We start from the raw sequence: 230,686 nt of genomic DNA, 5'->3' as shown, positions 1-230,686 counted from the left end.
CGTACCCCTCCTCGATGTGCTCGGCCTGGCGCTTCTGCTTGTCCGTGTAGCTCGATTTGTCGCCTCTCGGCATGGTGCCCTCCTTGCGAGCCTCCTCCGCCGTGCGGGTCTGCCTCTCACGCTGGAAGCTCCGGCCCGACCTGCGGTGCGAGCCCTGAGGACCATGTGAACCATGAGAAGAGAAACAGGACCGCGCCTGTGGCTCGGGTCCATCGATGGGCGGAGTCTGACGTCGGTTGTTTCAGGAGGGAGCAAGCGCAATGCCGAGTTGCGAGGGCGGCGCCGTCCCCTGACGTGAGTCCGGATTTCCCGTCTCTTGCGGCTCTACCGCCGCGCGGGCCGCGGGATCACGGGGGCGCGAGCGTGGCAATCGGCCCCGGGTGATGAGGAACGCCCCGGTTGCTTCAGGCGAGGGGCGCGGCGGGGCGAGGGCTCAGAGCGACTCGAGGTAGGCGACGAGATCGTCGATCTGCGCCGCGGTCAGGCCGGAGACGTCGCCGTGCTTGTCGCCTCCGCACTGCGGATCGAAGCGATCGCGGAGCGTCGCCGCGCAGCCGTCGTGCATGAACGGCGCGCGCCCGGCGATGCCGATCAGCGACGGCACCTGCAGGACCTCGTCTTTGCCGACGTCCTCGTTCCGGTCGTTCGTGAGCATCGGGCCGCTGTGGCAGTCCGCGCAGGCCACCTTCTTGTCGTGGAAGAGCGCCGCGCCGCGCGCCACGGCGGCCTCGTCCTCGGGCGGCGACGCCGGGAAGGCGGGCAGGCTGTCGATGTAACGGGCCATCAGGTCGAGCCGCCGGGCGCCGGGCTGCGGCCCGCCCATGCGGGAGACGAACACCTCGCTCATCAGGCCGTCGAGGTCCATCAGGTCGCCGCTCCAGTGGAGGGGCGCCGTCTGCAGGATGCCGCCGCCCATCGCCTGCGTCCGCCGCTGGCCCACGGGGTCGAAGTTCCACGTCCGTCCATCCTCGTGCCCTTCGGGGTGGCACGACGCGCACGCGGCGGCGCTCACGCCGTTCGGCGGGCGATGGAACATCTCGTGTCCGGTGTCTCGCACGGTCGCGCCCGGGAGCGCGATGGTGCGCCGGTCGAACACCTCCACGTCCTCCGGCGCGCGGATCACCTCCAGGGCCGCCGGCTCGCGGAGCTGCACGACGATGTCGCCCCGGCCGTCGATCGCCACCGCGATCGGCTGCCCGCTCAACGGCTGCGGCGTGGCCGCGGGAGCGCAGTTGCCCTCTCCGTGCGCCATGTCGTCGACGGTCGTGCTCACGACCATGTCGTTGCCGGCTGCCACCACGGCCACGCGCTTGCCGTCGGGCGCGATCGCGATGTCGACCGGGAGCGAGACGCTCGGGAGCGCGGCCGCGGGCGCGGCCGGTCCGCCGTCGGCGCCCGCCGGGTCGATCGTGCTGATCGTGCCGTGCACGATGTTCCCATCGCAGTTGGTCGCCTGGTAATAGCCGCCCGGGCTGAGGGTGACCTGCGACGACATCGCGCGCTGGTGCAGCATCACCGCGCCGCCGCCCGGGCGCGGCGCCATGCGCCAGGCCACGGACGGCGTGTAGCTCGAGGCGGAGCCCCCGAACCCTGTCGTGTTGAAGTCGGGGAGCGTGCGGCGCGCGAGGACCGCGCCGTCGGCGCCGATGACCAGCGTCTCCGCGGACTTGAAGCGGCTGACAAGGAGCCGGTCGCCTTCGACCACGACGTCGCGCAGGTCGGCGGCGGGGCGGAGCTTCCGGACGGCGGGGCCACCGGCGGCCGGGAGCGTCACGAGCTCGCCGCCGGCGCAGGCGACGTGGATGGCGTCGCGCGCGGCGTCGTAGGCGACCCCGCGGGGCGCGCGGCAGACCTCCCGGCGCTCGAGGACCGACAGCGACTCGATATCGAGGGTCACCACGGCCCCGGCGCGCCGGAGCGCCACGTGCACCCGGCCGCTCGCGTCCTCGACGAGGCGCCCTGGCTCGTCGCCGTGCTCCAGCCGGATCTCCCCCGGCGCGCCGCCGTCGAGATCCACGATCCAGACGCGATCGCGGTCGGGGTCTGCCGCCACCGCCGTGTGTCCGTCGCTGGCGATGATCAGCGTTCCACCGCTGATGGCGGGCGGCGGCACCTCGGTCACCGTGATCCGCGGATCAGGGCCGCCGACGCCGAGATCGGCCTCCCAGGGTGGCTCCCCCGGTCCGCAGGCCGTGAGAAAGGACGAGAAAACGCTCGTGGCCAGGCTCCCCACGAGGAAAAGAGAACGACAAAGTCGCTGACGCATGAGTTCCTCCGTTCGCCGCGCGCGCGAGCTCAGCAAGAAGGATTCCAGGGAGACGTCGAGTTCTGGACGGTGGCCATGCCGGCGAGCGGCGCACGGCGCCCGGCGCCGCGCGCCGGAGCCCGACGCCGCAGGACGGAGCGGGAAGGCGTGTTCTCAGGCGTGGTGCGAAGAAAGCGGCGCGCCGCGCGCGCCGGGAGCGGGCGTCGGGCCCCCGCGTCGCGGCGGCGCCGGACAGCGCGGCGGAGGCCGGAGCGCGGGGGCGGCGTCCGTCAGCGGTAGGCTCCGCGGTACCCGATCTCGTGCTCGATCTTCACCAGCTTGTTGTAGATGCCGATCACGAGCAGCGATGGCACCCACTGGCCAACGAAGTTCGCGATCTGCTTCTTGCCGGCCAGCATGAAGCCGGCCGACAGCACCATGGAGCCGATCGCCAGCCCGAGATAAGCGCCGGACGGGACCTGCGCGGTCCTCTCCTCGATCTTCGTGGTGACCTTGCCCTCTTCCTTGTGCATCATCGGTTCGGTCGTCGTCATCGTGGATCTCCTTCGGCGGCGCCTGGCCGGCGCTGCGCTTGCCGTCGCGAGCCGGTGCGACGACCGGGCCAGAACCGAGGGCGTCCGGACGGGAACAAACCGCGCAGCGACGGCCAGGCGCTCAGATCCGCGCGGTCACCGCGCGCAGGAGCTGCCGCTGCGCCGCCGCGAACACCGCGAGCACCGGCAGGCTCAGGATCACGTTCCCGGCCATGACGAGGTGCCAGCGGACCCCTGTCCCCTGCTCCCGCAGGAGGGCAATCGCGAGCGGGAGCGTGCGCACCTCATCGTCGGTGGTCATGACGAGCGGCCAGAAGTAATCGTTGTAGTGAAACACGAAGCTGAACAGGAACAGCGCCGAGAGCGTCGGCCGCAGCATCGGGCCGAGGATCAAGTAGATGATCCTGAGCTCGCCCGCCCCATCCATCCTCGCCGCCTCGATGATCTCGTCGGGGACAGAGAGCAGCGCCTGGCGCACAAGGAACGTCCCGAGCGCGCTGACCCCGAAGGGCAGGATCAGCGCCGCGAACGTGTTCACGAGGCCGACCGAGCCGAGCATCGTGAACACAGGGACGAACGTCACCTGCGCCGGGATGAGCAGGCACGAGAGCACGAGGACGAACGCGGCGCTCCGCCCGGCGAACCTGAGCTTCGCGAGGGCATAGCCGGCCGGGAGCGCCAGGGCGATCTGCAGGAGCGCGATCGCGGTCGCCATGAACACGGTGTTGGCGAAATACCGCATCACCGGCACCGCCTGGAGCACCTCGCGGTAGGCGCCGAGCTGGAACGCCTGCGGCAGCGGGTACGCCGGGGCGCGGGTGATCTCGGGCAGCGTCTTCAGCGAGGTGATCGTCATCCACGCGTACGGCCCCAGCCACACGACGGCCACCAGGACGAGCACGGCGTCCGAGACGAGGCGCCGGGCGGCCGAGCGCCCCGCGCCGCCGCTCTGCCCCGCGGTCACGACGGCCGCCTCCCCTCGCGCGGGGCGCCCGCGCGGAGCGCCCGGAGCTGCAGGACGGTCAGAAGCAGCAAAAACACGAAGAAGATCACGATCATGGCGCTCGCCCGGCCGACCCGCAGGTTCACGAAGACGTGCTCGTAGATGGCGTAGACGAACAGGGTCGTCGCCTTCACGGGCCCCCCCTGCGTCATCACGCGGACCACGTCGAACGCCTGGAAGGACAGGATGAGGCTCGTCGTCGCCACGAACGCGGCGCTCGGGCGGAGCAGCGGCCAGGTCACGTGGCGGAACCGCCGCCACGGGCCGGCCCCGTCGAGCGCCGCCGCCTCGTGCAGCGCGCGGGGGATGTCCTGCAGGCCGGCCAGGAAGATGACCATCGCATACCCGGTGATCTTCCAGACGCTCACCGCCGCCAGCGCGAGCAGCGCCGACCGCGGGTCGCCGAGCCAGCTCATCGCCGGCAGGCCGAGCCCGCGGAGCGCCGCCGAGAGCACCCCGTCGGCGTCGAGGATCCACATCCACAGCAGCGCCACCGCGACCCACGACACGACGTACGCGCTGAACACCGCGCCCCGCACGAAGGCGTAGACAGGCCCTGGCCGATCGAGCGCCACCGCGAGCGCGAGCCCCAGCGAGCCCGAGAGCGTCACCACCACGGCGCTGTAGCCGAGCGTGCGGAGGAGCGTCCCGGTGAGCTCCCCGCTCCCGGCGAGGACCTCGTAGTTCCGCAGCCCGACGTACCGCGGCGGCGTGAGCAGGTCCCACGCGTAGAGGCTGTTCTTCGCGGCGAGCAGCAGCGGGACCAGGAAGAACACGGCCAGGAAGGCCGCGGTCGGCAAGAGGAGCAGGTAGGGCGAGAGGGGGTGCTTGGGCTTCATCGCTCGCGCGCCGCGCGGACGGCCTCGGAGAGGGTCTCGGCGGCGTCGCGCGGGGCGAGCACCGCCTCTTCGAGCCGGGGCTGCACCGCCTCGCGCTGGACGCGGAACAGGTCCGGGGACCACGGCCACGGCGCGGCGTGCGCGAGCTGGTCGACGGCGACGCGGTCGTTCGGGTGCGCGGCGTAGTAGCCGCCCTGCGAGAGCGCCTCGAGGCCGCGCCGCGAGACGGGCATGTAGCCCGTGCGCGTCGCCCACGCGTTCGCCTGCGCCGGCTGCATCATCCAGCGCAGGAACGCGAACGCCGCCTCCTGCGCCGCCGGCGCCGCGCCCCGCGGCATCACGAACATCGTGCCGCCCGTGGGCACCGAGGCGCGCACGTCGCGCGGCAGCGGGGCCGCGCCGACCTCGAAGCTCCCCGCGCCCGCCTGGCCCGCGTTGTCCTCCAGGTAGCGAAGGAACGCGGTCGAGGTCCAGATCATCGCCACCCGGCCCGCCAGGAAGTCGGTGTTCGTCACCTGCCACGCGTTGTAGTCGCGCCCCGGCGGCGGCTTCATCGTGCGGTCCTCGTGCACGAGCGCCTGCCAGAACCGGAGCGCGCGCACGCCCGCCTCGCCGCCGAGCGTCGGCGCGCCGTCCGGCTCGAGGAGGTCGCCGCCGGCCTGCCCCACGAGCGCCGCCCAGAACCACCAGTCGATCGGGCACTCGAAGCCCCACCGCCGCGTGCTGCCGCCGTCGCGCACGACGAGCCGCGCCGCCGCCCGGCGCAGCTCGTCCCACGTCGACGGCGGCGACAGCCCGAGCTCGCGGAACACGCCGCGGTTGTAGTAGGCGATCGGCGTCGATCGGTTGAACGGCAGGCACACGAGCGGGCGCTCGCCGCCGCCCACGAACGTCCCCGCCTGCCCGAGCGCCTCGACCACGTCGAGGTCGCCGCCGGGGACGCCGGCGACGAACCGATCGAGCGGCTCGAGCGCGCCCGCCTCGGCCAGGTAGGGCACCACCTCGCCGACCACGTGCGTGAGCGCCGGCGCCGCGCGCGCCGCGAGCGCCGTCCGCAGCTTGGCGAGCGCCTCGAAGTAGTCGCCCTGGTACACCGCCTCGATGCGGTAGCGGCCCTGCTCGCGGTGGAACTGGTCGATGAGCGACAGGAGCACCTCGCGGTTCTTGCCCCCGTACGCGAACCACAGCGAGGCCTCGACGCGCCCGTCCGGCGACCGCCGCGCGCACCCCGGCGGCCCCGCCGCGGCCGCGGCGATCGACGCGGCGAGCGCCCGGAGCGCGTCGCGCCGCGACAAGGACGGCGCCCGGCTCACGGCGCGGCCCCCCGGCTCATGACGCGATCCGCGCGCCGGAGCCGGCGTCGAACCAGAGCACCGCGCGCGGGTCGAGCCGCGCGCGCACCGCCTCCCCCGGCGCGGGCGTCGCGAAGCCGTGCGCCCGCGCCCGCAGCCGCGTCCCCGCGGCGTCGAGGTACAGGAACGTCTCGGCCCCGAGCGGCTCCGCGACAACGACCCGCGCCGCGATCTCCACCTCGCCGCGCGCCCCCGCGTCCCCCTCCGCCACGCCCTCCGCCGCCGCCCCCAGCGCCACGCGCAGGTGCTCCGGCCGCACGCCCGCGACGACCCGGTCGGGCAGCGCCGCCCCCGGCGGGGCGGGCAGCGCGAGCGCCGCGCCCTCGTACCGCGCGCCGGAGCGCTCGAGCTCGATCAGGTTGATCGCCGGCGTGCCCAGGAAGCCGGCGACGAACACGTTCGCCGGCGCCTCGTAGATGGCGCGCGGCGGGCCGACCTGCTGGAGCTCGCCGGCGCGGAGCACCGCGATGCGGTCGCCCATGGTCATCGCCTCGACCTGGTCGTGGGTCACGTAGACCGACGTCGTGCCGAGGCGGCGCACGAGCGCCGCGAGCTCGACCCGGAGCTCGGCGCGCAGCGCGGCGTCGAGGTTCGAGAGCGGCTCGTCGAACAGGAACGCCGCCGGGGCGCGCACGATCGCGCGGCCCATGGCCACGCGCTGGCGCTCGCCGCCCGAGAGCTCGCCGGGGCGCCGGTCGAGCAGGTGGCCGATGCTGAGCAGCGCCGCCGCCTCCTCGACGCGCCGCGCCCGCGCTGCCCTGTCGACCCCGCGCATCCTGAGCGGGAAGCCCATGATGTCGCGCGCGGTCATGTGCGGGTACAGCGCGTAGCCCTGGAAGACCATGGCCACGTCGCGGTCCTCCGGCGCGACCCGGCTGACGTCGCGCCCGCCGATCGACACCGTGCCGCCGTCGGGGCTGTCGAGGCCCGCGATCAGCCGGAGCGCCGTCGACTTGCCGCAGCCGGAGGGGCCGACGAGCACGAGCAGCTCGCCGTCCTCGACCTCGAGGGAAAGGCCGGCGAGCGCGGCGCGCTCGGCGTTCGGGAAGCGGCGGGTCAGGCCGCGGAGCGAGAGGGTGGCCATGGCGGCAGCGGCGCTAACAATCGAGCAGGAGGAGCCCCGGGATCGAGCCCGCGACCGCGAGCAGCTTCGGGCTCGGGGAGACCGCGACGGGCACCCGGGCGATCCTCAGCAGGGCGGCGTCGTACGCGCTGTCGCCGAAGGCCGCAAGCACCGCCAGCTCGGGGAAGATGCGCTCGAGCGCCCGCGTCTTCCCCTCGCCGTACGTCGCCAGCGCGCCGAGCTCGGGGGCGATCCGGCCCTCGCGGACGGCCGGGGTCATGGCGGCGATCCGCTCGGGCCCGATGCCGAGCCGCGCCACCGCGCGCTCGATCACGAACCGCGGCGACGCCGACACGACGAACACCGGCGCGCCGCGCGACCGCGCCCACTCGAGGATCGGCAGCAGCGCCGGCCGGATCCGCCCCGCGTGGCCCCTCTCCTCGAGCACGCGGTCGACGAGGGCAGCGAGCTCGTCCTCGCGCCACCCCGCGAAGGCCCACGCCATCATCGCGAACGCCCGGTCCTCCGGGTATTTCTCGGCGGCGAACGCCGCGTAGAGCGCGCTCGCGATCTCGTGCGCGCCGCCCTCCGCGGCGACGCCGAACGCCTCGGCCTCGCGGCGCAGCGCCGCCTCCGCCTCGGGCCGCGCGCAGCGCCCGGCGAGGAACGCCTCGAACAGGTCGATGCCCACGTCCCCGTCCCAGAGGGTGCCGTCCGCGTCGAACGCGAGCGCCGCGCTCGCGCCGACCGCGCCGCGCTCGGCCTCGAGGCGCCGCAGGATGTCGCTCGTGGTCACGCGCGGGATGGTGGGCGCTGCGCTGCCGTCGACGTGTGCTGCTGTCATGGTCCTCCCCGGGCCGGACGTCCGGTCCGGCCGAGGACCACGCCTACTGCGGCGCGCGCGTCGCGTCACGCCTGTCAACGTCCTGTCACGCCGCGTTCCTCGGGCGGCGGCCGGGCGCCGTGAGCCGTCGCGGCGGCGCGGCGCCGGCCCGCCGCCCCGCGGCTCGCCCTCTCGGAGGCCGTCAGCCCGCCTTCTCGAACAGCGATCGGTGCAGCACGGCGACCGCGGGCGCGACGTTCGCGTCGTCGATCACCATGCACAGGTTGATGCTGCCCATCGCGTAGCTCAGCATCTCGACGTTGACGCCGGCCTGGGACATCGCCTCGAGCACCTGCGCGGCGACGCCCTTCTGACGGGGCAAGCCCTGGCCGACGATCACGAGCGTCGTCCGGTTGGGCAGGACCTCGCAGGCGCCGAAGCGCTCCAGCTCGGGCAGCGCGCGGCCGAGCTTCCCGAGGTCGTCGGTGGTCATCGAGACCGACACCTCCGACGTGGTGATCACGTCGATGACGACCTCGTGCCGCGCCAGCACCGCGAGGACCTGCGCGAGGAAGCCGACCTCGCCGAACATCCGGGTCGAGCTGATCTTGAGCACCACCTGCCGCTCGCGGTACGCGATGCTGGTCACGGCCGGGGACGCGGCGTCGGTGTTGAAGTCGATCACCGTGCCGGGGTGATCCGGCCGGTTCGTGTTGAGCACCCGCACCGGGATGCCCTTCTCCATGGCGGGCAGCAGCGTGGAGGGGTGCAGCACGCGGGAGCCGAAGAACGCGAGCTCCGCCGCCTCGTCGAAGTGCATCGTCGGGATGTTCCGGGCCGTCTTCACGACGCTCGGATCGGCGGTCATCACGCCGTCGGTGTCGCTCCAGATCTGCGCCTCCTCGGCGCCGAGCCCCGCGGCGAGCAGCGTCGCCGTCAGGTCGCTCCCGTTGCGGCCGACGGTCGTGATCTCGCCGGCCTCGTTGCGGCCGACGAACCCGGTGACGATCGGGACGACGCCCTCGGGGACCCGCTCGGCGAACATCGCCTTGGCGCGGGCGTCGAAGCCGGGCAGCGGGCGCGCGCGGCCGAAGTTCGCGTCGGTGATGAAGCCGAGGTCCCAGACGTCGTAGGCGCGCGCCTTCACGCCGCTCCGGGCGAAGAAGTCCGCGATGCAGCGCACGGCCATGCGCTCGCCGAAGCTCGCGATGTAGTCGAGGCTCCGCGGGCTGAGCTCCTTGACGAGGCTGATGCCGCGCAGGAGATCCTCGATCTCCTGGTAGAACGGCGCGAGCAGGTCGGGCGCGCAGCCGAGCGACTCGGCGACAGCGCGCTGCTTGCCGAGCGGGATGGAGGGGTCGAACCGCCCGGTGGCGGCGAGCTTGGCGGCGTTGATCAGCGCGTCGGTCATGCCCTTGTGAGCGGAGCTCACGACGACGGGGCGGCGGGCCAGGCGGGCTCGGACGATGCTGAGGACCTTCTCGATCTGCGCGCGGCTCTCGACCGAGCTGCCGCCGAACTTCATGACGATCATTGCGCGTGCCTCCATGGGCCTGCCGGCCCGGTGGGCGCCGCATGATAGTCAGGGCCGGCCGCCAGGCGAGGAGGGAAGCGCGGTGTTCGCGGCGCGCTTCCCCGGGCACCGCCATGGCGCCGATCGCCGCACATTGAACGACGCTAGGCCTCGGTCGCCAGCAGGGCCCGGAAGCTCTCGCGCTTCGTGAGCAGGAGCCAGCGCAGGTTCTTCATGAGCTTGCCTTGCTCCGACAGCGCCGCGTGGCTCAGGAGGACGAGCTCGGCGACGCTGATGCCTTCCCGCACGTCCTCCAGCGAGACCTTGACCCTGCCGTCCGCCGCCGCGCGGCAGCGGGCGAAGCGGGAGATCACGACCGTGGCCAGCGAGAGGTCGAGCACGGCCGCGAGGAGGTGCCGGGGCGCCGAGAAGATGTGCCGGCGCTGGAGCACGAGGCGCAGGTAGTCCCTGACGATCGTCCCCTCGTCCGCGCCGAGGAACCGGTCGACCGTCCTCACCCGCTGCAGCTTGAACGGCTTCGGGATGAACAGCATGTCGACGGTGCCTCGCCCGAGCATCCAGGCGACCTTGTTGCCGGCGCTGCGCAGCGCCTGGAGCTGCGTCCACGAGGCCTTTCCGACCCGGTGGGCCTCCCGGACCCGCGACGGATAGCAGAGGTTGCCGAGGAGGTGGGCGAACAGGACCCGCGCGTAGAACGAGGGCCTCTTGCGGGGCTCGAGCGGCGCGATCTCCCCGGCGCCGGCCTGCCCGAGGGCGGCCTCGATCGACGCGTCCGTCGCGCGCTCGGCGCCCTGCGGGAGGGCGCGCTCGAAGGCGGCCGTCCAGTCATAGAGCCGCGCCAAGGTCGCGGCGGGCGAGGCGCCGGTCGCGAGCTCGTCTTCCCAGCGCTTCACCGCGCGCAGGTACTGGGGCTGGGCCAGGATGACGCCGCCCAGGGTGGCGAGCGCCTTCGACATCCGCTCGGTGTCGCCCCGCTGCTCGAGCTTCGCCTTGAGCTGGAGGTCCACCGGCTTGCCGTAGTTCTCGCGGATCGACGGGCAGAGCTGGGAGAGCTGCGCGACGACGACCTCCTTCTCGTCGCGGACGAACCCGAACGGGAACGCCTGGCACGATTTGGGGATGTACTCGTGGCCGAACCGCTTCTGCATGCTGCAGAGCAGGTCGTCGTCGAGGAAGACGCACTGGAGCCGGCGGTCCTGCTCCCGCATCGGCAGCACGCCGCGCGCGATGACGAGCGCCCCCTCCTCCCCGGCGCGCTCCCGGACCCACGGCTCCTCGAGGTACCGCCTGGCCTCGTCGCTGCTGAAGCGGATGTTCCAGGGCAGCCGGCAGCAGCGAGCTGGGCAGTCGCGGCACTCGAACTTCTGATCGGGGGGAGAGGAGAGCTTCGCCGCCGGAAGCTTCGTCGCCGGAGAGCGCTTCGTCTTCGTCGCCATGGGGCGGCGGACGATACAACGCGCCGGCGGGCTGCGCTTGGCCGCGCCGCCGCCACCTCCGCCACGCTCGCGCCGCCGCCCGCTGGGTTCGCTGTGTCAAACAGCCCCACCCCGTCCGGGAGAAGCGGGCCGCGGGGCTCAGCCGTGGCAGAAGGCGACAGGCGAGCGGGCGCGGGCAGAACGCGGACGGACGCGGACAAAAAGACAGCGCCGCCGGGGCCTCAGGGGGGCGAAGGCCACGCCGGCGGCGCTGACGTCCTATGAAGCACTCAGCGTGCCATCCGGCGCGCCCTGAGAACGACGCAGGAATGGCGACATTGCGTCGGGAACGTCCCTCTCAGGTTTCGATTCTGAAACGCCAGGGTCGCAGCATTGAACGATCGTAAAATCTCTTTGCTTACCACCACATTTCGTCATGGACGCAACCAGTACAGCCAAAACCGTCTTTTTCTCGTGTTGTGGCACGACCTGGCGTGCTCCGTGCTACGAGCGCTGTACCTCTACTAAGGAGAAACAAGATGCGACTTGGTCTTCCCCTGTCAGCAATGACAGCGATGTGTCTGGCGCTCGCTGCGTGCGGTGACGATGATCCGGCGCCGCAAGGGACGTCGACCGGCACCGGCGGCGAGGGCGGTGACGGCGGCCAGGGCGGCCAGGGCGCTGAGGGCGGCGAGGGCGGCCAGGGCGGCGACGGCGGCCAGGGCGGCGAGGCGGAGGCGAGGGCGGACGGCGAGCCCTGCACGACGAACGACGAGTGCCTCGGCGGGCTCTGCTTGACGGAGGAGCTGTTCGGCTGGGCGGCCGGCTACTGCTCCGGGCTCTGCGACCCCGACCTCCTGCCGTGCGAGGGTGGGTCCGAGTGCCTGAACCAGGGCAGCTACTCGCTCTGCCTCAAGACCTGTGCAGAGGCCGGCGACTGCGTGGGAGCGGGGCAGGCCTGCGTCGACGCGACGGGGGAAGGCGCGCTGATGTGCATCGGCGGCTGCGACGCCGACGATCAGTGTCAGGGCGCCTGCAACGACGATCTCGGGTACTGCGTCGCGTCCGGCGAGGTCTGCGACAACGGCGCGGACGACGACGCGGACGGCCTGCAGGACTGCGAGGAGCGCGACTGCGCCGCGCGGGGAGCGTGCGCCACGAGCATCGCCGCGGCCTGCACGGGCGCGACCGACGTGTCCGAGGGAGGGACGTTCTCCGGCACGACGGAGGGCGGCACCAACCTGTTCGGCGCGCTGTGCGAGACGTTCGGCGGCACGTACGCCGCCGGCGTCGGCAGGAACGAGCGGGTCTTCCAGTTTGTCGCGCCGGGCAAGGGCATCGTCCAGATCGCCGCGCGGGCGACCGAGGGCGACTTCGACTGGTACGTTCGGACCAGCTGCGACGACGCGGCGACGCTGCTCGGCTGTCTGCCCGCCTATGCCGCGGACGACGCGCCCGTGGAGCTCCCCGTCGAGGAGGGCGACACCTACTTCCTCTACATCGAGGGCACGGAAGACGCGGAAGCGGCGTATGCGCTCGACGTGTCCTTCGCGGCGCAGATCTGCGGCGACGGGAGGCGCGTCGGCACGGAGGAGTGCGACGACGGCAACACCGCGGATGACGACGTGTGCTCGAACGCGTGCGTGGTGAACACGGAGGCCGCGTGCGCGGCCGCGGTGCCGATCACCGCGGAGACCACGGAGGGGGACGCGTCCGAGGGCACGCAAGGCTTCACGGGGTCGTGCGGCGGCGCCGGCGGTGAGATCGTGTACCGGTACACCCCTGCTGCGAGCGGCGAGGTGACGATCACCGCCACGCCGGTCGGCGCGGCCGACGTCGTCCTCCACGCGCGGACCGACTGCGCGGACCGGGACAGCGAGCTCGCGTGCGCGGATGACCCGCTCGACGCCGAGGTCGCCGAGTCGATCACGCTGACGGTGACCGAGGCAACGCCGATCGACATCTTCGTCGACAGCTACGACAGCGGCTCCTCGGGGGCGTTCACGCTGACGATCACCCCGGCGGAGTGACCTGCTGCTTTCACTGCGGCGGCGGCGGAGGCGAGCCCCCCCCGGCGGGCGGCGCGTCGGGCACGCGCACGTCCATCGTGGCGACCTCGCCCGGCTTCACCTGCACGCCGGCGTTGGCGATGGTGGACTCGACGCTGATCACGTAGAGCCCGGGCGAGATCGCGGACACGCGGTACGAGCCGTCCTCCGCGGTGACCAGGGAGTACAGGCCGATCGAGTTGTCGTCGGCGAACGGCGTGGCCAGCGTGAGGCGAACTCCCGGGAGCGGCTGCCCGCCCGCCGTGACGCGGCCGCGGATCTCGCCCGTGCCCCCGGGCGGCAGGGAGACGTTCTGCTCGGTCTCCTTTCCCTCCTCGACCTCGAGATCGACGAGCCTCATCCGCTCTCCGTGCTGCGCCATCATGCGGATCGGGCCAGACGGGATCTGGTCGAAGCGATAGCGCCCCTCCGCGTCGCTGGTCGTGTTCACGAAGCCGATCCGCCGCTGCAGCAGCGTGAGCCGGACGCCGGCGAGCGGCGCCCCGTCGGATCCTCGCGCCACGCCGGCGATGCTGCCGCCGGGCGACATCACGAGCTTCACCGGCGGGAGGTTGTCGCAGCCCGCGACATCGACGTTGACCGTGCTGACGGCGTTCGCGCCGTCGTAGCCGCGCACGGCGATCGTGCCCTTCGGCACGTTGGGCAGGGAGAACGAGCCGTCGTCCTCGCTCTGCGCCTGGGCGGCGGCCTCCAGGGCGACATTGCTCATCTGGCCGGCGGCGAGCAGCGACTCCGCGTCGACGAACACCCCGGGCAGCGGCGCGCCCGACGGGTCCACGGCGCGCCCGGTCAGGGTGCACCCCTCGGGGACGGTCAGATCCACCTTCTCGACGTCCCCGGGCCGCACCCTGACGAACGGCGAGAACGCCGGCGCGTGATCCGCCGTCGTCGCCCTCACGATGACGGGCCACGACGGGAGCTGGGCGACGCGGTAGGAGCCGTCCGGGCTCTCGAACACGCGGGAGAACAGGGGCGGCGGCGCGGGGTCGTCCTCCGTCACCGGCGAGAGCACGTCGATGGAGAACCGCCGCACGGGCTCGCCGCGCTCGTCGAGCACGCGCCCCTCGATGGCGCCGCTCTTCGGGAGCACCAGGCTCACCGTCTGGCCGCTGTGCGCCGTCGTCGACGTGGTCCCGTATCCCTCGACGTTCGCGCTGAGCTGGTAGGTCCCGTCGGGGAGCGTGAGCTCGAACCGCCCGGCCTCGTCGCTCTTCGCGGTGCCCGCGGTCGTCAGCACGTTGCCGGCGACCTCGAAGGCGGACGCGACGACCGTCGCGCCCGCGAGGGTGCTGCCGTCGGTCGCGTACACGCGGCCGCTGATCGTGGGGCGCGCCTCGGGCGGCGCCTCGTGGGCGCCGCGGAGGAGCGCCCGGTTGCGGTAGCGGGCGCGCTTCTCCGCGCCGGCGGCGACCGGGGCCTTCGCGCCGGGGGCGACCTCCTCGCGCCCCGGGCGCAGGAGGAGAAAGAGGACGACGCCGGCGAGGGCCGCCGTGAGCAGCCCGAGGGCGACCCACAAGGGCCGGCGCGGGGGTCTCCGTGTCGAGGAATCGCGTTGCATGGTTGCTCCTGCAGATGAGTTGACCTGGCCAAAGCGCTTCGGCCGGACGCTCGACGGAGAAAGAAAGAGGGGTCGCCGGCCGTCGCCAGCGACCCCTCCTCCTCCTGCGCGGCGCGCTCCGAGAGATCCGCCCCCTGTCCTGCCCGGGGCCTGCGTTGTGGGCTTCTGGACAGGGAGTCTCTCGACGATGATCCGCGCGCCGAGCGCCGCCCTACCGCCGGTACGACACCGGACCTGTGTAGGTCACGGCCCGTGGCACTCCGGGGTCATCTTGATCTGCTTGGCGGAGCTCAAGGGGCTGTACTTCATCAAGGCCACGATGACGCCGTTGTAGGCATCCGCGGTCCCATGAAAGCTGGAGATCGGCTGGATCTGGCCGTGCGCGGTGATCCCGTAGTTGTTCTCGTGCGGATCGGTCTGGACGTACCCCTGGGTGAACTGGTAGCTGGCAGCGTAGCAATCCCCCCACTCGAACGTCGGACTGTACAGCATCCTGCTCTGAGCCACCCCGACCGGGCCGGTGCCCCCGGAGAACCAGTTGACGTGGTTCGAGCACACGGGATCCCACGGGCTGGTCATGACGTGCTCCTCGAGCTGAGCCATCGTGTACCCGACCTGGAGCTGCCGGAGCCCTGTGCTGGTGGTCACCTTGTAGATACAATCATTCCGCATGGCCATCGCGCTGCCGGAGACCGACGTCACGACAGCGAAAGCGAGCGCCCAACGAGCAATCTTCTTCATGAGAAATACCTCCGAGGAATCGAATCTGTGGTGAAGTTTTGTTGCAGATACCTATCCAGATCGTCACCCAAGGGATTCATGCCCCGGGGCTTGCGCCAGGAGAGCAGTGCCCCGACGGGCGCGGCGCGCGTTGTCGCCGGCCCGTCATGGTCACGCTCCCGGAGGAACCCGCCCCGAGGTCATGACGCGAACAACAGGAGACTATTCTCCCCGCGGGTTCACGCAAGCACTTTTGATTGGCAATTCTGCGGTCGGAAACACGACTGACATAGAACCAGGGAGAATAACGGCACTCCTCGACTATGCGCTCAAAACCTCTGCCTCGAACGCACCCCCTGGTGCTCCCACATCCAGCCGAAGTATCACGCACCAGCGCGCCAGAGGCGCTGTGCGGGGCGCCGCGAAGAGCGGTCCAGACCCGGAGTGGTCAGTGGGGCGCAGCGCGGGCGCACGCGGCGCGCGCGAGGCAGGAACCCAGGGATTTCGCGCGTGTCTTCGCGCCCTGTGGGCCGATGACGCCTGTGGGTCCTGACCCGCCATGAGACGCCGAAGAGCGCCGCATAGCCACCTCCTCGCCGAGGCGCGATGGGGCGCGGCAATCTCGCGATGATGGGAACTCCAGATATCGAGTCATCGCGCGGCGCCGGGTTCGTCCGGGCCTCTCCAGGCGACGCCCGGAGCGGGCGCGCGCCCTCTCGGCTGGACGTGGCGCGGCGGCCCCGGCGGCGCCGCGCGGGTCAGCGGAGCGTGACGGCCAGTCGGTAGTCGAAGACGGCCGCGGAGCCCGCCGCGCCGGACGAGGCGCGGACCCGCAGGAAGTACGTTCCCGCCGGGAGCGCGCGCGCGCCGGGGTGGCGCGGCGCGCTCCCGGTGCCGTCGAGGAGCGAGCAGTCCCCCCGGCCGCCATCGTCGTCGTCCGCGATGATCAGGCCCTCTCCGTCGAGCAGCGACAGCCGGCTGTCCATCTCGAGCGACTCGCACGTCTCCGCGCCGCCCTCGACGATCTCCGCGCGGATCGAGCGGCCCTCCGGGAGGTCCACGGCGTAGAAGTCGAAGTCGTCGATCGTGCGCGCGCCGGCGATGACCACGTCGGAGCCGACAGGCCCGTTCGCCTCGGCGAGGGTGCCATTCGGCTCCTCCTCGGCCCCCGCCGGGGCGAGGATCTTCGCCTGGAGGAGGTAGATCGGGATCGCCGCGCCGCCGTCGCGCGCCGCGACCTCGACGAGGTGATCGCCGGCCGGCAGCGCGAGGACGAGCGCCGAGCACCCGCCGATCCCGCCGGCGTACTCGGCGTCGGAGAGCCCCTCGTCCGTCGCGACCAGCGCGCCCGCGGCGTCGCGCACGCGGAGCGTCGTCGCGATGCCCCCCTCGCAGCCCGCGGCGGTGCCGTCGAGGACCTCGAGGCGCACGACCGCCGCGACCGGCAGGCTCACGCGGAACACGTCCCTGTCGCCGCCCGCGTCGATGCGCGCCGCGATGAGCGCGTCGCCCGCGATCACGACCTCGCCCGCCCCGGCCTCCGCGGCGGTGTCGTTCGGCTCGATCTCCGCGGTCGCCGCCTCGATCTGGCAGTCGGCGCTGCACCCGTCGCCGCCCGCGGCGCCGCCGTCGTCGCACCCCTCCGGCACGTCGACGAGGCCGTCGCCGCAGACCGGGATGCGCTCGCAGCCCGGCGTGCAGCCCGCGCCGCCGTCGCACTCCTCCGCGCCCTCCGTCACGCCGTCGCCGCACGAGGCGTCGAGCGAGGCGCGCAGCGTGTAGCGGGCGTCCAGCACCCCGGGGAAGCCGTGGACGAGGGCGTAATAGGTCCCCGGGGCCAGGCGGCGCGCCGAGGCGCCGCCGGGGCTCGTCGGGTCGATGAGCGAGCAGGCGCCGGCGCCGCCGTCGTCGTCGGAAGCGAGCGTGGTCGCCCCGTCCGGCGCCAGCAAGACGAGCGCGGTGTCGAGGCCGTCGGCGCACCGATCGGGGCCGCTCGCGTCGAAGGTCTCGAGACGGAGGTCCGAGACGGTCGTGAGTCGCAGGGCGAAGACGTCGACGTCGGTGTCCGGGTCGAGGACGCCGGACACGAGCGCTCCCGGCGCCACGGCGCCGTTCGCGTCGGCCTCGGCCGGGGTCGCGTTGGGCTCGATCTCGGCCGTCGCCCCCTCGAGCCGACAGGCAGCGTCACAGCCGTCCTCGTCTTCCGTGTTGCCGTCGTCGCAGACCTCTGGCTCGTCGATGAAGCCGTCGCCGCACGCCGGGATACGCTGGCACGTCGCCTCGCACGCGGGGCCGCCATCGCACTCCTCGTGACCCGCGACGACGCCGTCGCCGCACAGGGCGATTGTCCGCGCGCGCAGGGTATATCCGGCGGTGGAGCCGCCACCATAGGCCTCGACGCGCACAGGGTAGATCCCCGGCGCGGCGATGACGGCCTGGATGCGCGAGCAATCCTTCTCGCCGCCGTCGTCGTCCTCGCCCACCAGCGCGCCGTCGGGCGCGAGGAGCTGCACCACCGTATCGACGCCGCGGCAGGAGGTCGGGCCGCTCGCGTCGAAGGTCTCGATGACGAGGTCGGCGATTCCGGGGACGTCGATGGCGAAGTGGTCGACGTCGCCCGCCGGGGAGATCCACGCCGAGAACAGCGCGCCCGACGCGGTCGCCTGCCCCGCGGTGGCCTGCTCCGGCGCGTCGTTCGGCTCGACCTCCGGGACCGTCCCCTCGAGCTCGCACGCGGCGCTGCAGCCGTCTCCGCCCTCGGTGTTGCCGTCGTCGCACGCCTCGGGGCCGTCGATGGCGCCGTCGCCGCACACCGCGATCCGCGCGCAGTCCTCCGAGCACCCGTCGCCGCCGTCGCACGCCTCGGCCCCCTCGACAACGCCGTCGCCGCAGAGCGCGGTGAACACGACGAGGAGGTCGTACCCGGGGATGGTGGCGTCGCTCGTGAACTCCTCGACGGTCACGTAATACGTGCCTGGCCGGAGCTGCGTCGCCCAGGGGGCAACGGTGGAATCGATGAGCGAGCAGGCCTCGGGGCCGCTGTCGTCGTCGCTCGCCAGCACCGTCGCGCCGTCCGCGTCGAGGAGCTGGAGGAAGGTGTCGACGCCCTGGGAACACGCGCTCAGGCTGCCCGGGTCGAACGTGGCGAGCTGGATCTCCGCGAGGCGCGGCACCACGAAGGCGAAGACGTCGACGTCGCCGAGCGGCTCGATCGCCCCCGTGACGAGCTCGTTCGGCCGGAGGGCGCCGCGCTCATCGGCCTCGGCCGCGGCGTCGTTCGGCTCGACCTCGCGCACCGGAGCGTCCAGCTCGCACGCGGCGCTGCAGCCGTCGCCGCCGGTGGTGTTCCCGTCGTCGCAGAGCTCGGGGGGCTCCAGCGCGCCGTCGCCGCACACCGCGGTGTCCAGGGTGAGCGAGAGCGTGTAATCGAGCGCATGATCGAGCGTCGCGGGCTCCGCCTCCGGGGAGATCTGCACGCTGATGAAGTAGTCCCCCGCGCCGAGCTTGTTCAGCGTCAGGGAAGAACAGGTGTTGTCGCCGGCGATATCATCGTTGCTGTCGAGGGCCCCCATGCTGCCGTCGAAGATCGTCACATACGTATCGACGCCGAGCGAGCTGCACGCCGTGCCCAGCGGGCCATCGAGCGTCTCTGCCTTGAGCCGCCCGACCGCCCCGTCGGGGACGCTCACCGAGAACACGTCCACGTCGCCCGCGGGGTCGAGGAAGGCGCGGATTCGACCGTCGGGCGCGATGCAGAAGGCGTCGTTGGCCGACGCGAACTCGTCGTTCGGCTCGACCTCGCCCCCGGGCTCCACCGGACATGCGTGCGAGCAGCAATCGCCGTCCTCGTTGCCGCCGCTGCCGGCCTCTCCATCGCTGCCGGCCTCTTCGCTGCCGCCGGCCTCTCCATCGCTGCCGGATTCTCCACTGCTGCCGGCCTCTCCATTGCTGCCGGAGACAGCGGGCTCATCGATCCTGGTGCGGTCTGCGCTGGCGAGGAGCTCGCACCCGACCAGGGCTGGAGCCGCCAGTCCTAGGAACAAAGGGAGTGCGGTCCTGGAAGGGAAAAACATGGATACTGCGGCCTCTGCTCGGCGCCGTGACGGCAGAAGAGCCGAAGTCTCCCCGGCGCCGCGGCGGCAGCAGACTCAAAGCCCACCGTCGCGTCAAGGGACAGGGCGCGAGCGCCGCGCCTCAGTACGCCACGGCGACGGCCTTGCGAACGAAGTCGTCGCTGTCGAGCTGCGCGAGCATGAAATGCGCGGTGTCCTCGCGCGAGATCGTCGGACCACCGATGAAATAGCCATCCATCGGCAAGTGGTCGACGCTGGCGCGGTACTCCTTGCTGAGCCTCCCGTCCGTGAGCTTGGGCGGCCGCACGAGGGTCCAGGCCACATCGCTCTTACGGACGGCCTCTTCCATGCGCACCATGTCGGAATACCGGTTGCGGAGCAGCGGCTTCACCAGCAGGCGGAACCAGAGCGCGCGCTGCTGATCGTCGATGCCCGCCGAGGTGATGGCGATGAGGCGGCGGACGCCGTGCTCCTTCATCGCGCGGAGGACGTTGACGATGCCCTCGGAGTAGACGCGCGTCGGCCCCAGGCCGCGCGACCCGAGGGCCGAGAGGACCGCGTCGTGGCCGGCGACGGCGCGCGACACCTGCTCGGCATCCATGATGTCGCCGCGGAGCGCGCGCAGCCGCTCGTGGTGCGGAACAGGGATGGTGGCGGGATTGCGCGCGAACGCCGAGACCTCGTGGCCGGCCTCCAGGGCCTGACGCACCAGCGCGGCGCCCGTGCCCCCCGTCGCCCCCAAGATCAGCAGTCTGCTCATGCGCCCCGAGCCTACCCGGTCTGCGGCGGCGGGTTCAACACGCGCGTGTCACGCCGTGCTCATCCGCCGAGATCTGCTCTGGAGCCGGGCGAGAGGCGCTCCGCCCGTCAGGCGCCGAGCCGCAGCCACGCGACCACGCCGTGGTGATCCGAGCCGGAGAACGGCGCCCGCTCGCAGCGCGTGATCGTCCACCCCTCCCCGGGCTGGACGAAGACATAATCGATGCGGCGCAGCGGCAGGCCCGCCGGCCAGGTGCCGCCGGGCTTGCCGGGGTGCGTCTGCTTCCACGCGTCCAGCCAGCTGGCCTCTCCGGCGCTCGCCTGGAGGTAACAGACCGCCTCCTCGCTCGGGAGCGCGTTGAAGTCGCCCATCAGCACGGCGCCGAGGCTCCTCGACTTCTCCCGCTCGCGCGCGGCGAAGCTCACGAGCTCCCGCACGGTGCGCGCCCGCGCGCGCTTCGACAGCGAGAGGTGCGTGACGAGCACGTCGATCACCGCGCCCGCGTGCCGGATCGCGGCGCGCAGGACGACGCGCTGGCTGTCGCGCTCGAACGGGTCGTCGCGATCGAGCGTGAGCGCCTCGACGGAGTGGTCGAGCACCTCGATGTCCTCCCTGCAGAGCAGCGCGACCCCCTCGCACTCGCCGCTCGCGGCGACCCTGCCGGGCGCGAACCAGGCCCGGTATCCGCCGACGAGCCGCGAGAGCTCGCCTGCCTGCCCGAGGTCGCCGCTCGCGGCCGGCGCGTGCACCTCCTGGAGCCCGATGATGCAGGGCCGCAGATCGCCGAGGAGACGGGCCAGCATCGTCCGGCGCCGCTCCCAGAGGGCGACGCCACCCCAGATGTTCTGGGTCAAGATGACAAGTTCGCGATCGTGGCTCAAATGCCTCCTCCTAGGGCGTCAGTCCGGGGATGTCTTGACCAGCGCGTCGAGGAGGCTCAAGGCCCCGTGAGCGAGCCAGTCAATCGCCTTGTCCGGGAGCGACCGCGCCGCGAGCGTGCCTCGGGTCACCGGCCGCGAGTCCGCCCTGTCCCGCGAGAACAGGTCGGCCACCCGGGCCACGAACTCCGGATCGAACACGAAGAGATTCACCTCGTTGACGGCGCTCAGGCTGCTCGGGTTCGCGTTGAAGGTGCCAATCGTGCACCAGCCGTCGTCGACCAGCGCGAACTTCGAGTGCATGACGTCCCGCTGGTACTCGAATAGCCTGAAGCCACGATCGAGCCACGCGGCGTGCTCGGCGCGCGCTGCCCGCTGGATGATCGGCAGATCGGTCTGGCCGGGGAGGATGACCTGGACGTCGACCCCGCGCCTGGCCGCGTCGACGAGGTCCTGGAGCATCCCGGACGGCGGGAAGAAATAGGCGTTCTCGATCCAGACGCGCTCCCTCGAGCGTCGGATCGCCTCGCGGTAGCGGGCGTAGACGCGCGCGTTGTCGTCCGGCGTGTCCGCGACGAGCTCGAGGTCCGGGTACTTGGCCCCGGTCGCGTAGTCGCGCAGGCCGCCGCCCTCGCCGTCGGCCTCGCGCCAGCGCTGCTCGAAGAGGTACGCGAAATCGCCGACGCAGGGGCCCTCGATCCGCATACAGACGTCGTGCCACCCCTCGCCGCCGCGCCGCTCCGGGAGCCACTCGTCCCCCCACGCCGCGCCGCCGGTGTAGGCGAAATCGTCGATCACGATCACGCGCGAGTGATCCCGCGGCAGGAGCCCGCCGCGGCCGAGCGCGATCGCCATGGGGCGGTAGGCGCGCACCTCGACGCCGCGGCGCCGGAGCTCCTCGAAGAACGGGGTGTCGGTCTCGTTCGAGCCGAGCGGGTCGTAGAGCAGCCGCGTCCGCACCCCGCGCGCGGCGGCCCGCCCCATGACCTCCGCGAACGAGCGCCCGAGCAGGTCGTCGCGGTAGATGTACGTCTCGATGTCGACGCGCCGCTCCGCGCGGTCGACGTCGCGGAAGATCGAGCCCAGCACCGCCTCCATGCCGGGCAGCAGGGTGAGCGCGTGCTCGGCCGTCAGGATGGGGCCCACGGCCTTCGGCGCGTCGGCGCCGGCGCCCGAGGACGCGGCGGCGCGGGCGACGGGCGGCACGCCCGGCGCAGACACGCTGCGGCCATCGTCGATGGGGCTGTGCAACCGGCGCTCGCGGAAGATCATCGCCGCAGTGTGGAGGATGCGCGGGGGGAGGCGAGCGCTCTACCGGGCCCGCCTGTTGTCGTCACACCGCGCGCGCGGCGCGGCCAGGCGGCAGGGGCGCGCTCAGTTGAGAGAGAGCGGGCCCTCGCCGGCCTTGGCGTCGCCCTTCATCTCGTGCGAGTTGGGATCGTACTTCGAGGTGCACTTGGCCATCACGAGGCTCGCCTCGAAGTTGCCGTCCTGCGTGAGCGCGCCCTCGACGGTCACCTGGACGCCGCCGCTCGGGACGTCGCGGAAGGTGTCGGGGATGACGCACTGGGCGTAGCGCACCGGCAGCTCGGCCTGCGTGCCGTGGATCTGAAAGCGGTACTCGCAGGGTTGGTCGCGCTTGACGAGCGTGCCCGGGACGAGCTCGCCCTCGACGCGGACCTTGCGGCCGGCGAGCTTGTCCTTGGAGGCGAGGAGCTGATCGACGGGCGTCGCGTAGACGGCGGCTTCCTTGAAGCCGACGAGGAACAGGGCGACGAGCGCGCCCACCATGACGAGCAGCGTCGCCAGCAGGCCGACGCTGCGCGAGGGACGCGGCTTCGGCTGCGCGCTCGACGCGGCCGGCTTCACGACCGCCGGGGTCTCCTGCTGCTCTGCGAGAGACAGCGCCTGGGCCAACTCTTCATCCAGCTTCTTGCTCATCGTGGAACCCTTCAGGCCCAGGCTAGCCCGCGCTCCGCGGCCGGTCGAGCGCCACCTGCTCCGGCCCGCGCTCGATCGGCGGCAACCCGCGGCATCCCGCAAGAACTGGACAGCCTTACCGGACTTGTCCCTCGCGAGCGGACCGCTCGAACTGGCGCGCCTGGTCGCGGAGGATCGACACCTCCTCGGGATCCGGGGACGTGAAGCGGACGCGCAGCCCGTCCGCCGCCTCGACGACCCTGCCGCGCGCGCCGGTGCGGGCCATGTCGAACAGGCGGCAGCGCGTCCCGACGTCGCCGGGCGGCTGCTGTCCCGCCTGGCCGATCGCGCCGAGGTGCGCGTCGAGCTGGCGGGCGAGCGTGTCGAGCGAGGTCGCGCTGGCGCCGGGGCTCGGCGTCATCACGATCTGCACGCCGCCCGGGATGTCCTCCGCGCTGACGCTCGCCGCCGCCGCGATCTGCTCGCAGAGCGCGTGCTCGTCGGTGCCGCCGCGCGTCCCGCGCTCGCCCGTCCGCCCCTCGTCGGCGGGGCCCCTGCCGAACTCGCCGCCCGGCCCCGGCGGCGCGCGCCTCGGCGCGGCGCCCGGCGGCTGTTCGTCCGCGTCGTAGGGCGCCTCGTCCTGGGGCACCTCGGACTCGAACGTCGGCGTCCCGGTGACCGGCTGGGCCGGCCGCCGCTCCCCGCCGCACCCGGAGGCGAGCGCGAGGAGCGCGAGGGATGCCAGAGTTACGTGCATGCGGTGAATCGTGCGGCGAGTCGACGCGTTCATGGAGGCCTCCTGGAGTTTCTCCGCCCTGCCAAACAGCAGCCGCCGTGCCCGCGGGCGCGCGCCCCGCGACGATCGCGGCCCGTACAGAGCGACACCGCGGTGCACGCTCCGGCGTGCGCGCCAGGCTCGGCCGCCACCCCCTCCCGGCCGCGCTGCGAGGGAGGCCAGGCATACGAAGCATGCGACGCCCCCGATCGCTCGTCTCCCGTCCTTCCTCGCTGCGCTGCTCGTGCCGCTCGCTTGCGGCGCGGCCGCGTGCTCCGTGCTCGCCCGAGGCAGCGTGCCTGAGCCCTCACGGGCCGTCCGAAGCCGCCTCGATGGCCGGGAGAAACATGGCGTGAGGGAACGCCGCGCGGATGACCAGCGCCTCACGCTGCTGGGCTCTCGGGCTGCACGGATAGCTCCGCTCGTGCAGGGCCAGCACGTCGAGCGCCTCGGTCGCCTTCCCTTCGCTGAGCGCGATGCCGGCGCTGCTGAGCAGGGCGCTCTCCCCGGTCGTGTCGTGCTCGCCGGGCGGAGCCGCCTTGCGGGATGGGGCGCGTGATGGCGCCGCAGCCGCCACGGCCACGGCCGCCGGGGCCCCGGCGCTCACGACCGCGTCGGCCACGGCGAATCCGCCCGCGGCGCGCCCGCCGCGCCCGGTCCCGGCGCGCTCGGCTGGCGCGGGGGCGGCGCCTTCGACCTCGGCGCGGACGAACACCACCGGCGCCGCAACAGGAGGCGGGAGCGCGGCATGGAGCACGCCCGCCCCACCCGGCCCCCACGAGGAACAGCGCCGCGCCTGCCTTGATGAGCCTGGATCGCGCGATCGTGACGAGCGGCGACGTGCGCTTCTCGCCGGTGGCGCCGGCGGCCTCCACCGCGCTCCCGGCTCAGGGGCCCGGCCGCTGCGAGGAGGACCTCGCGATGGCCCATGGGGAGCGCGGCGACGTTGCGGAGCGCGGCGCGGGCGAGGAGCTCTCCCTCGATCCCGACATGCGCCCTGCCGGCGGGCGCGCGGGGCACGCCGCGCAGGATCGCGCGGCGGACGTAGGCGCTCTCGCGGTGATGGGACACCTGGCGCCAAACGACGCCGTACAGCCATGCGCGCAGCGCGTCTCCCGCCGGGGCGGGATCGGCGATGGGTCTTCATCGGGGCGGTGTCCGGGACTCCAGATGCCACTGCCGCATGGCACCGTCCCACTCGACAGACGTGGGTCCGCTGGTTGCGTCAGTCGCCGGGACCATGCGAATCGCTCCAGCGGTTGCCGCCTCATCTCCCTCCATGGATTCGCGCTATGTGTTGCATCTTGTGTCATGCACCCATCAGAGACTTTCCCTGACACGGAGATCGATACACCAACCAGCAACCCCGAAGCTGACAACATCACACTTGACGACGAAACGAAAAACGGCTCCATGACCGAACCAGAGTCGATCGGCTCGGTCAAGATCATCCGCTGCAAGAAACGCGAGTATGGCGCCGACTGCATGGGCCGGTGCGCCGAAGAAGCAGGAATCTCGTGCCAGGGAGGACGACGTCATCCATACAAAGACAACGTCAAACCTGGACTGCTGGGTCAATGCAGATCGGTCGGCGTTATCAGCAGCTGCTGGTACTACTACAAAAACGGAGATGTCTGCCGGTTCGTCGGCGGAGCTCCCGTTCTGTGCCGCTACGAGGGTGGAAATCCCTGATTGAGAGCGCGCGCGTAGAACGCGGCTTCCCGCGCCGCGCGCTTCCAGTCCGGTCCGAACAGACACTCCATGCACCGAAGAGCGAGCGGGTAGAGCTCGGGCGGCCGCTCACCGCTCGAGAGTGCAGCGGCACCTAGCCCGTGGAGTCGCCGCATCCGCTCGATGTCTTCCACGGTGATGGCTGTAGGCCCGTGCAGGCGACCGCGGACGTGCTCCATCATCGCCCACGCGGCGGCGGCCATGGTGTTTTCCCATGCCGAAGGATCCACCTGGAGTTCGGCGTCGCCGCGCTCGATCGCGTCGGCGAGGATGCGGATGTAGCCGACGGCGTAGAGTTCGGCCATCGACGCCCATTCGAGCAGATCCTCTACTTCTTCCGGGATGAGTTGGTCCGAGTCAGATTCTTCCGGGATGAGTTGGTCCGGATCAGACATGCCCGGAGTCTAGTTCAATCTCACGATGCGGAAAGGCGCGGCGGCGTCGCGTCGTCCGAAGACGGTCTGGGGCGCGATTGGAGAAGGTTGGCGAGCGCCAGACCGCCGCTGGCTCCCCTCGTCTGCTGGTGGGGGCGCACGGCCAGGCGGACTCCTGGCGCCGCATCTCGCTCGGGACCTCAGAGCCGGGCGCTCCGAGCTTGCCGCCGCCTGCGCCGACCGACCCGGGAGACGGGCGCACGGAGGCGATGGATCGGCAACGGGGTCTTCATCGGGGCGGTTTCCGCGACTGCCCCGCTTCTCGCTGCACAATCGACGGGTTCGCGTCGCCGTGGGGCGCCAGAGCGCTCATTCGGGCGGCAGGGGAGAGACGGGCGCACGACGGGGACAGGTCGGGCCCTGGTGAAGGGCGACGCGGGCAGTCGCCTGGAGAAAGATGAGAAAGTACCTCGCTTGTCGAAATGCGATCGCAACGGGGGTGGTCTGCCCTCGGGTGGTCCGAGCCCGCGCTGCTCTGGATCGGAGAGACGCGCCCGCGACCCCAGCGCGCCGCACGCGCTCGCAACGGTCTCATGGGAATTGCTCCCGCGGGCGCGTCCGACGCTTCGCGAAACCGCACGAAGGTTCAGAAGAAAGCGACCAGGCGGAACGCCACCGCCCCCGAGACGGGCGCCGCGGACCACGCTTCACCATGGATCGGTCGAACGTGGGGCCGAAGTGTGTTGAGCAAGAGATCGCCGGTGAGCTGCCCGGCGAGGCGGGCCGAGAGCGGCACCTCCAGCCCCGCACGCAACCCGAGCGCTGCGAGAAGAATGCACGAGGTTTACAGGCAAGGTTTCCCTCGGCCTGAGAGATGTCACCCGGCATCGGGACTGCACGGGTGCTGCGAGGCGACCGGCGAACCGCGTCGTCCTCGCGCGATGGATGGGATGGCCGGTCGCCTGCCGGCGGGCATGCGGGGAGCGGCGCTATCCGATCGGCTCAGGCTCGGCCTGGGTCTTCTTCCTGGCGCTGGCGGCGCGGGCCCGCTGTTCGGCGCGCCGCGCTTCTTCCGCCGCGTCCTCGTACGGTGAGAGCAGCCGGTCACGGAGGAGCGCGTGCGTCTCGTCCTTGTCGTCGTCGTACTCGGCATGGACCTGGACCAGGAGCGTGCCATAGGCCTCATGCCACGCCTCGACCGCCTTGACGGCCGGATCCGCGCCCTTCGCCTCGGTGACACCGAGCTTCTTGCCGTACAGCTCCGTCCAGCGCTGCAGTCGGCCTGCCTCGGCCGAGAGGCCGAGTCGCTCGACCGCCGCCCTCACGTCCTTGCCGTCGAGCGCCTTGATCATCGCGCTCATGCGCACCCACTGCTGGGAGTAGACGAGACGGATGAAATCGGTGCCCGACGACAGCACCTCCGAGCGCACCAGCAGCGCATCGCGACGACGCGCCGCCTCGTCATCCGTCAGCGGCAGGATGTCGTCGTGATCGAACGCGCGCTCGACGGCGGCGAGCAGGCTGCTGAACGCTCCGATGCACCTGTCGGTGCCGCGATCGATCTCCACCATCGTGGCGTCGAGGCTCCCGAGCGCCTCGAGGGCCTCGGTGGACGCAATGACGGCGTGGACCGCTGCGTCGACCTTGGCAGAGAGCTTGACCTTCTTCGACTTCAAGGCCTCCCGGTGAGCGGCGAGCTTCGTACCTGCAACAATGCACCCGCTCGGCGTGAGCCGGCGGGCGAGAAATGCGGCTTTTCCCATCAGACCCGGCTATCGGGCGCACGATGACCCGGCAAGGCGGCAGCACGCATTCGACGCACCGCGGCATTCCGGCCGGCGTCCCCCCACGCGGCGCCGCACGCCGGCGGGCGTCCCCCCACGCGGCGCCGCACGCCGGCGGGCGTCCCCCCACGCGCTGCCGCATGCCGGCGGGCGTCCCCCCACGCGGCGCCGCACGCCGGCCGGCGTCCCCCCACGCCCCGCCGCACGCCGGCGGGCGTGCCCCCACCGCCCACCAGGAGGCCGGCCGGGGATCCGGCGAGGGATTTCAACGCAAAGGCGCAAAGGCGCAAAGACGCAAGGAGACAATTTCTTTGAATTTTCGTGTGATTGCGCGCTTCGCGCGCAAGGCGGATCCCGGGCCGCGAGAATCACCAAAATTCTTTGTATTTTTGCGTCTTTGCGCCTTTGCGCCTTTGCGTTGAAATCTCTCTCTTCGCCCGCGAAGCAGATCGCTGACAGGATTTCGGCCCCGCGGTACTAGGCTCGGCCGCCGCCCCCGCCCGGCCGCGCCGCAAGGGGGCGGCGCGTGCGAAGAATGCGACGTCCCCGATCCCCCCTCCCCGTGATCTCCGCGCTGCTCGTGCCGCTCGCCTGCGGCGCGGGCGCGTGCTCCGGCCGCCCGATGACGGCATCCCCCGCGCCCGCCAGCACGGCGGCGCGCGCCGCAGGCCGCGGGCCTGCCGCGGCCCCGACGGCTGCACCCCCGGTCGACGCGCTCGCGGCGACGTCCGGCGGCGCGGCGCAGCCCGGGCGCACGCCGCTCGGCGCGCCGCAGGTGGAGCCGCTCCCGTTCGACATCGAGCCGTCGCTCGACGGCCGCTCGGTGATGTTCGTCGCCGGGACGTCGTCGGATCGAATCGGCTGGGTGCGGCGCCTCGACGCCGCGACGGGCGAGCTCGGGCCGCCGCTCCAGCTCGTCGACGAGCACCTGGCCGGCGCGCTGTCGTCGGCCGGCGGGGGCACCACGCTGCTCACCTCGCAGGGCGACGAGCTCTGCGCGACGGCGTTCCTGCCCGGCGAGACCTCGGCCGCGTCGCGCGCGTGCGCGAAGGCCCGCGCGCACGCGATGGCGGCCGTGGGCGAGCGCGTCGCGCTGCTCGAGCTCGAGGCCGTCGGCGGCACCGCGAAGCGCGACAAGGCCGCCGCAGCGAAGCCCGCCCGCAAGACGCCCGCGGCGAGGCGGGACGGGAAGGCCGCGGGGGCGCGCGACAAGGCGGCCGAGAAGAAGCGCGGCAAGGCGCTCGAGAAGACGCGCGACAAGCGCGGCGCCGACCGCAAGCGCGACGGCCGGCCCCGGAAGAACGCTCGCCCGGCGCCGCGGCCGAAGCGGCCGGATCCGCTGCCCGAGGTCGAGGTGCGGGTCCGGTGGATCTCGCCGGGCGAAGGGATCGCGGCGACGTCGGCGCCCACCGGGCTGCGCTTCCGGCCGCCGCTCGACGGCATGGGGCTGATCGACGCCGGCGGGAGGCCGGGCGCGATCGACCTGCTCTACTACGCGGCGAGCTCGAAGAAGACGAGCACGTCGTGGCTCGGGAGCGCGCAGATCGCCGTCGCCTCCCTCGGCGAGGACGGCAAGCTCGATCCGGGCCGGCGCGCCGTCGTGGTCGAGGGGGACCTCGACTACGGCGCGCTGCGCGGCCACCTGGATCCGCGCCTCGTGACGGCGAGCGCGGGCTCGGTGGTCGTCGACGTGACCGGCCGCAACGGGGCGTGCCAGGCGACGCGCGTGGCGCCGTCGCTCCAGCGGCTCGGCGCCGGCGGCGGTCCCAGGGCGGTCTGCGCCGTGGATCCAGCGCGCCTCGCGGACGCGACCCCGCTCGCGCCGGCCGAGATCGCCGCGCTCGAGCGCATCGCCGCGAGCGGCGCCCGGCGCGCGCCGGGGCAGCCGGCGTACGATCCCGGCCTCGCCGCGTGGGCGGGGGATCGCGCGTACTTCCAGACGAGCGCCGGCGCGCTGTTCTCGGCCTCGCGCGCCGACGGGCAGCCGCGCCGCGAGCCGGACCCGTTCCCGGCGCGGCGCGCGCGCATCGCGTGGGGCGCGCTCGCGACCGACGGCGAGGGGCTCGCGTTCGCCGCGGGGCAGCTCCACCGGATCGACGCGCGCGGGCAAATCGCCGCGGCGCCGGCCGGCGCGCCGGAGGGCCTCGCCGCCGCGACGCCGGGAGCCACCGGCGCCGCGACGCCGGGAGCCCCCGGCGCCGCGACGTCACGAGGCGCGCCGGGAACGCCGATCGACGCGCCGGAGCGCGCCGCGGACAGGCGGCGCGCCGCGCGCATCGGGGCGTCCTGGTGGCTCGCGAGGACCGACGTGGTGCGGCTCCTGCCAGAGCCCCTCGCGGTGCCCGCGCTGCGGGGGCGCGCCCACGAAGGCGGCACGGCGCTCGTCGGCGGCCGCGAGCGGGGGCTCTTCCTCGAGGTGCTCGGCGACCGGCTCCAGATCACCGGGATCGACGCCTCGGGCGCGCTCATCGCGCCGGGCGCGCCGCGCCCGCTCGTCGCGCCGGGCGCGCTCGCGCAGATCGCGCCCGGCGCCGGCGCGGCGGGCCGCGCGCCGCCCGCCGTCGCGATCGCGTCGCCGGTGCGCGCGGGGTTCGACGCGTGCGAGCGCCGGGGCGGCGGGGCCATCGTGGCCGGCGTGAGCGCCGCGGATCCAACCCGCGTCGTGGCGCTGTCGATCGACGCGCTCGGCCGGCCCGGCGCGGCGCGCGCGACCTCGCTGCCGCTCGCCGAGGGCGACCTCGCGGTGCGGCTCGTCGCCCTGCCCGAGGGGGGCGCGCTGCTCAGCGACGCGGCCCGGCGCCACGTGGTGTGGCTCGACGACGACGGCGCGGAGCTCGCGTCGCAGCCGTGGCCGGCGGACGACACCGGCGCGCTCTGCGTCGACGGGCAGCCCGCGCGGCGCGCGGTCCCGGCCCCCTCGCCCGGGGCGTTCGTGACCGTCCCGGAGCTGGCGGCCCCCGGCGCCTGCGTGGTGGGCGACGCCGTCTGGGCCGCCGACGGCAGCCTGCGGTGGTTCGGGAGCGCGGTGAGCGGCCTCGACGCGCAGGCCGAGGCGGGCGTCGCGCGCCCCGCGCTGACGGCGGTCGCGGGCGGCGCGGGCGCGGCGGTGCGCCCGGCCGCGGCGGAGCCCGGCGAGGCGCCCGCCCCCGCGCCGCCCGGCGCGCCCGCGTGCCCCGCGGACATGGTCGCCGTCGACGGCGGCCGCTTCTGCGTCGATCGCTTCGAGGCGATGCTCGTCGACGGCGCCACCGGACAGGCGCTCTCGCCCGACTACCCGTCGACCCCGAACCTGCTCGAGCTCACGCTCGCCGAGTGGTCGACCGGCCGGCGGAGGCTCGGCGACGTCCACGCGCGCGCCTTCCCGCTGCCGCTGCTCCCCGGCTGGCAGCGCGGCCGCGCGACCGCCGCCGTGGCCCGCTCCCGGCCCGGGGCGCGGCCGAGCGGCTACGTGACCGGCCTCGTGGCCGAGAGCGCCTGCGCCGCCGCCGGCAAGCGGCTGTGCTCGGTCGAGGAGTTCGTCACGGCGTGCCGCGGCGAGGACGACACGCTGTACCCGTACGGCGACACGTTCGAGGAGGGCGCGTGCAATGTCTTCCGGGCGGGGCACCCCGCGTCCGCGCTCCACGGCAACGCGTCGATCGGCCACCTGGACCCGCGGCTGAACCGCGTGCGCGTCGGCCGGGAGCCGCTGCTCCGGGAGACGGGCGAGAGCCCCCGGTGCAGGAGCCGCTGGGGCAGCGACGCTGTCTACGACCTCGTGGGCAACCTCGACGAGTGGGTGAACGAGCCGGGCGGCGCGTTCGCCGGCGGCTTCTACTCGCGCTCGACCCGCGCGGGCTGCGAGGCGCTCGTCACGTCCCACCCGCGGAGCTACCTCGACTACTCGACCGGCGTCCGCTGCTGTCAGGACGGGTCCTCGGCGGCGACGACAGGCATGGAGTCGCCGCCGGGCGCTCCCGCGGCGCCCGCCGGCTCAGCCCCGCGGCCGCCCGGGGACCTGCCGGAGCATCCCGGCCAGGGCGAACACGGCGGAGACCACCAGGAGCACGTGGATCCAGGTGCTCCCGGGCAGAACACCGAACACGGAGAGCAGCCACATCAGCAGCGACACTAGGGCCACGCTCCAGAGCACCACATCGGTCCAGTGTTTCATTCGGCCCCTCTCGACAGGGTTCGTCCAGGGATGAAGCGAATCGCGTGCCACGCCGTCGCGGGCGCGCGCTTTCACGTGCTACGTTGGGCCGTGATGAGCGCGTCATCCTCCGCCATGGAAAGCGATCTAGAAAACCCGACGGAAGAGCACCGGATGCTGCGGCAGATGGTGCGCGATTTCGCCCGCGAGGTCGTCGAGCCGCAGGCCGACGACCACGACCGCACCGCCAGCCTCAACGTCCCCTTGATGCAGCGGCTGGGCGAGCTCGGCCTGCTCGGCGTGACCGTACCCGCGGAATACGGAGGCGCGGGCATGGACGCGCTCGCCGCCGTGATCGTCCACCACGAGCTCGCGAAGAGCGACCCCGGGTTCACGCTCGCGTACCTCGCCCACGCGATGCTGTTCGTGAACAACTTCTTCCACGCCGGCAACGACGAGCAACGCGCGCGCTACCTGCCCAAGGTGCTCTCCGGCGAGTGGATCGGCGCGATGGGCATGACCGAGCCCTCGAGCGGGACAGACGTGCTCGGCATGAAGACGTTCGCCCGTCGCGACGGGGACCGGTACGTCCTGAAAGGGCGTAAGGCGCTCATCACCAATGCCCCGGAGGCCAAGATCTTCCTCGTCTACGCGACGATCGAGGGCAGGATCACCACCTTCGTGGTGGAGCGGGGGTTCCCCGGCTTCTCGACCGACGAGAAGACCCCGAAGATGGGAATGCGGGCGAGCACGATGAGCGAGCTCATCTTCGACGATTGCGTCGTGCCCGCCCGGAACGTCCTTGGCCCGGAGGGCGGCGGGATCCGCAACATGATGAGGAACCTCGAGCTGGAGCGCCTCACCCTGGCCGCCATGAGCCTCGGGATCGCGGATCGCTGTCTGGACATCATGATCCAGTACGCCGGCGAGCGAAGGAGCTTCGGCAAGCCGATCGCGGAGCACGGGCAGATCCAGCGCTACATCGCGGAGAGCTACGCGAAGACCGAGGCGGCGCGCGCGCTCATCTACTCGGTGGCGCGCAACGTCAGCCCCGATCGGCGGAACCGGCTCGGGACGGACGCGGCGAAGCTCTTCGCGGCGCCGGTCGGCAAGGAGGTGGCGGACAACGCCATGCAGGTGCTCGGCGGCTGGGGATACTGCACCGAATACAAGGTGGAGCGGTTCTTCCGGGACGCCAAGCTGCTCGAGATCGGCGGCGGCACGCTCGAGTCCCATCAGAAGAACATCACCCGGGAGCTGATCGGCCGCATGAGCTGACGCTGTCACGCCTCGGTCGCGAAAAGGCAGCGCTGGATTTGCGGTCCGGCCATCGAGACGCCACGCGTCTCCGTCAGCATCGCCATCCATGGATTGGGGAGATCTGGCGACGGTCGCGCCGACGGCGCTGTCATCCATCATCTATGCGACGCTTCAGGCCTCCTTCCAGTGGAGGCTCACGCGGCATCGCTTCAAGGCGCGCCGCGGCGCGCCGAGGCCGCTCGGCGCGACCCCGCTCGTCAGCATCCTCAAGCCGGTGGCCGGCGTGGACGATGAGCTCGCCAGCAATATCGAGTCCTTCGCCCACCTCGACTATCCATGTTACGAGCTCGTCTTCGGCGTCGCCTCGCGCGAGGACCCGGCGGTGCCGGTGATCCAGGCCTTCATCGCGGCGCACCCCGAGGTGCGGGCAAGGCTCTGCCTGACGGACCCGAGCGAGGCGTTGAACCCGAAGGTGGCGCAGCTCCTCGAGCTCGAGCGCAGGGCGGAGGGCAGCGTCCTCGTCATCTCGGACGCCAACGTGCGTGTCCGCCCGGACTATCTCCAGTCGCTGCTGTCGATCTTGATGCGGCCCGGCGTGGGGCTCGTCTCGAGCGTGGTCGTGGGCACGGGGGAGCGCACGCTCGGCGCGGTGGTCGAGAACGCGCAGCTCGGGTCGTTCATCGCGCCCGGGGTCGTCGCGGCGGCCGAGCTCGCGGGGCGGGCGATCAGCGTGGGCAAATCGATGGCGATGCGGCGGGTCGATCTCGAGCGGGTGGGAGGGTTCGAGGGCGTGGCCAGCGTGCTGGCGGAGGACGACGTGCTCGGGCAGCGCTTCAGCGCGTGCGGGTTCGTGGTCGAGCTCTGCCTGGATCCGATCGAGAACCGCAACACGAGCTGCTCGCTCATGCGCACGCTGGATCGGCACACCCGCTGGGCGAAGATGCGGCGCGCGCTCGCTCCGCGCTGCTTCGTGATGGAGCCGCTCAACTCGCCGCTGCTGATCGCCTGGCTGACCGTGCTGCTCAGCCCGACGCGCCTCGCGCTGGAGATCTGGTTGTTCGCCTGGGCGCTGCAGAGCCTGGGGACGTTCCTGGCGCTGAGATCGCTGCGGCCGACGCGCTCCAACCTGGCGCTGGTGGCCGCGGAGCCGCTGCGCACGCTGTGCTGGTTCTTCTGCTGGCTGAACGCTCACGCGAACCGGCGGGTCGCCTGGCGGGGGAACGCGTTCACCATCGGGGCGGGGTCGGAGCTGGCGGCGGCGGAAGAGCCGGCTTCCTTGCGGTCGCCGGCCAGGTAACGGGCTCAGAGGTGGACCGAGGCGATGCCGAGGGCGGCGCCGGCCACGATGAGCCAGAGCGAGCTCACGCGGTAACGGACCAGGAGGAGCGCCGCGAGGAGGGCAAGGGCGGCGGTGAGCCAGTCGACCACCGCGGCCCGGGCGAGGCGGTAGGAGACGACCGCCATCAGCGCGAGCGACGCGGCGTTCACGCCGTCGAGGAAGGCCGAGGCCACGGCAGATCGACGGAGGCGGGGGATCAGCGGGCCGCTCAGCGCGACGAAGAAGAACGCCGGAACGAAGATGCCCGCCGTGGCGACGAGAGCGCCCGGAATCCCGCCGAGGAGATAGCCGATGAACGTCGCCGTGGTGAAGACGGGACCGGGCGTCACCTGGCCGACCGCGACAGCGTCGAGGAGCTGCGCCTCCGTCATCCACCGGTACCGCTCCACGAGATCGGCGCGGAGAAACGCGAGGAGCACGTAGCCGCTCCCGAAGAGGACCGAGCCGACCTTGAGGAAGAACAGGAACAGCGGCAGGAGCCCGAACGGCGCGCTCGCCACGGCGGCCGTCGCGGCGGCGCCGCCGGCGAGCGGGACGGCCGCGCCGCCGGCGAGCGGGACGGCGGCCGCCGCGCCGGCAGAGGGGCCGGCGGAGCGCCCGGCGGCGAGCCGGTGCGCCACGGCGAGCGCGCCGGCGCCGGCCAGGACCGCGAGCTCGTGGACCCCGAGCAGGATGGCGCCAGCGCAGAGCGCCGCGAGGACGAGCGAGGGCGTCGAGCGCAAGCCGGCGCGGCCGAGACCGAAGAGCGCCTGGACCACCACGGCGATGATCACCGGCTTCACCCCGTAGAGGAGCGCTGACATCTCCGGCACCGCGCCGAACCGGACATAGCCCCACGCAAAGCCGAGCGTGATCAGCGCCGCCGGGAAGATGAAGCAGCTGCCGGCCACGAGCAGCCCCGCCCATCCGGCCTGGCGGTGTCCGATGTGGATCGCGAGCTCGGTCGAGCTGGGCCCCGGGATCAGGTTCGTCGCGCCATAGAGATCGAGGAAGTCCTCGCGCGTCATCCAGCCGCGCCGGCGGACCACCTCGTCCTCCATCATCGCGACATGGGCGGCAGGGCCCCCGAAGGCCGTGGTCCCCAGCCGGAGAAAGAGCCACGCGAGCTCCCGGAGCGCCGCGCCGCGCGCCTGCCCGGGCGCCCGGGCTCCGTCGCTGGCCAGGCCTTCACCCATGGGCCGTCTTTTTACCTGAAAACGGGCGCCGCCGCGCCTCCAGCGAGCCGCCGAGGGCGAGCCCTCCCGGCGGCCCCGGGCGCGGCCAGCGGCCGCCGGCGGCGCGTCAGTTGACGGGCGGCGGCGGGATCTCCGGCGGGACGAGGAAGAACACCTTGCGGGTGCTGAGCGTGGTCACGCCGTCGCCGGTGACGACGATGTTCGCCGTGAACATCTGCGGCTCCTCCGTGGGAGGCACCGAGACGTTGATCTTCGGGAGCACGTCGAAGCAGACCGTCGGCCCCGGGAAGACGTTGGTGAAGGTGTCCGCGACGGCGTCGAGGTTCTTGTCGATGACCCTGAGCCCGGAGGTGCAGGGCTCCGGGGCCAGGTTGTTGGCGATGATCCTGTCGACGAAGGCGCTCACGGCGTCGATCGTGTCGCTCTCGTCGTCCTCCGCCGCCGCCGAGATGTCGAGCGTGACGTAGGTCGTGAGCACCTTGATCGCCTGCACGACAGCCAGGTTCAGGCCGGTGCCGCTGCTGGAGACCACGAACACGAGGGGGCACTTGCCGTTCGTCGCCGTCACGCCCTTGCCGTTCTCGCCGGTGCAGCACTGGCCGACCGCGCACTGCGGCGGGCGCATGCCCTCCGGCCCCCACGCCGTCGGGGGAACCACCGAGCCGGTCGCGAGCGCGCCGGCCGTGAGGTCGGCCTTGGCCTGGCCCCCGTCGGAGGTGTTCGTCACCATGCCGATGACGCGGCCGCCCAGGCTGGTGATCGAGCTGAGCGCCTGCGTGTAGTTCGGCGACGAGAGCCTGGAGTAGTTGTTGCCCGGTATCGTGCCGTTGTGGCTCGGCACGTCGGTGATCATCACCACGATGGGCAGCGAGCCGGTGCGGAAGCCGACGCCGCCGAGGGTCCCCACCGTCTCGCCCGCCGGGACCGCGCCCGGCGGCGCGGTCATCGGGTTGAACGCAGGCACCTCGGCGTCCCCCTCGGTCGTGCCCGTCCCGTGCGCGATCTGATAAAGGGCCTCCCAGCCGCTCTCCGGCAGATCATTGCCGCCGCTCGCCCTGAGGGAGTCCACCGCGTCCTGCACCGATGCCCGCCCTGCCGGCGTGAGCACGCTCATCACCCGGTGCTCCAGGAAGAACGGCTGATCGGAGGTATCCCCGTACGGGGAGATCGGGAAGTCCTTGTAATGGGTCACGCCGATGCCGATGCTCGGGATCTCCTCGGCGAGCTGATCGATCATCTCCTGGAGCGCGTGCTGCAGGTTCGAGATCGAGCCGCTCATCGAGCCGGTGGTGTCCATCGCGAACACCACGTCCGCCTGCGAGATGTTGGTCGAGAAGTCGAGCGTGTCCTGCGCCGGCGTCGGATCGTCCCGATACGGCACCACGAACACGAAATCCCCGTTGGCGTGGGGGTTGTCCAGATCGTCGTTCGGGTTCGTGCCGGCCGCGAGCTCGATGAGGTCGCTCACCCCGTCCTCATCCGTGTCCTCGCTCGCGGTGCTGGACTCCCCCGGATCGAGCACGCCGTCGCAATTGATGTCCTCGAGCTGGTCGAGCAGGCCGTCGTTGTCGCTGTCCAGATCGAAGAAATCGCCCCCGCCGTCGAGGTCGCTGTCGACCGGCGGCATGTCGGGATCGCCGTCGCCCCGCTCGACCTCGTCGGGCCGGCAATCGTCGTCCGAGTCGAGATCGCGGAACGCCGGGATCCCGTCGTTGTCGGCGTCGAGCTCCCGCTCGAAGCGATCCAGGATGCCGTCGTTGTCCGAGTCGGTGTCGCGGAAGTCAGGCCGCCTGTCGCCGTCGGTGTTGATCGGATCCGACAGGTCCGGGCCGATCTCCAGCTTGTCAGAGAGGCCATCGCCGTCGTCGTCGAGGTCCGCGTAATCGGGCAGACCGTCGTCGTCGAGATCGTCGTCGCCCTCCTCCCCGTCGGGGATCCCGTTCCCGTCGGAGTCCTCGTCCCGGAAGTCGGGCACCCCGTCGTCGTCGCTGTCCGGCAGCGTCATTTGCCCTGGCCGGACAGCGCCCTCGACCTTGTCGGGTATCCCATCGTTGTCCGAGTCGGTGTCCTCGAAGTCCAGCTCCCCATCACCATCCGTGTCGATCGCGTCGATGCGCCCTTCGTCCTCGTCGCTGATGCCGTCCTCGTCCGTGTCCTCGACCTTCGGCGACGGCTCGCCGGTCGTCGTGGCCGGCGTCGGCAGCTTGTCGTTCGACGCGGCGTTGCAGCCGAGCGGCACCGCGAGCAAGAGGCTGTAGAGGAGAGGGCGAAGACTGCGACGCATAGGAACTCCTGCGCGAATGTGGGTGCAAAATCCTAGACCCTTCGCTCAATCCGGATCAACCCACATTCCATGGCGAGCGTGCCCTCTCTGCCTTCGACAGCCCGGTGGATCGCCGCGGAGAGATCAGCGCGGACCGGCGGAACGCGCGCCTCTCCGGCAGCGGCCGAGATGTCGCCTGATGCGCTGGCAACGGAACGCAGGGCGCCTCCGCCGCAAGCGCTCGACCGCGACCTTACCGCCGCCTGTGCTTCAGAGAAGTTTCACGCGAGGCACCATGACGGTCACCGCTTCCCCCGCCGGCGCCGGCGCCTCTTCCCGGTAAGGGCAATGGCGGCACTTCGAGTTGCAACAGTATCCGCGCTTCAGGTGATACGACGCCTTGAAAACCACCCGGCCTCCCTCGAGGTAATAGTCCTCGCCCTCGATCGCCTTGGGAGGTTTCGGCCCGCGCATCTACCCTCGATCAAGCTACTCTGAAATGCCCACGGGCGCCATCGGGCCCTCCCTCCGTCCCCGCCCTCATCGTCAACCACGTCCTCGCGCGCGCGAGGGCGAGGACGCCGGCGCCGCGACGTCCGCGCGCCTCCCGTGCTACGCCTGCGCCGCCCGCCGTACCTCGCCTTCAACGGCTGGTCCGCCTGCGATGCCCGATCGATCCTGCTCGAAGCTCCTCCGCGCCCTGCTCCCGCTCCTCGCCGCGACCGGCTGCGACGGCTGCCCGAGCTCCAAGCCGTACACGCCCTACACGCTCGGCTCGGCGACGCCCGCCGGCTCGCCGCCCCCGCTGAGCGGCGTGGCCCCCGGCGCGGCCGACGCCGGCCCCGAGGCCGACGCCGGCGACCAGGACGCCGCCGCCTCGCCCCGCTTCGCGGTCGTGCCCAGCGTCCCTGCGCCCGCGGGCGGCAAGCAGTGGCCGCTCGAGGGCGGCGCCGTGGTCGCCGCGCCGACCGGCCGCACCTTCGAGGCCGGGCTCCTCCTCGACGCCGACGGGGACGGCGCGCGCGACCTCGTCGCCTGGGCGCGGTCGCCCGACGGCCTGCGCGGCGAGCTCCTGTTCGCGCCCGCCGCGCGGCCGCAGGCGCTGCGCACGCTCGCCGCGCTCCCGGGCGATCTCGCCGCGCAGGGGTGCGCCCCGCGCGTCGGCCTGAGCCAGATCGGCCCGTCCGCGCTCACCTTCGATTTCGCCCCGCAGTGCGGCGATCCGCAGCGCGCCGCCAGCGCGGGCGCCACGCGCTGGATCGCGGTGCTCCGCCTCCCCGGCGCGGGCGCGCCGCCGGAGCTCGCCCTGGAGCTCCGCCTCCGGACCCCGCCGCCCGAGGAGGCGCTCTCCGCCTCCCTCGAGGTCGTCGACCGCGACGCGGACGGCCGCGACGACCTCGTCGTGTCGGTCGGCCTCGCGGGCGCGCTCCGCCCCTTCTCCGCCCCCGCCGCCAAGGGCGCCGCCGCCGAGCTCCGCGTCCCGCTGGTCTTCCTCGATCGCCCCGCCGGCCTGTCGCGCGACGCGGCGCAGCCCGGCGAGGCGCTGCGCGGCCTCGCCGCCTCCCTGCTCCGCGACGCGCGCGGCAAGTCCACCGCGCCGTCGGTGGCCGCCGCCGCACAGCGGCTGCGCCGGCTCCACGCCGTCCTCTGCGCCGACGCCGCGGGCGGCGGCGGCGCGAGCGCCGGCCGCGACGCCGCGCGCGCGGGCGAGGCGCTCGTCTGGACGGGCGTCGGCCCCGTGCGCTGCGGGGAGCCGGGCCTCGCGGAGGCGATCGACCACGCCGAGGCCGTCGCCGCGTCCACGCGGGGCGCGCCGCTCGCGGCGATCGCGGCGCTCGACCGCGGGGGCGCCGAGCCCCGCGCCAAGGAGGACGCCAGGCTCCTCGCGAAGCTCGCGCCGCCGGCGACGGCCGCCGCCGTGTACCGCACCGCCGCCGCGCCGCAGCCGGCCGGCCGCGGCGCCTTCGGCCCGCTCGCGTTCGAGGCGAGCGGCGCGCTGCTCGTCCGGACCGCGCAGGGCGTCGTGCGCGTCGACCCCGCGGCGTCCACCGAGTCGGCGACCGACGTCCCGCCCTGGCCCGCGGCGGTCCACGCCGGCCCGGCGGAGCTCGTCGCCGTCGAGCGGCGCTGCGACGCGCCCACGCTGCTCGCGCTGTTCCGCAGCTCCCCCGACGCCGTCGGCGAGATGGAGGTCCCGCTCCCGCTGCTCCGCGCCCAGGGCCCTCGCGCCCGCGCGGCCTCGCCCGAGCGCTGCGCCGGGACCGAGAAGCTGCCCTTCGCCCCGCTCGCCGCGTCCGAGCGCGGCTTCGACATCGCCCTCGGCGCCGCGCTGGTCTCGATCGACCTGCGCGCCGCCGCGCCGACGTCGGCCGCGCTGTCGTTCCCGCTCACCACGCCCGCCCCGCAGGGCGCGCCGCGGTCGCCCGACGGCGCCACGCTCGCGGTCCCAGCCGCCGGCGGGCTCCTCGTCGCGACGGCGGGCGGCGCCGCGCGCCTCTGGTCGGGCGGCGACCTCGCGCAGGCGACGGCGTGCGCGCCGGCCAACGGGGGAGCCCGCGTCGCGTGCGTCGTCGGCGCGGCTGCGGTGATCTTCGAGGCGAAGTGACCCCCGGCGGCACGTCGGCCCGGGGGTCAGCCGAGGATCAGCCCTTGTTGACGCGCTCCAGGTACTTGCCCTCGGCCGTGTCGATCTTGATCCACTCGCCCTCCTTCACGAAGAGCGGGACGTTGACCGTCGCGCCGGTCGACACCGTGGCGGGCTTGGTGGCGCCGCTCGCCGTGTCGCCCTTCACGCCCGGCTCGCTGCTCACGATCTGGAGCACCACGTGAGGGGGCATGCTGACGCCGATCGGCTGCCCGTTGAACAGGGTCACGTCGATCGACATCCCGTCGCTCAGCCACTGGGAGTCCTCGCCGATCTTCTCGCCGGGGACGGTGAGCTGCTCGCCGGTGGCCGGGTCCATGAACACGAAGTCCGTGCCCTCGGGATAGATGTACTGGAGGCTGCGCTCTTCCACGTCCGCCGGCTCCAGCTTCTCACCCGATTTGTACGTCCGCTCCAGCACGGCGCCGGTCGCCATGTTCCGGATCTTGACGCGGGTGAACGCCTGCCCCTTTCCCGGCTTGACGAACTGGAAGTCGATGACCGAGTAGGGCTGGCCGTCGACCATCATCTTGAGGCCTTTTCGGATGTCGCTTGTGTCCATGGGCAGAGCTTCCTGGTAGCGTAAGGGCGGCCTGTCGGCGAGGCCGGGGACCGCGGGCGCGGCCCCCTGGCGCGGCTCGGGCGTCCGCGTTCGCGGCGTTCCGGGCGCGGTCGGGGACCGCGTGCGCGGCCCCCTTAGCACGAGCGCGGCCCCCTGCACAGGGCGCGGTTTCAGGACCTGAAAATGCACGACTTCGACGACGAGCTCCGGGAGATCAAGCGTGAGATCGTGGAGTCCCGTGGGCTCATCATCAAGACGAACAACCTCACGAACGCCCTCGCCGCCGATCTGAAGAGCATCTCCAAGCGCCAGATGGCGTACGAGCGGCGCGCCTTCTGGAACAGCGCGAGCGCGAACCTGCTCTTCGTGATCGTGGTGATCGGCGTGGTCAAGCTCGCCTGGGACGCGCGCGTCGACGCCGTCCAGGCCGAGACCAAGGGCGCGCGCGACCGCATCGCGAAGCACGAGGCCGATCTCAAGGAAATGCAGCAGCGGAGCGACGCGCGGGCCAAGGCCGAGAGCGACGCCGCGGCGTTTTACGAGCTCATCCGTGCCGAGCGGCGGCAGGAGGTGATCGAGGGCTTCGAGGCGCTGCGGAAGGCGCCGCTCACCCGGGCCGAGCTCGCGTTCTTCACGGACGCGGTCGACAAGGCGCGGTCGGAGCTCTCGATCAAGTCGTACCAGACGGGCCTCGATCACATGCGGACGGGCCGCTGGCACGAGGCCGCGGTCGCCTTCGAGGACGCGATCCGCCAGAAGGAGACGGCGTCGCACACCCCCTCGGCCCGGCTCAACCTGGCGCGCGCCTACCGCAGGCTGAACCGGCAGCGCGACGCGATCCCGCTGCTCATGACGCTCTCCGAGGCGTCGCCCGACCGCGAGGTCATGGACGACGCGACCTTCCTCCTCGCCGAGTGCCTCCTCGACATCCAGGCCTGGAACGACGCGAAGACGACGCTGCGCTCGTTCATTCGCCGCTTCCCGGACAGCGCGTTCATCAACGACGCGCGCCTCGCGCTGGCCGACGTATCGCTCCGGCACTGACGCGCGCCGCGCAGCGCGCATCGGGCGTTGGCCGGCGCCGGCCGGCGCTGCCCGGGCGCGCGCCGCGCCGCGCGACGCGGGCGCCGGCCTCAGGACCGGGAGCGCACGTCGATCCGCCGCGGCTCGTCCTGCTTCTCGAACCAGCTCGACCGGAGCTGGCGGCGGAAGCCTGACGCGAACAGGCAATCGCGAAACGCGTTCTGCTCGAAGGTCACCGCGCTGTGCGCGATGGGGGCGTGGATGAAGATCGCGCGGCCGCTCAGGAGCTGCTTGCGCGTGAGCTCGCCCGGGCGGCGCTCGTGCAGGCACGAGACCCCCTGCGCCTCGAGCGCGCGCGCGAGCTCCAGGTTCAGCCGCCGCACGTCGCCCGCGACGAAGTGGCTGATCAGCTTGTGCCTCTCGCGCCCCGACCGGTCCTTCCGCTCGAGCACCCAGTCGCGGTACGCGTCGACCTCGCCGTACAGCGCGTCGAAGAGGTACACCTCGTTCACCTCGCAGCCGCCGTGGCGGAGGCACGCGGCCGCGACGCGGTATCCGCCCGAGTGCGCCGACAGGCAGAGCATGCCGAGCCTCGCCTGCCGCGGGACGGCAGCGTCGCCGAGCGCCCGCCGCGCCGCGGGGCTCGAGAGCACCGCCGCGAGCTCGCCGCAGAGGCGCCGGAGGCCGCCCTGCTGCCCCAGCTTGCCCGGGGGCGACTCGGCCGCGTTCACCGCGCCCTGCGGCACGACGAGCACCGCGTTCTGCTTGCTCTCGTGGAGCTGCTCGCGGAGCTTGTGCGCCGCGATGGCCCGCTCCGCGGTGGTGACGTGGCCGTGGAAGTGCATCACGAGGTCGAGCTCACCGCTCTCCGGCGCGCGGTAGTGGGCCGGCACGAAGACCATCACCGTCTCGTCCCGGTACGGCGCGCCGTCGCAGGGGAACGGCGCCTGCGACAGCTCGAGCTTCAGCGTCACGCCGATCGCGGAGGTCTCTACCCCCTTCACCCTCGACGCCGCGGCGAGCGCCGGCGCCGGGTCCCAGAGCCCCGGCGCCGCCGCGGCGCCGCCCGCCACCCCGAGCGCCCGGAGGAACGCCCGGCGGCCGAGCGCGGGCGCTGCGAAGCGGGACAACCTGCCGTCCTCGTCCGATGCCACCCCGGCGCGCGTACACCACGCGCCGGATCAGGGCCAAGAAACGGCCAGGGCGGGGGCTACTGGCCGCCGACCGCCGCGGTGCTCACCTGCGCGAGCAGGTCCTGGATGCGCCGGACGAGCTTCGCCGGCTCCTGCACCACGCCCTCGACGAGGAGGGCCTGGTCGAGGAGCAGCTCGGACCACTGCTTCACCCGCTCCGAATCGGGCTCGCGCCCGGCCAGGATGTTGAGGTTCTTCACGACCGGGTGCCCCGGGTTGAGCTCCAGGATCCGCTTCGACTCCTCGGTGTTCTGGTCGATGAGCTTCATGATCCGCTCGAGGTTCGCCCCTGGGTCGCCCTCGGCGGCGACGAGGCAGCTCGCGCTGTCGGTCAGGCGCCGCGAGACGCGCACGTCCTTCACGCGGTCGCCCAGCGCCGCCTTGACCGCCGCCACGGCCGCGTCCACCGACGCCTCGGGCTCGTCCTTCTTCTCCGGCTCGCCGCCGAGGTCGACGTCGCCGTGCGTCACGCTCTTGAGCCGGCGCTTGTCGAACTCGTTCAGCGCCTTCACGAACCACTCGTCGACCGGATCGACGAGGAACAGCACGTCGTAGCCGCGCTTCCGGAACGCCTCGAGGTGCGGGCTCTGCTCGACCGCGCGGCGGCCGAGCCCCGTCACGTAATAGATCTCCTTCTGCCCGTCCGGCATCTTCTCCACGTAGTCGCGCAGCGAGATCACCTTGCCGGCCTCGGTATTCATCGACTCGAACCGGCAGAGCTCGGCGATCGCGTCCTTGTTCTTCCAGTCGCTGGTGGCGCCTTCCTTGATGACCCGGCCGAACTCCTTCCAGAAGGTCGCGTAGCGCTCGGGGTCCGACTCGGAGAGGTCCTTCAGCGCCTTGAGCACCTGCTTGACGATCTGCTGCTCGATCTGCGAGAGCGTGCGGTTCTCCTGGAGCATCTCACGCGAGACGTTCAGCGACAGATCCTCGGAGTCGACGACGCCGCGCAGGAAGCGCAGGTACATCGGCGTGAGCTTGTCGCAGTCCTCGACGATGAGGACCCGCTTCGCGTAGAGGCGGATCGCCCTGCGGTCCTTGTGGAACATGTCCGCCGGCGCCTTCTCGGGCACGTAGAGCAGCGCGTGGAACTGCACCGGCGCGTCGATCGACAGGTGCACGGTGAGCAGCGGCTTTTCCCCCTCGTAGCCGCCGGTCACGTGCCGGAAGAACTCGGCGTGCTGCTCCTCGGTGATCTGCGACTTGGGCAGCGTCCAGAGCGCGGCCGAGCGGTTCGCGACCTCGTCGTTCACCTTGATGGGGAAGTGGACGAAGTCGGAGTACTTGCGGATGATCTCCTTGACGCGCCAGGCCTTCGTGTACTCGCGCGCGTCCTCCTTGAGGTGGAGGACGATCTTCGTGCCGGGGTGCTCGCGATCGCCGGGGGCCACGGTGAAGGAGCCCGCGCCGGCCGACCGCCACAGGACGGGCTCGGCGCCCGGCAGCATCGAGCGGGTCTGCACGTCGACGCGCGAGGCGACCATGAACGCGGCGTAGAAGCCGACGCCGAACTGGCCGATGAGCTGCAGCTTGCCGCCTTCCTTCTTCTGCTTCGCGGCCTCGGCGTTGGCCTTCAGGAACTCCAGCGACCCCGAGCGCGCGATGGTGCCGAGGTTCTCCACCACCTCGTCGCGGGTCATGCCGATGCCGTTGTCCTCGATGGTGAGGGTCCGGGCGGCGTCGTCGAGCGTGATGAGGATCGCGGGCTCGCCCGCCTGCTCGGCGACGCCCTCGCGCGTGAGGGCCAGGAAGCGCGCCTTGTCCAGGGCGTCCGACGCGTTCGAGATGAGCTCGCGCAGGAAGACCTCCTGGTTGGCGTAAAGCGAGTTGATGACCAGCGCGAGGACCTGCTGCACCTCGGCCTGGAAGGGGAGCTCGACGGCCCCGGCCGCCCTGGCCTCATCGGACGTGGGCGGCGCGGGAGGCGGGGAGCCCGGCTCCGCGCCCGAGGGCTGGGCAGAGGGCGTGGGTCCGCTGGTTTCGGGGTTCTGGCTTTCCGTGTTCATCTCGGCGACCAAATGGATCCGATTTTCGAAACGGCAATCCCCTGACGCGCCGTCGAGCGACACCCCTACCGCGCCCCCGGGCCCCGCCCATCTCCGCGCTCGCCTGCCGCGGCGCTCCCAGGCCAGGGGTCGGGGCTCACCGGGTCACCCGGGTCGCGATCTGCGCCGAGGTCGGACGCTGCGCGCCTGGCCTCTCACGTCGAGGTCGCTGTCCCCGATCCCCGCATGTACGCTCGGCTTTTCTGGAGGGTTTGGGTTTCTTCGGGGGGGCAGGGGCGCTAGATTCACGGAGGTTGCACCCACGCCGTCGGGGAAATCTGTTGTGGTAGCACTTCTCCGTGCAGTACTCCGTCTTGTCCCGACAATCGGGATCTTGGCGCTCGCGGGGTGCGGCGACCGGGGCAAGGCGACGGCCGGTGCGGACGCGAAGCGCCCTCCCGCCTTGCTCCAGTTCGAGGGTTATCTCTACGTCCCCACGGAGACGAGCGATTTCAAGATCCTCGAGCGCGTGCGGGCGCAGACGCGCTCCCTGTTCACGGGGCTGCGGCGCTCCCGGGTGATGGTGAGCCGGCGCGAGGTCCAGGGCGCGACCACGGACCTCTTCGTCAAGGAAGCCGTCACCGTCGTCGACACGGCCACGGGGCAGCGCGACGTCGCGCTCCGCGTGCGGTACCGCTACGTGGCCCGGCCGGAGATCGCGAACGGCATCGACGGTCGCACGGAGCTCGCGCTCGCGCTGCTGCACCGGGAGGACGACGCGGTCGCGGAGCGGGTGCTCCAGGAGTGCACGGCGAAGCCCGAGCTGACCAGGGGGGGTCACAGCGCCGTCGGCCTCGATTTCGATCCGTCCCTCCCGAGATGCAAGGCCGCGATCGACGCGGAGCAGGCGGCGATCGACGCCGCGCGCGCGAAGGTCCCCGAGCTCGCCGGCGCGCCGCCGGGGTCCGCCACGGACACCGTGACGGTCGAGGAGGTCCGGCGCGTGTACCTCCCGACCCGGGTGACGGTCGAGCTCCGCGACCGGAAGCCGGGCGAGGTCGCGCCGCGCTACATCCCGGTGGATCGCCCGGAGGAGATCGCGCGGGGCCCGGTGGTGGACCCTTCCGGCGCCGAGCTTCCCGAGGAGCTCGAGCCGGCGGCGGTGATCATCGACCCGGATGTCGCGACGCGCACGCCGGAGGAGAGGGCGATCGCCGAGGGCACGCTGCTGCCGAAGATGCCCGGGTCGGGCGGCACGACCGCCGAGATCGGCGGGAAGCGGCTACCCCAGGTCGTGAGCCCCGCGGTCGCGGAGGCGCAGCAGCGCAAGGCGGCGGAGGCCCAGAACGATCGGTTCGAGATCCCGTTCGAGACGCTGGCCGACCCCAAGTTCCTGGTGGTGTGGCTGAGCCTCCTGATGGCTTACCCCATCCTCCGGGGCGACCCGCGGAAGCGGGGCTGACGTCGCCGCGCTCTCGATCCGGGGGGCGGCGACGTCGAGCTCGGCGCGGAGCATCGAGCGGATGCGCTCCGAGAGCGACGCGCCCGCGGGGAGCGCGCACTAAGGTTCTCGCCATGATGCTGCGTCTCATGGGGATATTCAGTCTCGCATTCGTGGAGACGGCCGTCGAGCGCGCCCGCCGGGGGCCCGCTCGCCCGAGCTGGGGCTTCGGCTTCGAGTGGGTTGTCCGGGCGCTCCGCCGCGACTTCATCGACATGCTCGGCTGGCCGTATCCGAGGATGCGCGCCGACATGGACGCGCGCTTCTATCCCGGGAAGGCCGTCCGTCGCGTCAAGCGAACGGGCGACACGTTGCGGGGCATCCCTGCGGTGTGGTTCGAGCCGCCGGGCGCGATGGCTCGAGGGGTCGTCCTCTATTTTCATGGAGGCTCGTACCTGTTCGGCTCCACGAAGACCCACGCGGACATGATGGCGCGGCTCGCGCTGGCGAGCGGCGCGCGCGTGGTGGGGATCGACTACCGGCTCGGGCCGGAGCATCGCTATCCCGCCCAGCTCGACGACGCGCTCGCCGCCTTCGACGCGCTGGTCGAGCGGGGCCACGCGCCCGGGGAGATCGCGCTCGCGGGCGACTCCGCCGGGGGCAACCTCGCGCTCGTGGCCCAGCTCGCGCTGCGCGACCGGGGCGAGCAGGCGCGCTGCGCCGCGCTCGTCTCTCCCTGGCTCGACCTCACCTCGAGCAGCGCCTCGACGCGCGCGAACGAGCCGACCGATTACGGGACCACGGAGGGCCTGTTGCGCCAGGCGCGCGACTTCGCGGGCGCGATCCCGCTCGACGACCCCCGGCTGTCTCCGCTGCACGCGCGGCTCGACGGCGTGGCGTCGCTGTTCATCCAGGTCGGCGACGCCGAGCGCCTCCATGACGAGGGCCTGGAGCTCGCGCGGCGGGCCCGCGAGGCGCGTGTCGACGTGACGCTCGACGTGCTGCGCGACATGCCGCACAACGGACCGGTCCTCGCCGAGTACCACCCTGAAGCCGCCCGGGGGGCCGAGACGCTGGGATCGTACCTGCGAGCGTGCCTGTCGGGGGCCGCGCAGGCGCCACGTCCACGGGAGTCGTCGCCGCGTGATGGGGAGTCTGCGCACCGGGCCTGAGCGCCGCGCCGCGCCGGTTGCGGTGCGCGCGCGCCGCGCGTACTGGATCGCGCCCACGGGTTCGCCTCGTGGGGACCTCGAGGAGGACGGAGACGATGACCCCTTCCCAGGAACTTGTCGATCTGGCCCAGCGGCTGGCGGACGCGAGCGGCGCCGTGATCCGGCGCTATTTCCGCAAGGGCATCGAGGCCGACGACAAGGAGGACGCGAGCCCGGTGACGGTCGCGGACCGCGAGGCGGAGGCGGCCTTGCGGGACATCCTCGCCGCGCGCGCCCCGGGTCACGGGATCGTGGGAGAGGAGCTCGGCCGCGAGAACGAGGGGGCGGAGCTCGTGTGGGTGCTCGATCCCATCGACGGGACGAAGGCGTTCATCACGGGCAAGCCGCTCTTCGGCACGCTCATCGCCCTGCTGCACCGGGGGCGGCCCGTGCTCGGCGTCATCGATCAGCCCGTGCTCGGGGAGCGCTGGCTCGGCGTGGTGGGCCGGGAGACGCTGTGGAACGGCGAGCCGGCGCGCGTCCGCGCCTGCGCGGGGCTCTCGGAGGTGCGCCTCTCCACGACGGGGCCGCAGTACTTCTCGCCGGCGGCGGCGCGCGCCTTCGGGGCGGTCGCGGCCCGGGCGAAGCTCGTGAGCTACGGGGGCGACTGTTACCAGTACGGCCTCGTGGCGAGCGGCTGCGTCGATGTCGTCGTCGAGCACGGCCTCAAGCTCCATGACTTCGCGGCGCTCGTCCCCGTGATCACCGGCGCCGGAGGGCTCATGACCGACTGGGAGGGGCGCCCCCTCGACGCCGCGAGCGCCGGGGACGTGGTGGCCGCCGGCGACCCGCGCGCCCACGCCGAGGTGCTCGCCGCGCTCCGCGCCGGCCGTCCGGAGCGAGGCGATGGCTGAGGCGGGCTGAGGGCTGCGCGCCAGAGCCTTGCCGGCCGGACCGTCGCGCGCCCGGCCCATGGCTCATGCGCGGAGCCCTCGGTGCTGGAGCGCGAGGGCGTTCTTCAGCACCGGATCCAGCGCGGCGGTGAGCGTCACGAAGCCGCTGAGCCAGGAGAGCAGCGCCGCGAAGTACAGGGCGAAGATGTTGTGCGCCGCCGCGAGCGGGTCGATGTCGCCCCCGACCTCGCCGCGCGCCTGGGCGTCGCGCACGAGGGCCGCGATGCGGTGCAGGAACGCGAACGTGAGGGCGTTCATCCGCTCTCCGTTCGGGCCTGACGCGCCCGGAAAGGCCTTCACGAACGCCTGCGACACGAGCGGCTGCTCGCCGTACATCGCGAACAGCCGCTGGAAGACGTGGAGGAGCTGCGGGAGCAGGGGCTCCTTCCGCGGCAGCGCCGCGAACGCCGCGTCGACCGTGGCAGCGATCCGGTCGTGCATCACCAGCATGAGCAGGTCGGCCTTGTCGCGCGCGTGCACGAACACCGTCCCCGTCGCGACCTCCGCGCGCTCCGCGACCGCCTTGGTCGTCGCGTCGTCGTAACCGAGCTCGGTGAAGAGCGCCCACGCGGCGTCCCGGATCCGCCGGCGGGTGTCGAGCTTCTGCTGCGCGCGCCCGCCGTGCCCGGGCGCCGGCGTCGACGGCGCGGCCGGCGTCGCAGCTCCCTTCCGGCGCTTCGCCGAGCCTTTACTGACCTTGCTCATCGTCCGGGTAATCTGTTTCCTCGCACGCGTTCAAGTCAATCCCCACTGAGGCTTGACAGGACGAGTGCGCATGATGACCATGGTCAGTGACTGAAGTCATTGAATGAGGTGGTGCCATGGCTCTGGTCCAATACGACGAAGGCCTCACGATGCGGCAGGCGCGGGCGATCTACTTCGACGTGAACCGCTTCGGCGCGGACGGCGGGTACGGCGACGCGTGGGTCGACTTCAAGCTCGGCCCGCTCCCCGTCCCGTTTCCGAACACGCAGGCGCGCCTGCGCGCGGTCCGCTACCACGACCTGCACCACGTGCTCACGGGCTACGACACGAACACGATCGGCGAGTTCGAGATCTCGGCCTGGGAGATCGGCGCCGGCTGCAAGGACTTCGTCGCCGCGTGGCAGCTCAACCTGGGCGGCCTCTTCGCCGGGTTGCTCTCGGCGCCCCGCCGCACGGTCCGCGCGTTCTTCCGCGGCCGCCGCAGCGAGACCCTGTATGGCCGCCCGTTCGAGGCGCTGCTCGACCGCACGGTGGGCGAGCTGCGCCGGGAGATGCGCGTGGACACGCCCTCGTCAGGCCCGGCGGCGAGCGACGTGCTCTGGCTCGCGCTCGCTAGCCTCGCGGGCCTCGCAGTGGGCGTCCTCGGATTCGCGTTCGTGCTCGTCGTGGCGCCGATCGGGATCGTGAACCTGGCGCTGCGCCGCCGGCGACAAGCAGCCGGCTGAGCCCGCGCGCGGCGTGTCCTCCCCCACCCCTCGGTCGCCGCGTCCGTCCTCCCCGCTCTGCGCGCGCCCCGCGCCTTCCCCCGCCCCAGCTTGACCTGGCGCCCGCCCCGCACGAGGATCCGCCCCGTGCCCCAGCGAAAGCGCTACCTCTTCGTCTGCGTCAACCGCCGCCCCGACGGCGTTCCGAAGGGCTCCTGCGCCCAGCGCGGCGCCGAGGGCATCCACGCGCAGCTCAAGGCCGCCCTCGCCGAGCGCGGCCTCGCGAAGGTCGAGGCGCGCGCCTGCACCTCGAGCTGCCTCGACGTCTGCTGGGCCGGCCCCGTCATCGCGGTGGAGCCGGACGGCTACTTCTACGGCCGCGTGACGGCCGCGGACGTCCCCGAGATCGTCGACGCCCTCGCCGCCGGCCGCCGCGTCGAGCGGCTCGTGCTCCCGCCCGAGGACTTCACGGAGGCGACGGCCGGCCCGCCGCTGCCGGCGCCGCCCCGCGGCGCCACGCCGGGGGCGTGATGCGCGGCTTCGAGTTCTGCGAGACCATGGCCGGGAGCTTCCACCTGGTCGACGCCCCCGCCGACGAGCGGCCCATGTCGTTCACGATCCGCGCCCGCTCGCGCGGCCTGCTCCACTTCCTGCGCAAGCCCGAGGTCGAGATCGAGGGCGAGATCGACGCCGAGGGGTTCGCCGACCACCGCTACCTGTCCGGGCGGCTCGGGCTCGACCTCGCGCGCACCGGCACCCTGCCCTACTCCTTCGAGTTCACCGCCAACGACGGCCGCCGCTGCGCGTTCGCCGGCCGCAAGACCGTCCGCCCCGGCGACCTCCTCGAGTCGATGACCGTCCTGCCCGGCGTCCTCGTCGGCGAGGGCGGCGCCGTGATCGGCGAGGCGCTCCTCCGCTTCGACCTGCGGAGCGACCTGCTCCGGTTCCTGAAGAGCTTCCGCGCCACGAGGTAGCCGCCATGCGAAGACTCGATCCCGCCGCGAGCGCGGTCATCGTCATCGACGTCCAGGAGAAGCTCGCCGCCGCGATGCCGGCGCCCCAGATGGACGCGCTGACCCGCGCGGCGACGGTGCTCATCGAGGCGGCGCGGCGCCTCGGCGCGCCCGTGCTCGCGACCGAGCAGTACCCAGCGGGGCTCGGGCGGACCATCGCGCCCATCGCCGAGAAGCTCGCCCAGGCGGGCGCGCCGGTCCTCCCCAAGATGGAGTTCTCCGCCTGCGACGCCGTCGAGTTCGATCGCGCGCTCACCCAGCGCGCCCCCCGCACCGCCGTCGTCGTCGGCCTGGAGGCGCACGTCTGCGTCTTCCAGACCGTGCGCGACCTCGCCGGCCGCGGCGTCGAGGTCCACGTGCCCCTCGACGGCGTCGCCTCGCGCCGCGACGACCACCGGCTCGCCGGCCTCGACCTCTGCCGCGCGGCCGGCGCCACGATCACGACCGCGGAGACCCTCGTCTTCGACTGGCTCCGGGTCGCCGGGACGGACGATTTCAAGCACCTCTCGAAGCTCATCCGCTGACCCGGTGACGCCGCCCCGCGCCCCGTCGAGCCCCGGATCGCTCGCTTTCCCGGGCAGCGCATCCTGACAACGTCGGCGTGCCACTTTGTCAGACCGGCCGATCGGACTTTGTCAGACCCGTGCTCGGCTGGACACGGCACTCGCGCCTATGACATAGTGGCGCATGGCTGACGATCTGGCACAAGTCGGAGCACCGCCGAGCGCGCCTCCGCCCGCTGGCGCCGCGCCGCCGCCCGGCGCCCCGACGGTCCTCGTGGTCGACGACGAGCCGTCGAACGTCGCCTCCATCGAGAAGATCTTCCAGCGCGACGGCATGCGCGTCATCACGGCGGACAGCGCCAAGGCGGCGCTGGAGATCGTGCGCAGCCGCCGCGTCGAGGTCGTCCTCACCGACCTGATGATGCCGGGGGTCAGCGGCCTCGAGCTGCTCCGCGCGCTGAAGCAGATCGCGCCCGACACCGAGGTCGTGATGATGACCGCGTACGGGACCGTCGAGACCGCGGTCCAGGCCATGCGCGAGGGCGCCTACGACTTCGTCGAGAAGCCGCTCAAGCGGATGACGATCATCAAGAGCGTGCGCAAGGCGGCCGAGCGCCAGTCGCTCGTCGCCGAGAACCGCTCGCTGCGGCAGGAGATCAAGCTGCTCACGAAGCGCGAGATCGTCGGCTCGAGCCCGACGCTCCGCCGCGTGCTCGACATCGCGACGCAGGCGGCGCCCTCGAGCGCCACGGTGCTCGTGCTCGGCGAGAGCGGCACCGGCAAGGAGCTGCTCTCGCGCTTCATCCACGAGCGCAGCGCCCGGTCGCGCGGGCCGTTCGTCGCGGTCAACTGCGCCGCCATCCCGGAGACCATCCTCGAGGCCGAGCTCTTCGGCCACGAGCGCGGGGCGTTCACCGGCGCCCTCGCCAAGCGCGAGGGCCGCTTCGCCAAGGCCGCCGGCGGCACGCTGTTCCTCGACGAGATCGGCGAGCTCTCGCCGGCCGTGCAGGTGAAGCTCCTCCGCGTGCTCCAGGAGGGCGAGTACGAGCCCGTCGGCGGCGACACCGTGCGCGCCGACGTGCGCCTCGTCGCGGCCACCAACAAGGACCTCCGCGCCGAGGTCGCCGCCGGCCGCTTCCGCGAGGACCTGTTCTACCGGCTCAACGTGATCGCGATCACGGCGCCCCCGCTCAGGACCCGGCGCGAGGACATCCCGCTCCTCGTCGACCACTTCCTCGGCGTCTATTGCACGAAGAACAACCGCCCCCGCCTGGAGGCGCCGCGCGACGTGCTCGCGCGCCTCACCGACTACACGTGGCCGGGCAACGTCCGCGAGCTAGAGAACGTGATCGAGCGCGCCGTGGTGCTCTGCCGCGGCGACCAGCTCTCGGTCGACGACCTGCCCGACTTCATCCGCGAGGCCGCCCCGGCCGAGCCGAGCTCGCTCACCTTCTCGGTCGGCACCCCCCTCGACGAGGTCGAGCGCAGGCTCATCCGCGAGACGCTCCGCCACGCCCGGGGCGACAAGTCGGTGGCCGCGCAGCTCCTCGGCATCTCCACGCGCACCATCTATCGAAAGCTCGGCGAGCTGGAGTGACGCGGCGCGCCCCCCCGCGGACAGGGCCCGCCCCGGCTTGCCGGCACCCCCGTGAAAATCCATTTGTCACTTTGGCAAGGCGAGGCCGTCCGACGCGCTCCGGGTGCGTCACCTTGGCGGGGCAGCTTCCGTGATTCCGTGAAAATGGCGGCGAGCTGCCGAAGATTGACCACTGGCATGGAACTCGCCTAGAGGAGCATGGGCGCATGGGCATCGACGCGATCCTGAAGCGGTATTTTCCCTGGGTGCTGGGCGTGTTGATCGCGCTCGCCGCCTATTTCCAGGCGTCGGGCATGGGTCAGCTCGTGGCCTCCAGCGTCGCGGTCGACGCGCCGCCGCCGCCGCCGCCGAGCCCCCCGGCGCGCCCGGGGGCGTTCGGGTCGACCGCGAGCACCGACCACGCGACGAACGCCGGGCCGATCCTCTCGCGGAACCCGTTCGACTCGGTGACGGGGCCCCTCGACGGCAAGCCGGTCGAGCTCCCGAACGTCCAGCAGGAAATGGCCAACAAGGACCCGTACGCGGATCCGTCGTGCGACGGCACCCGGGTCCTGCTCATCACGCAGGCCGAGGATCCGGAGTGGTCGTTCGCGGCCATGGCCGGCTCGGACGGCAAGGCGATCTTGCGCCGGCAAGGGGATGAGATCGCCGGGCAGACCGTTTACTACGTGGGGTGGGATCGGGTCTGGCTGACCTCCGGCAGCGCGCGCTGCCAGGCCATCGTGGGCGGCACCAACGCCGGCGCGCGGGCCAGCGCCTCGCCGGCGCCCACGACGGCGCCGCCGCCCACGGCGTCGACGTCGAAGGCGGCCGCCCGCGGCGGCAAGAAGGTCCCGCCGGAGATCGCCTCGAAGATCCAGCGGGTGAGCGAGACGGAGTTCAACGTGGAGCGCAGCGCGGTCGACGCCATCCTGGAGAACCAGGGCGAGCTGATGCGCTCTGCGCGCATCGTCCCCGAGAAGGAGGGCGACAAGGTGGTCGGCATCCGTATGTTCGGAATTCGACCGGACTCGCTGCTCGGGACGCTCGGCCTGGAGAACGGAGATCGGCTGTCCAGCATCAACGGGTTTGAGATGAGCGATCCGCAGAAGGCCCTCGAGGCCTATGCGCGGCTCCGGACGGCGGACAGGCTCACGGTGACGATCAACCGCAAGGGAAAGCCGATGAACATCGACTTCAACATCAAGTGAGCGCTCCGGACTGAACCTCGGGGACCGAAGCAGGCGACACCGGACGAGACCAGACGAAACCAGGGTAGCGGCATGGCGCGATGGATAGGGAGATTGAACGAGGGGAGCCTGCTCCGACGGACGCTGTTGTATGTCGGCACGTTCGTCCTCGGCTCTCTCACGTTCGTCGGGATCATGAGCCTTCTCCTCGTGTCGGTCGCCAGGACCGTCCTGCCGCCCCGCAACGCCGATGGATCCGCGGCGGAAGCGACGGAGGAGGCCGACAGCGAGGCCACCACCGCGACGAGCAAGACCGCCCTGGGCAAGACATCCCGCTCGAAGCGGCCGCGGCCCCCCTCGCCGGCCGAGCGCGAGAGCGCGCCGAGCGCGCCGAGCGCCGACTGAGCGGCGCCGCCTCCCCCCTTATCAACCCACGCAGAGAATATCGAGCCGACTGATGGTGATGACGACCCTCGAGCGACCCCGCTGCCTCCGGAGGAGGCTCCTCGCCGCGCCGGTGGCGGCGCTCGTGCTCGCCGCGGCGGCCCCGCCCGCCGCAGCGCAGCCCGCGAACCGCAACGCCCCCGTGCTGCGCACCCCTGGCCAGAGCACGCCGGCGCCGGGTCGCCCCGGGATCCCCTCCGGCGCGGCCGCCGCGGGCGCCGCGGGCGCGCCGGGCGCGGGCGCTGCAGGCACGGGCGCGCCGGGCGCCGCGGGTGCGCCGGGCGCGCCCGGCGCCGCGGGCGCGGCGGGCGACGCCGGAGACGATCCGCTCGCCGGGGTGAAGCAAGGCGTCCAGGAGATCGAGTTCAAGCCGAAGCCCGGCGGCTACAAGGTCAGCTTCAACCTCGACGAGGCCGATCTCCCCGAGCTGGTGAAGGCGATCAGCAACATCACCGGACGCCGCTTCATCTACGGCGGCAAGCTCCGGCAGATCAAGGCCACGGTGTACGCGCCGGAGAAGGTGACCGTCGCCGAGGCGTACAGCGCATTCCTGTCGATCCTCGCCTCGAACGACCTCACCGTCATCCCCCACGGGCGCTTCCTCAAGATCGTCGAGACGCCCGGCGCCGTGTCGGAGACGACCCCCGTGTTCGGCGCCGCCGCGCCCGTGCCCGCCGAGGATCGGTTCGTCACCCGCCTCTACCGGCTGTCCCATATCGACGCCAACGACGCGGGCGGCGTCCTGACCAAGTTCAAGTCGAAGGACGGCGACGTCACCGTCTACCCGCCCGGCAACCTGCTCATCATCACGGACACCGGATCGAACATCCAGCGCATGCTCCGCATCGTCGAGGAGATCGACGTCGGCGGCGCCGGCGATCAGCTCTGGGTGCAGCCGGTGCACTACGGCTCCGCGGCCGAGGTCGCGACGAAGCTGAACGAGATCGTGGACCCGAGGGCGGCGGGCGGCGCCGGCGGCAGGCCCGGCCGGGGCGGCGCCGGCGGCGGCGGCACCGGCGCCCGCATCATCGCGGACGACAGGACCAACTCGCTCATCATCACCGCCTCCGAGCCGGACTACCTGCGCGTCCTCGGCATCCTGAAGCGCCTCGACGTGCCGCAGTCGGGCGAGGGCCAGGTCCACGTGCTCTCGCTCCAGCACGCCGGCTGCAAGGAGCTGTCGGCGACCCTGAACCAGGTGCTCGGCGGCGGCAGCGGCGGTGGCGGCGCGGCCGTGGGCGGCCGGGGGGCCGCGCGCAACGCCCCCGCGGTGCCCGGCTCGACCGACGACATCTTCGAGGGCCAGGTGAAGGTCACCTGCGACGAGGCGAGCAACAAGCTCCTCATCACCTCGTCCCCCCACGATTACGCCCAGCTCCGCGCCGTGATCGACCAGCTCGACGAGCCGCGGCGGCAGGTGTTCATCGAGGCCGTGATCATGGACGTGAACGTCAACCGCTCGCTCGATTTCGGCATCGGCTACCACGCGGGCGCGCCGTTCGACACCGAGCAGGGCCAGGGCCTCGTGTACGGCGGCAACAACGTCGTCCCCTCGGTCGGCGGCTTGCCGTCGCAGCTCGGCGCGCTCGCGCTCGGCGTCCGGGGCGCCGAGATCCCGGGCTCGAACAACATCTTCGGGACGGGCCTGTCGATCCCCGCGTTCGGCGTCGTCCTCCACGCGCTGGCCCAGGACGGCGACTCCAACGTCCTCGCGACGCCGCACATCCTCGCGACCGACAACGTGCCGGCCGAGATCTCGATCGGCCAGAACATCCCGCTCCAGACCAACGTGGGCGGCGGCGGGCTCAACCAGCTCGCGAGCCTGGCGGGCGGCGCGGGGGCCGCAGCCGGGCTCGGCGGGCTCGGCGGGCTCGGCGGGCTGCTCGGCGGCCTCGGCGGCGCCGCCGCGCGTCAGGACGTCGGCACGAAGATCAAGGTCATCCCCCACGTCAACGACTCGGACCAGGTGCGGCTGGAGCTCACCGAGGAGATCTCCGACGCCGGCGCCCCCCTCGAGGGCGCGCTCGGCGCGATCCCCATCAACAAGCGCACCGCGAGCACCACCCTCGTCGTCCGGGACCAGCAGACCGTGGTGATCGGCGGCCTCGTGCGCGACGGCACGACGACCTCGGAGACGAAGATCCCGGTGCTCGGCGACATCCCGGTGCTCGGGTTCCTCTTCCGGCAGCGGGTCAGGACCAAGACGAAGACGAACCTGCTCCTCGTGCTGACGCCCTACGTCATCCGCGACCAGGAGGACCTCCGGGCCATCTTCGAGCGCAAGATGCAGGAGCGGCAGGAGTTCATCGACCGCTACTTCGTCTTCAGCGACAGCGCCGCGTGGGAGCCGCCGCGCGACTTCGGCCGGTCGAACGGGCTCGTCGAGGACATCCGGCAGTCGATCCTGACCGAGGAGGAGCGCGCGCGGCTCGAGGAGGAGGCCCGGCCGAAGGTGCCGCGGGAGCACACGCCGGTCGAGCCGGTGGGGCTGCCGGTCTTCGGCGGCAAGAGCGCCGGCGCCGGCGGGCCGATGCCCCCTGGTATGGAGATGGACGGCGACGCGCCCCCGCCCCCGCCGAACGGGGCCGCGCAGCCCCCGCGAACGCCGCGGCGGCCGATCGGCGGGCGGCAGATGGAGCGCGTCGAATGAGCATGCAGCAGTATCTTGGCGAGATCCTGGTCCGTCGGGGCGTCGTCCCCGCGGAGCGGCTCGTGCCGCTCTACGACACCGTCCGCGAGCGCGGTCAGCCGCTCGCGGACCTCATCGTCTCCTCCAACATCGCCGACGAGGCGAGCATCGCGAAGGCGCTCGCGGAGGAGTGCGAGGTCGGCTTCCTCCAGCGCATCGACATCGACGCGGTGCCGCTCGAGCTCGCGAGCCGGGTGCCGATCACCTACGCCAAGCAGCACAAGATCCTGCCGCTCGCCGAGCACGACGGGGTCGTCTACTGCGCGACCGCCGACCCCCTCGACACGACCGCGATCGACGACGTGCGGGCGCTGTTCGGCAAGCCGGTCGAGATCGCCGTCGCCACGAGCGACACCGTGCTGAACGCGATCAACCGCATCTGGGAGAAGAAGGAGGACGGCGGGGCGAAGCTCGAGGGCGAGGCGGCGCTCGAGGAGGACAACCTCGTCGACATCATCGACTCGGACGACGACGCGCCGATCATCGCCTGGGTCAACGGCCTCTTCGCGCAGGCCGTCCGCGAGCGCGCGAGCGACATCCACATCGAGCCCGAGGAGCGCGACGTCGTCGTCCGCTACCGGATCGACGGCGAGCTCTACGTCGCGAAGCGCGCCTCGAAGCAGTTCATGGCGCCGATCATCGCGCGCGTGAAGATCATGGCGTCGCTCAACATCGCCGAGAAGCGGCTCCCGCAGGACGGCCGCATCACGCTGAAGATCGCGGGCAAGAGCGTCGACATCCGCGTCTCCACGGTGCCGACGAGCCGCGGCTTCGAGCGGATCGTGATGCGTATCCTGCACAAGGCCTCGGTCCTGCTCGGGCTCGACGACCTCGGCTTCGCGCCGCGCGAGTACGCCCTGATGGACGGGCTCATCCAGCGGCCGGACGGCATCATCCTCGTCACCGGCCCGACCGGCAGCGGCAAGACGACCACGCTCTACGCCTGCCTCAACCGGATCAACGAGCCGAGCCGGAACATCCTCACGGCCGAGGACCCGGTCGAGTACGAGATCGGCGGCATTCACCAGATCCACGTCCATCCCGGGATCGGGCTCACGTTCGCCTCGGCGCTGCGCGCCTTCCTCCGGCAGGACCCGGACGTGATCATGGTCGGCGAGATCCGCGACAAGGAGACGGCCGAGATCGCCATCCACGCGTCGCTGACCGGCCACCTCGTGCTCTCGACCATCCACACGAACGACGCGGCCGGCGCCGTGACGCGCCTCGTCGAGATGGAGATCGAGCCGTTCCTCGTGCGGAGCAGCGTGATCGGCATCCTCGCCCAGCGCCTCGTGCGCCTGCTCTGCCCGACCTGCAAGGTCGCCTACCGCCCCTCCGACCACGAGCTCCAGCAGCTCGGCCTCGACCAGGACCGGCTCGCCTGGAAGGCCCGGCGGAAGCTGTCGAACCGGTACGGCGTGCACGGACAGAAATACGACTACATCGGGCAGGACATCGACCGGGCCGTGTTCTACAAACCCGGGGGCTGCGACGCCTGCAACCAGAAGGGCTTCATCGGCCGGCGGGGCATCTACGAGCTGATGATCATCGACGACGCGGTGGGCCCGCTCATCCTGAAGAGCGCGGACGCGCAGACCATCAAGCGGGTCGCCATTTCCCAGGGGATGGATACGCTCCGTGACGACGGGGCACGCAAGGTGCTCCAGGGCACCACCACCGTCGAGGAGGTGCTCGCGGCGACCCAGGAAGACGTCATCGTCGACGAGTAGGGAAGGCCGTGGCGGTATTCGAATACAAAGGCATCCTCGTCGGCACCGGCAAGCCGGTCAAAGGGGTCCGCGACGCGGAGAACGCGAAGGCCCTGCGCGCCGCCCTGCGCAAGGACGGCATCATGCTCACCGGCGCGACCGAGGAGCAGGCCGCCAAGGCGAAGGCGAAGCGCGACATCAAGATCCTCGCCTTCGCGGGCCGCCCCTCGACGTCCGAGGTCGCCGTGATGACCCGCCAGCTCGCGACGCTCATCGGCGCCGGCATCCCGCTCTTCGAGTCGCTCAACGCGCTCATCGAGCAGGTCGAGAAGGAGTCGCTGAAGAAGGTCCTCACGCAGGTGCGCGAGCAGGTGCGCGAGGGCACGAGCTTCGCGAAGGCCCTGGAGGCGCACCCCTCCGTCTTCCCGCCCCTCTACGTGAGCATGGTGCGCGCCGGCGAGGCCTCCGGCACGCTCGAGGGCGTGCTGACCCGCCTGACCACCTTCATGGAGAACCAGGCGAAGCTCGTGGGCAAGGTGACCGCGGCGCTCGCCTACCCGGCGCTGATGGCGCTCATCGGCATCGGGCTCATCTCGGTGCTCATGATCGCGGTCGTGCCGAACGTGACGGGCATCTTCGCCTCGATGGACCAGGCGCTGCCCTGGTACACCGCGGCGCTCATCGGCACGTCGGCGTTCGCCGCGAGCTACTGGTGGCTCGTGCTCATCGCGCTCGCCGGCGCGATTTACGGGTTCCGCCGCTGGGTGCGGACGCCGAAGGGGCGCCTCCGGTGGGACACGTTCGTGCTGCGGGCGCCGATCTTCGGCAAGCTCATCCAGATGCTCTCCATCGCGCGCTTCGCCCGGACGCTCGCGACGCTGCTCTCGTCGGGCGTCGCGCTCCTCAGCGCGATGGACATCGTGCGGAGCGTGCTCGGCAACGCCGCCCTGGAGAAGGTCGTCGTCGACGCCATCGGGTCGATCCGCGAGGGCCAGAGCATCGCCGAGCCGCTGAAGCGCAGCGGCCGGTTCCCGCCGATCGTCACCCACATGATCGCCATCGGCGAGAAGAGCGGGCAGCTCGAGTCGATGCTGGAGAACGTCGCCAACGCCTACGACTCCGCCGTGGAGACCCGCGTCCAGGTGCTCACCAGCCTGCTCGAGCCGCTCATGATCGTCATCATGGGCGGCGCGGTCGCGTTCATCGCGATCTCTATCCTCATGCCGCTCATCCAGATGTCGAGCTTCGTCGGGTAGGTGGCTCATGGGGCGGCGCAGGCAGCGAGAGAGCACGATCTTCTTCCCGTGGGAGCGCGGCGGCGGGCTCTTCCGGCGGAGCGGCGTGGCGCGCGCGAAGCCCTTCGCCGCCGGCATCGCGATGGCGGTCCTGCTGCTGCTGCTCGGCGCGCGCGAGCGGCGGCTCGTGGGAATTCGGTCGACCCGCGCCACGTTGTCCGTCGTCCACGGGGCGATCACGCTCTACCGCGCCGATCACGAGCGGCGGTGCCCGGGCTCCCTGGAAGAGCTGAAGCGCGAGGGATACCTCGCGATCGACCCGGTCGACGCGTGGGGCAGGCCGCTCCGGCTCACCTGCCCTGGCAGGAAGGATCCGGAGGGATACGATCTGATGAGCGACGGGCCGGACGGCGAAATCGGCGGACTTGACAGGGTGGAGTGAGAGATGGAGACGAACAGAGCAAGCAGCGCAAGAAGGATTCGACGGCTGGGCCGGAGGCTCTCGCGGGGCGTGACCCTGGTCGAGGTGCTGATCGTGGTGACGATCATGGCGATCATCGCCGGCGGCGCCACGCTCGTGGTGTGGCCGAAGCTCAAGCAGTCGCGCGTCAAGAGCGCCTATACCGGGGCGACGATCATCAAGAGCGCCGCGGAGCAGTACCAGCAGCTCGGCGCGGGCAGCGACGGGTGCCCGACCATCCAGACGCTGGTGAGCGCGAAGCAGATCGACGGCAACAAGACGGACGACCCCTGGGGCCAGCCGTACAAGATCAAGTGCGACGAGGCCACCAACGAGGTTCATGTCGTCTCGTCCGGCAACGACCGGAAAGAGAACACCCAGGACGACATCCGGGACGACATGAAGCAGTCGGAGCTCAACAAGATCGCGGAGATGTAACGCCGCGCTGGACGTAGGAGCGCCCATGACACGCCGTCGCACGAGGGGACTCACGCTGGTCGAGGTGCTGATCACCGTCACGGTGATCGCGCTCATCAGCGGCTCCGTCATGCTCGGCATGGGCGCGGTCACGAGCGCGCGGCTGAAGCGGAGCGCCGCGCTGCTCGCGGGCGCCGTCCGGGTCGCCTACGCGCACGCGAACGCGAAGTCGAAGCCGGTGCGGCTGGTCTTCGACTTCGAGGGGCGGATGATCGTGCTCGAGGAGTCCACGGGCGAGCTCCTCGTCGAGAAGAACGACCGGACCGGCGGCGCCGCCGCGGCCACCGAGGCCGAGCGGGCGGCGGTGGCGGAGGCCGAGGCGATCCTGAAGGGGCCGCGCGCGCCGCGGCCCTCGTTCGCGCCGGCGAAGGCGTACGGCTTCAACCCCGAGAAGGACAGCCCCGGCAAGGAGCTCTCGAGCGGCGTCCGCTTCCTCCAGATCGAGACGGGGCACCAGGACGAGCCCGTGACGGAGGGGCGGGCCTATCTCTATTTCTGGCCCGGCGGTCAGACCGAGCGCGCCGCGATCCAGCTCAGCCTGGGCGGCGCGGAGACCGAGGACTCGGTGATGACGGTGCTCGTCTCGCCGCTGACCGGCAAGACGGAGCTCAAGAAGGGCAAGGCGAGCATGCCGAGGCCGCGCGACGACGCCGAGGAGTCGGAGCGCGAGGACACGGGGTTCTGATGCGCGCCCGCGGCTTCACCCTGCTCGAGGTCATGGTGGCGGTCGCCATCCTCGGCCTCGGGCTCACGGCGATCCTATCGGCGCAGGCCGGCGCCTTCTCGGCCGCGGCGCACGCGAGGAGCATCAGCTTCGCGAACGGGCTCGCGCGCTGCAAGATGACCGAGATCGAGGAGCGGCTCGCCAGGGACGGCCTGCCGGCGCTCGACGAGATCGACAGCGGGCCGTGCTGCGAGGGCGACGAGTCGCCCAACGTGAAGTGCGACTGGCGCATCGAGAAGCCCGAGATGCCCGAGCCCAACTACGGCGACCTGGACCTCGACACCGGCCTGGAGGGGCTCGGGTTCAAGCCGGGCGAGTCGAGCGGCACCGCCCCGCCGAGCGGCGAGCTCGGCGATCTCGCGCAATCGTTCGCAGGCGGCGGCGCGGGGGGCGGCAGCTCGGCGGGCGGGGTCGCCGGGATCCTGCAGCCGTTCATCGACATGCTCGCGCCGACGCTGCAGCCCATCTTCGAGGCGAGCGCGCGGCGGGTGACGGTCCGGCTGATCTGGAAGCAAGGGGCGCGGGAGCACGCGCTCGAGCTCGTGCAGTGGGTCACGATCCCCCAGATGGGCCAGCCCGAGCAGGGCGCCGAGGGCAGCGGACAGGGGGGAGGAACATGACGGCGCGACGCGCGAGCACCCTCGCGGGGCGCCGGCGCCGCCGGCGCGCAGGCGGCATCACGCTCCTCGAGGTCCTCGTCTCGGTGGGGATCCTCGCCCTCATCGGCACGCTCATCTACGGCGCGTTCGACGGCATGAGCCGGGCGCGCTCGGGCATCTCCCGGATGAGCGACCGCTACCACCAGGGTCGCGGCGCGATCGCGCGCATCTCGCGCGAGCTCCAGACGGCCTTTCTGTCCCGGCACCAGCCGACCGACAAGAACATCGCGGTGCGGCTCACCGCCTTCACGGGCGAGGACGCGTCGCCCGCCGATCGCATCGATTTCACGGCGTTCGCGCACCGGAGGCTCCTCAGGAACACACACGAGTCGGACCAGTGCGAGATCGGCTATTTCGGATCGCGCGACCCCGAGCGCGACAAGCTCGATCTGGTGCGGCGCGAGGCGAAGACCATCGATATCGAGCCCACGAGGGGCGGGATCGTCAACGTGCTCGCCGAGGACATCGAGAGCTTCAACATCCAGTACCTCGATCCCGTCACCGGGGAGTGGACCGACTCGTGGGACTCGACGCAGCCGGCGGCGCAGCTCGACCGGCTCCCCTCGCAGGTGTGGGTGACGCTGGTCCTGAACGGCGGGCCGGGCGGGGAGCCCATCAAGTTCGAGACGAAGGTGCCTATCCCGATGCAGGTGCCCATCGCCTTCGGGAACACGACGCCATGAGCCGCCCCGGGCGCCATCACGCCGGGAGGCGCGCCTCCCACGCCGCGGCGGGCGGGCGCGCGCGCCGCCGTCTACGTGCGCGGGGCGACCGGCGGGGCGTGGCGCTGGTCATGGTGCTCGGCGCGATCACGGTGCTCACCGTGTTCCTGACCGAGCTCCAGGAGGAGACCTCCACCGAGCTCTCGGCGGCGCTCGCCGATCGCGACGCGCTCCGGGCCGAGTACTACGCGAAGAGCGCCGTGAACCTGTCGCGGATGCTGATCGCCGCCGAGCCGAGCGTGAGCACGGCGCTCGGGCCGATGCTCGGGATGATCGGCATGAAGAACGCCCAGGTGCCGGTCTGGAAGTTCACCGACATGTTCCTCGGCCCCTTCAACGCGCAGCTCGTCGAGCCCGGCGTGGAGCCGCCGCCGGCGCCCGCGGGCGAGGGCAGCGCGGCGGGCAAGAACCTGGGGCTCACCGGCGGCGGCCGCTTCGAGCTCAAGATCGTCGACGAGGACTCGAAGATCAACATCAACCGCGCTGCGGACGATGTAGCCATCTCGGACCAGCTCACCGTCGGAGGCCAGCTCGCCGGCCTCATGGCCCCCGAGCAGTACAATCCGCTCTTCGAGGAGCGCGACGGAGACGGCCAGTTCTCCGACCGCATGACCATCTGCAGCGCGCTCATCGACTGGGCCGATCCAGGCGACCAGACATTCAACTGCGACTTCAAGGGAGCACCGGGCTCCACCGGGGCCGAGGACAGCTTCTACCAGACGGTCGGCCTCCCGTATCTGCGCAAGAACGCCCCGTACGACTCGGTCGAAGAGCTACGGCTCGTCCGGGGCATGAGCGACGACTTCTGGGCGACGTTCGTCGATCCGGATCCGAGCAACCCCGACAAGAGGGTCCTTACCGTCTGGGGGAGCCGTAAGCAAAAGACGAACGTGATCTCGGCGAGCGCGCAGACGCTCTGGGCGCTGACGTGCAGCGACAACGTGGTGGATCGTGCGGCCACGCCGCTCTGCACCGATCCGAACCAGATGGCGTCGTTCCTGACCGTGACGTCGCTCGTGCAGAGCCTGACCGGGGGGCTCCTCTTTCCCACCGTGAAAGAATTCGAGATCGCGATGACCCAGAAAGAGGACAAATCGTCGATGCTCGGAACGATGATCGGGCAGCAGCTCAAGGCGATGGGCGTCGAGCCCGTCAAATTCAAGGCGAAGCCCTCGAGTTTTCTCGGCAACAGGAGCAGCTTCTTGAGCATCTACGCCGATGGCATCGTCCCGGGGAACAAGCGCGAGACGCGCGTGCGCATTCACGCCGTGGTCGATCTCACGGGGGCAGGGAAGCTCGAGGAGGTCAAGTCGAACCCGAACGAGCTCAACAGTCCCAGCTCCGACGGGACCGGCCCCGCCGCGACGCCGGATGCGTACGAACAAAAGGTCCGATCGAACCCCGCCGGGACGATCGTCTACTATCGCATCGACTAGGACACCCCTCCGGGAAGAAGCGCGGATATGCACAGGCTGCTCGGGATAGATGCTGGGAAATCCGTGGTGCGGGCGGCGCTCATCCGCACCGCCTACAGGAGGGTCTTCGTCGAGGCGCTCGGCGAGGTGGCCGTGACGGACGCGGTCTCCGAGGCCGAGGCGATCCGCGCCGCCGTGGGGCTCCACCGCCCCGACGGCGCGGCGATCGCGCTCTCCGGCGAGCGATCGTTCTACCGCCGCCTGGATCTGCCCGCGGCCGCGCAGAAGGAGGTCGAGAACATCCTCGGCTTCGAGCTCGAGGCCACGGTGCCGTTCGAGATGGAGGACGCGGTCTTCGACTACCGCATGCTGAAGCGGCCGCCCGGCGTCGAGACGCTGCCCGTCTTCGCCGCGGTCGCGCGCGCGGACGACGTGCGCGAGCGCATCGCCGTCGTGAAGGAGGCGCTCGGCTTCGAGCCGGAGCGCGTCGCGCTCGGCGCGGTGGCGCTCGCCAACCTCGAGGCCGTCATGCCGGAGCTCGCCGCGCCGACCAGCGCGGGCGCGAGCGCGCCCATCGCGATCCTCGACCTCGATCACCTCACCTCCGAGATCGTGATCCTCTCCGGCGGAGAGCCCGTCTTCGCCCGCACGCTGTCGCGGGGGACGGCCGGCCTCCCCGGGACGGCGCCGGCGCTCGCGCGCGAGCTCCGCCAGACCCTCGCGGCGTGGCGCAACCTCGGCGGCGAGCCGCTCGCGGGGATGTACCTCGTCGGCGGCGGCGCGACCGCGCAGGGCGCCGAGCTGTTCCTGTCGACCCAGCTCGGCCTCACCATCCTGCCGCTGCCGACGCCTCGCCTCGAAGGGCTCACGCCCGAGCAGGCCGCGGCGCTGCCCCGCTTCGCCAAGGCGCTCGGCCTCGCGCTCGGGCTCACGCCGAAGACCAAGGGGTTCAACCTCAGGAAGGGCGCGCTCGAGGCCGAGCGCAGCTACCCGTTCCTGCGCGAGAAGATCCCGATCCTCGCCGGCCTGGGCACCGTCATCGCGCTGAGCTTCGGGTTCTCCGTCGTGGCGGAGATGCGCACCCTCGACGCGGAGCGGGAGCTCCTGCTCGCCTCGCTCGCGACCGCGTCCCGCGACGTGCTCGGCGAGGAGACGAGCGACCCCGTGAAGGCCCGCGAGCTGCTCGACCAGGGGCCCGGCGCGGCCGACGAGGACCCCATGCCCCGCGTCGACGCCTTCGACGTCATGGTGCAGCTCTCGAAGGCGGTGCCGAAGGAGATCGTTCACGACGTCCTCGAGCTCGACGTGAACCGCGGCCACACGACCATCCAGGGCGTGGTCCCGTCGGTGTCCGACGCGCAGATCATCGCGGATCACATGAAGGAACACCGCTGCTTCCGCGACGTGAAGATCGCGCGGACGAGCCAGTTCACCGAGGGCAGGCACAAGTACGTCCTCGAGCTGGATCTCAAGTGCGAGGACAAGAAGAAGAAGAAGCCCGGCGCCGCTGACGCGGCGGACAGCGCCGCCGCGGGCGCGGCGGACAAACCGGAGGGATCGCGATGACGCTCCGCGAGCGACTCGACAAGCTGGAGCCGCGCGAGCGCCGGCTCCTCACCATCCTCCTCGGCTTCCTGGCCGTGTGCGTGCTCCTGCTCGTGCCGATCGGGCTCGCGAGCGTCGCCTCCAGCAAGCGCACCGAGAACCAGGAGATGCGCGATCTGCTCCAGTCGATCTACGAGGCCTCCGGGAAGGTCAACGAGCGAAAGGCGCAGCGGGACGCGCTGCTCGCGCGCTACGCGCGGCCCGCGCCGCCCCTCGCCGGCTTCATCGAGGACGCGGCGAAGCAGCAGGGGCTCGCCGCGGCCGAGTCGCAGGATCGCCCCGACGTCCCGCACGGGAAGAAGTACACCGAGCGCGTCACGGTGGTGAAGATGCACCGGATCGGGATGCTCGGGCTCGCCAAGATGCTCGAGCGCGTCGAGAGCTCGGGCCACCCGGTCGCGGTGACGCGGCTGAACATCAAGCCGCGCGCCGGAGAGCCGGACTCCTACGAGGTGGAGCTCGGCATCTCCGCGTTCGACCGGAAGGGCGATCCCCAGCCGGCGAGCCCCGCGCCGACCGCGGCCCCCACGGGCGACGTCGAGGAGGAAGAGCTGTGAAAGCGCGTCTCCTCAAGATCGCGAAATGGGCCGTCTATCCGCTCTTTTACCTCTTCTGTCTGGGGCTCTTCGGCTACCTCACGTTCCCCTATGACCGGCTCAAGGACCGGCTGATCGCCGAGTTCGACCGCGCGCAGCAGAAGCGGGGCTCCGGCCCGGCGCAGCGCCTCGAGATCGACGAGCTCGACGCCTACTGGTTCACGGGGGTCGAGATGCGGGGCGTGCGCCTCATCATGCCCCCGAACGAGGTCGGATCGAGCAGCAGGGCGAGCGCCGCCGCCTTCACCTCGGGCGACGCCGCGAAGGACGGCGCGCCGAAGCCGAGCGTCATCGAGATCGACGAGGCGCACGCCCGGTTGAAGATCCTCCCCCTCCTGATCGGGCGGATGCGGGTCTCGTTCTGGGCGAGCGTGTTCGGCGGCGAGGTCGAGGGCGTGGTCCCGATGGGCAAATCGGGCGGCGAAATGCACGTCGAGGTCTCGGACGTCGAGCTCGCCAAGGTGGGTCCGCTCGGGGACATCCTCGGCCTGCCCATCGCCGGCACGCTGACCGCGACCCTCGAGCTCGACGCGCCGGAGGGCAAGTTCAACAAGGCGAACGGCACGCTCGAGGTCTCGGCCAAGGAGGTCTCGGTCGGCGACGGCAAGACGAAGATCCAGGGGCTCATCGCGCTCCCGGAGGCCAAGCTGGGGGAGCTCGTCCTGTCGGCGGAGGCGAAGGAAGGTGTCCTCAAGATCACGAAGCTGACCGCGAACGGCTCGGACCTCGAGCTCGACGGCGACGGCAAGGTCAACATGCGCGAGCCGTGGAACAACTCCACGGCGGATCTCTACGTCCGCTTCAAGTTCACCGATGCGTACCGGTCGAAGAACGATCTCACCAAATCGCTGCTCGGCGCGCCGGGCTCGAACATGGCCGGGCTGATCGAGATGCAGCAGCCCAAGATGAAGCGGTCGAAGCGCGCCGACGGCTTCTACGGCTGGCACATCCACGGCGCGCTGAAGCGGCCGCGGTTCGATCCGCACGCCGCGGACTCGCCCGCGGCGCGCGGCCGCAGCAAGCCGGGCGACACGCCGGGGTCGAGCCCGATCACGACCGCGCGGAAGCCCGCCGGTCTGAACCAGCCGCCCGGCGCCTCGGAGCCCGCCGCCAGGGACAGCGACGACCACGGGAGCCCTCCCCCGCCGCCGCCGCCTCAGGCCCCGCCGTCGACCGAGGACGAGTCGCCCGAGCCGCGGCCGCGGCCGATGCCGTCTCCGCCCGCCGAGGGCGAGGGCGCGCCTCCGGTCGAGTAGCGCCTCACCTCACGCTCCGAGGACTCGTCCATGCGGGACCCCAGCCGGCAGCAGAACCGGCGCATTCTGCTGATCGACGACAACGCGGCAATCCACGACGATTTCCGCAGGATACTCCGGTGCGACGCGGAGACATCGGCCTTCGATCGCCTCGAATCGGCGCTGCTCCGCGAGCCGCCCGGCCGGGCGCCGGTGCGGTTCGAGCTCACGTCCGCGACCCAGGGTGCGGAGGGGCTGGAGAAGGTCCGGGAGGCGCTGCAGCGCGGCGCCCCGTACGCCCTCGTCTTCGTGGACGCGCGCATGCCGCCGGGGTGGGACGGCCTCGAGACGCTCTCCCGCATCTGGAAGGAAGACTGCGCCATCCAGGCCGTCATCTGCTCGGCGTACTCGGACTACTCGTGGGAGGAGATCTCCGCGCGGTTCGGCCAAACGGACAACCTGCTCATCCTCGCGAAGCCGTTCGACCCGAGCGAGGTGCGGCAGATGGCCTTCGCGCTCACCGAGAAGTGGAACCAGCGCCGCGCCCTCGCCGAGGCCAACTACAAGGTGTCGGCGCAGTACACGGTGACCAGGATCCTCGTCGAGGCGACCACGCTGTCCGAGGGCGTCCTCGCCCTCCTCGGCGCGCTCGGGGAGACGCTCGGCTTCCGGTTCGGCGCCCTGTGGCTCGGCGACGACGAGAGCGACGGGCTGCGCTGCGAGCACACGTGGAGCGCCGCGCCCGACGACGCGGCCGCGCTCGAGGCGGCGACGCGGGGCGCCCGGTTCGCCCGCGACGCGGGGCTGCCCGGCCGCGCGCACGCGCAGGGTGAGCCGAGCTGGTTCGTCGACCTCGACGCCGTCGAGGACGACCCGCGCGCGCAGGCGGCGCGGGGCGCCGGCCTCCGCTTCGCGGTCGAGCTCCCCATCGCGGTGCGCGCCGACGGGCACGTCGCGGCCGTGCTGGAGCTCATGGACGCCGAGCCGCGCGAGCCCGACCCGGGGCTGCTCGACGTGCTGCTCGCCGTCGCCGCCAAGGCCGGTCACTTCATCGGCAGCAAGCGCGTCGAGGCCGCCCTGCGCCGGAGCGAGGCGAACAACCGCGCGCTCCTCGACGCCATCCCCGACACGATCCTCCGGATCAGCAGCGACGGCATCTGCCTCGACTTCAAGGCGTCCAGGGAGTCGCGGCCGACGCTCCGCGCCGAGGACTTCCTGCACCGGCATGTCTCCGACGTGTTCCCTGCCCGCGTGGCTGAGCAGATCAGCGAGCGCGTGGCGCGGGCGCTCACCGACGAGGCGACGCACGTCTTCGAGTACCAGGAGCAGCAGAACGACGGCGCGCGCGAGTACGAGGTCCGGATCGCCGGCAGGGACCAGGCCGAGGCGGTCGTGATCGTGCGCGACATCACCGAGCGCAAGCGCGCCGAGGCGGAGGCCGAGGCGCGGCGCGCCCGCGAGGAGGCCCTCCGGGCGCAGAACGAGATCCTCGCGGCGCTGTCGACCCCGCTCATCCCCATCAGCGACGACATCGTCGTGATGCCGCTCGTCGGCGCGCTCGACGCGCAGCGGGTGCGCCGGGTGCAGGAGACGCTGGTGCGCGGCGTCGCGTCCCGCCGCGCGCACGCCGCGATCCTCGACATCACCGGGGTGCCGCAGATCGACGGCCAGTGCGCCGACGAGCTCCTGCGCGCCGCCGTCGCGGTGCGCCTGCTCGGCTCGGAGGTGATCATCACGGGCCTGCGCCCCGACGTCGCCAGGACGCTCGTCGAGCTCGGCGTCGACATGAGCGGGATCGTCACGCACAACACCCTGCAAAACGGCATCGCCTCCGCGATGACCTCCGCGGCCGCCCGCGGCAAGCGCAGGCGGCGCCGCGCGAGGCGCAGGTAGCGGCGGTCGGCGCGGGGCGCTCGCGCGCTCGAGCGCTCGAGCGCTCAGCGACCCTTGACGGCTTGCGCGGCTTGCGCGGCGTGCGCGGCGTGCCGATCGAGGGCGGCGAGGACGCGGTCGTAGTCGGGCGGCAGCTCGACCGGGGGGTTGGCGTGCCGGCTCGTGACGTCCGCGAGCGCGCGCTCGTGGTATTTCACCTTGAATTCCGTGAACTTGAGGCCGTTCGCCGTCGAGACCACGACCACCCGCTGGCGCTTCTCCACGAGGCCCTTCTTCACGAGCTTCTCCAGCGCGGCGAGGGCGACCGCCGTGTGCGGGCAGGTGTACATCCCGGTGCGGTCGGCGCGCGCCGCCGCGTCGCAGAGCTCGTCCTCGGTCACCTCCTCCGCGACCCCGTTCATCGCCTGGAGCGCCATCATCGCCCGCGGCGCGCTCACCGGGTTGCCGATCTGGATCGCGCTCGCCAGCGTCTCTCCCGCCTTCATCGGCACGACCTCGCTCCGCCCCTCGGACCACGCCCGGTAGAGCGGGTTGGCCTGCGCCGCCTGCGCCACGCACAGGCGCGGGAAGCGCGTCGTCAGCCCGAGGTCCTTCAGCATCTTGAAGCCCGCGTAGAGGGCGTAGGCGTTGCCGAGGTTGCCGCTCGGCAGGACGACCCAGTCGGGCAGCGTCCAGTCGAACTGCTGCACGATCTCGATGGCCACGGTCTTCTGGCCCTCGAGGCGCAGCGCGTTCATCGAGTTCGCCAGGTAGACCACGCCGTCGGCCGAGAGGCGCTGCACGATGGCCATGCAGCCGTCGAAGTCGGTGTCGAGCGACAGGACCAGCGCCCCCGACGCGATCGGCTGGACGAGCTGCGCCATCGACACCTTGCCCCGCGGCAGCAGCACGACGACGGGCAGCCCGGCCGCGGCGCCGTACGCCGCGAGCGACGCCGAGGTGTCCCCCGTCGACGCGCACGCGATCGCCCGCACCTCGAGGCCCTCGCGGATCGCCTTGTTCACCACCGAGACGAGCACCGTCATCCCGAGGTCCTTGAACGACCCCGTATGGCTGTTGCCGCAGAGCTTGACCCAGACCTCATCCAGCCCGAGCGAGCGGCCGTAGCGGTCCGCCCAGAACAGGTTGGTGCCGCCCTCGTCCATCGACACGATCGCCTCGTCCGGCACCTCGGGCGCGACCCACTCCCGCTTGCCCCACACCCCGGAGCCGTAGGGCCACACCGTGCGCTTGTAGCGCTCGTCGAAGAGCTTCATCCACGTGGCGGGGCTCCGGTCCCGGAGCGCGTCGATGTCGTGGGCGACGTCGAGCAGGCCGCCGCAGGTGGGGCATCGATAGAGGGGCTGCGTCAGCGGGTAGCTCCCGGGACAGCCGGTCAGACATCGGAATGCAGCAGTGTAGGCCATGGCAATACGGATCTCCTGGGTGGCGGGAAGCGCCCGCGGGAGGTGGTGTTGATCAGTCGAAGCGTGGGGCTTCCATGCCGAGCCGCCTATAGAAGTAGATCGCCGCGTTCCTGGCAAACGATCCCTGCGGAACATAGACGTCATCCGGCTCCGGGAGCGGCTCTTCCGCCGAGAGCGGCCCGTCGCGGTCGCCGGCCAGCCGCTCGAGGTCCTCGAGGAACGCCTCCATCGAGGGATAGCGGTTCTCGGGGTGCTTCCGGATCGCCTTCAGGATCACGGCCTCGAGCGGCGGGTCGATGCCGCGGCGCTTCTCCGAGGGGCGGGGCGGCGGGGTCACGAGCTGCCGGGCGAGGAGCTCCGCCTGCTCCGAGCGCGGGAACGGGAGCTCGCCGGTGAAGGTCCGGAACATGACCACGCCGAGCCCGTAGACGTCGGTGCGGGCGTCGGGCCGGTCGCTCACGACCTGCTCGGGCGCCATGTACTCGAGGGTGCCCACCGCGGTGCCGGTCGCGGTGATGTGGTCCGCGGCCTGCATCTTCGCCAGGCCGAAGTCGAGCACCTTGACCGCGTACGGGTCGCCCTGCGCGCCCACGAGGTAGATGTTGTCCGGCTTCACGTCGCGGTGGATGATCCCGGCGCGATGCGCGGCGGCGAGCCCGGACGCGGCCTGCGACAGCACCGGGATGGCGAGGTCGGCGTCCATGCGGCGCTCGCGCCGGAGCCAGTCGCCGAGCGACTCGCCGAAGAGGTACTCCATGACGAGGTAGGGGGCGCCGTCGACGTCGCGCGTGCCGGCGTCCAGCACCCGGACGATGTTCGGGTGCCCGATGATGGCGGCGCTCTGCGCCTCGCGCACGAACCGCTCGCGCGTCCGCTCCGCCCGGGCGGCGAACGCCTCGAGGACCTTGATCGCGACGGGCTGCCCGGTCTCGAGCTCCACGGCGAGGTAGACGCGCGCCATCGCCCCCTTGCCGAGGTAGCCGCGCACCTCGTAGCGCTCCCCGAGGACGGTGCCCCGCAGCCGGGTCGGCTTGAACCGGAACAGCTCGATGCGCCGCGCCTCGGCGAGCTCCGCGCCGTCGTAGGGGCAGAACCGATGGCCCGCGTCGTACTCCCGGTGGCAGCGCGCGCAGAACATGGCCACGCATCGAATAGCGCCCCGCGCTCCAGCCACGCAAGCCCGCTCGCTCGGCGCGGGCTGCCGCGGCGCGCCGCCGCGCGCCCCGCGCTCACCCCACCCGGCGCGGCGAGCGCCCCGTCAGCTTCGTGTACGCGTGATAGCCGAGCCAGCGGATCGGCTCGGGCGGGACGCCCCCGAGGGGGGCCATGTAGAAGGGCAGCTCCCGCCACCGGGCGTGGTCGCCCGCGTAGAGGTCGCAGAGCACGCGGCCGGCGAGGTTGGCCAGGGTCACGCCGTGGCCGCTGTACCCGAGGGCGTAGTAGACGTTCCGGTGCTCGCCGCGCACCCCCATGCTGCAGAGGCGGCTCATCGTGATGCCGAGCGTCCCCGTCCAGCGGTGCGCGATCCGCAGCCGCTCGGCGGCGGGGAAATAGCCGATCATCCGGCGCCGGATCGCCTCGAACGCCGGCCCCGCCGAGCCGGGTGAGCCCGGGTAGGAGGTCCGGTTCCCGTAGAGATAGGCGTACGCCGCGTTGCTGCCCCCGCCGAACACGATCTCGCCGGCGGGGGTCATGCTGGCGTAGGCGATCCGGTCGTGATCGTCGCTGAAGCCGGCGACCTGCCCCCAGCCGAGCGCGGCGCGCGCCTCGGCGTCGAGCGGCTCGGTCGCGATCACGTGGGAGTGCAGCGGGAAGACGCCGGTCTTGAAGTAGCCGAGCCGCGGCGTGTAGCCGTTCGTCGCGAGCACGATGGCCGCGGCCCGGACGACCCCGCCCGGCGTGGTCAGCTCGATCGTGCGCCCCTCGCGGATCCGGAGCACCGGCGTGTCCTCGTGGAGGGCGACCCCCCTGGCCAGGAGCAGCGGCCGCAGGCTGCGCAGCAGGTCGACCCCGTTGAGCTGCCCCTCGGTCGCGTCCAGCACGGCCCCGGCCGCCCCGCGGATGCCGAGCCGCTGCGCCAGCGCCGCGCTGTCCAGGTACTGTAGCGGAATGCCCCAGCCGGCGAGCTGCTCCACCCGCGCATGGGCCAGCTCGGCCCGGCGCGCGTCGGTGAGCACCTCCATGCAGCCGTCGCGGCGGTAGCGCACCGGGAGGCCGTGCTCCTGGATGAGGGCGACGATCCCGTCGATCCCCTCCCGCGTCGTCTCGTGGACGCGGCGCGTGAGCTCTGGATCACGGTAACTCACCCCGTTGATCCAGTTCAGCATCATCCCCCCGTTGCGGCCGCTCGCACCATTCGCGAGGTGACGCGCCTCGAGGATCATGACGCGGAGGCTCGGAAATCTACGGATTAGATGGTATGCCGTGGAGACTCCGGTGAACCCTCCCCCGATGATGGCCACATCCGCCACGGCGTCCTCGCGCAGCGGCGGGACGGGCTCATAGGCCGGGGCCGCGTCGCTCCACACCGAGCGAGCGGAATCGATGTCCGTACGCGTGTCGACGAGCGCTTCGCGAGCCACGATGATTACCTATCAGATGAACGCTCCGTCTGACATCACGGACCCCGGGAGCCATCCTTGAAGAAGCGCGTCCGGCTCTGCATGAAGGATCTCTTCCACCAGGACGTGGTGGAGATGATCGAGCGCGAAACCCGCAAATACCAGATCTGGTCCATCGAGGACCCTTCCGACCCGGACTTCGACGCGGCGTATCAGATCCTCTGGGACAGCTTCGGTCCTCATGGCGAGATGGAGCGCAAGGAGGCCATCGAGGCCTTCCTGCGCGACGACCCGTACACGCCCGAGCCGTCGGGCACATACATGCGCTACTTCCTGCTCGTCGCGCGGGACTCGGACGGGAGGGTGCGCGGCGTCCGCGACGGCACGGTGCTCGTCAATCCGGCGTACGCCCCGGATCTCTGCGTCATCTACCTCGCCCATATCTTCATGATCCCGGAGGCGCGCGGTACGGTGCTGTCGTACTGGCTGCGCATCTCGCCGGTCGAGCTCGCCATGCAGTACCTGGCCGACCTCCACGCGATGGGGAAGATCACGCTCCCCGCGCCGGCGGCGCCGGGCAAGTACTTCGGGATGAACATGGATCTCGCGGCCGAGGTCGAGTTCTTCACGCCGGAAGAGCGCCTGTCGTGGCAGCGCATCCTGTTCTACGGCCGCGGCGGCTTCGACGCGATCAACCCGCGCCATTTCCCCTACCGCCAGCCGGACTTCCGCGACCCGGAGGAGATCCGCGCGACGGGCAACCAGCCCTCGCCGTTCATGGTCCTCGTCCGGCGCATGGGCCGCGAGCGGCAGGCGCAGCTCCCGATCGACGAGGCGAGGGCGCTCATGCGGCTGCTCTACGACGATTTCGCGGATCACTGCGCGCCGCACCTGCTGGAGAACAGCCTCCAGCTCGTCCTCGACCGGCTGGAGGAGCGGGCGAAGCGGAAGAGCTTCGTCGAGCTCCTGCCCCTGCCGAGCGGGCCCAGGGACCTGCACCGGCTGAAGCCGCTCTTCCGGTACAACGTGTACACGAAGTACTACCCGGACAGCCCCGACATCCGCGGCTACCTGAACAGCGGCATCCGCGAGCGGCTCGCGAACCCGCGCTACCTCGACGAGGAGCTCGCCCGCATCGCGCGGGAGCTGGAGACCCGGCCGCCGTTCGTCTACGGGAGCCGGGACAAGAGCGCGACCTGGGAGGGCACGCCGGTCACGCCCGGGTCGGAGCCGCCGCCGCCCGAGGGGACGGACGCGGGCGAGATCACCCGCGAGCTACCGGTGACGCCGTCGGCCGCGACACCGTCGACGACTGCGACGCCGTCGACGACCGCGACGCCGTCGACGACCGCGACCACCGCGACGCCGCCGTCGGCCGCGACCACCGCGACGCCGCCGTCGGCCGCGACCACCGCGACGCCGCCGTCGGCCGCGACGCCGCCGTCGACCGCAACGCCGCGGTGATCACGACGCCCCGGGCGGCGCGGCGGTGGCTCACGGCATTCACGGCGCCGGGGCGCCGCCGGAGCCGCTCGTCGCGGACCGTACGCGCAGGGCGCCCGCGCGGATCTCGCCCACCGCCACGCAGGCGGCCTCGTGCGCGTCGAGCGCGCCGCGCAGCACGAGCGCCCTCCCCCGATCGGCGGCGACCTCATCGAGCGTCCCCTCGAGAACGCCCTCCGCCAGGCGAACGAGCGGGGCGACCTCGGCCAGGCCTCGCGCGAGCCCCCGGGCCGCCGCGACAAGCCCGGACGCCGCAGGGGTGGAGCTCGCGACGGCCGCGGCCTCGTCGCACAGCTCGTCCGCGACGGAGCCCACGTCGCGCCAGCACCCGACCGCCGCGCGCAGGCCGGCGAGCGTCACCAGCGTCGAGGGCGTCGCGTGCATCGCCTCGACCGGCGGCGCGTGCGCCCGGACAGCCGCCGCGCTCTGCACCGCGGCGATTACCGGCGCGAGGGCCAGGAGCGCGCGCTCCAGCACGCGCGTGGCCTGCTCGATGCGGACGAGGCGCTCCTGCACGTCGGCGCTGCCGAGCGGCGCGTCGCGCTCGACGAGCGCGGAGAGGCGGTCGGCGACCTCGATGGCGAGCTGCTCGAGGCCGGCGACCACGGGCGGCTCGAAGCGGCGGGGCACGACGTCGAGCACGCAGAGCGAGCCGATCGCGTGCCCGCCCACCCGCACCGGCACCCCCGCGTACGCGCGGATGCCGTAGCTCTCGACGAGCTCCTTCGAGACGCGCTCGTCGCGCAGCGCGTCCTCGACGAGCAGCGGCGCCTCGTCGCGCACGACGAGCTGGCAGAACGAGTTGCTGCGCGAGGTCGCGCAGCTCACCGCGAGCTCCAGGGGCAGGCCGTGGTGCGCGCGCAGGAGCTGGATGTGGCGCACGACCAGGCTCACGAAGGCGATCGGCGCCCGCGCGAGCCTGGCGGCCCGCGCCACGCAGGCGTCGAGGAGGGCGTCCGCCTCGGTGCGCAGCATGGCGCCGCGCAGCTCGGCCAGGCGGGCGGGGTCGTTCAGGTCGGCCATGGCGGGGAGGTTACCAGCAAAGGCGGGCACGAAGACGCCGCGCCGGCGGAGCGCGCGGCGCTGCGTCCGCCGCGACCACCCGTGTGCGACGCGCATTCCCCTGTGCCGCGCGGATGTGCCGGGATCACGCGGCGCCCGCCGTCCCGGCGCGCGCCCTCGCTGCTGCACAGCGCCGGCGCCTCCGCGGCTCGCCGAGCGCGGCGGCCGAGGTCACCCCCGGCGCGCCGCCGCCTCCCGCGCCCGCACCGCCGCGACGAGCGTGCCGAGGTGCACCTCGACCACCCGGCTCACGTCGGGCGTGTAGCCGCCCGCGAGCACCCACGCGATCGGGATGCGCCGCTCGAGCGCGGCCCGGAACACGATCTCGTCGCGCGCGCGCAGGTCGTCATGCGTCAGGTCGAGCGGCGAGTACGGGTCCTCGCGGTACGGGTCCGCGCCGGCCTGGTAGAGGATCAGGTCGGGCGCCGCGCGGTCGATCGCGGGGCCGAGGTGCCGCTCCAGGAGCTCGAGGTACGCGGCGCCGCCGCTGCCGTTCGGCACCGGGACGGACCAGCTATTGGCCGTGTCCGGCGCGCGCTCGCCCTCCACGTCGCGGTACGCCCGGTTCTGCTTGTACCAGTTGCCGTAGATCGAGAGCTGAAACGCCCACGGCCGCGACGCGAGCAGCGACGCGGTGCCGTTGCCGTAGTGGAGGTCCATGTCGACCACCAGCCCGCGGCGGATGCGCCCCTCGGCGCGCGCGCGCTCCAGGGCGACGACCAGGCCGTTGAAGGTGCAGAAGCCCTCGCCGTGATCGGCGTGCGCGTGGTGGAAGCCGCTCGCGAGGTTGCCCGCGATGCCGTCCTCGAGCGCCGCGACGGTGGCGGCGATGCAGCCGCCGTTCGTGAAGCGGACCGCCTCGGCGAGCGCCGGCGACCACGGGAACTTCTGGGACTCGGCCAGCGCCCGGGGCTCGCCGGTCGCGATCGCCTCGAGGTACCCGGGCGTGTGGACGCGCAGGAGATCCTCGTCGCTGACCGGCCCGGGCTCTTCGACCCGCGCGGGGAGGCCGCTCCGCTCGATCGCCTCGCGCACCAGGGCGAACTTGCGCATCGGCATGACGTGCTCGCCGATGTCCGCGAAGTAGCGCGGCGAGTGGAACACCCGGATCGGGGGCGGGGCGGCCGCGCCGGCGGTCACTTGCAGACCGACTCGAGGATGTCGAGCGCCTCGGCCGCGTGGCGCGGCGCGAAGACGAGCGCCGGCCGGAAGCGGAGCGTGCGCTCGCCCGAGCCGCCCACCTCGAGGCCGCGGTTCCGGAGCGCGGTGAGCGCCGCGTCGCGCCGGGCGGCGTGGGGGAAGTCGACCGCGGCGAAGGTGCCGATGCCGCGGGCGCCCGAGAGCACCCCGGGGTAGCGGCGGCAGAGGTCCTCGAGGCCGGCGACGAGGCGCTCTCCGGTCGCCCGCGTGTTCTCGAGGAGCCGGTCGCGCTCGATGACCTCGAGGATCACCTCGAGCTGCGCGCCGCGGAGCGGGTCGCCGAGCCAGGTGCTGAAGACGCGCAGCGCCTCGATCGGCGCAAACTCCTCGCGGCAGGTGAAGCCGCCGAGCTGCATCTTCTTCGAGAACGTCACCATGTCCGGCGGCTCGGGCAGGTCCCACGCCTCGTGCGCCCAGAGCACGCCCGTCCCGCCGCCGCAGGTCTGCACCTCGTCGACGATGAACGCGACGCCGCGCTCCGCGGTGAGGCGGCGGAGCGCCTGGAAGAACGCCGGGCTCGCGTGGCGGTCGCCGCCCTCGCCCTGGATCGGCTCGACGATGAGCGCGGCAACCTCGTCCGGGTGCGCGTCGATCGCCGCCTTGACCGCCTCGAGCGAGCGCGCCTCGGCGGCGCGGTTCTGCTCGGCGTGCTCCGCCTCGGGGAACTGGTTCGCGGGGAACGGCACGACCGGCCAGTCGAACGCCGGGATGTCGAGCTTGTGGATCGGCTTGCTGCGCGTCGCCGAGAGGGCGCCCATGCTGCGACCGTGGAAGCCGCCCTCGAAGGAGATCACCTTGAAGGCGTTCACGCCGGGCTGCCGGTTGAGCATGCAGGCGGCGAGGTCGCCGTCGCTCGGCTGCGCGCCGCCGCGCCGGCGCCGGGCGAGCCGGATGAACGCGGACTTCAGCGCGTTCTCCACCGCCTCGGCGCCCGTCGTGAAGGTGAAGACGCGCGTGTGCCCCTTCGGCGCGACGCGCATCAGCGTCTTCTCGACGATGTCGACCCACTCGGGCGCGGGCGCGACGCCGAGCGCGGAGCGGTAGCCGGCGCACCAGTCGAAGCGGCCATCGCGCCAGGCGGCGAGCAGATCCGGGTGGTTATAGCCGATGGGCACGGCGGCGATGTGCCCGTAGACGTCGAGCAGGACGTTGCCGTCCACGTCGACCATGTAGTTGCCCAGGCTCTTCCGCGCGTCCTGGTAGAAGTGGATCGGCCGCGCGTCCTGGTGGCGCTGATGGCGGGCGCGGAGCGCCTCGGACGCGGGCCCCGGGATCTCGGTGCGCATGGCGGCGCGCTCGGGCTCACCGGGGATGGACGGGGAGATGCTGGGCTGGGCGTTCATGGTCTGACTCCATTGCAACGGGGGCCGCGGAGCGTCACGCGGATCCGCCGCGCGCGTCGGAAGGCCGGACGCGCACGACGATCGACTTCGACGCGGGGGTGTGGCTCTTCTCGGCCATGCTGCCGAGCGGCACGAGCACGTTCGCCTCGGGGAAATACGCCGCCACGTTGCCGCGGGGGATCTCGTAGAGCACGACGCGGAACGCGCGCGCGACGCGCTCCCCGTCGGAGAAGCGGCTCGTCACGTCGACGAGGTCCCCCTGCGCGAGCCCGCGCTCGGCCGCGTCCTCGGCGTTCATGAACACGACGCGGCGCCCGCCGCGCACGCCGCGGTAGCGGTCGTCGAGCCCGTAGATGGTCGTGTTGTACTGGTCGTGGCTGCGGATGGTCATCATCAGGAGCTCGCCGGGCTCGAGCTCGTGCCGCGGCAGCGGGTGCGCGATGAAGTTCGCCTTCCCCGTCGCCGTGCGGAACTCGCGCCGGGCCGCGGCGTTCGGCAGGGCGAAGCCGCGCGGGTCCTTCACCCGGACGTTGAAGTCGTCGAACCCGTCGATCGTGCGCTCGATGAGGTCGCGGATCCGGTCGTAATCCGCGGTGAGCTCCTCCCACGGCACGCGCGACCGCGCGCCCAGCGTCGCGCGGGCGAGCCCCGCCACGATGGCCACCTCGCTCCGCAGCATCTCCGAGGCCGGCGGGAGGTTGCCGCGCGAGCTCGACACGACGCCCATCGAGTTCTCGACCGTCACGAACTGCGGCCCTCTCGCCTGCACGTCGCGCTCGGTGCGCCCGAGGCAAGGCAGGATGAGCGCGCGCCTGCCCGTCACGAGGTGCGCCCGGTTCAGCTTGGTCGACACGTGCGCGGTGAGATCGCACCGGGCGAGGGCGCGGGCAGTGAACGCGGTGTCCGGCGTCGCGGAGAGGAAATTACCGCCCAGCGCGAAGAAGACGCGGGCGCGCCCGTCGGCCATCGCGGCGATCGCGGCGACCGTGTCGAGGCCGTCGCGGCGCGGCGGCGAGAAGCCGAAGTTCTTCTCGATGCGGTCGAGGAGCTCGGCGGGCGGGCGCTCCCAGATGCCCATCGTCCTGTCGCCCTGCACGTTGCTGTGCCCGCGCACCGGGCACGCCCCCGCGCCGGGCCGGCCGATGTTGCCGCGCAGCAGCAGGAAATTCATGACCTGCTGCACGTTGGCCACGCCGTTCTGGTGCTGCGTGAGGCCCATGGCCCAGCACGCGATCGTGCGCTCGGACCGCATCGCGATCTCGGCCGCCGCGCGGATCCGGTCGCGCGGGACCCCGCTCTGCTCCACGATGTCGTCCCACGGCGTCGCGCGCACCGCCGCCGCGAGCGCCTCGAAGCCGTCCGTGTGGCCCGCGATGAACGCGCGATCGAGCACGGCCCCCGGCCGCCGCTCCTCCTCCTCGAGCATCTCCTTGATGAGCCCCGTGAAGAGCGCGACGTCGCCGTTGATGCGCACCTGGAGGAACAGCGTCGAGATCGGCGCCCCCGGGCCGACGAGATCGAGCGGGTGCTGCGGGTGCTGGAAGCGCTCGCTGCCGACCTCGGGGAGCGGGTTCACCGTCACGATCTCGCAGCCGCGCTGCCGCGCCTCGCGCAGCGCCGAGAGCATGCGCGGGTGGTTCGTCCCCGGGTTCTGACCGACGACGAAGATCGCGTCCGCCAGCTCGAAATCCTGAAGAGATACGGTACCTTTGCCGACCCCGATCGCCTCGCGCAGGCCGACGCCGCTCGACTCGTGGCACATGTTCGAGCAGTCGGGCAGGTTGTTCGTCCCGAGCTCGCGCACGAAGAGCTGGTAGAGGAACGCCGCCTCGTTGCTCGTGCGCCCGGACGTGTAGAACACCGCCTCGTCCGGCGAGCCCAGCGCGCGCAGCGACGAGGCGACGAGGTCGAGCGCCTCGTCCCACGACGCCGGGCGGTAGTGGGTCGCCCCCTCCTCGAGCAGCATCGGGTGGACGAGCCGCCCCTGCTTGCCGAGCCAGTGGTCCGACTGCTTCGAGAGCTCCTCGACGCTGTGCTTGCGGAAGAACTCCGGCGTGACGCGCCGGAGCGTCGCCTCCTCGGCGACCGCCTTCGCGCCGTTTTCACAAAACTCGGCGAGCGAGCGCTTCTCCTCGGGCTCGGGCCACGCGCAGCCGGGGCAGTCGAAGCCCTCGCCCTGGTTCACGCGCAGCAGCGTGCGCACCGCGCGCGAGACGCCCATCTCGCCGACGGCGTGCCGCAGCGTCGCGCCGACCGCCGCGAGCCCGCCGGCGGCCGCGCTGCGATCGCCGATCCGGGGCGCCTCGGGCTCGGGCGGCGGCTCGGCCTGGACGTCGCGCAGCACGTCGCGCGCGCTCACGACGCCGCCTCCGCGGGGACCGCGACGCGCTCCCGGCCCGCGTACACGTTGAACCGGCCGTCGCGCGCGAAGCCGACGAGCGTCATCCCGTGCGCCGACGCGAGCTCGGCGGCCAGGCTCGAGGGCGCGCCCACCGCGACCATCACCGGGATCGACGCCCGGAGCGCCTTCTGCACGAGCTCGAACCCCGCGCGCCCGCTGACCATGAGCACCGCGCCCGGGTCGGGCAGCTTCCCGGCGAGCAGCGCGGCGCCGACCAGCTTGTCGACGGCGTTGTGGCGGCCGACGTCCTCGCGGAGGTCGGCGAGCGCGCCGCTCGCGTCGAAGAGGGCCGCGGCGTGGAGCCCGCCGGTCCGCCCGAACACCGGCTGCGCCCCGCGGAGCCGCGCGGCGAGGCCGTGCACGACGCGCGGCGCGAGCCGCGGGGCACCCCGCGCGAGCGGCGCGGGCGGCGCGAACGACGCCACGTCGATCGACGCCTTGCCGCAGACGCCGCAGCTCGCGCTGGCGACCGCGAGCGCGCGCTCGGTGCGCCCGAGATCGACGGTCACCTCGTCGCGGAGCGCGACGCGCACGAGCCCGCCCGAGGGGCCCTCGCCCTCCTCGACCGCGACGACGTCGGCCGCGCCGGCGATGATGCCCTCGGCGAACAGCAGCCCGATCGCGAGCTCGCGATCGTGGCCGGGCGTGCGCATCGTGATCCCGAGCCGGCGCTCGGCGCGGTCGTGCTGCGCGCCGCGGGCGCGCGCGACGACGACGATCTCGAGCGGCTCCTCCACGGCGAGCAGATCCTCCGCGTCCGAGGCGCTGTCGTCCGTGATCCTGCGGATCGAAACGGGGGTCGTGGTGGACGTCATGGGTGCGTGTCCCGCTCTCCCCATCCTAGTTCTCCAGGTCCGAGGCCGCCCCAGGATACGGAGAGAGATTTCAACGCAAAGGCGCAAAGGCGCAAAGGCGCAAGAAGGAGAATGATATGTATTTTGAGCAGTTATGACCCTGATGGCGCGGGCTGGCTCGAAGCGGGGGAGCTCGGCTGGCCGCCGCTGGGGATCACGCGCCGTCCTGCGCCGCCTCCGGGGCGCCCGGGGCGGCGCTCGCTCACCCCGCGGACCACGCCGCGACGAGCCGCCCGAGCTCCCGCTCCGGCGCGTCGAGCGGCGCCTTGCCGCGCCACGCCGGCGGGAACAGCGGCATCACCGCGCTCCGGAGCAGCGGCGCGAAGCCGGCGATCTCGGCGGGCCCGCGCGGGACGCCGAGGAGCGGCACGCGCTCGCCGTCGAACGCCGCGAGGCCCGCGAGCGCGCGCTCGCGGATGGGGGCGAGGTCGCCCGGGGGGACCTCGCGCGCGTGGACCGCCTGGTAATGGCGCAGGAACGACGCCGCGCCGGCGCGCGAGATGTCGGCGCGGTCCTCCTCGCCGACCTGGCGCACCACGGCGACGAGCGGCACCGGCACGGGCGTCACCCCGAGCGCCGCGGTGTCGCGGAAATCGGGCTGCGCGTACGGCAGCACCGCCGGCGGGATGGCCCAGAACCCCGCGCGGCCGTAGGCGAAGAGCCGCACCGCGGTGTCGCGGTCGTCCGGATCGACCGGCTCCATCTCGGCGGCGAGGAGGATCTCGGCCTGCCCCGCCGCGATCCCCGCCGCCTCGAGCGCGCGGCGCGCGAGCGCGACGGGCGCCGCGCGCAGCAGGGCGGCGAGGCCGGTGCGGCGGAAGTCCGGCAGGACGAGGGCGTGCGAGAGCAGCACGACGCAGCGCCGCGCCGCGCGGTCCAGCGTGACGAAGCAGTCGCGCGCGCCGGCGAGGCGCCCGTCGTCGACGCCCCGCGCGAGGATCATGTGGTACGTCGCCGCGATCGGCGCCGCCCCGTCCGCGTGCTTCCCGGCGAGCCACGCCCAGAGCACCTCCCGGCGCTCGATCTCGCCTTTCGGCCCGAAGAACGCGTCGAGCGCCCGGTAGCCCTCGTCGAACGCCGCGTCGCCCTGCGCCTCGTCCAGCGAGAACTGCGCGAGCGCCCGCGCGACCTTCTCCGGCCCCTCCCCCGGGCAGACGTCGCGCGGGTCGACGATCATCCGGCCATCTCGCGCAGCACCGCGTCGAAGACGGAGACCGCCTCGTCGACCTCCGCGACCGTCGTGATGAGGTGCGGGCGGAGGCGCACCGAGCGCGTCCCCGTGTAGCTCGCGAACACCCCGCGGCGCAGCGCGCGCCCGAGGAAGTCGTCGCGCGCCGCCGTCGTCGGCAGGTCGAAGGCGAGCAGGAAGCCGCGGCCGCGCGGCTCGCTCGCGAGCGCGGGGTAGCGCTCGCAGAGCTCCTCGAGCCGGGCCAGGAAGTGGCGGCCCGTCGCGCGCACGTTGGCGAGCAGATCCTCGGACTCGATCGTGCGGAGCGTCGCCAGCGCGACAGCGGCTCGCGCGCGGTCGCCGTTGCGCGTCTGGTACATGCGCCCGAACTGCGCGACGTCGTACGCCGACGTCGCGAAGAACCCGCCCATCTGCATCTTCTTGCCGAAGCACATGAGGTCGGGCGGGCGCGGCAGCTCGAGCTGCTCGTGCGCCCAGAGCGTGCCGCTGATCCCGAGGCCCGTCTGCACCTCGTCGAGGATGAACGCCGCGCCCGCCTTGCCGGCGAGCTCCTGCGCGCGGCGGAAGAAGACGGGGCTCGCGTGCCGGTCGCCGCCCTCGGACTGCACCGGCTCGACGATCAGGGCGGCCACCCTGCCCTGGTGCGCGTCGAGGATCCGCTCGAGGGCGGCGAGCGCCTCCGCCTCGGCGCGGTCGTTCTCGGCGGCGTAGCGCGCGAGCGGGAAGCGGCTCGCCGGGAACGGCGCCGTGGGCCAGGGGAAGGCGGGCAGGTCGGCCTTGTGGATCACCTTGGAGTGCGTCGCGGACATCGGCCCGAGGCCGCGGCCGTGAAACGCGCCGGCGAACGACACGACCACCGCGTCGGTCCCCGCGTTGTCGAGGATGCTCTTCTGCTGATCCTCCGGGAGCTCCAGCGGGTTCTTCGGCAGCCCCGCCGCCTCGCGCCGGCGCTCGCCGTGCCGGATGAACGCGACCTTGAGCGCCGACTCGACGCCCTCGCCGCCCGCGTCCACGCAGAAGACGCGCGCCATGCCGCGCGGGGCGTACCGCTGCTCGAGCGCCTCCACGAACTCGAACCAGCCCGGCGTCGTCACGAACGGCGTCGACGTCGGGTTCGCGACGGCGCGGATGAACGCCTCGCCGTGCGCCGCCTCGACCAGCGCGGGGTGGTTGTAGCCGAGCGCCCCGAGCGCGAAGTTCGCGAACAGGTCGAGGAACACGTTGCCGTCCACGTCGACCAGCGAGCACCCCCGGCTGGCCGCGTCGTCCATCACGACCGCGCGGTAGCGCGACTGCATGTCGAAGCCGCCGCGCGCCATCCACGCGCGCGCCTTCGGCCCGGGCAGCTCGGTGACGACTCTTCGCGGAGGGACGGACGGGAGCGTGGGACGATCGGAGAAGTCCATGGGTGGATGAGTATCCCGCACGGCAGGGCCGGTGTCATCGCCGCTTGCCGAGCCCGGGCGCGCGGGTTTACGACAAGGCATGTCCGAGACGCGCGAGACCGTGAAGAAGCTCTGGATTGACAACGCCGAGAGGGAGGCGCTCTCCGGCGAGACGTTCGAGACCGCGAACCCCGCGACGGGCGGGGCGCTCGCGCGGCTCGCCCGCGGCCGCCGCGAGGACGTGGACGCCGCGGTGGCGTCCGCGCGCGCGGCGTTCCCGGGCTGGGCCGCGATGGATCCGAACGAGCGCGCGCGCATCCTGTGGAAGGCGGGGGAGCTCATCCTCGCGCGGTGCGACGAGCTCGCGCGCCTGGAGGCCGTCGACACAGGCAAGCCGATCACGGCGGCGCGGACGATCGACGTGCCGCGCACGGCGGACACGTTCTTCTACTTCTCCGGGTGGGCGACGAAGCTCGGCGGCGAGACGATCCCGGTGCGGGGCCCGTTCCTGAACTACACCGTGCGCGAGCCGCTCGGCGTCATCGGCGCGATCATCCCCTGGAACTTCCCGCTGCTGCTCGCGGCGCGGAAGGTCGCGCCGGCGCTCGCGGTGGGCAACACGGTCGTGGTGAAGCCGCCGGAGGAGGCGAGCCTCACGACGCTGGAGCTCGCGCGCATCCTGGCGGAGGCGGGGGTGCCGCCGGGGGTCGTCAACGTGGTGACGGGGCACGGCGAGGAGGCGGGCGCGGCGCTCGTGGAGCACCCGGGGGTCGCGAAGATCTCGTTCACGGGCGGCACGGACACCGGCCGGGCGATCATGCGCGCGGCGGCGGGCACGCTGAAGAAGCTGTCGCTGGAGCTCGGCGGCAAGAGCCCCAACATCGTCTTCGCGGACGCGGACGTGGAGAGCGCGGCGAAGGCGGCGGTGACGGCCATCTTCTACAACCAGGGCGAGCTGTGCACGGCGGGGAGCCGGCTCCTCGTGGAGCGGGCGGTGCACGACCGCGTGCTGGAGACGGTGACGCGCGGCGCGCGCAAGCTCTTGCCGGGCGATCCGCTCGACCCGTCGACGCAGATGGGCCCCCTGGTGTCGGAGGCGCACTTCACGAAGGTGCTCGGCTACATCGACCGCGGCGCGGCCGAGGGGGCGCGCCGCGAGGCGGGCGGTCGGCGCGAGGGCCCGGGGTACTTCGTCGAGCCGACGGTGTTCTCGTCGGTCTCGGAGTCGATGAGCATCGCCCGCGAGGAGATCTTCGGCCCCGTGCTGGCGGTCATCCCCTTCGACGGCGTCGAGGAGGCAGCGCGCCTCGCGAACGCGACCGAGTACGGCCTCGCGGCCGGCATCTGGACGCGCGACATCGGCAAGGCGCACGCGCTGGCCTCGCGCCTCGCGGCGGGCACGGTCTGGATCAACACGTACAACCGGTTCGACGCGGCGAGCCCTTATGGCGGATACAAGCAATCCGGCTACGGGCGGGAGAACGGCCGCGCGGTGCTGGACGAGCTCACGCAGCTCAAGTCGGTCTGGGTCGCGCTCGGCTGAGCCGCGCGCCGCGCAGCGGGGGAATCGCCGAGATGCGGAGAGACACGCGCTCTCCGCATCCCGGCATCCGCTCCCGCGGTCGACTACTTCGTCGTCCCGGCGCCCTTCGTGCCAGCGCCGGCCCCGGCGGCCGGGGTCGCTGCAGGCGGCTGAACGCCGCCCTGGCCGCCCGGGCTCCCCGCCGTCACGCCGGTCTGCCCGGCCTGGTTCCCCGACTGCGCGCCGGCGGCGCGCTGCCCGCCGGTCGTGCCCTGGTTCCCGGCGCCCGTCGCGCCGGTCGTCGCGCCGCCCTGCGCTCCCGCGCCGGTCGCGCCCTGCGTCCCCGTCGCGCTCGTCGTGCCCGTGCCGCCGGCCGCGCCGGTCGCCGGGCCGAGCTTCTGCGCGAGCGCCTCGGCGTCCTTGAGGTGCTTCTCGATGGTCGGGCGGAGGTCCTTCTCGATCATCGCCTTCAGATCGGCGTTCTTCGCGTCCTGCAGGATGCGCTTGTCGAGCAGGTCGAGCGTCTTCTGGTGGTCCTGGATCATGGTGGCCACGAACTGCTGATCGAAGTCGGCGCCCTGCAGGGCCTTGAGCTGGTCGACCGCCTGCTGCGTCTCGGTGGTGAGCTGCTTGCTCTTGTCCGACTCCGCCGCCGTGATGCCGAGCTTCTTGACCAGCTGGGCCTGCTTCGCCTTCGCCTGGGTGTGATGCTGGGTGATGACCCTGGCGTAGGCCTTCACGTCCTTGTGCTTGGCCTTCGTCTGCGCGAGCGTGGCCTCGTCAATCTCCTTCTTGTTCGCGGCGTCGAGCACGGCGACGATCTGCTCGTCGGTGAGCGGGGCCTCGGGCGGCGCGCTCGGCGTCGTGGTGGTGGTTGCCTCCGGCTGCGCGTCCGCGCTGGGCTGCGTCGCCGGCGGCGTCGCGGTGTCGACCGGCGGCGGCGGCGTGACAGCGGGCTGGGTCGGCGGCGGCGTTGCTCCGCTCGCCGAGCTCGGATCGCTCGCCGGGGGCTGGTTCGAGCAGCCAACGCCGAGGGCGAGACCGAGCGAGACGACGAGAACGTTGCGCGATGCGACCATAGATCGAGACCTCCTCACGTAGGTTTGGGTGCCCGGCCGTGTGCAAGATCGGTGCACAAGCCGGGAGCATGGTTTTCCCGCACTTCGTGCTGTTGGTAGGATTCCATACTGTCGCAAATCGCTACAGCGGGTGCGAAGTTGCCTCAGCCGACGCCTTCTGGATGCGGATCTCGCGCGCCGCCGTCGCCTTGGCTGCGACGGGGTAGCACCACTGCACACAGGGGTGACCGGGGCTCTGGCCCGGCATGCCCCTGGTGCCGTCGCCGGACCGCCGCGGACGGTGGCCGCCGAGCACGCGTCGCCCCCGTACAGCCCATCAGGCCCCGCCGCCCGGTTCAACCCGGGCCATTCCTCGCCATCGCATTCCTCACCATCGTGGCCGGCCCATCCGTAGGACGCGAGAATCTCGGTTCGGATGAACTCCACGGCTGTGCCCGAGCGAACGACGAGACCGATCGCGTCGCCCGACACGAGCCTCACATCGGCAATCGTCGATACGCCGTCCGCGGCGCCCGTGTCTCCGTCGCGCGCGGGGACGACGGTCAGAATCGGATCCTAGATATGGCTCTGAAGCGTGCTGAAGCCATTCTGGCGCTCCCAGCTCGCCTGGCCTTCCCTTCCCCTCTTCCTCATCCAGTGCTGCGTTGTCGATGGCGGAACACATAATCCGTCCCCGCCAGCGGCGACCGTGCGCGCGCGTCGAGGTGCCTCATCGACAGCGCTTCTTCCGGTTGACACAGCACGGTTACGGAGCGCCCCTGCTGTGATGCCGGAAGGCGATCCGTCGCCCATCCGCTGCTCGCGCGCTTCGCGCAACGTCCCACGCCACCTGCGGCGAAGCCCCGCGCGCTTCCCGCTACGTCCTGCACCACCCGCGGCGAAGCCCCGCGCGCTTCCCGCTACGTCCTGCACCACCCGCGGCGAAGCCCCGCGCGCTTCCCGCTACGTCCTGCACCACCTGCATCGAAGCCCCGCGCGCTTCCCGCTACGTCCTGCACCACCTGCATCGAAGCCCCGCGCGCTTCCCGCTACGTCGCAGCATCCGCCGCCGTCGGTCGGCCGAGGCACCGGCCGGAGCACCGTCTGCTCCTGCCACCTCGGTGCTCTGCTCGATGTCCCGCTCCCCGATCACAACGCTCGTTCCCCATGCCCCCTGCGATCACCTCGCTGACGACATGCAACCGCACGATCACGTTCCTGAATCGTGCCCATTTCGTGCTCGCCTGCGACACGCGCGCCGGCGCGACTTAGTCCTTGCGTTCATGCCCAAACCCAAAAGCCCGAAGAAATCAGGGACACCCGCCGTTGAGCCCACCCAGCTTCATATCGCCGAGGCGGCCTTTCACCGCGTGAAGCCCGACCTCGACGCGATGCCGCTCGCCGGGCTGGAGACGCCGCGGCTCGATCTCCAGGCGGCGGCCGTGCAGGCCATCGGCGTGGCCAAGACGCTCTCCGCGCCAGAGCTGCGCCAGCGCATCGCGGCCATCGCCGCGGCGGGGGCGCTCGACGCCGCGCTGCTCGAGGGGCTCGAGAGCGTCGCGTGGGCGACATGGTTCGCCCGGCACAAGTTCCTCCTCACCTCGGCCACGCATTCCGGCGCGGCGCTCCCGCCCTCCCTCGTCGAGCGCGCCTACGAGACGCGCGCGCGCATGCTGAAGACGCTCGAGTACCACCTCGACAGCGACGCGGAGGCGACAGCGCAGCTCGCGCACCTGCGCGCGGGCAGCGGCCACCTCGACCTCGCCAACGACCTGTCCGCCGCCGCCGACATGTACCGGAAGCACCGCGAGGCGATACAGGACGACAAGCGGAACTTTCGCGGCGAGGACGAGAAGGAAGCGAGCGCCCTGGCGGAGCAGATCCTCCGCCTGCTCGGCGCCACGACGACACCCGAGCAGACGCTCTGGAAAGGCTACCAGGCGCGCGCCGCCAAGCTGCTCTTCCGCCATTACGACGAGGCCGTCCGCGTCGGCCGGTTCCTCTTCTATTACGATGATCCCGAGGGCCGCTTCCCCAACCTGTACACGGCGACGCGCTCCGCGCCGGCGTCTCCCCGGCCCGAGAAGGGCGACACGAAGCCGGATGCCGGCGCCGTGAAGCCCGAAGCCGCTCCCGTCGTGCCGCCCGTCATCGGCATCGCCTGATCCGGACGCGCGCGCTCCCCCGCGGCGCTCCTCCATCCCCTCCATCGCGCCGCTCGTGCCCTCCGGTCCGTTGCGCTACGGCATCGGCATGCGCCTCTACACGTTCCTCCACTCGCCCAACGCGCTCAAGGTCCGCCTCGCCCTCGCCGAGCTCGGGCTCGCCTACGAGCCGGTCGAGGTCGACCTGTTTCGAGGCGAGCAGCGCGCCGAGGCGTTCGCCCGGCTGAACCCGCACCGGAAGGTGCCCGTCCTCGAGGACGGCCCGCTCGTGCTCCGGGAGTCGAATGCCATCATCGCCTACCTCGGCCGCACCCACGGCACGACGCGCTGGCCTGACGTGCCGACGTCCGAGGCCAGGGCGCTCCAGTGGCTGTTCTTCGAGAGCGCACACATGACCCCGCACTGCGGCATCATCTGGTGGACCAACGTCGTCGCGCCGAAGACGGGCTTCCCCGCCCCCGCCGAGGCTGTCCTCCAGCGGGCCATCGACGAGGTCACGCGCTCGCTCGATCTGCTCGAGGCAGAGCTCGATGAGAGGCAGTACCTGCTCAAGAGCTCCATGTCGCTCACGGACTGCGCCATGGGCGCCGCCCTCGCGATGCTCCGCGGCTCGCGCCTCGACGACGCCGAGCGCTGGCCGAACGTGATCGCCTACCGCGAACGGCTGCGCAGCCGCGAAAGCTGGGCCGAGGCGCGCGGCGACGCGCTGAGCGAGCTCGGCTGACCCACGCGGCAGGCCAGGGCGCCCGCGGGGCAGGGCGCCCGCGGGACAGCGCGCCTGCGGGACAGCGCGCCTGCGGGTGGCACGCTGCGGCTATCTCCTCGCCCTGCGGGCGAGCCCGCGCGGGTCGCGGCCTATCGGCTCGCCCAGCTCGAACGCCGGATCGGCGGTCCTCGCCGGCGGCTCCTGCGGGTCGCCCGCCTCGAGAGGGCCGTGCGCTCGCTCGGCTTCGGCGATGGAGGGGTAATGCTCCACGTCGCCGTCCACCCGGAAGCCGCCCGCGCGCGCCGGGCGCACCACGCGGCCGAGGACGAGCCCCTCGTCCCAGGTGCCCCCGTGCTCGACAGCGATCGCCGCGCCCACGGCCACCTCGGAGAGCCTCGCTAGCGCGCCATCCGGCCGGTCCGGCGTGGGCCGCCAGCGCAGGATCATGTCCTCGTGCAGCACCACCACGGCGCGCTCGCCGGGCAGCTCGGAGACCCCGCGGGCGAAGCGGACGCGGCGCCCCGCAGCCCCGGCCGCCCCGGCGACGCCCTCGCCGCCGGCAGCGCCCTCGGCCAGCTCGATCGCCGGGCCCTCCGCCAGCTCGATCGCGGCCCCCTCCCCCGCCAGCTCCCCGATCGCGGCGCTCTCCTCCGCCCCTCCGATCGCCGCGCCGTCCTCCGCCAGCTCGATCGCGACGCCCTCCTCCGCCACCTCGATCGCGGTGAGCTGCTCCGGACGCAGATCCTCGAGCGGCGCCATGCGAAGTCCTCCTCGGCAGATCTCGGCCGCGGGCGCAGCGCCGTCAAGCCCGCGGCCTCGTGCCCCGCGCTTGACGCCCGGCCGGCTGCGCTGATGCCATCCGCGAATGGCATCGTTCGACCCGTTCCCCGTCCTCACGACGCCGCGCCTCCGGCTCCGCGCGATGGGGCCCGCCGACGTCGAGCGCCTCTTCCGTATCCGGTCGGATCCGGAGATGACGCGCTACACCGGCCGGGCGCCCGACAGCTCGATCGCCGACTCGGAGCAGAACCTCGCCGTCGTCACCGCCGGCATCCGCGAGAACACCTCAATCTACTGGGGCATCACCCTCAAGGAGGGCGGAGAGCTCATCGGGAACGGCGGCTTCTGGCGCTGGAACAAGCCCCATCGCTGGGCAGAGATCGGCTACGGGCTCCTGCCCGCGTTCTGGGGCCAGGGCATCATGACCGAGGCACTGCGCGCCATGCTCCCCTTCGGCTTCGCGTCGATGGATCTCCACCGCGTCGAGGCCCAGCTCGACCCCGACAACCGCGCCAGCGCACGCGTGCTCGAGCGGCTCGGCTTCACGCGCGAAGGGCAGCACCGGCAAAACTGGTACTACGACGGGCGGTTCACCGACACCGCGGTCTACGGGCTCCTGCGCGGCGAGCTCCAGGCCGCGACGTGACCCGCGCGCTCGCGCCTACTTCAGCGCCGGCGCCCCGCCGCTGCGCGACGGCGCCGGCGCTCCGGGCCCGGGCTCGCGTGTCCCCTCCAGGTTGAGCTGGATGCGCGCGGGGGACTCCGACGTGATCTCGACCTTCTGCGAGACGCCGTCGCTCGAGCGCGCCTCCACCGAGAGCGACACCCCCGGCTTCGGGCGAGCGATGACCTGGCTGCCCACGCCGAGCACCACGTCGTTCAGCCGCACCACCGCGGCGCTCGGCTGGACCTGCACCGCGATCGGATCCACGAGCGGCCGGTGCTCCCGCGGCCGGCTCAGCGCGACGAACATGAGCGACGCGACCGCCACCCCCGTCGACACCGACGCCACGAGCCACGGCAGCGCGACCGGGCGCAGCGCGTCGCTGCCGGCGCGCATCAGCCCGCCGATCCCCCGCCGCGGATCCGTGCGCGCGCCCCGCGACCGGCCCTCGGAGACCGGCCCCGCGCTCAGCGTCGCGCCGGGCCTCGGCCGCCACCCCGGGCGCTGCTGCGGCGCGGTCGCGCCCGCGATCTTCTGCCGCTCCTCCTCCATCGCGTCGCCGCAGCGCGCGATCAGGAGCTCGGCCACCTGGGCGCTCGTCATCACGCCCGACCGGCGCATGAGGAAGTCCTCCAGCGCGCTCGCCATCTCGCCCGCCGTCTGGAAGCGCTGCCGCGGATCGCGCGCGAGCGCCTTCAGGATGATCTCCTCCAGCTCGCGCGGGCAATGCGGCGCGATGAGCGTGGGGCGCGGCGGCTCCGGCACCCCGGTCTGCGGCAGCACCAGGTCGTGCAGCACCTGGAACGGGAGCGCGCCCGTGACCGCCTCGAAGAGCACCACGCCGAGCGAGAAGATGTCGGAGCGGCGATCGACAGGGTACCCCTGCGCCTGCTCGGGCGACATGTACTCGCCCTTGCCCTTGATCTCGCCGGTCTGCGTCGTGTCGCCCAGCCGCTCGAACGCCTTCACGATCCCGAAATCGGCCACCTTCACCGTGCCGTCTCGGTCGATGAGGATGTTCTGCGGGCAGACGTCCCGGTGCACGATGCCGAGCGGCACCCCGCGCTCGTCGTGGAGCTCGTGCGCGGCGTGCAGCCCGTGCGCCGCGTCGGCCACGATGCGCGCGGCGATCGCCGGGGAGATCGGCATCGGGCGCAGCCCCGGCCGGAGCAGCCGCTGCATCGTCTGCCCGTCGATCCACTCCATCACGAGGAAGAGCACGCCGTCGGTGTCGCCGAGGTCGAGGATCTCGACGACGTTGCGGTGGTGGATCTTCGAGGCGAGGTTCGCCTCGTCGAGGAACATGCGCTGAAACTGCGGGTCGTTCGCGAGCGCCGGGATCAGCGTCTTCAGCGCGACGACCTTGTGGAAGCCGCGGGAGCCCTCCATGCGCGCGGCCCACACCTGGGCCATCCCGCCCTCGCCGATGAGGCGCAAAAGCTCATATCGCCCGAGACGCTGCCCCGGAGCGGGGTCCTCGGAGATCCGCATGGCTCACCAGATGCTGGTGCTCGGGGAGCCGCGCCCGCGGTCTCCAGGAGCAGCCCGGGCCGCGGATCGCGGCCCCCTCTCTCCAGGCGCTCACCATAGCCAAGCGCGACCGCGCCGCAAAGGCTCGTGTGGACCCAGGGACGCACGCGCGCCGCCGACCGCCGGCGCCCCCAACGCACGGCGCCGCGACGCCGTGACGCGCAACGCCGTACCACGACCCGTGACGCGCAACGCCGGACCACGACCGTGACGCGCAACGCCGGACCACGACCGTGACGCGCAACGCCGGACCACGACCCCGCGACCCGTGACCCCGGGTCACGGCCCGGCACCCCGGACTGCGCCCCCGGCGCCCCGCGCCTCGGCGCCCCGGCGGCCTTGCCTTGATCCGCGTCGCCCCCCCGCCCTGCCCCTGCTATGGCCGGAGCACGATGACGAACGCGACCAGCGCCCCTCCGCCCGCCCGCGGGGGCCGAGCCCCGGCCTCCCGAGCCCTGTTCGACCGCGCCGCCGCCGTCCTGCCCGGCGGCGTGAACAGCCCGGTGCGGGCCTTCCGCGCCGTCGGCGGCGACCCCCTCTTCATCGCCCGCGCGCAGGGAGCGCGGCTGTTCGACGCCGACGGCGCCGAGTACATCGATTACGTCGGCTCCTGGGGGCCGGCCATCCTCGGCCACGCGAACCCCGCCGTGGTCGAGGCCGTCCGCGACGCCGCCCTCCGCGGCCTCTCGTTCGGCGCGCCGACCGAGCTCGAGGTGCGCTTCGCCGAGACGATCCGCGCGCTCTACCCGAGCATCGACATGCTGCGCTGCGTCTCGAGCGGCACCGAGGCGACCATGAGCGCCATCCGCGTGGCGCGCGGCTTCACCCGCCGCGACGCGATCATCAAGTTCGAGGGCTGCTACCACGGCCACGCCGATCACCTGCTGGTCAAGGCCGGCAGCGGGCTCGCCACCTTCGGCGCGCCCGACTCCGCCGGCGTCCCCGAGAGCGTCGCCCGCGCCACGCTGTCGCTGCCCTACAACGACCCCGCCGCCCTCGAGGCCGCCTTCGCCGCACGCGGGGGCGACATCGCCGCGGTCATCCTCGAGCCTGTCGTCGGCAACATGGGCTGCGTCCCGCCGGAGCCCGGCTTCCTCGCCCTCGTCATCGACCTCTGCCGCAAGCACGGCGCGCTCTCGATCTTCGACGAGGTGATGACCGGCTGCCGGCTCGCCCGCGGCGGCGCGCAGGAGCGCTTCGGCCTCCGGCCCGACCTGACCACGCTCGGCAAGGTCGTCGGCGGCGGCATGCCCCTCGCGGCCTACGGCGGCCGCGCCGACGTGATGCGCGTCGTCTCGCCGCTCGGCCCCGTGTACCAGGCCGGCACGCTCAGCGGCAACCCGCTCGCCGTCTCGGCGGGGCTCGCGACCCTCGAGCGCCTCACGCCCGACCTCTACGAGCGGCTCGAGAAGCTCGGCGCGGCGCTCGAGGACGGCCTCCGGGCCGCCGCGAAGGGCGCCGGCGTGGACGCGTGCGTCCAGCGGGTCGGCTCCATGATCACGCTCTTCTTCACGAAGGGCCCGGTCCGCTCCTGGGCCGACGCCTCCACCTCGGACACGAAGCGCTTCAGCGCCTTCCACGCGGGGATGCTCGCGCGCGGCGTCTACTGGCCCCCGTCGCAGTACGAGGCGGCGTTCCTGAGCGGCGCGCACACGGAAGAGGACATCGAGCGGACGGTCGCCGCCTGCCGCGAGGCGCTCGCGGCCTGAGGGCCGCGGCGGGCCGCGCGCCGGGGGCCGCGGAGCGAGGCCAGAACGGCGAAGGGCCGACCGCCGCGGCGATCGGCCCTTCGTGTGCGCCGGGGGGCCCGTCGGCGCGGCCCCCGAGGACGCGTCAGTCCGCGCCGCGGACCCAGCCGTTCCGGTAGTAGTTGCCGCGGGCGGTCGGCCAGAGCAGGCAGTTATCCGACGACTGCGGCACCGTGTACACATACGTGCACGGCTCCGGGTACTGCCCGTCGATCCACCCGATCTCGCGGAGCGACACGACGATCTCGATCGTCCCGTCGCCGTTCACGTCGGCGAGCGTCGGCACGGGCATCGCGCCGAGCCGCGGCAGCGGGATCTTGTGGAGGATCTTGCCGCCCGCGTTGAGGACGAAGAGGTGGCTCCGGTTCTCCTCGGTCGAGTAGGTGTTGAACACGACCTCGGGGATGCCATCGCCCGACAGGTCCCCGACCACGACGCCGCCCGTGAGCACCTGCGTGCTGTCCGTGTACTGGACGTCCCAGAACTCCGTCTTGTCGGCGTAGACCGCGTGGATCCGCCCGTCGAGGCCCGCGAAGATCATCTCGGGGCCGGGGCGCGTCGCGTCGAGGTCGGCGACGGTCACCTGCTGCGTCGCGGCCACGATGTTGCCGCCGAGATCCTCGCCGCCGGACAGGTAGTCCGGCGCGTAGAACGGGCTCTCCCAGCCGTCGATGCGGCTCGCGTCGTTGCGGACCACCCAGAGGCCGACGCCCTGGGACTGGTTCGACATGTCGACGTCCTCGGCCGCGGCGAGCATGATGACCTCCGGCTTGCCGTCGCCGTCGACGTCCGCGATCGCAGGGGCCGAGTTCTTGAAATAGGCCTGCAGGTCGCTGCTGTCGCCGAAGCCCTGCTGCGCGAGCTCGAGATCGTGCATGTACCGCACGCCCGGCGTCTTCGGGCGGTTCCGGAACATGGGATTCGCGTCGAAGGCCTCTCCCGTGCCGTGATAGAAGCCGGCATAGGAGTTATCCATCGGCGAGACGATGTCCTGAGAGCCGTCTCCGTCGAGATCGCCGATGGCCAGGTTCTGGTCGTAGGCGCCCACGATCCAGCACTCGGCGTCGTCGCTGCGGCGCGCGTCGCACCCGATCGTGCCGCTCTCGATCGGCGGGAAGCCCGCGACCCGCGCCCCGCTCGCGTGGAACGCCATCAGGATGTCGGGGGACCGGTCGGTGCTCGCGGCCACGACGTCGAGCTGGCCGTCGCCGTCGACGTCGCCCGCGGCGAGGGCGCGGATCTCGTCGTTCCAGGTGACGGGCCAGCCGCTGACCACCTGGCCGTTCGCGTCGAGCATGTAGATCGTGGTGCGCGCGGCGATGACGATCTCGAGCTGCTCGTCGCCGCGGAAATCTCCGACGATCGGGCTCGCCCAGATGCGGCCGTGCTGCCGCGACTCGTCGAACCGCCACCGCTGCTCGCCGTCGGGGCCCCAGGCGACGACGTTGCCGTTGTGCGTGACGAGGATCTCGTTCACGCCGTCGCCGTCCAGATCGGCGACCGCCGGCGAGCCGAGCCAGGCGCTCTCGTCGTCGTCCGAGAGCTGGAGCAGGAGCTGAGGCTCCGCGACGTCGGTGGAGCCGCCGCTCGCCGCGGGAGCGCACGAGGCGGCGGCGGGCAGCGGCTTGGAGCCCCCGGGGACAGGGCGCGGGCCGCCGCCGGAGGCGCTGCTTCCACCGCCGCGCGGGGGAGAGCCGTCAAGGCCGCCGAGCTGCCCCTCGCAGGCAGCAAGGGCGAGCACACTGACGAAGAGAGCAGTTCTGCCGGGAATTACTGAACCTCGGTTGCAGACAAAGAACTTCAGCATGGCGGGAGCTTAACAGCCGCTCCGCGCACCTCGAGCGACGGAAGTAGAAAATCACGCCGTCGAGCACACACTGGACGGTACGTCACGCTCCTCCTTCAGGGGGCGAGGTGGGCGCGTGTCCCTGACACGCCGCGACGGACGCGCGGGGCGCACGCCGGGGGCGCATGGCGGGGGTATGGGTGCGGGTAGGTGCTGTGCTAGGCTCCGCCGCCATGAACGTATCGCGACGGCTCTGGATCGCCGCCGCCGCCGGAGCCCTTCTGCTAGGCCCGATGGCGCTCGGCTGCAGCTCGAACCCCGCTCCCAAGACGGCCAAGGTGCAGGCCGGGGACATGCCCGAAGGCGCCGACTGGACGGGGGTCTATTACAGCGAGCTCTACGGTTACCTGCACCTCGTGCAGGACAACGACGCCATCTCGGGCAAGTGGATCCGGCCCGTCAAGGATCGTTGGGGCGAGCTGCACGGCTCGGTGACGGGCGACCTCATCAAGTTCTCCTGGACCGAGCATGTCATCGGCGCGATCGGGCCGAACTCGACCAAGGAAGGCCGGGGATACTTCAAGTACAAGCGGCCCGAGGGCGAGAACGTCGACGACAAGGTGGTAGGCGAGATCGGCCGCAACAAGGACGAGGTCGGCGAGCCCTGGGAGGCGGTCAAGCAGCGCAACATGATGCCGGACCTCCAGTCGATCGGCGGCACCGGCAGCTCCGACATCGGCGGCGGCGACTGGGACAGCGAGAACCAGGAGTCCGGCACGCCCGAGGCGCCTGCCTCACCCTCCGACGAAGGCGCCGCCGAGCCGCCCAGCCTCTGACCGACGGAGCGCCGGCCGGCCTCCACGGCCCTGACCGACGAAGCACCCGCGGGTCCACCGTGGCCCCTGACGACGAAGCACCTGCCGGGCTCCCCGGCCTCTGACATAACAGCACCCGATGACGCAACCGCAGCCGCGAGGCATTCAGTTCCGCGAACCCCCCATCTTCGAGCGCGGCACGCCGGGCAGGACCGGCGCGTCGCTCCCCCCGCTCGACGTGCCCGACGTCGACCCCGGCGCCCACTACGGCGCGCTCGCGCGCAAGGAGGCGGCCGGCCTGCCCGAGGTGAGCGAGCCGGAGGCCTTCCGGCACTTCGTCCGGCTCTCGCAGTGGAACTTCTGCATCGACGGGCAGATGTACCCGCTCGGGTCGTGCACGATGAAGTACAACCCGAAGATCAACGAGTGGGCCGCGCGCATCCCGGGCTTCGCCAAGATGCACCCGATGACGCCCGATGAGCTCAGCCAGGGCTCGCTCGAGGTGATGTGGCGCCTCCAGGAGGCGCTCTGCGAGGTCAGCGGGATGGACGGCTGCTCGCTGCAGCCGTCGGCGGGCGCGCAGGGCGAGCTCGCGGGGCTGATGATGATGCGCGCGTTCCACGAGTCGAAGGGGCGCTCGCCGAGGAAGGTCTTCATCCCGGAGAGCGCCCACGGGACGAACCCGGCGAGCTGCGCGCTCAACGGGCTCGTGGCCGTCCGGATCGAGAAGAACGCCGACGGGATCACCCACCCCGAGCAGGTCCTCGCCGCGATCGAGCGCGAGGGGTCGGACGGCGACGTCTGCGGCCTGATGATCACGAACCCGAACACCCTCGGGGCGTACGAGACGCACCTGCCGGCGATCATCAAGCTCATCCACGACAAGGGCGGGCTCGTCTACGGCGACGGCGCGAACACGAACGCCATCATGGGGCACGCGCGGCCGGGCGACGTGGGCATGGACGTCATCCACATCAACCTGCACAAGACGTTCACGACCCCGCACGGCGGCGGGGGCCCCGGCTCCGGGCCGGTCTGCTTCAAGAAGCACCTGGAACCGTTCCAGCCGTCGCCCGTGCTCGTGCGGCGCGGCGACGCGCTCGCGTGGGACCGCGACCGGCCCCAGAGCATCGGGCGGCTGCGGGCCTTCACCGGCAACTTCGGGATGTTCATCCGGGCGTACGCGTACATCCGGGAGATGGGCGGCGAGGGGCTCACGACGGCGAGCAGCCTCGCGGTGCTGAACGCGCGCTACCTCTGGGCCAAGCTGAAGGACCACTACCTCGCGCCGGTGCCGCAGCCGTGCATGCACGAGGTCGTGCTCTCCGACAGCCAGATCGAGAAGGAGACCGGGGTCAAGACGCTCGACATCGCCAAGCGGCTGCTCGACTACGGCTTCCACGCGCCCACGGTCTACTTCCCCCTGGTCGTGCCGGGCGCCCTGATGATCGAGCCGACCGAGACGGAGACCCGCGAGACCCTCGACGAGTTCGCGGCCGCGATGCTGAGCATCCTCAAGGAGGCGCAGGAGACGCCGGAGGTCGTGAAGCAGGCGCCGCACGGCACGGTGGTCGGGCGCCTCGACGAGGCCCGGGCGGCGCGGCAGCCGCGCCTGCGATGGTCGAAGACCTGAGCTGCGCGGGGGGAGGGCCGCCCGCGGGCGGCCTCCTCCGGCGCGCGGCGCCAGCGGACGCGCGCCAAATTCGCGAATCCACGCCGGACGCGTCTACAATGAGCGACGAGGGACCGCGGTGAGGTGCCTCACGGGACGAGCGACGCGTGGCCGATACCGTTGAGAACGAAGGCGACATCGAGACGATCTGCCAGACCACCCCGGTCTCGGTCGGAGACACCGTGCGCCTCGTGTTCCGCGCATACGACGAGGCGACGCCGCCGTTCAACATCAAGATCCGCTCCCCCTCGGGCAAGATCATCATCGAGCGCGTGCTGCGCGACCTGCCCACCGGCAAGCCGCAGAGCGCCTCGCCCGTCGAGTTCAGCGCGTCGGCCCCCGGCGAGTACAAGATCGAGATCAAGCAGCTCTACGGCAAGCAGAAGGGCACCGCCGTCCTGCGCGTGAAGTCCTGACGCTCGGCCGGCCGGCACCCGACTCCCCTTCCCCCTACCGTCGCCGGAGCTCACCCGCACAGGAGACGGGTCCAGCTCGGCGTTTTCGGCGCGGAAGCGTACTCCTGTACGCTGAGCACCGAAAACGCCGAGATGGGCCCGTATCCGAAGCGGGTGAGCTCCTCCCTAGAAGCCCGGCAGGAGCATGTTCGTCATGCGGTCGGGGCTGACGATGCCCTGGTCGTGCATCCAGGCGTTCGCCGCGTCGACGGCGGCGCGGCCCTCGTCGCCCTGGAGCAGCTCGCCGTGGCGGCGGCGCGCGGCGGCGGCGTGGAGTGCCATGCCGGCGGACTCGAAGCCGCGCACGGCGTCGATGAGCGACTGGAGGGCCGCCTCGGCCTCGCGGCGCGCGGCGGAGACGGCGGCGCGCACGGACGCGGCGAGCGGGTCGGCCCAGGGCATGTGCTCGGCGTCGAGCTTGCGGGCAGCGCGGAGCGCCTCGTCGTGGAGCGGCTCGGCGTCGGACGGCGCGGCGACCGCGGCGGCGACCGCGGCGCAGGCCCGGAGGTGCGTGATGATGATGCGCACCGCCTGGATGCGCAGCGCGAGCGAGCTCTCGATGCCCGAGCGCTGCTCGGCGAAGAGGCGGTGCGTCGCCTCGCCCTCGCCCCGGTACAGGCCGATGTGCGCGCGGGCGACGAGGTCGAAGTAGCTCTGGAGCTGGAAGCCCGCCTTGGACCAGCTCCGGATCGCGTCCTGCGCCTGGCGCTGCGCAGCGTCGGGATCGTCGCCGACCAGCCAGTAGGCGTTGCTCTGCGAGGAGCGCAGGCTCGTGGCCAGGTAACGGTCGCCGCGCTCGTCGGCCGCCTGCAGGTACATGGGGACGCGGCGCATGAACTCGCGCGTCTCGCCGCCATACCAGAGCGCCCAGACCGAGAACGTGTGCGCCCAGCTCCGCTCCCACGTGACGCCGGTGCAGCGCTCGCGGAAAATCACGTCCGCGCGGTCGAGATCGGCCACGCCCTGCTTCCAGCGGCCGAAGAGCGTGGCCGTGACGCCGCCGACGAAGCCGACGAGGCCGAGCGCGTGCGGCCGGCCGATGCGCGCGGCGATCGCGCTCGCCGTCGAGAGCAGGTCGGCGACGCGGGCGGCGGACGGGCCGCCGTCGATCGCGAGGTAGGTCGCCTCGAAGGCGAGGGCGCGGGTCACGCGGTACGGCTCGCCTGCCTTGAGGGAGAGCAGCAGGTTGCGCGCCTGGAAGTCGGCGCCGCGCGTGGGGTCGACGATCGCGAGGCCCATCGCCGCCGACCAGCAGACGTCGATGCGCATGAGATCCTCGGGCGAGACCTCGTCGGCGGGGCGCTCGACGAAGTTCAGCCCGCGCAGGCGCACCTGCGCCCGCCGCAGCATCAGCGACGCGACCGCGAGCTCGGGCGTCTTCGGCACCTGCATGCCGACCGCGCCGAGCACCGAGCGCAGGCCCGCCATGCCGGCGTCGACGTAGCCGGCGCGGAGCAGGTTCTCCGCGGCGCGCCGCCCGAGATCGATCGCCTCCGCCTCCGGGGCGCCGTCGCTCGCGGCCATGTAGGCCTCGGCGGCCTTGGCGCCGCGCCCGGCGCTGCTCAGCGCGTCGCCGAGCTTGGCGAGCACGACCCGCCGCTCCGCCCCGCCGGGGAGGTGGAGATCGATCGCCATGCGGTAGAGGCGCGCCGCGTGGTCGAACGCGAACGCGGCCTCGGCCTGCTCGCCGGCGCGCACCGCGTAGCCCGCGGCGCGCTCGGCGTCGCCGGCGGCGCGCCAGTGCTCGGCCAGCGCCTCGAGCTCCGCCCGCCCGGAGGCCTCCAGCGCTAGGGCGAGCCGGCCGTGCCAGCTCCGCGACGTCTGCTCGTCGAGCCGGGTCGTCACCGTCTCGCGGATGCGGTTGTGGAACGGCTCCACGAACTCGTCCTGGCCCGAGCCGCCGGTCCGCACGAGGTTCGCCGCGCGCAGGGCCGAGAGCACCCGCGTGAGCTCAGAGAAGTCCGCGGCCATGGCGTGCGCGGCGACCGACGTCAGCACCGGCGAGCCGGCGCACACGACGAGCTCGAGGAGCTGGCGCGCCCGCGGGTCCAGCCGGCTGATGCGCGCCCAGAGGACGTCGTCGAGGCGCACCGGCCCGCCGTCGGTGTCCTGCGCCATGCGGTGGCGCAGCAGGGCGTCGATGAAGAGCGGGTGGCCGCCGGCCTCCTGCGCGATGGCCTCGATGCTGAGCGGGCGGCCGGCCGGCGCGCCCCGGAGCAGCAGCGCGCAGAGCTCCTGCGCCTCGGCGAGCGACAGGCGGTGAAGGATGATGTGCCCGAGCGTCTCGGCCGGCACCCCGATCTGCCGCGACAGCGGCGGCCCCGTCTCCGAGGCGGTCCGCACCGCCGCCACGAGCATCATCGCCCGCGGGCGCGCGGGGTCGACCGGCGCGCCCGCGGCCGCACCGTCGAGCCCCGGGAACGATCCCGGCCTGCTCGCCGCGACGAGGTCGGCCTCGGTCCACGGGCGCATCACCTCCGAGAGGAGCGCGACGCTGTCGGCGTCGGCCCACTGGAGATCGTCGATCGCGAGCACGAGCGGCCGCTCGGCCGCGAGCCGGCCGAGCAGCTCGCGCAGCGCGGCGAAGACGAGCGCGCGGATCTCGGGCGGGTCGATCGCCTTGCGCCGCGCGCGCGCCTCGGTGATCGCGGGGACCGTCCGGAGCACCGGGAACACCGTGCCGAGCAGGCCCGCGTTGGGCGGCAAGAGCGCCTTGATCTCCTCGGGAGGGCGGCGCGCGAGGTGCCGGCTCAGCGCGTCGATGAGCTCGTCCACCGCCTTGTAGGGGACCGCCTCGCGCTCGTAGCAGCGCCCCGCGAGGACGAGCGCCTCCTTGTCGATGCGCTCCAGGAACCGGCGGAGGAGCGCGCTCTTGCCGACGCCCGACTCGCCCTCGATGAACCGCGTGACCGCGCGCCCCATCCTGGCCTCCGCGAACGCGCCCTCGAGCGCGGCGAGCTCGCTGCGCCGGCCGACGAAGCCGATGCGCTGCGAGAGGACCGGCGGCTCCTCGATGAGCTCCTGCACGCGGAGCCGCCGCAGCACGTCGCGCGCTGTGGGTCGGGCGGCGGGGTCGATGCGGAGCATGTCGACGCAGAGCTCGTCGATGTCCGGCGGCATGTCCTCGACGAGCCGGCTCGGCGGCGGGGGCTCGGCCCGACGCATCATGTCGAGCGTCGCCTTGGGCGCCATCTGGAACGGATAGACCCCGGTCAGCGCGAGGTAGAGCATGACCCCCACGCTGTAGATATCCGCCTCGGGCCCGGCCGCCTTCGCCTCGGCCTGCTCGGGCGCCATGTAGTGGAGGGTCCCCACGACGGCGCGCTCGCGGCCTGTGCCGCTCGCGTCGGCGACGAACCCGAAGTCGAGGACGACCACCCGCCCTTCCGCGGTGACGAGCACGTTCGAAGGCTTGATGTCGCGGTGAACCTTGTAGGCCGCGTGCACGGCCGCGAGCCCCTGGGCGAGCTGCGCCAGCGCCGAGCGGAGGCGGGCCTCGTGGAAGGGGCGCTTGATGCGCGGCTGCTCCTCGGAGGGGGGGGCCTGGGCGGACCAGAGCGGGCTCGACGGCAGGGTGGAGCGCCGCCCGCCGCCGGCGGGCTCGCCCTGCGGCCCGGCGTCGCCCTCCTCGTGGAGCCGCACGTGCACGACGAAATCGACACCGCGGATGAGCTCCATGGTGAAGAAGAGCTGCCCCTCTTCCTCGTGGAGCTCGCCGAGGCTGACCAGGTTGGGGTGCTGGATGTCCTGAAGCGCACGGAACTCGTTCTTGAAGCGGAGGCGCGCGTCGGCGCTCAGATTCCGGAGGATCTTGAGCGCGACGCGCCCCTTCCGCTCGCGATCGAAGGCCTCGTAGACAACCCCCATCCCGCCGACGCCGACGACGCGAACGACCTGGAAGCGACGCGTGCCTCCGAACTCGGGTCTCGCGTTCCTCAGGCCCATGCGTGGACCAAGAAATCACCGGCGCCGAGCGGTGGCAAGCAGTGCGTGGAAGCGCGTGGAAGCGCGTGGAAGCGCGTGGAAGCGCGCGGAGGCACGTAGAAGCGCCCAGGAAGCGCGAAGGAGCGCACGCAGGCCCGCAGGGCGCGTTGGAGACCGCTGGGCCCGGCGCGGGGCGCGTGGAGCGCGCGAGGCCGCGGAGAGCGCGTTGCGAGCGGCAGACCATGGGGTGCGCGGGCGCGCTCGGGGCCTCGACGGGGGCGCGCGCGAGGCCGCGAGCAGGATCGGCAGAAAGGTGGCACCCCCAGGGGAATGCGGTAGCGTACCGGGCCTGCGAGCGAAAAGAGCCCGGCCGGTGCGTGCCGCTCAGCCGGTCAGCCCGGCGCGCACCCAGTTGACAACGGGAGGGCATCATGGTCTGCGTAGTACGCTCCGAGGCTTCGGAAGCGGTTCCGAGAGCGCCACGCGCGAAGGGTTTGCTGGGGTGATCCAGAGGTTGAGAGACTTCTTCTCGTCGTCGGCGCGAGGCAGCACGGCGCCCCCGACCGAGAGCGCGGCCGAGCACACCCCGGGATGCAGCCTCGTTGTAGAGAGTGTCAGCAAGAGCTTCGGTAAGACACAGATACTGAACGACGTGTCGTTCAAGGCGGAGGCCGGCGAGTTCGTGACGCTCCTCGGGCCTTCCGGCTGCGGAAAGACGACGCTGCTCCGCATCATCGCGGGGCTCGATCGTTCCGACCGGGGGCGCATCCTCCTCGCCGGCAGGGCGGTTGATCACCTGCCGGCGAACCGCAGGCCGGTGAACACGGTGTTCCAGAACTATGCGCTGTTCCCGCATCTCACCGTGTTCGAGAACGTGGCCTTCGGGCTGAGGTCGCGCAAATTCCCGGACCCCGAGGTGCGCGAGCGCGTGCGTTCGAGCCTCTCGATGCTCAAGCTCGATGATCTCGCGGAGAGGTACCCGCACCAGATCTCGGGCGGTCAGAAGCAGAGAGTCGCGCTCGCGCGGGCGGTCGTCAACGAGCCTGAGGTGCTGCTGCTCGACGAGCCGATGTCCGCCCTCGACGCGAAGCTGCGCGCCGAGGTGCAGCTCGATCTGCGCCGCCTCCAGCGCGCGCTCGGGAAGACGTTCGTGCTCGTCACCCACGATCAGGACGAGGCGATGACCGTCTCGGACCGGATCGTGCTCATGAACAAGGGCCGCATCGAGCAGCAGGGCGCGACGGCCGAGGTGTACGAGCGGCCGCAGAGCCGCTTCGCCGCCGAGTTCTTCGGCGCGGCCAACATCATCTCGGCCCAGCGGGTCGGCGCCACGCTCGTCTTCACGACGGTGGGCGCGCTGCGGGTCCAGACCACACCTCAGTGGGAGTTCGGCACGCTCGCGATCCACCCCGAGTGGATCGAGCTCTGCGAGACCGAACCGCCGGAGAACGGGGTGCGCGGCGTCGTGCGGGAGAGCTTCTATCGCGGCGACCACGTCGAGCTCATCATCGAGCCCGGGCCGCTCCGCGTGCAGCTCAGCCCCCGCTCGCGGCTCACGCCCGGCTCGTCGGTCTGGCTCGCCCTGCCCGCGGAGCGGCTCGAGGTGCTCAGTGACTGAGCCCACGGTCTGGTTTGGCCAGCTGACGACGCGGCGCCGGCTCCTCGCGCGGGGGTCCCTGTTCATCGCGGCCGGCGTCTCCTGGCTCTCGCTGTTCCTCCTCTTGCCGAGCCTCGCGCTCCTCGTCGTGTCGTTCGTGAAGCGCGACGCGGACGGCGCCCTGATCTGGGAGCTGACGCTCGAGTCGTTCGCGCGCATCTTCGGCTCCGCGTCCGGCGAGAACGCGCGTATCCTCATCAGGAGCGTCGTCCTCGCGCTGATCGCGACGTCCGCCTCGGTGATGCTCGCGTACCCGATGAGCTTCTTCATCGCCCGCGGCTCGCAGCGCCGGCGGTTCTTCTGGCTCGCGACCATCTTCGTCCCGCTCTGCACGAACCTCGTGATCCGCACGTTCAGCTGGAAGCTCCTCCTGTCGGCGCAGCTCCTGCCCGCCAAGGTGGCCGCCTGGCTCGGCTGGATCGACCCCGGCCGCGACATCTATCCGAGCTGGACCGCGGTCACGCTGGGCCTCGTCGCGGCCTCGCTGCCGTTCGCGGTGATCCCCCTCTACACGAGCATCGACCGCCTCGACTGGTCGCTCGTGGAGGCGGCGCAGGACCTCTACGCCTCGCGGCTCCGCGTGTTCTTCGCGGCGATCTTGCCCCAGACCCTCCCCGGGCTCAGCGTCGCCGTGATCCTGACGTTCGTCCCCGCGATGAGCGTCTTCGTGGTGAGCGACATGCTCGGCGGCGCGAAGCACTGGCTCATAGGCAACCTGATCCAGCACCAGTTCGGCCCGGGCCGGAACATCCCTTATGGGGCGGCGCTCAGCCTGCTGCTCATCATCCTGACGCTGGGCGGGGTCTCCCTCTACCGCCGGAATGGGCGCTCCGTGGAGATCCTGTGAGCGGCGGCCGCGGTCCCTGGCGCGCGCTGACGACCCTGGCCGCCTTCTTCGGCTTCGGGCTCCTCTACCTGCCGCTCCTCGCGGTGGCCATCTACTCGTTCAACGCCGCGGAGCGGGGCCTGGTCTGGACGGGCTTCTCGGTGCGCTGGTACCTCGAGCTCTTCGCCGATCCCGAGACCAGCCGGCGCGCCAGGGAGATCCGCGAGGTGGCGGTGAACACGCTGCTGCTCGGCGGCGCCTCCACGCTCATCTCGACGATCCTCGGGACGCTGCTCGCGCTCGGGATGCGGTTTCCGTGGCCGGGCTCCGTGAGTCGCATGCTCGAGTCGATCGTCGACATCCCGGCGGTCGCGCCGGACATCACGTTCGCCGCGGTGCTGGTGATGGCGTTCAACCTGCTCCGCCGGGTGGTGGACTGGTTCGACCTCGGCATGACGACGATGATCATCGGCCACGTGACGTTCGAGATCGCGTTCGTCACGCTCATCGTCCGCAGCCGCCTCATCTCCATCGGACCGACGCTGAGCGAGGCCGCGATGGACCTCTACGCGTCGCCCTGGACCCATTTCCGGCGGGTCACGCTCCCCCTTTTGTGGCCGGCCATCGTGGGGGGCGCGATGCTGGCATTCACGATGTCGCTCAATGACTTCGTGATCAGCTTCTTCACGTCCGGCCCGCGCTCGGTCACGCTCCCGCTCTTCGTCTACCACTCTCAGGTGCGAGGCATGCGGACCGACCTGTTCGCCATCTCAACGATCCTCGTGTTCGGCGTCATCGTGTTCATCATCATCCTCGAGCGGCTGACCCGCTGGAGACACGATTGAGCCGTCGCCGGCGCGTCGCGAGCGGGCGCGGGGCGCGGCGCGCGCCCGGCGAGGAGCGCGCCGCGGCGACCGCGAGAGAGCCAGGCGCCGGCGCGTTCGCGCGGCGCCGCGTCACGGCCGCTCGAGGGCGCGGCGGCGACGTCATCCAGCCCTCAGCGACCGCGGCGGGAGCGGGCCTCCAGCGCCGCGCGGGCGGGCAAGCCCGAGCTCGCGCGCCTGGCTCCCTGCGCGCGTAGACGCGAACGGTTCCGGGGAGATCCACGCGCGCGCGGCCCCGGCGCCGCTCACTCTGTATGCCCTCCGCGCAGGGCGCCTACACAGCGAGGTCCACGTGGACCTCGGGGCATCGGGGGCTTGTGCGAACAGGTTGGATCGGCTCACGGCTTACGGTAAGCTGACCTGGCAATGCGGCTGTTCGTCCCAAGCTCGCCGTGTCTCGGCGTGACTGCTGGACCCGGCGGCGGCGCATTCCGCTCCACTTCGACCGTTGGGAATCGAGATCGAAAGATGAGCTTTCGTCGCTCCGCACTCCTACTCATACTCGTTTCACTCCTCACATTCTCCGGTCGGCCTGCCTGGGCGGACGATCTGGCCGATGAGGCCGATCTACACTTCAGGATCGCCACCGACCGGTACTCACAGCGCGATTACCGGGGCGCCCTGGAGCACTTCCTGGTGTCGAACCGGCTCGTGCCGAACCGCAACGTCATCTTCAACATCGCACGAACGTACGAGGCGCTCGGGGAGTACCCAGACGCGTTCCGCTACTACGTTCAGGCGCTCGAGCAGGAGCCGAACGCGGCGCGCAGGCCCGCCATCGAGGAGGCGCTCGCGCGCATCCGGCCCAACGTCGCCGTCATCAACGTGCAGACGGACCCGCCCGGAGCGACGGTGTACATCAACCGCCGCGATCTCGGCGGCCGCGGCAACACGCCCCGCCTCCTCGGCTTCCAGCCCGGCAAGCACAAGATCATCGTCGACCTCGAGGGCTACGAGCCGGCGGAGGTCGAGAACGTCGAGGCGAAGACCGGCGAGCAGACGAACGTCGCGATCAAGCTCAAGCGCATCGTCGGCACGGTGCGTGTCGTCGGTGAGACGGCGGGCACGCAGGTCAGGGTCAACGACGCGAGCGGGCCGGTGGCGTGCACCGCGCCGTGCGATCTCACGCTGCCTCCCGGCCGTCACCGCCTCTACCTGTCGCAGGAGGGTTATCAGCCGTCGGAGCAGGACGTGAACGTCGCGGCCGGCACGACGGTGCCCGCGCGCTACCGGCTGAACCCGCTGACCGGCAGCCTCGTGGTCAACGCGGACGAGCGCGACGCGCTCGTCGAGGTCGACGGCAAGCCGATGGGCTTCACGCCGGCGGTGCTCAACGTGCAGAGCGGCCAGCGCCGGGTGCGCGTCTCGCTGCGCGGCTTCCGCCCGGTGGAGCAGGCCGTCAACGTCGTGGCCAGCCAGCAGACCCGGATCGACCTCTCGCTGCGCCAGCTCGAGGAGGTCGAGGCCGCGTCTCGTTCGACGGAGGCCGTCGAGGACGCCCCCGGCTCGGTCACCATCATCCCCGGGCAGGAGCTCCGCGCGATGGGGTATCCCACAGTCGCGGAGGCCTTGAGGGGCGTGCGCGGCCTCTTCACGACGTACGACGGCGTGTACACCTTCGCCGGCGTCCGCGGGATCAACCTGCCTGGCGACTTCGGCAACCGGATGCTCACGCTGCTCAACGGGCATTCGATGAACGATAGCTGGGTCAACCTCTCATACTTCGATTACCTGGCCCGGACGGACCTGGAGGACGTGGAGCGGATCGAGATCGTGCGCGGCCCCGGCTCGGTGCTCTACGGTACGGGCGCGTTCTCCGGCGTCGTCAACGTCGTGACCAAGGGCCGCCCGACGTCGACCAGCGTGGGCCTCGGCGTGGGCACGGCGGACAACTCGCTCATCCGTGGGCGCGCGTCGTTCCAGCTCCCGCTCGGGCGCGACGCGGGCGTGTGGATGTCGGTCGGCGCGGCGCGCAGCCTGGGGCGCGACTACTACTTCGGCGATTACAGGGATCATCCCACCTCCAGCGATCCCCGGCCCGAGCCGACCGAGACGAACCCGAATCCACCGGACGACCCGCTTCGTTACAGGTTCGACGGGCACTCCCGGGACAACGACAAGTTCACCGTGGGGACGCTCCAGGGGCGCCTCTGGCTGAAGTCGTTCTCGGCGCAGTGGTACCTGAACTCGCGCTCGAAGACGGTCCCCAACGGCGTCGCGACGACGCAGCTCGGCGTCGACAGGACGTTCTACCAGGACACTCGCGGGTTCCTCGAGCTCTCGCTGTCGCCGCGGTTCGGGGACAAGCTCGCGACGCTGACCCGCGCGAGCATCAACATGTACCAGTTCGAGGACAGGCTCTGGTATTACCCTCCTTCCATCGATGCTACCTTCAATCAGATCTATGACAAGGAGACGTTCGACGACATCTGGTTGCTCGCCGAGCAGCGGGTCGAGTTCAGCCCGATCCCGCAGCTCAAGATCACGGCGGGCGCCGAGGCCCAGATCCACTTCACGGCCGAGCAGACCGGCATAGACACGGCCTGCGCCTCCCAGGATCTTTGCTTCCCCTTCCAGTACCTGCCTCTCCCGGGTAATTCGAACAACGACGGTATCGACGAGCACCCCTACAACATCCTGGCGGCATATGCGCTCGTCGACATCACGCCGTCGGAGCGGCTCCGTATCTCGGCGGGCTCGCGCTTCGACTACTACTCGACGCTGGACGACCCGACGCCCGTCCCGAGCCCCAGGATCGCGCTCATCGTCAAGCCGTACGAGGGGGGCAACCTGAAGGTCACCGGCGGCCGCGCGTTCCGCGCGCCCTCGATTCAGGAGCTGTTCTATGGGTACGCCGTCCCTGCGGACAACGAACAGGGATACAACGTAACCTACAGGCCCGCGCCAGACCTCGAACCCGAGAACGTCTGGTCGGGAGAGGTCGAGTTCACGCACCGCCTCTCCTCCACGGTCTCGGCGCTCGGCGCCGGGTACGTGAACCACCTGAGCAACCTGATCTTCCAGCAGGGCTCCCAGACGGTCGGGGATCCGACGCGGTACGAGAACACCGACGTTCCCATCCTGGTGGTCGGCGGTGAGGCGGAGCTGCGCCGCGAGTGGCGTCAGGGATGGATGGCGTCGGTCTCGTACTCCTACGCGAAGGCGCAGTACCTGGAGGATGCCGGAGAGAATCAGCTTCGCCGGGTCCCGAACTCGCCGGAGCACATGGGGTCGGTCCGCGGCGCGGTGCCGCTCTTCGGGAAGGCGCTCGGCCTGGCGTCGCGCCTCACGGTCGAGGCGCCTCGCTACGACCGCAACGTCCGGGCGACCAGCGACCTCCCGCAGACCAAGACCGAGCCGGCGGTGATCTGGGACATCGTCCTCTCCGGGCAGGTGGATGTCGGCGGGCTCCGGTACAACGTCGGCGTCTACAACGTCGGCGACTGGCGCTGGACGGCCCCCACGGCCGCGCAGTACACCATCGCCAAGTTCCCGCAGAACGGCCGTACGTTCCTCGCCTCGCTCAACATGAGCCTCTGAGCAACGCGGGCGCTGGTCTCGCCAGCCGGCCCGACGCACGACAGCGCCCCTCCCGTCCAGCGGAGGGGCGTTGTCGTTTTGTCTCCCCCATCGTTACCAGACCGTGGTCCCCCGGCCCTGAGCGGCGCGCCTGGGAGGTTGGTTCGCGCTCGTCACGACGCCGGCTACCGGCAGGCCTCGTGCAGCGGCCTGCCGACCAGACGCCGCCAGCGCGACGGGCTGTTGTCTGAGCCCAAATGACGAAGAGGCTCCGGCGTGCTCTGCACGCCGGAGCCTCTTCGTCCAAGGCGAGTTCAGCCCATCCCCTGCCCCGCGCGACGACCTCGCCCTCCGGCGGCCGTACCCCGAGCGTGAGCCGGAAGGTCCCCGCTACTTGTTGTAGGGCCGCTGCGCCGGCTTGGGGCTGAACATCGTACACAGGATGGTGTCGTAGAACTTCCCCTGGAAGAAGTAGTTCTCCCGGAGGTACCCTTCCCGCTGGAAGCCGACCCGCTCGGCGACCCTGAGCGAGGGCCCGTGCTCGGGGTCGATGCCGGCCTCGATCGTGTGCAGGTCGAGCTGCTCGAACCCGAACCGCACGATCGCGCGCAGCGCCTCGGTCATGTACCCCTTGCCGCTCGCGGTGCGCGCCTGCTCGTAGGTGATCTCGGCGCGGTAGTGATACGGCATGAAGCGGAAGAACCCCGCGGCGCCGATCAGATGATGCTCCGCCCCGCGCACGCAGATGCCCCAGCGGAGCTGCGAGCCCTCCTGGTGCGCGCGCTTGAGCATGCCGATCATCTTTCGCGTGTCGGCGACCGTCCTGTGGACGGGGGCACCCCAGAGCCGCAGCCACTCATCGTCCGAGCAGACGGAGAACAAGGCTTCAGCGTCGGGCTCCGTGATCTCACGCAAGATCAGACGCTCAGTCTCGATGCGGGGATGCACGGCAAACGGCAGATCGAGAGGGCTACTCATCAGGGGATTCTCCCAGGTATGACGCCCAGCCTATCATCGTTCCGCGAGGCGGTGCCGCAAACTGGCGTCCGTGCGTCCGAATTGTGTCCGTTACGCACGACGTCGAGCCGACGCGTCAGCCACGCGCGGGGCCCTCCGCATCACACCAGGTGCGGCAGAGCCCGCGCGCCGCTCGTCGCGGCCGGTCAGACAGGCAACTTCACAGAGGTTGTGTGTCAGTATACGTGGGCGCACGTACCGCCTTGAACCCCCTGTCGCGCGTCGCGCTCCCATGGGTCGTCGGCGTCGGCATCACTGGGACTTCACTTCGGTCCACACCTCGTCAAACACCTTGGCTGCCTCGCCGAGGTCGCGGTGGTGCTCCAGGCGATCCGACACCTCTTTCGTCGGATAGATGAGCGTGTTCGTGCGATCTGCGTCCGGCAGCTTCCCCTGCGCCGCGGCGTTCGGCGACGCATACTTCGTGTACATCGAGAGCTGCGCGCCGCCCTCCGGCGTGAGCACGTGATTGATGAACTTGTGGGCCAGCTCGGGGTGAGGCGCCTTCGCCGCGATCGTCATCACGTCGACCCAGATGACCGAGCCTTCCTTGGGGATCACGAAGGCGAGGCGCTCCTTGTCCTGCTCGATCGCCTTCTGCGCGTCGCCGTTCCAGACGACCGCCATGTCCACGGAGCCCGCCCTGACGTCCTCCATGGCGCCCACGCCGCCCTTGAAGCCGAGGCACTTCGGGTGCTTCTTCACGTCCTTGAGGACGCGTCCCGCCTCGCGGATCTCGTTCGCGTTCGTGGTGTTGCTCGAGTGCCCCTTGTACTTGAGCACCGACCCGAGCATGTCCCGCTGCTCGTCGAGCAGCACGAACGTCCCCGCCAGCTTCTGCGGATCGAGCAGCGACGACCACGAGGGGTCGAGGTTGGGGAGCTTCTTCTTGTTGTAGACGATGCCGACGGTGCCCCACTGATACGGCACGCCGTGCTTGTTGCCGTCGTCGAACCCGGGCCCGGCGAAGCGCGGCTCCAGGTTCTTGAGGTTCGGGATCTGGGCGTGCTCCAGCGGCTTGATGAGCCCGCGACGCACCATCCTGGGCAGGATCTGGCTGGCCATGATCACGACGTCGTACTGGCTGTCGGCGCCCGCGTACGCCAGCTTGCTCTCCATCTCCTCGGTCGAGTCGTACCGGGTCAGCCGCACCTGGGCCTTGGTCTGAGCCTCGAAGTCCTTGATGATCTTCTCATCGATGTAGTCTGGGAAGATCAGCAAGTTCAACTCGCCTACTTCGGCGGGCGCCGCTGGTTTGGCGCCGGAGCCCGACTCCTGACCCGTCGGCGCGGGATCCTTCTTGGAGCAAGCGATAAGCGAAAGGGCCCCCAGCAGCATCGAAACAAGCACCAGGGGTCTACGTCTGTATTGCATCGGTCAGTCCTTTCTCCGTCTTGTTCAAGGCATCTTGCGGGAACGCGGCGTGCTCGGACGTTCGTCGCTCTAGTTGAACAATGATTTGACAGGACCTGTCGAGTGGACGATTCTGCGCGCAAGCAACGTAACCACGAAGTGATGGAACGCGGCCGCCAGCTCCGGGGCCTCGGCGGTGAGCCGCTGCAGCGCCTCCTCCGAGAGCCGGTAGAGCGTGGCCTGGCGGCTCGCCGTCACGGTCGCCGAACGTTTCTCGCCCATGTACAGCCCGGACTCCCCGACGACGGAGCCCGGTCCCATGGTGCGGAGCCGTTTTATCTTCTTCCCGTCAATTTCTAGCCACGCTGTCAGCTCACCGCTCTCGATAAGGTATAGATCCTTGGAGACGTCCCCTTGCCGGAACAGGTCGAACCCCGCCGGGGCCTCGACCCGCTCCAGGTAGCCAAGGAAGCGGAGCATCTCCGGCCTGCCGTTGAAGACGTCCTGGAGGTCGTAGAAGAGCATGGGCGGCGGCAGCATGCTCGGCGGCGCCTCCTGGATGATCTCGTTCTCACACGCCTCGAGGCCGCGGTCCAGATCCGGGTAGATGCGGCACACGTCGTCGTTCTCGATCACGACCTCGCCGCGCTCGAGGTGGTTCCTGATGTCCGCCGGCACCTCGGTGAGGATGAGCTTCACCCCGTGCGCCTTCGCGAGCCGGCGGAGCCGGAGGAAGCTGGCGATGGCCGAGGAGTCGAGCCCGTTGACGTGCCGGAAGTCGAGGAGCAGATACCGGATGTCCGCGTCCGTGCTCTGGATGCGCTGCTGCGCGCTCGTGAGCAGGTTGTACGCCGTCCCGAAGAAGACGTAGCCCTGGAGCTGGAGGATGTAGAGCTGCTTGGCGCGCTCCATCAGCGTCATCTCCTCGCCGTCGCTGCGGGCCACGTTGCTGCGGAGGTGCAGGCCGGAGATGGCGTTGCGGATGACCTCGATGCGGCTGTAGCTGAGCGCGAACAGGATGAGCGACACGCCGAGCCCCACCGCGACCCCGGTGAGGAAGTCCGAGACCGCCACGACGAGGAGGATGACCACCACGACGAGGTACTCGGTCCGTCGCAGCCGGAAGTAGCCCTCATACAGCGTGTTGATCAGGAAGTGAAAGCCGAGATAAGCGATGAGCCCCCCGAGCACGGGGCGCGGGTAATAGCTGATCGCGTCGGCGCCGATGACCAGCACGATCGCGCTGACCGACGCCGCGAAGATGCCCGCGAGGCGGGTGTTCGCGCCGGTCTTGAAGTTCATCGACGACTCGGGCATCGACATGTACCCGACGACGCACCCGAACAGGCTACCGACGATGTTCGCGACCCCCGTCGCGCGCAGCTCCCGATCGAGATCGATCTCCTGCTCGGTGGCGAGCTCCACGCCCGACGCGCTCAGGAGCACGGTGATGGCCGCCATGACCGTGACGGCCACCATGTTGCCACCGCCCTCCTTGACCAGGACCGACCAGTTCACCTGCTGGAGGTCGGAGGCCTGGATGGGCGGCCAGAGCGCGTCTCGCGGGAACGGCCCGAGGAGCCACCCGTCCGAGAACGCCTGCGTCACGCTGGAGTTGGAGATGTAGAGGATGAGATAGAAGACGCCGGTCGACCCGAGGAGCAGGATCGGCAGGAGCAGGAGGTTCGAGTAACGCCGGAGCAGCGCCACGAGGAGGAGGCCGAACAGGAGGCCGGTGAGACACTGGTCCAGCGAGCTCGTGAACAGGCCCGGCAGCGTCTTCAGCGTGGCGGGCTTGCCCGACATGACGGACAGCGACCCCAGGACGAGCAGCCAGCCGGCGCCGGCGAGGAAGCCGCCGGCCACGGGATAGGGGATGAAGCGGACGAGGACGCCGAGGCGGAGCAGGCCGAGCAGCAGGAAGAAGCCGCCGGCGACGACCGAGGTGAGCGCGATCGCGACGATCACCGTCGGGAACGCGTCCGCGTTCGGATCGATCCTGTGGACGCCCGCCGCGATCGCCGCGGCCATCGAGGCGAAAATGACGGCGGCGTCCTCCTGAGGCGCGGCGATGACGGGCCGGAACGAGCTGAGGAGGGCGACGATCACCCCGATGATGACGGAGCTGATCAGGAAGATGCCGATGCCCTTCGACAGGCGGTCCGCGAAGTCGTGCGTGAACACGAGCGCGGCCAGGGAGATGTCGAAGGTGACGACCAGCGTCCCCGACACGGCAGCGGCCAGGAGCGCCTGGACCAGCTTGAGCCGCCTGCCCTTCCCGAGCTGCTCTACCTGCACCGGCTCCGCAACGTCCCCTGCTTCCTGCTGTGTCATGCTCTTGAGAGACCTCTCGGACGATGTGGCGAAATCCCGCGCGCTGCCCTGGGCCCGGGGCGCGCTAGCGCCGCCCCCCGGACGCGCCGAGCATAGCGAGTTCGCCGCCGGGCAGGTATGCGGCAGCGACGATCGCGACGACGATGATGCTCAGGGGGCCGGCGGGGGGCGCCTCGGCCCCCCGCGCAGGGTCAGGAGGCGCCCAGCTCACGCTCGATCGCGGCGGCCTGCTCCTGCAGAGCCTCCGCCTCGCCGAGGTGGCCGCTCAACCGGTGCAGCTTCGCGAAATCGGCGAGGAGCCTCGCCTCCTCGCGCCGGTTACCGATCTGCCGCTCGATCGCGATCGCGCGGGTGTACAGCGTCCGAGCGGTATCATACCGACCCTGGACGGCGTAGGCCATTCCGAGGCTCGCGAGCGTGAGCCCCTCGGTCGGCAGGTTGCCCGACTCGCGGGCGGCGCGGAGCCCCTCTTCCCAGTACGTGCGCGCGTCGTCGGGCTGCTGCATCGCCCAGTGCCTGCGGCCGAGGCCCAGGAACCCGAGCGCCTCGGACGCGCGATCGCCGAGCTTCTGCGCGTCGGTCAGCACGCGGATGTGCTCCTGCCGCGCCTCCTGGAACCGGCTCCTCGCCTCGAGGACGTCGCGCGCGAACTCGTAGCGCACGATGACGCTCTCGGGCGTCGGCTCCGGCGACAGCTTGAAGTAGACGCGGTAGAGCCGCGTCGCCTCCTCGTGCGCGTAGCGCGCCGCCGCCTTCCGCGCGCCCGCGAGGAAGTAGCGGCGCGCGTGATCGACCTTGCCCGCGCGCCGCCAGTGCCGGCCGAGCGCCACGAGCTGGTCCTCGAGATCGTCGCCGTAGAGGCTCTCGATCGCCTCGGCGGCGAGCCGGTGGAGCTCCTGCAGCCGCGCGCGGGACTGCATCTCGTAGGCCGCGTTCCGGAGCAGCGCGTTGCTGAACTGGAAGCGCCGCTCCGTCATCTGCGACCAGATGCACTGCGCCTCGCCGATGCGCACGTGCTCCTCGAGCACCGACGCGTCGGGGAGCATCAGCGCGAGCACGCGCAGGTCGAACTCGCGCCCGAGGACTGCCGCGGCGACGATCGTCTGCTTCACCTTCGCGTCGAGCCGGTCGAGCCGCGAGATGAGCAGGCTGTTCACGTTCTTGGGCGGCATGAACGTGTTCGAGATCGAGATGGAGCTCGAGCTCGAACCGTAGCGCCCGTCCTCGAGCCAGTAGGCGAGGATCTCCTGCGCGAAGAACGGGTTGCCGCCGGCGGTCTCGCAGAGGAGCGTCGCGAGCATGTCCGGCATCGGGCCGCCGAAGAACGGGACCGCGAGCGCGAGGAGCTGCTCGCGCGGCAGCGGCTTCAGCTCGATCACCTTCTCGGAGATCCCGGGGTCGAGCGGGATGCGCACCGGGGTGCCGTCGTCCTTGCGCCGCGTCGTGCAGATGATCGCGATGGGCAGCCCCCTGCACGCGCGCGCGATGACGCGCACCGCCTCGAGCGAGTCCTCGTCGGCCCAGTGCGCGTCCTCGAGGTGGAGGATCACCGGCTGGAGCGACGCCTCGGCCAGGAACACGAAGCTGAGCGCCGAGAGCGTGCTCGTGTACCGGAGCTTCGGGTGCAGGCGCTCGTACGGCGAGTCCTCCCACCGGATGCCGATCAGCGCCGCGAACACCGAGCGCGCGCGCTCGAGCTCGCGCTTCAGCGCGCCCTGGCTCTCGGGCAGGCGCTCGAGGAGGTACTCGAACGCGTCGTCGAAGTTCGTGAGCTTCTCTTCCTTGCCGAGCGCGGAGGACTCCCAGAAGTACTCCTTCAGCGCGAACTCGAACGCGTTCAGCGAGCTCTGGAGCGTCTGGTCGCAGCGCGCGTCGATCCACAGGAACGGCCGGTCGCTCTGGTGCTCCTCGCACCGGTGGCGGAAGCGCTGCACGAGGTAGCTCTTGCCGAGCCCCGGCTCGCCGTCGATGTAGATGATCCCGGCGGGCCTGCCCTCGAAGATCGGCCCGACGTAGCGGGCGAGCTGCTCGATCTCCGCCTCGCGGCCGATGAGGCCGAGGTCGTAGAACTCCTTCTGGACCGAGATGCGGCGGCGCTCGAGCGAGTAGACGAGGATGGGCAGGTCGAAGCCCTTGAACCGGAAGATGTTCTCCGTCGTCCACTGGTAGCTCGTCTCGCCGGCGCGGAAGACCTGCTCGTCGGCCCAGATCGCCGACCAGGGGGCCTTCGCGACGAGGCGCGCGGCGAGGTTCGTCGCGCGGCCGATGCACGCGAACTCGTGCCGCTCGGTGCCGCCGTTGAAGCCGGCGTAGCGGACGTCGCGCGTGATCCCCGCGCGGAGGCGCATCTGCCGGAGGCCGCGCTTCTTCAGCTCCAGCGCGAAGTCGAGCGCGCGATCGTTGTCGTTCTCGTGCGTGATCGGCGCGCCGAAGTGGATGAGCGCGGCGATGCCGAGATCGCCCGCGTCGATGCCCGTGAAGGTGCCGCCGTACAGCTCCGAGAGCTCGTGCAGGAGCCGCGTGAGCTCCGCGAAGCTCGGGATCTGCTCGAACGAGAGGAACACGCTCGTGACGTTGCGGAACTCGCCCTCCGGGGGCATGTCGGCGACGCCCCTCGCCACGAAGGCGGTGCCCTCGCCGCGCGGCGGGTTCCTCGGGACCTGCGGCATCCTGGGCGCCGGCACGTCGCCGAGCTTGTAGACGCCCTCGCCGTGGTACTTCGCGCTCGCGGGCGGGATGCGATCGCAGAGCGCGCGGTCGAGCAGGATGTCCCCCTTCTGCGCTTGCCGCTCGATCGCGACGCACGCGGCGAGCGCCTGCCCGTGGAAGTGGTAGTACGCGCGCTCGGGGGAGATGCGGACGATGCCCCACTCGACCGAGCCCCACGCGAGCCCCATCCGGAACGAGAACGGGAAGCTGCCGAAGGGCGTGTCGCGCTCGGGGTGCTCCGCGAACAGGTCGCGCATCGACAGCGCCGCGCCGAGCACGTACTCCGCGACCTTGCGGTCCGGCGTGTCCTGGAACAGCGCCGTGAACGCGTCGCCCGCGAAGTTCGTGATGAAGCCTCCGGCGTGGTGGACCGCGGCGATGAGCGGGTCGAAGTAGTACCGGAGCGTGCCCGCGAGCGTCTCCGCGCCCGCGCGGCCGTGCTGCATCAGCTTCTCCGTGAGCTCGGTGAAGCCGGGGATGTCGATCATCAGCACCGCCCCCGTGAAGCTGCCCTCGGTGTTGCCGAGAGCGTCTTGCTGGATGATGAAGTCGGGGACGAGCGGGTTCATTTCCTTGCTCCTCAGCAACGGATCCCGCTTGGAATCGGCCTGGGAAGCGCGTCTGCGGGACGCAGAGCCTGGAGTCTACTGCCGGCGGGAACAGATGAATACGGGGATCTTCGATCGGCGGTCCCGTCGGTCCCATGGGCGCGCGCGGCGCTGCGCTGGCGCTGCGCGAGTTCCGCAGAGCGCGGCACACCGGCGCCTCGCGAGGGGTGCCCCTCGGCGGAGAGCCTGGAATTCGGCGCAGTCCCGTCAGCGCGGACATCCGCCCAGAGCGGCCGCGCAGAGAGGACAGACGGGGACACGACGAGGAGACGTGTGGGGCGCTGGAGGGTCATCGTTCGATCTGGATATCCAGCGGCCGAGGCGGGGGAGGTGACGGCGGCGGCGCGTCGGGGGCCGGCGAGGGCCTCGGGGCCGGCCGCCCGTAAGACCTGGGCGCGGGGGTCGCCGGGGGCGGCGTCGGTGCGGCCGGCGTGCTCGTCGGCGCGGCCGCGCGCTTCGTGAGCGTGGCGACCAGACGGACCGACTGATCCGAGGGGCCCTGGACGATCGAATACGGCTCGTACCCCTCTTGCCGCACGGTGAGCCGGCGGGGACTGGCGCGCACCGAGCTGTTCGTGATCGAGAGCTGGAGCGGCGTGTTGCCGAGGGGCTGGCCGTCCTCCAGCACCTCGGCGCCGGAGGGCATCGACTCGACCATCAGCACGAACGAGCTGACGTCCGGGGGCGGCGGGGCGACCTGGGGCGGCTTCTCTTGCGGCGCGGCGACCGGCGCCGGCTCGCTCGGGCGCATCTGCGACATCGCGACCCCGATGCCCGCGACGGCGAGGACCCCCACCGCGACGAGCACGATGCCCTTGCGGCCCTGCGGCGCCGCGTCGGCCGGGCGCGAGGCGGCGCCGAGCGACGCGTCGTCCACCGGCGAGGCCGCGCCCGCCGCGGACGACGACGGGGGCGCCGGGATCGCCGTCATCACGCGCACGGGCGGCATCGGCGTGGGCATCCTGCCGGTCCCGCCGGAGTCCATGGTCACGAGGCCCGTCGAGCCGAACGCCGGCGACAGGCCCATCGCCTGGGCGCACTCGCCGAGGCCGCGGATGAACGCCTCCATGTTGGCGGGGCGGCCGTCCGGCTCCTTCGACAGGCAGCGCATCACGAACGCCTCGAGCACCTCGGGGACGTCGGCCTCGGGGTTGCGCTCGCGCATCCGCGGGACGGGCTGCTGGAGGTGGGCGATCAGGATCTGGACCGAGTTCTGCGCCTCGAACGGGACCTTCCCGCAGAGCATCTGATAGACGATCACGCCCAGCGAGTAGACGTCCGTCCGGAGATCGACCTTGCCGTGGGAGATCTGCTCCGGCGACATGAAGCGCGGAGAGCCGAGGAACGAGCCCTGCTGCGTGAGCTCCTCCGAGTCGTCGGCGAGCACCTTCACGAGGCCGAAGTCGAGGATCTTGACGAGCTCGCCGGTGTCCTCGCCGGGGACGAGCATGACGTTCGACGGCTTCAGATCGCGGTGCACCACGCCGTGCTTGTGCGCCTCGCGGAGCCCGCGCGCGATCTGCCGGGCGACGCCCATCGCGTCGGGCGCCGTCAGGCGGCCGGCCTTGCGCAGCCGCCGGAAGAGCGTCTCGCCCTCGAGGAACTCCATCGCCATGAAGTATCGCTCGGGCTCCATGTTCTCGACTCGGCCGTAATCGAAGACCGTGACGATGTTCGGGTGCTGGAGCCTGGCGAGGATGCTCGCCTCGAGGAAGAAGCGCTTATGGAAGTTGGGATCGATCTGATTCGATGAGTTGGTGGGCGTGAGGACCTTGATCGCGACCTGGCGCTCGAGCGCGATCTGCTCTCCGCGGTAGATGACCCCCATGCCGCCCGTCGCGAGGAGGGAGTGGATCTTGAACTTCTGATTCAAGACCTTTCCCAGCAGCGGATCGGACTCACCGCTGGCCGACGAGGCACCGTCCGAAAGCTTCTCCGCCGTGCTCATGGCCTCTGTCTCTTTCCCCTTCCCATCCCGCTGGCCCCCACTGCTGGCAGTCGGGGAAAGCCTACCCCGATCCCGTCGCGCGCTGCCTTCGTTCGCCTTGCGTTCGACTTACGCCTGTCTTACGTCCCGGCTTACGTCCTATCTCACGCTTTGCCTCACGTTTCGCTTACATCCGATGCAGATCCCGGGACCCGGCTCGCCGCGGCGCCGCCCGCGCTCGTCGGGTTGGTCTCCGGACTCGCTGCGGCACGTTGAGCTCAGCCTACCGTAAGCCGCGAGCCGATCCAACCCGGCTGCTGAAGTTGACATCCGTTGGCTACCCGACCGCACGCTGTGGGCACGCGCCCCCGGCCGGGACGCTTGCTCCCTGAACGAGCTTGCTGCATGGGCGGATGTACCCGTACTCTGACCGGGTCCCCGATGCCGCCGCAGCACTTTATCCGATGCCAGGCGTGCGGGTTGCCGCACCCGTCGGACACCGAAAGGTGCCCGGTGCACGGCACGGCGCTCACGCCGAGCGTCGCCCCGCCCTCCTCGACGCGGGTGCCGCCGACGAGCAGGGGCGAGTCGGTGTGGCCGGTGGACGGCCCGCTCGCGCCCGAGTTCGATCCCGACCAGCCCCGGCCGACGAAGGAAGCTCCGCTCGTCGGCCGGCTCCTGCACGATCGCTACCGCATCCTCGGCGTCATCGCGAAGGGCGGGATGGGGATGGTCTATGACGCCATCCACATCGGCCTGCGGCGCCGCGTCGCGATCAAGACGCTCCGCGGCCAGTACGCGCAGAGCAAGACGGCGATCGCCCGCTTCCACAACGAGGCCGCCGTCGCGGGCCGCTTCGGTCACCCGAACATCGTCGAGGTCTACGATCTCGGCGTGCTCGAGGACGGCACGCCCTACCTCGTGATGGAGCGGCTCGAGGGCGAGACGATCACCGAGCGGCTCGCGCGAGAGCGCCCGATGCCCATCCCCGTCGTCTTGGACGTGGCCGTCCAGGTGCTCAGCGCGCTCGTCGTCACGCACACCGAGGGCATCCTCCACCGCGATCTCAAGCCGGACAACATCTGCCTCGTCGGCGGCGGCCGCGGCCCGCTCACGGTGAAGGTGCTCGACTTCGGCGTCGCCGAGGCGTTCAACACGGGGTCGGGGCCGTCGATCCTCGTCTCCACGGGCGCCGCGGGGAGCCACGCGGTGGCCGGCACCCCGGCCTTCATGGCGCCGGAGCAGGCCCAGGGCGTCCGCGATCTCGACGCGCGCGCGGACCTCTACTCGGTGGGCATGCTGCTCTACGTGATGCTCACCGGGCAGCTCCCGTTCAAGGCGCCGACGCCGGCGGCCCTGCTCGCGGAGATCCAGCGCGTCAAGCCGATCCGGCCGCGCATGCTGCGCCCGGATGTCCCCCACTCGCTCGACGTCGCGACGATGCGCGCGCTCGCGCTCGACCGCGAGGAGCGCTTCCCGAGCGCGGCCTCGATGCTCGACGCGCTCGAGCAGGTGCAGATCGAGGCGGCGATCGGCGGCGCCCCGCCGGCCGAGCCGACCGAGCCGGCCGATCCAGACTCCGAGAAGGTCGAGTACTTCTACCGGAAGAGCGTCCTCCCGCCGCCCATGGAAGAGTGAGCGGCGCGCTCGGGAGGCGCGGGAGGTGGGGACCATGCGAGCCGTCGTCATTCGCGAGCCGGGCGGGCCGGACGTCCTGGAAGTGCGCGACGTGGAGCCGCCCGAGGTGCCCGAGGGGCACGTGCGCGTGGCCGTCCGCTTCGCCGGGGTGAACCGCGCCGATCTGCTCCAGCGGCTCGGCGTGTACCCGGCGCCGCCCGGCGCGCCGCCGGACGTACCGGGGCTCGAGTACGCGGGCGTGATCGAGGCCGTCGGCAAGGGCGCGCGCCGCTTCGCGCCGGGCGATCGCGTCTTCGGCCTCGTGCCGGGCGGCGCCTACGCCGAGCGGATCGTCGCCCACGAGCGCGAGGTCGCGCCGGTGCCGGACGGGCTCACCGACGAGGAGGCGGCGGCCGTCCCCGAGGCGTTCGTGACCGCCTACGACGCGCTCGTGACGCGCGCCCGGCTCGCGCCCGGCGAGCGCGTGCTCGTCCACGCGGTCGGCAGCGGCGTGGGGACGGCCGGCCTCCAGATCGCGCGTGCGCTCGGGTGCTTCGTCGCCGGCACGTCGCGCACGCAGGACAAGCTGGACCGCTGCCGCGAGCTCGGGCTGCACGCCGGGATCGCGGCGTCGGGCGGGAAGTTCGCGGACGAGGTGCTGAAGGCGACGGGCGGCGCGGGCGTCGACGCGGTGCTCGAGCTCGTCGGCGGCGCATACGTCAACGAGGACCTCAAGGCGTGCGCGATGCGGGCCCGCATCGCGCTGGTCGGGCTGACGGCCGGCGCGTCCGCGGAGCTCGACCTGCGCGAGCTCCTGCGCAAGCGCGTCGAGCTGATCGGCACCGTGCTCCGCTCGCGCCCCCTCGAGGAGAAGATCGCCGCGGCGCAGGTGCTCGAGCGCAACATCTCCCCGTGGCTCGCGAGCCGCGCCGTGCGGCCGATCGTCGACCGGGTCTTCTCGCTCGACGATGCAGCAGCAGCGCACGTTTACATGGCGAGCAACGCGTCGTTCGGGAAGGTGCTGCTCCGGCTCGACGCGTGATCGAACGTGATCGACGTCAGATTGCGCGGGCGCGTCGTCACGCGCCGCGGCCGAGGAGCCGCGCGAGCGCGCCGGCCTCGGCGTCGTGCGCCTCGGCCTCGTCGGCAGGCGTCCACGACATGTCGACCTCGAGCCGATACGATCCCTCGAACGCGTGCGGCGGCGAGCCGCCCCACTCGTCGGGCGAGAGCATCGAGAGGTAGCGGACGCCGTCGGCGCGCCGGTAGAGGTGATAGACGTGGCCGGGCCGCTTCTTGAAGCTGCACGCCGCCCGGTGGAGATCGCTGTCGCGCTGCGCGGCCTCGAGCACCTGGCGGGCCTGCTCCTGCAGCGCCCGGATCTGCCGGGCGATCTGCGCGAGCTTGCCGCCGGTGACCGCGCCGAGCAGCGCGTCGGCCTGCTGGATCTCCCGCGCCACGTCGACCAGCTCGTGCGGGGCGGAGAGCCGGCTCAGAGGGTAGGGCGAGGTGCTGGCGGGGCCCTCGTGGCGGCCGCCGCCGTGCCTGGTGAAACCGTCGTCGCTCATGCGGAGACCCGGAGCTTAGTGCAGCGCGCGCCCGCGCTGTAGCGACCGCGGCGCGAGATCGCCGTTCCGTGACGTCGCCGGCGCCCGCCGCGGCGGGCTCGTCCGGGCGCGCGGCCCCCACCTCCGGGGCGCCGTCCCGGCGGTCGTCACGGGTCCGGGCACCCGTCCTCGTCCGCGACGCCGTCCTCGTCTTCCGGCTGCGTGGGGCAGCGGTCCTCGTCGTCGAACACGCCGTCCTCGTCGTTGTCGCCTTCGGGGCACCCGTCGTCGTCCTGGAAGCCGTCGCGGTCCTCCGCGAGCTCGCGGCACTGGTCGGCGTCGTCGTCCACGCCGTCGTCGTCGGCGTCGTGGACGCGCGGGGTCCACGCGACCGAGAGCACGCCGCGCAGCGGCGAGGTGCCGATGCCGCCGACGAGCGCGGTCTGCACGCCGGCGAGGAGCGAGAAGTCGCCGAGCGCGTAGCGCGCCGCCAGGCCGAGCTCGAGGGCGGCCATCTCCTGGCGCTCGAACGGCCCCACGGGCGAGAGGGGCAGGTGTCCGTGCGCCTCCAGGAAGAACGTGGCGCGCCCCTCCGGATCGATGCCCAGGATCTGCGGCCGGAACGAGAGGCCGAGGCCGAAGGGGAGCTCGTGGCCGAACACCGTGGGGCACGGATCGGCGCCCGAGGCGTCGATCGGGGTCGCCTGGCACGCGAAGCGGGCCCGCTCGGCGCGGAGCTTGAGCCCGGCGGCGAGGTGCGCGCCGAACGCGATGAGGCGGTACTCGGCGAGGAGCCTGAGCTCGTTCGTGACGCTCCCCTCGCCCACGTACGACGCCTCGTCGCCCGTGGGGAGCGTGAAGCGGTCGTGCAGCGCGAGCGCGAGCCCGCCGAGATCGCCGCCGGTGGGCTGCACGAGCGTCAGCTTGCCGACGAGGCCGAGATCGCCGAGCGCCTGCGCGGGGACCCACGTCGGGCCGAGCACGCGCGTGGCGTCGGACGTCGGCGCGTCGCCGGTCTGGTGGAGGACCACCGGCAGCGTGAGCCCCACGAGCAGGCGCCGCGCGATGCCCACGCCGGCCGCGAAATCAGCGCTGACCTGGTGGCGGATGACGTCGAAGCGGACCTCGTCCGACGCCGGGTCGCGGAGCACGATGGGGCGGAAGGCGTACGAGGCCCAGAGGCTCGCGCTCCACTCTCCGGTGTCCGGGGTCGCGGCGGGCTCCAGGTAGACGCCGGCCCCGGGATCGATCGAGGCGCGGAACCCGCGGAGGTCCGCCGAGGGCTGGGCGGCGGCGAGCGAGGCGACGGAGGCGGCGAGCAGCGAGGTCAGGGCGAAGGCGCTCGGTCGCATGGCCCGGGAAGACTAATCCAGCGCTGGGGAAATGGGGCGCCCCGTCGTCCGCCCCGCACGGGGCGCTGGACGCTGGCGGCAGGCGGGACGACCGGCGGACGCGACGACCGACCGGCGGGGCGCGCGGGACGCCCGAAACATCGCGTTCCGCTGCGGGTTGTGCGATAGCGGGGGCATGGACTCCATCCGGATCCGGGGCGGCAAGCCGCTCTCCGGCAAGATCCGCATCAGCGGCGCGAAGAACGCGGCGCTGCCGATCCTCTGCGCGACGCTGCTCTCCGACGGCGAGAGCCTGCTCCGCAACGTGCCCGCGCTGCGCGACATCGAGACGACCTCGGCGCTGCTCCGGTTCCTCGGCCGCAACGTCGAGGTGGCAGCCCCGCTCGTGAAGGTCGGCGCCGGTGACAACGTGCGCCCCGAGGCCCCCTACGAGCTCGTCAAGCAGATGCGGGCGAGCGTGATGGTCCTCGGCCCGCTGCTCGCGCGCTTCGGCCGCGCCAAGGTGTCGCTCCCCGGCGGCTGCCAGATCGGGACGCGCCCCGTCGATCAGCACCTGAAGGGGCTCGAGGCGCTCGGCGCGACGATCCGGCTGTCGCGCGGCTACATCGTCGCCGAGTGCAAGCGGCTCCGCGGCGCGGAGGTCGTGTTCGACCTGCCGACCGTGACCGGCACCGAGAACCTGATGATGGCCGCCGCGCTCGCGAAGGGGCGGACGACGCTCGTCAACTGCGCGCGCGAGCCCGAGGTCGAGGAGCTCGGCCGGGTGCTCAACAAGATGGGCGCGCGCGTGAGCGGGGCCGGCACGGACGTCATCCACATCGAGGGCGCGGACGAGCTGGAGCCGTTCGATCACGCGATCATCTCCGACCGGATCGAGGCCGGCACGTACATGGTCGCGGCGGCCGCGGCCGGCGGCGACGTGCTGATCGAGAACGCGCCGCTCGAGGACCTCGAGGCGGTCGCGGCCAAGCTGCGCCAGGCGGGCGTCGAGGTGGGCCGCGAGGGCGACTGCGTGCGCGTGCGCCGCGACCCCGGGCGGCCGCTGCGCGCCGTCGACGTCACGACCGCGCCGCATCCGGGCTTCCCGACCGACATGCAGGCGCAGTTCATGGTCCTGATGTGCCTCGCGCAGGGCACGTCGCGCATCGTCGAGACGATCTTCGAGAACCGCTTCATGCACGTCCCCGAGCTCGGGCGCATGGGGGCGCACATCGACGTGGACGGCCACACGGCGCACGTCCACGGCGGCGCGCCGCTGTCGGGCGCGACCGTGATGGCGACGGATCTGCGCGCGAGCGCCTCGCTCGTCATCGCCGGGCTCGTCACGGTCGAGGGCGAGACCGAGGTGCTGCGCGTCTACCACCTGGATCGAGGCTACGAGTTCATGGAGCGCAAGCTCGCGCAGCTCGGCGCCGACGCGGTCCGCGTCGAGGGGCGGGCCGGATGAAGAAGCCGCTCACGATCGCCGTGCCCAAGGGGCGGATCCTGAAGGATCTGATCCCGCTCGTGCAGCGCGCCGGGCTCGACAGCACGCCGCTCCAGGAGAACGATCGCCGACTGGTCCGGCCGACCGCGGACGGCGCCTTCCGGTACGTGTTCCTGAAGCCGGACGACGTGCCGACCTACGTCGAGTACGGCGCCGCCGATCTCGGGGTCTCGGGCAGGGACACGCTCCTCGAGCGCCGCCACGATCTCTACACGCCGCTCGATCTCGGGATCGGCCGATGCCGCCTCGTCGTGGCGGGGCCGGAGGACACGCCGATCCCCGATCTGCCCCGCGTGGCCACCAAGTACCCGCGGATCGCCGGCGACCACTTCGCGAGCAAGGGCGTGGTGGCGGAGATCATCCCCGTGCACGGCTCGGTGGAGCTCGCGCCGCTCGTGGGGCTCTCTCACCTGATCGTCGATATCGTCGAGACGGGCGCCACGCTGCGCGAGAATCGCCTCGAGGTGCTCGAGACGGTCACCGAGGTGAGCACGCTCCTCATCGCGAACCGCGCGTCGTACAAGCTGCGGAGCGACGACGTGCGCCCGCTGGTCGAGCGCCTGCGGGCCGCGACGGCCGGCGCGCAGCGGTGACGGCGCGGTCCGGCGGCGGTCATCGCCGCTCGCCGGACCGATGACCGGCTCGCGGATCGACGACTGCCACCATCGGAGACACGAAGAGAGGAGGCCCCGCTGCTACCGCTGTTCGCCGCGCTTCCGGCCGATATCGACACGTGGGTGGGAGGGGGGACCAGCGTTGTCGTGGGCGTGCACCGCGACCCGCCGGGGACCCACCGCTTCGACGCCCTGGCGCAGGCCGAGGTCGGCCTCCGGGCCGCGAGCGACTCGCTCTATTTCCGGCTCGACCTCGACGTCCAGGCCACCTCGGCGCCGCTCGGCCTGCCGGGGTTCGGCCTGCCGGGGTTCGTCTATCCCGAGTGGTCCCTGCCCGCGCCGGAGATCAAGATCGGTCCTCCGGAATGGGCGATGCTCCAGATTGGCCGGGAGGATTACCACCTCCGGCTCGGCGTCATCTCGCATGCGATTGGCATCGAGGACTGGGACAACTGGATCAACTACTTCCCGACCTTCTCGACGATGATCAGCACCGTGCCGGGCCGGATGCTCGGCGTCGAGCCCGGGCTCGTCCTCGGCGAGGGGTACGAGGTCAACGTCTTCGGCGGCTTCGATCTCGACGTCGACGCGCCGACGTTCGGCGCCGGCCTGACCACGATGCAGGCGCTCTGGTCGACCTGGTCGGGCGTCGCGTTATATCCGACGATCGATTTCTACTCGGCGGTCGTCGCCCTGGAGGTCTACCCGGCCGAGGCGCTGTCGGTCTCGATCGACGGCAGCGTGGGGCTGGTCGGCATGGCGGACGACGTCGGGGCGGTAAAGCTGAAGCCGTGGGTAGGCGGCGAGATCATCGCCAATATCCTTCCGAAGGTGGCAATCCATCCGCTCTTCCGAGTCCAGGCTCTCCACGAGCCCGGAGGTGCCCTCTCCGCCTTCCTGTTCGCGCCGCAGCCGAGCGTCTCGGCGAGCGCCGGGCTCACCTACGCGCCGTTCGACGAGCTCAAGATCAGCCTCGAAGGCAAGGCATCGCGGGTCGAGGACGACATCCTGCCCGGCCTGTTCGCCCTCGTGGCGCTCCGCCGGCCCGAGCCGCCGCCGTATGCCGCCAAGTGAAGAGACGGCGCGGCGCCGCACTTTTCCATGAAACACAGGAAACAATCAGGGTAGGGCCGGCTCGGCGGCCGGCGAAGCGCGCGCCCGAGCGTTACCGATCGTTACCGATCGTCACCTGAGCGGCCGCGCGATCGCGCTCGCGGCGCCCGTCGCCCTTCTTTCGCGTCTCGCGCGGGCCCCCCTTGTGATAGGGTGGCGGCCCCTCTCATGAAAATCCACGAGTATCAAGGCAAGCAGGTCTTCGCCCGCTACGGCGTGCCGGTACCGAAAGGGGAGCCCGCTTTCCAGGCGAGCGAGGTGGCGCCGATCGCCGATCGGCTGATCTCGCAGACCGGGAACCCTGTCGTCGTCGTGAAGGCGCAGATCCACGCGGGCGGCCGCGGCAAGGGCGGCGGCGTCAAGGTCGCGAAGGGCGGCAGCGCGGAGGCGACGGCGCTCGCCGAGAAGATCCTCGGCATGCAGCTCGTCACCAAGCAGACGGGCCCCGAGGGGCAGAAGGTCCGGCGGCTCTACATCGAGCAGGGCCTCGACATCGCGCGCGAGCTCTACTTCGCGATGCTCGTCGATCGCGAGCGCCGCCGCGTCGCGGTGATCGCGTCGACCGAGGGCGGCATGGACATCGAGGAGGTCGCCCACAGCACGCCGGAGAAGATCTACAAGCTCTTCATCGATCCGGTGCTCGGCCTCGCCCCGTACCAGGGGCGGCAGCTCGCGATCGCGCTCGGGCTCACCGCGAAGGAGACGCAGCGCCAGTTCCTCAAGCTGGTGGCCTCGCTCTACACGTGCTTCACCGCGGAGGACTGCTCGCTGCTCGAGATCAACCCGCTCGTCGTGACCGGCGCCGGAGACGTCTTTGCGCTCGACGCGAAGGTGAGCTTCGACGACAACGCCGAGTTCCGGCACCCCGAGTGGAACGCGATGCGCGACGTCGACGAGGAGGATGCGGTCGAGCTCCAGGCGAAGCGGGCCGGGCTCTCCTACGTCTCGCTCGACGGTGACATCGGCTGCCTCGTGAACGGCGCCGGGCTCGCGATGGCGACGATGGATATCATCCTGCACTACGGCGGCAAGCCGGCGAACTTCCTCGACGTCGGCGGCGGCGCCTCGCAGGAGCAGGTCAAGACCGCGTTCCAGATCATCCTGCGAAGCGAGCGGGTGCGCGGCATCTTCGTCAACATCTTCGGCGGCATCATGCGCTGCGACGTGGTGGCGGCCGGGGTCATCGCCGCGGCGAAGGAGCTCGGGCTCAAGGTGCCTCTCGTGGTGCGCCTCGAGGGGACCAACGTCGAGGCCGGCCGCAAGCTGCTCGACGAGAGCGGCCTGACCATCCAGTCGGCGAGCTCCATGGCCGACGGCGCGCAGAAGATCGTCGCCGCCACGCGCGGCGGCAAGGCCCAACCTGGCGCCTAGGGCGCCCGCGAGCACCGAGCCCCGAACCCAGTTGAGCAGCGAGCGACGGCGATTGCCGGGCTCCTGTCCACGTTGAAGGTAGAGTAATCAAGCGATGAGCATCCTCGTCAACAAGGACACGCGGGTCGTCTTCCAGGGCATCACGGGCGCCTACGGCTCGCAGCACGCCCGCGCCTGCATCGAGTACGGGACGAAGGTCGTCGCCGGCGTGACGCCCGGCCGCGGCGGCCAGCGCTTCGAAGACAAGGTGCCGATCTTCGACACGGTCGAGCAGGCCGTGCGCAACGAGGGCGCCGAGGTCTCGTGCATCTTCGTGCCGCCGGTCGGCGCCGCCGACGCGATCACCGAGGCGGTCGACGCGGGTTGCCGGCTCGTCATCTGCATCACCGACGGCGTGCCGGTGCTCGACATGGTGCGGGTGCGTCGCTTCCTCGAGGGGAAGCCGGCGCGCCTCATCGGGCCGAACTGTCCCGGCGTGATCACGCCCGGCGAGTGCAAGATCGGGATCATGCCGGGCCACATCCACAAGAAGGGGCACATCGGCGTCCTGTCCCGCTCGGGCACGCTGACCTACGAGGCGGTCGGCCAGCTCAGCGCGCTCGGGATCGGCCAGTCGAGCTGCGTGGGCATCGGCGGCGATCCGGTCGGCGGGATGGACTTCATCGACGTGCTCGAGATGTTCAACCAGGATCCCGACACCCACGGGGTCGTGCTGATCGGCGAGATCGGCGGGACGGCCGAGCAGCGCGCGGCGGCCTGGATCAAGCAGAACATGAAGAAGCCGGTGGCGGCCTTCATCGCGGGCCGCGCGGCGCCTCCGGGCAAGCGCATGGGCCACGCCGGCGCGATCATCGCGGGCGGCGAGGGCACGGCGGCCGAGAAGATCGCGGCGCTCGAGGCGGCGGGGGCCAAGGTGGCCGCCACGCCGGCCGAGATGGGCGTCGCGATGCAGGCGGCGCTCCAGGCGGCGCGCTGAGCTGCCCGGCCCCCGGCGAGGGGGCTCAGGGCTCGTGGCGCGGGGTGGGGGCCCCGCCGAACTCGGCGTAGACATGGCTCATCCGGCAAGCCGGATGAGCCATGTCTACGCCTCAGACATCGGCCCATCCCCCACCCCGCGCCACGAGCCCTGAGCCCCCTCGCCGGGGGCCTACGATATCTATGTATTTGACGTTGTTCCGGTCGCGGCCGCTCACTCGAGCGGTATCGTCCGCCGCTCGGCCGAGCTCCGCATGGCGGCCTCGATGATGCGGATCACGTCGCGCGACTCCTCGGCGCGCACGGGCGGCGGGGCGCCGTCGAGGATCGCCGCCGCGATGCCCTCGTAATAGGCCTCGTAGGAGCCGGGCAGGCTCTCGATCGTGCGGCGCTCGCCGTCCGCCGTCACCAGCGTGCCGAACCAGCGCGGGTCCTCGCGCCCCCACTCCGGCATGCCGGGGCGCTTGCCCGCCTTGAGGGCCTCCTCCTGGCCGTCGAGGCCGTACTTGAGAAAGCTGCCGCCGTCGCCGTGGACCGCGAAGCGCGGGCCCGGCTCGCGCACCAGCGTGGAGGAGCGCACGATGACCCGGCGCCTGCCGTGGTCGAGCGTGAGGTGGAAATGGTCGACCGTGCGCGCCTCGGGCCGCTGCGCCAGGACGTCGGCGGTGACGGCGCGCGGCGGGCCGAAGAGCACGAGGGCCTGGTCGATCAGGTGGGCGCCGAGGTCGTACAGGATCCCCGAGCCGGGCGACTCCTGCTCTCGCCAGCCCGGCTTGATCGCAGGGCGAAAGCGGTCGAAGTGCGCCTCGTACGAGGCCACCTCGCCGAGCAGGCCCTGCTCGATGCAGTGGCGCACGGTGAGGAAGTCGGCGTCCCAGCGGCGGTTCTGGAACACCGACAGGAGCCGGCCCTTGCGCGCGGCCAGCGCGATGAGCTCGTCCGCCTCGCCGCTCGTGTTCGTGAACGGCTTGTCGACGACCACGTGCTTGCCCGCCTCGAGCGCCGCCCGCGCGAGCGGAAAGTGGGTCTCGTTGGGCGAGGCGATGACCACGAGATCGATCCCGGGCTCGGCGATCAGCACCTCGGGCGTCGGATGCACGGCGACGCCCGAGTGGTCGGTCATGACCTGGCCCTCCCGTCGGGTCGCGATGGCCGCGAGGCGCAGCCGTGGGACGGACCGGATCAGCGGGGCGTGGAAGACGGCGCCGGCGAGGCCGTAGCCGATGAGGCCGACATAGACGCGCTGGGACATGGCAGGGCGGGCTCGCGGCGGACGCTAGCCCGAAGGGGCGCCGGGGGGAAGCCCGGCGGGGCGGCGAGGCCGCGCAGGGCCTCCGCGAGGCGCGCTCGGCGGCACGCGAACCGCCAGGCGCGTCCGCATCGCTCGCCATCGCGCCTGGCAGCCCCCCAGACGCGCCGCCATTGCTGTTCTTCGCCGGGTGCGCTCTGCCCAACAACAGGGCGACACACACGGCCTCACCACGGACCGCTGCGCCAGCGATGATCACGGGAGACGTGGTCTCCATGCGTCCAATGTCGTCGCACATAACCCTCCTCTTCGCGGGGCGAGACGGTTCGTGAAGACGCGGCGTGGCGCTTGCGATAGCCTCCTCGGTTCGGAGGCTTGTGATGCACGCCAGGAGCGTCCTTTCCGTACTCGCACTGACCACCTTGATCGCCGGAAGCCCCTTCGCGGCGGGATGCAAGACCACCGCCGAGGCCAGCGTGACCGAGGAGTCGGTCGAGGCGGCCCCGGTGGCGCTCGAAGAGCCGCTGATCGAGGAGCATGACGGCGGCTCGGTCGGGTGGGAGTTCGCGGCCGACGGCGCCGTGAGGGCCGCAGTCAAGACGCCTGACGGCAAGCCCGTCGACAAGGACGTGAGCGGGACGCTCACCTGGAAAGGGCCGAACGGCGACGCGCAGGTCCCGCTCGCGCTCGACCCGAAGACAGGGCTCCTCATCGCGGCCGGGCCCCGGCTCGAGGCCGATCTCACCGAGGTGAAATACAACGTCGTCGTCTCCGGGAAGCCGTGGAACGGCACGCTCCACGTGCCCGCAGGGGGCACGAAGGTCATCGTCGAGGGCGCGCGGAAGGCCGAGAAGCGGCCCATCCCGCCGGGCAAGACAGGCCCCAACGGCGGCGTCATCCAGGTGGTCGGCGACGACACCATCGAGGTGGTCGCGGACAAGACCTCCGGCCAGGTCAGGGTGTATGTCCTCGACGCGAACTTCAAGCCGATCCCCGTCGGCGACCGCAAGATCAAGCTCGGGTTCGTGGGGTCGGGCTCCGAGCTCATCCTGTTGAAACCGGCCCCCGGCGGCCTCTACTGCACCGGCACGATCGCGGCGAAGGTGAACCCCGTGAAGCTCACGGTCGTCGTGGCGCACCCGACCCACGCCGACGTGGTGCTCGTCGGGTATCGCCCCGGCGTGCACGTCGTCGTCGGCCCGAGCGCGCCGTCCCTGAACGTGGTCGTGGCGACGACGTGGAACGTGGGCGTGAAGGTCCAGACGAATCCAGGCGTGGTGGTGGTCCACGATGACGACGACGACGACGATGACGACGGGCGAAGGGTCCACATCCACGTGCACGGCAAGCACAAGGGCAAGCACAAGCACAAGCACGACCGCGGGCACTGGCACTGATCTCGCCCGCCGCTGGGCGGCCTACCTGTCCGCCGAGGTCGACGCCGCCTCGCTCGCCGTCTTTCGCGTCGGCTATGGCGCCCTGATCGCATGGGAGGTCGTCCGCTACGCCCTCCACGATCGGATCGCCCGCTATTACATCGAGCCGAGCTTCTTCTTCAGCTTCGTCCCCTTCATCCGCCCCTGGGGCGGGACGGGGATGTACTGGCACTTCGCCGCCCTCTTCGTCCTCGCGCTCCTCTGCGCCGCCGGGCTCTTCTACCGGGTGAGCGCCGCGCTGCTCTGCGCCGCCCTCACGTACGTCTTCCTCCTCGACAAGGCGCAGTACCTCAACCACCTCTATCTCCTCTGCCTCCTCGGCCTGCTGCTCGCCGTCGCCCCCGCGCACCGCGCGCTCTCGCTGGACCTCCTCCGCAGGCGGCGCGCCGCGCCGTCCAGCGCGCCGGCCGAGACCGCGCCGCGCTATTACCTCTTTGCCCTGAAGGCCCAGATCGCGATCGTCTACTTCTACGGCGGCCTCGCGAAGCTGAACGGCGACTGGCTCCGCGGGCAGCCGCTCACGATGTGGCTCGCCGATCGCGCCGACGCGCCCCTCGTCGGGCCGCTCCTCGCCACGCCGGCAGCGGGGCTCGCGCTCTCCTATGCAGGGCTCCTCATCGACCTCTCGATGGGCTTCCTGCTCTTCTCTCGACGTACCTTCCCGTTCGGCGCGGCGATCGCCGTGGCGTTCAACCTCAGCAACGCCTTCCTGTTCAAGATCGGGATCTTCCCCTACGCGATGATCGCCTCGCTCGCGCTGTTCGGAGACCCCTCGTGGCCGAGGCGACGGCTGCCCTTCCTGTTCAGGGCAGCGGACCGCGGGGCCGGCGACGTCCCTGCCCCGCCGCCCGCGGCGCCGCGGCGGCGGGCCCTGCCGCTCGCGCTGCTGCACGGATACCTCCTTGTCCACCTCGTGGTGCCGCTCCGCCACTGGGCTTATCCGGGCGACGTGGCCTGGAACGAGGCCGGACACCGATTCTCGTGGCGCATGAAGCTCCGCGACAAGAACGTGAGCGAGCTCGACATTCACATGCTGGACCCGAGGACCGGCGTGCGCGAGTCGCTCGACCTCGGGGAGTGGCTCACCGATCGTCAGATCGGGGAGATGTGCACGCGGCCCGACATGATCGTCGACTTCGCGCGCCACGTGGCCGACCGCTGGCAGGAGGACTTCGGGGTGCGGCCGATCGTCACGGCCAAGGTCATGGCGTCGCTGAACGGAGGGCCCTTCCGCGACCTCGTCGACCCGACGCTGGATCTGGCCTCGCAGCCGAGGGGGCTCCTCGCGGTGGTGCGGCCGCCCTGACGCCGCATGTCAGAACCCCTGTCGCATCGAGGGGGATCACGGACGGGAGGACGAACACCGCACGAACAGGGGCAGCAGCGCGCTGACGGTCGCGGCGCTCAGCGCCAGCACGGCGCCGATACCGAGGCCGAGGCGCGGCGCGGCGTCGATCGGCGTGAGCGTGAAGAGCAAGGTCATGACGACAGCGCCCGCCGTCTGGCCGGTCAGCCGCGCGGTGCCCTGCATGCCGCCCGCGGCGGCGCTCCGCGCGCGCGGCGCCGCGAGGAACATGTTGCGGTTGTTCGGCACCTGGAACAGGCCGAAGCCCGCGCCGCACAGCGCCACGAACGGCGCCAGCGAAAGCGCGCTGCCGTGCGCCGGCAACAGCGCGAGCGCAGCGAGCCCCAGCGCGAGGCACGCCGCGCCCGTCGCGCACAGCCAGGCCGTCGAGATGCGGTCGGCGAGGCGGCCCGCGACGGGCGCCGTGATGGCCACGCTCAGCGGCCAGGGCGTGATCATCAGCCCGGTGGTCAGGGCGTCCTGGCCAAAGCCGTGCCGTAAATAGAAGGGCAGCGCGACCAGCGCGGAGGCCTGCCCCGCGAAGCACGCGACCGACGCGATCACGGAGACGCGAAACGAACCGCTACGCAGCAGGTCGAGCGGCACCAGGGGCGCCTCCTTCGGCAGCTCGCGGCGGAGCAACAGCGTCGCGCTCAGGACGGACGCGGCGAGCACGCCGGCCCCGAGCGCTGGCGCCGCGGGCAGCAGCTCCGCGCCTGCGATCAGCGCGCCGAAGGCCCCCGCGTTCAGCGCCATGCTGGTCGCGTCCAGCGCTCGCGCCGTGCCGGGGACGCCGGGGAGACCGCGCGTGGCGAGCAGCACCGCCACGCCGAGCGGGAGATTGACGGCGAACAGCCAGGGCCAGCGCGCGCTCGAGAGCAGCGCGGCGCCGACCGCGGGCGCCGCGGCCGAGGACAGCGCCACGGCGAGCGCGTTCCAGCCGATGGCGGCTGCCAGCTGCGCCTGCGGCACCACGAAGCGCAGCAGCGCCACGCCGAGCGCCATCACGGCGGCGCCCCCGAGCCCCTGCAAGAAGCGCGCAGCGACCAGCCAGTGGAGCGACGGCGCCAGCGCACACAGCGCCGACGCGCCCGTGAACAGCCCGACGCCCGCCGTGAACACGGCGCGATGGCCCAGGCTCTCGCCCAGCGCGGCGCACGGCAACAGGGCCATCACCAGCCCGAGCTGGTAGGCGCTGACGACGCGCACCGACACGGCGGGCGTCACCTGGAACGCGTGCGCCAGCGCAGGCAGCGCCACGTTGGCGATGCCCGCGGAGAGCACCACCAGCACCATGGCTGCGAGCACGCACGCGATCGCCTCCGCGCGCGCCGGGCTGTGCGCACCGGAAGCCGCCTGAGCGGACGCCTCGCCCGGCAGGCGCGCGTCCGCGACCGAGGTGCGCAGCGCCATCATGGTCCCACCGTCCAGACGCCGTCGCGCTCGACATAGCGGGTCACGCGCCGCTCGACCCGATCTTCCCGTGCGAGATCACGCTCGGTAAAGCGGAACAGCAGCGCCGGGCCGGCAACACAGCGCGTGTCGTGAATGTCTCCCGGCAAGAACAGCTGCGCCTGCCCGGCGCGCAACAGCGTCTCGTCACGCTTGACCAGCTGGACGCCGGCTCCGGTCTCGACGCGAGCGTAGGTCGACATCGCGATCTCGCCGCGCTGCAGCGCGTAGATCACCCAGCCGCGACCGTGATCGTGCGGCGGGCGGTAGAGCCCGGCCTGCTCGGTGTGCGCCAGCAGCACGAAGCCGTGCTCCGCATCCCGGTAGAGCTCCGTGGACGCGGGCGCCTCCTCGTGCAGCGCCGCGAGCCAGGGCTCGACGGCGTGCGCGTTCGCCAGCTGTTCGAGGTGAAGGCGGCAGCTGGCGACCAGGTCGCTGCTGAGCGGTCCCCAGCTGGCGCGGGTGCGATGGATGAACAGTCCCAGGGCGTTGTCGGTCATGCGTGGCCTCCGGCTCGGCGCGAATCGACGTGATCCGCGCTTCGACGTCCAAGCTAGGGCGCCGGTACGAATTGCGGAACGCGCAACGGTCGCAACAACTCTTTGCGTTTGACGCCATGGATCGCCCCGACCTCGGTTAGGCTGGTGGCATGGCGCTGCCCGATCTGAACTTGCTCGTGACGCTCGACGTGCTGCTCACGGAAGGCAGCGTCACCGGGGCGGCCCGACGCCTGCGCCTGAGCCCCTCGGCGATGAGCCGGGCGCTCGCGCGCTTGCGGGAGACCCTGGGCGACCCTCTGCTGGTGCGCGCTGGACGCGGCCTGGTGCCGACCCCGCGCGCGCTCGAGCTGCGCGAGCGCGTGAGCCACCTGGTGCAGGGCGCCGAGGCCGTCCTGCGCCCGGCCGAGGAGCTCGACCTGAAACGCCTGGTGCGCACCTTCACGCTGCGCACCAGCGAGGGCTTCGTCGAGAGCTTCGGTCCAGCCCTGCTCGAGCGCACCGGCGCCCAGGCGCCGGGCGTCCGGCTGCGCTTCGTGTCGAAGCCCGACAAGGACAGCGCGCCGCTGCGCACGGGCGCCGTCGACCTGGAGACGGGCGTCGTCGACGGAGACACGAGCCCCGAGTTGCGCACCCAGGCGCTGTTCCGCGACCGCTTCATCGGCGTCGCGCGCAGCGGCCACCCCCTCGGCCGCGCGAAGATCACGCCCGCGAGCTACGCCGCCGGGCGCCACGTCGTGTTCTCACGGCGCGGCCTGGCCAGGGGGCGCATCGACGAGAACCTGGCCGCGCTCGGCCTGGCGCGGGAAGTGGTCACCATCGTCGGCGGGTTCGCCACGGCGATCGCCCTGGCGCGCGCGACCGACCTGATCGCCACCGTTCCGGAGCACCACACCCGGAGCCTGCGCGACGGCCTGTTCAGCTTCGCGCTGCCCTTCGCGGCGCCGGAGATCACCGTCTCGTTGCTGTGGCACCCGAGGCTGGACGCAGACCCCGCTCACCGCTGGTTGCGCGACAGCTTGCGGGAGGTCGTGGCAGGCGGGGAAGTGACGGCGGCGAGGAACGGGCGTTCCGGGCAGCGCCGCGCGCCACGGAAGAGGCGAAGGGGCTAGATCGGCCTCACCCGCCTCAGCCGAGCCGCGCTCCCTTGAACCGCCTCCGCTACTTCGACGCCTGCCTGTCCTCGCAGCGGCCCAGCACGAAGATCCCGCAGACGCGCTCGTTCACGAGGCACTGCTGCCCTTCGGGGCACTGCGACGGGTCGAGCACGGCCGGGTCGCACGGCCTCGCGCAGAACGGAGGCGGGCCGCGCGGGGCGTCGTAGACGCCGTTCCCATCGCGATCGAGGTAGATGGGGTTCGTCACCGCGTACGGCGCCACCGGGTACCAGTCGGGGACCGGCGGCGACGCCGTGAAGAACCGCGAGAGCGCCTCGACCTGCGTGAACGCCAGGCTCGCGACCCGGGGCAGCTGGAGCTCGCCGAACGACACCGGCAGCGCGACCGGCGTGAGGAGGTTCTCGTCGCGCAGGCCCATCGCCACCACCACGACCCAGCCGTCCGACGGCGGCGCCGGCAGCGCGAGCCGCTCGTCGACGTCCACGATCGCCGACGGCCCCGCCGAGGGCTCGAGCACCCGGACCAGGCGGCCGCTCACGTAGACCTCGACGCGATCCACGCCGAACCAGCTCGCCGTCTCGATCCGCAGGTCGAGCCGCGCCGTGTCGCCCTCGACGCGCGCCACGCCGCCGAACGTCGCGCCGCCCACGCTCGCCCGCACGAACGGGCCATACGTCGCGAACGCGCTGCCCGCGCGCAGCGACGCCGTCGCCTCGGCGAGATCGAGCGCCGCCGGCTGGTCGGTCCGCGCGCGGAAGTACGTGCGCGGGAAGCCCGGCTCCAGCGAGGCGCCGTGGCCATCGCTGCTCCCTACCTGCGTCGGAGAGAAGCCGTGGTCGAGGTAGCGGAACAGGTCATCGACCTGGCCCGCGTGGAAGGTGCACGGCCGATCCGCGTCCTCGGGCGGGACCGCGCCGCCCTCGCCCCCCAGGCAGAGCGCCTCCCCGTCGGCCGCGCTCCTGTCGAAGCCCCAGACGGCGTCCTGCTCCTCGGGCGTCCTCGTCAGGATCCGCTTGGTCACGCTCCAGGCGAGCGCCGAGCGGGCGCGCTGCTGGCACACAGCGTACCGCTCGCCGGGCTTGCACGCCGGCAGCGCGAGGTCGGCGCACGCCGCGCGGAGCGCCGCCTCGTCCTCCGCGGCGTCGATGCGCGACAGGCACCGGTTGAAATCGACGACCTCCTGCACGGTGGGGGTCCGGAGCAGATCGAACCGCTTCGCGTTGAAGACCTCCATCGCGTCGAAATCGCAGCTCCCCGCCTGGAACAGCGGGTTGCTCGCCTCGAGCGTCGGGATCGACCGGCGCAGCGTGAACGGGTCGACGCCGAGCTGGTCGATGTACCCGATGAACCCGTCGCGCGGGTGAGCGACGATCACGAGCGCGTCCTCGCCCTCCGCCGCCGTACCGCGGACCCCGTCGATCACGTCCCCGCCCGCGCGGCACACCCAGTCGAAGACGCCGTGATCCGGCACGTCGAGCTCGTCGTAGCGGAGCGGGAAGCCGATGAAGTGCCCGAGCTCCAGCGTCGAGACCTCCGCGCCGACCGCCGTCTTCAGGCGCGTCTCGAGCCCCAGCTGCCGCACCGCGGGCTCAAGATCCGTGTGCACGTCGTGGTCGGTCGCCACCGCGACGTCGAGCCCCTCGACGACCGCCGACGTCACCCGCTCTTCGAGCGCCATGCCGCTGTCGAAGCTCGGGCGCTGGTGCAGGTGCATGTCGATCGACATCCAGCCCGTCGAGTCGATCTCGCGCGGCACGACCGCCTCGATGCGGCGCGCCTCCCCGGCGCGCACCTCGAGGTCGGGCACCTCGAAGCGGCCGAACTCGGGCCCGCGCGTGACGAGGACGCGGTAGCGGCCCGGCTCGATCTCGACCGCGCCCTCGCCCGTCGCCGAGCGCTCGATCTGCCGGACGCCGCTGCCGAGGCGGCCGTGACCGAGGTAGACCCGCCGCAGGCCGTCGCCCTCGCGCGGCTGCCCCGCGGCGTCGAGCGCGACGAACGTCAGCTTGGCTGGCGCGAGGCGCCCCGCCTCGTCGACGACCCGGTACGCGATGCGCGCGGGGCTCGGCAGCTCCGCCGCGACGGTCGCCGTGGCCCCGGCGCCGAGCGCCACGCGGATCGGCGCGGACACCGCCGCGCCGTCCGGGCTCTCCGCGACGAGCAGGTAGCCGCCGGGCGCGAGCCGCGCGCGGAAGTCGCCGTCCTCGACCGGATCGAGCCCGCGATCGGCGTCGATGGAGCTGAGCAGCCCGACGTCGCCCGAGCGCGCGAGGTTCGCCTCGACAAGCGCGTCGACGCTCGCGAAGGCGACGGCCGGGTCGGGGTCGCGGAAGACGTGGACGCGCGCGTTCGGCACGGGCGCGCCAGTCGATCGCCACCGCACCGCGCCCTCGAGCGCGCCTGTCGGCGTGCCGCGGGCGTCGTGCACCACCTCGGCGACGCTCGCGATGTCGCCCTCCCCCACCGCGAAGTACCGCTCGTAGGTGAACGACCGCTTGCTGTCGCACGCCTCGTCGTCGGATTCGTCGGCGAGGCAGCTCCGGCCGGCGCTCAGGAACGCCGTGGCCGCGCTCGTGAAGACGGGGACGTTCACCGTGGTGGGCGGGCCGCCCGGGCCCGCCTTCGTGAAGTAGCCGTAGCTGACGTCGCCGCCCGCCGCAGCCACGAAGTCGAAGCTGAGCGGCCGCTGGAACGTGTCCCTGCCGGCGAAGAGCGCGTCGAACACCGCCCGCTCCTCGTCGAAGCCGATGCCGGGGCCGAAGATGTCGTTCTGGTTGCCGAAGAAGACGAAATCGCCGGCGACGATCCCGCCCTTGCGCTCGGGGTCGCCGTTGCGGGCGTCGCCGAGGATGCCCCGGAAGATATCCGAGGGGCCCGTGTAGTTGTCGAGCGAGAGCGGCTCGCCGCACGCGCACACGGGGCAGCCGTCGTCGCCCGCCGCGAGGCCGTCCTCGCACTCGAGCGCGCACGAGGCGACGCTAGGGCAGCCGATCGCCCTGTCGGGCAGGAGGAGCGTCGTGCGGATCGTGACGAACCGCTCGCCGGGGCGGAGGATGTAGTCGGTGCGGAAGCGCAGCTGCGGCTTGAGGCCGTCGAACAGCAGGCCGAGCAGGTCCTCCTGCGTCTTCAGCACGCCGAGCGCGTGGAAGAGGAACCCGCCGTCGCCCTCGACGCGGACGATCGCCTCCTGGCCGTCGGAGCCGTCCCTGGCCACGGAGACCTCGGTGGCGCCCGGGTCGGGCACGAGCAGGTTGGCGACCGGGAACGACTCGGCGAAGCGGTCGCGGCCCGACGCGCTCGCGAAGCGCGGATCGGGGCGGCGCAGGTCGGCGTCGACCAGCGAGCCGCCGTAGACCCCCGGCCCGGGCGAGTGGCGGGGGCCGAGGATCGCGACCCGGATCTCGTCGTTTTCCAGAAGAAAATCGCCTACATCGGCCATCGCGACAGGGCCGCCGACGAGCTCGAACCGGTTCTCGATCGGCTTGGCGCGCAGGAGGCTCGGCGACTCGCAACCCGCGAGGCCAGCGAGGCCGGCCGAGCCGGCGACGGCGAGCAGCGCGAGCAGGGCGGGAGCGGAGCGGCGGGTTCGCATGGCGGCCGCTACAGGTTGAGCTGGAGCTGCAGCGCCACGGCGTCGTTCTCGAGCGCGACGCCGTGGGCCTCCTGCCGGTGGGTGAAGTCCGCCTGCGCCTTGAGCACGTTGTCGATGAAGTGGTAGCTCGCGCCGGCGGTGAGGGCCCAGCCGTCGGTCTCGTCCGAGAGGTCGAGGTTGGGATCGAGCCACTCGAACCGCGCGCTCACGCCGAGCTTGATGCGCCGCACGAAGTAGCCGGCCTCGCCGACGAGGCCGAGCGAGGTGACCGGGGCGAGCTGGCCCGTCGGCTGCGTGGGCGCGCGCTCGGGACGGCTCTGGTTCCAGAGGAGCTCGACGAGCGCGTGCGCGCCCGCGGCGTGCAGCAGGACGTCGGCGCCGACGCCGTGGATGTCGCGCGTGCCGCCGTCGCTGAAGAAGTAGCTCGCGCCCGCGCCGAGGCGGGGCCGCGAGACGGCGAGGTCCTGGAGGGAGCGCGGCATGGGGCCGAGCGGCTCGGTGGCGAGGCGCGCGACGTAGGCGACGTTGTCGAAGCGGTTGCCGAGGCTCGCGGCGTTCTCGACATAGCCGGCGAAGAACTGATCCGAGCGCTGGAAGCCGTTGAACATGCCGGCGAAGTAGCTGAACGCCCGGTCGCGGAAGTGCCCCTCGACGTGCAGGCCGACCTGGCGGAAGGGCGCCATGGCGCGCACGGCGAGCGGCCGCTCGATGAGCGCGCCCTCGCCGGCGCCCGTCATCGCGGAGCGGCTGAACGGCACGTCGTGCGCGCCGAAGTAGAGCTGCGCGAACGGGAAGTGGGCGTAGCCGATCCACGCCTCGGAGAGCCGCGCCGAGGCGTCGGCGCCCGCGGCGAGCTCGCCCGAGACCGCGAACGGCACGAAGCCGGCGAGCGTGCCCGCGAAGCCGACGCGCGCGCGCCGCATGCGGAACCCCTGCCCCTCGGCGACGTCGCCCGCCTGCAGGAAGGCGTCCTCGCCCGCGTACGGCACGGCCTGCGCCTGCACGAGCACGAGGGGCGCGAGCAGGAGCCGGCCGATGCTGAGCTGGAACGGCGGCCCGGACGAGCCGTCGGCCCCCGGCGCGGCGTCGGAGCCGGCAGGCGCCGGCGCGGCCGCGGCGGCGGGCGGCGCGGCGCCGCCGGGCGGGAGCGCGGGGGCCGCCGGGGGCAGCGCGGGGGCGGCCGGCGGCAGCGCGGCGCCGGAGGGCGGGAGGGCGGCGCCGGGGGGCGTGGGCGGGGCGGCGACGGGCGACGACGTCGCGGCCGGCGGCGCGGGGGCGGCGGGCGGTGCGGCGGCGCCGGCGGGCGCGCCCGGGGCGGCGGCAGCACGGTTCGTCGCCGGGTCCTCCGGGACAGTCGGCGCGGCGGGCGGGAGCTGCGGGAGCGGGTCGGCGGCGGGAGGCTGGACCGGCAGCGGCTGGACGGGCTGCGCGCCGGCCGGCGCACACCAGAGCGCCGCCGCCAGGAGCGCAGCCGCGGCCGCGCCGCCCCCTGCCGCGCCCCCCGCGCGGCAGAGCGCCCTGGCACACCGGGCATCCGCGCCGCGACGACTCAACGAGCAAGGTGTCATCGGCATCCGTGTCGGCCGGCGGCGATGGTGGAAGTCGCTGCGAGAGCAGCAGCGGCGCCGCTGGCAGGCGCAGCCCGTGTATCCAGGGTTCGACGGGGAGTCAACGCGCCGCCTCGCGCCGGGCGTGTCGCCCTTTCCGGCATCTTGCGATCCACGTACGCTTGTCGTCGCCGATCCCCGCGGCGATCGACGTCGATCGCCGCCCGTTCCCGATGGCGGGGCTCGCCCCGCGGCCGCGCTGGAAGGCCGGCGTCGGCGGTCGTACTGGCCGACCTTCTACAACAACTCGAAGAAAGGCATCGAGGAGCTGGAGCGCCGCACGCATACGAGCGCTGACAACGGCTCAAGCGACGCAGCGCTATTCAACCCACCTTGAGATGACCGACGCAGCCCAGCACAGGATTTCAGCGTTGGACCTGACCACCATGTCTGCGCGCCGCTACCCCGTCCACTCTCAAGATAGCAGTTACATGATTCTTTCTTCTTGGGACGAAAGACATGAGCCCAGGAGCGAGGTGGGACGCGCTGATCCGCGGCGAGCTGGTGCAGGTCGAGCTCGACGAGCTGAGCCTCGTGCGATCCACTTCCCTCCTGGGCCCGCGCCGAGCTACGGCGCGCTGCTCGCGCCGCGGCTCAGCACATCGAGGTAGCTGTGCAGCCCGCGGATGTGGTTCCCGCCGTCGACAAGGATCGACTCCCCGGTGATCCAGCGGGCGTCCTCGCTGCAGAGGAAGGAGACCACGGGCGCCACGTCGTCGGTCTCGCCGATGCGCCCGAGCGGCGTGCGCTGGGTGAACTCCTCGGCAGACGGCCCCCTCGTGAGCCCGACGGCATCGGCGAGCGGCGTGCGGATGAGCCCCGGCGCGACCACGTTGACCCGGATGCCGTGGCGCCCGAGCTCGGAGGCCGTGACCTTGGAGAGCTGAGCGAGGCCCGCCTTGGCGGCGCAGTAGTGCGCCAGCCCGTCGGTCGCCGCCTGCTGGTTCAGCGAGGAGATGTTGACGAAGGCGCCCGGCCTGCCCGCCGCGATGAGCTCGCGCGCGACCGCCTTCATGAAGAGAAAGGGGCCCTTCAGGTCGACGGCGAGGACATGATCGAAGTCCTCCTCCGGCAGGTCCACGACGGGTGAGAGCGTCGCGGTGCCGGCGTTGTTGACGAGGATGCCGGGCAGCCCGAACGCGGCCTTCGCCGCCTCCACGCCGCGCGCCACGTCCTCGGCGCGGGACACGTCACCCGCGAACGCGCGCGCCCGCGCCCGCCCCTCGGCGGCTCGGTTCAAGGTCTCCGCCGCCGCCTCGACCTTCGCCGCCGTCCGGCCGAAGAGCAGCACGTTCGCGCCGTCGCGAAGCAAGCGCGCCGCGATCCCGAGACCAATTCCCTGTCCGCCCCCGGTCACGATTGCACAGCTCGAAATAAGCTTCATCATGCCTCCCTGCACACAGCGTACAGGATCAGCGCGCGGGGAGGCTGCGCTGTCGTCCGCGCAGCAGCGCGCCCGCGTTCGGCCGGCGGAGCCTTGTTCGCCGGACACGGCAGGCCCCAGGAGGGCCTGTCCGCCGCGCGGCGCCCCCCTCTCCGGGGCCGGGCAGCCCTACCCCTTCTTCGCCCCGGCCCCCCCCGCCCCCTCCGCCGAGGGCCCGATCATCCTCTCCGGCCGCACGATCGCGTCGAACGCCTCGCCGTCGAGGAGCCCCAGCGCGAGCGCCGCCTCGCGGAGCGTGGTGCCCTCGGCGTGCGCCTTCTTCGCGATCTTCGCCGCGTTGTCGTAGCCCACGTGCGGGTTCAGCGCGGTCACCAGCATCAGGCTGTCGCGGAGGTTCCGGGCGATCCGCTCGCGGTTCGGCTCGATGCCCCGCGCGCAGTGCTCGTCGAACGACGCGCAGCCGTCGGCGAGCAGCCGGATCGACTGGAGCACGTTGTGGATGACGAGCGGCTTGTACACGTTGAGCTCGAAGTTGCCGCTCGCCCCGCCGACGCCCACCGCGACGTCGTTGCCGAGCACCTGCGCGCACAGCATCGTCATCGCCTCGGCCTGCGTGGGGTTCACCTTGCCCGGCATGATCGAGCTGCCCGGCTCGTTCTCGGGGATCGTGATCTCGCCGATCCCGCAGCGCGGCCCGCTCGCGAGCCAGCGGACGTCGTTGGCGATCTTGAACAGGCTGCAGGCGAGCGTCTTCAGCGCGCCGTGCGCCGCGACGAGCGCGTCGTGCGACGCGAGCGCCTGGAACTTGTTCGGCGCGGTGACGAAGGGCGCCCCCGTGAGCTCGGCGATCTTCGCCGCGACCTTCGCCGGAAAATCCGGGTGGGCGTTGAGCCCCGTGCCGACCGCCGTGCCCCCGAGCGCGAGCTCGCGGAGCGGCGGGAGCGCCCGCTCGATCGCGGCGATGCCGGCGTCGAGCTGCGCCACGTAGCCGGAGAACTCCTGCCCGAGCGTGAGCGGCGTCGCGTCCTGCAGGTGCGTGCGGCCGATCTTGACGATGTCCGCGAACGCCGCGCTCTTCTGCGCCAGCGTGTCGCGGAGCCGCCGGACCTCCGGGAGCAGGCGGCGCTCGATCTGGAGCGCGGCGACGACGTGCATCGCGGTCGGGAAGACGTCGTTCGAGCTCTGCGACCGGTTCACGTCGTCGTTCGGGTGGACCGGCGATTTCGAGCCCATCACGCCGCCGCTCATCTCGATCGCGCGGTTCCCGATGACCTCGTTCACGTTCATGTTGGTCTGGGTGCCGCTCCCGGTCTGCCAGACGACCAGGGGGAAGTGGTCGTCGAGCTTGCCCTCGATGACCTCGTCGGCCGCCGCGACGATGAGAGCGCATTTCTCCGCCGGCACGAGCCCGAGATCGCGGTTGACCAGCGCGGCCGCCTTCTTGACGGTGGCGAGCGCGGCGATCATCTCCCGCGGGAAGCGCTCGCCGCCGATCCGGAAATTCTCGAGCGAGCGCTGCGTCTGCGCCCCCCAGTAGCGATCGCTCGGGACCTCGATCGGCCCGAAGCTGTCCTTTTCGATGCGAGTCCCCATCGGCGCGTCTTAGCGGCGGCGAACCCGCCCCTCAAGCGGGGCCAGACCTGGATCTCCGGGCCCTGCGCACCCGTGCGTAAGAGCGTTCGCGCTCCGGCTTGAACATCGGACATGCTCTTGTTTTCTCGCCCCTTTTTTGCGAAGTTCCCTGCCTCACACGGGCGAGAATCACGGAGTTCAGCATGGCCGGAATGGACACGGTACCGCGGGAGCTGCTGCAGGCTGCCTACAGGCGCAATCCGATTCACCTGCTCAAGATACCGCTTCATTTCGGCATCTGGGCCGCGGCGACGTGGGTGCTGTACGCGACGCAGCACCACCCGCTCGCGATCCCGATCGGGATCGCCTGTTCGTACCTGATCGCCAACCTCGTCCGTGGGCTGGGCGCCGTCGCGCACGACGCCGTGCACGGGAGCTGCTCGCGCTCGAAGCTCGTCTCGTACCTCATCGCCCTGGTCTGCTGGGCGCCGACGGGGATGAGCGTGACGCTGTACACGAACTACCACCTTCATCATCACAAGATCGCGAACACGTATCCTGACGTCGACAACTTCGTCGTCACGGACTACACGCGGAACCCCGTGCTGGCGAAGCTCCTCTTGCTCGCCGTCTACACGTTCGCCTATCCGCTGTACTTCCTCGGCTGCATGGCGCGGTACGTGAAGCGCCTCTCGCCGATCCAGCGCGTCAAGATGAACCTGGAGCTCCTCGGCTTCTATGGGCTCATGGCGTTCTTCTTCTGGATCATGCCGCTTCAGGTGTTCTTCTTCTTCTACGTCCTGCCGTTCATCTTCGGCGCCATCCTCGCCAGCGTGACCTCGATGATCGAGCACTACGAGATGCTCCCGGGGGAGGACGCCTACAGCTCGCGCACCTACGGGACGAAGGCGCACTTCACCAACTTCCTCTGGAACAACGTCACGTACCACAACGAGCACCACAAGTTCCCGGGCATCCCGTTCTACAACCTGCGCAGCTTTCATGTGGCGGCGTATCCCTATTACGATGAGCGGGTGAAGTCGGCCTGCCACCCGTCGATCGTCGGCATCGCGCTGGAGCTGTACGGCCGTATCCTCAGGCTCGATATCGAGAAGCTCGACGAGCGCTACCGCGGGCTCAACAAGGAAGCCGAGCGGCAGAAGATGATGGCGCTGAACGGCATCCAGCCCGGCGTCACCGCCTGAGTCAGCCCGAGCGAGGCCGGGACCCCGGGCGACGCCCACGTCATCGACGCAGAGACGACCTACCGCGCGGTTCCCGGCCGAACGGGGCGCCTGGCGCAGCCGCGTGAGGCGAGCGCGAATTGCTCGGTTGATCGGCAGATGCTACGCGCATCGAATGAACATCGCCATCATCGGACCGGGCGGGATCGGGAGCACGTTCGCGTTTCAGCTCGCGCGAGCGGGGCACGAGGTGACGGTGGTCGCCCGTGGAAAGCGGCTCGAGCGGCTCCAGCGGGACCAGGCCATCGTGAAGGCCACCGGGGAGCGCGCTGCGGTGCGCGTGAGCGCCGCGCTCGACGCGACAGAGGCGTGGGACCTCGTGCTCGTGACGGTGCTCGCCTCCCAGGTGGACGCGGTGCTGCCCGCGCTGACCGCCAGCGCGGCGAAGAGCGTGATGTTCATGTTCAACACCTTCGAGCCGCTGCGCCGACTCCGAGATGCGGTGGGCTCGGCGCGCTTCGCCTTTGGCTTCCCCGCGATCCTCGCGACCCTCGATGACGGAAAGCTGACGTCGAAGATCGTCACCCGAGGGATGGTCACCACGGTGACGGACGAGGCCTGGGCGAAGGTCTTCACGGACGCTGGCATTCCCGCCGTCGTGCACGCCGACATGGAGAGCTGGCTCCGCACGCACGCGGCGTTCGCCGCGCCAGCGATGGTCGCCATCGTCACGGCGCACACGCGCCAGGCGGGCCTCTCGTGGATCGAAGCGATGAACCTGGCGCGCGCCATGGAGGAAGGGCTTCGCCTGGTTCGTCAGCTCGGAAACACCATCACGCCGGAGCCGGTCGCGACGCTGAGCCGCTTGCCCACGCCGGTGATGGCAACGTTCCTGTGGACGCTCAGCAGGGTCGAAGCCATGCGCAAGCTGGGCGCCGCGGGTCCCGGCGAGCCGCGCACGCTGATCGACGCGATGGCCGCCGCCGCCCCGGGCCAGACGCCGGCGCTGCTCGCCATCAGGCCCTGAAGGGCCACCGTCTACTGCCCCGACGAGACCGGATCCGGTCTTCAGCCCAAGCTCAGCTGCCCTGGCGAGACCGGATCCGGTCTTCAGCCCAAGCTCAGCTGCCCTGGCGAGACCGGATCCGGTCTTCAGGCCAAGCTCAGCTGCCCCGGCGAGACCGGATCCGGTCCCCAGGCCAAGCTCAGCTGCCCCGGCGAGACCGGATCCGGTCTTCAGGCCAAGCTCAGCTGCCCCGGCGAGACCGGATCCGGTCCCCAGGCCAAGCTCAGCTGCCCCGGCGAGACCGGCCCCGGTCCCCAGGCCAAGCTCAGCTGCCCCGGCGAGACCGGATCCGGTCGCGGAAGGCAGCTCAGCTACCCCCAGTCACCGGATCCAGTCGCCACGAAGCCATCAGCTACCCCGCCGGCGAACGTCGATCTCCGTGGCGGGGGAGGACCAAGGCGCGAACATCACACAGAAAAGGGGGGCGCCGAGGGGCCTCGGAGGCCGCCCGGCGCAGGACCCGGCGCTCGCTACTGCCCGCCCGGCAGGCAGACGGAGCCCATGCAGGAGAAGCCCGCCTTGCAGTCGTTGGCCCCGACGCAGGGGAAGGCACACTTGCCCGCGGACGTGTTGCAGCGGTGCGTGCCGCAAGGGACGTCGTCCGTGCACGGGAGCGCGAGCGGGCCCGGTGTCGCCGTGGCCGTGGTCGCCGCGCCGACCTGGCCCGGCTGCTGATACTGCCCAGGCTGCTGGTACCCGGGCTGCTGGTACTGCCCAGGCTGCTGGTACCCGGGCTGCTGATACCCAGGCTGCTGGTACCCGGGCTGCTGATATCCAGGCTGCTGGTACTGCCCAGGTTGCTGGTAGCCGGGCTGCTGGTTGTAGGCGTTGTACTGCTGGTTCGACGGGTCTTCGGCCTCGCTGCCACGGCACGCGGAGGCCAGGAGTCCGAGCCCCCCGAGGGCAAGGACGACCGCCGCGGCGGCGCGCGCGCTGGTAAACCACATGGATCGCTTCATCAACGTCTCCCGCAGGTGCGGGGATCTTCCCCGCGTGAGGAGCGGGCCGGTGCCGACCCGCCGCTGAGATCTGAGCCCTCGCCCCCGGAGGAGCAAACCGCAGGCCCTTCGCCGGCGAACGCCGCGTCGCGGCGCCCGCTGCACGCGAGGGTACTCCCGGTCGACGGCGACGCGCGCCCCAAAAGAAACCGACGAGCTCGCGATGCTCGTGGAACGTGGAAGCGGAGGGCTCGCCTGCCGCCTGCGTCGCGACGTCACTGCCCGCCGGGCACGCAGATCGCTGTCCGCGTACCGGCGCCCATGCAGGAGAAGCCCGCGGCGCAATCGGTGTTCGCGGCGCAGGGGAAGGCGCACTTGCCCACGGCCGTGTTGCACCGGTGCGTGCCGCAGACCAGGTCGTTCGTGCACGGCAGCGCGAGCGGGCTCGGTTGCACCGTGGTCGTCGGGGCGGGCTGGCCCGGCTGCTGGTACTGCCCCGGCTGCTGATACCCCGGCTGCTGGTACCCGGGCGAGTACTGCCCCGGCTGCTGGTACCCGGGCGAGTACTGCCCCGGCTGCTGGTAGCCGGGCGAGTACTGCCCCGGCTGCTGGTAGCCGGGCGAGTACTGCCCCGGCTGCTGGTACCCGGGCTGGTTGTAGTACTGCTGATCCGACGCATCCTCGGCGCGACCTCGGCTGCACGCGGAAGACAGCAGCCCGAGGCCCCCGAGGGCAAGGCCGACCGCCGCGGCGGCGCGCACGCTGGTGCACGAGTTGACTCGCTTCATCCAGGTCTCCCGCAGGTGCGGGGCCCTCCCCCGCGTGAGCAGCGGGCCGGCGTCGACCCGCCGCTGAGATCTGAGCCCCGGCCCCCGGAGGAGCAACCGCGGCCCCTTCGCCGGTGAGCGCCGCGCCGCAGCGCGCTCACCGCGGCGCCGCGTCCTTGCAGCAACGGAACCCCTGCTCGTACCCGTAGTCCTCTTCCTTGTGGAACCCGACGGTCGGGCGGCAGCGGCCGCGCATCGGGCCCCACCAGCCGCCCTTCAGCCCGCTCCGGTCCGGAGACTTGCGGCCCGGCCGGACGACCCACTCGTTGATGTTCCCGTTCAGATCGTGGACGCCGAACGGCGACACGCACGCCGGCATCGACCCCGCAGGCACGCGCTGGTCGAGCCGCTCGAGCTCCGCCTTACACTTCGGGTGCTTCATGCACCGCTCGTAGCGGTAGAGCGTCAGCTCGCGCTGGCGGAAGGGCCGGTCGATGTTGCACTTCGTCGGGTCGCGCTCGTAGCCGTACGTGTACGGGAGCATCTCCTCGCCCTCGCAGGCGAAGTTGAACTCGTCCTCGGTGCAGAGGCGCTTGCCCACGCCCTCGCACAGCTTGACGGCCTCGCGCCACGAGACGAGCAGCGCGGGGAGCTCGCCCTTCCTGTTCGGCCACTCGTACCGGTCGACGCAGTACCGCATCGGCGTGCGCTTCTTCGAGAGGCACACCGTGGGCTGCCTGTACTCGAGGCAGCGCTCGCTGACGCTGGTCGTGCCCTCCACGTCGCCGTAGGGGGTCGAGCGCCTCGCCTGGTCCTTCTCGAACTCCTTGTGGTGCTTCAGGCAGACCTGATCGACCAGGGGGCAGTAGTCGCCGTCGACGAGGACCATGTCGTCAGGGCACCCCTCGGAGCTGCCAGGCAGCCCGCCGTCGGACGAGCCGGCGTCGGACGAGCCGGCGTCGGACGAGCCGGCGTCGGACGAGCCGGCGTCGGACGAGCCGGCGTCGGAGCTCGCGACGTCGGACGAGCCGCCGTCGAGCGAGCCGGCGTCGGACGAGCCGCGCGACGGCTCCGACGTCGCACCGCCCGGCGTCGCGAGCTCCGACGGCGTCGCGAGATCCGACGGCGCCGCGACGTCCGCCTGCGCCGCGGCCGCGTCGTCAGGTGGCGCAGGCTCCGCGTCCGCCGTCGCGCGGGCGTCCGCGGGTCCGGAGGGGGCCGCGGCGTCGGTCGCGGCGTGCTCGCGGCGATCGCAGGCGAGGGCCGCGGCCGCGAGGCCGCCGCACAGGAACACGAGGCCAGCCGCGCAGGGCCGGCGAAGGGCCCTGCGCCGTCGCGCCGGCGCGGCCGGCGGCGCGGCGCGACGAGGGCGCCACCTCATCGGCCGGGGGCGGGGATGACCTTGAGCGGCACCCGGGTACCGCCGCGATCGACCTCGATCACGACCTCGCGGCCGGGCTCGAGATCGCCGAGCGCGAACATGAAGTCATGGATGTTGGTGATCGCGTGCGCGCCGATGCGCACGATCACGTCCCCCGCCTGCATCCCGGCGCGCGAGGCGGGCGCGTCGGGCCGCACGCCCGTGAGCTTCACGCCGGGCCCCTGGTACGCGTAGTCCGGCATCGTGCCGAGCGACGCCCGGAAGCCGCCGCGCATGCTGCGGTGCGGGTCGGCCGGGGCGTCGGTGAAGGGCAGCCGCGCGTCGCGCTGCGCCAGGGCGAGCGCCATCCGCGCGGCGAGCACGGAGCAGCGCGAGACGCCGGTCGCGTCGATCTTGTCCGCGGTGTCGCTCGGCCGGTGGTAGTCCTCGTGGACGCCCGTGAACAGGAAGGCGACCGGCACGCGCGAGGCCGTGAACGAGGTGTGGTCGCTCGCGCCGAAGCCCTCGGCGCCGTACTGGAGCGCGAGGCCGAGCCCCTGGGCGGCGGCGTCCACGATCGGCCTCCAGTCGGGCGACGTGCCCAGGCCGTCGACGAGGAGCTTGTCCTCGCGCATCCGGCCGACCATGTCCGCGTTGATCATGGCCACGATCGGCTTCATCCCCGCGAGCGGCGCCGGCGGGTGGTCGACGAAGTGGCGCGAGCCGAGGGTGCCGAGCTCCTCGGCGCCGAACGCGATGAACAGCAGGCTCCGGTCCGGCCGCGTGGGGAGCGCGGCGAACCGACGCGCCACCTCGAGCAGCATCGCGGTCCCCGACGCGTTGTCGTCGGCGCCCGGGTGCACCGCGTGCACGCCGGGCGCGCGCGAGTACGAGTTGCCCCCGTGGCCGAGGTGATCGTAGTGGGCCCCGACGACGACGTACTCGCCGGCGCGTGGTGAGCCCGCCCGCGCCGGGAGCAGCCCGATCACGTTGGACGCCGGCGCCGTCCGCGGGGTGACCTTGGTCGTGATCTCGACGGTGGTGCCGTCGAGCGGCTTCGGCGCGGGCGCCTTCGCTGCGGCCTGCTTCGCGGCCGCGGGCTTCGCCGCCGCCTGCTTCGCGGCGTCGGGCTTCACCGGCGGCGCGAACCCGGCGGTCGGGAAGAGCGCCCGGGCCGCCGAGCGCGTGATCACGACGGCCGGGATGCCCATGCTCGACGCGTCGTCGGGCACGCGCGGGAGCTCATCGCCCGCCGCGACCAGGATGACGCCGACGGCCTTGTGCTCGCGGGCGGTGCGGAGCTTGTAGCGGACGCTGCCGAAATCGCGGAGCGCGTCCGGCCGCGGAGAGGGCGCGTGATGCGGATCGTCGTGCGCGGCAGCGGCAGGCGCACCAGCGTGCGCCGCTCCAGCAGGCGGACCAGCGTGCGCCGCACCAGGCGCACCAGCGTGCGCCGCACCAGGCGCACCAGCGTGCGCCGCACCAGGCGCACCAGCGTGCGCGCCATGCGCCGCGCCGGCGGCTCCGCCGTGCGCCGCGCCGGCGTGCGCCGTCGCCTCCGGGCCGCTGCCCAGCGTGGGCGCGCCGTCGAGCACGACGGCGACTTTCCCCTCGATGTCACGGCCGCCGTAGTCGTCCCAGGAGAGCGCCGGAGCGGTCACGCCGTGGCCCACGAGCACCGCGGGCCCCGAGATCGTGCCGCTCGCGCTGCCGTCGGCCGTGACCAGCTTGCCGGCCTCGACGCTCTGCTTCCGGCCCGCGCGCTGCACGACGAGCGCCGCCGGCGCCACGTCGGCGCCCACCCGCGCGTCGAACGCCTGCATGTAGGCCCTGGCGCCCCCGTCGCGGCCGCCGCCGAGGGGCTGCAGCCCGAGCTCGGCGAACTGGCGCGCGATGAACTCGGCCGCGCGGTCGGCCCCGGGCTCGCCGGTGGCGCGCCCCGCGAGCTCGGGCGACGCGAGGTAGGTGACGTCCCCCTTGATCCGCGCCTCCGCGGCGGGGTCGAGGTCGATCGAGACCGGCGCGGCGGGCGCCGCGGCAGCAGCCGGCTTCGAGGCCGGCGGCGCGGACGCCTCGCGCGGCGGCGCGGCCGGCGGAGCGCACGCGGCGAGCGCGGCGAGCACGCCCGCGACGAGGCCGCGGCGGAGGCCCGCCGCGCGCGCCGGGCGGGCCGCGGCGGCGCTCGCGCTCGCGTTCACCATGGCGCGGCCTTCTGCGCCGCGCGGACCAGCTCGAGCGCGCGGCGGCCGATGTACTCCTCCACGTCGGCGGGCGCGATGTGGCGGTCCTTCGCGAAGTCGAACTCGCGCGGCTTGCCGTCGCCGAAGGTCACCCGGACGATCGCCGAGTCGCGCAGCAGCTCCAGCGCGAGGCTGAACTCGCCGAGCGCGAGCCGATGCTTGTCCTGCTCCTGGGAGAGCACGATGGGCTGCCCCTTCTCCTGCAGCCTCTCGTGCGCGAACTTCAGCGACTCGGCCCCCAGCGACACGGCCGACTCCGCGGCCGCGAGCGCCTCGGCGACCCGCTTCTTGTGTCGCGCGAGCTCCTCCGACTCGCGCTCCGCCTTCGATTTCACGGCCTCGATGAGCTCATCACGCCAGGTAGCCACAGTGCACCTCGGCGCGAACACTCTTCCGAAACGTGCGTTTTGTCCAGCCCGACGCGCGCCCGACGCAGGCCCGGCCGCGCCGCTGAACAAAAACAGAAAGCCCGGGATCTCCGGGGAGGACGGCCTCCCGCGAGAGCTCCCGGGCCTCTGCCGCCGCCGCGGCGGCCGGGGCGGCCCGCGCCGACGCGGCGCGCGGCGCGCTACTGCACGTCGGCGCTCCCGCCCTTGGCCGGGGCGAGCGCGCTCAGGTCCTCGGCCACGGTGGCCTTCGGGTTCATGAGCTCGTGGAACGCGCGCTTCGCGAGCGCGCCGGTCTCGCCCGGCTCGTGCCGCAGCGCCATGAGCGCGCCCTTCTCCTTCATGAACTTGAGCGTGTCGATCGCGCCCTTCTTCTGCTCGCCGTCGCCGCTCTTGGCCGCCTGGTAGAGCCGGTAGCGCAGCACGACGCGCGTCTCCGAGTGCGGGCCGTTGTCGTACTTCAGGTTGTCGAACTGGGCCTGGAGCCGCTGCCGCGCCCACTCCTGCGGCGCGTCGGCGACCTTCACGCGCGTGATCGCCTCGGCGTTCGCCACGTACCGGTACAGGTTGCCGCGCTTGAAGTCCTCGTCCGACCAGTAGCCGAAGGCGCGGTAGTAGTGGTCCTTCAGGTCGTCGAGCGCGCCCTTGTCGAAGTCGGCGTACATCGCGACCGTCCGCGCCGCGGTGTCGCTCGTGCCGCCGAGGATGAGCGCGAGCGCCGCGGCGTTGCGGACCTCGACGTCCTTGAGCTTCTCGAAGAGCTGCCCCTGCACCCCCTCGTCGAAGCCGCCGATGCCGATGGCGCGCGCGATGGCCATGCGCACCCCGGGGTCGATGTCGGCCGTGAGCAGCGGGACGAGCTCGCCGGCCGCGCTCGGCACCGGCCGGAGCGCGAGCGACGACGCGTAACAGGCGCCGATGAGCTGCTTGCGCGGCTCCTTCTTGCTCGCGAAGTCCTTCGCCTTCTTCGCCACCTCGAGCATCGTCTTGTCGTCAGCGCACCACGCGAGCGCCTCGCACGCGGCCTGGCGGGCCTCCTCGTGCCACGTCTCGTCCTCGATGAGCTTCGTCAGCGGCTCCACCGCGCGCGCGTCGCCCCACTCGGCGAGCCCCTGCGACGCGCCGTAGGCGACCGCGCGCAGCGCCATGCCCATCATCGCGAGCCCGGCGCCCTGGAGCCCGTCCTGCGTGATGTCCATCTTCGGGTCCTTCTTCCGCTTGAACTGCTCGAGCAGCCGCGGGTAGGAGGGCTCGTCCTTCATCCGCCCGATGTAGCGGAGCGCGCTCTGCGCGGTCTCGAACGCGGCCGGGAACGGCGGCTGCTGCCCCTCCTTGGGGAGCGGGTCCGTCGGGAAGGCCCAGTCGCGCATGTCCTTCAGGATCTTCTCGGAGCGGATCGTGGCGAGGAAGCGCAGGCCGTTCGCGTGCGGCTGCGGGCGATCCTTGAGCCACAGGATGACCGGGGCCTCGGCCGCGGCCTTGAGCTCGGCGCTCTTGTCGGTGTGGACCGTGGCGAGGTCGGCGAGCATGCGGGCGCCGACGACGCGCGGCAGGTCGGTGCGCGACAGGTGCCCGCCCTCGTCCGCCTCCCAGAACTTCTCGAGCTTGTAGAGCTTGAGCGGGTCGGCCAGCATCCGCTCGCCGATGTACTTCGCGCCGCGGATATCGCCGACCTCGGCGAGCCGCGTCCCCGCCTCGCCCTGCCAGTGCAGCGGCGGCTTCTTGGCCTCGATCCACTTCACGAGCGGGTCGGCCGACCGCGGATCGGCGAGCTCGCGCAGCATCTCCATGATCTGCTTCGTCTGGAACCAGGTCGTCTCCTCGGGGTCCTGCTTCACGCTGTCGAGGGCGAGGACGAGCCCCTCGCCGCCGATGCCGTCGCGCAGCGCCTCGAGGAAGCGCTGGCGGCTGTCCTTGTCGGCGTTCGACAGCGCCTCGAGGAGCGGCGCGCGCGCCGTCTCGTCGCCGATGCGGCCGAGGCCGTTCGCGGCCTCGCGCGCGACCTCGACGTCCTTGTCCTTCACGAGGGTGATCAGCGCGCTCGTCCACTTCGGCTCGGCGTTGCGCGACAGCACCGTCGCGACGAGCTGCCGCACCGACGCGCTCTCGTCGGTCGCGAGCTTCGCGAGCTCGTCGAGCGACACGAGGCCGGCGAGCTTCTCGGGGTCGAACGCGATGCCGCCGCCGAGCCGCTCGACCTTCGAGAGGAACCCCTTGCGGTACTGGTCCATCGCGTCCTTGAACGCGGCCGGCTCCTTGAGCTCGACGAGGGCCCAGACGATCTGGGGGCGGTCGCTCTCGTCCGCGACCTTGAGCGCCTCGAGCAGCGCGGGCTTGGCGCCGTCGGCCTTGGGCGAGCCGTAGTAGGAGAGCACCTGCGCGGCGACGCCCTTCACGCGGTGGTCGGGGAGCTTGAGCGCGTTCGTCGCGTGCGTGACGCCCTCGGGGTCGCCGGCCCACGCGAGCTGCATGAGCGCCTCTTGCTGGAGCGACGGCTCGGCGTTCGAGGCGGCCCACTTGCGCCAGAGCGGGAGCTGGTCCTTCTTCGGGAGGACGAAGATGTTCTTCTTCTCCTTGGAGATGGCGTCGACCGTCAGCTTCTGGCCCTCCTGCTTCACGCCGAACCAGATGGCGCCCGCGGCGCCGAGCGCGAGGAGGAGGCCGACCACGATCGACACGGGGCTGAAGCGGCCGCGCTTGAAGTTGCCGTCGTCCGCGAAGCCGCCGCCCCCGGGCGCCGGCGGGGCGCCGGGCACGTCATCGCTGTCATCGGGGGGCCACTTGGCCGCCCACTTGGCCGGAAGGGGCCCCGGCGGTGGGCGCCGTCCGCGCGGCCCCGTGGGATTTTCTCGTGAAAGATTCGGACGATCCAGCATGGTTCCTCCAGCGCGCGGGCGACGACGTTCCCGAACGGCGGTGGCACCGCGCGGCGAGCCGCGCTGCGCCCCCGATCCCCACCGGCGGCGGCGGCGTCGCGCGGAGAGCCGCGCTGCGCCCCCGACCCCGGGCCAGGCGGCGAAGCGCCCGGCCGGTCGAGGCGCCGGACCGTACCAGAGCCGCTCGGACGTAGGCCCAAAGATTTGCTATGAAGACCAGGCCGCCGTATGGCCGAACCCGAGTTCAATTCCGGTAAGATTCTCTACCCCGCGCTCGCGGCGCTGATCGCCCTGAGCGCGCTCATCGGGCTGGCGGTCCTGCCCCGCCTGTCGCCCGGGGTGGGGGGCATGGTCGGCGCGGTGGCCCCCGACGTGACGCTCCCCGTCGCGGCCAACGGCGAGCCCGGCGCGCGCATGCAGCTCGCCGAGCTGAAGGGCCAGCCGGTGATCCTGGACTTCTGGGCCACGTGGTGTGGTCCCTGCGCGGTCCAGGCGCCGATCCTCGACCGGATCGCGCGCCGGTACGAGAAGAAGGGCCTCGTGGTGCTCGGCGTCAACGTGGACGATCCGCCGCACGTGGCGAGTCAGTACGCGCTCAAGAAGGGCCTCTCGTATCCCATCCTCATCGACGACGCGAAGGACGCGTCGATGCGCTACGGGGTGGACAAGCTGCCGAGCCTCGTGGTGATCGACCGGCAGGGGAAGGTCGCGGCCTACCTGACCGGCGTCGTCGACGAGGCGAGCCTCTCCGAGATCATCGCGGCCACCCTCTGACCTCGCTCCCGGTGTCGAAGCCCTCCCGTCCCCTGCGCGCCGCGCTCGCGGCGCTCGCCGCTGCCGCGCTGTCCTGCTCCCGGGGCGACGCCGATCGCGGCCGCGACGCCGGCGCCGCGCCGCCGGCGGCCAGCCCTCCGGCGCCCTCGGCGGGGCCCGCGGCCTCGGCCCCGGCGGCTCCAGCGGCGACCGGCGATGCCGGCGCGGCTCCGGCGACCGGCGACGCTGCCGGCGCGCCGATGGCGGCCGGTGATCCGATGGCGACGCACCACGAGGCGCGCGAGGATCTGGTGCGGCTCTTCTCGCTGAAGGAGCTCACCGAGCGCGAGCGCAGGTTCAGGAACCCCGAGCTCTTCCTGGAGAAGAACTTCGGCGGCGGCACGCCGGCCCGCATCAACCAGGGCAACAAGGAGCTCGCGCGGCACACGCGCTCGAAGGAGCAGTGTCTCGAGGGCCTGAGGGGCGTCGTCCTCCAGACGGAGGAGCAGCGTGCCCGCTGCGGCGGTCGCGAGAACATGGTGCCCGTCTTCAAGACCGTCCGCGGGAAGCCGAAGCCGGCCGAGTTCTGCATCGACATCTTCGAGTTCCCCAACAGGCCGTGCGAGCTGCCGATGGTGTGGGCGAGCCCGACGCAGGCGGCGTCCGTGTGCAGCCTGCAGGGCAAGCGCCTGTGCACCGAGGACGAGTGGAGCCTCGCGTGCCGCGGCGACCCGGAGGGCGGCGAGCCGAGGACGTACGCCTACGGCGACGAGCTCGATCTCACCGTCTGCCACACGCAGACGCGACACCGCGAGATCGACGGCAAGCCGTGCGACGGCGACACCGCGCGCTCTGCCTACCAGACCTGCGCGACCGACACCGAGCCTGCGGGGTCCTACCCCGCGTGCCGCTCCCGGTTCGGGGTCTTCGATCAGCACGGCAACGTGGCCGAGATCATGACCCGCCGCGACCGCGACGACGGCAAGCAGTACAGCCAGCTCAAGGGGAGCGCCTGGTTCTACGTCGAGGTCGCCCGCGAGCACGACGCCCCCCGGCCGAAGAACGGCCGGGAGACCTACCCCGATCACTGCACGTTCAGCCCGCGGTGGCACGTGGAGCCGATGGAGAACGCGTGGCACGCGAACTACCACCTCGGCTTCAGGTGCTGCGCGACGATCCGCTGAGCCGCGCGCCGGCGCGACCGACGCCGCGCCGACACGACAGCAAGGCCGAGGGTCGGCGCGCGTGGGCGCGGATGCGCGGACAACACACCTCCGCGGCGACCGAAACGAGAGAGTTTCTCGGGGCTTCTGAAAACGGCTCAACAAAATGAGCCCTGGAGCACCACAAGAATCGATATTTTTTCGCGCCTTCACACCGGTTTTCTCTCGCATCCACGAGAGTGCGTTTGCTATCCATATCTGCATGTTCAAGAAAGCCAGTCTCCTCGGATTGCTGGGTGTGGTCTCCGTCACTTCACTGTTCCTCGGGTGCAAGGACGAGCCGATCGGCGGCAGCTCACAGGCCCTCGTGGCGGAGTGCGTCGACCCGGGCGCCGCGATCCCCGAGGGTGAGTGGGTGTGCGGCGAGGAGCGAACCGTCGAGTGCACGACGCCCTCGGGCGCGTACGTCGAGACCATCTATGCGCAGCTCTCGACGGGCACCTGCGCCGAGGCGACAGTGTCTGTCTCCGCTGAGGGGCCGTTCGCGCTCGGCGCGCATGAGATCGTGGTGACCGCAGAGGTGGCGGGCGGGGAAGCGGCGCTCGCGTCGCTCTGCACCTCGGAGCTCGTCGTCGTCGATACTGTCGCGCCGGTGCTCACGGACAGGCAGCCCGAGCTCTGGCCGCCGAACCACAAGTTCCACACCATCACGGTGGATGACTGCGTGGACGTGGAGGACGCCTGTGACGACGACGTGCAGGTGAGCTTCACCTATGCGGCGAGCGACGAGCCGCGCAACGACACGGGCGACGGCAACACCGAGGTGGACATCGCGAACGTCGGCTGCGGTTCGGTGGACCTCCTCGCGGAGCGGAAGGGCAACGGCGACGCGCGGGTCTACACGCTCGGCGTCCGGGCGGTCGACGCGGCAGGCAACGTGACCGAGGGGGAATGCCACGTGATCGTTCCCCACGATCAGGGCGGCAAGGTGCCGGTCGACAGCGGAATCGCGTACCAGGAAGAGGCGCCTGCCTGCGACTGACGCGAGTGACGCGCTGACGCCGGCTTGAGCCGGCCTGCGTCGAGGAGTACCGTTTCCCCTCGATGCACGCGCTGGCCCCTGGTGCACGGATAGTCCGCGGCAGGTCCGGTGAGAGCCGGTGGGAGCTAGCGACCCGGCCCCCGGCGCCGCGCCTCCGCCCGTACCTCCGTGACTTCAGCGGCTACACCGAGGAGACGCCTGGACCGCTGCGGCGGCGCGAGTTCCCCATGCCGCAGGTCGTCGTCATCATCGAGTTCGGGCCGCCGGTTCGCGTGTTCGACGCCGGGAGCGATCGCCTCCCTTCCCGGTACTCGGGCGGCTTCGTCGCGGGCATCGACGACACCTTCACCATCACCGAGCACGACGGGCTCCAGCGCGGGCTCCAGGTGAACCTCACCCCCATCGGCGCGCGGCTCTTCTTCGGCGTGCCGATGGCGGAGCTCACCGGGCGCGTGGTGTCCGCCCGCGATCTCCTCCCCCGCAAGCACGCCCGGCTGGCGGAGCGCCTCGAGGAGCTCCCCACCTGGGACGCGCGCTTCGACCTGATCGAGCGCGCGCTCGGCGAGCGCCTCGACGAGGCGCGGATCGAGACGGGCGTGGTCTCGTGGGCTTTCCGGCGGATCGAGGAGCGCGGGGGCGCGGTCGACATGCGGGCGCTCGCGCGCGAGCTCGGCTACAGCCAGAAGCACGTCATCGACCTGTTCCGCGACAACGTCGGCGTCCCGCCGAAGCTCCTCGCGCGCCTCGTGCGCTTCGACCGGCTGGTGCAGCACCTCAAGGCGGGCGCCTCTGGCACGTGGGCCGAGCTCGCGCAGCGGTTCGGCTACTACGACCAGGCGCACCTCGCGCGAGACGTGAAGCAGTTCACGGGGACGACCCCGACGAGGGCGCGGGCAGAGCTCATCGAGCTCGCCGGCCTGAGCCCCTAGCCGAGCGCCGATCGAAGTCTGTCGTAGGTGGGCGCGAGCGCCCGGAGCGCGGCGGCGGCCGTCGCGTCATCACCCGTGACCAGCGGGTGCTGCAGCGAGCCGATGAGCCGCGCCTGTCCTGCTGCGATCCGCGCGGCCTCGGCGTACCCGGCGCGCGCCAGGCACGTCGCGGCATCCGCGAGGCGGCGAGCGCCGACCCGGACCGCAAAGTGGATCAGGTGGCCGCGCAGCGTGTCGCCACAACCAGCCTCGATGAGCGCCGCCAGCCCCTCGGCGGCCTCCTCGTTGCCGAGGCTGCCGGGCGGCATGTCGTGATCGCCGTCCATCGACAGCCACCGGATCGCAGAGGGGATCGACGCCCTGATGACCTCCAGCTCAGGAACCTCGGCGCGCCGGGTGAAGGCGGTGCGCATCGTATACGGCTCGCCATAGCTGATCGTCTCCGCCCGCCACGCCGCCATGAAGTCGGCCAGCGGCAACGACGCGTAGGGGTGACCTTCGGGATCGTGGAGGAGCACGCGCTCATCGTCCACCTCGATGACGACCAGATAATGATCAGCTCCGAACGGCCCTGTCTTGCCCGGCTGGTATCTCAGATGCCCCATCTCGACCGGCCCGATCCAGGCCGGCCCCTCCAGGAGGGCTTCCCTGAGCTGGGCGAGGGCATCTGCAGCGTCCTTGCCTTTGACGACCGTGGACGTCCAGCCCAGCGCTGCCAGCGCGCCGTCGAAGCCGGCCTCGGGTGTCCAGCCGTACGGGTCGAAGAACGGCAGCGTGCCTCCGATCACCTGCATCCCGAAGGGACTGCTCGTGGCGAACTCTATCACCGTCGTCGAGGGCGCGTGCTCGCCGAGCATCATCGCGAAGGCGTTGGCGTAGCAATACGGGCCCGAGCCGATATAGGGGAAATGCATGAGACGTGTCTCTCCCGAAGTTGCAAGCGAGACATGAGTACGTGGCAATTGGCGGTAATTGTCAATCAGGTCCAGGGTGACTGTCGGTGGCCCCGCGGGTCCGCGGGCCCTGGACGCGAACCGGCTCCCGGACATGGCCCGGCGTTCAGCACGCGAAGGCCGGCGTGAGGAGAAGAGAGAGATGTGGCGCGGGCGACGCTCCCGCCGAAAAGCTGCGGACTCCCGTCACGCAGGAAAGGAAATCTCGCGTCGAACGTAGACCCCTCTGTCCAGCGCGGTTGCCGAGACGCCCTCACGCCCAGCGCTTCCTGGCGCGGTGGCGTCGCCTCGAGGGCCGCGCGGGCATGCTCGGTTGAACGTCCTCGCACAAGGAGATTTCGACATGACACGGATGAAGCTCTTCGGTTTTCTGATGGCTGGCCTCGCGCTGGTGGCGTGCGGCGATGACGACGTGGGCAACGGGGGCGAGACCGGGAGCGAGCTCGACGGCAAGCAGCTCGGCGCCCTGACGGCCGAGGAGTCCGAGGAGGTGTGCCATGACGTCGGCGCGCAGGCCGAGGCGCTCTCGAAGGAGGACAGATGCGAGATCGAGGGGGCGCTCGCCTCCGCGTTCGGGATGGAGTGCGAGACCGCCAAGCAGGAGTGCATCAGCGCTCCGGAAGAGCCCGAGGAGTCCGCGGAGTCCGAATGTGAGGGGCTCGGGTTTGCCGGCTGCACCGCGACGGTCGCGGAGTTCAAGGCCTGCACGACGGCCATGATCGATACCTTGGCGGCGATCACGTGTGAATCGGCGTTCGCCGACATCTTGCAGAAGCCCGCGGAGTGCGTCGCGCTCGAGAAGAAGTGCCCGGGGTTCTTCGAGGAGGAGGAGACCGAGAGCGAAAGCCCCTGAGGTCGCGGCGTTCGACCCGCCGCGCTGCTCGGTGTCCCCGGCAGGAGCTCGCGGCGGGGTAAAATCTTTACAAGACTGCCGACGTCGCGCTCCTCAAGGTGAGGCCCGAAGGAGCGAACACCATGTCGAACGGGTCTCCCACGAGCGTCCCCCCTGCGTTCCGCTTGAATCAGATGATCATGAGCCTCTGGGTGCCGCAGGTCATCCACGCGGCCGCGGAGCTCGGCGTCGCCGACGTCCTCGCCGAGGCGCCGCTCTCGAGCGGCGACGTCGCGGCGCGGCTCGGCACGCACCCCGACGCGACGGATCGCCTGCTCCGGGCGCTCGTCACGCTCGATCTGCTCGTCGCGCGCGGGGATCGCTTCGAGCTCACCGAGATGGGGCGGTTCCTCGAGACGAGCTCCCCGCTCTCGAAGCGCGCCTGGTCGCGCCTCATGGGCGGGCAGGGCGTCTGGCAGGCCTGGGGCCGCCTGACCGACTGCGTCCGCACCGGCCGGATGGCGTGGGGCTCCGGAGACGGCTCCGCGTCGTCCGGGACCGAGCATTTCGACGCCCTGGGGCGCGATCCGGCCGCCGCCGCGATCTTCCACCAGGCCATGGTCGAGCTCACCCGCGGGGTCGCGCCGGGCATCGTCGCGGCCATCGACCTCGGCGGCGCCCGCCGGGTGGTCGACGTGGGCGGCGGCCACGGCGCCCTGCTCTGCGCGATCCTGGAGGCCCACCCCGCCGTCGAGGGGGCCGTCTTCGATCTCGAGCACGCGCGCGAAGGCGCGCTCGCGCTGTTCGCGTCGCGCGGCGTCGCCGCACGCGCGTCGTTCGTCGCGGGGAGCTGCTTCGACGCGGCGCCGCCGCCCGCCGACGTCTACGTGATGAAGAGCGTGATCCACGACTGGGACGACGCGCGCAGCCTGCAGATCCTGGGCAAGTGCCGCGAGGCGATGGCCAACGGGGCGCGCCTCCTCGTCGTGGAGCCGCCCGCGCCCACCGCGCGCGGGAACGCGACCCTTGACTGGATCCTCACGTTCAGCGACATCAACATGCTCGTGAACACGGGTGGACGCGAGCGCACGGAGGCCGAGTACCGCGCGTTGCTCGAGGCAGCGGGGCTGTGCGTGACGTGCGTGCGCGAGACGCCGAGCTTCTTCCGGGTGTTCGAGGCGGTCCGGGCCTGATGAGCGCCGTCACGACAGCGCCCCATCCCGCTTGTCGAGGCGTACTGCCATGATCTCCTCCGACGACTTCCAGAAACTCGCGCTGTCGCTGCCCGAGGCCGAGGAACAGGACCACTTTGGCAAGCCGTCCTTCCGCGTGCGAGGGAAGATCTTCGCGACCCACTGGGTGCAGGAGGAGAGCGCGGTCCTGAAGCTGTCGCTCGACGAGCAGGACAGCCTGGTGCAGGCGCAGCCGGACGTCTTCTCGGTGACGCCGTGGGGACACCAGGGCTGGACCCGGGTGGAGCTGCGTCGCGTCGACCGGACGCTCCTGGAAGAGCTGCTCACAGGAGCCTGGCGTCGCGTCGCGCCGAAGCGCGTGGTCGCGCAATGGGAGGCCGGCCGCAGCGGAGAGCAGGCGGCACCGCCGGGGTCTCCCGCACGTCCGCGGAGACGCCGGCGCGCGACGTGACGGGAGCGGAGGCGCCGGGCCGGAGAGCGCCTCGGCCGCGCGCGGCGATGCTCGCGCCGGACGCGGCGGCGGCTTTTTGTTTCCAACTGGGAGCAAAATTCAACCGTGACCGTAGTATGTTCACTCCCCGCGCGTCTGCCCGGGGAACGATACAGCCGGCTCGCTTCCTTCGACGGAGCCGTCCTCGAGCGCCGCGCGGGTACGCTCAGGTGAGCAATCTCGATCAAGGAGAGCTTGAATGACACGGATGAAGCTTGTGGGGGTTCTGATGGCTGGTCTCGCGCTCGCGGCTTGCGGCGGCGACGACGACGGGGGCGACGAGGGCAACAGCGGAGGAGACCTCGACGGCAAGCAGCTCGGCAGCCTGACGGCCGAGGAGTCCCAGGCGGTGTGCCAGGATCTCGGTGCGTCGCTCACCGTCACGAAGGAAGACCTGTGCGAGGTCGCCGGCGCGTTCGCCAGCGCCTTCGGGGGTGCTGACTGCGAGGCCACCAAGGCAGAGTGTATGAGCGAGCCGGAGCAGCCCACGGAGGGCGGCGAGTGCGCCACCGCGGGCTTCGCGGACTGCACCGCCACGGTGGCGGAGTACAAGGCCTGCATGACGGCCCAGGTCGACGCCCTGAAGGCGATCACGTGCACAACGCCGCTCGACCCCTCCGGGGAGCCCCCGGCGGCGTGCGCGGCGCTCAGCGACAAATGCCCGGAGATCCTCGGCGGCCAGGCCGGGGGCACCTGAAGCCTCTCCTCACCCCGCTACCTGTCGATCTCGGGCGCGACGACATCGAAGCTCGCGATGAGCGCCACGAGGTCGGCCAGGAATAGACCGGGGCTCTTGGCCTCGATCATCCCCATCGCGGTGAAGCTCCCCGTCCGGAACCGCGCCCGGTACGCCTCCTCCGCGCCCCGCCCGATCACGTAACACCCCATGTCGCCGCGGGCGCTCTCGATGCGCGCGTAGGCCTCGCCGTCGGGCCTCATCTTCTTGGGCAGCTTGCCCAGGATGTCGTCCTCGGGGTGCTCGTCGATCTTCTCGAGCGCCTGGCGGAGGATCTTCGCCGACTCGCGGCACTCCTCGACCCGGACGTAGAACCGGTCCCAGCAGTCGCCCACGGTCCCGTAGCGGCCGCGGCCCACGGGGACGTCGAACTCGAGCTCCGGATAGACCGAGTAGGCGTCCTCCTTCCGGAGATCCCATTTCACGCCGGAGGCGCGCAGGTTCGGGCCGACGAGCCCCCAGTCCTTCGCCTCCTCGGCCGTGACGACGGCGACGTTCGCCAGCCGCTTGATGAAGATGTCGTTCAGGCTGATGAGCCGGTCGAACTCGACCATGATCGGCTCGAAGCCGTCGAGCCACCGCTTCACCTTGTCGGCCCACCCCTTCGGCATGTCGAACGAGACGCCGCCGATGCGGTGGTAATTGAAGGTGAGCCGCGCGCCGCACAGCTCCTCGATGAAGTCGTTGATGTGCTCGCGCTCGCGCAGCGCCCACGGGAAGGGGGTGACGGCGCCGACGTCCATCGCCATCGCGCCGAGCGCGATCATGTGGCTCCCGATCCGGTTGAGCTCGCAGGAGATGACGCGCAGGTACTGCGCCCGCTTCGGCACCTCGATGCCCATCAGCTTCTCGCAGGCGCTCGCCCAGGCCTCGTTGGCGAACATCGCCGCGATGTAGTCGACGCGATCGGTGTACGGCATGAAGCCGCTGTAGGTGCAGCGCTCGCCGATCTTCTCGATGCTCCGGTGCAGGTAGCCGACGTCCGGCACCGCCTTCCGGATGATCTCGCCGTCCGTGGAGATGACGAAGCGGAGCACTCCATGCGTGGACGGGTGATGAGGCCCCATGTTGAGGGTCATCTCGTCGTCCATCTCCTGCCCCGCGCCCCCGCGGTCGACGCTGAGGATGACCTGGCTCATGACGCGTCCGCTTCCTTCTTCGGGAGCTTGATCTTGAAGAGCTCGATCGGGTTCGGCCGCTGCGTCGGGATGCCGCGGTACTCCGCCTTCTCCTGCCAGTCCTTGCGCAGCGGGTGGCCCTCCCAGTCGTCGGGCAGGAGCAGGCGCCGGAGGTCCGGGTGCCCCTCGAAGCGCACCCCGAGCAGGTCGTAGCACTCGCGCTCTTGCCAGTTCGCGGCCGACCACACGTCGACCAGCGTCGGCACCGACGGGCTCTCGCGGTCGAGGAACGCCTTGAGGACGACGCGGTGCTTCTTCGCGTAGGAATAGATGTGATAGACGACGACGATCTTCTTGAGATCGGGATAGTCGACCCCCGTGATGCACTCCAGGTAATCGAAGGCGAGCTCCGGCGCCCCGCGCAGGTGCTGGCACACGGCGGCGATCTTCTCGGGCGCGACCTGGAACCAGGCGTCGCGGTCCTTCGCGGACACGGGGTGGAAGTCGAAGACCGCCTCTTCGCCGAGGCTCGCCTGTAGCGCCTGAAAGGTCTCTTCGGGTGTCATGAGGTGCCGGGGTGGCCAGGGTGGATGAATCAGCCGCCCGTCGCGCCGCGGCGGTCGAGGGCCCGCTCGCTCTTGATCTTCTCCTGGATCTTCAGGAGCCCTTCGAGGAGCGCCTCGGGGCGCGGGGGGCAGCCGGGCACGTAGACGTCGACCGGGATGATCTGATCCACGCCCTTGCAGACCGAGTACGCGTACTGAAAGAGGCCGCCGCAGTTCGAGCAGCTCCCCATCGAGATGACGAAGCGGGGCTCCGACATCTGGTCGTAGAGGCGCTTCACCCGGGTCGCCATCTTGTACGTCAGCGTCCCCGCGATGATGAACAGATCGCTCGACCGGGGGCTCGGCCGCGGGGCCGCGCCGAAGCGCTCGAGATCGCCGCGCGGGCCGCCGGTCTGCATCAGCTCGATGGCGCAGCAGGCCAGGCCGAAGAGCATGTACCAGACGCTGTTCGATCGCCCCCAGTTGAGCAGCCAGTTGACGGTCTGATCGACGCTCGTCGTGATGACGCCGCCGCCGTCGCTCTCGTACTTCGCTTCCCACCCGCGGGGCGGGGCCATCAGGTTCAGGTTCGATGTCATGACTCCGCACCTCCCTCGGCGACGGGCGCCCGCCCCGCGAGGCCTGCGGGCGCGACGCCGCTCGCGCTCGTCAGAGACGCGCGCGGCTGAGCCCGGCTGGTCACGTTCTGCGCCCCGCGCGGATCCCCCTTGATGGCGCGGATCCAGTTGAGATCGCCCTTCACGAGGACGTAGACGAAGCCGAGCATCAGGATGGCCACGAAGAGGAAGATCTCGATCAGCGCGAACAGCCCGCTGCCCTGGTCCACCCAGCGCTTGAACACGGCCGCGACCGGGTAGATGAAGGCGATCTCGACGTCGAAGACGATGTAGATGAGCGCGACGATGTAAAACCGCGGGTTGAAGTTGAACCACGCGGGCCCGACCGGCGCCTCCCCGCACTCGTACGTCTCGACCTTCTCGGCGTACGGGTTGCTCGGGCGCAGCAGCTTGCCGAACAGCAGAGAGCCGAGGACGAAGCCGATCGCCACCAGGAAGAACGCGGCAACGCTGGCATATGCCATCAACATCGAACGGAACCTCGCTCGGCTCGCCCTCCCCCGCCACGGGCGAGAGAGCGCCAGATCCAGGGGGTTATGTAGGTGAAAAGATGAACCGCGGCAAGCCGGCAAACCCTGAAGGGGCGGCGCTCTCAGCCGGCGCCTGCGCGCTGTTCCACGCTGTTTCCATGGTGTTCCGTGGGTCCGCGCTGTCCCTCGGTCCCTCGTGTTCCAGCGCCGCGCCGCGCTGCGGCGCGGCAACGCGGTGAGGCGACGCTCGAAGCCGCTGCTCGGGATCGACAGGACGCGTCGAGCTGGAGTATCGGTCGAGCGTGGGTCTCGTGGACGTCGCGGTGCTCGCGGCCGTCGAGGGGGCGGCGCTCGCGCTGCCCATCTCGGCGACCGGCCACGGCGCCGCGGCGCGCCTCTGGCTCCGCGCGGCCGACGGCGACGCGTGGCTCGCGGCCGCGGAGGCGCTCGCCGCGGCCGCGGCGCTCGCGCTCGCCGTGCGGCGGCGGCTCCGGGGCGCGCTCGCCGAGGGCGCACGGGCGCTCGCGCGGCCGTCGCTCTTCAGGACGTCGCCGCCGGCGCGCGACGCGGCGCTGCTCGCGCTGGGCGCCGCGGCGAGCCTGCTCGTGGCGGCGGCGCTCCGGCCGTACGTCGCGCGCTGGGCGGGCGCGCCGCTCGCGGTGGGGCTCGGCCTGCTCGCCACCGGCGCCGCGCTCGCGAGCACGGCGATCGCGCCGCGGCGCGGCGGTCGCGCGGGGACCGACGCGCCGCCCTTCGCCGGGATGATCGCGGCCGGCGCGGCGCACGGGCTCGCGGCGCTGCCGGGCGGATCGCGCGTCGGCGCGGCGCTCGTGCTGCTGCTCTGGCTCGGCGTCCGGCCGGCGCGCGCCGTCGAGATCGCGCTCGCGCTGAGCATCCCCGCGCTCGTCGTCTCGGGGCTCGCCGACGCGCGCGCGCTCGACGGCCCTTCGCCGGGGCCGGGCGCCGTGGCGCTGAGCCTCCTCGCTGCCTTCGTGGGCGCTGCGGCCGCAGCCGCCGCGCTCCGCGCGCTCGCCGAGCGGCGGCGCACCGCCGCGCTCGCGCTGTGGGTCATCCCGCTCGGCCTCGCGATGGTCGCCTACGCGCGGGCGCTGCCCGGCCCCTCCTGAGGAGGCCCTCTGCCATCGCGCCGCAACCGTGCCGTCATGTTCGACACTGTACCCCTCAACGATCGCCCATGAGCTCGACCGAGACCCCCGTCCATGTCCTGATCCTCGCCGGCGGCGCGGGCACGCGCTTCTGGCCGGCGTCGCGCGCCGCGCGCCCGAAGCAGCTCCTGCCCCTGCTCGGCGGCGAGCCGCTCATCACCGCCACGGCGCGCCGGGTGCTGCCGCTGTGCGCGCGCGGGGGGAGCGCCGGCTGGGAGCGCCTCTGGATCGCGACCGGCGAGCACCTCGTGGCGCCCACGCGCGCCGCGCTGCCGGACGTCTCCGAGCGGCGCCTGCTCGTCGAGCCGACGCCGCGCAACACAGCGCCGTGCATCGGCTGGGCGGCGACGACCATCGCGCGCGACGATCCCGACGCGATCGTGGTCGTGCTCCCGAGCGACCACCACATCGCCGACGTGCCGCGGTTCCTCGAGGTGCTGGAGGCCGCCGTCGCCTCGGCCCAGGGCGGCGCGATCACGACGATCGGCATCCGCCCGACGCACCCGGAGACGGGCTTCGGCTACATCGAGGCGGAGGAGGCGGCGGGCGCGGCGAGCGCGGCGCCCCGCAGGGTGCTGCGCTTCGTCGAGAAGCCGAGCCGGGAGCGCGCCGCGGAGTTCGTGGCGAGCGGCCGCTTCCTCTGGAACGCGGGGATGTTCATCTTCCGCGCGGGCGACATGCGGGCGGCGATCCGCGCCCACCTGCCCGCGCTCGCCGAGGGGCTCGACGAGATCGACCGCGCGGCCGCGCTGGGCGCCGCGGCCGAGGCGGAGGCCGTGCTGCGCGTGTTCCCGCGCCTGCCGGCCGTCAGCGTCGACCACGGCGTGATGGAGCACGTCGCCGGGCTCGCGGTGGTGCCTGGCGATTTCGGCTGGAGCGACCTCGGGAGCTGGCAGAGCGCCTGGGAGCTCGCCGAGAAGGACGAGCGAGGGAACAGCGCGCCCGCGGGGTCGGTCCTCGTCGACGCGCAGGGCAACTACCTGGTCGACCTGCGCGGGCGCGACGGCGGCGCGCGCGAGGAGATCGACAGCCGCGTGATCGCGCTCGTCGGCGTGGAGGGCCTCGTGGTGGTCGAGACCGACGACGCGCTGCTCATCGTGCCGCGCGACCGCGCGCAGGACGTGAAGCACGTGGTCGACGCCCTGAAGGCGCGAGGGCAGGGCCGGCACACGTGACCGCGTGATCTACTCGCGCGACCCGCCCCGCCGCGCCACCGCGCGCGCGTAGAGCTCCCTTCGCGGCAGGCCGAGCTCGACCGACAGCTCCTCGGCGATGTGCTTCGCCCGGCGCCCCTGCGCGAGCTCGCGATCGATCCGCGCGTCGATCGCCGCGTCGTCCAGCCCGGCGCCCGCGGCGGAGGGCTCGGCGGGCGCGAGCACGAGCGTGATCTCGCCGAGCCACTCCCGCTCGAGCGCCGCGAGCTCCTCCACCGTGCCGCCCAGGATCTCCTCGTGCACCTTCGTCAGCTCGCGCGCGACGACCGCGCGACGACCGCGCATCCGCTCGGCGAGATCCGCGAGCGTCTCGCGGAAGCGCCGCGGCGACTCGAACAGCACCACCGCCTCGGGCGTCGAGGTGACCAGCGCCAGCACCTCGCGCCGCTCGCGCCCGCCGCGGGGCAGGAACCCCACGAAGCGGAAGCCCCCCGTCACGAGCCCCGACGCGCTCACCGCCGCCATCACCGCGCTCGGCCCGGGGATCGCCACGACGCGCGCCCCCGCCTGCGTCGCCGCGCGCACGAGCGCCGTCCCCGGATCGCTCACGACCGGCGTGCCGGCGTCGGTCATGAACGCGATCGACTCGCCCGCCGCGAGCCGCGCGGCCGCCCGCGCCGCGTCCGCCTCCGACGCGTGCGCGTCGAACCGGTCGACCGGCTTGCCCGAGACGCCGAGGTGGCCGAGGAGCAGGCGGGCGCGCCGCGTGTCCTCCGCGAGGATCCGGTCCGCCGCCCGCAGCGTCTCGACCGCGCGCAGCGTGATGTCGCCGAGGTTGCCGATCGGCGTCGCGACCACGTAGAGGCACCCGCGGCCCGCCGCCCCACCCTGCTCGTCGCCGCTCGACAAGGCCTAATCCGCCTCGACGGCGTCCCCGAGCTCCTCCTGGAGGTACGTCCGCAGCTTCGACTGGAGCCGCGCCTCGAGCTGGCGCACGCGCTCGCGCGAGATGCCGAACTCGTTGCCGAGCTCCTGGAGCGTGAGCGGATCCTCCGCCGCCATCCGCTTGTCGAAGATGATCACGTCCTTGCCCTTCAGCGTCTCGCGGAACTTCGAGAGCCGATCGTGGACGAGCATGCCCATCTCGCTCGCCTCGAAGGCGCTGTCCGGGCTCGCCCCCGACGAGACGAGCATCTCCACGCGCGGGATCGAGCGGCCCTCGAGATCGCCGACCGGGGCGTCGAGCGACGCCTCGCCGCTCGAGAGGCGGCGGTCCATGTCGACCACCTCCTTCTCCTCGACCGACAGGCGCTTCGCGATCTCCGCCGCCGTGGGCTCGATGCCCATCGCCGACAGCTTCGCCTTCTCCTTGTTGAGGTTGAAGAAGAGCTTCCGCTGCGCCTGCGTCGTCCCGAGCTTCACCAGGCGCCAGTTGTTGAGGATGAAGCGGAGGATGTACGCGCGGATCCACCAGGCCGCGTAGGAGGAGAGCTTGACGCCGCGGTACGGGTCGTAGCGCTTCACGGCCTGCATCAGGCCGATGTTCCCCTCCTGGATGAGGTCCATGATGTTCTTGTAGGCGCGCCGGTACTCGTACGCGAGCTTCACCACGAGCCGCAGGTTCGCCGTCACGAGCCGCGCGGCGGTCGCGACGTCCTGCGTCTTCGCGTACTTGACCGTCAGCTCCTTCTCCTCTTCGGGCGTGAGCAGCCGGTGCCGCTGCACCTCGCGCAGGTAGGCCTGCAGCGGGTCGGTGCGCGACAGCGCCGCGTCGCTGCTGCCGCGGCCCTCGCTGGCGCCGAGCCGCGCGGAGCGCGGGATCTCGATGTCGTTCAGGTCGACGTTCGCGTCGTCGATGACCTCGCCGACGACCTCCACGACGTCGCCCTCGTCGACGTCGCCCTTCTCGGCGCTGCTCTCGGGCGCGGCGTCCGCGTCGTCGTCGTCCTCGCGCGCGCCGTCGTCGTCGCCGGCCGCGGGCTGCAGCTCGCCGCCGCGCGCGCGCCCCGCGGCCTTCGCGGAGGGGCGCTCGCGGCGCTTCAAGGCCGGCCGGGGGGCCGCGCCGTCCGCCTCACCCGTGTCGGGCAGGACGTCCGCCGCCGCGTCCTCCGACCCGGATCGAGGGCCCGCCTTCGCCGTGCCCTCGGGCTGCGGCGCACCGGCCCCCTTCGTTCGCTTCGCTCGCGGCTCGCTCTTGCTCTTCGCCACCCGGACCTCGTCTCGAAGTTCTAGTACAGCCCCGCCGCGTCGCGCCACCTGCGCCGGCGCGCAGTCGACACGGCCGCCCCGCGACCCGAGGCTACCCGCCCCGCAATCTACGGGAAGGCCGCGGGGAAAGGCGGGTCAGGAAGAGAGCGCGCGAGATCGGAGAACGTGCTACACGGCAGCCGTCACGTGGACTCGCACCGACCTCCGCGCCCGCGCTCGCTGCGCCCCTGGTACCTGGTGGCCACCATGCTGCTCACCTGGATCATCGGCGTCCGCGGGTTCATGGCCGGGTGCGGGACGGCCACGTACCTGCGCGGCGGCATGGCCCCCGACGTCATGGTCGTGGCCGAGCAGGCGCGCGACCAGGGGGATCCGTTCCAGTTCACGTTCGTCGTGCTCGAGGCCGCCCAGGCGCGCGCCATGAGCCTGCACCAGGACGTCTCCTTCCCGCTCAGCGTCGGGAAGGTGATCCTCGGCGGGCTGCTGGTCATCGCGAGCGGGCTGGCGCTCGGCGGGCGGCCCGGCACACGCGGCTTCGTGCTCCAGGTCCTGGCCGCCAACCTGGCCTTCGCCACGGTCGAGTACGCGCTCACCCGGGACATCCGCGGCGCCTGGATCGACATGGTGGCGCAGGCGGGAGCGCTGCTGCCGCCGGACGTCCCCGAGCGCTCGAGCCTGACGAACCCGAGCCTCTGGTGGACCGCCGAGCGGGTGCGCTTCGCCTTCTTCGAGCTCGCCATCCTCGGCGCCGCCGCGCTTGCGATGACGCGGGAGCGCACCAAGCTCTACTTCCAGGCGGTCGCCCGGACGGTCGACCCCGGCGACGAGCCATGAGCACCGCGGAGAGGATCGCCGGCGCGGATCCTCGATCGAAGCCCGCCCAGCCCGACGAGCGGAGGGTCGCCGTCCTCCCGGACGACCTCGCCAACCAGATCGCGGCGGGCGAGGTGGTCGAGCGGCCGGCGAGCGTGGTGAAGGAGCTCGTCGAGAACGCGCTCGACGCGGGCGCGCGCCGCGTCCGGGTCGACATCGAGGGCGGCGGCGTCGGCCTGGTGCGCATCGCCGACGACGGGTGCGGCATGAGCCGCGAGGACGCGTCGCTCGCGGTGGTGCGCCACGCGACGAGCAAGATCGCCCGGCTCGACGATCTCCGCTGCATCCAGAGCTTCGGCTTCCGCGGCGAGGCGCTCCCGAGCATCGCCTCGGTCAGCCGCTTCTCGCTGCGGACGCGGCGCGACGGCGAGCCCGAGGGGACGGAGATCCGCATCGAGGGCGGCGGCCCGGCGCAGGCGATGCCTTGCGGGTGCGCCGCGGGCACCGTGGTGGAGGTGCGCGACCTCTTCTACAACGTCCCCGCACGGCGGAAGTTCCTGCGCGCGGTCGGGACCGAGTCGGCGCACGTGACCGAGATCGCGCAGGCGATCGCGCTCGGCGAGCCGGGCGTGACGCTGGTCCTGTCGCGCGACGGCCGCGTCGCGCGGGAGTGGCTGCGCACGACGAGCCGCGCGGAGCGGGTGCGCACGATGCTCGCGGGCGAGGAGCTCGCGACGTGCGCGGGACAGCGGGGGCCGCTCACGGTCGAGGCGTTCGTTTCGCGGCCGGAGCGCGCGCGCTCGGGCGCCGGCTGGCTGTGGATGTTCGTCAACGGCCGGCACGTGCGCGACCGCTCGCTGGCGCGCTCGATCGCGCTCGCCTACGGCAGCGTCCTCGAGCCGGGCCGGTACCCGATCGGCGCGGTGTTCATCGATCTGCCCGCCGAGCTCGTGGACGTGAACGTCCATCCGCAGAAGGCCGAGGTCCGCTTCGCGGACGGCCGCGCGGTCGCCGACGCGATCTACAAGATCGTCGCCGCGCAGGTGGCCGCAGCGTTCGGCCTGCCCGCGCCGTCCCCCGGCGGCTTCCAGGGCCGCAAGGGCAAGCTCTTCGAGGACGCGGCGCCGCCGCCCGGCGACGCCTGGGTCTGGTCGAGCGGCCCCGCCGCCGAGCCGACCGCGGCGGGCGCCTCGAGCGAGCGGCAGGGGCCGCCGGGCGAGCGGCAGGAGACGCCGGCCGATCCGTGGGGCCTCGGCGGCGACCTCGTCGGGATCCCGCCCGCGCGCCCGGAGGCGGCGCGACCTGCGGCCGCGCCGGCGCCCGGTCCGGAAGCGCCGTTGTTCGCGGGCGCGTGGGGCGACGTCGCGCCGCCGCCATCGCCCGGCGAGCCGGCGGCCGTGCCAGGGGCGCCGCCCCTCCCCTACCCGACCGGCAGCGGGCCCGTGCTCGCCGCGGCCGAGCGGACGCTCGCCTGGCGGTCGCTGCGCTTCCTCGCCCAGGTGCGCAACACCTACTTCGTGTGCGAGGGGCCGGACGGGATCTACTTCCTCGACCAGCACGCGGCGGCGGAGCGCGTGACGTTCCACCGGCTGCGCGCGTCGTACGACGGCCGCGACGTCGCCACGCAGAAGCTCCTCTTCCCGGTGGTCATCCCGGCGGCGCCCGCGGAGGTGTCGCTTGTCGAGGAGGCGCAGGAGGCGATCGCGCGGCTCGGGCTCGACGTCCGCGCGGCGGGCGCGGCGCAGCTCGCGGTGCACGCGGTGCCGACGCTGCTCCGCCGCGCGGCGCCCGAGCGCCTCGTGCGCGACCTCGTGGACGAGCTGAGCCACGCGGGCGAGCGCGCGTTCTCCGGCGCGGTGGACCTCGCGCTGGCGACCATGGCCTGCCACGGCTCGCTGCGCGCGGGCGATCCGGTGGCGCCGGAGGAGGCGCGCGCTGCTCACGGCGCTCGACGAGGTCGACTTCGCCGGCCACTGCCCGCACGGACGGCCCATCGTGATGCGCGTCGGCTGGCCGGAGCTGGAGCACCGCGTGGGGAGGCGGTGACCGAGGCGGCGGACGAGGCCGCTCCGGAGGCGAGCGCGGCCGCCGCGCCGCCGTCGTGGGAGACGATCGCGCCGCCGGCGCCGGGCGAGCTGCTCGTCGTTGTCGGCCCGACGGCGAGCGGCAAGACGGAGCTCGCCATCCGGCTCGCGGAGCGCCTCGGCGGCGAGGTGGTGAGCGCCGACAGCGTGCAGATCTACCGCGAGTTCGACCTCGGCTCGGGGAAGCCGACGCCGGCCGAGCGCGCACGCGCGGCGCACCACCTGGTCGACGTGGCCGATCCGCTGGAGGCGATCGACGCCCAGCGCTTCGCGGAGCTCGCGGAGGCGGCGATCGCCGACATCCGCGGCCGCGGCCGGATCCCGATCGTCTGCGGCGGCACGTTCCTCTGGGTGAAGGCGCTGCTCTTCGGCCTGTCGCCCGCGCCGCCGGCCGACGTCGAGGTGCGCGCGCGCCACCGCGCGATCGCCGACGCAGAGGGGCGCGCCGCGCTCCACGCGCGCCTCGCCGAGGTGGATCCGGAGAGCGCGGCCCGGCTCGCGCCGAACGATCTCGTGCGCGTGAGCCGGGCGCTCGAGATCTACGAGCGCTCGGGCCGGACACAGAGCGCGTGGCACGCCGAGCACGGCTTCCGGGAGCGCCGGCACGCCGCGCGCCTGCTCGCGGTGCACCGCGACCGCGCCGAGCTCGACCGCCGCATCGAGGCGCGGGTCGCCGCGTGGCTGGAGCAGGGCTGGGCGGACGAGGTCCGCGCGCTGCTGGCCCGCGGCTACGGCGACGCGCGGGCGATGGGCTCCGTCGGCTACAAGCAGGTGCGGGAGCACCTGGAGGGGCGCCTGCCGGCCGAGGAGCTCGCCCCCGCCATCGTGCGCGCCACGCGCATCTTCGTGCGGCGGCAGCGAACCTGGTTGAGGGACCAGGCGGTCGCGCACGTCGCGCTCACGTGACCGGGCGGCGGCGCGGGTCAGTAGGCGAAGGCCTGGTACACCTCGGTCTCGTCCGGCACGTCGAGCGAGTCGACGACCGGGTTGAAGCGGAGCATCCGCTTCGCGCGCTCCGAGAGCTGGGCGAGGCTCTCGCGGGGCACCCGGATCGAGACCTCCGGCCGGAAGAGCCAGCGGCGGCTGTACCCGATCACCACCATCGGCCGGGGCTCGCGCGTGCGGTTCGGGGTACCGCGGTGCAGGCCGCGGACGTCGCGGACCATGACGTCGCCGAGCTCCATGGTCACCGGCTCCAGCGCGACCTCCCCCATCTCCAGGCGCCGCATGCCTTCCGCCTTGGAGAGCATGTGCGTGCCGCGGGCGATCTCGATCGGGCCGTTCTCGGCGGTGATGTCGACCAGCGGGAAATTGACGGCGAGCTGGAACGCAGGCGTCTCTCTCCCGGTCTCGGGGAAGAGCGGCGGTGTGTCGCGGTGGACATCCTGGTAGTCGGACCCGAGGAGCGGAGTATCGGTCGCGAGCTGGACCATGGTCATGTCGGCCCCGACCAGGCGCTCGACCACGCCGAGGATGGTCTCCTCCTCGTAGATGCGCGGCTCCGCGAAGGGGGCCTTGAACGGGAGCGTCACGTAATAGCGACCGGGCCCCCGGTTCTTGAGGTGCCCCTCGCGCTCGATGTGCGCGTCGAGGAGCGGAGTGAAGGCCTCACGCCACGAGCGCAGAAGGCTCTTCGGGATGAGGTTCTTTATCAGACAGTACCCATCGCGCTGCGCTGCGTGGGCAAGCTCATCCATCTGGGCGCTCGTGTGGCGGGCGTGGCTCATAGCTCGGCGCCAAGCTTGGTCGGCGTCGACCGGAGTCGTCAAGCTCAGCGCTTGCGCTCTGTCGATTCATCATGACGCCACCTTCTCCGGAATCGTCGCCTCCGGAAGAGAAAGCACCCCTCCAGCTATTTGGCCCACGCGATCGCGGCAGGTGAACAAGCGAGCTCAGGCGATTCTTGCCTGCCCCCGTGGTGCTGGGCTCCTCGACATCAGCGCGCTCTCCACCTGACCTCGCCGTCGCAGCGCGGACAGCCGGCGCTGCGCGGCCGCGCCTCCTGCGTGAACGCGACGCGGCCGCAGCCGGTGCACACGGTCATGTGGCTCCGGTAGAGATCCGCGTCGGAGAGGATCTCGGCGGCGAAGAGGCTGAGCACGATGTCGCTGAGGAGGTCGCTCTCGCGCGGCGCCGGCAGCCAGCCCGAGCGACCGCCCACCACGGTCCATCGCACGCGCGCGCTGTACAGCGCCGCGCGGAGGAACCCGCCGTCGGGGTTCGGCGCCACGAAGTCGAGCAGCGCGAGCGCCACGCGTTCGCGCGCCCGCGCGGTGAGCGCCGCGACCTCCCGGTGCCGCTCGTCGAGCCCGCAGAGCTCCAGCGTGTCCGCGCCCGGCTCGCGCAGCGCGCGCGGGGCCCGCATCCAGCCGGGCGCGACCACGTGCTCGAGCAGCCACGCCGCGAGCTCGTGGGGCTCCCACGGGCGGGTCGTGACCTGCATGAACTGGAGCGCCCCGGCCAGGCTGGGGCTCGCGAGCATGCGCGCGCGCAACGCGACGAACGAGCTGGCCCGTCCCGCATCGGATCGAGAGCCCCGATCGAGCATGTCGCTCCGGACGGAGCGGCTCGCCGGCCGGAGGCTGTCCATCGCGATCTTCAGCGAATTGCTCATAAATTCCATGGGGGGTTCCGTCCCGCCGTGCGCCGCGGGGAGCGGCCGGTCGCCGGCGATGTGCGGAGCGGTAAGCGCCCCGCGTGCCAGCCAGGAAATGAGGCAGAATCCCGCCACATGGTGCGGACGCGCGCTGGATCCGCGCAGCCGTCGCGACACCCCGAAACCCGCTGAGGTCTTGAGGCCGCTGCCCAGCGCGCGCGGTTGCTGCGTCCAGGCATCGGGCCGCCGGAGCGCCCTCGGCCCCGGCGCGCGCCGAGCGCCCCGTGCTCACGGCCGGGTCGGTGAGGGGTCGTTCTTGCGCACTCGCCCGCCGCGAGCGGACGCGCGTATGCCCGCGGCGAACACGATGTCAGCGCGCGCCGAGCACGACGTGGGCCATCGCGCCGGCGGCGGGGCGCGGTGGCCGCGGGGCATCGGCGGCGCTGGCGGACCGCTGGGACGTCGGCGCGGAGCTCTGGAGGTGAGGTTGGAGAGAGCGAATCCGATCAGCTCGCCGCCAGGCCCGGGAGCGGCGACTTGGACGGCAGGTTCGGATCGCCGAAGCCGGCGAAGTTGGTGACGCCCATCGCGTCGCACAGGCTGAGCAGCACGCGCTCGTGCCTGTCGGAGCTGCGCACGTACCGGCCGCCGGGGCTCGTCTTCAGGTAGCCGCCATCGCCGCTCGCCAGGACGAACTTCATCTCGTTCATGTTGTGATTCGGCGAGTCGCCCATGTCGCGGCACCACGCGATGAGCGTGTTGTCGAACAGCGTCCCCGAGCCGTCGGCCTCGGGGATCGCCTTCAGCTTCGTGATGAGGTCGACGAACCGCTGCGCCAGCCACTTCTCCAGCTTGATCAGGTCGAGGTGCGCAGGAGCGCCGGTGTGGATCATGGAGCCGTGCTCCTCGCCCCGGAGCCCGATCTCCGGGAGCTCGACGTTCATGGCCTGATCCGAGCCCCACTGGATCGCGGCGACCCGCGTGATGTCGCACGCGAATGCGCCGACGATGAGATCCATGTGCGCGAGGTTTGCCTGCAGCGGGTTGGCCGGATCGGTGGCCGTCTTCGTGGGTGGCGCGCAGCCGCCGCCTTCGCCGGACGACGCGTTCGACAGCCGCGTCTCGATCTGCCGGATCGACTCGAGGTGCAGATCGAGCTTGTACTTCTGCTCGGAGGCGAGATCCCCCTTGAGCGTATTGATCTCGTTCTTGAGGTGATCGAGGACGCTCTTGCGGCGGCGCAGCAGGTCGTCCGACGAGGTGTTCGCCGGGACCGCCGAGCCGAACAGGGTGGAGTACGCGGACGTGGGGGACGCGATGGTCGGCAGGTTGTCCGCGCGATAGTACGGCGACCTCCCGCCGCTCACCGTGCTCTCCGCGCCGAGCAGGAGCGAGGCGATCGGCGTCTTCACCCCGGCGGCGACCAGCTTGTCCGCGATGAACTGATCGACGGAGATCAGCCCTGCCGGGCCTCCGCCGAAGCCGAGCCCGGTGAGGCCGTCCGGCGCGCCGTGGTTGTTGCCGGGGTTCCCGCTGGGCAGTCCGTCGACGAGCACGACGTGCTGCTTCACGTCGGCGAGCGGCGACGTGGACTCGCTGAACGTGGGCGTCTCGCCGGAGACGCTCGTCGGCTTCCAGATCTGGGTCGCGGTCCCCATCGTGCAGAACAGGAGGAGCCGCTTGGCCTTCCGCCCGGGCGCCGCTTCGGCGATCGAGTCGAGGAAGGGCGCGAGCAGGAAGCCGGCCCCGACGCTGGCCGTCAGGCCCTTGAGAAACTCTCTACGACGATGGCTGCGCATGACCGACCCTTTCCCTCGCTCACCGATCTTCTGCAGACCGCAGCCGTGGAGCTCGCGGTCCTCGATCTCCATGCGCGCGACGCGTCGCCGCGTCGCCGCGGGCCACGCGTTCTCGACGGCGAACGCTGTCGCTTCGTCCGGCTTCAGGACGCGTCGTGCTTGAACTTCGTGCGGCCCGCGTCGACGGGCCAGAGCGCTCGGCGATCCGCCCGCGGACCGCGGGCGTCGATCGGCAGCGCGCGCCGGCGGAGCTCACCGCGACAGGCGCGTGGGGGCGCGCCTGTCGCGGCGAGGGCCCCGCTGGCTCAGGTCGCGGCGAGGCCTGGGAGCGGCGACTTGGCGCCGAGGCCCGGATCGCCGAAGCCGGCGTAGTCCGTGACGCCCATCGCGTCGCACAGGCTGAGCAGCACGCGCTCGTGCCGCTCCTTGCTCGTGATGAACCGGCCGCCCGGGGCCGTCTTCAGGTAGCCGCCCGTGCCGCTCGCCAGGACGAACTTCATCTCGTTCTGGGTGTGGGCCGGCGCGTCGCCCATGTCGCGGCACCAGGCGACCAGCGTGTTGTCGAGGAGCGTGCCGGAGCCGTCCGCCTCGGGGAGCGACTTCAGCTTCTTGATGACGCCGACGAACTGCTCGTGCAGCCACTTCTCGAGCTTGATCAGCTTCACGTGCCCGGGGTCGTAGCCGTGGATCAGGCCGTTGTGCTCCTCGTCGGCGAGGCCGATGTCCGGCAGGTTCACGTTCATCGCCTGATCGGAGCCCCACTGGATCGACGCCACCCGGGTGATGTCGCACGCGAAGGCGCCGACGATGATGTCCAGGTGGAGCTGGTTGGCCTTCATGGCGTTGGACATGTCGCCGGCGGGCGACGTCGGGGCGGTGCAGGCGCCGCCGGAGCCGCCCCCGTTCATCGAGCCCGAGAGCCGCTGCTCGATCTGGCGGATCGACTCGAGGTGCAGATCCAGCTTGACCTTCTGCTCCGCGCCCAGGTCCCCCTTGAGCGTCGTGATCTCGCGCGTGAGGTGGTCGAGCACGCTCTTGCGGCGGCGGAGCTGGTCCTCGGCGGAGGTGTTCGAGGTCGGGTTGGTCGGCGCCGCCCCCGTGAACACCGTGGTGTAAGCCGACATGGGGGAGGCGATGGGCGCCAGGTTGCTCCCCTTGTAGAACCCCGTCTTGCCGCCGCCGGTGTCCGCGCCGAGCAGGAGCGAGGGGATGGGCGTCGCCAGTGTCCCGGCGGCCTTCAGCTTCTCCACGATGAACTGATCGACCGAGATCAGCCCGTAGGGGCCGCTGGCCGAGTAGCCCATCCCGGTGAGGCCGTCGGCCGAACCGTGGTTGTTGCCGGGGCTCGCGCTGGGGAGGCCGTCCAGCATCACGATGTGCTCCTTCACGTCCGCGAGCGGCGAGGTCGCCTCGCTGAACGTGGGGGTCTCACCGGAGACGCTGGTGGGCTTCCAGATCTCGGGCGCCGTACCCATGGTGAAGAACACCAGGAGCCGCTTCGGCTTCTTCCCGGGAGCTGCGTTGGCGATCGAATCATAGAAGGGGGAGAACAGCAGGCTCGCCCCCAGGCTGGCACCGACACCCTTGAGAAAATTCCTACGACTGTGGCTGCGCATGACCGATCCTTTCACTCGCTACCGCTCTTCTGGTGGGTTGCAGCCGTGGGGGTCACGGGCCTTGAACTCTACGGGTGAAGTGCGGCGCGCGCGTCAGCGCGAGCCACACGCTCTTGATGCGGAAGTCATCGGCCGCCGCTTCCTGCTGGACCTTCTCGTACGTGCAGCCGTCCTGCTCCCAGGTGTCGCCGAACGCGTAGTACGACCAGTAACGGACCATGCACTCCTTGACGTCCTCGCTCGCAGCGAGGTAGTCGGCCAGCTCGGTCACGCCGTCGAAGCCGAAGTTCTCGCCCGCGGGCGGCGCGAAGACCGTGCCGGTCGCGTCGATGGGGAGCCCGGACTCCTCGTTCCGCCACCGACCGAACGTGTCGTAGTGCTCGAAGCCGAAGCCGATCGGGTCCATGAACTGGTGGCAGCCGTTGCAGGCCTGGTCCGAGACGTGCTGCGTGAGACTCATGCGCGTGGTCGCCGGGCCCTCCAGGGGTTTGATGTTCGGGTCGACGCCGGGCGGCGGGGGCTGGAGCGGCTGGCAGAGGAGACGGGTGCGGACCATCTTGCCGCGCTGGGTGGGCGAGGACAGCTTCGCGCCGCCGTGCCCGGTCAGGAAGCTGCCGTGGGCCAGGAGGCCGCGATCGCGCTGCCCGGGGGAGATCGTCACCCTCGTCAGCTCGGTGCCGCCGGCGCCGCCGAGGCCGTAGTGCGTGGCCAGGCTGCTGTTGACGAACGTGTAGTCCGCCTGCAGGAGGTTGGAGAACGTGCCGTTCTGGGTGAACGCAGCGTCCACGATGAGCGCCTGCGTCTCGGCCATCATGTCCCTGCGCAGCTCGTCGCTGAGGTTGAAGACCGTGTTGTCCTTCACCGCGGAGACCAGGCGGTTGAGCTGGAGCCAGCCGCGCATGAACCGCATCATCTCTGCCTCGGCGAGCGGACGGGTCGACGGATCCTCCAGGATGCGCAGCGCGTGCTGGGAGATCTGGTCGCTGGTCAGCGAGATGCCCTGTGCGGCGGCCTCGTCGGCGGCCTGCAGCAGCGCCTCGTCCGGCATGGTCCCGGTCAGCAGGTACGACAGGTTGCTCGCGACCTCGTGCGGGGTGAGCTCGTAGATGCCGCCGCCGACGTCTCGGCCGATCTCGTGGCGATACAGGAAGTACGGCGACTGCAGCATGGCGCTCACGACCACCTTGGCGCCGTCCTCGAACGTATCCTCCGCGTCGAACAGGGCGTCGTAGGACGCGAAGCGGTCGTCCGAGAGCGGCTCGCGGAACACGCGGCGGCCGAAGCTGCGGATGAACTGGCCGCGGCAAGCCGCGTCATCCGTCGTGCAGTTGGTGAGGGTGCTGAGCTTGTTCGTCACCGCCCACTCCGCGGTCTGCTCGGCCCAGTCCATGACCTGCTGGGCGGTCAGGTCGCGGATCACGAGCGCGTTCGCGTCGGCCGTGAACCCGAGCACCTGCGGATCGTTGAAGATGCTCGGGAGAGCGACGCTCGGATCCCGGAAGAGATCGCGGACGGTGGCCTCGAACTGGTCCACCGTCAGGCGCCGCACCACGCGCGGGCCGGGGGTGCTCAGGTCCGCGGCCTCGCACTCCGACACCTCGGGGATGGCGTGGGGCTGCTCCGGCTGCTCGCCGGGCGGCGTGCCATCCGGGTTGCTGGGGTCGCCGCTGCTGCTGCTGCCTTCGTCGGAGGGTGTGCCGTCCGCGTTGCCCAGGTTGCCCAGGCAACCGAGCGGGCCGGCGAGGAGAAGTGCCACTGCGGAGTAGCGGCGACACGCCTTCGCCGAAACTAAGCTATTAAGCGTGCTCATCATTGCTTGAGAAAAGCTGATGTCTCTCATGTTGTCAAGCCCCGATCAAGCTGTGTCGCCTCTGGATATCGACTCTGCCCACGCTGACTGCTCTGCTTACCCTACCGGATCCATCCACTCACCCCGACTGCGATTCATCGACTTTTCGCCAGCGGCTCTCAGCGCCTTTCAGCGCATCTCAGCGCCGCTGTCCGCGTCCGGGCCCTCGCCCGCATCGTCATGGGTCGTCATCGGTCAAGCTCGGACGCACCGCGTCGAGCTGACGCACGATGCGGTGCGCCATGCAGGCGAGCTCGGCTCGCCCTCGATGCCGTGGCAAGGTCGGACCCTCGGCTCGTACAGCGCGTTTCCACCTCGAGGCGCGAGGCGAGCCGCTGAGCGAGCGCCTCCATCTCCGTGAGCGTCGAAGCGCGGTCCATACCAAGGACTAAGCAAGCGGTATGCCGCGTGTTTCACCGGGATTGCCGGGGTGCCCAGTGCCGTTTTCTTGATTTTTTCGGCCACCGGCGAGTGGTGGACGCGAAACAGTCCAGGAAGCGCGATCCACCTGATCCGCGATCCATCGAGGCTTTTGTGGGCATCCCCCCCGGACGCCGCCGTCAGCCCTTGGACCAGGCGCTGATCGACCGGTAGCTCGCGACGGACTCCTCGATGACCTCCAGCGCGCGGTTCCGGTCGTACATCGTATCCACCTCGGCGAGCTTGTTCTCCAGCGTCTTGTAGTCGATGAAGAACCGCATGAGCTCCTTGGTCACGTGCGGGGGCAGCTCTTCGTGCGTGAGGTAGTGGGCCACCGAGGGGTCATCGACGGCGACGGCGATGATCTTGTCGTCGACGCCCTTGTCGTCGCGCATGAAGAAGCCGCCGATCGCGCGCGCCCTCACGATCGTGAGCGGCACCACGGGCTCCTGCATCAGGACGAGCACGTCGAGGGGGTCGCCGTCGCCTGCGTGCGTCTGGGGGATGAAGCCGTAGTTGGCCGGGTAATGCACGGACGAGTAGAGCACGCGATCGAGCATCAGGAGCCCGGTCTTCTTGTCGAGCTCATACTTGCACTTCGATCCCTTCGGGATCTCGATGACGACGGGGAAGAAGTCGTGTCGGCTGTCGGGGAGCAGGATGTCGTGCAGCGGATGGGTCATTGAAGCGTCCTGGGGCTGTCGCCCCGCCCGGGACGGGGCGAGGGGGCGCGCAGGATAGCAGAATTCCAGGCAAACTGGCGCGCGGCGTATCGCCTGCCACGTCCGGCACGGCCGCGCTGGCACGTCGCCCCCGCGCGGCCGCGCCGGCACGGCTGTACCGGCGCGGCCGCGGGATGGCGATGTGCCGCAGCGGCTCACTCCCGCCAGCAGAAACCGAAGCTCGCAGACTGGTTCTTCTCGATCTGCGCGTTCCACTCCACCCCGGTGAACTTCACGCCCGCGTTGCCCGCCTCGGCCACGGCGTTCCACACGTCGGAGGGCGTGCCGTCGACCTGGAGGGTGACCGCCCACGCCGCCTTGGTATCGCCCAGGTTGGTGACCGTGACCGACTTGCAGCCGCCGCCGTCCCACACCGAGTCCACCTTCTCCTCGACGTCGAAGTCCGCGTTCGTGGGAACCGGGGGGTTGTCGGTGCCCGACGACCCCGAGTCGCCGCCGGGCTCCTCCGGGGAGCCCGGGTCCGTCACCGCCTCGGCGAGGCGCCTCGTGAAGCGCGGCGACTGCGCGATCGCCTTGATGACACCCGCGACGGTGAGGTTCTCGGGCCCGAGCTGGCCGGTGATCTGCTCGGCCATGCAGGAGAGCTCGGACTGGTCCATGGCGCCGAAGCCGAAGCGGAGCCACTGGAGCGTGAAGCACGCCTGCGCGTCGGGGCTCTGCGCGAGCATCTGGGCGAGCTCTCCGGTGCCGTCGAACGTGCCGCTCGTGCTCGGCGCCCCCACGATGTTGCCGCTCGCGTCGACCGGGTGCCCGTCGTCGTTGTCGCGGTAGCGGCCGACGCCGTCGAAGTGCTCGAAGCCGAAGCCGATCCCGTCGATGAGCGAGTGGCAGCTGCCGCACGCCTCGTTGTTGGAGTGCTCGGCGAAGCGCTCGCGCGTCGACTTCGTGGGATCGGGCTGGGGCGGCTTGACGTCGAGGCCCGCGGGCGGCGGCGGCAGCGGCTGGCAGAGGAGCTGCTCGCGCACGAACTTGCCGCGGTGCACGGGCGACGACTCGGCGGCGTGCGCGTGGGTGCTGAGGACGCTGCCGAGCGTGAGGATGCCCATGCGGTTCGAGCCGGTGAGGTCGACCTGCGTCATGCCGTCCTGGTCCGCGTCCCCGCCCGGCGCCTGGAGGCCATAGAACGACGCGAGCTCCTGGTTCACATAGGAGTAGTTCGCGGTGTACATCTCGCTCAGCGAGCCCGAGCCCTCGCGGATGAGGTGGCGCACGAAGGCCGCCGTCTCCTTCTCGATCGCCTGCCGGACCGCCTCCGTGTACTCCGGGTACGCGGTCATATCCTTCGACGGCTTGCCGTTCAGCTGCAGCCAGGTCCTGAAGAACCTGAGGACGCCGGCGTCGGCCCGCGGGTCCTGCATCATCCTGTCGACCTCCGCCGAGATGACCGCCGGCGTCGCGAGCTCGCCCGACTCCGCCTTGCTGAGCAGCTCGTCGTCCGGCATCGAGCTCCAGATCATGTAGGAGAGCTGGGAGGCGATCTCGTGCGGCAGGAGCTGGTACGTGCCGTCCGCCGCGACGGCGCCGATCTCCGGGCGATAGAGGAAGTAGGGAGACTGGAGCGCGGCGGCGATCATCGCCTGGACGCCCCCCGCGAAGCCCTCGTCGGCCTTCACGCTACTGTAGAGCTCCAGGTACCGCGCGCGGTCGTCCTGGGTGAGCGGCCGGCGGAAGGCGCGGCGCCCGAAGCTCTCGAAGAACTCGGTCGCGCACGCGTCGTCGCCGGTCGCGACCTCGCAGGGGACGAGCGAACCCGGCGCCTCGATCACCCTGGCGGCGATGTCCTCGGCCGCGTCGCGCATGAGCTGGACGTCGGTCCCGGCGTAGAGGAGCGCCTCGGCGTTGTTGTCGAAGCCCTCGACGTTCGCGTCGGTCGGGAGGATGTAGCCCGTCGTGTCGAGGCCGAGGAGATCGGCCACGGTCCTGTCGAACTCGACGCGCGACATGCGGCGCAGGACGCGGCGCCCGGACACCATGTTGGGCTCGCACGCCGTCGGCTGCTCCTCGCAGCCGACGCCCAGGTTGACGCGGTTGACGAACTTCTCGAACACCACGTAATCATCGCTCTGGAACGGGATGAGCGCGCCGCCGGCGTGGCCGTCGGGGTGCCGGCCGGAGGGGCGCAGGAGGAGCGTGGACTCGCCGTTCACCTCGAGCGCGGCCATGCTGCGCACGGCCTCGAAATTGGCCTGAAGCGCCTCGTCGGTGCCCGAGGTGTCGAACACCATGCGGGTGCCCTTCGCGAGCCCGCTGTCGGTGTGGCAGACGGTGCACTTCGAGGACATGATCGGGTCCCAGAGGTTCGCCTTGAAGAACTCGAGGTTGTCGGCACATCCCGAGTCCAGGGAGCCCGTGTCGTCTCCGCCGTTCGTCTCGCTGTCGTCGTCGCCGGCCCCGCCGAACAGGTTGGTGCAGCCGGCGCCCGCGGCGCCCAGCGCGACGCACGAGAGCATGAGCGCATGGCTGAGGCGCCGCGCCAGCGTGCGCCGCGGGGCGTCGCCCGGCGGCAGAGGCCGGGAGGCAGACGCATCCGCCTTGTCGAGGGGTCCCGTCGTTTGCGTGTTCATAAGCTTGTTCCTCGTAATCCCAAGTAAGGTGGGTGGACGGACACGCGGATCACCGCGCGTCACGCGAGCCCGTCCAGCGGGCCAGTGCCCTTCGAGGCGTCGCCGAAGGTGCTGTTGCTGAGGCCCATGGCCTGGCAGATCGAGACCAGCAGCTGCTGGTGGGGAGCTCCGCCGAAGTTGACGTAGCGGCCGGGCGTGAACGCTCCCCCGCCGGCGAGGACGAACGGGACCGACTCGCACCGGTGCAGCGGCGCGTCGCCGAGCTCCTTGGCCCACACGACCAGCGTCTCGTCGAGCAGGGTGCCGCCGCCGGAGCCGGCGGTCGACTTCAGCTTCTTGAGGAGGTAGGCGAACTGCTCGGCGAACCATCGCTCCGCGATGCGGAACTTGTCGACGTCCTCGCCCGTGCTCGCGTGCGAGAGCGAGTGATGGTCCGTGCCGGCCAGGCCGAGCCACCGGAGGTGCAGCGGCGAGACCGTGTGAGAGAACTGGACGGTCGCGACCCGGGTCCGCCCGCACGCGAGCGCCGCGGCGACGAGGTCCATCTGCGCGAGGGCGATGTCGGGGACGGCGTCCTCGTCGGTCGGGTTGAACGCGGGCGGGGGCGCGGGCGGCGTGTTGCAGCTCGCGGCGATGGGGCCCGCGCCCGTGCTGGCGCCGGGCGCGATCTGCTTGAGCCCGTCGATGTGCGCGTCGAGCTTGGCCTGCTCGCGCTCGGGCACGCCGGCGCGCAGCGCCTGCATCTCGCTGTTCGTGACGCGCAGGATGCTCTGCCGGCGCTTCTTCTTCGGATCGACCTCCTCGGCTCCATTCCCGGTCGGCTCAGCGCTCCCGGTGAAGCCGTCGAAGATCTGATTGTAGGCCGTCCGCGGCTCGTCGATCACGGGCGCGAACTGCCCCGCCGCGCTGTACGACATGCGGGTCTGCGAGTTCGTCCCCCACGGGCTCGTGTAGATACCGAGGTTGGCCGGCCGGACGCCGAGCTCCTGGGCGACGTACCAGTCGAGGCTCTGGCCGCGGCTCGCGCTGCCGGCGTTGCCGCCGCCCGTGAGCATGTTGACCATGCCGGGCTCGTGGTTGTCGACCCCCTTGAAGTCGATGCCGTCGCAGATAATGAGATCGGATTTGTGCGCCGCGAGCGGCTCGAGGATCGAGCCGGCAGGGAAAGAGAAGCTGGATCCAGAGCCCTGCGGGCGCCAGAGATGGTGGTGAGTTCCGTTGGGAGAGAAGAAGATGACCAGATTTCGAGCAGTCCCACCGTCGGCGCGAAGGTGGCCGATCCTCCCGAGGAACGGAGCGGCGAGGAGACCGGCGCCCAGGCCGGCGGCGAAGCGACGTCTGGATATGCGATTCATAACGACGGGCTTTAGCAGAGGTCATGCCCGCGAAACAAACAGCGCCGAGCACTCGAATTCACCCGACAAATGATGTGCTACATGTCGCCTGAACCGAGAGCTGTTCTGGGCACGAGATCCAGGAGATTCCGAGGGCGATCCTGGACCCGAACGAGTTCGGCGCGCGTTCACCACAAGACATGAGCGAGCTCGGCAGAGAGCGGACTTCAATATTCCAGCGAGAGCCCTCGAATCCGCGGCGAGACATCCAAAGAATGTGCCAGAGGCATCCGGAAATGCCTTAGGGATCCATCGCGATCCTCGGCTGTCAGCGGTACAGCGAAGCGATCAAGCGACGAACGAGATGCCATGAAGGCCGGATGAATCAGGATTTTTATATTCCCGGTGTCCCCGAGTCGTTGGCAGCTCAACTCATCCTCGTCCGAGCATCTCCTGCCATTCTCGTCAGAGCATCTCTTTGCATGATGCTCTACCGAGAACCCCAGTTCGCATTGGCGCTCTTCCGGGAAATGCATTTCGCATGTTCCTCGTCCAGGGAGCGCATTTCGCATGCTCCTCGTCCGAGAAACGTATTTCGCATCTCGATGAGGGGGTCGAAGGCCGCTGGACTGCCCCGCCGCGCGACCACCAGCCCCGGCGCGACGGCCGCGGCGAGCCGCCGGCGCGGAGCGCGTCGCGAGGATGGGCAGCAGCCGCCGCTCGTGCGATGAGCTAGGGCCCCGCCGCCGGGGCGGACCTCGCCCGTGGCCCTCCAGATGGCTGTAGCGCTCCCCACGAGACCATGCCCCACGCACGCCCCGCCCCGGCCACCGGAGCGCGCGCCCGGGCCCCCGGGCACGCTCGCGCCGCGGCGCAGGGCGCCGGGTGCGCTCGCGCTGCTCGCGCTGGCCGCGGCCCTCGGCGGCCCTCACGCGGCGGCAGCGCGCGCGCCGAATGCGCCGCCGCCCGGTCCGCCGGCGCCGGCCGCCAGCGCGCCGGCGGGCGCGCTGGCGGACGACGCCGCCGCGCCAGCCGACGACGCCGCCGCGCCGGCCGACGGTCGCCCCGTGGTCTCGCCGGTGCAGCGGCCCGACGAGCGCGACGTGCCGCAGCGCGCGTGCTCCTTCACGCTGCCCGTCTGCGTGCACGCGCCCGCGGACGTCCCGGGGGCCGCCGTCCTGGAGGGCCTCGCTCACCTGGAGGCCGCGATGCGCGCCTACGACGCGCTCGGCCTGCCGCGGCCGCTCCCCGACGGGCAGCGGGGCGGAGGCCCGTCGTACGACCTCTACCTCGAGCGCGGCCCGCGCCGCGGGCCCCTCCGCGTCGGGCACGACATGCGGGCGCTCGGGGCTCGGTTCGACGCCGCCAGCGCGTTCGCCGTCGCCGCGGCGCCGGCGGCGCCCGGGCGAGGCGGGTGCGCGAGCGCCTCGGACGCGGCCTACGCGCTCGGGCACGCCGTCGCCGCGCGCCTCGACGCCGGGGCGGAGGAGGGCGCGCTCGCGATGACGGCGAGCTACCTCGCCGCCGTCGCGGCGCCCTGCCCGGCCGAGGAGCTCGCCGCCGTCGACGCCTTCCAGCGCGCGCCCGAGCGGGCGCTCACCGGCGCCGCGCTCGGCGCGCTCGACGGCGCCCTGCTCTTTCCGTGGTACCTCGACGACGCCTACGGCACCGGCACGCCGGCGCAGATCGCGGCGTCGCTGCTCGCGATCGCGGCGCAGTCCACGCCCGCGGGCGCCGCGCGCTTCCGCGCCGAGCCCGACGTCTTCGACGCGCTCCGGGCGTCGCTCCGGTCCCGCGGCAAGGAGCTCGACGACCTGCTCCTCGAGTTCGCTGTCGCGCGGGCGTTCCTCGGCAGCCGCAGCGACGGCGCCCACCTCTCGGACGCCGCGCGCTTCGGCGACTTCGGCCGGGTGCGCTTCGAGTGGTCGCTGCCCTACGCGACGCTCCCGCGGCGGGTCGCGCCCCTGCGGCCGATCGAGCCGACAGGCGCCACCTACCTCTGGCTCGATCTGTCGGCGGAGAGCGCGGCCGGGGGGCCCGATCTCGGGACGGCCGAGATCACCTTCGTGGCCGACTGGGAGCTGCCGGCGCTGTTCCGCTGGGCGATCGTGAAGGTCGACAGGCAGGGCGCCGAGGCCGGCCGCGTCGACGTGGCCGGCATCTTCGGGAGCAGCCGCGCGCAGCGCACCGTGGTGGGGCTCGAGGGCCTGTCGGGGCTGCTCATCGTGGGCGTCAACGCGGGGAGCATGATCCGGAGCCACCCGTTCGATCCGGACGACGCGCCGTTCATGCCGCACGCGTACGCGGTCTGGCTCTCCAGGTAGCGCGGCGCGCTCACCTGCGCGTCACACCCGCGCCTCGCTCCCCCTCGGCGACAGGTGATGCGCGAACCACTCGCCGGCGAGCCGGGCGACCGCCGCGAGCGCGCCCGGCTCCTCGAACAGGTGCGTCGCCGAGGGCACGACGGCGAGGCGGCGCGGGCCGGCGAGGCGGTCGAGGGCCTCGTGGTTCAGCCCGAGCACCGCCGTGTCCGCGCTGCCCACGATGAGCAGCGTTGGCGCCCGCACCCGGGACAGCGCGGTGCCCGCGAGGTCGGGCCTGCCGCCGCGCGACACGACGGCGCCGACGACGCGGGGCCTCGCCGCCGCGGCCACGAGCGCGGCCGCCGCGCCGGTGCTGGCGCCGAAGTAGCCGACGCCCAGGTGACGGAGCTCGGGGCGCGCGAGCGCCCAGTCCGTCGCCCCGACCAGCCGCCGGGCGAGCAGGTCGACGTCGAAGCGGAGGCGAGCGCTCGAGCGATCCTCCGTCTCCTCGCCCTCGGTGAGCAGGTCGAACAGCAGCGTGGCCAGCCCCCACCGCCAGAGCGCCTCCGCGACGGAGCGGTTGCGAGGGCTCCTGCGGCTGCTGCCGCTGCCGTGGGCGAAGATCACGAGGCCGACCGCCCTCTCCGGGATCGCGAGGTCGCCGGGCAGCGCCGCCGTGCCGGCCTGGACGCAGAGGGGGCGCTCCGCCCCTTCCGGTGGACGCGGCAGCTCGCGCCGCGCCTCGGCGAGCAGCAGGGCGACCTCGTCGTCGGACGTCTGCGAGAAGTCCTCGTAGTAGGCGCCGATCGCCTGGAGGCTCGGGTCCTCCTCGATGCAGGCGACGCCGTCGACCTCGCGGCAGAGCGACGACAGGCTCGACGGCGCGGCCACGGGCGTCGCGAGGACGAGCCGCCTCGGCGAGCGCTTGCGCAGGTCGCGCAGCGCGGCCCGCACCGTGCCGCCCGTCGCGATGCCGTCGTCCACGACGATCACCGTCCGCCCCTCGACGGGGGGCATCGGCCTGTCGCCCCGGAACCGGCGCACCCGGCGCTCCACCTCGACGGCCTGCTGCGCCGCGATCTCGGCGAGCTCCGCCTCGGTGATCCCGAGCAGCGCGACGAGGTGCCGGTCGACGTACACCTCGCCGCCCTCGGCGATCGCGCCGACGCCGAGCTCCGGCTGCCCGGGCGCGCCGAGCTTGCGCACGATCCACACATCGAGCGGCGCGCCCAGCGCACGCGCCACCTCGTAGGCCACCTCGACCCCGCCTCGCGGCAGGCCGAGCACGATCGGCGCCTCGCTCCGATACCCCGAAAGGAGCTGCGCGAGCCTGCGCCCGGCGTCCCTGCGATCCTGGAACAGTTTGGCTCGACCCATTCGCCGCCTCCCCTCACCTCCGCCCTCTCCGGCCCTTCAAGAGCGGTGCCGCGCGCGCAGCGAGAGCGCGCGGCCGGCGGCGGTGCGCGGCGGACGCGGCGGCGGGAGGCGCGACGGCGGCCGGCGCGGGCTCAGCCGCGCGGCGCGGCGCGGCGGCGCGTCAGCCGAACAGGCTCCACTCGTCCTCGATGAGCGAGAGGGCGTTGATCAGCTCGACCGCGAGCTCGCGCTCCAGCCACTCGTCGATGCGCTGGCCGGCCGCGATGGCGCTGTAGCTCGCGCGCGGGATGCGCTTCGCGAGGTGCATCAGGCAAGCGCCGGTGCGCTCGAGGCGCGCGACCCAGTCGGTGTCGCGGTAGGCGTACCTGGCCTGGTGGATCAGCGAGTCGCTGAGCGCGGAGATCCGGTCGCGGATGACGTCGGCGGGCTCGGCGCGGGAGCCGATCGCCTCGCGCACCTCGCCGATGGCGCGCAGCACGAGGCCGACCGGCGCGCCGGGGTGGAACGAGGCGCGCTTCGGCGAGAACGTCAGGTCGTCGAGCGCGAGGAAGTACCAGGCCTGCGGGGAGGACACGCGGTAGAGGTACGCCGCGCCGCACGCGTCGGCCGCCGCCATCGCGATCTGCCAGGCGCCCGCCTCGTCGATGCTGTCCTGCTCCGCGGGCATCCCGTCGACGCGCTCGATCCCCGCGCCGCTGACGAGCGGATCGGCCCACGCCATGACCAGCACCGAGGTGGCGCGCGACCAGCTGCACAGGAGGCGCGCCGTCGCCTCGGCGGACACGCGGCCGCCCGGCGCGAGCCACACGAAGCGCCCCTCCTTGAGGTCGGCGCGGTACTCGTGCAGCGAGGCGCCGTGGTCGGCGAGCTGCTGGAAGAGCTCCTCGCCCCGCGCCGCCCAGCGCTGGGCGCGGGCCTCCTCGGCGCTCCCGGACGGCGCGTCGTCCCAGTCGAGCTCCGGCGGCCGGGGCGGCCCGAGCTCCGCGTCGTCCGCCTCGCGCTTCGCCTTGGCGCGCCGCGCTCGCCGCTTCGGCGTCGCCGCGCGCGCCTGCTCGTCGGCGCGCGCCCTGGCCGCGCGGATCCTCGGCGTGGCCGGCCGTTCCGTCGCGGCGCGTTTGCCCGGCGCCGCCGGCCGTTCCGTCGCGCCGCGCTTGTTCGGCGCTGCCGGCCGCTCCGTCGCGCCGCGCTTCCCGGGCGCCGCCGGCCGTTCCTTCGCGGCGCGTTTGCCCGGCGCCGCCGGCCGTTCCGTCGCGCCGCGCTCAGCCGGCGCCGCCGGGCGCGCCGTCACAGCGCGCTTGTTCGGCGCGGCCGCCCGCGCCGCTGCAGCGCGCTTGTTCGGCGCCGGCGTTTGCTTCGTCGCGACGCGCTCCGCCAGCGCGGCCGCTGCCTTCGCCCTCCTGGGCCGAGCCCCCGAGCTGGCGGGCGGCCGCTCCTTTCGGTCGCGCAGCGCGCCCGGCGCGCCCGCGTCCGCGGCGCCGCGCTCGCCCGCCTTGACGTGAGACGGCGCGCGCGCGCGCCCGCTCGATGCCTTGACGGTGCGCCTGGGTTCGGCCGATGTCCCCCGACCGCGCGGTTTGGGCATTGGGACAGGGTATCACGAGGTCGACGGACAACACCGGTGGAGACGCGCGGGGAAACACGGCTGGAGCGCCCGCCCCGAGCGCCCGGAATTTCCCCGGTCTCGCGCGGCTCACTTCGCTTCGGCGAGGGCGCGGCGCACGACCTTCTTGAATTTGGCGAGCGGCTGAGCTCCGCTGACCAGGTAACCGTTGATCGCGAAGCCCGGAGTCCCGGTGATACCGGCGCTCTTCGCGACCTGCATGTCGGCCTCGACGGCGGCGCGGTGCGTGCGCTCGTCGAGGGCTCTGGCGAAGCGCGCCGCGTTGAGCCCGAGGCTCGCGGCGTGCTGCTCCAGGGCCGCGCGGTCGAGGTTCGAGGCGGCGTTGTCCTTGAAGAGCCGGTCGTGCATCTTCCAGAAGCCGGCCGGCCCTTGCTGCGCCATCGCCTCCATGGCCGCCTCGGCGGCGAGCTGCGCCTCGGGGTGGAAGGGCAACGGCAGGTGGCGAAAGACCACACGGACCTTGCCCGGGAAGGCCTTGAGCAGCTCGTCCATCGTGGCCGCGCCGCGCGCGCAATAAGGACACTGGAAGTCGGAGAACATCTGGATGACCACCTTGCCGGCGGCCGCGCCCTTGCCGGGGTGCTCCCTGGACGGCGGCGGCACGGACACCCGGGGCGGGGGCTCCGGCGGAACCGCCTGCTTCTGGATGGACTCGTAGACGCCCGCGCGCGGCGTCCCCGCCACGACCATGGCCTCCGCCTTGGCGATCTCCTCGTCGATGATCGCCTGGAACTTCTCGATCGGCTGCGCGCCGATGAGCCTGCGACCATTGATGAAGAAGTGAGGTGTCCCGCTCGCGCCGAGATCGTCCGCGAGCTCCACGTCGGCCTCGATCTTGGCCGCGTGCTTGCGCGACGCGATGGCGCGCCTCGCCGCCGCCACGTTCAGCTGGAGCTCCGCGGCGACGGCCTCGAGAGAGGCGTCGTCGAGGGCGGCCTCGCCGGCGAGGAGCCGGTCGTTGGCCTGCCAGAAGGCGGCGTCCCCCTTCTGGGCCCGGGCCTCGCGCGCGAGCTCTGCGGCGGGCTCGGCCCGCGGGTGGAACGGGAGCGGGTTGTCCTTCCAGACGACGCGCAGCTTGTCGCCGTACTGCGCCGCGAGCTTCTCGATCGTCGGCGTGACCCGCCTGCAGAATGGACACTGGTAGTCGCTGAACAACACCATCGTGACCAGCGCCGTGTCCTTGCCGCGCACGGGCGAGTCGCCGACCGGCACGAGGTGCACGACAGCGCTGATGTCCTCCTCCTCGGCGTCCTCGGGCTCCTCGGCGGGAGCGGCGAAGTTCTTCGTCGCGAGCGCCGCGTACACCTGCTCCGGCGGCGTCCCCGCGGCGCGGAGCTCCCGCGCCGCCGCGAGCTGCGCGTCGATGATCTCGGTGAACTGCTCCGCCGGCTGCGCGCCGACGAGGAGCACGCCGTTGATGAACGACGCGGGCGTGCCGTTCACGCCGAGCCGCGCGGCGAGCGTCATGTCCGCCTCGACCTTACGCGCCGCGCCGCTCTGGTGCACGAGCTGCTGGATCTGCCCGGGGGTCACCCCGGCGCGCCGGAGCGCCGCGGCCTCGATCTCCGGCGAGAGCCGCTCGTCGGCCGCGAAGATCGCGTCGTGAAACGCCCAGAAGCCGGCGGGACCGGCGTGGGCGAACACCGCCATCGCCGCTTCCGCGGTCGGCCGAGCCTGCTTGTGAAACGCGAGCGGCATGTTCTTCCACACGATCCGGAGCTGCTCCGGGCCATACCGCTGCTCGAGCTGCCTCAGCGTGCCGCCCAGGTGCTTGCAGAAGGGACACTCGAAGTCGGAGAACACGACGATCGTCACGGGCGCAAGCCGGCTGCCGCGCGCGGGATCGGCGCGGGTCACCGGCACGGGACCAGGGTCGCCCTCCGCGACCATGAGCGCGTCGCCGGACGCTCCCGGCCTCGGCGGCGCGCCGCCGGTGTTCGCCGGCTGCGACGTGCTTCGAGGGGACGGCGGCAGGGAGGAGCTGCACGAGAGGGTGAACAGCAGCGAGAGCCAGGCGACGGCGGCGATGGCGCGGCGGAGCATCGCGCGAGTGTACTCTCGTTCCGCGATGGCGCCGTCGCCGCGCCGGCCTCGCCGCGCGCGCCTTCACGTCCCGAGCAGCGCGTGAGAAGCGCGCGCCGGGCGCGATTGACGCCCTCGTCGCCTTCGGCCATGACGGGCCCCGGCGCGCCCGCTCGGCCGCGCCAGGAGAGCGCACCGGGAAACCATGGAGAAGGTCTACAGCGCCGCCCGCATCCAGCCGGAGGAGCACAGGGACGTCCTCGCGCAGCTCTGGAGAGAGAACCTCGCCCACGGCGAGGTACCACCGGAGTTCGTGGAGCGCCGGATGCGCTGGTTCCAGGAGCAGAACCCGGCCGGCCCCCCTCGGACCTGGATGGGTTTTCACGGCCCCGAGCGCGAGGTCATCGGCAGCGGCTCGTTCTACCCGCGCGACCTCTATGTCAGCGGGCGCAAGCTGAAGGCCGGCATCCTCGGCGACTTCGGCGTGACCCGGGCGCACCGCATCGCCGGCGCCGCGATGACCATCCAGCGCGAGCTCGCGAAGGGCTGCCGCGACGCCGGGGTCGACTTCCTCTACGGCTTCCCCAACAAGGCCTCATTCCCGATCTTCCAGCGCGCCGGTTACAAGAAGATCGCCGACTCCATCATCTGGGTCCGGCCCCTCATGGCCGCGTACAAGCTGCATGAGCTCGCGGCCTCGTCGGCCGGCGAGCAGCGCAGCACGGTGGGCGCCGTGGTGCAGCGGGTCGCCGAGCGGGCCGCCGCAGCGGTCCCTCACCCTCGCTGGCGCGCGCTCTGGGAGGCGTCGGAGCCGGCCGCCCCGCCCGCCCCGCTCGCGCAGGCCCTGTCGACGGCCGCCGAGCGGTTCGTCCAGCGGGCGACGGTGAAGCCGGACAACGCCCTGGTCCGGGCCGCGGGGCGCGCGATCGACGCCTCGATGGCGGTCAGGGACACCGCGGTGCTGCTCGCGAAGGGGCGCCGGGTGCGCACCGAGCTCGTGGACGCCGCCGATCACCGCTTCGATGAGCTGTGGTCGCGCGCGAGGCCCTCGCCGATCGTCGGCGAGCGGAGCGCCCAGTTCCTGAACTGGCGCTACGCGCAGCTCGGCGCCGTCCGCTACCGCTTCTTCTGCATGCTCGACAGGCACGACGGGCGGCTGCTCGGCTACACCGTCTACTCGGTGCGGAACAACAAGGTCGAGCTGACCGACATGTTCTGCGAGGACGACGGCCCCCTGCTCGACGCCCTGCTCCTCGAGTTCTGCCAGGCGATGCGGCGCGAGGGGCACGTCTCCGTGGGCATGCTCCTGGTGACCCCTCCCGCCTTCAACGCGCGCCTCCGGGCGCTCGGCTTCTTCTCCCGCCCGCACCCCCCGAGCGTCGGCTCGCGGTGGCTTGTCGTACACCTCGACCCGAGCTTCCCGGAGGAGCTGCGGCGCGTGCTGCTCGACCCGAACAGCTGGTTCATGACCGACGGCGAGCTCGACGTCTGATCGCCGGGGCGCCCGGCCCCACGGCGGATCCCACCGATCCGCTGGACCCCCTCCTTCCGCCGATTACCCTTGCCTCCATGGATAACGAGGCGCCCGCCCTGTCCATCGCGCGGCTGCGCTCCATCTGGGATGCGGAGGTGGGCCCCTCCGCGCGCCGCGCGCTCACCGCGGCGGCCTTCGCGGGGCTGTTCGGCGCGGCGCACGTCGCGCGCGTGGGCACTCCGCTCGCCCGCGCGCTCGCCGGGGCCGGCCTCGCGCTGCTGCTCGCGGCGATCGTCGCGCGGGCGATCGTCGCGCGGCGGCGCCGCGGCGACGCCCGACGCACGGTGCGCGAGATCATCGGCCGCACGGACGAGGCGCTCGGCGCCGCCACCCTGAGGGCGCTCGCGCTCGTGGATCGCGCCGCGGCCGACGATCGCGTCGGGTCGCCGGAGCTCGCGGGCCTGCACCTCAGGCGGCTGCTCGGCCGCGCCTCGCACCCGCGCATCGCCGCGCGCGCGCGGCGGGCGGCGGCGCGGTGGGCGAGCGCGGGCCTCGCGCTCGGCGTGGCGGCGTTCGCGGCCGCCGCGATCGAGCCGCCGCGCGTCGTCGAGGGGCTCGACGTGCTGGCCGCCCGCGGCGGCGAGGCGCCGCTCGATCTGCCGTGGCTCGAGGACGTCGAGATGACGGCCACGCCGCCCGAGTACCTGCACGAGGACACCGAGGTGCTCCTGCCGTTCGCGACGACGATGCAGCCCCGCGGCACGGTGATCACCCTGCGCGGGCGCCCGATCCGCGGGGGCCGCGCGCTCGTGCTGACCGACGGCGCCGCCGACGTCCCGTTCGTCGACGACGGCAAGGGCGGCGTGATCGCCCGCTGGACGCTCGGCGACTCGACGACCCTGCAGGCCGCCGCGCGCTTCGGGCAGGTGCGCGTCCGGCAGGCGGACGCGCAGCGCGTCGTGTCGATCCCGGACGACGCGCCGCGCGTCACGCTCGAGGGGGCCCCGCGCACGGTGAAGCTCCTCGACGAGCCCAGCATCCCGCTCCGCTACGAGGTCACCGACGATCACGGCCTGCGCGAGGTCGATCTCGTCCTGCGCGCCGGCGCCAGGGAGGAGCGGCGGGTGCTCTCGCGGCCGGCGGGGGACGCGAAGGTCGACCGCGGGGGCTACGAGCTCAGGGCGCGCGACCCCTTCTTTCGCAGGACGTACGTGCCCATCGAGGTGCGGATCGAGGCGCGGGACAACGACCCGATCGAGGGCCCGAAGTGGGGCAGGAGCGAGGCGATCCTGGTCGTGCCGCCGCAGGTGGGCGAGCCCGAGGCGCTGCGCTACGTCGCGCTCGTGAAGGCGCGCGACGCCCTGACCGACCTGCTCGCCGACCGCATCGGCCAGAAGGCGCCGGACGGGGGCGGCGCCGCGGCGCACGCGGCGCACGAGGCCGAGGCGCAGGCGACCGCGAAGGCGGCGGTCGAGCGGGCGCTCGACGCCGATTACGGCGGCATCCGGGTGCGCGGGCGCATCGCGTCGCTCGCCCGAGGTCAGCTCGCCAGGCTCGACGAGGCGCTCGCCGCCGAGCGGCGGTCGACCACGCGCGCGGCGCACCAGAAGCTGCTCGACGAGACCGAGGGCGTGCTGCTCGCGTTCGACGCGGGCCTGCGCGGCCTCGGGTACCGCGACGCCCAGGCCGTCGCGCGGCGGCTCGCCGACGTCGCGGACGAGGCCGCGGCGGCCGCGGAGCTGCTCGGCAACGGCGATCGCGGCCATGGCGAGGTGCGCCTGGGGGCGGCGGTCACGGTCCTGGGCGGCGGAGGGGTCGAGCTGCGCAAGCTCGGCGAGCTCGGCCTCGATCTCGGCGAGATCGTCGCGAACGACCTGCGCAGGATCGCGCGCGCCCGCGGCGCGGGCGACTGGGTGCACGCCGAGCTCGCGGCGCGCGACCTCGCGGCGCGGCTCAGGCGGCCGGAGCCCTCGTTCGGCGGCGGCGGCCGCGGCGGCGTCGAGTCCGGGGCGCCGCGCGGCGGGCCGGATCCCGCGGACGCCTCGAGCGCCGACGAGAGCGTCGCGCAGAGCGAGCGCGACCTCGAGGAGCTCGCGCGCGATCACGCCGCCGAGATGAACGCGGTCGCCGAGGAGCTCGAGCGCGCGTCGCGGCCCGAGGACGTGGAGGCGCTCCGCGAGGAGGCGAAGCGGCACGCCGAGGCGATCCGCGAGGCGGTGCGGGATCTGCCGCAGCCCGGCGCGGCGCCGGGGTCGGCCGAGTCGGCCGCGGCGGCAGGCAGGGAGCAGGCCGAGGCGATGGCCGGCGCGCTGGAGCAGGGCCGCCCCGAGGACGCCGTCCAGAGCGGCCAGGGCGCGATGCGCTCGCTCGGCGAGGCGAAGCGGCTCGGATCGCAGAGCGGAGGCTTCTTCCCCGAGGAGCGCGCCGGCCGCGAGGCCGCCGAGGCGCAGCAGACGCTCGCCGACGAGCTGGCGTGGGCCGAGGAGGCGCTGCGCAAGCTGCGGCAGGCCGCGTCGGAGCGGGCGCGGGAGGGCCTCGGGAAGTCCAGCCAGCGCGAGGGCTCGCTCGCCGATCGCGCGCGCGACCTCCGCAAGCGGGGCGAGCGCGGTGACAGCCGCATGCCGGAGGAGGTGCTCGAGCGCCTCGACGAGGCCGAGCAGGCGATGCGCGACGCGCAGCGCGCCCTGTCCGAGGGCGACGGCGAGCAAGGCGGCGAGCGGCAGCGCGACGCGCAGCGGCTGCTCGAGATGTCGCGCAGCGAAGACCAGGGCCAGGAGGGCGACAGCGATCCGGACGGGGACAGGGACATGGCGAGGAAGGCCGACATCCCGGACAAGGACAAGCACAAGGGCCCCGAGGAGTTCCGCCGGCGCGTGCTCGAGGGGCTCGGGGGCGCGTCGGAGCCGCGGTTGAGAGAGGCGGTCAAGCGTTACGCGGAGGGGCTGTTGAAATGAGGCGCAACGGTGGTGCAGCGGGCCAGGCCAGGGCGCCGCGGACGGCGGCGGCGGTCGCGAGGCGCGGCCTCAGGGCGGTGATCCTCGCCGCGCTCGCGACGGCGGCGACGCCGGCGTCCGGCCGCCTGTCGATCGGCGACCTCGATCGCGCGACGCGGGCGCGGGCGGCGATCCTGGAGATCGACGTCCCCGCGGCGCGCGACATCCTGAAGGACGCGGATCCGGCGGACCCCTCGCTCGCGCTCGAGCGCGGCCGGCTCGCCATCTACGAGGGCGACTGCGACGCCGCCTCGGCGATCCTCGCGCGCCCCGACCTCGCGGCGACGGCGGAGGGCGCGGCGCTCGGCGACGTCGCGCGCGGCTGCGCCCGCGCCACCGCCGCCACGGTCGTCGTGAACGACGAGGCGCGCGGCGTCTGGGTGCGGCTCCAGGACGACGACGATCGCGCGCTCGTGCCGCTCCTCGTCGAGGTCGCGGCGAAGACGCGCGACGTGCTCGCGAAGGACCTCGGCGTCGAGCTGCTGCGGCCGCTGCGGATCGACCTCGTCCGGGATCAGTTCACGCTCTCCGCGATGACGGGCCTGCCCGAGGACGCGGCGCGGACGACGGGGACCGTCGCCATCGCGAAGTGGGGGCGGGTGACGATGCTCTCCCCGCGCGCGACGCCGAACGGCTATCCGTGGCTGGACACGCTCGCGCACGAGATCACGCACCTCGCGCTCTCGCGCGGCACGCGCGACAACGCCCCGCTGTGGCTGCAGGAGGGCGTGGCCAAGCGCGAGGAGGTCCGCTGGCGCGAGCCCGACCCGCTGGACGACGTGCCGTCCCCGGACGCCGTCGCCTGGCTGGGCATCCAGAAGGGCCTCGGGCGCCCGCTCGACAAGATCGGCCCCTCGATCGCGATGCTCCCGAGCGCGGAGGAGGCGGCGATCGTGTTCGCCGAGGTGGCGAGCTTCATCCGTTACTGGACGAGGGAGGCGGGCGACGCGGCGCTGCCGCAGCTCCTGGTCCGGCTCAAGGCGGCGAGCAGCGACGCGGACCTCGAGCGGGCGATCGCGGAGATCTCCGGGGCGGATCTCGCGGCCTGGGACAAGCGATGGCGCGCCTACCTCGCCACCGTGCCGGCCGACGTGCCGCCCGATCTCGCGCCGGGCGGGGACATGCCGCACCGGCAGGAGGTCGGCAAGCGGGTGCGGCTCGGGCAGCTCCTCCACGATCGCGGCCACTACGCCGCGGCCGCGGTCCAGCACGCGCGCGCGCAGGCGCTCGCCCCGCACGAGCCGGCGGTGCGCTGCTTCCTCGCCGCCTCCTTGCTGGCCTCGGGCGAGCGCGCCAGCGCCGCGCCGCTCGTCGAGCGGGTCGAGGACGTGAACAGCCGCCACGGCCGGTGGTGGTCGCTGCACGGCTCGCTCCACGGCGGCCCCGACGCGGACCGCGCCTTCTCGGCCGGCACCGCGCTCGACCCGCTGAGCCCCGAGGTGGCCTGCGAGGAGAAGCTGCCGCCCGAGCTCCCCGGCGATCCCGTCCGCGCGGCGCTCTGTGAGGCCGCCCGCCGCAGGGCGCCCTAGACGAAAAAAGACCGCGAACCGAGGAAATCGCGCCCCTGAGCGCAATGCCACGCCAGCGCCGATTTTTGCGCGAGCGCGCCCGCTCCGGCTTCGTGGCGCTGGACCGCGCCTCTACGGTACGCGCGATGCCGAACGCCGCTCGCATCGCCTTGCTGGTCGCGCTGGGCCTCGCCCTGCCGGCACAGGCGTCCGCCGACGACCCGCAGGGCGCCATGTGGCCGGAGGTGTATGGCGAGTTCAGCGCCTCCTCCCTGCTGGCGTTCGGCTTGATGCCCGTGGCGGGCCTCGGCCTCTCGTCCACGATCGCGCTCCGCTGGTTCGGCGGCTCCCTGTCGCTCGAGTCGCGCGCGCTCAAGGCGCTGAGCAACAACGAGCCGCACCTCGGGGAGAGGAGCACCGCCGGGCTCGGGGTCGCCGCGCTCTGCCGGCACGAGCACACGATCTTCCTGTGCCAGGTCCTCCAGATCGGCGCGCTCGGCACGCCCATCCCGCCGGACGTGAAGCTGTCCGGAACCCATTCCCCCTGGATCGTCACCTTCGGCGGGCGCGGCGGCACCGACTGGCGCATCACGCGGCACCTCCACCTCCGCGGCTTCGTCGAGCTGCACGTCATCCCGATGCGCCCGGTCGTGAAGATCGGCAACCTCTCGCGCGATCAGAGCGCCTATCTCGCGGCGCTCGCCGGGCTCGGGCTGACGGTGCCCGTGGACACGGAGTGAACGGAAGCGCCGCGAGGCGTCGCAGGCGCTGGCTCCGCCCGCGCGCCGCCCCTGTGGGCCTGCGCGCCCCCCGGGAGACCCGCCGCGTCAGCCCTTCGCCCGGAGCGCGCGCGCGAGGGTGTTCCTGCCGACGCCGAGCCGCTTCGCCGCTTCCGTCTTGTTCCCCTCGCAGGCCCGGACCATCGCCTCGACGTAGCGCCGCGTCACCTCGTCGAGGGTGAGGCCGAGCGGCAGCGCGACGCGCTCGTCGCCCTCGAGCGTCGCGGCGGCGGGCGGCGGTACCCCCTCGCGCCGCCGCGACGGCAGGTGCCCCACGGTGATGCGGCCGTCCGGCGCGAGGGCGATGGCGCTCTCGACCCAGTGCTCGAGCTCGCGCACGTTGCCCGGCCACGTGTGCGCGCGGATGTGGCGGAGCGCCTCCGGATCGAACCGCGGCGCAGGCCTGCCGTACCTCGTCGCGTAGACGTCCGCGAAGTGGCGCGCGAGCGTCTCGACGTCCTCGGGGCCGCGCTCGCGCAGCGCCGGCAGGTCGATCTCGACGACGCGCGCGCGGTAGTAGAGGTCCTCCCGGAAGCGGCCCTCGGCGACCGCGCGCTCGAGGTCGCAGTGCGTGGCGCACACGACGCGCACGTCGGCGCGGAGCGTCTGGCGGCCGCCGACGCGCTCGAAGGACCGATCCTGCAGGAAGCGGAGCAGCTTCCCCTGGATGTCGAGCGGCAGGTCCCCGAGCTCGTCCAGGAAGAGCGTGCCGCCCTCCGCGAGCTCGACCTTGCCCGGCACGCGGCGATCGGCGCCGGTGAACGCCCCGCGCTCGTGGCCGAACAGCTCGCTCTCGACGAGCTGCGCCGGCAGGGTCGTGCAGTCGACCGTGACGAAGGGCCTCGTCTGGCGCCGCGAGTTCACGTGGATCGCGCGCGCAAACAGGCTCTTGCCGGTGCCGGTCTCGCCGCGGAGCAGCACGGTCGCGTCGGTCTGGGCCGCGAGCTGGACCTTCTCGTACACGGCCCCGAGCCGCTCGCTGCGGCCGACGATCCGGTTGAAGGGCCCCTGCAGCACGACCCCCGGCCCGCCGCCCTCCGCGGCGCGGAGCGTCGTCAGCGCGAGCGCGCGGGCGAGCTGCGTCGCGAGCGCGACGAGGTAGCGCTCGTCCTCCTCGTCGAAGGGCGCCCCCGCGCGGTTCAGCAGCTGGACGACGCCGCGGACGGGCGCGGCCCCGTCCTCGCGGATGGGCGCGACGAGCGTCGAGCGCGTCGTGTAGCCCGTCGCTCGGTCGGCGGACGGATCGAAGCGCGGATCGCGCGCGGCGTCATCGACGCGCACGACCTCCCCGGTCCTGGCGACGTGCCCCGCGATGCCGCGCTCGAGCGGCTGCCGGAGCGTGGGGAGCTCGGGCAGGAGGGCGACGCGCGTCACGAGGTCGCCGCGCTCGGCGTCCACGAGCCAGATCGTCGCGCGGTCGGCGCGGAGCGCCTTCGCGAGCCGCTCGCACGCCGTGCCGAGGAGGGCGTCGAAGTCGACCTCCCGGGCGAGGAGGGAGGCGAGATCGACGAGCAGCGAGAGGCGCGACATGGATAGCGGAGCAGTATCCAGCATAGAGGGCGCCGCGCTTGTCGTCACCCGCGTCATCACGCGGCCCGCGCGATGGCCTCGACGTCGATGCAGAGCCCCTCGCGCGCGGCGACCGACGCAGGGAAGAGCTCGCGCGAGAGGCGCTCGATCTCCGCGACCCCCGCGTCCGTCCGCTGCGGGTCGTGGTGGAAGAGGACGAGCTTGTGCGCGCCGCACGCCCTCGCGATCTCGGCCCCCGCGACGTACGTCGAGTGCCCCCAGCCGACACGCGAGCGACCGCCGTCGCCGCGGTACTCCTCCGGCGTGTACTGCGCGTCATAGATGAGCACGTCGGCGCCGTCCGCGAGCGCGCGCAGCGCCGGATCGACGCAGGCGTAGTGCTCGGTGTCGGTCGCGTACACGACGCTGCGCCCCCCGTGCTCGACGCGGTAGGCGAGCACGCCGCCCGGGTGGTTCAGCTTGGCGATCCGCACGTGGACCTCGCCCACGTCGAACGCCTCGCCGGGCCGCGCCTCGCGCAGGGCGATCTGCCCGCCCAGCTCGTCCAGCCGGACCGGGAAGCTCGGCGCCGCCATCTGCGCCGAGAGCGCGTCGCGGAGGCTCCCGATCCCGTGCGCGCTGCCCACGATCGACAGCCGCGAGCTCGGCAGGTACGCCGGCACGAAGAACGGCAGCCCCTGGATGTGATCCCAGTGCAGGTGCGAGAGCAGCACCGTCGCCTCGACAGGCCCCTCCCGCAGCAGCGCGTCTCCGAGCTTGCGCGCGCCTGTCCCCGCGTCGAGGATGATCCGCGACGATCCGCAGCGGACCTCCACGCAGCTCGTGTTTCCGCCCACCGATGCCGTCTCCGGCCCGGGCGATGCGATGCTCCCGCGGACTCCCCAGAACCTGATCTCCATCGCTGTCTCCTGCCTCCTGAGGGCCTCTTCAGCGAGCGGCGTGCCAGGACGTATATGCTTGAAACTGCTCCGTTTTTCTGCTGCCCCCGCCGGCATCGATCGAAGTTGCAGCGCGCGGTCCGGATCGGCGCTTCAGAATGGAGCGCGCTGCCGGGGCGGCCTGCTCGCGCGCGCCCCTCGCATTTGCGCGGAGCGGCGCTTCGCGGTTGACGCGCTCGCACCGACGTGGAGAAACGTCGATCGCGGGGGCCGGGCCTGGCGATGCGCGACGGGGATCGCGCTGTGCGTCGCGCGTCGCGTCAAGGCTGAGCTCCTCCGCTGGCCTCCGCCGGATGAGGATCGCGCCGCGCGGAGGTTCGGTTGACCCGAGCGTTGACCCAGGTCCTTCCCGAGGCCTAGCATTCCTGCACCGCTCTCTTTCCCGCATTGATAACGCCGCTCCGCACAATGACCGTTGCCACCTACGCCGCCGCACAGCTGTTGCGGGTGCTTCCGCGAGAGCGCATTACCCGGGCCGTTGGCCGCCTCTGCGACGCCAGAGCACCCGCCGCCGTCTTGAACGCGGTGGTCAAGCTCTACGCGCGCGCGTACCGCGTCGACATGGACGCGGCCGAGGCCCTGACGAGCCCTTACGAGAGCTTCGACGCGTTCTTCACGCGCAAGCTCCGCGAGGGGATGCGCCCTGTCTGCTCCGATCCCGGAGCCATCACCAGCCCTGCCGACGGCCGGATCGCCGCGATCGGCCCCGTGACCGAAGGTGGGCGCCTGCTCATCAAGGGACAGCCCTACCGGGTGGAGGACCTCGTGGGCGACCCCGCGGAGGCCACCCGGTACGACGGCGGGCAGTTCGCGGTCGTCTACCTGTCGCCCCGCGACTACCACCGGGTCCACTCGCCGATCGCCGGCCAGATCAGCGCCATCCGCTCGATGCCGGGGGAGCTCTTCCCGGTGAACTCGATCGGCGAGCGCCACGTGCCGGGCCTCTTCGCCCGCAACCGGCGCGTCGCCATCGTGATCGACACCGAGCGCCAGGGGCGCGTGACGGTCGTGATGGTGGGCGCGATGATCGTCGGACGGATCACGGTGAGCGCCGTCGACGCGCGCGACGTGCCGCTCGGCGTGCACGCGATCACGCCAGCCCTCCCGGTCCGGTGTGGCGAGGAGATTGGGAAGTTCCACCTCGGCTCCACGACGGTCATGTTCGTGGAGCGCGGGGCGGCGCCCCCGTGGAGCAGGGCTCCCGGGCCGATCCTCTATGGTGAGCCGCTCGACGGGGGGGGCAAGCAATGACGAGCGAGCGGCCGCGCAACCCCCTGGCTGCGTCCGCCCAGGAAGGCGGCGTCTCCGGAGAGCCCGGCGGCGCGCCTCTGCCGGGCGAGGCAGGGAGCGCGGCCGCACCAGCGCCGCACGGAGAGAAGGGCGCGTTCCCGGGGCGCTCGTCGTCCCCTCCGCGGCCCGAGCGCACGTCCAGCGCGCGCCCGCAGAGCGCGACGGCGACGCCGCTGCCGCGCCTTGATGTCGTCGCGAGCATGGCCGACGGCAGCTCCGGCGGGCAGCCCTCGGAGATCCCGGATCTCGACCTCGATCCGCGCATCGCCGGGCCCCCCACGGAGCGCTCGCGGCACGGCACCCCCCTGCCGGCGAGCCCCGGCGCGAGGCGGGCCTGGCAATCGCTGGCCGCTGAGGTGGAGCGGACCGGCGAGGTCGAGCGCGGCGACAGCGCGAAGGTCGCGCGGCGCCGCTCGCGCCGGCTCGTGAACCTGTCCGGAGACGCGCCGCAGCACGGCGACGATCCGGCCGCCCCGCACGGGGACACGGCGACCGCGCGCCCGCGCGCCCTCCAGGATGCGCAGGACGACGACGGGTGGATGGACGTCGCGGCGAGGCCTCCCAGCGAGCCGGCGATCGAGGAGCCCAGGCCCGCCGGCAAGCCGACGCCCATGCCGCCGCCGAACCTGGCGGCGGAGCTGGTCGCGCCCCGGGCGGTCCCGCGCCCGTCGCCGAAGTCGTCGAGCAGCGTGCCGCCGATGCCGACGCCCGGCGGGTTCATCATCGATCCGGACTCGGTCGCGGTGATCCGGCCGCTCCAGATCCTCAGCATCGAGTCGAACCTGCCGCCGGTCAGCTCGACGCCCGAGCCCTCTGGTCCGCCGCCGGTGGACGAGCCGGCCAAGCCGCCGCTGGAGGAGTCCGCCAGGCCGCCGCTGCTGACCGAGCCGACCGAGCACGAGTGGCCGCCGCTCCAGTTCAGGGTCCGGTCCGAGCTCCCCACCGTGCTCGGGCTGGAGGCGTTCGCGGATGGCGTGTCCGAGGGCCCGCCGACGTCGCGCGACGCGACCGACGACCCCGTCGAGCCTCCGAGGCCGAGGGCCGTCTCGGCGCCGGAGATCGAGGCGCGCGCCCTGGACTGGCCGCTGGGGCCGGGCGGGGACGAGCTCGCGGAGGTCGAGCCGGAGCCCGAGCTGGTCGACGAGGCGAAGCCCGAGCTGCCGAGCGCCTCGCCCGCGGGCGCCGAGGGCGCGCAGGAAGGGGCCGGCGCGACGCGCAGCACCTTGCCGCCGAAGAGCAGCGAGATCGAGCTGGAGGAGGTCGAGCCCGAGCGCGACGCCGAGGCGGCCGAACAGAGCCTCGCCGCCCGGGCCGACGCGCAGGCGCAGCAACCCAAGAAGCCGCCGCCGCCGCCGCCGCCGCCCCTGCCGCCGCGGCGCCCGCGCGCGATGGCCTCGCCCGACCTCGCAACGTTCACGAGCTCGGTGCCGCCCCCGCCCGTCTCCGTGCCGCCCCCGGCGCCGGCCGCCGAGCCGCCGGTCGCCGCGCGGCCGTCCGCCCCCGCCGCGCCGCCCGCGGCGAAGCAGGTCGAGGTCGACCCGAGCTCCGGCCCGTTGACCGAGCCCGCCGCGCGGCGGAAGCGCCCGTGGTGGGAAGAGCTCTTCGGCGACGACTTCGTGCGCACGCTCGACAAGATCGACGCGAAGGTGGTTCGCCGCGAGGTCGACTTCATCGAGGAGCGGCTCGGCGTCGAGAAGGGCGCGGTGATCCTCGACCTCGCGTGCGGCGCGGGCGGCCACGCGATCGAGATCGCGAGCCGCGGCTACAGCGTGGTCGGCTACGACCTGTCGCTGGCCATGCTCGCCCGCGCCGCCGACGACGCGCAGGACCGCGGCCAGAAGCTGAACTTCCTCCAGGGCGACATGCGCGAGATGACGTTCGAGGAGACCTTCGACGGCGTCTACTGCTGGTCGACGAGCTTCGGCTACTTCGACGACGAGAAGAACGCCGACGTGCTCGCCCGCATCCGCCGCGCCCTCCGCGCGGGCGGCATGCTCCTGCTCGACATCGTGAACCGCGACTACGTCGCCTCCCGCCAGCCGAGCCTGGTCTGGTTCGAGGGCGACGGCTGCGTCTGCATGGATGAGATGCAGGTCGATTTCTTCACGAGCCGCCTCAGGGTGAAGCGCACGGTGATGTTCGAGGACGGCCGCTCGCGCGAGATCGACTACTCGATCCGCCTCTACGGGCTGCACGAGCTCGGCAAGATGCTGCACGAGGCGGGCTTCAAGGTCACCGAGGTGACCGGCCACCCCGCGCACCCGGGCGTCTTCTTCGGCTCCGAGTCGCCGCGGCTCATCATCCTTGCCGAGCGGAGCTGAGGCGCTAGGGCCTCCTGACGCATGAGCTTCGAGGCCGCGATCTCGCGCGCGCTGCCGGGCATCCCGCGCAGCACCTCCCCCGTCGACCAGATCGCCTACGCCCGCGATCTCTGGCCGCGGCACCACCTCGCCGTGACCGACGGCCGCATCGCCGAGCACCGGCCCGGCATGATCGTGTGGCCGGCGTCGACGGAGGAGGTCGCCCAGGTGGTGCGCTTCTGCGCGGACGAGGGGCTCCCGCTCGTGCCGTACGGCGCGGGCTCGGGCGTGTGCGGCGGCGTCTTGCCGGACGACCGCACGGTCGTGCTCGACCTCAAGCGGCTCTCCCGCCGCCGCGCGATCGACCGGCAAGGCCCCTCGGTCGAGATCGAGGCCGGCGCGCTCGGCATCCGGTTCGAGGAGGAGCTCAACGCCGAGGGCTTCACGCTGGGCCACTTCCCTTCGTCGATCCTCTGCTCGACGGTGGGCGGCTGGGTCGCGGCGCGCAGCGCCGGCCAGTGCTCGGGGCGCTACGGCAAGATCGAGGACATGGTCGCCTCGCTCGAGTGCGTCGTTGGCCGCGGCGAGATCGTCCGCTTCGATCGGCGCGCGTGCGGCCCGGATCTGACGCCGCTCCTCATCGGCAGCGAGGGCGTGCTCGGCGTGATCACCGCCGCGACGCTCCGGCTGCACCCTGCTCCGCCGGCGCGCGCGTTCGCCGCCTTCTCATTTCCCACCCTGGAGGCCGGGTGGGACGCGATGCGGGAGATGTTCCAGGCCGGCCTGCGCCCGGCGGTCTCGCGGCTCTACGATCCGTTCGACTCGTTCATGGCGCGGCTGGGCGCGGTGCGCCGGCAGCGCGCGCACGCCGGCGCCGGCGACGAGCCCACCGAGGGGGCGGCCGCGCGGGCGCACAGCGCGCGCGGCCCCGGGGCAGGCGCCGCCGTGCTGCGCGGCCTGCTGCGCGCGCCGGGGCTCCTCAACCAGGTCGTCGACGCCGTCGGGTCGCGCGTGCTCCGCGGCGCGACGCTCATCCTCATCTTCGAGGGCACCGCGCGCGCGAGCGCTGAGGATCTCGCCCGCGCCGCGGCGATCGCCGAGCGCGCCGGGGCCAGGTCGCTCGGCGAGGAGCCGGCGCGCCACTGGCTCGCGCACCGCTACAGCGTGAGCTACCGCCAGGCGCCCGTCTTCATGGCCGGCGCGTTCAGCGACACGATGGAGGTCGCCGCGCCGTGGTCGCGCCTCGGCGCGCTCTACCGCGCAGTGCGCGGGGCGCTCGGGCGGCACGTGTTCGTGATGGCCCACCTGTCCCACGCCTATCCGGACGGCTGCAGCATCTACTTCACCTTCGCCGGCAGCGCGCCGAGCGTCGCGGCGGCCGAGGCGAAGTACGACGCGGCCTGGCGGGCGGCGCTCGACGCCGCGATCGACGCCGGCGGCACGCTCTCGCACCACCACGGCGTCGGCCGCAGCAAGGCGCCTCGCCTCGGCGCGGAGCTCGGCCTCGGCGCCGACGTCGTCCACGCGCTCCGCGGCGTCTTCGACCCCGCCGGCATCATGAACCCCGGCAACCTGCTCCCGCGCGAGGCCGCCTCCGCGGCGCGCCGGCCGGTGCCGCCGCCGCCCGCGTCGCCCGCGCTCGACCGCGACTCCCTCCTCGTGCACGCCGCCGGCGCCGCGCGCCTCGGCGACGTCGAGCGCGCGCTCGAGCCGCTCGGCCTCACGCTGGGGCTCGACGCCGACGCGGCCCCGCTCGAGCTCACGATCGACGCCTGGATCGCGGCCGGCGCCCCGGGCGCCCCGGATCCGTGGAGCGATCCGGTCGATCACCTGGTCGCCGGGTTCACCGCGCGGCTCGCGTCGGGCGCCGAGCTCGCGGTGCGGCCGGCCCCGCGGCGCGCGGTGGGTCCGGACCTCTTCGCCCTGTTCCTCGGCGTGAAGGGGCGCGTCGGCGAGATCACGTCCGTACACCTGCGCGCCCACGGCGCATCGCGGCCCCGCGCGCTCCCGACCTCGCTGCCGCGGCAACCGCCGCTCGGCGACGCCGAGACGGCGTGGCTCGACGCGGTGGTGAACGCCGCCCGCGCCGTGCGCTGACCGCGTCGTGCGCCGCCCGCGCCGTGCGCTGACCGCGCCGTGCGCTGAGCGCGCTCGGCCGGGAGCGCGCTCAGCCAGATGTGCTCAGCCGGGAGGCCAGGCCATCGACCGCCCGCCCAGCACGTGGACGTGCAGGTGGAAGACCGTCTGGCCGGCCTGCGCGCCGTTGTTCACCACGGTCCTGAAGCCGCTCTCCACGATGCCGGTCAGCTCGGCCACCCGCCGCGCGGCGAGCAGCAGCCGGCCGAGCACGGCCTCGTCCTCGGGCCCGGCCTGGCCGATCCCCGCGATGTGGCGCTTCGGGATGACGAGCACATGCGTGGGCGCCTGCGGGTTCACGTCGTGGAAGGCGAGCACATGCTCGTCCTCGAGCACGACCTTCGACGGGATCTCCTTGTTCGCGATCTTGCAGAAGAGGCACATGGTCGACTCCTACGGTGCTTGCGTCTCGCGCTGCTCCCGGTCACGCGGCAGCGCCCTGGTCGCGGGGTCCGGACCTCCCGGCTCCTCCTGCCCCTCACCAGGACCTCCCGGCCTACCAACCAGCCCTTCCTCGGGCAACAGCCGGGCGAGCGCTCGCTCGATGCGCGAGGTATCCGCCGGCTCGGGGAGCAGGTCGCGGGGCAGCGCGGCGCCCGCGCCCGGGACCGGCGGCGCGGCCTCTCCCTCGTGCTGCGCATCTCCCACCGCCTGCTGTCCAGGCGGAGGGACCTTCCCGCGCGCGACCGCGATGCGGAGCACCGCGAGCTCGAGGGCGTCGAGGGCGGCGGTGCGCTTCAGTCCCAGCGACGGCATGTCGTAGGTGAGCAGCGCGCCCCCGCTCGCGGCGGGCGCGAGCCCGGCGCGGTCCGCGCCCGCGACGAGCTGGCGCACGATGCTCCTGAGCAGCGCCGCCCGCCGCCGCACCCGGCGCGTCTCCGGGTCGGTGTAGAGCGCGTAGAACCGGTTGCGCGAGAAGGTGGACGGCGCGAGCACCAGCGCGACGAACAGCGCCTCCAGATCGATGGGCGGCGACCCCTTCACGTCGCGTGCTCCTGCGCGCCCGCGGGCCCCGAGATCCCGCCGCGACGCAGCAGCTCCGCCTGACGGTGCGTGCGCAGCGCGCCGATGAGCTCCTCGAGATCCCCCTCGATGATCTTGTCGAGCTTGTGCAGCGTGAGGCCGATCCGGTGATCGGTCACGCGGTTCTGCGGGAAGTTGTAGGTCCGCACCTTCTGCGCGCGCTCCCCCGTGCCGACCATGGTTCTTCGTTCGGCGCTCTGGGCTTCCTCCTGCCGTCGCTGCTCGAGCTCGAGCAGCCGGCTCCGGAGCACCTTCATCGCCTTCGCCTTGTTCTTGAGCTGGGAGCGCTCGTCCTGGCACTTCACGATCATGCCCGTCGGCAGGTGCTTGATCTGCACGGCGCTGTTCGTCGTGTTCACGCCCTGGCCGCCGGGGCCGCCCGACGCTGCGATCGAGATCTCCAGGTCCTTGTCGTCGATGTGCACGTCGACCTCGTCGGCCTCGGGCAGGACGGCGACGGTCGCGGTCGAGGTGTGGATCCGCCCCTGCGTCTCCGTCGTGGGGACCCGCTGCACGCGGTGCACGCCGCCCTCGAAGCGGAGGTGGGAGTAGACGTCCTGCCCCGAGATCAGGGCCGCGACCTCCTTGTAGCCGCCGGCGGAGGCCTCGCTCAGGTTGAGCACCTCGACCTTCCACCGCTTCGTCTCCGCGTAGCGACAGAGCATGCGGAAGAGGTCGGCCGCGAACAGCGCCGCCTCCTCGCCGCCCTCGCCGCTCCGGATCTCGATGACGGTGTTCCGGCCGTCGTTCGGGTCCTTCGGCAGGAGGAGGACCTCGAGCTCGCTGGCGAGCCGGTCTCGCTCGAGCTCGAGCTCGGGAAGCTCCGCCTGGGCGAGCTCGGACAGGTCGGGGTCGCTGAGCGCCTCGCGATCCTCGGCGATGCGCCGCTCGACGTCGCGCAGCCGGGCGAACGCGGCGACCACGGGCTCGATCTCGGTCCGCTCGCGGTTGAGCCGCTGGAGTTCGGCCGGGGCGGCGAGCACCGCGGGGCTGCACATGAGGTGCTCGAGTTCCTGAAAGCGGCGCTGGACCGCCTCGAGTTTCGCGATAGGTAGCATCTGCAATCCGAAGACGGGCGGGTTTGGACGGCGGCGGGATGAGGCGCGCGGCGGCGACGCCGGCGCTCGCTAGCCGTGGGCGCCAGCGTAGCCGGGGTCGGCCAGCAGCTTGGAGTAGTCCGCGAACACCCGGTCCGGCTGGGCCGGCGCGGCGACCGACTCCTCGCGCCAGAGCGTCGCGCGGAGCGAGGCGAGCGCGACCTCGAGCTGCGCGTCGTCCGGCTCCGCCGTCGTGATCTTCTGGACCAGGAACCCCGGCCAGAGCAGCACGCGGAGCGGGCCGGTCGTGCAATACCGCGCGAAGATCCGCTGGATCTCGAAGGTGACCGCGGCGATCAGCGGGAGGAACGGCAGCTTCATCAGGAAGAAGCCGACGCTCTCCACGAGTCGGCCGCCGGGCAGCTTGGGCAGGAGCGCGCCGAGGGACGCGCCGGCGACCGAGAACACAACGATCGACACGAGCGCCACCATCACCAGGAACGTCGTCCCGCAGCGGGGGTGCATGGCCGTCTTCCGGCGCGCGTTCTCGACCTCGAGCGCCTCGCGCGCCTCGTAGGTGGAGATCGCCTTGTGCTCCGCCCCGTGGAACTGGAAGACGCGCCGCACCTCCGGGATCTGGCGGATCAGGAGGAGGTAGGTGACGACGATGGCGAGCTTCGCCACGCCGGTGATCGCCTGGAACCCTGGCGAGGTGACCTCCAGCCCGAGGCCCAGGAGCTTGTTGACCAGCTCGGCGCCGGCCTGGGGCGCCGCCACGAAGAGCAGGACCGCGAAGGCGATCGGGAGCAGGCCCATGCCCCCTCCCCGCTTCTTCGCGCCGCCGTCTCCGCCCGACGCGGGGCCGCCTGTGACCTGCGCGGGCTCCACGTCCTGCGCCGCGATCGCCGCCATGCTGAGCGCCAGCGAGGTGAGGCTGGCGCCGCTCCGCCCGGCGCTCGACTGCGGCGACGGCCTGGACGCCGGGCCCTTGGCCGAGCCGGCCTCCTCGGCCGCGAGGTCCTGCTCATAGAGGTCCGCAGACCAGCGGAGCGCCTGGGATCCGAGGCGCAGCGACTCGACGAGGGTCGCGACCCCCCGCACGAACGGCCAGGTGCGCGGCCCCCTGGAGACCGCGCTCATCGGCTGCTCGCGCACCACCAGCTCCCCGGAGCGGCGTCGGCAGACGATCGCGACCGAGCTCGGCGATCGCATCATGACCCCTTCAATCACCGCTTGGCCGCCGATATACGGACGTGCAGGCTGCTCGCTCATACGCGTTCCAATCTAGCGCATAACGCGGCTGGCGCATGGGCCCGACCGACCAGCGCTGCGAAGGAGGTGGACGACGTCGCGCGGCGCGACGCCTCGGCCGCTCGCTCCGTGGCGAGCGGGCTCGGGACGTACTGGAGCCTCCGCCACGCCCCGGGCGGGGAGCGGCGTGAAGGGCGTGTCTGTGAAAGGAGGGGGCGTCGGGGCGGGGGACGATCAGCCCGCCGACTTGCCAGCGGTCGCGTACTTCTTGCGGAAGCGGTCGACGCGGCCGGCGACGTCCATGATCTTGTGCTTGCCCGTGTAGAACGGGTGGCACGCGGAGCACACGTCGGTGGTAAAGCTGCCGCGGGTGGAGCGGGTCTCGACGACGGCGCCGCACGCGCAGGTGATCGTGGAGTCCTTGTACTCGGGGTGGATGCCGGGCTTCATGGTGAGTCCTTCGGGTGTTGCGAGGGAGGGCGCCTATAGCTCAGCGAGTTCTGGACCGCAAGAAGCCCCTCCGGCGCGCGTCTCTTCCGGGCTTCTTCTTCCGCGCTTCGGGTTCCGCGCTTCGGGGTCCAGGCTCGGCCCGCGCGGCTCGCGCAGACCGGCGCGGCAGAGAGCCCTGACGCGACCTGCCGAGCTTGCCGCGCCGCGACCGCTCCGTCACCCGCCGCGGGTCGCGGCCGCTCGTTACGCGGCGCTGTTGAGCCGGTGCGGGACGCTGGCCAGCGCGCAGCGTGGACCGCTTACCTGCGGCCCGGGGGCACCTCGGTCAAGGGCCGGAGCCCCGACGGAGGGCGCGCACGGCAATTGCTAGGGGCGGCGTTGACGCTCGGACGCACATGGTTAGTTTCGCGGTCGCGAGCCAGCGAGCTCGCGAAAATCGGCGAAAGTATCCGAATTCCCAGCGGTTTTTGACGGCTCTGGAGCAGGGGCTCGCTGTAGCTGTCAGCCGAGCCCTGCTGGCCGGGACTTCTCGCCCCCCCGCGGTACCAAGCCGTCGCGCACACATTTTTCGGAGGGTTCAACGTCATGGGCAAGATCATCGGCATCGATCTCGGCACGACCAACAGCGTCGTCGCGGTGATGGAGGGGAAGGAGCCCAAGGTCATCGTGAATGAGGAGGGCTCGCGCCTCACGCCGTCTGTGGTGGCCTGGGACGACAAGGGCGAGGTGCTCGTCGGACAGATCGCCAAGCGCCAGGCGGTCACGAACCCCACCAACACCATCTACTCGGCCAAGCGCTTCATGGGGCGCCGCTTCGAGGAGGTGCAGGACGAGTCGAAGCGCGTCCCGTACAAGGTCAGCAAGGGCAAGAACGGCGACGCCGGGATCGAGGTTCGCGGCAAGCAGATGTCGCCCCCCGAGGTCTCCGCGAAGGTCCTCCAGAAGCTGAAGAAGGCCGCGGAGGACTACCTCGGCGAGAAGGTGACCGATGCCGTCATCACCGTGCCGGCGTACTTCAACGACTCGCAGCGCCAGGCCACCAAGGACGCGGGCCGCATCGCCGGGCTCGAGGTGAAGCGCATCGTCAACGAGCCCACGGCGGCCGCGCTCGCCTACGGCCTCGACAAGAAGAACGAGCAGGTCATCGCGGTCTACGACTTCGGCGGTGGCACGTTCGACATCTCGATCCTCGAGGTCGGCGACAACGTCGTGCAGGTCATCTCGACCAACGGCGACACCCACCTCGGCGGCGACGACGTCGACCACCTCGTGATGGACTGGCTCGCGGCCGAGTTCAAGAAGGACACGGGCATCGACGTCTCGAACGACAAGATGGTCGTGCAGCGGCTCAAGGACGCCGCGGAGCAGGCGAAGATCGAGCTGTCGAACGTGCAGGAGACGACGATCAACCTGCCGTTCTTGACCGCGGACGCCTCGGGGCCGAAGCACCTCCAGAAGCAGCTCACCCGGGCGAAGCTCGAGCAGATGATCCGGCAGCTCATCGAGCGCACGCTCGAGCCGACCCGGAAGGCCCTGGCCGACGCGAAGAAGACGCCGCAGCAGATCGACGAGATCGTCCTCGTCGGCGGCTCGACGCGCATCCCGCTCGTCCAGGAGACGGTCAAGAAGTTCTTCGGCAAGGAGCCGCACAAGGGCGTGAACCCGGACGAGGTCGTGGCGGTCGGCGCCGCCGTCCAGGCGGGCGTGCTCTCGGGCGACGTGAAGGACCTCGTGCTGCTCGACGTCACCCCGCTCTCCCTCGGCGTCGAGACGCTCGGCGGCGTCATGACCGTGATGATCCCGAGGAACACCACGATCCCGACGCAGAAGAAGGAGATCTTCTCGACCGCGACCGACAGCCAGCCGAGCGTCGAGGTCCACGTGCTCCAGGGCGAGCGCACCGAGGCCCGCTACAACCGGACCCTGGGCCGCTTCCACCTGGAAGGCATCATGCCGGCGCCCCGCGGCGTGCCGAAGATCGAGGTGACGTTCGACATCGACGCGAACGGCATCCTGTCGGTGCACGCGAAGGACACGGCCACCGGCAAGGATCAGCGCATCACGATCACGGCCTCCGGCGGCCTGAAGGAGGACGAGATCAGCCGGATGGTCAACGAGGCCGCGACGCACGAGGCCGAGGACAAGCGGCGGCGTGAGGAGATCGAGCGGCGCAACAAGCTCGACAACCTCTGCTACACGCTGGAAAAGACGATCGGCGAGAACAAGGACAAGCTGCCGGAGAGCGACGTCTCGGCGCTGAACGGGATCATCGCCGAGGGCCGCTCGGCCATCGAGAAGCAGGACGACGCGGCCGTGACCGCGACGCTGGAGCGGCTCGAGAAGGAGGCGCACCGCATCGCCAGCGTCATGTACGAGAAGGCGGGCCCGCCGCAGGACGGCGGGGGCGCGGCCCCCGGCGCTGCGGGAGGCCAGCCGCCGCCCCCCGCCGGCGGCAAGGGGAAGGACTCGGTCATCGACGCGGAGTTCGAGGAGTCGAACTGACCACCGCGAGGTGAGCGCTCCTCCAGCAAGCGCGACGAGCGCGGCTTCGGCCGCGCTCGTTCTGCATTTATCCCCTCAATTTGTCGCTTGCCTTCACAGCGCCAGCCGCGGCGCCGGCGGTCGCCGCGGTCCGCCGTCTCGTCCGCGACGCTCGCCTTGGACGTCGACTCGGATGTCCGGGAGCCGTATAACCGGCGCTCATGCGAACCCTCCTGCCGCTCGCCACCCTGGTCCTGATGGCCGGTCCCATCGCCTGCGGGCCGTCCCCCACGCCTGCCGCGCCGACAGGAGGACAGGGTGCGGTCAAGGCCGAGCCTTCACAGCCCGCCGCCCCTGCGTTCGATCTGTCCCCCGTCGCCGAGCCCGCCGACGTCGTGGGCGTCCTCCGCTGGAGCAACCCGGCGGCCACGCTGTCGAGCGTCGCCGCGTGCGCCGGGATGTCGCCGGCGCTCGCCGAGGCGGGCGCGCAGGGGCTCTCCGCGGGCCTCCTGAGCGAGCTCGTGAGCCCCTCCATCGACACGAACCAGCTCGCCTCGGTGATCGCGCTCGACGCGCCGGTGCACGCGATCGTCGCGCTGGACGACGGCTCGAAGCGGGGCAACCCGATCGCGGCCGTATCGCTCGGGCTCACGTCGCTGGAGCGGGCGAGGGGCACGCTCCAAGCCGGCGCCACCCTGACCGAGGTGAAGCCCGGCCTGTGGAAGATCGGCGGCAAGGAGCCCTCGTCGTCGAGCTGCTTCCTCGCCGCGTCCGCGGGCTCGACGCCGGCGCGGCTCATCTGCGGCGACCGGGATCGGGACGTGACGGCCCTCGGGCCCTACCTCGCGCGCACGCTGCCGACCGTCGCGCCCGAGGCGCGCGACCTCCACGGCGAGGTCCGCTTCGTCCCGCTCAGCGCGAAGTACGGCGGCATGGCGAAGCAGCAGCTCGGGGGGCTCCCGATCCTCGCGCAGAGCCAGCTCTCGATCGGGCACCCGCAGTTCGACCGGGCGCTCACGGACGCGAGCACCGCCGTCCAGGAGGAGCTCGCGGCGCTGATCGACGACGCGAGCAGGGCGGTCGTCGATCTCCGGGTGGACAACCAGTCCTGCGTGAACCTCACGGCGGCCCTGGAGCTCCGGGGCCAGTCGTCGTGGCTCGCGAAGACCATCGCCGACGGCGCGAACCGCGCCGGACCGGCGCCGGCGCTCTACTGGCGCGCGCCGAAGGACAGCCACGGCGCCTTCTTCGACCACGGCTACGACCCCGCGCACTACAGCGGCATCCTCAAGACGCTGCGCGCGATGCTCGAAGGGTGGCTGGAGAAGGAGAAGATCGGCACGCCCGCCGATCGCAAGGCGCTCGGCGATGTGCTCTCGCTGCCGATCAACAAGGCGCCGAGCGTGTCCGCCCACGGGTACGTCGACGCGCCGCCTGCCGCCGCGAAGGCCGGGAAGCCGACGCCGAACGAGATGTTCAGCAGCATGATGGGCGGCTTCGTCGGCTGGAACCTGTTCGGGTTCGAAGAGGCGCCCGACACGTACGTGAAGTACCTGAAGAACGTCGTCACCGCCTACAACACGCCGGGGCTCCGCAAGCGGCTCCCGGAGCTCGACATCGATCCGAAGCAACTGCCGACGGTCAAGGCGGTGGCGGCGCCGAAGGAGCTCGGCAAGACGTCCCTCGCGGTCGAGATCCAGATTGTCAACGAGATGCCGCCGCTCGACGGCGACGCGGCGCCGAGCACCAAGGCCAAGCCCAAGCAGAAGCTCACCGTGACGCTGCACCTGCTCGTCATGGGCGAGGAGAAGACGACCTGGATCGCGTTCGGCCACGACAGGCGCGAGCTGCTCAGGCGGCTCGCGATGGTGAAGACGGGCGCGCCGGACACGGAGACGCTCGCGTCGCGTCCGGGGCTCGAGAAGCTGAAGACCGGGAAGTTCGTCTCGGCCGGATTCACGACGCTCGCCCCGATCACCCGGACCCTCCAGAACGTGCTCACGACGCTGTCCGGATCCGACGCGGCAGGAGGCATGGCGCTGCCCCCGGAAGCCCGGCAGTTCGGCGATGCGCTGGCAAAGCTCCCCCACAAAGGGGAAGGGCTGATGTTCGTGACGACCCAGGAGCAGGGCGGCGCAGCGCCGCGCGCCGAGATCTCGATCAACCTGTCCAAGCCGGTGCTCGAGGACATCGGCGCCCTCCTCGCGGCAGGGCTCCAGATGGCCGGCATCGCGAAGCCATAGGCCCACGGATGCGCTATCACACCCGGGAGCCTGGGGCCGCTGCTCCTGCTCGGTCGTGTCCTTGGGTCGCCTGACCTCGCGCGTGCGTCGTCCGCCCACGCCCAGGACCGGTACGCGAATTGCCCACCTGCCCGAAACGATGAGAGGAACCCGATGAACAACCGTGAAGGTGAGAGTCGCGACGGAACGAGCCCGGCGCGGCCGGAGACGTCCGGGAACGCCACGCTGGCAGCCCCCATCCCGAGGCCGCCCGTGCGCCGCGCGGCCCCCGATGCGGACGACTCCGATCTGCCCGAGCTGACGCCGGAGCAGCTCAGCGAGCTCAGGCAGGCGCTCGAGGAGCGCCGGGCGAGCCTCGTCGCCAACATCGATGAGCGGCAGCACGCCGAACGCGACGTCTCGCGCGAGGTGGGGGACGAGATGGACGAGGCCAACGCCGAGGGCGCGACCTCGCTCACGTCGAAGCTCCTGGAGCGCGATGTCCGGGTCCTGGCGGAGATCGACCGGGCGCTCGCCAAGATGAAGGAAGGGACCTACGGGATGTGCGAGGGCACCGGGGAGCCGATCGGCTACCGCCGCCTCAAGCTGCGTCCCTGGGCGCGCTACAGCGTCGCCTACCAGGAGCAGATCGAGCGCGAAGAGCGGACCGGCGGCGGCGCCTGATCTCCCCCTGCCTGCAGGTGCAGCACGTCCAGCGCCGCTTCAGCGCTGGACGCGCTGCCGGCGTCGAGCTTTGCCTGCCCAGCTCGCGAGCCACCGTTCGTCAGACAAGACGCTAGCTAGCGGAAGCGCGCGTCCAGCGGAGCGCTCGCGGTCGTGCCGAGCGCCTTGGTCCACGCGATCACCGGCGCACGCCAGTCGAGGCCCGTCCAGCTCGGGGACGGGTCCTGGGCCTGGAAGCGGAAGCCGTCCCCGCCGAAATAGAGAAAATCGATCGTCGCGACGGTGTAGCGGCGGCCCTCGTCCAGCGGGCTCCCGTCCTGGAGGACGGGACGACCGCTGGCTGAGGGCGATACGCCGGAGAACACCGCGTCGGGGTGGCGGAGCGCCTCGAGGATATCGCTGCCACGCAGCGAGCAGACGACGAGCTTGTTGTCGAATGGGAGGACCGAGAACACCGTTGCTCTCGTGATCGGGCCCCTGGGTACCGATTGGCGGATACCATCCTTGTTCAGGATCGCGATGTCGACCCCGAGCTGGTCGCGCCACGCCCCCGCGATCCAGCGCTGGATCTCGGGGGAATGGCGCTCCATCCCGTCGCTCGAATAGCCGATCTGCTCCCCGAGCGCCTCGTCCAGCGCTCGTTGCCAGCCTGCGCTGGCCCTGGCGAGCGCCTCATCGGGCGGGACGGCGGGCGCGCCCTCCGGGCGGGACACGTCGACGATCTGCGTGGAGGTCGACACGACGCGCTGGCGCAGCGGACGCCGGGGGTCGATCTCGAGCGACACGCGGGCGTAGCTGCGCAGCCGCCAGCCAGGATTGATGAGCGGGACGCCGCCGACACGCAGGTCGGCCTTCTTGTGGCAATGACCGGCGCCAACGAAGGACAGGCGCCACTCGGGGTGACGGGCGAGGAGCGGTTCGAGCACGTCCTGGCACTCGTGCGCGAGGAGCACCAGCGCGTCCGGCTCGGCGCGCCACGCCTCGGGAATGGCGCGCGAGAGCGCCGCCTCCTCGTCCTGGAACTCGATGCCCTCGAAGCGGCTCGCCGTCGCGGCCTCACGCGTGCGCGCGGTCGCCAGCCCGACGACCCCGACGCGCAGCCCGCGCCGCTCGAGCACGGTGAACGAGGGCAGCGCGAATGCGGCGAGCGACGGATCCGTCACGCGCACGTTCGCCGCGAGGTAGGTGATTCGCGACCGTGTCCTGTTCCGGAGAAACGCGTCCCTGCCAAAATCGAACTCATGGTTGCCGAACGCCGACGCGGCATAGCCCATGCGCGCCATCGCGTCGGCCATCGGTGCCCCCATGAAGTACGAAGAGATCGCGGGGCCGGTCCAGTTGTCACCGCCGGAGAGCGCGAGCGTCGACGCGTCCTGACAGGCCGGCGACGGGAGGAGCTGCGGCGGAGCCCCAGGCGCCGGGCCAGCGCAATGGCGCTCCCTCGAGACCCACTGCGCCAGCACCTCGGCAGCGCCGCCGAGCACCCTCCCCTCCTCGGCGGTGGGCAGGAGCCACCCGTGCTCGTCGGTCGTGTACAGGAGCGTGATCGCGGCCGGAGCGCGCTCGGCCCGGGCCGGCGCGCTCGCCGCCGGCGCCGCCTCCCTGGCGTCGCACGCCGCGAGGCACAGGAGCGCATGGGCGCAGAGCGCGGCGATCGCTCGCCTGGCGCGAGCCCATGGCGCCTCCCGTGCCGCGATCACGGACATCGTCCGGGCTCCGCGCGGCGGGGCACCTCAGCCGCCCATCCGCTGGATGAACGGGACGATGCGATCGATGAAGGGCTGTTTGTGGTAGCGATCGAACTCCGCCCACGTGCAGAGCGTCCGCGGATCCTTCACGCGATCGACGAAGAGAACGCCGTCCACGTGGTCCTTCTCGTGCTGGAACGTGCCCGCCGAGAGGCCGCGCACCACGCGGTCGATCGGCCTCCCCTCGCGATCGAGGCCGGTCAGCCGGATCTCGGTGTAGCGATCGACGACGCCCCTCAGGTTCGGGACGCTCAGGCAACCTTCGTAGTTCTCGAATGTCTCCTGCGTGAGCGGCTCGATCACCGGGTTGACGAGGATCGTGAGCGGGATGTTCGGCTTGTACGGATAACGAGGGTTGTTCTGCACCTCGACCGCGAAGATTCGCAGCGGCGCATGGACCTGAGTGGCGGCGATGCCCGCGCCGTTCGCGTCGCGCATCGTCTCCACCAGATCGTCGATGAACGTCTGCATCGCGCGGGACGAGAGCTCTTCCGGCGTGACCTCGCGCGCCCGCTGCCTGAGGATGGGGTTGCCGATGTGGGCGATTTTGAGGAGCGTCACGCGGCGATCCTACCATGGAGGCCCGCCGCCGACCCGGCCGGCCACGCCGGCACACGCGCGGCAGACGATGCAGGGCGCGGCAGCGTCAGCTATGGAGAGGACGCATGCACAGCTTCCCCGACGAGCCGCACGTCCCCGAGCAGCAGCAGGCGACCGCCGTCATGAACCTCCGCTTCGAAGACGTCAGCCAGACCGGACGGGTGATGCTGGACGCGCTGCCGCACGGCCTCGGGCCCGCGATCTGGGGGAAGCTCATCTCGGGGAGCCCCATCGAAGCGCTCATGAGCGCGCAGGGGGTCATCCCGATCCTCACCCGCCTCATCATCGAGGGGGGTGAGGGGCCGATCGCAGCGCGGGAGCCTCTGCAGCTGCGCGGGCGTTACCAGCTCGCGCACACGGAGGACGCGGCCGCCGAGGTGAACCGGCTGATCCTGGCGATGTGGCTCTCGGCCAGCGCGCGCCGCAGCCGGACCTACGGCCCACCGCCGCCCGGGGCCGGCGAGCAGATCCAGGTCGGTCGCGTGTTCGCGGAGCACGTCTTCACGCGGCCCTTCGCGGAGGCCGGGGCGCGCAAGGTGCTGCGCTTCGAGTCGCCGGATCTGCCGGCGGTGCCGCCCGATCGCTACGCGTGGCGCTCGCCCGAGGCGCTGATGGGCCTGCCAGAGGGCGCGGAGCCGCTCGACGCGGAGCCGACGCTGGACCCGATCCCCGTTGCGTTCGGCCTGGACCACACCGACGGGAACCAGCACGTGAACTCGCTCGTGTACCCGCGGCTCTTCGCGGAGGCCGCGCTCCGGCGCCTCTCCGCGCAGGGGCACGGCACCGCGGTGCTCGCCCGCAGGGTGGAGCTCGCCTACCGCAAGCCGTGCTTCGCGGGCCTGCGGGCGAGGATCGTGCTGCGCACGTTCGCGATGGGAAGCGCGCTCGGCGCGGTAGGCGCGCTCGTGCCGGATCCGCCGGAAAAAGCGGCCAGCGCGGCCCCCGACGCGCGCGCGTATTGCTACATCCGCACGCTGTTCGAGCCCTGAGCCGCGCGACGCTACGCGCTCGCCGGGCGGGTAAGGCCGGCGCGGTCGGCGATCTCGTCGTGGAAGGCGCGGAACGTCGACTCCTGCGGCCACGGGGGCGCGTTGGCGAGGAGCCGTTCGACCCGCGCGAGCTCCCCCTCGTCGATGGCCACGACGGCCGCGGCGTAGCGCATCGCCCAGAAGACGAGCGGGCTGGCCTCGCTCGCGCGCTCCAGCAGCGCGCGGTCGCCCGGCACGCTCTGGTGGGCGAAGGCGCGGGCGAGCGCGCCGGCGGCCGCCCGCAGCGTGACCACCCGGTCGCGGAAGGGAGAGCTGACGTTCGGCAGAGGGAGGCGCTCCAGGCGCCCCGCCCGCTCGAGGGCCGCGTCGCGATCGCCCTCGAAGGCGTAGAGGAGCGTGTCCAGGAAGAGCCGGTGCTCGAGGGCGGCGTCCCACGCAGGCCCGCGCTCGGCAGCGGCCATGGCCGCGCGCGCCTTGTCGACCCAGCCATACGCGGCGAACGCCGTCGCGGTCATGAGCGGCGCCATCGTCGCCGGGTGCGGAATGCGGTGCAGCGTCGGCGACCAGCGCTGGAGCACCGACCGCACATCCCCCGAGCGGAGCAGCCTGCGCAGCTTGCGGCGAGCAAGCCAGCGGGCGGCGGCGAACGCGAGGACAACGCCGAGCACCGCCGCCATGACCACCGGCTGCTGCCAGGCGAACCGGAGCGCGGCCGCTGCGAGCGCTGCGGAGCCGATGAAGATGAGCACCGGGATCAGCCGGCTGCTCCGCCCTTCGTCCTCGGCATCGAACGGATTCACGACTCCCTCAAGCGTACGGTCCTTCCCGTACGAGGCAAGTCCCGGGCGACGTCCGCTCCAGGTCGCTCGCCCCGAGGGGATGGCGCCCAGGAGGGGACGTAGGGGGAGGCGCTCGCCGGGACCACCGGGAGCCGCGAGAGGCAGCCGACATGCGTGACCACAAAGCGCACGGCGAGCGTCATGGACACTCGACACGGACCCGAGGTTCGGTTACAGAGTCTCTGCGTCAGGCGACAGCGCCTGAACCTCATGGGTCCGCCGACAGCGCGCCGTGAACCCCGCCAGGCCCGGAAGGGAGCAACGGTAGCGGAAAGCGAGTGTGGCGGGCCCACTTGCTTTTTGTGGGTCGCGCGTCAGGCGGGCGTCTCGTGCCGCGACAGCGGGGCGAGCTCGAGCCCGAGCTCCGTGGCGAGCCGGAAGATGCGCTCGTCGCGGTAGAACTCGCCGAAGACGACGCGCGAGATGCCCGCGTTCGCGATCATCTTGAAGCACCCCCAGCACGGCGAGGCCGTGACGTAGACCGTCGCGCCGTCGATCCGCACCCCGTTCCGCGCGGCCTGGATGATGGCGTTCGCCTCCGCGTGGATCGTGCGCACGCAGTGGCCGTCCTCGATGAGGTGCCCGTCCTCGTCGCAGTGAGGTAGCCCGCGGATCGATCCGTTGTACCCCGTCGCCAGGATGCTCTTGTCGCGCACGATCACCGCGCCGACGTGCTTCCGGTCGCAGGTCGCCCGCGACGCGACGACCTCGGCGATGCGCATGAAGTATTCATCCCACGAAGCCCGGTGAGTCATCGCTCGTCTCCACGACGGGGAGCCGCGCCCGCTGTCCCCTCGATGTCCGGGGATCTGCGCCCGCTGTCCCCTCCAGAATGTTCAGGGATCCGCCGTCCGGTCCTCTCGCGAGGCCGCCCGGCGACGCGCGCCCGCGGCCCACGCTGAGCCGCGCCGCGCGCCCCGCGGGCGCTTCTATCACGACGCCGGGCGCCGCGGGGCCCTCCCGGACCGGGCGACCGCGCGAGGCGCCTCGACAGCGAGGCCCGCCGCGTGGTAGCGCGCGGGGGTGAGCTCCACCGCGAACAGCCGCCGGTCAGATCGCCGCATCCTCGTGCTCGGCTCGGGGGGGCGCGAGCACGCCCTCGCGCGCGCGTTCGCCCGATCGCCCTCGGTCGCCGAGGTCGTCGTGGCGCCCGGGAACGCCGGGACCCACGCGCAGGGCGGCGCGGGCCGCGCCCCGATCCGCCGCGCCGATCTCGCCTCCATGGCGCCCGACGAGGTGACCCGGCTCGCCGTCCGTGAGCGCGTCGATCTGGTCGTCGTCGGCCCTGAGGCGCCGCTCTGCGCCGGCGTCGCCGACGCGCTCGCCGCCGCGGGCGTCGCCGTCTTCGGGCCGAGCCGCGAGGCGGCGCGCCTCGAGGGGTCGAAGGCGTTCCTCAAGGAGTTCGCCGCGCGCCACGGCATCCCGACCGCGCCGTTCCAGATCGCGCGATCCTTCGACGAGGCGTCGCGCATCATCCGCGAGCGCGGCGCGCCCATCGTCGTGAAGGCCGACGGGCTCTGCGCCGGCAAGGGCGTCGTCGTCGCGACGACCGTCGACGAGGCGCTCGCGGCCGCGAAGGACATGCTCGTGGACCGACGCTTCGGCGACGCCGGCGCGACCGTGATCCTCGAGGACGCGATCCAGGGCGAGGAGGCCAGCCTGCACGCCATCAGCGACGGCCAGGCGATCTTCGTCCTGCCGGCCGCGCGCGATCACAAGCGGGTCGGCGAGGGCGACACCGGGCCGAACACCGGCGGCATGGGCGCGTTCGCGCCGAGCGCCCGCGTCACCCCCGCCCTCACCGCGCGCGTCGAGCGCGAGATCCTCCGGCCCACGATCGACGGCATGCGCGCGGAGGGGAGGCCCTTCCGCGGGGTGCTGTTCGCGGGGCTGATGATCACGCCGGAGGGCGATCCCGTCCTGCTCGAGCACAACGTCCGCTTCGGCGATCCCGAGTGCGAGGGGTTGATGGAGCTCCTCGAGGGCGACGTCGCCGAGCTGTGCGCGTCGGCCGCGGCGGGCGCGCTGGACGCCGGGGCGGCGCGCGTCGCCCCCGGCCGCCACGCGCTCACCGTCGTCCTTGCGGCGCGCGGCTACCCGACGGCGCCCGTGACCGGCGACGTCATCCGCGGCCTCGACGCCGCGGCCGCGGTGGAGGGCGCGTTCGTGAACCATGCGGGCACGGCGGAGCGAGACGGCGCGATCGTCACCGCGGGCGGCCGCGTGCTCGCCGTCACCGCCGCGGGCGACTCGCTCGCGGAGGCGCGGGAGCGCGCGTTCCGCGCGGCGAGCGCGATCGACTTCGACGGCAAGGTGCTCCGCCGGGACATCGGGGTGGACGGAGCGCGCGCGGCCGGGTGAAGCGACGCCATGGAGCCCATCATCGATCTCGCCCCGGGCGCTGAGGAGAACCCGCTCGCCGCCGAGTTCGGCGGGCTGATCCGCGAGCACCTCGCGCGCGACGCGCGGCGCGCGTCCGACTTCCGGGCGCTGCGCGGCTCCGTGCTCGTCGTCGCGCAGGACAGCGGCACGTCGATGACGATGCGCTTCGATCACGGGCGCCTCACCATCCACGACGGCGCGATCGGCATCCCGTCCGTCACGTTCTGCGGGGACGAGGCGGCGCTGCGAAGGCTCCCCGACATCGCGTTCCACCGCTGGGTGAGCCTCCCCAAGCTGGGCGTGCTGCACCGTCGGCAGAGCGGGCCGCTGCGCGAGCTCGCGCGCCTCGTGGCCAGCGGCGAGCTCAAGATCTACGGCCTCGTCGCGCACCCGCGGCTCATCCTCGCGCTGCTCCGGGTCCTCTCCCGCCACCCCTGAGCCTCCGCCCTGGCCGGCCGCGCGCCGCCTCTCGCGGTGTGACACTGTAAGATGGCAACGGACGTCTCCGCCCGCGCTCCACGACCGTTCTTGTGGGCTTGCAAACCAATACCACGCGGCCCGGAAGCTGACTTTTGACGGCCTGTTGGGCTGTTGGTATGGCTCGATCATGGGCATCCGATTGCGCTACCTCGCCCACGATCTCGAGGTGCCGCTCGGCGAGTTCTTCATCGGACGGAGCGCCGACTGCCAGCTATCGCTCGACGACCCGCTGGTGTCGCGCAAGCACGCGCTGCTGACCGTCGGTGAAGGCGGCGTGGCGATCGAGGATCTCGGCAGCCGCAACGGCGTGCTCATCAACGGGAACCGGATCACGGGGCGCCAGCTCCTGTCCGACGGCGACAAGATCGCGATCGGGGGGCAGGAGATGTTCCTGCTCGGGGCGATCGAGCCGAGCTCGACGCACTCGCCGCGCAGCGCGCCGCTCTGGACGCGGCAGCAGAACGCGCGCACGGTCGACATGAGCGAGATGTCCTCGGGCGAGGACGACGGCGCGACCGCCATCGCCTCGCGGCGGTCGCTCCCGGGGCTCATCCCGCAGCACCCCGACAAGCGGGTGCACGCGCTCAGCCTCATCGGCAGCGTCGCCGACAAGGCGCTCGCCCTGGGGCGCGTCGACGAGGCCGAGCGCATCCTCCAGCGTTCGCTCAACGACATCCTGACCAAGGCGCGGGAGGGGGGCGTCGGCGCCGTGCAGCCCGAGCTGGTCGAGAAGGCCAGCGCGTACGCGGCCCGACTGGCCGGGGCCACCGGCCGGGGGTCCTGGATCAACTACATTTTCGAGCTGAATACGCGGCTCGAGCTCCTCCTTCCCGCCTACCTCGTCGATGAGCTGTATAGTGTCCTCCGCAAGGTGAAGGCCGTCGACATGTCCATTCTCCGTGGCTATGCGAAGCGGCTCCGCGAGCGTGCAGGAGAACGTACCCCGGCGGAGCGGTTCATCCTCCAGCGTATCGAAGGGCTCGAGCGCCTCGGCGCACTGAAATAGACCATGCCTTTCCGCCTCCGGTACTTGGCGCACGATTTCGAGCTCCCCGAAGGGCCCTTCGTGATTGGCCGGAGCGGCGACTGCCAGCTCTCGCTCGACGACCCGCTGGTGTCGCGGCGCCACGCGACGCTGCAGGTGCGGAGCGACGGCGTCGCGGTGCTCGACCTCGAGAGCAGGAACGGCGTGTACGTCAACGGCACGCGCATCTCCGGCCAGCGCGAGCTGGTCGACGGCGACCGCATCATCATCGGCAGCCAGGAGATGCTGCTCTACGGCGGCGAGGAGTCGCGGCCGCACGACGCTTACGGGGTCGAGTTCCGGCGCGCGACGGCGACGCTCGGCGCGATGGCGCTGACCGAGATGCGCAAGATGTCGGACGACCCGACGGAGCTCACGAGCCCGACGGGCGACGGCGGCTCGAAGGGCTTCCAGTCGCTGCGCCTGCTCGCGAGCCTCGCCGACAAGGCGCTCGCGATGGGCCGGAGCGAGGAGGCCGAGCGCATCCTGCAGACGGTGCTGATCGACATCCTCAGCCGCGCGCGGACGAACGTGCCGCTGGAGATGCCGGCCGCGGAGCTCGCCGCGCGCTACGCGGCCCGCCTCGCCGGCGCGACGACCAAGGGGAGCTGGGTGAACTACGCGTTCGAGCTCTTCACGATCGCGCGCCGCCCGCTGCCCGGGCCCGTGGTCGATGAGCTCTACACCGTGGTCCGGCGGGTCAAGTCGCTCGACATCCAGCCGCTCAGGATCTACCTCGACGACCTTCGCCGGATGGCGCCTTCGTTCGGTCCGACCGAGCGGTTCTTGATGCAGCGGATTGAGGGTCTCGAGCGGCTCGTCGCGGCGAAGTAGCGGGCGCCGCCTCGTCGTCGGCGGGCGCCGCGCGAGCAGGCGCGGCGGGCCGAGCCGACGCGCGCGGCGCCGGCGGCGGCGCCGCGCGAGAGGTGGCGCGCGAGGCCGGCGTACCGGAAGGAACCTGCGGCGACGCCGCGCGAGGCGCGGGCGACGATGCCGCCGGGGGGACCGGCGGCGGCGCGTTGCGAGGGCGCGCGCTCGCCTCTGCCTCTTGCCAGCCGAGGTTCCTCGCGGCGGCCTTCGCGATCGCGTCGCGCAGCTCGGGATCGGGGACCTTGCCGAGCTCGCGCCGCACCTCGACCGGGAGCGGCGCCTCCTTCGGCGCCGGGCGGACCTCCTCGCGCCAGGGTGGACGCGCGACAGGATCCACCTTGCCCACGCGGAAACGGAGCGACTGCACCGGGAGGCCGCGCGCGCGGAGCTGCGTGGTGATCGCGTCGCCGAGCATCGAGAGCTCCTGCGCCCACGTCGAGCTCGCCGCGCGCACGTGCAGCACCCCGCGCTCCAGCTTGAGCGGGCGGGCGCGCGCCGCGATCCGCGACCCCACGGCCGCCTCCCAGTCGCGGAACGGCATCGGCGCGGTGTCGACCTCCGCCGGCGCGGCCAGCGAGGACCCCCGCTGGATCAACGCGCCCAGCCGCTCCATGCCTCCGGTCCTACGCGCCATGCGAGCCGAGCGTAGCAGCCCGACGGCGCCTTGTTCCGACGGAGCGCGCCGTCCACGCTCGCCCAGCGTCACGGACGGCCGCGCCCCGCCGCGCCGCCCTGCGACCAGGACGTCTGCCCGCCAGCGCGCGCGCCGTCACGCGGCACGGAAATCCGGGATCTACAAGCGCTTTCGGCGATAGCGACGACCGGGAGAACAGAGATCGAAGCGGGCGCTCGGGCGCCTCATCCAGGGATCCGTATCAGTACCGAAGGTGGGACTCGAACCCACAAGCCCTTGCGGACAGCGGATTTTGAATCCGCCGCGTCTGCCATTCCGCCACTTCGGCTCAGCGTTGCGATGTCAGGGAGCTGCTGGAACCGTAGATCACCGGGCACGATCCTGGCAACGGTCTGAGCGCGGCGCGAGGAGGGAGCCGGGCGCCGCGAGGCCGCGCGGCGGGCGGCGCGCTCCTCGCGCGCGCCGCCGATCACACCACGAAATCCAGCATCTGGAGGCGCGTCAGGTAGTCCTGGAGCGCGGCGGCGTACTCGTCGATCAAGAGGTCGAGCTTCACCAGCGCGCCGTGGTCGTCGACCGCGTCGATCGTCCCGCTCACCGGGATCTCGCGCGCGGGCAGGACGAGAACGCCGCTCCAGTGCGCGCCCTTCGCGGCGTCGCGCAGACCGGCGAGGCGCATCCAGCCGTCGGAGAGCTCGACGACCGGGACGAGGGCGCCGCTGTCCAGGCGCACGGAGCTCTTCAGCGTGTGGGCCGGCTCGACCATGTAGTGGGAGCGCCGGTTCTTCTCGATGAGATCCTCGAGCGTCGCGCAGATGACCTTGCTCAGCGGCGTCTCCTCGCTGTCGAGCACGAGCTCGAGCAGCCGCTTCATCGCCTTCTGCGTGCGGATGAGGTTCGCGCGCACCTCCTCGATCCGCCGCGCGTCGCGCCGGATCTTGCCGGCCACGACGTTGAGCAGGTTGTTGTAGAAGGGGTAGGCGACGTCGCCGTGCTCCTCGAAGAAGTCCTGGAGCTCGGCGACGCCGATGCGCCAGATCTCCGAGGGCTGCGTCGTCACCGCGGTCGTCGTCCGCCGGAGGCCGGTCAGCGCGCCGAGCTCGCCGATGGGCGAGATGGGGGTCAGGCGGAAGCGCGTCTCGCCCGCGTCGAGCAGCGCGACCTCCCCCTGGACCAGGAGAAGCATGTGCGCCGGCGCGCTCCCGGCCTCGAAGAGCACGTGGCCCGACGGGACCTCCTGGCGCTGGAACGCCATCATCAGCTCGTCAAGGTGGTCCTCCGTGATTCTCTCGAACAGGGGGATCGCGTGCAGGTCGGAAGGACGGACCGCCATGGGGTGACACTCCTCTTCAACAGGGTCGGGCTCCGCGGCCGCAACGTTGCGAGACACGGATCCTTGCGGCGCACGAGCTCGGCGTGACCGCGGGGGCGCATCCTACTCCAGGTCCCGACGCGAGGAAGAGGGATGGCCGCCCCGCTGCGAGACGCTCGCGGGGTCCGCGAGCCTGCGCACCTTCTCGCATCCTCGAGGCGACCGCCGCGTCGGCGGATCGCCGCGTCCCCGCGCCTCGCCTCGCCGGATCGGCGCGTGGCCGGAGCGCCGGTCAGGCTCGCCCCGCTAGCCGGATCGAGGGGGTGCCG

At 72.1% G+C, this 230,686-nt stretch carries 177 protein-coding genes, 1 tRNA gene and 1 other RNA gene (1 of these 179 running past the window's edge); 84 read left to right on the top strand and 95 right to left on the bottom strand.

From position 1 onward, the window contains the following. The 10 genes from WME96_RS47185 to WME96_RS47140 form a co-directional block, all read right to left on the bottom strand. Positions 1-73, bottom strand: the start of a protein-coding gene (locus WME96_RS47185; RefSeq protein WP_437288086.1) for a hypothetical protein. Its footprint begins 482 nt before the window's first position; 73 of the gene's 555 nt are visible here — the first part of the coding sequence; the start codon lies at positions 71-73; the stop codon falls past the left edge of the window. Between the two features lie 360 nt (positions 74-433). Next, a complete protein-coding gene (locus WME96_RS47180; protein ID WP_437288085.1) occupies positions 434-2,266 on the bottom strand; it encodes a c-type cytochrome in 1,833 nt (610 codons plus the stop codon). Positions 2,267-2,535: 269 nt separating this feature from the next. Further along, a complete protein-coding gene (locus WME96_RS47175) occupies positions 2,536-2,799 on the bottom strand; it encodes a hypothetical protein (RefSeq protein ID WP_437288084.1) in 264 nt (87 codons plus the stop codon). A gap of 121 nt (positions 2,800-2,920) precedes the next feature. Continuing rightward, entirely contained in the window at positions 2,921-3,763 is an 843-nt protein-coding gene (locus tag WME96_RS47170) for a carbohydrate ABC transporter permease (RefSeq protein ID WP_437288083.1), read from the bottom strand. Continuing rightward, positions 3,760-4,641: a carbohydrate ABC transporter permease gene (locus WME96_RS47165; protein WP_437288082.1), complete on the bottom strand. Its 882-nt coding sequence runs from the start codon at positions 4,639-4,641 to the stop codon at positions 3,760-3,762. The genes WME96_RS47170 and WME96_RS47165 overlap by 4 nt, the downstream gene beginning before the upstream one ends. Further along, entirely contained in the window at positions 4,638-5,936 is a 1,299-nt protein-coding gene (locus WME96_RS47160) for an ABC transporter substrate-binding protein (RefSeq protein WP_437288081.1), read from the bottom strand. The genes WME96_RS47165 and WME96_RS47160 overlap by 4 nt, the downstream gene beginning before the upstream one ends. A 34-nt stretch (positions 5,937-5,970) precedes the next feature. Then, positions 5,971-7,077, bottom strand: coding sequence for an ABC transporter ATP-binding protein (locus tag WME96_RS47155; RefSeq protein WP_437288080.1), 1,107 nt, complete (start codon positions 7,075-7,077; stop codon positions 5,971-5,973). Positions 7,078-7,090: 13 nt separating this feature from the next. Continuing rightward, a complete protein-coding gene (locus WME96_RS47150; RefSeq protein WP_437288079.1) occupies positions 7,091-7,900 on the bottom strand; it encodes an HAD family hydrolase in 810 nt (269 codons plus the stop codon). 181 nt (positions 7,901-8,081) lie between these two features. After that, a complete protein-coding gene (locus WME96_RS47145) occupies positions 8,082-9,413 on the bottom strand; it encodes an aspartate kinase (RefSeq protein ID WP_437288078.1) in 1,332 nt (443 codons plus the stop codon). Between the two features lie 143 nt (positions 9,414-9,556). Continuing rightward, positions 9,557-10,849, bottom strand: coding sequence for a YkgJ family cysteine cluster protein (locus WME96_RS47140; protein ID WP_437288077.1), 1,293 nt, complete (start codon positions 10,847-10,849; stop codon positions 9,557-9,559). 545 nt (positions 10,850-11,394) lie between these two features. Between WME96_RS47140 and WME96_RS47135 the strand changes: the two genes are divergently transcribed. Beyond that, positions 11,395-12,858 carry a DUF4215 domain-containing protein gene (locus WME96_RS47135; protein ID WP_437288076.1) on the top strand — a complete coding sequence of 488 codons (1,464 nt, stop codon included), beginning with the start codon at positions 11,395-11,397 and terminating at the stop codon, positions 12,856-12,858. A 10-nt stretch (positions 12,859-12,868) separates the two neighbouring features. Here the strand turns inward: WME96_RS47135 and WME96_RS47130 are convergent, their stop codons facing one another. The 9 genes from WME96_RS47130 to WME96_RS47090 form a co-directional block, all read right to left on the bottom strand. Next, the gene (locus WME96_RS47130) at positions 12,869-14,455 is read right to left on the bottom strand and encodes an MSCRAMM family protein (RefSeq protein ID WP_437288075.1); all 1,587 of its coding nucleotides are present in this window, start codon (positions 14,453-14,455) and stop codon (positions 12,869-12,871) included. Positions 14,456-14,698: 243 nt separating this feature from the next. After that, positions 14,699-15,127 (bottom strand): hypothetical protein, encoded by a 429-nt coding sequence (locus WME96_RS47125; RefSeq protein ID WP_437288074.1) that lies wholly within the window; start codon positions 15,125-15,127, stop codon positions 14,699-14,701. A gap of 806 nt (positions 15,128-15,933) precedes the next feature. Next, positions 15,934-19,218 carry a DVUA0089 family protein gene (locus tag WME96_RS47120; protein WP_437288073.1) on the bottom strand — a complete coding sequence of 1,095 codons (3,285 nt, stop codon included), beginning with the start codon at positions 19,216-19,218 and terminating at the stop codon, positions 15,934-15,936. Positions 19,219-19,369: 151 nt separating this feature from the next. Next, the gene (locus WME96_RS47115; protein WP_437288072.1) at positions 19,370-20,008 is read right to left on the bottom strand and encodes an NAD(P)-dependent oxidoreductase; all 639 of its coding nucleotides are present in this window, start codon (positions 20,006-20,008) and stop codon (positions 19,370-19,372) included. A gap of 107 nt (positions 20,009-20,115) precedes the next feature. After that, positions 20,116-20,889 carry an endonuclease/exonuclease/phosphatase family protein gene (locus tag WME96_RS47110; protein ID WP_437288071.1) on the bottom strand — a complete coding sequence of 258 codons (774 nt, stop codon included), beginning with the start codon at positions 20,887-20,889 and terminating at the stop codon, positions 20,116-20,118. Between the two features lie 18 nt (positions 20,890-20,907). Next, on the bottom strand, positions 20,908-22,158 hold the full coding sequence (locus WME96_RS47105) for a phospholipase D-like domain-containing protein (protein WP_437288070.1): 1,251 nt from the start codon (positions 22,156-22,158) through the stop codon (positions 20,908-20,910). 102 nt (positions 22,159-22,260) lie between these two features. Further along, the gene (locus WME96_RS47100; protein WP_433932464.1) at positions 22,261-22,827 is read right to left on the bottom strand and encodes a cytochrome c maturation protein CcmE; all 567 of its coding nucleotides are present in this window, start codon (positions 22,825-22,827) and stop codon (positions 22,261-22,263) included. 115 nt (positions 22,828-22,942) lie between these two features. After that, on the bottom strand, positions 22,943-23,563 hold the full coding sequence (locus WME96_RS47095) for a hypothetical protein (RefSeq protein ID WP_437288069.1): 621 nt from the start codon (positions 23,561-23,563) through the stop codon (positions 22,943-22,945). 325 nt (positions 23,564-23,888) lie between these two features. Continuing rightward, complete coding sequence (locus WME96_RS47090) at positions 23,889-24,338, bottom strand: hypothetical protein (RefSeq protein ID WP_437288068.1); 450 nt, start codon at positions 24,336-24,338, stop codon at positions 23,889-23,891. Positions 24,339-24,892: 554 nt separating this feature from the next. Between WME96_RS47090 and WME96_RS47085 the strand changes: the two genes are divergently transcribed. Continuing rightward, on the top strand, positions 24,893-25,273 hold the full coding sequence (locus tag WME96_RS47085; protein WP_437288067.1) for a hypothetical protein: 381 nt from the start codon (positions 24,893-24,895) through the stop codon (positions 25,271-25,273). Here the strand turns inward: WME96_RS47085 and WME96_RS47080 are convergent. Continuing rightward, positions 25,252-25,707: a hypothetical protein gene (locus tag WME96_RS47080; RefSeq protein ID WP_437288066.1), complete on the bottom strand. Its 456-nt coding sequence runs from the start codon at positions 25,705-25,707 to the stop codon at positions 25,252-25,254. The two genes, WME96_RS47085 and WME96_RS47080, sit on opposite strands and share 22 nt — an antisense overlap. 968 nt (positions 25,708-26,675) lie before the next feature. Then, the gene (locus tag WME96_RS47075; RefSeq protein ID WP_437288065.1) at positions 26,676-27,449 is read right to left on the bottom strand and encodes a phosphoenolpyruvate--protein phosphotransferase; all 774 of its coding nucleotides are present in this window, start codon (positions 27,447-27,449) and stop codon (positions 26,676-26,678) included. A 583-nt stretch (positions 27,450-28,032) separates the two neighbouring features. Between WME96_RS47075 and WME96_RS47070 the strand changes: the two genes are divergently transcribed. From WME96_RS47070 to WME96_RS47060, 3 genes are all read left to right on the top strand, one after another. After that, complete coding sequence (locus WME96_RS47070; protein ID WP_437288064.1) at positions 28,033-31,584, top strand: hypothetical protein; 3,552 nt, start codon at positions 28,033-28,035, stop codon at positions 31,582-31,584. A 132-nt stretch (positions 31,585-31,716) separates the two neighbouring features. Beyond that, positions 31,717-32,880 (top strand): acyl-CoA dehydrogenase family protein, encoded by a 1,164-nt coding sequence (locus WME96_RS47065; protein WP_437288063.1) that lies wholly within the window; start codon positions 31,717-31,719, stop codon positions 32,878-32,880. Positions 32,881-32,968: 88 nt separating this feature from the next. Further along, entirely contained in the window at positions 32,969-34,159 is a 1,191-nt protein-coding gene (locus tag WME96_RS47060; RefSeq protein WP_437288062.1) for a glycosyltransferase, read from the top strand. Between the two features lie 5 nt (positions 34,160-34,164). Here the strand turns inward: WME96_RS47060 and chrA are convergent, their stop codons facing one another. From chrA to WME96_RS47045, 3 genes are all read right to left on the bottom strand, one after another. Continuing rightward, entirely contained in the window at positions 34,165-35,376 is a 1,212-nt protein-coding gene (chrA, locus tag WME96_RS47055) for a chromate efflux transporter (RefSeq protein WP_437288061.1), read from the bottom strand. 106 nt (positions 35,377-35,482) lie between these two features. Continuing rightward, on the bottom strand, positions 35,483-37,660 hold the full coding sequence (locus WME96_RS47050; protein WP_437288060.1) for a VWA domain-containing protein: 2,178 nt from the start codon (positions 37,658-37,660) through the stop codon (positions 35,483-35,485). 249 nt (positions 37,661-37,909) lie between these two features. Continuing rightward, complete coding sequence (locus WME96_RS47045; protein WP_061615806.1) at positions 37,910-38,113, bottom strand: DUF5522 domain-containing protein; 204 nt, start codon at positions 38,111-38,113, stop codon at positions 37,910-37,912. Positions 38,114-38,303: 190 nt separating this feature from the next. Between WME96_RS47045 and WME96_RS47040 the strand changes: the two genes are divergently transcribed. Then, positions 38,304-40,244, top strand: a complete 1,941-nt coding sequence (locus tag WME96_RS47040; protein ID WP_437288059.1) for a hypothetical protein — start codon at positions 38,304-38,306, stop codon at positions 40,242-40,244. Between the two features lie 37 nt (positions 40,245-40,281). Here WME96_RS47040 and efp read toward each other — a convergent pair whose 3' ends face one another. Next, complete coding sequence (efp, locus tag WME96_RS47035; protein WP_061618946.1) at positions 40,282-40,845, bottom strand: elongation factor P; 564 nt, start codon at positions 40,843-40,845, stop codon at positions 40,282-40,284. Between the two features lie 183 nt (positions 40,846-41,028). Here efp and WME96_RS47030 point away from each other — a divergent pair, with 183 nt between their 5' ends. Beyond that, on the top strand, positions 41,029-41,889 hold the full coding sequence (locus tag WME96_RS47030; protein WP_061607258.1) for a tetratricopeptide repeat protein: 861 nt from the start codon (positions 41,029-41,031) through the stop codon (positions 41,887-41,889). 89 nt (positions 41,890-41,978) lie between these two features. Here WME96_RS47030 and WME96_RS47025 read toward each other — a convergent pair whose 3' ends face one another. After that, the gene (locus tag WME96_RS47025; protein WP_437288058.1) at positions 41,979-42,998 is read right to left on the bottom strand and encodes a hypothetical protein; all 1,020 of its coding nucleotides are present in this window, start codon (positions 42,996-42,998) and stop codon (positions 41,979-41,981) included. A gap of 80 nt (positions 42,999-43,078) precedes the next feature. Next, positions 43,079-45,067, bottom strand: coding sequence for a molecular chaperone HtpG (gene htpG / locus WME96_RS47020; RefSeq protein WP_437288057.1), 1,989 nt, complete (start codon positions 45,065-45,067; stop codon positions 43,079-43,081). A 373-nt stretch (positions 45,068-45,440) separates the two neighbouring features. On the opposite strand from htpG, the gene WME96_RS47015 reads away from it, so the two are divergent. From WME96_RS47015 to hisN, 3 genes are all read left to right on the top strand, one after another. Continuing rightward, positions 45,441-46,508, top strand: a complete 1,068-nt coding sequence (locus WME96_RS47015) for a hypothetical protein (protein WP_437288056.1) — start codon at positions 45,441-45,443, stop codon at positions 46,506-46,508. Between the two features lie 113 nt (positions 46,509-46,621). Continuing rightward, positions 46,622-47,659, top strand: a complete 1,038-nt coding sequence (locus tag WME96_RS47010) for an alpha/beta hydrolase (protein WP_437288055.1) — start codon at positions 46,622-46,624, stop codon at positions 47,657-47,659. Between the two features lie 95 nt (positions 47,660-47,754). Further along, on the top strand, positions 47,755-48,552 hold the full coding sequence (gene hisN / locus WME96_RS47005) for a histidinol-phosphatase (RefSeq protein ID WP_437288054.1): 798 nt from the start codon (positions 47,755-47,757) through the stop codon (positions 48,550-48,552). Between the two features lie 63 nt (positions 48,553-48,615). On the opposite strand, the gene WME96_RS47000 is transcribed toward hisN, so the two are convergent. Next, positions 48,616-49,296 carry a TetR/AcrR family transcriptional regulator gene (locus WME96_RS47000; RefSeq protein WP_437288053.1) on the bottom strand — a complete coding sequence of 227 codons (681 nt, stop codon included), beginning with the start codon at positions 49,294-49,296 and terminating at the stop codon, positions 48,616-48,618. Between the two features lie 116 nt (positions 49,297-49,412). On the opposite strand from WME96_RS47000, the gene WME96_RS46995 reads away from it, so the two are divergent. The 20 genes from WME96_RS46995 to WME96_RS46900 all read left to right on the top strand — a co-directional run bounded on the left by WME96_RS46995 (position 49,413) and on the right by WME96_RS46900 (position 70,145). Then, positions 49,413-50,021: a hypothetical protein gene (locus WME96_RS46995; RefSeq protein WP_437288052.1), complete on the top strand. Its 609-nt coding sequence runs from the start codon at positions 49,413-49,415 to the stop codon at positions 50,019-50,021. A 126-nt stretch (positions 50,022-50,147) separates the two neighbouring features. Then, positions 50,148-50,531 (top strand): (2Fe-2S) ferredoxin domain-containing protein, encoded by a 384-nt coding sequence (locus WME96_RS46990; protein ID WP_437288051.1) that lies wholly within the window; start codon positions 50,148-50,150, stop codon positions 50,529-50,531. Then, complete coding sequence (locus tag WME96_RS46985) at positions 50,531-50,974, top strand: hypothetical protein (RefSeq protein ID WP_433932443.1); 444 nt, start codon at positions 50,531-50,533, stop codon at positions 50,972-50,974. The genes WME96_RS46990 and WME96_RS46985 overlap by 1 nt, the downstream gene beginning before the upstream one ends. Before the next feature lie 5 nt (positions 50,975-50,979). Beyond that, positions 50,980-51,537: an isochorismatase family protein gene (locus WME96_RS46980; RefSeq protein ID WP_433932442.1), complete on the top strand. Its 558-nt coding sequence runs from the start codon at positions 50,980-50,982 to the stop codon at positions 51,535-51,537. 163 nt (positions 51,538-51,700) lie between these two features. Next, positions 51,701-53,113: a sigma-54-dependent transcriptional regulator gene (locus WME96_RS46975; protein WP_437288050.1), complete on the top strand. Its 1,413-nt coding sequence runs from the start codon at positions 51,701-51,703 to the stop codon at positions 53,111-53,113. A gap of 206 nt (positions 53,114-53,319) precedes the next feature. Next, positions 53,320-54,303 carry a type II secretion system protein GspC gene (gene gspC, locus WME96_RS46970; protein WP_437288049.1) on the top strand — a complete coding sequence of 328 codons (984 nt, stop codon included), beginning with the start codon at positions 53,320-53,322 and terminating at the stop codon, positions 54,301-54,303. A gap of 72 nt (positions 54,304-54,375) precedes the next feature. Next, entirely contained in the window at positions 54,376-54,687 is a 312-nt protein-coding gene (locus tag WME96_RS46965; protein ID WP_437288048.1) for a hypothetical protein, read from the top strand. 58 nt (positions 54,688-54,745) lie between these two features. Continuing rightward, positions 54,746-57,376 carry a type II secretion system secretin GspD gene (gene gspD / locus WME96_RS46960; protein WP_437288047.1) on the top strand — a complete coding sequence of 877 codons (2,631 nt, stop codon included), beginning with the start codon at positions 54,746-54,748 and terminating at the stop codon, positions 57,374-57,376. A gap of 2 nt (positions 57,377-57,378) precedes the next feature. Then, a complete protein-coding gene (gspE, locus tag WME96_RS46955) occupies positions 57,379-59,145 on the top strand; it encodes a type II secretion system ATPase GspE (RefSeq protein WP_437288046.1) in 1,767 nt (588 codons plus the stop codon). 8 nt (positions 59,146-59,153) lie between these two features. Then, a complete protein-coding gene (gene gspF / locus WME96_RS46950) occupies positions 59,154-60,380 on the top strand; it encodes a type II secretion system inner membrane protein GspF (protein WP_433932436.1) in 1,227 nt (408 codons plus the stop codon). A 7-nt stretch (positions 60,381-60,387) separates the two neighbouring features. Then, entirely contained in the window at positions 60,388-60,801 is a 414-nt protein-coding gene (locus tag WME96_RS46945; protein ID WP_061615412.1) for a type II secretion system protein GspG, read from the top strand. A 3-nt stretch (positions 60,802-60,804) separates the two neighbouring features. Beyond that, positions 60,805-61,257 carry a type II secretion system protein gene (locus WME96_RS46940; protein ID WP_437288045.1) on the top strand — a complete coding sequence of 151 codons (453 nt, stop codon included), beginning with the start codon at positions 60,805-60,807 and terminating at the stop codon, positions 61,255-61,257. Between the two features lie 25 nt (positions 61,258-61,282). Further along, on the top strand, positions 61,283-61,981 hold the full coding sequence (locus WME96_RS46935) for a pilus assembly FimT family protein (protein ID WP_437288044.1): 699 nt from the start codon (positions 61,283-61,285) through the stop codon (positions 61,979-61,981). Continuing rightward, positions 61,981-62,640: a type IV pilus modification PilV family protein gene (locus WME96_RS46930; RefSeq protein ID WP_437288043.1), complete on the top strand. Its 660-nt coding sequence runs from the start codon at positions 61,981-61,983 to the stop codon at positions 62,638-62,640. The genes WME96_RS46935 and WME96_RS46930 overlap by 1 nt, the downstream gene beginning before the upstream one ends. After that, positions 62,637-63,362 (top strand): type II secretion system protein GspJ, encoded by a 726-nt coding sequence (locus tag WME96_RS46925; protein ID WP_437288042.1) that lies wholly within the window; start codon positions 62,637-62,639, stop codon positions 63,360-63,362. Before WME96_RS46930 ends, WME96_RS46925 begins: the two co-directional genes overlap by 4 nt. Further along, on the top strand, positions 63,359-64,837 hold the full coding sequence (locus WME96_RS46920; RefSeq protein WP_437288041.1) for a general secretion pathway protein GspK: 1,479 nt from the start codon (positions 63,359-63,361) through the stop codon (positions 64,835-64,837). The genes WME96_RS46925 and WME96_RS46920 overlap by 4 nt, the downstream gene beginning before the upstream one ends. A gap of 27 nt (positions 64,838-64,864) precedes the next feature. Beyond that, the gene (pilM, locus tag WME96_RS46915) at positions 64,865-66,382 is read left to right on the top strand and encodes a type IV pilus biogenesis protein PilM (protein ID WP_437288040.1); all 1,518 of its coding nucleotides are present in this window, start codon (positions 64,865-64,867) and stop codon (positions 66,380-66,382) included. After that, the gene (locus tag WME96_RS46910; RefSeq protein ID WP_437288039.1) at positions 66,379-66,978 is read left to right on the top strand and encodes a hypothetical protein; all 600 of its coding nucleotides are present in this window, start codon (positions 66,379-66,381) and stop codon (positions 66,976-66,978) included. Before pilM ends, WME96_RS46910 begins: the two co-directional genes overlap by 4 nt. Then, on the top strand, positions 66,975-68,273 hold the full coding sequence (gene gspN / locus WME96_RS46905; RefSeq protein WP_437288038.1) for a type II secretion system protein GspN: 1,299 nt from the start codon (positions 66,975-66,977) through the stop codon (positions 68,271-68,273). The genes WME96_RS46910 and gspN overlap by 4 nt, the downstream gene beginning before the upstream one ends. A 30-nt stretch (positions 68,274-68,303) precedes the next feature. Then, the gene (locus tag WME96_RS46900) at positions 68,304-70,145 is read left to right on the top strand and encodes an STAS domain-containing protein (RefSeq protein WP_437288037.1); all 1,842 of its coding nucleotides are present in this window, start codon (positions 68,304-68,306) and stop codon (positions 70,143-70,145) included. A gap of 44 nt (positions 70,146-70,189) precedes the next feature. Here WME96_RS46900 and thrC read toward each other — a convergent pair whose 3' ends face one another. The 3 genes from thrC to WME96_RS46885 all read right to left on the bottom strand — a co-directional run bounded on the left by thrC (position 70,190) and on the right by WME96_RS46885 (position 74,079). Next, positions 70,190-71,551 carry a threonine synthase gene (gene thrC / locus WME96_RS46895; RefSeq protein ID WP_433932421.1) on the bottom strand — a complete coding sequence of 454 codons (1,362 nt, stop codon included), beginning with the start codon at positions 71,549-71,551 and terminating at the stop codon, positions 70,190-70,192. A gap of 52 nt (positions 71,552-71,603) precedes the next feature. After that, entirely contained in the window at positions 71,604-72,689 is a 1,086-nt protein-coding gene (locus WME96_RS46890; protein ID WP_061615872.1) for a serine/threonine-protein kinase, read from the bottom strand. A gap of 91 nt (positions 72,690-72,780) precedes the next feature. Beyond that, entirely contained in the window at positions 72,781-74,079 is a 1,299-nt protein-coding gene (locus tag WME96_RS46885; protein ID WP_437292430.1) for an NAD(P)/FAD-dependent oxidoreductase, read from the bottom strand. A gap of 111 nt (positions 74,080-74,190) precedes the next feature. Between WME96_RS46885 and WME96_RS46880 the strand changes: the two genes are divergently transcribed. Then, complete coding sequence (locus WME96_RS46880; RefSeq protein WP_437288036.1) at positions 74,191-75,576, top strand: hypothetical protein; 1,386 nt, start codon at positions 74,191-74,193, stop codon at positions 75,574-75,576. Positions 75,577-75,615: 39 nt separating this feature from the next. Here WME96_RS46880 and WME96_RS46875 read toward each other — a convergent pair whose 3' ends face one another. From WME96_RS46875 to WME96_RS46845, 7 genes are all read right to left on the bottom strand, one after another. After that, positions 75,616-76,638, bottom strand: a complete 1,023-nt coding sequence (locus WME96_RS46875; RefSeq protein WP_437288035.1) for a GAF domain-containing protein — start codon at positions 76,636-76,638, stop codon at positions 75,616-75,618. Between the two features lie 210 nt (positions 76,639-76,848). Next, the gene (locus tag WME96_RS46870) at positions 76,849-77,817 is read right to left on the bottom strand and encodes a histone deacetylase family protein (RefSeq protein WP_437288034.1); all 969 of its coding nucleotides are present in this window, start codon (positions 77,815-77,817) and stop codon (positions 76,849-76,851) included. After that, positions 77,814-79,220 carry an aminotransferase class III-fold pyridoxal phosphate-dependent enzyme gene (locus WME96_RS46865; RefSeq protein ID WP_437288033.1) on the bottom strand — a complete coding sequence of 469 codons (1,407 nt, stop codon included), beginning with the start codon at positions 79,218-79,220 and terminating at the stop codon, positions 77,814-77,816. The genes WME96_RS46870 and WME96_RS46865 overlap by 4 nt, the downstream gene beginning before the upstream one ends. 34 nt (positions 79,221-79,254) lie before the next feature. Continuing rightward, the gene (locus WME96_RS46860; RefSeq protein WP_437288032.1) at positions 79,255-81,579 is read right to left on the bottom strand and encodes an FdhF/YdeP family oxidoreductase; all 2,325 of its coding nucleotides are present in this window, start codon (positions 81,577-81,579) and stop codon (positions 79,255-79,257) included. Next, entirely contained in the window at positions 81,576-82,436 is an 861-nt protein-coding gene (locus WME96_RS46855) for a formate dehydrogenase accessory sulfurtransferase FdhD (RefSeq protein WP_437288031.1), read from the bottom strand. The genes WME96_RS46860 and WME96_RS46855 overlap by 4 nt, the downstream gene beginning before the upstream one ends. Positions 82,437-82,677: 241 nt before the next feature. Then, positions 82,678-83,652, bottom strand: coding sequence for a hypothetical protein (locus tag WME96_RS46850; RefSeq protein WP_437288030.1), 975 nt, complete (start codon positions 83,650-83,652; stop codon positions 82,678-82,680). Beyond that, on the bottom strand, positions 83,649-85,070 hold the full coding sequence (locus WME96_RS46845) for an aminotransferase class III-fold pyridoxal phosphate-dependent enzyme (RefSeq protein ID WP_437288029.1): 1,422 nt from the start codon (positions 85,068-85,070) through the stop codon (positions 83,649-83,651). Before WME96_RS46845 ends, WME96_RS46850 begins: the two co-directional genes overlap by 4 nt. A gap of 79 nt (positions 85,071-85,149) precedes the next feature. On the opposite strand from WME96_RS46845, the gene WME96_RS46840 reads away from it, so the two are divergent. Continuing rightward, entirely contained in the window at positions 85,150-86,592 is a 1,443-nt protein-coding gene (locus WME96_RS46840) for an aldehyde dehydrogenase family protein (RefSeq protein WP_437288028.1), read from the top strand. Between the two features lie 83 nt (positions 86,593-86,675). Here WME96_RS46840 and WME96_RS46835 read toward each other — a convergent pair whose 3' ends face one another. Then, the gene (locus WME96_RS46835) at positions 86,676-87,650 is read right to left on the bottom strand and encodes a DUF4142 domain-containing protein (protein ID WP_437288027.1); all 975 of its coding nucleotides are present in this window, start codon (positions 87,648-87,650) and stop codon (positions 86,676-86,678) included. A gap of 1,262 nt (positions 87,651-88,912) precedes the next feature. Between WME96_RS46835 and WME96_RS46830 the strand changes: the two genes are divergently transcribed. Then, complete coding sequence (locus tag WME96_RS46830) at positions 88,913-89,794, top strand: hypothetical protein (protein ID WP_437288026.1); 882 nt, start codon at positions 88,913-88,915, stop codon at positions 89,792-89,794. Between the two features lie 88 nt (positions 89,795-89,882). Further along, on the top strand, positions 89,883-90,518 hold the full coding sequence (locus WME96_RS46825) for a glutathione S-transferase family protein (RefSeq protein WP_437288025.1): 636 nt from the start codon (positions 89,883-89,885) through the stop codon (positions 90,516-90,518). 90 nt (positions 90,519-90,608) lie between these two features. Here the strand turns inward: WME96_RS46825 and WME96_RS46820 are convergent, their stop codons facing one another. Next, positions 90,609-91,259, bottom strand: a complete 651-nt coding sequence (locus WME96_RS46820; RefSeq protein WP_437288024.1) for a hypothetical protein — start codon at positions 91,257-91,259, stop codon at positions 90,609-90,611. 106 nt (positions 91,260-91,365) lie between these two features. On the opposite strand from WME96_RS46820, the gene WME96_RS46815 reads away from it, so the two are divergent. Beyond that, a complete protein-coding gene (locus WME96_RS46815; RefSeq protein ID WP_437288023.1) occupies positions 91,366-91,926 on the top strand; it encodes a GNAT family N-acetyltransferase in 561 nt (186 codons plus the stop codon). A 15-nt stretch (positions 91,927-91,941) separates the two neighbouring features. Here WME96_RS46815 and WME96_RS46810 read toward each other — a convergent pair whose 3' ends face one another. Then, the gene (locus tag WME96_RS46810) at positions 91,942-93,435 is read right to left on the bottom strand and encodes a serine/threonine-protein kinase (protein WP_437288022.1); all 1,494 of its coding nucleotides are present in this window, start codon (positions 93,433-93,435) and stop codon (positions 91,942-91,944) included. Positions 93,436-93,866: 431 nt separating this feature from the next. On the opposite strand from WME96_RS46810, the gene hemL reads away from it, so the two are divergent. Then, entirely contained in the window at positions 93,867-95,183 is a 1,317-nt protein-coding gene (hemL, locus tag WME96_RS46805) for a glutamate-1-semialdehyde 2,1-aminomutase (RefSeq protein WP_437288021.1), read from the top strand. Between the two features lie 124 nt (positions 95,184-95,307). Here the strand turns inward: hemL and WME96_RS46800 are convergent, their stop codons facing one another. Beyond that, positions 95,308-96,963, bottom strand: a complete 1,656-nt coding sequence (locus tag WME96_RS46800; protein ID WP_437288020.1) for an FG-GAP repeat domain-containing protein — start codon at positions 96,961-96,963, stop codon at positions 95,308-95,310. A gap of 278 nt (positions 96,964-97,241) precedes the next feature. Between WME96_RS46800 and WME96_RS46795 the strand changes: the two genes are divergently transcribed. The 3 genes from WME96_RS46795 (at position 97,242) to WME96_RS46785 (ending at position 99,911) form a co-directional block, all read left to right on the top strand. Beyond that, entirely contained in the window at positions 97,242-97,844 is a 603-nt protein-coding gene (locus WME96_RS46795; protein WP_433932396.1) for a hypothetical protein, read from the top strand. 118 nt (positions 97,845-97,962) lie between these two features. Next, entirely contained in the window at positions 97,963-99,456 is a 1,494-nt protein-coding gene (gcvPB, locus tag WME96_RS46790) for an aminomethyl-transferring glycine dehydrogenase subunit GcvPB (RefSeq protein WP_437288019.1), read from the top strand. A gap of 146 nt (positions 99,457-99,602) precedes the next feature. Next, on the top strand, positions 99,603-99,911 hold the full coding sequence (locus tag WME96_RS46785; protein ID WP_433932393.1) for a hypothetical protein: 309 nt from the start codon (positions 99,603-99,605) through the stop codon (positions 99,909-99,911). A gap of 165 nt (positions 99,912-100,076) precedes the next feature. On the opposite strand, the gene WME96_RS46780 is transcribed toward WME96_RS46785, so the two are convergent. Continuing rightward, positions 100,077-103,895: a serine/threonine-protein kinase gene (locus tag WME96_RS46780; protein ID WP_437288018.1), complete on the bottom strand. Its 3,819-nt coding sequence runs from the start codon at positions 103,893-103,895 to the stop codon at positions 100,077-100,079. Between the two features lie 481 nt (positions 103,896-104,376). Between WME96_RS46780 and WME96_RS46775 the strand changes: the two genes are divergently transcribed. The 4 genes from WME96_RS46775 (at position 104,377) to WME96_RS46760 (ending at position 110,781) form a co-directional block, all read left to right on the top strand. Next, positions 104,377-105,492 carry an ABC transporter ATP-binding protein gene (locus tag WME96_RS46775; protein ID WP_437288017.1) on the top strand — a complete coding sequence of 372 codons (1,116 nt, stop codon included), beginning with the start codon at positions 104,377-104,379 and terminating at the stop codon, positions 105,490-105,492. Beyond that, a complete protein-coding gene (locus tag WME96_RS46770; RefSeq protein ID WP_437288016.1) occupies positions 105,485-106,378 on the top strand; it encodes an ABC transporter permease in 894 nt (297 codons plus the stop codon). Before WME96_RS46775 ends, WME96_RS46770 begins: the two co-directional genes overlap by 8 nt. Then, positions 106,375-107,202 carry an ABC transporter permease gene (locus WME96_RS46765; protein WP_437288015.1) on the top strand — a complete coding sequence of 276 codons (828 nt, stop codon included), beginning with the start codon at positions 106,375-106,377 and terminating at the stop codon, positions 107,200-107,202. Before WME96_RS46770 ends, WME96_RS46765 begins: the two co-directional genes overlap by 4 nt. 675 nt (positions 107,203-107,877) lie before the next feature. Next, entirely contained in the window at positions 107,878-110,781 is a 2,904-nt protein-coding gene (locus WME96_RS46760) for a TonB-dependent receptor domain-containing protein (protein WP_437288014.1), read from the top strand. Between the two features lie 369 nt (positions 110,782-111,150). On the opposite strand, the gene WME96_RS46755 is transcribed toward WME96_RS46760, so the two are convergent. The 5 genes from WME96_RS46755 to WME96_RS46735 form a co-directional block, all read right to left on the bottom strand. Beyond that, positions 111,151-111,675, bottom strand: a complete 525-nt coding sequence (locus WME96_RS46755; RefSeq protein ID WP_437288013.1) for a GNAT family N-acetyltransferase — start codon at positions 111,673-111,675, stop codon at positions 111,151-111,153. A 354-nt stretch (positions 111,676-112,029) separates the two neighbouring features. Then, entirely contained in the window at positions 112,030-112,998 is a 969-nt protein-coding gene (locus WME96_RS46750) for a polyamine ABC transporter substrate-binding protein (RefSeq protein ID WP_437288012.1), read from the bottom strand. Positions 112,999-113,220: 222 nt separating this feature from the next. Beyond that, positions 113,221-115,464, bottom strand: a complete 2,244-nt coding sequence (locus tag WME96_RS46745; protein WP_437288011.1) for an SLC26A/SulP transporter family protein — start codon at positions 115,462-115,464, stop codon at positions 113,221-113,223. Between the two features lie 191 nt (positions 115,465-115,655). After that, the gene (locus WME96_RS46740) at positions 115,656-118,742 is read right to left on the bottom strand and encodes an AAA family ATPase (RefSeq protein ID WP_437288010.1); all 3,087 of its coding nucleotides are present in this window, start codon (positions 118,740-118,742) and stop codon (positions 115,656-115,658) included. Positions 118,743-119,070: 328 nt separating this feature from the next. After that, on the bottom strand, positions 119,071-120,729 hold the full coding sequence (locus WME96_RS46735; RefSeq protein WP_437288009.1) for a serine/threonine protein kinase: 1,659 nt from the start codon (positions 120,727-120,729) through the stop codon (positions 119,071-119,073). 492 nt (positions 120,730-121,221) lie between these two features. Between WME96_RS46735 and WME96_RS46730 the strand changes: the two genes are divergently transcribed. Together WME96_RS46730 and WME96_RS46725 are read left to right on the top strand one after the other, a co-directional pair. Further along, positions 121,222-122,346 carry a serine/threonine-protein kinase gene (locus tag WME96_RS46730; RefSeq protein ID WP_437288008.1) on the top strand — a complete coding sequence of 375 codons (1,125 nt, stop codon included), beginning with the start codon at positions 121,222-121,224 and terminating at the stop codon, positions 122,344-122,346. 34 nt (positions 122,347-122,380) lie between these two features. Beyond that, complete coding sequence (locus WME96_RS46725) at positions 122,381-123,367, top strand: NAD(P)H-quinone oxidoreductase (RefSeq protein WP_437288007.1); 987 nt, start codon at positions 122,381-122,383, stop codon at positions 123,365-123,367. Between the two features lie 37 nt (positions 123,368-123,404). Here WME96_RS46725 and WME96_RS46720 read toward each other — a convergent pair whose 3' ends face one another. Together WME96_RS46720 and WME96_RS46715 are read right to left on the bottom strand one after the other, a co-directional pair. Then, complete coding sequence (locus WME96_RS46720; RefSeq protein WP_433932376.1) at positions 123,405-123,893, bottom strand: DUF2452 domain-containing protein; 489 nt, start codon at positions 123,891-123,893, stop codon at positions 123,405-123,407. A 146-nt stretch (positions 123,894-124,039) separates the two neighbouring features. Further along, positions 124,040-125,224, bottom strand: coding sequence for a thrombospondin type 3 repeat-containing protein (locus WME96_RS46715; protein ID WP_437288006.1), 1,185 nt, complete (start codon positions 125,222-125,224; stop codon positions 124,040-124,042). A gap of 175 nt (positions 125,225-125,399) precedes the next feature. Here WME96_RS46715 and murA point away from each other — a divergent pair, with 175 nt between their 5' ends. The 5 genes from murA (at position 125,400) to sucD (ending at position 130,784) form a co-directional block, all read left to right on the top strand. Next, positions 125,400-126,671, top strand: coding sequence for a UDP-N-acetylglucosamine 1-carboxyvinyltransferase (gene murA / locus WME96_RS46710; protein WP_061615022.1), 1,272 nt, complete (start codon positions 125,400-125,402; stop codon positions 126,669-126,671). Beyond that, a complete protein-coding gene (gene hisG, locus WME96_RS46705; protein WP_061615021.1) occupies positions 126,668-127,303 on the top strand; it encodes an ATP phosphoribosyltransferase in 636 nt (211 codons plus the stop codon). The genes murA and hisG overlap by 4 nt, the downstream gene beginning before the upstream one ends. 168 nt (positions 127,304-127,471) lie before the next feature. Next, positions 127,472-128,398, top strand: a complete 927-nt coding sequence (locus WME96_RS46700; protein ID WP_437288005.1) for a hypothetical protein — start codon at positions 127,472-127,474, stop codon at positions 128,396-128,398. Between the two features lie 207 nt (positions 128,399-128,605). Next, on the top strand, positions 128,606-129,808 hold the full coding sequence (sucC, locus tag WME96_RS46695; protein ID WP_437288004.1) for an ADP-forming succinate--CoA ligase subunit beta: 1,203 nt from the start codon (positions 128,606-128,608) through the stop codon (positions 129,806-129,808). Between the two features lie 94 nt (positions 129,809-129,902). Next, positions 129,903-130,784 carry a succinate--CoA ligase subunit alpha gene (gene sucD, locus WME96_RS46690; protein ID WP_437288003.1) on the top strand — a complete coding sequence of 294 codons (882 nt, stop codon included), beginning with the start codon at positions 129,903-129,905 and terminating at the stop codon, positions 130,782-130,784. Positions 130,785-130,997: 213 nt separating this feature from the next. On the opposite strand, the gene WME96_RS46685 is transcribed toward sucD, so the two are convergent. Continuing rightward, complete coding sequence (locus tag WME96_RS46685) at positions 130,998-132,035, bottom strand: oxidoreductase (RefSeq protein WP_437288002.1); 1,038 nt, start codon at positions 132,033-132,035, stop codon at positions 130,998-131,000. A gap of 419 nt (positions 132,036-132,454) precedes the next feature. Between WME96_RS46685 and WME96_RS46680 the strand changes: the two genes are divergently transcribed. Both WME96_RS46680 and WME96_RS46675 read left to right on the top strand, forming a co-directional pair. Then, the gene (locus WME96_RS46680; RefSeq protein WP_437288001.1) at positions 132,455-133,429 is read left to right on the top strand and encodes a hypothetical protein; all 975 of its coding nucleotides are present in this window, start codon (positions 132,455-132,457) and stop codon (positions 133,427-133,429) included. After that, positions 133,323-134,774 carry an HTTM domain-containing protein gene (locus WME96_RS46675; RefSeq protein WP_437288000.1) on the top strand — a complete coding sequence of 484 codons (1,452 nt, stop codon included), beginning with the start codon at positions 133,323-133,325 and terminating at the stop codon, positions 134,772-134,774. Before WME96_RS46680 ends, WME96_RS46675 begins: the two co-directional genes overlap by 107 nt. A gap of 36 nt (positions 134,775-134,810) precedes the next feature. Here the strand turns inward: WME96_RS46675 and WME96_RS46670 are convergent, their stop codons facing one another. Both WME96_RS46670 and WME96_RS46665 read right to left on the bottom strand, forming a co-directional pair. After that, the gene (locus WME96_RS46670) at positions 134,811-136,229 is read right to left on the bottom strand and encodes an MFS transporter (RefSeq protein ID WP_437287999.1); all 1,419 of its coding nucleotides are present in this window, start codon (positions 136,227-136,229) and stop codon (positions 134,811-134,813) included. After that, a complete protein-coding gene (locus tag WME96_RS46665) occupies positions 136,226-136,765 on the bottom strand; it encodes a hypothetical protein (RefSeq protein ID WP_437287998.1) in 540 nt (179 codons plus the stop codon). Before WME96_RS46665 ends, WME96_RS46670 begins: the two co-directional genes overlap by 4 nt. 149 nt (positions 136,766-136,914) lie before the next feature. Here WME96_RS46665 and WME96_RS46660 point away from each other — a divergent pair, with 149 nt between their 5' ends. Continuing rightward, the gene (locus WME96_RS46660; RefSeq protein WP_437287997.1) at positions 136,915-137,874 is read left to right on the top strand and encodes a LysR family transcriptional regulator; all 960 of its coding nucleotides are present in this window, start codon (positions 136,915-136,917) and stop codon (positions 137,872-137,874) included. Between the two features lie 49 nt (positions 137,875-137,923). Here the strand turns inward: WME96_RS46660 and WME96_RS46655 are convergent, their stop codons facing one another. From WME96_RS46655 to fumC, 4 genes are all read right to left on the bottom strand, one after another. After that, a complete protein-coding gene (locus WME96_RS46655; RefSeq protein ID WP_437287996.1) occupies positions 137,924-141,472 on the bottom strand; it encodes a PHP domain-containing protein in 3,549 nt (1,182 codons plus the stop codon). An 8-nt stretch (positions 141,473-141,480) separates the two neighbouring features. Next, positions 141,481-143,025, bottom strand: a complete 1,545-nt coding sequence (locus tag WME96_RS46650) for a porin (protein ID WP_437287995.1) — start codon at positions 143,023-143,025, stop codon at positions 141,481-141,483. Between the two features lie 622 nt (positions 143,026-143,647). Continuing rightward, on the bottom strand, positions 143,648-144,463 hold the full coding sequence (locus tag WME96_RS46645; protein ID WP_437287994.1) for an SDR family NAD(P)-dependent oxidoreductase: 816 nt from the start codon (positions 144,461-144,463) through the stop codon (positions 143,648-143,650). 168 nt (positions 144,464-144,631) lie between these two features. Then, positions 144,632-146,056, bottom strand: a complete 1,425-nt coding sequence (gene fumC / locus WME96_RS46640; protein WP_437287993.1) for a class II fumarate hydratase — start codon at positions 146,054-146,056, stop codon at positions 144,632-144,634. A gap of 182 nt (positions 146,057-146,238) precedes the next feature. Between fumC and WME96_RS46635 the strand changes: the two genes are divergently transcribed. Together WME96_RS46635 and WME96_RS46630 are read left to right on the top strand one after the other, a co-directional pair. Then, complete coding sequence (locus tag WME96_RS46635) at positions 146,239-147,240, top strand: fatty acid desaturase family protein (RefSeq protein ID WP_437287992.1); 1,002 nt, start codon at positions 146,239-146,241, stop codon at positions 147,238-147,240. A 154-nt stretch (positions 147,241-147,394) separates the two neighbouring features. Beyond that, the gene (locus WME96_RS46630; protein ID WP_437287991.1) at positions 147,395-148,246 is read left to right on the top strand and encodes a ketopantoate reductase family protein; all 852 of its coding nucleotides are present in this window, start codon (positions 147,395-147,397) and stop codon (positions 148,244-148,246) included. A gap of 509 nt (positions 148,247-148,755) precedes the next feature. Here WME96_RS46630 and WME96_RS46625 read toward each other — a convergent pair. The 6 genes from WME96_RS46625 to WME96_RS46600 all read right to left on the bottom strand — a co-directional run bounded on the left by WME96_RS46625 (position 148,756) and on the right by WME96_RS46600 (position 156,732). Next, a complete protein-coding gene (locus WME96_RS46625) occupies positions 148,756-149,232 on the bottom strand; it encodes a hypothetical protein (protein ID WP_437287990.1) in 477 nt (158 codons plus the stop codon). A gap of 266 nt (positions 149,233-149,498) precedes the next feature. Beyond that, positions 149,499-150,011, bottom strand: coding sequence for a hypothetical protein (locus WME96_RS46620; RefSeq protein WP_437287989.1), 513 nt, complete (start codon positions 150,009-150,011; stop codon positions 149,499-149,501). A gap of 136 nt (positions 150,012-150,147) precedes the next feature. Next, positions 150,148-151,284: an SUMF1/EgtB/PvdO family nonheme iron enzyme gene (locus WME96_RS46615; RefSeq protein WP_437287988.1), complete on the bottom strand. Its 1,137-nt coding sequence runs from the start codon at positions 151,282-151,284 to the stop codon at positions 150,148-150,150. Between the two features lie 83 nt (positions 151,285-151,367). Next, positions 151,368-153,551 (bottom strand): M20/M25/M40 family metallo-hydrolase, encoded by a 2,184-nt coding sequence (locus WME96_RS46610; protein WP_437287987.1) that lies wholly within the window; start codon positions 153,549-153,551, stop codon positions 151,368-151,370. After that, the gene (locus tag WME96_RS46605; RefSeq protein ID WP_433932335.1) at positions 153,545-153,958 is read right to left on the bottom strand and encodes a hypothetical protein; all 414 of its coding nucleotides are present in this window, start codon (positions 153,956-153,958) and stop codon (positions 153,545-153,547) included. Before WME96_RS46605 ends, WME96_RS46610 begins: the two co-directional genes overlap by 7 nt. 200 nt (positions 153,959-154,158) lie before the next feature. Further along, positions 154,159-156,732, bottom strand: a complete 2,574-nt coding sequence (locus WME96_RS46600) for a HEAT repeat domain-containing protein (protein ID WP_437287986.1) — start codon at positions 156,730-156,732, stop codon at positions 154,159-154,161. Between the two features lie 348 nt (positions 156,733-157,080). Between WME96_RS46600 and WME96_RS46595 the strand changes: the two genes are divergently transcribed. The 4 genes from WME96_RS46595 (at position 157,081) to WME96_RS46580 (ending at position 160,739) form a co-directional block, all read left to right on the top strand. After that, positions 157,081-157,626 carry a TlpA family protein disulfide reductase gene (locus tag WME96_RS46595; protein WP_433932332.1) on the top strand — a complete coding sequence of 182 codons (546 nt, stop codon included), beginning with the start codon at positions 157,081-157,083 and terminating at the stop codon, positions 157,624-157,626. A gap of 11 nt (positions 157,627-157,637) precedes the next feature. Continuing rightward, complete coding sequence (locus WME96_RS46590; RefSeq protein WP_437287985.1) at positions 157,638-158,789, top strand: formylglycine-generating enzyme family protein; 1,152 nt, start codon at positions 157,638-157,640, stop codon at positions 158,787-158,789. Between the two features lie 241 nt (positions 158,790-159,030). Further along, positions 159,031-159,810 carry a hypothetical protein gene (locus tag WME96_RS46585; RefSeq protein WP_437287984.1) on the top strand — a complete coding sequence of 260 codons (780 nt, stop codon included), beginning with the start codon at positions 159,031-159,033 and terminating at the stop codon, positions 159,808-159,810. Positions 159,811-159,872: 62 nt separating this feature from the next. Further along, a complete protein-coding gene (locus WME96_RS46580; RefSeq protein ID WP_437287983.1) occupies positions 159,873-160,739 on the top strand; it encodes a helix-turn-helix domain-containing protein in 867 nt (288 codons plus the stop codon). Here WME96_RS46580 and WME96_RS46575 read toward each other — a convergent pair. Then, positions 160,736-161,653: a hypothetical protein gene (locus tag WME96_RS46575; RefSeq protein ID WP_437292429.1), complete on the bottom strand. Its 918-nt coding sequence runs from the start codon at positions 161,651-161,653 to the stop codon at positions 160,736-160,738. The two genes, WME96_RS46580 and WME96_RS46575, sit on opposite strands and share 4 nt — an antisense overlap. A gap of 382 nt (positions 161,654-162,035) precedes the next feature. Here WME96_RS46575 and WME96_RS46570 point away from each other — a divergent pair, with 382 nt between their 5' ends. The 4 genes from WME96_RS46570 (at position 162,036) to WME96_RS46555 (ending at position 164,904) form a co-directional block, all read left to right on the top strand. After that, positions 162,036-162,545, top strand: coding sequence for a hypothetical protein (locus WME96_RS46570; RefSeq protein WP_437287982.1), 510 nt, complete (start codon positions 162,036-162,038; stop codon positions 162,543-162,545). 122 nt (positions 162,546-162,667) lie between these two features. Further along, positions 162,668-163,717 (top strand): methyltransferase, encoded by a 1,050-nt coding sequence (locus tag WME96_RS46565; RefSeq protein WP_437287981.1) that lies wholly within the window; start codon positions 162,668-162,670, stop codon positions 163,715-163,717. 49 nt (positions 163,718-163,766) lie between these two features. Continuing rightward, positions 163,767-164,168 carry an MmcQ/YjbR family DNA-binding protein gene (locus tag WME96_RS46560; protein ID WP_437287980.1) on the top strand — a complete coding sequence of 134 codons (402 nt, stop codon included), beginning with the start codon at positions 163,767-163,769 and terminating at the stop codon, positions 164,166-164,168. A gap of 268 nt (positions 164,169-164,436) precedes the next feature. Next, a complete protein-coding gene (locus WME96_RS46555) occupies positions 164,437-164,904 on the top strand; it encodes a hypothetical protein (protein WP_437287979.1) in 468 nt (155 codons plus the stop codon). Between the two features lie 17 nt (positions 164,905-164,921). On the opposite strand, the gene WME96_RS46550 is transcribed toward WME96_RS46555, so the two are convergent. The 4 genes from WME96_RS46550 to WME96_RS46535 are packed head-to-tail and all read right to left on the bottom strand — an operon-like array spanning position 164,922 to position 167,714. Continuing rightward, a complete protein-coding gene (locus WME96_RS46550) occupies positions 164,922-166,082 on the bottom strand; it encodes an NADH-quinone oxidoreductase subunit D (RefSeq protein WP_437287978.1) in 1,161 nt (386 codons plus the stop codon). Continuing rightward, positions 166,079-166,627, bottom strand: coding sequence for an NADH-quinone oxidoreductase subunit C (locus WME96_RS46545; protein ID WP_437287977.1), 549 nt, complete (start codon positions 166,625-166,627; stop codon positions 166,079-166,081). The genes WME96_RS46550 and WME96_RS46545 overlap by 4 nt, the downstream gene beginning before the upstream one ends. 29 nt (positions 166,628-166,656) lie before the next feature. Next, on the bottom strand, positions 166,657-167,205 hold the full coding sequence (nuoB, locus tag WME96_RS46540; RefSeq protein WP_081427129.1) for an NADH-quinone oxidoreductase subunit NuoB: 549 nt from the start codon (positions 167,203-167,205) through the stop codon (positions 166,657-166,659). Beyond that, positions 167,202-167,714, bottom strand: coding sequence for an NADH-quinone oxidoreductase subunit A (locus tag WME96_RS46535; RefSeq protein ID WP_437287976.1), 513 nt, complete (start codon positions 167,712-167,714; stop codon positions 167,202-167,204). Before WME96_RS46535 ends, nuoB begins: the two co-directional genes overlap by 4 nt. 302 nt (positions 167,715-168,016) lie before the next feature. Here WME96_RS46535 and WME96_RS46530 point away from each other — a divergent pair, with 302 nt between their 5' ends. Both WME96_RS46530 and WME96_RS46525 read left to right on the top strand, forming a co-directional pair. After that, positions 168,017-168,841, top strand: a complete 825-nt coding sequence (locus WME96_RS46530) for an undecaprenyl-diphosphate phosphatase (protein WP_437287975.1) — start codon at positions 168,017-168,019, stop codon at positions 168,839-168,841. Between the two features lie 68 nt (positions 168,842-168,909). Continuing rightward, positions 168,910-170,055 carry a mannose-1-phosphate guanylyltransferase gene (locus WME96_RS46525; RefSeq protein WP_437287974.1) on the top strand — a complete coding sequence of 382 codons (1,146 nt, stop codon included), beginning with the start codon at positions 168,910-168,912 and terminating at the stop codon, positions 170,053-170,055. A 9-nt stretch (positions 170,056-170,064) separates the two neighbouring features. On the opposite strand, the gene rsmI is transcribed toward WME96_RS46525, so the two are convergent. Together rsmI and WME96_RS46515 are read right to left on the bottom strand one after the other, a co-directional pair. Next, positions 170,065-170,943: a 16S rRNA (cytidine(1402)-2'-O)-methyltransferase gene (gene rsmI, locus WME96_RS46520; RefSeq protein WP_437287973.1), complete on the bottom strand. Its 879-nt coding sequence runs from the start codon at positions 170,941-170,943 to the stop codon at positions 170,065-170,067. A 3-nt stretch (positions 170,944-170,946) separates the two neighbouring features. Further along, complete coding sequence (locus WME96_RS46515) at positions 170,947-172,242, bottom strand: RNA polymerase factor sigma-32 (RefSeq protein WP_437287972.1); 1,296 nt, start codon at positions 172,240-172,242, stop codon at positions 170,947-170,949. Positions 172,243-172,488: 246 nt separating this feature from the next. Here WME96_RS46515 and WME96_RS46510 point away from each other — a divergent pair, with 246 nt between their 5' ends. Next, on the top strand, positions 172,489-173,076 hold the full coding sequence (locus tag WME96_RS46510; protein WP_437287971.1) for a hypothetical protein: 588 nt from the start codon (positions 172,489-172,491) through the stop codon (positions 173,074-173,076). Then, on the top strand, positions 173,073-176,045 hold the full coding sequence (mutL, locus tag WME96_RS46505) for a DNA mismatch repair endonuclease MutL (RefSeq protein ID WP_437287970.1): 2,973 nt from the start codon (positions 173,073-173,075) through the stop codon (positions 176,043-176,045). The genes WME96_RS46510 and mutL overlap by 4 nt, the downstream gene beginning before the upstream one ends. Before the next feature lie 17 nt (positions 176,046-176,062). Here the strand turns inward: mutL and WME96_RS46500 are convergent, their stop codons facing one another. The 8 genes from WME96_RS46500 to WME96_RS46465 all read right to left on the bottom strand — a co-directional run bounded on the left by WME96_RS46500 (position 176,063) and on the right by WME96_RS46465 (position 188,081). Next, on the bottom strand, positions 176,063-176,836 hold the full coding sequence (locus tag WME96_RS46500; RefSeq protein ID WP_437287969.1) for a phytanoyl-CoA dioxygenase family protein: 774 nt from the start codon (positions 176,834-176,836) through the stop codon (positions 176,063-176,065). Positions 176,837-177,075: 239 nt separating this feature from the next. Beyond that, positions 177,076-177,753, bottom strand: a complete 678-nt coding sequence (locus WME96_RS46495) for a hypothetical protein (protein WP_437287968.1) — start codon at positions 177,751-177,753, stop codon at positions 177,076-177,078. Positions 177,754-178,241: 488 nt separating this feature from the next. Next, on the bottom strand, positions 178,242-179,534 hold the full coding sequence (locus WME96_RS46490; RefSeq protein ID WP_437287967.1) for a DUF1552 domain-containing protein: 1,293 nt from the start codon (positions 179,532-179,534) through the stop codon (positions 178,242-178,244). A gap of 305 nt (positions 179,535-179,839) precedes the next feature. Next, positions 179,840-181,150, bottom strand: a complete 1,311-nt coding sequence (locus tag WME96_RS46485) for a DUF1552 domain-containing protein (RefSeq protein ID WP_437287966.1) — start codon at positions 181,148-181,150, stop codon at positions 179,840-179,842. A 52-nt stretch (positions 181,151-181,202) separates the two neighbouring features. After that, positions 181,203-182,906 (bottom strand): DUF1592 domain-containing protein, encoded by a 1,704-nt coding sequence (locus WME96_RS46480; protein WP_437287965.1) that lies wholly within the window; start codon positions 182,904-182,906, stop codon positions 181,203-181,205. Positions 182,907-183,559: 653 nt separating this feature from the next. Beyond that, complete coding sequence (locus WME96_RS46475; protein WP_012241655.1) at positions 183,560-184,102, bottom strand: inorganic diphosphatase; 543 nt, start codon at positions 184,100-184,102, stop codon at positions 183,560-183,562. Positions 184,103-184,296: 194 nt separating this feature from the next. Beyond that, on the bottom strand, positions 184,297-186,726 hold the full coding sequence (locus WME96_RS46470) for a DUF1592 domain-containing protein (RefSeq protein WP_437287964.1): 2,430 nt from the start codon (positions 186,724-186,726) through the stop codon (positions 184,297-184,299). 59 nt (positions 186,727-186,785) lie between these two features. After that, positions 186,786-188,081: a DUF1552 domain-containing protein gene (locus WME96_RS46465; RefSeq protein WP_437287963.1), complete on the bottom strand. Its 1,296-nt coding sequence runs from the start codon at positions 188,079-188,081 to the stop codon at positions 186,786-186,788. A gap of 755 nt (positions 188,082-188,836) precedes the next feature. On the opposite strand from WME96_RS46465, the gene WME96_RS46460 reads away from it, so the two are divergent. Then, positions 188,837-190,384: a hypothetical protein gene (locus WME96_RS46460; protein ID WP_437287962.1), complete on the top strand. Its 1,548-nt coding sequence runs from the start codon at positions 188,837-188,839 to the stop codon at positions 190,382-190,384. Positions 190,385-190,405: 21 nt separating this feature from the next. On the opposite strand, the gene WME96_RS46455 is transcribed toward WME96_RS46460, so the two are convergent. The 3 genes from WME96_RS46455 to WME96_RS46445 all read right to left on the bottom strand — a co-directional run bounded on the left by WME96_RS46455 (position 190,406) and on the right by WME96_RS46445 (position 195,404). Next, complete coding sequence (locus WME96_RS46455) at positions 190,406-191,740, bottom strand: phosphoribosyltransferase family protein (RefSeq protein WP_437287961.1); 1,335 nt, start codon at positions 191,738-191,740, stop codon at positions 190,406-190,408. A gap of 160 nt (positions 191,741-191,900) precedes the next feature. After that, complete coding sequence (locus WME96_RS46450; RefSeq protein ID WP_437287960.1) at positions 191,901-193,322, bottom strand: DUF6882 domain-containing protein; 1,422 nt, start codon at positions 193,320-193,322, stop codon at positions 191,901-191,903. 108 nt (positions 193,323-193,430) lie between these two features. After that, positions 193,431-195,404 (bottom strand): DsbA family protein, encoded by a 1,974-nt coding sequence (locus WME96_RS46445; protein ID WP_437287959.1) that lies wholly within the window; start codon positions 195,402-195,404, stop codon positions 193,431-193,433. Between the two features lie 184 nt (positions 195,405-195,588). Here WME96_RS46445 and WME96_RS46440 point away from each other — a divergent pair, with 184 nt between their 5' ends. From WME96_RS46440 to WME96_RS46425, 4 genes are all read left to right on the top strand, one after another. Further along, positions 195,589-196,875 carry a GNAT family N-acetyltransferase gene (locus WME96_RS46440; protein ID WP_437287958.1) on the top strand — a complete coding sequence of 429 codons (1,287 nt, stop codon included), beginning with the start codon at positions 195,589-195,591 and terminating at the stop codon, positions 196,873-196,875. Positions 196,876-196,952: 77 nt separating this feature from the next. Beyond that, positions 196,953-199,811: a DUF4175 family protein gene (locus tag WME96_RS46435; protein ID WP_437287957.1), complete on the top strand. Its 2,859-nt coding sequence runs from the start codon at positions 196,953-196,955 to the stop codon at positions 199,809-199,811. After that, positions 199,808-201,379 (top strand): hypothetical protein, encoded by a 1,572-nt coding sequence (locus WME96_RS46430; RefSeq protein ID WP_437287956.1) that lies wholly within the window; start codon positions 199,808-199,810, stop codon positions 201,377-201,379. The genes WME96_RS46435 and WME96_RS46430 overlap by 4 nt, the downstream gene beginning before the upstream one ends. 125 nt (positions 201,380-201,504) lie before the next feature. After that, positions 201,505-202,098, top strand: coding sequence for a hypothetical protein (locus tag WME96_RS46425; RefSeq protein ID WP_437287955.1), 594 nt, complete (start codon positions 201,505-201,507; stop codon positions 202,096-202,098). An 87-nt stretch (positions 202,099-202,185) separates the two neighbouring features. Here the strand turns inward: WME96_RS46425 and WME96_RS46420 are convergent, their stop codons facing one another. Next, entirely contained in the window at positions 202,186-203,667 is a 1,482-nt protein-coding gene (locus tag WME96_RS46420) for a sigma-54-dependent Fis family transcriptional regulator (protein ID WP_437287954.1), read from the bottom strand. 56 nt (positions 203,668-203,723) lie between these two features. After that, a complete protein-coding gene (locus tag WME96_RS46415; protein ID WP_437287953.1) occupies positions 203,724-204,566 on the bottom strand; it encodes an MBL fold metallo-hydrolase in 843 nt (280 codons plus the stop codon). A gap of 564 nt (positions 204,567-205,130) precedes the next feature. On the opposite strand from WME96_RS46415, the gene asd reads away from it, so the two are divergent. Genes asd through WME96_RS46400 form a run of 3 tightly spaced genes read left to right on the top strand, consistent with a single transcriptional unit; the run spans position 205,131 to position 210,292 of the window. After that, positions 205,131-205,856, top strand: a complete 726-nt coding sequence (gene asd, locus WME96_RS46410; RefSeq protein WP_437292428.1) for an archaetidylserine decarboxylase — start codon at positions 205,131-205,133, stop codon at positions 205,854-205,856. Further along, positions 205,853-208,216, top strand: a complete 2,364-nt coding sequence (locus tag WME96_RS46405; protein WP_437287952.1) for a methyltransferase domain-containing protein — start codon at positions 205,853-205,855, stop codon at positions 208,214-208,216. The genes asd and WME96_RS46405 overlap by 4 nt, the downstream gene beginning before the upstream one ends. 21 nt (positions 208,217-208,237) lie before the next feature. After that, positions 208,238-210,292, top strand: a complete 2,055-nt coding sequence (locus WME96_RS46400) for an FAD-binding protein (protein WP_437287951.1) — start codon at positions 208,238-208,240, stop codon at positions 210,290-210,292. A gap of 84 nt (positions 210,293-210,376) precedes the next feature. On the opposite strand, the gene WME96_RS46395 is transcribed toward WME96_RS46400, so the two are convergent. From WME96_RS46395 to rpmE, 5 genes are all read right to left on the bottom strand, one after another. Beyond that, complete coding sequence (locus WME96_RS46395; protein ID WP_437287950.1) at positions 210,377-210,715, bottom strand: histidine triad nucleotide-binding protein; 339 nt, start codon at positions 210,713-210,715, stop codon at positions 210,377-210,379. Positions 210,716-210,724: 9 nt separating this feature from the next. Further along, positions 210,725-211,315: a hypothetical protein gene (locus WME96_RS46390; RefSeq protein ID WP_437287949.1), complete on the bottom strand. Its 591-nt coding sequence runs from the start codon at positions 211,313-211,315 to the stop codon at positions 210,725-210,727. Further along, positions 211,312-212,412 (bottom strand): peptide chain release factor 1, encoded by a 1,101-nt coding sequence (gene prfA, locus WME96_RS46385; RefSeq protein ID WP_433932266.1) that lies wholly within the window; start codon positions 212,410-212,412, stop codon positions 211,312-211,314. Before prfA ends, WME96_RS46390 begins: the two co-directional genes overlap by 4 nt. Positions 212,413-212,481: 69 nt before the next feature. Next, positions 212,482-213,606 (bottom strand): DUF1385 domain-containing protein, encoded by a 1,125-nt coding sequence (locus tag WME96_RS46380; protein WP_437287948.1) that lies wholly within the window; start codon positions 213,604-213,606, stop codon positions 212,482-212,484. A gap of 270 nt (positions 213,607-213,876) precedes the next feature. Beyond that, positions 213,877-214,092 (bottom strand): 50S ribosomal protein L31, encoded by a 216-nt coding sequence (gene rpmE, locus WME96_RS46375; protein WP_437287947.1) that lies wholly within the window; start codon positions 214,090-214,092, stop codon positions 213,877-213,879. Between the two features lie 585 nt (positions 214,093-214,677). Here rpmE and dnaK point away from each other — a divergent pair. The 3 genes from dnaK to WME96_RS46360 all read left to right on the top strand — a co-directional run bounded on the left by dnaK (position 214,678) and on the right by WME96_RS46360 (position 219,479). Next, positions 214,678-216,594: a molecular chaperone DnaK gene (gene dnaK, locus WME96_RS46370; RefSeq protein WP_437287946.1), complete on the top strand. Its 1,917-nt coding sequence runs from the start codon at positions 214,678-214,680 to the stop codon at positions 216,592-216,594. Between the two features lie 200 nt (positions 216,595-216,794). Then, positions 216,795-218,816: a hypothetical protein gene (locus WME96_RS46365; RefSeq protein WP_437287945.1), complete on the top strand. Its 2,022-nt coding sequence runs from the start codon at positions 216,795-216,797 to the stop codon at positions 218,814-218,816. Between the two features lie 153 nt (positions 218,817-218,969). Next, complete coding sequence (locus WME96_RS46360) at positions 218,970-219,479, top strand: TraR/DksA family transcriptional regulator (protein WP_437287944.1); 510 nt, start codon at positions 218,970-218,972, stop codon at positions 219,477-219,479. 116 nt (positions 219,480-219,595) lie between these two features. Here the strand turns inward: WME96_RS46360 and WME96_RS46355 are convergent, their stop codons facing one another. Then, the gene (locus tag WME96_RS46355; protein ID WP_437287943.1) at positions 219,596-221,179 is read right to left on the bottom strand and encodes a bifunctional metallophosphatase/5'-nucleotidase; all 1,584 of its coding nucleotides are present in this window, start codon (positions 221,177-221,179) and stop codon (positions 219,596-219,598) included. A gap of 33 nt (positions 221,180-221,212) precedes the next feature. Continuing rightward, a complete protein-coding gene (def, locus tag WME96_RS46350) occupies positions 221,213-221,788 on the bottom strand; it encodes a peptide deformylase (RefSeq protein WP_437287942.1) in 576 nt (191 codons plus the stop codon). Positions 221,789-221,892: 104 nt separating this feature from the next. On the opposite strand from def, the gene WME96_RS46345 reads away from it, so the two are divergent. Beyond that, entirely contained in the window at positions 221,893-222,816 is a 924-nt protein-coding gene (locus WME96_RS46345; protein ID WP_437287941.1) for a hypothetical protein, read from the top strand. Between the two features lie 11 nt (positions 222,817-222,827). Here the strand turns inward: WME96_RS46345 and WME96_RS46340 are convergent, their stop codons facing one another. Continuing rightward, the gene (locus tag WME96_RS46340; RefSeq protein WP_437287940.1) at positions 222,828-223,616 is read right to left on the bottom strand and encodes a hypothetical protein; all 789 of its coding nucleotides are present in this window, start codon (positions 223,614-223,616) and stop codon (positions 222,828-222,830) included. A gap of 247 nt (positions 223,617-223,863) precedes the next feature. Here WME96_RS46340 and ffs point away from each other — a divergent pair. Next, an RNA gene (gene ffs, locus WME96_RS46335) (signal recognition particle sRNA small type) lies at positions 223,864-223,953 on the top strand. Between the two features lie 16 nt (positions 223,954-223,969). On the opposite strand, the gene WME96_RS46330 is transcribed toward ffs, so the two are convergent. Beyond that, a complete protein-coding gene (locus WME96_RS46330) occupies positions 223,970-224,410 on the bottom strand; it encodes a deoxycytidylate deaminase (protein WP_437287939.1) in 441 nt (146 codons plus the stop codon). 268 nt (positions 224,411-224,678) lie between these two features. On the opposite strand from WME96_RS46330, the gene purD reads away from it, so the two are divergent. The 4 genes from purD to WME96_RS46310 all read left to right on the top strand — a co-directional run bounded on the left by purD (position 224,679) and on the right by WME96_RS46310 (position 228,375). Then, entirely contained in the window at positions 224,679-226,016 is a 1,338-nt protein-coding gene (gene purD / locus WME96_RS46325) for a phosphoribosylamine--glycine ligase (protein ID WP_437287938.1), read from the top strand. Positions 226,017-226,025: 9 nt separating this feature from the next. Then, positions 226,026-226,475 (top strand): hypothetical protein, encoded by a 450-nt coding sequence (locus WME96_RS46320; protein ID WP_437287937.1) that lies wholly within the window; start codon positions 226,026-226,028, stop codon positions 226,473-226,475. Between the two features lie 169 nt (positions 226,476-226,644). After that, positions 226,645-227,523 carry an FHA domain-containing protein gene (locus tag WME96_RS46315; RefSeq protein WP_437287936.1) on the top strand — a complete coding sequence of 293 codons (879 nt, stop codon included), beginning with the start codon at positions 226,645-226,647 and terminating at the stop codon, positions 227,521-227,523. 3 nt (positions 227,524-227,526) lie between these two features. Beyond that, entirely contained in the window at positions 227,527-228,375 is an 849-nt protein-coding gene (locus WME96_RS46310) for an FHA domain-containing protein (protein ID WP_433932244.1), read from the top strand. Here the strand turns inward: WME96_RS46310 and WME96_RS46305 are convergent. From WME96_RS46305 to WME96_RS46295, 3 genes are all read right to left on the bottom strand, one after another. Continuing rightward, complete coding sequence (locus tag WME96_RS46305; RefSeq protein WP_437287935.1) at positions 228,266-229,045, bottom strand: DUF721 domain-containing protein; 780 nt, start codon at positions 229,043-229,045, stop codon at positions 228,266-228,268. The two genes, WME96_RS46310 and WME96_RS46305, sit on opposite strands and share 110 nt — an antisense overlap. A 245-nt stretch (positions 229,046-229,290) precedes the next feature. After that, positions 229,291-229,373: transfer RNA gene (locus tag WME96_RS46300), tRNA-Leu, on the bottom strand. Between the two features lie 141 nt (positions 229,374-229,514). Continuing rightward, positions 229,515-230,378, bottom strand: a complete 864-nt coding sequence (locus WME96_RS46295; RefSeq protein ID WP_437287934.1) for a Crp/Fnr family transcriptional regulator — start codon at positions 230,376-230,378, stop codon at positions 229,515-229,517. Positions 230,379-230,686: the final 308 nt, after the last annotated feature.

The sequence above is a fragment of the Sorangium sp. So ce406 genome (assembly GCF_051474675.1).
GTDB classification, from domain to species: Bacteria; Myxococcota_A; Polyangia; order Polyangiales; family Polyangiaceae; genus Sorangium; species Sorangium cellulosum_G.
The sequence above is the reverse complement of the archived record's forward strand: the minus strand, read 5'-3'. Positions and strand labels throughout refer to the sequence as shown.

What these genes read in the sequence shown, in the direction of transcription:
- WME96_RS47180 (WP_437288085.1), bottom strand. Translation starts at nt 2,266, where the DNA reads ATGCGTCAGCGACTTTGTCGTTCTCTTTTCCTCGTGGGGAGCCTGGCC.
- WME96_RS47175 (WP_437288084.1), bottom strand. Translation starts at nt 2,799, where the DNA reads ATGACGACGACCGAACCGATGATGCACAAGGAAGAGGGCAAGGTCACC.
- WME96_RS47165 (WP_437288082.1), bottom strand. Translation starts at nt 4,641, where the DNA reads ATGAAGCCCAAGCACCCCCTCTCGCCCTACCTGCTCCTCTTGCCGACC.
- WME96_RS47155 (WP_437288080.1), bottom strand. Translation starts at nt 7,077, where the DNA reads ATGGCCACCCTCTCGCTCCGCGGCCTGACCCGCCGCTTCCCGAACGCC.
- WME96_RS47150 (WP_437288079.1), bottom strand. Translation starts at nt 7,900, where the DNA reads ATGACAGCAGCACACGTCGACGGCAGCGCAGCGCCCACCATCCCGCGC.
- WME96_RS47145 (WP_437288078.1), bottom strand. Translation starts at nt 9,413, where the DNA reads ATGATCGTCATGAAGTTCGGCGGCAGCTCGGTCGAGAGCCGCGCGCAG.
- WME96_RS47140 (WP_437288077.1), bottom strand. Translation starts at nt 10,849, where the DNA reads ATGGCGACGAAGACGAAGCGCTCTCCGGCGACGAAGCTTCCGGCGGCG.
- WME96_RS47135 (WP_437288076.1), top strand. Translation starts at nt 11,395, where the DNA reads ATGACAGCGATGTGTCTGGCGCTCGCTGCGTGCGGTGACGATGATCCG.
- WME96_RS47130 (WP_437288075.1), bottom strand. Translation starts at nt 14,455, where the DNA reads ATGCAACGCGATTCCTCGACACGGAGACCCCCGCGCCGGCCCTTGTGG.
- WME96_RS47125 (WP_437288074.1), bottom strand. Translation starts at nt 15,127, where the DNA reads ATGCGGAATGATTGTATCTACAAGGTGACCACCAGCACAGGGCTCCGG.
- WME96_RS47115 (WP_437288072.1), bottom strand. Translation starts at nt 20,008, where the DNA reads ATGAGCAGACTGCTGATCTTGGGGGCGACGGGGGGCACGGGCGCCGCG.
- WME96_RS47105 (WP_437288070.1), bottom strand. Translation starts at nt 22,158, where the DNA reads ATGATCTTCCGCGAGCGCCGGTTGCACAGCCCCATCGACGATGGCCGC.
- WME96_RS47100 (WP_433932464.1), bottom strand. Translation starts at nt 22,827, where the DNA reads ATGAGCAAGAAGCTGGATGAAGAGTTGGCCCAGGCGCTGTCTCTCGCA.
- WME96_RS47095 (WP_437288069.1), bottom strand. Translation starts at nt 23,563, where the DNA reads ATGCACGTAACTCTGGCATCCCTCGCGCTCCTCGCGCTCGCCTCCGGG.
- WME96_RS47085 (WP_437288067.1), top strand. Translation starts at nt 24,893, where the DNA reads ATGCACCCATCAGAGACTTTCCCTGACACGGAGATCGATACACCAACC.
- WME96_RS47080 (WP_437288066.1), bottom strand. Translation starts at nt 25,707, where the DNA reads ATGTCTGATCCGGACCAACTCATCCCGGAAGAATCTGACTCGGACCAA.
- WME96_RS47075 (WP_437288065.1), bottom strand. Translation starts at nt 27,449, where the DNA reads ATGGGAAAAGCCGCATTTCTCGCCCGCCGGCTCACGCCGAGCGGGTGC.
- WME96_RS47065 (WP_437288063.1), top strand. Translation starts at nt 31,717, where the DNA reads ATGAGCGCGTCATCCTCCGCCATGGAAAGCGATCTAGAAAACCCGACG.
- WME96_RS47060 (WP_437288062.1), top strand. Translation starts at nt 32,969, where the DNA reads ATGGATTGGGGAGATCTGGCGACGGTCGCGCCGACGGCGCTGTCATCC.
- chrA (WP_437288061.1), bottom strand. Translation starts at nt 35,376, where the DNA reads ATGGGTGAAGGCCTGGCCAGCGACGGAGCCCGGGCGCCCGGGCAGGCG.
- WME96_RS47050 (WP_437288060.1), bottom strand. Translation starts at nt 37,660, where the DNA reads ATGCGTCGCAGTCTTCGCCCTCTCCTCTACAGCCTCTTGCTCGCGGTG.
- WME96_RS47045 (WP_061615806.1), bottom strand. Translation starts at nt 38,113, where the DNA reads ATGCGCGGGCCGAAACCTCCCAAGGCGATCGAGGGCGAGGACTATTAC.
- WME96_RS47040 (WP_437288059.1), top strand. Translation starts at nt 38,304, where the DNA reads ATGCCCGATCGATCCTGCTCGAAGCTCCTCCGCGCCCTGCTCCCGCTC.
- efp (WP_061618946.1), bottom strand. Translation starts at nt 40,845, where the DNA reads ATGGACACAAGCGACATCCGAAAAGGCCTCAAGATGATGGTCGACGGC.
- WME96_RS47030 (WP_061607258.1), top strand. Translation starts at nt 41,029, where the DNA reads ATGCACGACTTCGACGACGAGCTCCGGGAGATCAAGCGTGAGATCGTG.
- htpG (WP_437288057.1), bottom strand. Translation starts at nt 45,067, where the DNA reads ATGAACACGGAAAGCCAGAACCCCGAAACCAGCGGACCCACGCCCTCT.
- WME96_RS47010 (WP_437288055.1), top strand. Translation starts at nt 46,622, where the DNA reads ATGATGCTGCGTCTCATGGGGATATTCAGTCTCGCATTCGTGGAGACG.
- hisN (WP_437288054.1), top strand. Translation starts at nt 47,755, where the DNA reads ATGACCCCTTCCCAGGAACTTGTCGATCTGGCCCAGCGGCTGGCGGAC.
- WME96_RS47000 (WP_437288053.1), bottom strand. Translation starts at nt 49,296, where the DNA reads ATGAGCAAGGTCAGTAAAGGCTCGGCGAAGCGCCGGAAGGGAGCTGCG.
- WME96_RS46995 (WP_437288052.1), top strand. Translation starts at nt 49,413, where the DNA reads ATGGCTCTGGTCCAATACGACGAAGGCCTCACGATGCGGCAGGCGCGG.
- WME96_RS46985 (WP_433932443.1), top strand. Translation starts at nt 50,531, where the DNA reads ATGCGCGGCTTCGAGTTCTGCGAGACCATGGCCGGGAGCTTCCACCTG.
- WME96_RS46980 (WP_433932442.1), top strand. Translation starts at nt 50,980, where the DNA reads ATGCGAAGACTCGATCCCGCCGCGAGCGCGGTCATCGTCATCGACGTC.
- WME96_RS46975 (WP_437288050.1), top strand. Translation starts at nt 51,701, where the DNA reads ATGGCTGACGATCTGGCACAAGTCGGAGCACCGCCGAGCGCGCCTCCG.
- gspC (WP_437288049.1), top strand. Translation starts at nt 53,320, where the DNA reads ATGGGCATCGACGCGATCCTGAAGCGGTATTTTCCCTGGGTGCTGGGC.
- WME96_RS46965 (WP_437288048.1), top strand. Translation starts at nt 54,376, where the DNA reads ATGGCGCGATGGATAGGGAGATTGAACGAGGGGAGCCTGCTCCGACGG.
- gspD (WP_437288047.1), top strand. Translation starts at nt 54,746, where the DNA reads ATGACGACCCTCGAGCGACCCCGCTGCCTCCGGAGGAGGCTCCTCGCC.
- gspE (WP_437288046.1), top strand. Translation starts at nt 57,379, where the DNA reads ATGCAGCAGTATCTTGGCGAGATCCTGGTCCGTCGGGGCGTCGTCCCC.
- WME96_RS46945 (WP_061615412.1), top strand. Translation starts at nt 60,388, where the DNA reads ATGGGGCGGCGCAGGCAGCGAGAGAGCACGATCTTCTTCCCGTGGGAG.
- WME96_RS46940 (WP_437288045.1), top strand. Translation starts at nt 60,805, where the DNA reads ATGGAGACGAACAGAGCAAGCAGCGCAAGAAGGATTCGACGGCTGGGC.
- WME96_RS46935 (WP_437288044.1), top strand. Translation starts at nt 61,283, where the DNA reads ATGACACGCCGTCGCACGAGGGGACTCACGCTGGTCGAGGTGCTGATC.
- WME96_RS46930 (WP_437288043.1), top strand. Translation starts at nt 61,981, where the DNA reads ATGCGCGCCCGCGGCTTCACCCTGCTCGAGGTCATGGTGGCGGTCGCC.
- WME96_RS46925 (WP_437288042.1), top strand. Translation starts at nt 62,637, where the DNA reads ATGACGGCGCGACGCGCGAGCACCCTCGCGGGGCGCCGGCGCCGCCGG.
- WME96_RS46920 (WP_437288041.1), top strand. Translation starts at nt 63,359, where the DNA reads ATGAGCCGCCCCGGGCGCCATCACGCCGGGAGGCGCGCCTCCCACGCC.
- pilM (WP_437288040.1), top strand. Translation starts at nt 64,865, where the DNA reads ATGCACAGGCTGCTCGGGATAGATGCTGGGAAATCCGTGGTGCGGGCG.
- WME96_RS46910 (WP_437288039.1), top strand. Translation starts at nt 66,379, where the DNA reads ATGACGCTCCGCGAGCGACTCGACAAGCTGGAGCCGCGCGAGCGCCGG.
- WME96_RS46900 (WP_437288037.1), top strand. Translation starts at nt 68,304, where the DNA reads ATGCGGGACCCCAGCCGGCAGCAGAACCGGCGCATTCTGCTGATCGAC.
- thrC (WP_433932421.1), bottom strand. Translation starts at nt 71,551, where the DNA reads ATGGCCTACACTGCTGCATTCCGATGTCTGACCGGCTGTCCCGGGAGC.
- WME96_RS46890 (WP_061615872.1), bottom strand. Translation starts at nt 72,689, where the DNA reads ATGTTCTGCGCGCGCTGCCACCGGGAGTACGACGCGGGCCATCGGTTC.
- WME96_RS46875 (WP_437288035.1), bottom strand. Translation starts at nt 76,638, where the DNA reads ATGGCCGACCTGAACGACCCCGCCCGCCTGGCCGAGCTGCGCGGCGCC.
- WME96_RS46865 (WP_437288033.1), bottom strand. Translation starts at nt 79,220, where the DNA reads ATGAACGCCCAGCCCAGCATCTCCCCGTCCATCCCCGGTGAGCCCGAG.
- WME96_RS46855 (WP_437288031.1), bottom strand. Translation starts at nt 82,436, where the DNA reads ATGACGTCCACCACGACCCCCGTTTCGATCCGCAGGATCACGGACGAC.
- WME96_RS46850 (WP_437288030.1), bottom strand. Translation starts at nt 83,652, where the DNA reads ATGATCGTCGACCCGCGCGACGTCTGCCCGGGGGAGGGGCCGGAGAAG.
- WME96_RS46845 (WP_437288029.1), bottom strand. Translation starts at nt 85,070, where the DNA reads ATGGACTTCTCCGATCGTCCCACGCTCCCGTCCGTCCCTCCGCGAAGA.
- WME96_RS46840 (WP_437288028.1), top strand. Translation starts at nt 85,150, where the DNA reads ATGTCCGAGACGCGCGAGACCGTGAAGAAGCTCTGGATTGACAACGCC.
- WME96_RS46835 (WP_437288027.1), bottom strand. Translation starts at nt 87,650, where the DNA reads ATGGTCGCATCGCGCAACGTTCTCGTCGTCTCGCTCGGTCTCGCCCTC.
- WME96_RS46830 (WP_437288026.1), top strand. Translation starts at nt 88,913, where the DNA reads ATGCCCAAACCCAAAAGCCCGAAGAAATCAGGGACACCCGCCGTTGAG.
- WME96_RS46825 (WP_437288025.1), top strand. Translation starts at nt 89,883, where the DNA reads ATGCGCCTCTACACGTTCCTCCACTCGCCCAACGCGCTCAAGGTCCGC.
- WME96_RS46820 (WP_437288024.1), bottom strand. Translation starts at nt 91,259, where the DNA reads ATGGCGCCGCTCGAGGATCTGCGTCCGGAGCAGCTCACCGCGATCGAG.
- WME96_RS46815 (WP_437288023.1), top strand. Translation starts at nt 91,366, where the DNA reads ATGGCATCGTTCGACCCGTTCCCCGTCCTCACGACGCCGCGCCTCCGG.
- WME96_RS46810 (WP_437288022.1), bottom strand. Translation starts at nt 93,435, where the DNA reads ATGCGGATCTCCGAGGACCCCGCTCCGGGGCAGCGTCTCGGGCGATAT.
- hemL (WP_437288021.1), top strand. Translation starts at nt 93,867, where the DNA reads ATGACGAACGCGACCAGCGCCCCTCCGCCCGCCCGCGGGGGCCGAGCC.
- WME96_RS46795 (WP_433932396.1), top strand. Translation starts at nt 97,242, where the DNA reads ATGAACGTATCGCGACGGCTCTGGATCGCCGCCGCCGCCGGAGCCCTT.
- gcvPB (WP_437288019.1), top strand. Translation starts at nt 97,963, where the DNA reads ATGACGCAACCGCAGCCGCGAGGCATTCAGTTCCGCGAACCCCCCATC.
- WME96_RS46780 (WP_437288018.1), bottom strand. Translation starts at nt 103,895, where the DNA reads ATGGGCCTGAGGAACGCGAGACCCGAGTTCGGAGGCACGCGTCGCTTC.
- WME96_RS46745 (WP_437288011.1), bottom strand. Translation starts at nt 115,464, where the DNA reads ATGACACAGCAGGAAGCAGGGGACGTTGCGGAGCCGGTGCAGGTAGAG.
- WME96_RS46740 (WP_437288010.1), bottom strand. Translation starts at nt 118,742, where the DNA reads ATGAACCCGCTCGTCCCCGACTTCATCATCCAGCAAGACGCTCTCGGC.
- WME96_RS46735 (WP_437288009.1), bottom strand. Translation starts at nt 120,729, where the DNA reads ATGAGCACGGCGGAGAAGCTTTCGGACGGTGCCTCGTCGGCCAGCGGT.
- WME96_RS46725 (WP_437288007.1), top strand. Translation starts at nt 122,381, where the DNA reads ATGCGAGCCGTCGTCATTCGCGAGCCGGGCGGGCCGGACGTCCTGGAA.
- WME96_RS46720 (WP_433932376.1), bottom strand. Translation starts at nt 123,893, where the DNA reads ATGAGCGACGACGGTTTCACCAGGCACGGCGGCGGCCGCCACGAGGGC.
- WME96_RS46715 (WP_437288006.1), bottom strand. Translation starts at nt 125,224, where the DNA reads ATGCGACCGAGCGCCTTCGCCCTGACCTCGCTGCTCGCCGCCTCCGTC.
- murA (WP_061615022.1), top strand. Translation starts at nt 125,400, where the DNA reads ATGGACTCCATCCGGATCCGGGGCGGCAAGCCGCTCTCCGGCAAGATC.
- hisG (WP_061615021.1), top strand. Translation starts at nt 126,668, where the DNA reads ATGAAGAAGCCGCTCACGATCGCCGTGCCCAAGGGGCGGATCCTGAAG.
- sucC (WP_437288004.1), top strand. Translation starts at nt 128,606, where the DNA reads ATGAAAATCCACGAGTATCAAGGCAAGCAGGTCTTCGCCCGCTACGGC.
- sucD (WP_437288003.1), top strand. Translation starts at nt 129,903, where the DNA reads ATGAGCATCCTCGTCAACAAGGACACGCGGGTCGTCTTCCAGGGCATC.
- WME96_RS46685 (WP_437288002.1), bottom strand. Translation starts at nt 132,035, where the DNA reads ATGTCCCAGCGCGTCTATGTCGGCCTCATCGGCTACGGCCTCGCCGGC.
- WME96_RS46675 (WP_437288000.1), top strand. Translation starts at nt 133,323, where the DNA reads ATGACGACGACGACGACGATGACGACGGGCGAAGGGTCCACATCCACG.
- WME96_RS46670 (WP_437287999.1), bottom strand. Translation starts at nt 136,229, where the DNA reads ATGATGGCGCTGCGCACCTCGGTCGCGGACGCGCGCCTGCCGGGCGAG.
- WME96_RS46665 (WP_437287998.1), bottom strand. Translation starts at nt 136,765, where the DNA reads ATGACCGACAACGCCCTGGGACTGTTCATCCATCGCACCCGCGCCAGC.
- WME96_RS46660 (WP_437287997.1), top strand. Translation starts at nt 136,915, where the DNA reads ATGGCGCTGCCCGATCTGAACTTGCTCGTGACGCTCGACGTGCTGCTC.
- WME96_RS46655 (WP_437287996.1), bottom strand. Translation starts at nt 141,472, where the DNA reads ATGCGAACCCGCCGCTCCGCTCCCGCCCTGCTCGCGCTGCTCGCCGTC.
- WME96_RS46645 (WP_437287994.1), bottom strand. Translation starts at nt 144,463, where the DNA reads ATGAAGCTTATTTCGAGCTGTGCAATCGTGACCGGGGGCGGACAGGGA.
- fumC (WP_437287993.1), bottom strand. Translation starts at nt 146,056, where the DNA reads ATGGGGACTCGCATCGAAAAGGACAGCTTCGGGCCGATCGAGGTCCCG.
- WME96_RS46635 (WP_437287992.1), top strand. Translation starts at nt 146,239, where the DNA reads ATGGCCGGAATGGACACGGTACCGCGGGAGCTGCTGCAGGCTGCCTAC.
- WME96_RS46630 (WP_437287991.1), top strand. Translation starts at nt 147,395, where the DNA reads ATGAACATCGCCATCATCGGACCGGGCGGGATCGGGAGCACGTTCGCG.
- WME96_RS46625 (WP_437287990.1), bottom strand. Translation starts at nt 149,232, where the DNA reads ATGTGGTTTACCAGCGCGCGCGCCGCCGCGGCGGTCGTCCTTGCCCTC.
- WME96_RS46620 (WP_437287989.1), bottom strand. Translation starts at nt 150,011, where the DNA reads ATGAAGCGAGTCAACTCGTGCACCAGCGTGCGCGCCGCCGCGGCGGTC.
- WME96_RS46610 (WP_437287987.1), bottom strand. Translation starts at nt 153,551, where the DNA reads ATGGTGAACGCGAGCGCGAGCGCCGCCGCGGCCCGCCCGGCGCGCGCG.
- WME96_RS46595 (WP_433932332.1), top strand. Translation starts at nt 157,081, where the DNA reads ATGGCCGAACCCGAGTTCAATTCCGGTAAGATTCTCTACCCCGCGCTC.
- WME96_RS46585 (WP_437287984.1), top strand. Translation starts at nt 159,031, where the DNA reads ATGTTCAAGAAAGCCAGTCTCCTCGGATTGCTGGGTGTGGTCTCCGTC.
- WME96_RS46580 (WP_437287983.1), top strand. Translation starts at nt 159,873, where the DNA reads ATGCACGCGCTGGCCCCTGGTGCACGGATAGTCCGCGGCAGGTCCGGT.
- WME96_RS46575 (WP_437292429.1), bottom strand. Translation starts at nt 161,653, where the DNA reads ATGCATTTCCCCTATATCGGCTCGGGCCCGTATTGCTACGCCAACGCC.
- WME96_RS46570 (WP_437287982.1), top strand. Translation starts at nt 162,036, where the DNA reads ATGACACGGATGAAGCTCTTCGGTTTTCTGATGGCTGGCCTCGCGCTG.
- WME96_RS46565 (WP_437287981.1), top strand. Translation starts at nt 162,668, where the DNA reads ATGTCGAACGGGTCTCCCACGAGCGTCCCCCCTGCGTTCCGCTTGAAT.
- WME96_RS46560 (WP_437287980.1), top strand. Translation starts at nt 163,767, where the DNA reads ATGATCTCCTCCGACGACTTCCAGAAACTCGCGCTGTCGCTGCCCGAG.
- WME96_RS46555 (WP_437287979.1), top strand. Translation starts at nt 164,437, where the DNA reads ATGGCTGGTCTCGCGCTCGCGGCTTGCGGCGGCGACGACGACGGGGGC.
- WME96_RS46550 (WP_437287978.1), bottom strand. Translation starts at nt 166,082, where the DNA reads ATGAGCCAGGTCATCCTCAGCGTCGACCGCGGGGGCGCGGGGCAGGAG.
- WME96_RS46545 (WP_437287977.1), bottom strand. Translation starts at nt 166,627, where the DNA reads ATGACACCCGAAGAGACCTTTCAGGCGCTACAGGCGAGCCTCGGCGAA.
- nuoB (WP_081427129.1), bottom strand. Translation starts at nt 167,205, where the DNA reads ATGACATCGAACCTGAACCTGATGGCCCCGCCCCGCGGGTGGGAAGCG.
- WME96_RS46535 (WP_437287976.1), bottom strand. Translation starts at nt 167,714, where the DNA reads ATGTTGATGGCATATGCCAGCGTTGCCGCGTTCTTCCTGGTGGCGATC.
- WME96_RS46525 (WP_437287974.1), top strand. Translation starts at nt 168,910, where the DNA reads ATGAGCTCGACCGAGACCCCCGTCCATGTCCTGATCCTCGCCGGCGGC.
- WME96_RS46510 (WP_437287971.1), top strand. Translation starts at nt 172,489, where the DNA reads ATGCTGCTCACCTGGATCATCGGCGTCCGCGGGTTCATGGCCGGGTGC.
- mutL (WP_437287970.1), top strand. Translation starts at nt 173,073, where the DNA reads ATGAGCACCGCGGAGAGGATCGCCGGCGCGGATCCTCGATCGAAGCCC.
- WME96_RS46500 (WP_437287969.1), bottom strand. Translation starts at nt 176,836, where the DNA reads ATGGATGAGCTTGCCCACGCAGCGCAGCGCGATGGGTACTGTCTGATA.
- WME96_RS46495 (WP_437287968.1), bottom strand. Translation starts at nt 177,753, where the DNA reads ATGAGCAATTCGCTGAAGATCGCGATGGACAGCCTCCGGCCGGCGAGC.
- WME96_RS46490 (WP_437287967.1), bottom strand. Translation starts at nt 179,534, where the DNA reads ATGCGCAGCCATCGTCGTAGAGAGTTTCTCAAGGGCCTGACGGCCAGC.
- WME96_RS46485 (WP_437287966.1), bottom strand. Translation starts at nt 181,150, where the DNA reads ATGCGCAGCCACAGTCGTAGGAATTTTCTCAAGGGTGTCGGTGCCAGC.
- WME96_RS46475 (WP_012241655.1), bottom strand. Translation starts at nt 184,102, where the DNA reads ATGACCCATCCGCTGCACGACATCCTGCTCCCCGACAGCCGACACGAC.
- WME96_RS46470 (WP_437287964.1), bottom strand. Translation starts at nt 186,726, where the DNA reads ATGAACACGCAAACGACGGGACCCCTCGACAAGGCGGATGCGTCTGCC.
- WME96_RS46465 (WP_437287963.1), bottom strand. Translation starts at nt 188,081, where the DNA reads ATGAATCGCATATCCAGACGTCGCTTCGCCGCCGGCCTGGGCGCCGGT.
- WME96_RS46460 (WP_437287962.1), top strand. Translation starts at nt 188,837, where the DNA reads ATGGCTGTAGCGCTCCCCACGAGACCATGCCCCACGCACGCCCCGCCC.
- WME96_RS46455 (WP_437287961.1), bottom strand. Translation starts at nt 191,740, where the DNA reads ATGGGTCGAGCCAAACTGTTCCAGGATCGCAGGGACGCCGGGCGCAGG.
- WME96_RS46450 (WP_437287960.1), bottom strand. Translation starts at nt 193,322, where the DNA reads ATGCCCAAACCGCGCGGTCGGGGGACATCGGCCGAACCCAGGCGCACC.
- WME96_RS46445 (WP_437287959.1), bottom strand. Translation starts at nt 195,404, where the DNA reads ATGCTCCGCCGCGCCATCGCCGCCGTCGCCTGGCTCTCGCTGCTGTTC.
- WME96_RS46440 (WP_437287958.1), top strand. Translation starts at nt 195,589, where the DNA reads ATGGAGAAGGTCTACAGCGCCGCCCGCATCCAGCCGGAGGAGCACAGG.
- WME96_RS46435 (WP_437287957.1), top strand. Translation starts at nt 196,953, where the DNA reads ATGGATAACGAGGCGCCCGCCCTGTCCATCGCGCGGCTGCGCTCCATC.
- WME96_RS46430 (WP_437287956.1), top strand. Translation starts at nt 199,808, where the DNA reads ATGAGGCGCAACGGTGGTGCAGCGGGCCAGGCCAGGGCGCCGCGGACG.
- WME96_RS46425 (WP_437287955.1), top strand. Translation starts at nt 201,505, where the DNA reads ATGCCGAACGCCGCTCGCATCGCCTTGCTGGTCGCGCTGGGCCTCGCC.
- WME96_RS46420 (WP_437287954.1), bottom strand. Translation starts at nt 203,667, where the DNA reads ATGTCGCGCCTCTCGCTGCTCGTCGATCTCGCCTCCCTCCTCGCCCGG.
- WME96_RS46415 (WP_437287953.1), bottom strand. Translation starts at nt 204,566, where the DNA reads ATGGAGATCAGGTTCTGGGGAGTCCGCGGGAGCATCGCATCGCCCGGG.
- WME96_RS46405 (WP_437287952.1), top strand. Translation starts at nt 205,853, where the DNA reads ATGACGAGCGAGCGGCCGCGCAACCCCCTGGCTGCGTCCGCCCAGGAA.
- WME96_RS46400 (WP_437287951.1), top strand. Translation starts at nt 208,238, where the DNA reads ATGAGCTTCGAGGCCGCGATCTCGCGCGCGCTGCCGGGCATCCCGCGC.
- WME96_RS46395 (WP_437287950.1), bottom strand. Translation starts at nt 210,715, where the DNA reads ATGTGCCTCTTCTGCAAGATCGCGAACAAGGAGATCCCGTCGAAGGTC.
- prfA (WP_433932266.1), bottom strand. Translation starts at nt 212,412, where the DNA reads ATGCTACCTATCGCGAAACTCGAGGCGGTCCAGCGCCGCTTTCAGGAA.
- WME96_RS46380 (WP_437287948.1), bottom strand. Translation starts at nt 213,606, where the DNA reads ATGATGCGATCGCCGAGCTCGGTCGCGATCGTCTGCCGACGCCGCTCC.
- rpmE (WP_437287947.1), bottom strand. Translation starts at nt 214,092, where the DNA reads ATGAAGCCCGGCATCCACCCCGAGTACAAGGACTCCACGATCACCTGC.
- dnaK (WP_437287946.1), top strand. Translation starts at nt 214,678, where the DNA reads ATGGGCAAGATCATCGGCATCGATCTCGGCACGACCAACAGCGTCGTC.
- WME96_RS46365 (WP_437287945.1), top strand. Translation starts at nt 216,795, where the DNA reads ATGCGAACCCTCCTGCCGCTCGCCACCCTGGTCCTGATGGCCGGTCCC.
- WME96_RS46360 (WP_437287944.1), top strand. Translation starts at nt 218,970, where the DNA reads ATGAACAACCGTGAAGGTGAGAGTCGCGACGGAACGAGCCCGGCGCGG.
- WME96_RS46345 (WP_437287941.1), top strand. Translation starts at nt 221,893, where the DNA reads ATGCACAGCTTCCCCGACGAGCCGCACGTCCCCGAGCAGCAGCAGGCG.
- WME96_RS46330 (WP_437287939.1), bottom strand. Translation starts at nt 224,410, where the DNA reads ATGACTCACCGGGCTTCGTGGGATGAATACTTCATGCGCATCGCCGAG.
- WME96_RS46320 (WP_437287937.1), top strand. Translation starts at nt 226,026, where the DNA reads ATGGAGCCCATCATCGATCTCGCCCCGGGCGCTGAGGAGAACCCGCTC.
- WME96_RS46315 (WP_437287936.1), top strand. Translation starts at nt 226,645, where the DNA reads ATGGGCATCCGATTGCGCTACCTCGCCCACGATCTCGAGGTGCCGCTC.
- WME96_RS46310 (WP_433932244.1), top strand. Translation starts at nt 227,527, where the DNA reads ATGCCTTTCCGCCTCCGGTACTTGGCGCACGATTTCGAGCTCCCCGAA.
- WME96_RS46305 (WP_437287935.1), bottom strand. Translation starts at nt 229,045, where the DNA reads ATGGCGCGTAGGACCGGAGGCATGGAGCGGCTGGGCGCGTTGATCCAG.
- WME96_RS46295 (WP_437287934.1), bottom strand. Translation starts at nt 230,378, where the DNA reads ATGGCGGTCCGTCCTTCCGACCTGCACGCGATCCCCCTGTTCGAGAGA.